Source organism: Pseudomonas sp. NPDC077649, assembly GCF_044542855.1.
GTDB lineage: Bacteria > Pseudomonadota > Gammaproteobacteria > Pseudomonadales > Pseudomonadaceae > Aquipseudomonas.
The window spans coordinates 469,186-678,783 of record NZ_JBITVF010000002.1 but is presented as its reverse complement, the minus strand read 5'-3'; the positions used below and the strand labels follow the sequence as shown (position 1 = coordinate 678,783).

The 209,598-nt window shown below is 65.3% G+C and carries 209 protein-coding genes, 2 tRNA genes and 6 pseudogenes (1 of these 217 only partly in view); 128 read left to right on the top strand and 89 right to left on the bottom strand.

Annotated features, from left to right (window positions below; translation table 11 throughout):
- Positions 1–360 (top strand): transposase (locus ACIGFL_RS10285; RefSeq protein WP_397497100.1); only part of this gene is annotated, 360 nt, incomplete at its 5' end.
- A 388-nt stretch (positions 361–748) separates the two neighbouring features.
- Here ACIGFL_RS10285 and ACIGFL_RS10280 read toward each other — a convergent pair.
- The gene (locus ACIGFL_RS10280; RefSeq protein ID WP_397497099.1) at positions 749–1,360 is read right to left on the bottom strand and encodes a DUF6338 family protein; all 612 of its coding nucleotides are present in this window, start codon (positions 1,358–1,360) and stop codon (positions 749–751) included.
- Between the two features lie 148 nt (positions 1,361–1,508).
- Between ACIGFL_RS10280 and ACIGFL_RS10275 the strand changes: the two are divergent.
- From ACIGFL_RS10275 to ACIGFL_RS10250, 6 genes and pseudogenes are all read left to right on the top strand, one after another.
- Positions 1,509–2,474, top strand: a pseudogene (locus ACIGFL_RS10275) (integron integrase).
- Between the two features lie 319 nt (positions 2,475–2,793).
- Positions 2,794–3,717: an ABC transporter ATP-binding protein gene (locus ACIGFL_RS10270; RefSeq protein ID WP_397497098.1), complete on the top strand. Its 924-nt coding sequence runs from the start codon at positions 2,794–2,796 to the stop codon at positions 3,715–3,717.
- Positions 3,714–4,445, top strand: a complete 732-nt coding sequence (locus tag ACIGFL_RS10265) for an ABC transporter permease subunit (RefSeq protein ID WP_397488679.1) — start codon at positions 3,714–3,716, stop codon at positions 4,443–4,445. The genes ACIGFL_RS10270 and ACIGFL_RS10265 overlap by 4 nt, the downstream gene beginning before the upstream one ends.
- 9 nt (positions 4,446–4,454) lie before the next feature.
- The gene (locus ACIGFL_RS10260) at positions 4,455–6,287 is read left to right on the top strand and encodes a GldG family protein (RefSeq protein ID WP_397497097.1); all 1,833 of its coding nucleotides are present in this window, start codon (positions 4,455–4,457) and stop codon (positions 6,285–6,287) included.
- A gap of 483 nt (positions 6,288–6,770) precedes the next feature.
- Positions 6,771–7,763: a DUF4340 domain-containing protein gene (locus tag ACIGFL_RS10255; protein WP_397497096.1), complete on the top strand. Its 993-nt coding sequence runs from the start codon at positions 6,771–6,773 to the stop codon at positions 7,761–7,763.
- Positions 7,764–7,995: 232 nt separating this feature from the next.
- Positions 7,996–8,205, top strand: coding sequence for a cold-shock protein (locus ACIGFL_RS10250; protein WP_031303182.1), 210 nt, complete (start codon positions 7,996–7,998; stop codon positions 8,203–8,205).
- A gap of 193 nt (positions 8,206–8,398) precedes the next feature.
- On the opposite strand, the gene ACIGFL_RS10245 is transcribed toward ACIGFL_RS10250, so the two are convergent.
- The 4 genes from ACIGFL_RS10245 to ACIGFL_RS10230 form a co-directional block, all read right to left on the bottom strand.
- Complete coding sequence (locus ACIGFL_RS10245; RefSeq protein ID WP_122109829.1) at positions 8,399–8,770, bottom strand: hypothetical protein; 372 nt, start codon at positions 8,768–8,770, stop codon at positions 8,399–8,401.
- Positions 8,771–8,775: 5 nt separating this feature from the next.
- Positions 8,776–9,600 carry a putative RNA methyltransferase gene (locus tag ACIGFL_RS10240; RefSeq protein WP_397497095.1) on the bottom strand — a complete coding sequence of 275 codons (825 nt, stop codon included), beginning with the start codon at positions 9,598–9,600 and terminating at the stop codon, positions 8,776–8,778.
- Between the two features lie 146 nt (positions 9,601–9,746).
- Entirely contained in the window at positions 9,747–10,889 is a 1,143-nt protein-coding gene (dapE, locus tag ACIGFL_RS10235) for a succinyl-diaminopimelate desuccinylase (protein WP_397497094.1), read from the bottom strand.
- A gap of 67 nt (positions 10,890–10,956) precedes the next feature.
- Positions 10,957–12,108: an iron-containing alcohol dehydrogenase gene (locus ACIGFL_RS10230; protein ID WP_397497093.1), complete on the bottom strand. Its 1,152-nt coding sequence runs from the start codon at positions 12,106–12,108 to the stop codon at positions 10,957–10,959.
- Between the two features lie 124 nt (positions 12,109–12,232).
- Here ACIGFL_RS10230 and tcdA point away from each other — a divergent pair, with 124 nt between their 5' ends.
- The 3 genes from tcdA to ACIGFL_RS10215 all read left to right on the top strand — a co-directional run bounded on the left by tcdA (position 12,233) and on the right by ACIGFL_RS10215 (position 14,493).
- Positions 12,233–13,042, top strand: coding sequence for a tRNA cyclic N6-threonylcarbamoyladenosine(37) synthase TcdA (gene tcdA / locus ACIGFL_RS10225; protein WP_397497092.1), 810 nt, complete (start codon positions 12,233–12,235; stop codon positions 13,040–13,042).
- A gap of 101 nt (positions 13,043–13,143) precedes the next feature.
- Positions 13,144–13,974 carry a substrate-binding periplasmic protein gene (locus ACIGFL_RS10220; protein WP_397497091.1) on the top strand — a complete coding sequence of 277 codons (831 nt, stop codon included), beginning with the start codon at positions 13,144–13,146 and terminating at the stop codon, positions 13,972–13,974.
- Positions 13,975–14,022: 48 nt separating this feature from the next.
- Complete coding sequence (locus ACIGFL_RS10215; protein ID WP_397497090.1) at positions 14,023–14,493, top strand: DUF1456 family protein; 471 nt, start codon at positions 14,023–14,025, stop codon at positions 14,491–14,493.
- 217 nt (positions 14,494–14,710) lie between these two features.
- Here ACIGFL_RS10215 and ACIGFL_RS10210 read toward each other — a convergent pair whose 3' ends face one another.
- The 7 genes from ACIGFL_RS10210 to map form a co-directional block, all read right to left on the bottom strand.
- The gene (locus tag ACIGFL_RS10210; RefSeq protein WP_397497089.1) at positions 14,711–15,118 is read right to left on the bottom strand and encodes a SufE family protein; all 408 of its coding nucleotides are present in this window, start codon (positions 15,116–15,118) and stop codon (positions 14,711–14,713) included.
- Positions 15,119–15,224: 106 nt separating this feature from the next.
- Positions 15,225–16,430, bottom strand: a complete 1,206-nt coding sequence (locus ACIGFL_RS10205) for an aminotransferase class V-fold PLP-dependent enzyme (protein WP_397497088.1) — start codon at positions 16,428–16,430, stop codon at positions 15,225–15,227.
- Between the two features lie 168 nt (positions 16,431–16,598).
- Positions 16,599–17,633, bottom strand: a complete 1,035-nt coding sequence (dapD, locus tag ACIGFL_RS10200; protein ID WP_397497087.1) for a 2,3,4,5-tetrahydropyridine-2,6-dicarboxylate N-succinyltransferase — start codon at positions 17,631–17,633, stop codon at positions 16,599–16,601.
- A gap of 37 nt (positions 17,634–17,670) precedes the next feature.
- Entirely contained in the window at positions 17,671–18,018 is a 348-nt protein-coding gene (locus tag ACIGFL_RS10195; RefSeq protein WP_397497086.1) for an ArsC family reductase, read from the bottom strand.
- Positions 18,015–19,217: a succinyldiaminopimelate transaminase gene (dapC, locus tag ACIGFL_RS10190; RefSeq protein ID WP_397497085.1), complete on the bottom strand. Its 1,203-nt coding sequence runs from the start codon at positions 19,215–19,217 to the stop codon at positions 18,015–18,017. The genes ACIGFL_RS10195 and dapC overlap by 4 nt, the downstream gene beginning before the upstream one ends.
- A 16-nt stretch (positions 19,218–19,233) precedes the next feature.
- Positions 19,234–21,927, bottom strand: coding sequence for a [protein-PII] uridylyltransferase (locus ACIGFL_RS10185; RefSeq protein ID WP_397497084.1), 2,694 nt, complete (start codon positions 21,925–21,927; stop codon positions 19,234–19,236).
- Between the two features lie 37 nt (positions 21,928–21,964).
- Positions 21,965–22,747: a type I methionyl aminopeptidase gene (gene map / locus ACIGFL_RS10180; RefSeq protein ID WP_021444630.1), complete on the bottom strand. Its 783-nt coding sequence runs from the start codon at positions 22,745–22,747 to the stop codon at positions 21,965–21,967.
- 281 nt (positions 22,748–23,028) lie between these two features.
- On the opposite strand from map, the gene rpsB reads away from it, so the two are divergent.
- The 24 genes from rpsB to ispD all read left to right on the top strand — a co-directional run bounded on the left by rpsB (position 23,029) and on the right by ispD (position 50,377).
- The gene (gene rpsB, locus ACIGFL_RS10175) at positions 23,029–23,772 is read left to right on the top strand and encodes a 30S ribosomal protein S2 (RefSeq protein ID WP_021444631.1); all 744 of its coding nucleotides are present in this window, start codon (positions 23,029–23,031) and stop codon (positions 23,770–23,772) included.
- A 129-nt stretch (positions 23,773–23,901) separates the two neighbouring features.
- Positions 23,902–24,765: a translation elongation factor Ts gene (gene tsf, locus ACIGFL_RS10170; RefSeq protein WP_031303281.1), complete on the top strand. Its 864-nt coding sequence runs from the start codon at positions 23,902–23,904 to the stop codon at positions 24,763–24,765.
- A gap of 186 nt (positions 24,766–24,951) precedes the next feature.
- Positions 24,952–25,695 (top strand): UMP kinase, encoded by a 744-nt coding sequence (gene pyrH / locus ACIGFL_RS10165; RefSeq protein ID WP_021444633.1) that lies wholly within the window; start codon positions 24,952–24,954, stop codon positions 25,693–25,695.
- The gene (gene frr, locus ACIGFL_RS10160) at positions 25,692–26,249 is read left to right on the top strand and encodes a ribosome recycling factor (protein WP_021444634.1); all 558 of its coding nucleotides are present in this window, start codon (positions 25,692–25,694) and stop codon (positions 26,247–26,249) included. Before pyrH ends, frr begins: the two co-directional genes overlap by 4 nt.
- Before the next feature lie 16 nt (positions 26,250–26,265).
- Positions 26,266–27,012, top strand: a complete 747-nt coding sequence (gene uppS, locus ACIGFL_RS10155) for a polyprenyl diphosphate synthase (protein ID WP_021444635.1) — start codon at positions 26,266–26,268, stop codon at positions 27,010–27,012.
- Entirely contained in the window at positions 27,012–27,827 is an 816-nt protein-coding gene (locus ACIGFL_RS10150; protein ID WP_021444636.1) for a phosphatidate cytidylyltransferase, read from the top strand. Before uppS ends, ACIGFL_RS10150 begins: the two co-directional genes overlap by 1 nt.
- A complete protein-coding gene (gene ispC / locus ACIGFL_RS10145; RefSeq protein WP_397497083.1) occupies positions 27,824–29,008 on the top strand; it encodes a 1-deoxy-D-xylulose-5-phosphate reductoisomerase in 1,185 nt (394 codons plus the stop codon). The genes ACIGFL_RS10150 and ispC overlap by 4 nt, the downstream gene beginning before the upstream one ends.
- A 17-nt stretch (positions 29,009–29,025) precedes the next feature.
- Complete coding sequence (gene rseP / locus ACIGFL_RS10140) at positions 29,026–30,378, top strand: sigma E protease regulator RseP (RefSeq protein ID WP_397497082.1); 1,353 nt, start codon at positions 29,026–29,028, stop codon at positions 30,376–30,378.
- 89 nt (positions 30,379–30,467) lie between these two features.
- Complete coding sequence (bamA, locus tag ACIGFL_RS10135) at positions 30,468–32,840, top strand: outer membrane protein assembly factor BamA (RefSeq protein ID WP_397497081.1); 2,373 nt, start codon at positions 30,468–30,470, stop codon at positions 32,838–32,840.
- Positions 32,841–32,883: 43 nt separating this feature from the next.
- Entirely contained in the window at positions 32,884–33,387 is a 504-nt protein-coding gene (locus tag ACIGFL_RS10130; protein ID WP_021444640.1) for an OmpH family outer membrane protein, read from the top strand.
- Positions 33,388–33,389: 2 nt separating this feature from the next.
- Complete coding sequence (lpxD, locus tag ACIGFL_RS10125; protein ID WP_021444641.1) at positions 33,390–34,448, top strand: UDP-3-O-(3-hydroxymyristoyl)glucosamine N-acyltransferase; 1,059 nt, start codon at positions 33,390–33,392, stop codon at positions 34,446–34,448.
- A gap of 46 nt (positions 34,449–34,494) precedes the next feature.
- Entirely contained in the window at positions 34,495–34,935 is a 441-nt protein-coding gene (gene fabZ / locus ACIGFL_RS10120) for a 3-hydroxyacyl-ACP dehydratase FabZ (protein WP_021444642.1), read from the top strand.
- Entirely contained in the window at positions 34,932–35,708 is a 777-nt protein-coding gene (lpxA, locus tag ACIGFL_RS10115) for an acyl-ACP--UDP-N-acetylglucosamine O-acyltransferase (protein WP_397497080.1), read from the top strand. The genes fabZ and lpxA overlap by 4 nt, the downstream gene beginning before the upstream one ends.
- A complete protein-coding gene (gene lpxB / locus ACIGFL_RS10110; protein WP_397497079.1) occupies positions 35,708–36,838 on the top strand; it encodes a lipid-A-disaccharide synthase in 1,131 nt (376 codons plus the stop codon). The genes lpxA and lpxB overlap by 1 nt, the downstream gene beginning before the upstream one ends.
- Entirely contained in the window at positions 36,838–37,434 is a 597-nt protein-coding gene (rnhB, locus tag ACIGFL_RS10105) for a ribonuclease HII (RefSeq protein WP_397497078.1), read from the top strand. Before lpxB ends, rnhB begins: the two co-directional genes overlap by 1 nt.
- 190 nt (positions 37,435–37,624) lie before the next feature.
- Positions 37,625–39,082 carry an alanine/glycine:cation symporter family protein gene (locus ACIGFL_RS10100; protein ID WP_397497077.1) on the top strand — a complete coding sequence of 486 codons (1,458 nt, stop codon included), beginning with the start codon at positions 37,625–37,627 and terminating at the stop codon, positions 39,080–39,082.
- Between the two features lie 70 nt (positions 39,083–39,152).
- Positions 39,153–42,683, top strand: a complete 3,531-nt coding sequence (gene dnaE / locus ACIGFL_RS10095; protein WP_397497076.1) for a DNA polymerase III subunit alpha — start codon at positions 39,153–39,155, stop codon at positions 42,681–42,683.
- Between the two features lie 136 nt (positions 42,684–42,819).
- Positions 42,820–43,770 (top strand): acetyl-CoA carboxylase carboxyltransferase subunit alpha, encoded by a 951-nt coding sequence (locus ACIGFL_RS10090; protein ID WP_021442937.1) that lies wholly within the window; start codon positions 42,820–42,822, stop codon positions 43,768–43,770.
- A gap of 58 nt (positions 43,771–43,828) precedes the next feature.
- Positions 43,829–45,151, top strand: coding sequence for a tRNA lysidine(34) synthetase TilS (tilS, locus tag ACIGFL_RS10085; RefSeq protein ID WP_397497075.1), 1,323 nt, complete (start codon positions 43,829–43,831; stop codon positions 45,149–45,151).
- A gap of 151 nt (positions 45,152–45,302) precedes the next feature.
- Positions 45,303–46,934 carry a CTP synthase gene (locus ACIGFL_RS10080; RefSeq protein ID WP_397497074.1) on the top strand — a complete coding sequence of 544 codons (1,632 nt, stop codon included), beginning with the start codon at positions 45,303–45,305 and terminating at the stop codon, positions 46,932–46,934.
- Positions 46,935–46,937: 3 nt separating this feature from the next.
- Complete coding sequence (kdsA, locus tag ACIGFL_RS10075) at positions 46,938–47,783, top strand: 3-deoxy-8-phosphooctulonate synthase (protein ID WP_021444009.1); 846 nt, start codon at positions 46,938–46,940, stop codon at positions 47,781–47,783.
- Between the two features lie 150 nt (positions 47,784–47,933).
- Complete coding sequence (eno, locus tag ACIGFL_RS10070; RefSeq protein WP_397497073.1) at positions 47,934–49,223, top strand: phosphopyruvate hydratase; 1,290 nt, start codon at positions 47,934–47,936, stop codon at positions 49,221–49,223.
- 177 nt (positions 49,224–49,400) lie between these two features.
- Complete coding sequence (ftsB, locus tag ACIGFL_RS10065) at positions 49,401–49,679, top strand: cell division protein FtsB (RefSeq protein ID WP_021444007.1); 279 nt, start codon at positions 49,401–49,403, stop codon at positions 49,677–49,679.
- Positions 49,676–50,377 carry a 2-C-methyl-D-erythritol 4-phosphate cytidylyltransferase gene (gene ispD / locus ACIGFL_RS10060; protein WP_397497072.1) on the top strand — a complete coding sequence of 234 codons (702 nt, stop codon included), beginning with the start codon at positions 49,676–49,678 and terminating at the stop codon, positions 50,375–50,377. The genes ftsB and ispD overlap by 4 nt, the downstream gene beginning before the upstream one ends.
- A 9-nt stretch (positions 50,378–50,386) precedes the next feature.
- Here ispD and ACIGFL_RS10055 read toward each other — a convergent pair whose 3' ends face one another.
- Both ACIGFL_RS10055 and ACIGFL_RS10050 read right to left on the bottom strand, forming a co-directional pair.
- Positions 50,387–50,701, bottom strand: a complete 315-nt coding sequence (locus ACIGFL_RS10055) for an HPF/RaiA family ribosome-associated protein (RefSeq protein ID WP_021443075.1) — start codon at positions 50,699–50,701, stop codon at positions 50,387–50,389.
- A 114-nt stretch (positions 50,702–50,815) separates the two neighbouring features.
- Positions 50,816–51,763, bottom strand: coding sequence for a LysR substrate-binding domain-containing protein (locus ACIGFL_RS10050; protein WP_021443076.1), 948 nt, complete (start codon positions 51,761–51,763; stop codon positions 50,816–50,818).
- A 206-nt stretch (positions 51,764–51,969) separates the two neighbouring features.
- Between ACIGFL_RS10050 and ACIGFL_RS10045 the strand changes: the two genes are divergently transcribed.
- The 9 genes from ACIGFL_RS10045 (at position 51,970) to rpoS (ending at position 60,015) form a co-directional block, all read left to right on the top strand.
- Positions 51,970–53,082 (top strand): S-(hydroxymethyl)glutathione dehydrogenase/class III alcohol dehydrogenase, encoded by a 1,113-nt coding sequence (locus ACIGFL_RS10045; protein WP_021443077.1) that lies wholly within the window; start codon positions 51,970–51,972, stop codon positions 53,080–53,082.
- An 82-nt stretch (positions 53,083–53,164) separates the two neighbouring features.
- Positions 53,165–54,007 (top strand): S-formylglutathione hydrolase, encoded by an 843-nt coding sequence (gene fghA, locus ACIGFL_RS10040; RefSeq protein WP_021443078.1) that lies wholly within the window; start codon positions 53,165–53,167, stop codon positions 54,005–54,007.
- Positions 54,008–54,081: 74 nt separating this feature from the next.
- Positions 54,082–54,555 carry a 2-C-methyl-D-erythritol 2,4-cyclodiphosphate synthase gene (ispF, locus tag ACIGFL_RS10035; RefSeq protein ID WP_021443079.1) on the top strand — a complete coding sequence of 158 codons (474 nt, stop codon included), beginning with the start codon at positions 54,082–54,084 and terminating at the stop codon, positions 54,553–54,555.
- On the top strand, positions 54,552–55,610 hold the full coding sequence (truD, locus tag ACIGFL_RS10030) for a tRNA pseudouridine(13) synthase TruD (RefSeq protein ID WP_021443080.1): 1,059 nt from the start codon (positions 54,552–54,554) through the stop codon (positions 55,608–55,610). Before ispF ends, truD begins: the two co-directional genes overlap by 4 nt.
- Entirely contained in the window at positions 55,598–56,347 is a 750-nt protein-coding gene (gene surE / locus ACIGFL_RS10025) for a 5'/3'-nucleotidase SurE (protein WP_397497071.1), read from the top strand. Before truD ends, surE begins: the two co-directional genes overlap by 13 nt.
- A gap of 38 nt (positions 56,348–56,385) precedes the next feature.
- Complete coding sequence (locus tag ACIGFL_RS10020) at positions 56,386–57,021, top strand: protein-L-isoaspartate(D-aspartate) O-methyltransferase (protein ID WP_177342884.1); 636 nt, start codon at positions 56,386–56,388, stop codon at positions 57,019–57,021.
- Positions 57,022–57,046: 25 nt separating this feature from the next.
- On the top strand, positions 57,047–57,985 hold the full coding sequence (locus ACIGFL_RS10015) for a DUF368 domain-containing protein (protein ID WP_021443083.1): 939 nt from the start codon (positions 57,047–57,049) through the stop codon (positions 57,983–57,985).
- A 47-nt stretch (positions 57,986–58,032) separates the two neighbouring features.
- Positions 58,033–58,905: a peptidoglycan DD-metalloendopeptidase family protein gene (locus tag ACIGFL_RS10010; protein ID WP_397497070.1), complete on the top strand. Its 873-nt coding sequence runs from the start codon at positions 58,033–58,035 to the stop codon at positions 58,903–58,905.
- Between the two features lie 102 nt (positions 58,906–59,007).
- Positions 59,008–60,015, top strand: a complete 1,008-nt coding sequence (gene rpoS / locus ACIGFL_RS10005) for an RNA polymerase sigma factor RpoS (protein ID WP_397488635.1) — start codon at positions 59,008–59,010, stop codon at positions 60,013–60,015.
- Positions 60,016–60,449: 434 nt separating this feature from the next.
- Here the strand turns inward: rpoS and fdxA are convergent, their stop codons facing one another.
- Positions 60,450–60,773 carry a ferredoxin FdxA gene (gene fdxA / locus ACIGFL_RS10000; RefSeq protein WP_021441853.1) on the bottom strand — a complete coding sequence of 108 codons (324 nt, stop codon included), beginning with the start codon at positions 60,771–60,773 and terminating at the stop codon, positions 60,450–60,452.
- A gap of 141 nt (positions 60,774–60,914) precedes the next feature.
- The gene (mutS, locus tag ACIGFL_RS09995) at positions 60,915–63,482 is read right to left on the bottom strand and encodes a DNA mismatch repair protein MutS (RefSeq protein ID WP_397497069.1); all 2,568 of its coding nucleotides are present in this window, start codon (positions 63,480–63,482) and stop codon (positions 60,915–60,917) included.
- 78 nt (positions 63,483–63,560) lie between these two features.
- Here mutS and ACIGFL_RS09990 point away from each other — a divergent pair, with 78 nt between their 5' ends.
- The 3 genes from ACIGFL_RS09990 to recX all read left to right on the top strand — a co-directional run bounded on the left by ACIGFL_RS09990 (position 63,561) and on the right by recX (position 65,662).
- A complete protein-coding gene (locus ACIGFL_RS09990; protein ID WP_397497068.1) occupies positions 63,561–64,061 on the top strand; it encodes a CinA family protein in 501 nt (166 codons plus the stop codon).
- A gap of 84 nt (positions 64,062–64,145) precedes the next feature.
- On the top strand, positions 64,146–65,189 hold the full coding sequence (gene recA, locus ACIGFL_RS09985; protein ID WP_122108627.1) for a recombinase RecA: 1,044 nt from the start codon (positions 64,146–64,148) through the stop codon (positions 65,187–65,189).
- Between the two features lie 11 nt (positions 65,190–65,200).
- Positions 65,201–65,662, top strand: a complete 462-nt coding sequence (recX, locus tag ACIGFL_RS09980; protein ID WP_397497067.1) for a recombination regulator RecX — start codon at positions 65,201–65,203, stop codon at positions 65,660–65,662.
- 83 nt (positions 65,663–65,745) lie between these two features.
- On the opposite strand, the gene ACIGFL_RS09975 is transcribed toward recX, so the two are convergent.
- Positions 65,746–66,621 (bottom strand): DUF6685 family protein, encoded by an 876-nt coding sequence (locus ACIGFL_RS09975; protein WP_397497066.1) that lies wholly within the window; start codon positions 66,619–66,621, stop codon positions 65,746–65,748.
- Between the two features lie 120 nt (positions 66,622–66,741).
- On the opposite strand from ACIGFL_RS09975, the gene ACIGFL_RS09970 reads away from it, so the two are divergent.
- A complete protein-coding gene (locus tag ACIGFL_RS09970) occupies positions 66,742–66,963 on the top strand; it encodes a DUF2835 domain-containing protein (protein ID WP_031302573.1) in 222 nt (73 codons plus the stop codon).
- 86 nt (positions 66,964–67,049) lie between these two features.
- On the top strand, positions 67,050–68,072 hold the full coding sequence (locus ACIGFL_RS09965) for a quinone-dependent dihydroorotate dehydrogenase (protein WP_397497065.1): 1,023 nt from the start codon (positions 67,050–67,052) through the stop codon (positions 68,070–68,072).
- Between the two features lie 80 nt (positions 68,073–68,152).
- Here the strand turns inward: ACIGFL_RS09965 and rmf are convergent, their stop codons facing one another.
- On the bottom strand, positions 68,153–68,368 hold the full coding sequence (gene rmf / locus ACIGFL_RS09960; protein ID WP_003244273.1) for a ribosome modulation factor: 216 nt from the start codon (positions 68,366–68,368) through the stop codon (positions 68,153–68,155).
- Between the two features lie 418 nt (positions 68,369–68,786).
- Here rmf and rlmKL point away from each other — a divergent pair, with 418 nt between their 5' ends.
- On the top strand, positions 68,787–70,964 hold the full coding sequence (gene rlmKL, locus ACIGFL_RS09955; protein ID WP_397497064.1) for a bifunctional 23S rRNA (guanine(2069)-N(7))-methyltransferase RlmK/23S rRNA (guanine(2445)-N(2))-methyltransferase RlmL: 2,178 nt from the start codon (positions 68,787–68,789) through the stop codon (positions 70,962–70,964).
- 111 nt (positions 70,965–71,075) lie between these two features.
- Here rlmKL and dacB read toward each other — a convergent pair whose 3' ends face one another.
- Positions 71,076–72,512 carry a D-alanyl-D-alanine carboxypeptidase/D-alanyl-D-alanine-endopeptidase gene (gene dacB / locus ACIGFL_RS09950; protein WP_122107331.1) on the bottom strand — a complete coding sequence of 479 codons (1,437 nt, stop codon included), beginning with the start codon at positions 72,510–72,512 and terminating at the stop codon, positions 71,076–71,078.
- Positions 72,513–72,726: 214 nt separating this feature from the next.
- Here dacB and ACIGFL_RS09945 point away from each other — a divergent pair, with 214 nt between their 5' ends.
- The gene (locus ACIGFL_RS09945; protein WP_021446200.1) at positions 72,727–73,068 is read left to right on the top strand and encodes a YggL family protein; all 342 of its coding nucleotides are present in this window, start codon (positions 72,727–72,729) and stop codon (positions 73,066–73,068) included.
- Between the two features lie 73 nt (positions 73,069–73,141).
- On the opposite strand, the gene ACIGFL_RS09940 is transcribed toward ACIGFL_RS09945, so the two are convergent.
- From ACIGFL_RS09940 to ACIGFL_RS09930, 3 genes are all read right to left on the bottom strand, one after another.
- Positions 73,142–76,093: an HD domain-containing phosphohydrolase gene (locus ACIGFL_RS09940; protein ID WP_397497063.1), complete on the bottom strand. Its 2,952-nt coding sequence runs from the start codon at positions 76,091–76,093 to the stop codon at positions 73,142–73,144.
- 207 nt (positions 76,094–76,300) lie between these two features.
- Positions 76,301–77,362, bottom strand: coding sequence for an FUSC family protein (locus tag ACIGFL_RS09935; protein ID WP_397497062.1), 1,062 nt, complete (start codon positions 77,360–77,362; stop codon positions 76,301–76,303).
- A 7-nt stretch (positions 77,363–77,369) separates the two neighbouring features.
- On the bottom strand, positions 77,370–78,701 hold the full coding sequence (locus ACIGFL_RS09930; protein ID WP_397497061.1) for a deoxyguanosinetriphosphate triphosphohydrolase: 1,332 nt from the start codon (positions 78,699–78,701) through the stop codon (positions 77,370–77,372).
- Positions 78,702–79,332: 631 nt separating this feature from the next.
- On the opposite strand from ACIGFL_RS09930, the gene ACIGFL_RS09925 reads away from it, so the two are divergent.
- Together ACIGFL_RS09925 and ACIGFL_RS09920 are read left to right on the top strand one after the other, a co-directional pair.
- Entirely contained in the window at positions 79,333–81,150 is a 1,818-nt protein-coding gene (locus ACIGFL_RS09925) for a multicopper oxidase family protein (RefSeq protein ID WP_397497060.1), read from the top strand.
- Positions 81,151–81,171: 21 nt separating this feature from the next.
- Complete coding sequence (locus ACIGFL_RS09920) at positions 81,172–81,834, top strand: SCO family protein (RefSeq protein ID WP_397497059.1); 663 nt, start codon at positions 81,172–81,174, stop codon at positions 81,832–81,834.
- On the opposite strand, the gene ACIGFL_RS09915 is transcribed toward ACIGFL_RS09920, so the two are convergent.
- The 5 genes from ACIGFL_RS09915 to ACIGFL_RS09895 all read right to left on the bottom strand — a co-directional run bounded on the left by ACIGFL_RS09915 (position 81,820) and on the right by ACIGFL_RS09895 (position 85,015).
- Entirely contained in the window at positions 81,820–82,719 is a 900-nt protein-coding gene (locus ACIGFL_RS09915; RefSeq protein ID WP_397497058.1) for a c-type cytochrome domain-containing protein, read from the bottom strand. The genes ACIGFL_RS09920 and ACIGFL_RS09915 overlap by 15 nt on opposite strands.
- A 48-nt stretch (positions 82,720–82,767) precedes the next feature.
- Positions 82,768–83,931, bottom strand: coding sequence for an EAL domain-containing protein (locus ACIGFL_RS09910; RefSeq protein ID WP_397497110.1), 1,164 nt, complete (start codon positions 83,929–83,931; stop codon positions 82,768–82,770).
- A gap of 98 nt (positions 83,932–84,029) precedes the next feature.
- Entirely contained in the window at positions 84,030–84,335 is a 306-nt protein-coding gene (locus ACIGFL_RS09905; protein WP_397497057.1) for a hypothetical protein, read from the bottom strand.
- On the bottom strand, positions 84,332–84,688 hold the full coding sequence (locus tag ACIGFL_RS09900) for a phage holin family protein (protein WP_122107326.1): 357 nt from the start codon (positions 84,686–84,688) through the stop codon (positions 84,332–84,334). Before ACIGFL_RS09900 ends, ACIGFL_RS09905 begins: the two co-directional genes overlap by 4 nt.
- A 9-nt stretch (positions 84,689–84,697) precedes the next feature.
- Entirely contained in the window at positions 84,698–85,015 is a 318-nt protein-coding gene (locus ACIGFL_RS09895; protein ID WP_397497056.1) for a YqjD family protein, read from the bottom strand.
- A 370-nt stretch (positions 85,016–85,385) separates the two neighbouring features.
- Between ACIGFL_RS09895 and ACIGFL_RS09890 the strand changes: the two genes are divergently transcribed.
- The gene (locus tag ACIGFL_RS09890) at positions 85,386–86,594 is read left to right on the top strand and encodes an ammonium transporter (protein ID WP_122107325.1); all 1,209 of its coding nucleotides are present in this window, start codon (positions 85,386–85,388) and stop codon (positions 86,592–86,594) included.
- Positions 86,595–86,639: 45 nt separating this feature from the next.
- Here ACIGFL_RS09890 and tsaA read toward each other — a convergent pair whose 3' ends face one another.
- From tsaA to ACIGFL_RS09860, 6 genes are all read right to left on the bottom strand, one after another.
- Positions 86,640–87,338: a tRNA (N6-threonylcarbamoyladenosine(37)-N6)-methyltransferase TrmO gene (gene tsaA, locus ACIGFL_RS09885; protein WP_397497109.1), complete on the bottom strand. Its 699-nt coding sequence runs from the start codon at positions 87,336–87,338 to the stop codon at positions 86,640–86,642.
- Between the two features lie 44 nt (positions 87,339–87,382).
- Positions 87,383–88,117, bottom strand: coding sequence for a DUF2182 domain-containing protein (locus tag ACIGFL_RS09880; protein ID WP_397497055.1), 735 nt, complete (start codon positions 88,115–88,117; stop codon positions 87,383–87,385).
- A gap of 41 nt (positions 88,118–88,158) precedes the next feature.
- Positions 88,159–88,794 (bottom strand): DUF1326 domain-containing protein, encoded by a 636-nt coding sequence (locus ACIGFL_RS09875; RefSeq protein WP_397497054.1) that lies wholly within the window; start codon positions 88,792–88,794, stop codon positions 88,159–88,161.
- Positions 88,795–88,892: 98 nt separating this feature from the next.
- Positions 88,893–89,078 (bottom strand): hypothetical protein, encoded by a 186-nt coding sequence (locus tag ACIGFL_RS09870; protein ID WP_021442518.1) that lies wholly within the window; start codon positions 89,076–89,078, stop codon positions 88,893–88,895.
- Positions 89,079–89,122: 44 nt separating this feature from the next.
- Positions 89,123–89,833: an rRNA pseudouridine synthase gene (locus tag ACIGFL_RS09865; protein ID WP_397497053.1), complete on the bottom strand. Its 711-nt coding sequence runs from the start codon at positions 89,831–89,833 to the stop codon at positions 89,123–89,125.
- Between the two features lie 62 nt (positions 89,834–89,895).
- Complete coding sequence (locus ACIGFL_RS09860; RefSeq protein ID WP_397497052.1) at positions 89,896–90,390, bottom strand: hypothetical protein; 495 nt, start codon at positions 90,388–90,390, stop codon at positions 89,896–89,898.
- 147 nt (positions 90,391–90,537) lie between these two features.
- Between ACIGFL_RS09860 and wecB the strand changes: the two genes are divergently transcribed.
- The 4 genes from wecB to ACIGFL_RS09840 are packed head-to-tail and all read left to right on the top strand — an operon-like array spanning position 90,538 to position 97,852.
- Positions 90,538–91,680, top strand: a complete 1,143-nt coding sequence (wecB, locus tag ACIGFL_RS09855; RefSeq protein WP_397497051.1) for a non-hydrolyzing UDP-N-acetylglucosamine 2-epimerase — start codon at positions 90,538–90,540, stop codon at positions 91,678–91,680.
- Between the two features lie 6 nt (positions 91,681–91,686).
- A complete protein-coding gene (nrfB, locus tag ACIGFL_RS09850; RefSeq protein ID WP_397497050.1) occupies positions 91,687–93,819 on the top strand; it encodes a cyclic di-3',5'-guanylate-activated glycosyltransferase NrfB in 2,133 nt (710 codons plus the stop codon).
- Between the two features lie 38 nt (positions 93,820–93,857).
- The gene (locus tag ACIGFL_RS09845; protein WP_397497049.1) at positions 93,858–97,007 is read left to right on the top strand and encodes a phage receptor; all 3,150 of its coding nucleotides are present in this window, start codon (positions 93,858–93,860) and stop codon (positions 97,005–97,007) included.
- Positions 97,007–97,852 (top strand): DUF4434 family protein, encoded by an 846-nt coding sequence (locus ACIGFL_RS09840; protein ID WP_397497048.1) that lies wholly within the window; start codon positions 97,007–97,009, stop codon positions 97,850–97,852. The genes ACIGFL_RS09845 and ACIGFL_RS09840 overlap by 1 nt, the downstream gene beginning before the upstream one ends.
- Positions 97,853–97,858: 6 nt before the next feature.
- Here ACIGFL_RS09840 and ACIGFL_RS09835 read toward each other — a convergent pair whose 3' ends face one another.
- The 8 genes from ACIGFL_RS09835 to ACIGFL_RS09800 form a co-directional block, all read right to left on the bottom strand.
- Positions 97,859–98,278: a thiol-disulfide oxidoreductase DCC family protein gene (locus ACIGFL_RS09835; RefSeq protein ID WP_305955977.1), complete on the bottom strand. Its 420-nt coding sequence runs from the start codon at positions 98,276–98,278 to the stop codon at positions 97,859–97,861.
- Positions 98,279–98,316: 38 nt separating this feature from the next.
- A complete protein-coding gene (rimO, locus tag ACIGFL_RS09830; protein WP_021446054.1) occupies positions 98,317–99,639 on the bottom strand; it encodes a 30S ribosomal protein S12 methylthiotransferase RimO in 1,323 nt (440 codons plus the stop codon).
- A gap of 96 nt (positions 99,640–99,735) precedes the next feature.
- Positions 99,736–100,284 carry a cytochrome b gene (locus ACIGFL_RS09825; protein ID WP_122107316.1) on the bottom strand — a complete coding sequence of 183 codons (549 nt, stop codon included), beginning with the start codon at positions 100,282–100,284 and terminating at the stop codon, positions 99,736–99,738.
- A gap of 136 nt (positions 100,285–100,420) precedes the next feature.
- A tRNA-Met gene (locus ACIGFL_RS09820) sits at positions 100,421–100,497 on the bottom strand.
- Positions 100,498–100,612: 115 nt separating this feature from the next.
- Positions 100,613–100,689 (bottom strand) — tRNA-Met (locus tag ACIGFL_RS09815).
- 552 nt (positions 100,690–101,241) lie between these two features.
- A complete protein-coding gene (locus tag ACIGFL_RS09810; protein ID WP_397497047.1) occupies positions 101,242–103,287 on the bottom strand; it encodes a pyridoxamine 5'-phosphate oxidase family protein in 2,046 nt (681 codons plus the stop codon).
- A 53-nt stretch (positions 103,288–103,340) separates the two neighbouring features.
- Positions 103,341–103,967, bottom strand: a complete 627-nt coding sequence (locus tag ACIGFL_RS09805; protein WP_397497046.1) for a glutathione S-transferase family protein — start codon at positions 103,965–103,967, stop codon at positions 103,341–103,343.
- Positions 103,968–103,998: 31 nt separating this feature from the next.
- The gene (locus ACIGFL_RS09800) at positions 103,999–104,886 is read right to left on the bottom strand and encodes an alpha/beta fold hydrolase (RefSeq protein WP_122107313.1); all 888 of its coding nucleotides are present in this window, start codon (positions 104,884–104,886) and stop codon (positions 103,999–104,001) included.
- 174 nt (positions 104,887–105,060) lie between these two features.
- On the opposite strand from ACIGFL_RS09800, the gene ACIGFL_RS09795 reads away from it, so the two are divergent.
- Positions 105,061–105,639 (top strand): CGNR zinc finger domain-containing protein, encoded by a 579-nt coding sequence (locus ACIGFL_RS09795; RefSeq protein WP_397497045.1) that lies wholly within the window; start codon positions 105,061–105,063, stop codon positions 105,637–105,639.
- A gap of 222 nt (positions 105,640–105,861) precedes the next feature.
- Here ACIGFL_RS09795 and ACIGFL_RS09790 read toward each other — a convergent pair whose 3' ends face one another.
- The 4 genes from ACIGFL_RS09790 to ACIGFL_RS09775 form a co-directional block, all read right to left on the bottom strand.
- Positions 105,862–108,996: an efflux RND transporter permease subunit gene (locus ACIGFL_RS09790; RefSeq protein ID WP_397497044.1), complete on the bottom strand. Its 3,135-nt coding sequence runs from the start codon at positions 108,994–108,996 to the stop codon at positions 105,862–105,864.
- A gap of 1 nt (position 108,997) precedes the next feature.
- Entirely contained in the window at positions 108,998–110,086 is a 1,089-nt protein-coding gene (locus tag ACIGFL_RS09785; protein ID WP_397497043.1) for an efflux RND transporter periplasmic adaptor subunit, read from the bottom strand.
- Between the two features lie 181 nt (positions 110,087–110,267).
- Entirely contained in the window at positions 110,268–110,477 is a 210-nt protein-coding gene (locus ACIGFL_RS09780; protein ID WP_003243425.1) for a 4-oxalocrotonate tautomerase family protein, read from the bottom strand.
- A 76-nt stretch (positions 110,478–110,553) separates the two neighbouring features.
- Positions 110,554–111,288, bottom strand: coding sequence for an SDR family NAD(P)-dependent oxidoreductase (locus tag ACIGFL_RS09775; protein WP_397497042.1), 735 nt, complete (start codon positions 111,286–111,288; stop codon positions 110,554–110,556).
- A gap of 144 nt (positions 111,289–111,432) precedes the next feature.
- On the opposite strand from ACIGFL_RS09775, the gene ACIGFL_RS09770 reads away from it, so the two are divergent.
- Complete coding sequence (locus ACIGFL_RS09770; protein ID WP_031304016.1) at positions 111,433–112,347, top strand: LysR family transcriptional regulator; 915 nt, start codon at positions 111,433–111,435, stop codon at positions 112,345–112,347.
- Positions 112,348–112,517: 170 nt separating this feature from the next.
- Complete coding sequence (locus ACIGFL_RS09765; protein WP_397497041.1) at positions 112,518–112,946, top strand: cupin domain-containing protein; 429 nt, start codon at positions 112,518–112,520, stop codon at positions 112,944–112,946.
- A gap of 84 nt (positions 112,947–113,030) precedes the next feature.
- Here the strand turns inward: ACIGFL_RS09765 and ACIGFL_RS09760 are convergent, their stop codons facing one another.
- Together ACIGFL_RS09760 and ACIGFL_RS09755 are read right to left on the bottom strand one after the other, a co-directional pair.
- Entirely contained in the window at positions 113,031–113,573 is a 543-nt protein-coding gene (locus ACIGFL_RS09760; RefSeq protein ID WP_232460336.1) for a thioredoxin family protein, read from the bottom strand.
- Positions 113,574–113,676: 103 nt separating this feature from the next.
- On the bottom strand, positions 113,677–114,096 hold the full coding sequence (locus tag ACIGFL_RS09755; protein ID WP_021446042.1) for an Ohr family peroxiredoxin: 420 nt from the start codon (positions 114,094–114,096) through the stop codon (positions 113,677–113,679).
- 492 nt (positions 114,097–114,588) lie between these two features.
- Here ACIGFL_RS09755 and ACIGFL_RS09750 point away from each other — a divergent pair, with 492 nt between their 5' ends.
- The 4 genes from ACIGFL_RS09750 to ACIGFL_RS09735 all read left to right on the top strand — a co-directional run bounded on the left by ACIGFL_RS09750 (position 114,589) and on the right by ACIGFL_RS09735 (position 117,764).
- Positions 114,589–115,068, top strand: coding sequence for a hypothetical protein (locus tag ACIGFL_RS09750; protein WP_397497040.1), 480 nt, complete (start codon positions 114,589–114,591; stop codon positions 115,066–115,068).
- 62 nt (positions 115,069–115,130) lie between these two features.
- Positions 115,131–115,976, top strand: coding sequence for a DUF692 domain-containing protein (locus ACIGFL_RS09745; RefSeq protein ID WP_397497039.1), 846 nt, complete (start codon positions 115,131–115,133; stop codon positions 115,974–115,976).
- On the top strand, positions 115,969–116,712 hold the full coding sequence (locus ACIGFL_RS09740; RefSeq protein WP_031304012.1) for a DUF2063 domain-containing protein: 744 nt from the start codon (positions 115,969–115,971) through the stop codon (positions 116,710–116,712). Before ACIGFL_RS09745 ends, ACIGFL_RS09740 begins: the two co-directional genes overlap by 8 nt.
- 224 nt (positions 116,713–116,936) lie before the next feature.
- Positions 116,937–117,764: an AraC family transcriptional regulator gene (locus tag ACIGFL_RS09735; RefSeq protein WP_021446038.1), complete on the top strand. Its 828-nt coding sequence runs from the start codon at positions 116,937–116,939 to the stop codon at positions 117,762–117,764.
- Positions 117,765–117,883: 119 nt separating this feature from the next.
- On the opposite strand, the gene ACIGFL_RS09730 is transcribed toward ACIGFL_RS09735, so the two are convergent.
- A complete protein-coding gene (locus tag ACIGFL_RS09730) occupies positions 117,884–118,381 on the bottom strand; it encodes an Rrf2 family transcriptional regulator (protein ID WP_122107303.1) in 498 nt (165 codons plus the stop codon).
- Positions 118,382–118,709: 328 nt separating this feature from the next.
- On the opposite strand from ACIGFL_RS09730, the gene ACIGFL_RS09725 reads away from it, so the two are divergent.
- From ACIGFL_RS09725 to ACIGFL_RS09715, 3 genes are all read left to right on the top strand, one after another.
- Positions 118,710–119,912 carry an NAD(P)/FAD-dependent oxidoreductase gene (locus ACIGFL_RS09725; protein WP_397497038.1) on the top strand — a complete coding sequence of 401 codons (1,203 nt, stop codon included), beginning with the start codon at positions 118,710–118,712 and terminating at the stop codon, positions 119,910–119,912.
- Between the two features lie 374 nt (positions 119,913–120,286).
- Positions 120,287–120,487: a hypothetical protein gene (locus ACIGFL_RS09720; protein WP_122107301.1), complete on the top strand. Its 201-nt coding sequence runs from the start codon at positions 120,287–120,289 to the stop codon at positions 120,485–120,487.
- Between the two features lie 55 nt (positions 120,488–120,542).
- Positions 120,543–120,932 (top strand): hypothetical protein, encoded by a 390-nt coding sequence (locus ACIGFL_RS09715; protein WP_397497037.1) that lies wholly within the window; start codon positions 120,543–120,545, stop codon positions 120,930–120,932.
- A gap of 311 nt (positions 120,933–121,243) precedes the next feature.
- Here ACIGFL_RS09715 and ACIGFL_RS09710 read toward each other — a convergent pair whose 3' ends face one another.
- A complete protein-coding gene (locus ACIGFL_RS09710; RefSeq protein WP_031304011.1) occupies positions 121,244–121,705 on the bottom strand; it encodes a DUF6130 family protein in 462 nt (153 codons plus the stop codon).
- A gap of 313 nt (positions 121,706–122,018) precedes the next feature.
- Between ACIGFL_RS09710 and ACIGFL_RS09705 the strand changes: the two are divergent.
- Positions 122,019–122,390, top strand: a pseudogene (locus ACIGFL_RS09705) (transposase); the annotation flags it as partial.
- 236 nt (positions 122,391–122,626) lie between these two features.
- Here ACIGFL_RS09705 and ACIGFL_RS09700 read toward each other — a convergent pair.
- From ACIGFL_RS09700 to ACIGFL_RS09690, 3 genes are all read right to left on the bottom strand, one after another.
- Positions 122,627–122,755 (bottom strand): co-regulatory protein PtrA N-terminal domain-containing protein, encoded by a 129-nt coding sequence (locus ACIGFL_RS09700; RefSeq protein WP_397497036.1) that lies wholly within the window; start codon positions 122,753–122,755, stop codon positions 122,627–122,629.
- 132 nt (positions 122,756–122,887) lie between these two features.
- Complete coding sequence (locus ACIGFL_RS09695) at positions 122,888–123,307, bottom strand: cupin domain-containing protein (protein WP_397497035.1); 420 nt, start codon at positions 123,305–123,307, stop codon at positions 122,888–122,890.
- A 5-nt stretch (positions 123,308–123,312) separates the two neighbouring features.
- Positions 123,313–123,753 (bottom strand): carboxymuconolactone decarboxylase family protein, encoded by a 441-nt coding sequence (locus tag ACIGFL_RS09690; protein ID WP_397497034.1) that lies wholly within the window; start codon positions 123,751–123,753, stop codon positions 123,313–123,315.
- Between the two features lie 110 nt (positions 123,754–123,863).
- Between ACIGFL_RS09690 and ACIGFL_RS09685 the strand changes: the two genes are divergently transcribed.
- Positions 123,864–124,781: a LysR family transcriptional regulator gene (locus ACIGFL_RS09685; RefSeq protein WP_122107298.1), complete on the top strand. Its 918-nt coding sequence runs from the start codon at positions 123,864–123,866 to the stop codon at positions 124,779–124,781.
- A 193-nt stretch (positions 124,782–124,974) separates the two neighbouring features.
- Here ACIGFL_RS09685 and ACIGFL_RS09680 read toward each other — a convergent pair whose 3' ends face one another.
- The 4 genes from ACIGFL_RS09680 to ACIGFL_RS09665 form a co-directional block, all read right to left on the bottom strand.
- Entirely contained in the window at positions 124,975–125,475 is a 501-nt protein-coding gene (locus ACIGFL_RS09680; protein WP_397497033.1) for a YkgB family protein, read from the bottom strand.
- A 408-nt stretch (positions 125,476–125,883) separates the two neighbouring features.
- The gene (locus tag ACIGFL_RS09675; protein WP_397497032.1) at positions 125,884–126,408 is read right to left on the bottom strand and encodes a DoxX family protein; all 525 of its coding nucleotides are present in this window, start codon (positions 126,406–126,408) and stop codon (positions 125,884–125,886) included.
- Between the two features lie 122 nt (positions 126,409–126,530).
- Positions 126,531–127,829, bottom strand: a complete 1,299-nt coding sequence (locus ACIGFL_RS09670) for an ATP-binding protein (protein WP_397497031.1) — start codon at positions 127,827–127,829, stop codon at positions 126,531–126,533.
- On the bottom strand, positions 127,826–128,566 hold the full coding sequence (locus ACIGFL_RS09665; RefSeq protein ID WP_003243444.1) for a response regulator: 741 nt from the start codon (positions 128,564–128,566) through the stop codon (positions 127,826–127,828). Before ACIGFL_RS09665 ends, ACIGFL_RS09670 begins: the two co-directional genes overlap by 4 nt.
- Before the next feature lie 274 nt (positions 128,567–128,840).
- Between ACIGFL_RS09665 and ACIGFL_RS09660 the strand changes: the two genes are divergently transcribed.
- From ACIGFL_RS09660 to dinB, 4 genes are all read left to right on the top strand, one after another.
- Positions 128,841–129,107: a DUF2790 domain-containing protein gene (locus tag ACIGFL_RS09660; RefSeq protein ID WP_397497030.1), complete on the top strand. Its 267-nt coding sequence runs from the start codon at positions 128,841–128,843 to the stop codon at positions 129,105–129,107.
- A gap of 61 nt (positions 129,108–129,168) precedes the next feature.
- Entirely contained in the window at positions 129,169–130,395 is a 1,227-nt protein-coding gene (locus ACIGFL_RS09655) for a cytochrome c biogenesis protein DipZ (RefSeq protein WP_397497029.1), read from the top strand.
- 63 nt (positions 130,396–130,458) lie between these two features.
- A complete protein-coding gene (locus ACIGFL_RS09650) occupies positions 130,459–131,580 on the top strand; it encodes an AGE family epimerase/isomerase (RefSeq protein WP_397497028.1) in 1,122 nt (373 codons plus the stop codon).
- Between the two features lie 227 nt (positions 131,581–131,807).
- Positions 131,808–132,866 (top strand): DNA polymerase IV, encoded by a 1,059-nt coding sequence (dinB, locus tag ACIGFL_RS09645; RefSeq protein WP_021446023.1) that lies wholly within the window; start codon positions 131,808–131,810, stop codon positions 132,864–132,866.
- Between the two features lie 61 nt (positions 132,867–132,927).
- Here the strand turns inward: dinB and ACIGFL_RS09640 are convergent, their stop codons facing one another.
- Genes ACIGFL_RS09640 through ACIGFL_RS09625 form a run of 4 tightly spaced genes read right to left on the bottom strand, consistent with a single transcriptional unit; the run spans position 132,928 to position 137,545 of the window.
- Positions 132,928–133,326, bottom strand: coding sequence for an META domain-containing protein (locus ACIGFL_RS09640; RefSeq protein ID WP_397497027.1), 399 nt, complete (start codon positions 133,324–133,326; stop codon positions 132,928–132,930).
- A gap of 4 nt (positions 133,327–133,330) precedes the next feature.
- The gene (locus ACIGFL_RS09635) at positions 133,331–133,762 is read right to left on the bottom strand and encodes a hypothetical protein (protein WP_122107291.1); all 432 of its coding nucleotides are present in this window, start codon (positions 133,760–133,762) and stop codon (positions 133,331–133,333) included.
- 27 nt (positions 133,763–133,789) lie between these two features.
- On the bottom strand, positions 133,790–134,785 hold the full coding sequence (locus ACIGFL_RS09630) for a 2-hydroxyacid dehydrogenase (RefSeq protein WP_122107290.1): 996 nt from the start codon (positions 134,783–134,785) through the stop codon (positions 133,790–133,792).
- Positions 134,786–134,794: 9 nt separating this feature from the next.
- The gene (locus ACIGFL_RS09625; RefSeq protein WP_397497026.1) at positions 134,795–137,545 is read right to left on the bottom strand and encodes a response regulator; all 2,751 of its coding nucleotides are present in this window, start codon (positions 137,543–137,545) and stop codon (positions 134,795–134,797) included.
- 118 nt (positions 137,546–137,663) lie between these two features.
- On the opposite strand from ACIGFL_RS09625, the gene ACIGFL_RS09620 reads away from it, so the two are divergent.
- The 7 genes from ACIGFL_RS09620 to ACIGFL_RS09590 all read left to right on the top strand — a co-directional run bounded on the left by ACIGFL_RS09620 (position 137,664) and on the right by ACIGFL_RS09590 (position 146,094).
- On the top strand, positions 137,664–138,374 hold the full coding sequence (locus ACIGFL_RS09620; protein ID WP_397497025.1) for a response regulator transcription factor: 711 nt from the start codon (positions 137,664–137,666) through the stop codon (positions 138,372–138,374).
- The gene (locus tag ACIGFL_RS09615) at positions 138,371–139,705 is read left to right on the top strand and encodes a histidine kinase sensor domain-containing protein (RefSeq protein WP_397497024.1); all 1,335 of its coding nucleotides are present in this window, start codon (positions 138,371–138,373) and stop codon (positions 139,703–139,705) included. The genes ACIGFL_RS09620 and ACIGFL_RS09615 overlap by 4 nt, the downstream gene beginning before the upstream one ends.
- A 112-nt stretch (positions 139,706–139,817) precedes the next feature.
- Positions 139,818–140,729 (top strand): cysteine synthase CysM, encoded by a 912-nt coding sequence (gene cysM / locus ACIGFL_RS09610; protein WP_122107286.1) that lies wholly within the window; start codon positions 139,818–139,820, stop codon positions 140,727–140,729.
- A gap of 3 nt (positions 140,730–140,732) precedes the next feature.
- Positions 140,733–142,085 (top strand): 23S rRNA (uracil(1939)-C(5))-methyltransferase RlmD, encoded by a 1,353-nt coding sequence (rlmD, locus tag ACIGFL_RS09605; RefSeq protein WP_397497023.1) that lies wholly within the window; start codon positions 140,733–140,735, stop codon positions 142,083–142,085.
- 119 nt (positions 142,086–142,204) lie between these two features.
- Positions 142,205–144,448, top strand: a complete 2,244-nt coding sequence (gene relA, locus ACIGFL_RS09600; RefSeq protein ID WP_021442157.1) for a GTP diphosphokinase — start codon at positions 142,205–142,207, stop codon at positions 144,446–144,448.
- A 93-nt stretch (positions 144,449–144,541) separates the two neighbouring features.
- Positions 144,542–145,372, top strand: a complete 831-nt coding sequence (gene mazG, locus ACIGFL_RS09595; protein WP_397497022.1) for a nucleoside triphosphate pyrophosphohydrolase — start codon at positions 144,542–144,544, stop codon at positions 145,370–145,372.
- Positions 145,373–145,554: 182 nt separating this feature from the next.
- Positions 145,555–146,094 carry a DUF2058 domain-containing protein gene (locus ACIGFL_RS09590; protein ID WP_021442159.1) on the top strand — a complete coding sequence of 180 codons (540 nt, stop codon included), beginning with the start codon at positions 145,555–145,557 and terminating at the stop codon, positions 146,092–146,094.
- A 90-nt stretch (positions 146,095–146,184) separates the two neighbouring features.
- On the opposite strand, the gene ACIGFL_RS09585 is transcribed toward ACIGFL_RS09590, so the two are convergent.
- The 3 genes from ACIGFL_RS09585 to ACIGFL_RS09575 all read right to left on the bottom strand — a co-directional run bounded on the left by ACIGFL_RS09585 (position 146,185) and on the right by ACIGFL_RS09575 (position 148,984).
- Positions 146,185–146,460 (bottom strand): Rho-binding antiterminator, encoded by a 276-nt coding sequence (locus tag ACIGFL_RS09585; RefSeq protein WP_397497021.1) that lies wholly within the window; start codon positions 146,458–146,460, stop codon positions 146,185–146,187.
- 105 nt (positions 146,461–146,565) lie between these two features.
- Positions 146,566–147,837: an OprD family porin gene (locus ACIGFL_RS09580; RefSeq protein WP_397497020.1), complete on the bottom strand. Its 1,272-nt coding sequence runs from the start codon at positions 147,835–147,837 to the stop codon at positions 146,566–146,568.
- Between the two features lie 142 nt (positions 147,838–147,979).
- Complete coding sequence (locus ACIGFL_RS09575; RefSeq protein ID WP_397497019.1) at positions 147,980–148,984, bottom strand: MBL fold metallo-hydrolase; 1,005 nt, start codon at positions 148,982–148,984, stop codon at positions 147,980–147,982.
- A 132-nt stretch (positions 148,985–149,116) separates the two neighbouring features.
- On the opposite strand from ACIGFL_RS09575, the gene ACIGFL_RS09570 reads away from it, so the two are divergent.
- From ACIGFL_RS09570 to ACIGFL_RS09560, 3 genes are all read left to right on the top strand, one after another.
- Positions 149,117–149,674: a TetR/AcrR family transcriptional regulator gene (locus ACIGFL_RS09570; protein ID WP_397497018.1), complete on the top strand. Its 558-nt coding sequence runs from the start codon at positions 149,117–149,119 to the stop codon at positions 149,672–149,674.
- 84 nt (positions 149,675–149,758) lie between these two features.
- Complete coding sequence (locus ACIGFL_RS09565) at positions 149,759–150,895, top strand: DUF5610 domain-containing protein (protein WP_397497017.1); 1,137 nt, start codon at positions 149,759–149,761, stop codon at positions 150,893–150,895.
- A gap of 48 nt (positions 150,896–150,943) precedes the next feature.
- Positions 150,944–151,180: a glutaredoxin family protein gene (locus tag ACIGFL_RS09560; protein ID WP_021445715.1), complete on the top strand. Its 237-nt coding sequence runs from the start codon at positions 150,944–150,946 to the stop codon at positions 151,178–151,180.
- A 220-nt stretch (positions 151,181–151,400) separates the two neighbouring features.
- On the opposite strand, the gene ACIGFL_RS09555 is transcribed toward ACIGFL_RS09560, so the two are convergent.
- The 23 genes and pseudogenes from ACIGFL_RS09555 to ACIGFL_RS09445 all read right to left on the bottom strand — a co-directional run bounded on the left by ACIGFL_RS09555 (position 151,401) and on the right by ACIGFL_RS09445 (position 166,146).
- Positions 151,401–151,616: a hypothetical protein gene (locus ACIGFL_RS09555; protein ID WP_397497016.1), complete on the bottom strand. Its 216-nt coding sequence runs from the start codon at positions 151,614–151,616 to the stop codon at positions 151,401–151,403.
- A 155-nt stretch (positions 151,617–151,771) separates the two neighbouring features.
- The gene (locus tag ACIGFL_RS09550; RefSeq protein ID WP_397497111.1) at positions 151,772–151,981 is read right to left on the bottom strand and encodes a hypothetical protein; all 210 of its coding nucleotides are present in this window, start codon (positions 151,979–151,981) and stop codon (positions 151,772–151,774) included.
- Between the two features lie 94 nt (positions 151,982–152,075).
- Positions 152,076–152,261 (bottom strand): annotated as a pseudogene (locus tag ACIGFL_RS09545) (DUF4406 domain-containing protein); the annotation flags it as partial.
- Between the two features lie 203 nt (positions 152,262–152,464).
- The gene (locus ACIGFL_RS09540; protein ID WP_397497015.1) at positions 152,465–152,854 is read right to left on the bottom strand and encodes a hypothetical protein; all 390 of its coding nucleotides are present in this window, start codon (positions 152,852–152,854) and stop codon (positions 152,465–152,467) included.
- On the bottom strand, positions 152,851–153,480 hold the full coding sequence (locus tag ACIGFL_RS09535; protein WP_397497014.1) for a hypothetical protein: 630 nt from the start codon (positions 153,478–153,480) through the stop codon (positions 152,851–152,853). Before ACIGFL_RS09535 ends, ACIGFL_RS09540 begins: the two co-directional genes overlap by 4 nt.
- Positions 153,477–154,427 (bottom strand): hypothetical protein, encoded by a 951-nt coding sequence (locus tag ACIGFL_RS09530; protein WP_397497013.1) that lies wholly within the window; start codon positions 154,425–154,427, stop codon positions 153,477–153,479. The genes ACIGFL_RS09535 and ACIGFL_RS09530 overlap by 4 nt, the downstream gene beginning before the upstream one ends.
- Before the next feature lie 77 nt (positions 154,428–154,504).
- Positions 154,505–154,687: a hypothetical protein gene (locus ACIGFL_RS09525; RefSeq protein WP_397497012.1), complete on the bottom strand. Its 183-nt coding sequence runs from the start codon at positions 154,685–154,687 to the stop codon at positions 154,505–154,507.
- A 91-nt stretch (positions 154,688–154,778) separates the two neighbouring features.
- The gene (locus ACIGFL_RS09520; protein WP_397497011.1) at positions 154,779–155,237 is read right to left on the bottom strand and encodes a hypothetical protein; all 459 of its coding nucleotides are present in this window, start codon (positions 155,235–155,237) and stop codon (positions 154,779–154,781) included.
- Positions 155,234–156,592, bottom strand: a complete 1,359-nt coding sequence (locus ACIGFL_RS09515; protein WP_397497010.1) for a DNA cytosine methyltransferase — start codon at positions 156,590–156,592, stop codon at positions 155,234–155,236. Before ACIGFL_RS09515 ends, ACIGFL_RS09520 begins: the two co-directional genes overlap by 4 nt.
- Positions 156,589–156,825, bottom strand: a complete 237-nt coding sequence (locus ACIGFL_RS09510; protein WP_397497009.1) for a hypothetical protein — start codon at positions 156,823–156,825, stop codon at positions 156,589–156,591. The genes ACIGFL_RS09515 and ACIGFL_RS09510 overlap by 4 nt, the downstream gene beginning before the upstream one ends.
- Complete coding sequence (locus ACIGFL_RS09505) at positions 156,822–159,335, bottom strand: DNA methyltransferase (RefSeq protein WP_397497008.1); 2,514 nt, start codon at positions 159,333–159,335, stop codon at positions 156,822–156,824. The genes ACIGFL_RS09510 and ACIGFL_RS09505 overlap by 4 nt, the downstream gene beginning before the upstream one ends.
- Positions 159,332–159,541, bottom strand: coding sequence for an Arc family DNA-binding protein (locus ACIGFL_RS09500; protein WP_397497007.1), 210 nt, complete (start codon positions 159,539–159,541; stop codon positions 159,332–159,334). The genes ACIGFL_RS09505 and ACIGFL_RS09500 overlap by 4 nt, the downstream gene beginning before the upstream one ends.
- Positions 159,534–159,734: pseudogene (locus ACIGFL_RS09495) on the bottom strand (DNA translocase FtsK); the annotation flags it as partial. The pseudogene ACIGFL_RS09495 and the gene ACIGFL_RS09500, both read right to left, overlap by 8 nt.
- Before the next feature lie 120 nt (positions 159,735–159,854).
- Positions 159,855–160,769, bottom strand: a pseudogene (rdgC, locus tag ACIGFL_RS09490) (recombination-associated protein RdgC); the annotation flags it as partial.
- A 10-nt stretch (positions 160,770–160,779) separates the two neighbouring features.
- Complete coding sequence (locus ACIGFL_RS09485) at positions 160,780–161,190, bottom strand: hypothetical protein (protein ID WP_397497006.1); 411 nt, start codon at positions 161,188–161,190, stop codon at positions 160,780–160,782.
- Positions 161,191–161,192: 2 nt separating this feature from the next.
- Positions 161,193–161,681, bottom strand: coding sequence for a hypothetical protein (locus ACIGFL_RS09480; RefSeq protein WP_397497005.1), 489 nt, complete (start codon positions 161,679–161,681; stop codon positions 161,193–161,195).
- On the bottom strand, positions 161,678–162,247 hold the full coding sequence (locus tag ACIGFL_RS09475) for a hypothetical protein (RefSeq protein ID WP_397497004.1): 570 nt from the start codon (positions 162,245–162,247) through the stop codon (positions 161,678–161,680). The genes ACIGFL_RS09480 and ACIGFL_RS09475 overlap by 4 nt, the downstream gene beginning before the upstream one ends.
- A gap of 379 nt (positions 162,248–162,626) precedes the next feature.
- Positions 162,627–164,285 carry a YqaJ viral recombinase family protein gene (locus ACIGFL_RS09470; RefSeq protein WP_397497003.1) on the bottom strand — a complete coding sequence of 553 codons (1,659 nt, stop codon included), beginning with the start codon at positions 164,283–164,285 and terminating at the stop codon, positions 162,627–162,629.
- Positions 164,282–164,917, bottom strand: coding sequence for an ERF family protein (locus ACIGFL_RS09465; RefSeq protein ID WP_397497002.1), 636 nt, complete (start codon positions 164,915–164,917; stop codon positions 164,282–164,284). The genes ACIGFL_RS09470 and ACIGFL_RS09465 overlap by 4 nt, the downstream gene beginning before the upstream one ends.
- Positions 164,918–164,929: 12 nt before the next feature.
- Entirely contained in the window at positions 164,930–165,160 is a 231-nt protein-coding gene (locus ACIGFL_RS09460; protein ID WP_397497001.1) for a helix-turn-helix transcriptional regulator, read from the bottom strand.
- Positions 165,161–165,393: 233 nt separating this feature from the next.
- Positions 165,394–165,645, bottom strand: a complete 252-nt coding sequence (locus ACIGFL_RS09455; protein ID WP_397497000.1) for a hypothetical protein — start codon at positions 165,643–165,645, stop codon at positions 165,394–165,396.
- Positions 165,638–165,790, bottom strand: coding sequence for a hypothetical protein (locus ACIGFL_RS09450; protein WP_397496999.1), 153 nt, complete (start codon positions 165,788–165,790; stop codon positions 165,638–165,640). The genes ACIGFL_RS09455 and ACIGFL_RS09450 overlap by 8 nt, the downstream gene beginning before the upstream one ends.
- On the bottom strand, positions 165,787–166,146 hold the full coding sequence (locus ACIGFL_RS09445) for a hypothetical protein (RefSeq protein ID WP_397496998.1): 360 nt from the start codon (positions 166,144–166,146) through the stop codon (positions 165,787–165,789). Before ACIGFL_RS09445 ends, ACIGFL_RS09450 begins: the two co-directional genes overlap by 4 nt.
- Before the next feature lie 379 nt (positions 166,147–166,525).
- Between ACIGFL_RS09445 and ACIGFL_RS09440 the strand changes: the two genes are divergently transcribed.
- Entirely contained in the window at positions 166,526–166,852 is a 327-nt protein-coding gene (locus ACIGFL_RS09440) for a hypothetical protein (protein ID WP_397496997.1), read from the top strand.
- Between the two features lie 65 nt (positions 166,853–166,917).
- Here ACIGFL_RS09440 and ACIGFL_RS09435 read toward each other — a convergent pair whose 3' ends face one another.
- Positions 166,918–167,586, bottom strand: a complete 669-nt coding sequence (locus ACIGFL_RS09435; protein WP_397496996.1) for a S24 family peptidase — start codon at positions 167,584–167,586, stop codon at positions 166,918–166,920.
- A 109-nt stretch (positions 167,587–167,695) separates the two neighbouring features.
- Between ACIGFL_RS09435 and ACIGFL_RS09430 the strand changes: the two genes are divergently transcribed.
- From ACIGFL_RS09430 to ACIGFL_RS09270, 33 genes and pseudogenes are all read left to right on the top strand, one after another.
- On the top strand, positions 167,696–167,896 hold the full coding sequence (locus tag ACIGFL_RS09430; RefSeq protein ID WP_397496995.1) for a Cro/CI family transcriptional regulator: 201 nt from the start codon (positions 167,696–167,698) through the stop codon (positions 167,894–167,896).
- Between the two features lie 72 nt (positions 167,897–167,968).
- A complete protein-coding gene (locus tag ACIGFL_RS09425) occupies positions 167,969–168,943 on the top strand; it encodes a DUF1376 domain-containing protein (protein ID WP_397496994.1) in 975 nt (324 codons plus the stop codon).
- Positions 168,940–169,689: a replication protein P gene (locus ACIGFL_RS09420; protein ID WP_397496993.1), complete on the top strand. Its 750-nt coding sequence runs from the start codon at positions 168,940–168,942 to the stop codon at positions 169,687–169,689. The genes ACIGFL_RS09425 and ACIGFL_RS09420 overlap by 4 nt, the downstream gene beginning before the upstream one ends.
- Positions 169,679–169,852, top strand: a complete 174-nt coding sequence (locus ACIGFL_RS09415; RefSeq protein ID WP_397496992.1) for a hypothetical protein — start codon at positions 169,679–169,681, stop codon at positions 169,850–169,852. Before ACIGFL_RS09420 ends, ACIGFL_RS09415 begins: the two co-directional genes overlap by 11 nt.
- Positions 169,849–170,199, top strand: coding sequence for a hypothetical protein (locus ACIGFL_RS09410; RefSeq protein ID WP_397496991.1), 351 nt, complete (start codon positions 169,849–169,851; stop codon positions 170,197–170,199). The genes ACIGFL_RS09415 and ACIGFL_RS09410 overlap by 4 nt, the downstream gene beginning before the upstream one ends.
- The gene (locus ACIGFL_RS09405) at positions 170,192–170,809 is read left to right on the top strand and encodes a hypothetical protein (RefSeq protein ID WP_397496990.1); all 618 of its coding nucleotides are present in this window, start codon (positions 170,192–170,194) and stop codon (positions 170,807–170,809) included. Before ACIGFL_RS09410 ends, ACIGFL_RS09405 begins: the two co-directional genes overlap by 8 nt.
- The gene (locus ACIGFL_RS09400; protein WP_397496989.1) at positions 170,802–171,116 is read left to right on the top strand and encodes a hypothetical protein; all 315 of its coding nucleotides are present in this window, start codon (positions 170,802–170,804) and stop codon (positions 171,114–171,116) included. Before ACIGFL_RS09405 ends, ACIGFL_RS09400 begins: the two co-directional genes overlap by 8 nt.
- Entirely contained in the window at positions 171,109–171,669 is a 561-nt protein-coding gene (locus tag ACIGFL_RS09395) for a hypothetical protein (RefSeq protein ID WP_397496988.1), read from the top strand. Before ACIGFL_RS09400 ends, ACIGFL_RS09395 begins: the two co-directional genes overlap by 8 nt.
- Positions 171,666–171,935 (top strand): hypothetical protein, encoded by a 270-nt coding sequence (locus ACIGFL_RS09390; RefSeq protein WP_397496987.1) that lies wholly within the window; start codon positions 171,666–171,668, stop codon positions 171,933–171,935. Before ACIGFL_RS09395 ends, ACIGFL_RS09390 begins: the two co-directional genes overlap by 4 nt.
- Complete coding sequence (locus ACIGFL_RS09385) at positions 171,932–172,567, top strand: recombination protein NinG (protein WP_397496986.1); 636 nt, start codon at positions 171,932–171,934, stop codon at positions 172,565–172,567. The genes ACIGFL_RS09390 and ACIGFL_RS09385 overlap by 4 nt, the downstream gene beginning before the upstream one ends.
- On the top strand, positions 172,564–173,478 hold the full coding sequence (locus ACIGFL_RS09380) for a hypothetical protein (protein ID WP_397496985.1): 915 nt from the start codon (positions 172,564–172,566) through the stop codon (positions 173,476–173,478). The genes ACIGFL_RS09385 and ACIGFL_RS09380 overlap by 4 nt, the downstream gene beginning before the upstream one ends.
- Positions 173,475–173,726: a hypothetical protein gene (locus ACIGFL_RS09375; RefSeq protein WP_397496984.1), complete on the top strand. Its 252-nt coding sequence runs from the start codon at positions 173,475–173,477 to the stop codon at positions 173,724–173,726. Before ACIGFL_RS09380 ends, ACIGFL_RS09375 begins: the two co-directional genes overlap by 4 nt.
- A gap of 1,012 nt (positions 173,727–174,738) precedes the next feature.
- A pseudogene (locus ACIGFL_RS09370) lies at positions 174,739–174,924 on the top strand (DfrB family trimethoprim-resistant dihydrofolate reductase); the annotation flags it as partial.
- 91 nt (positions 174,925–175,015) lie between these two features.
- Positions 175,016–175,510, top strand: coding sequence for a hypothetical protein (locus ACIGFL_RS09365; protein ID WP_397496983.1), 495 nt, complete (start codon positions 175,016–175,018; stop codon positions 175,508–175,510).
- 86 nt (positions 175,511–175,596) lie between these two features.
- On the top strand, positions 175,597–175,875 hold the full coding sequence (locus ACIGFL_RS09360) for a hypothetical protein (RefSeq protein ID WP_397496982.1): 279 nt from the start codon (positions 175,597–175,599) through the stop codon (positions 175,873–175,875).
- A 133-nt stretch (positions 175,876–176,008) separates the two neighbouring features.
- Positions 176,009–176,572 carry a hypothetical protein gene (locus ACIGFL_RS09355; RefSeq protein WP_397496981.1) on the top strand — a complete coding sequence of 188 codons (564 nt, stop codon included), beginning with the start codon at positions 176,009–176,011 and terminating at the stop codon, positions 176,570–176,572.
- The gene (locus ACIGFL_RS09350) at positions 176,569–177,849 is read left to right on the top strand and encodes a PBSX family phage terminase large subunit (protein ID WP_397496980.1); all 1,281 of its coding nucleotides are present in this window, start codon (positions 176,569–176,571) and stop codon (positions 177,847–177,849) included. The genes ACIGFL_RS09355 and ACIGFL_RS09350 overlap by 4 nt, the downstream gene beginning before the upstream one ends.
- 11 nt (positions 177,850–177,860) lie before the next feature.
- Positions 177,861–180,137, top strand: a complete 2,277-nt coding sequence (locus ACIGFL_RS09345) for a hypothetical protein (RefSeq protein ID WP_397496979.1) — start codon at positions 177,861–177,863, stop codon at positions 180,135–180,137.
- Between the two features lie 172 nt (positions 180,138–180,309).
- Positions 180,310–181,359 carry a hypothetical protein gene (locus ACIGFL_RS09340; RefSeq protein ID WP_397496978.1) on the top strand — a complete coding sequence of 350 codons (1,050 nt, stop codon included), beginning with the start codon at positions 180,310–180,312 and terminating at the stop codon, positions 181,357–181,359.
- A 33-nt stretch (positions 181,360–181,392) separates the two neighbouring features.
- Positions 181,393–182,685 (top strand): DUF4043 family protein, encoded by a 1,293-nt coding sequence (locus ACIGFL_RS09335; RefSeq protein ID WP_397496977.1) that lies wholly within the window; start codon positions 181,393–181,395, stop codon positions 182,683–182,685.
- Between the two features lie 59 nt (positions 182,686–182,744).
- Positions 182,745–183,227, top strand: coding sequence for a hypothetical protein (locus tag ACIGFL_RS09330; protein ID WP_397496976.1), 483 nt, complete (start codon positions 182,745–182,747; stop codon positions 183,225–183,227).
- Between the two features lie 60 nt (positions 183,228–183,287).
- Positions 183,288–184,154, top strand: coding sequence for a RyR domain-containing protein (locus ACIGFL_RS09325; RefSeq protein ID WP_397496975.1), 867 nt, complete (start codon positions 183,288–183,290; stop codon positions 184,152–184,154).
- 3 nt (positions 184,155–184,157) lie between these two features.
- A complete protein-coding gene (locus ACIGFL_RS09320) occupies positions 184,158–184,826 on the top strand; it encodes a hypothetical protein (RefSeq protein ID WP_397496974.1) in 669 nt (222 codons plus the stop codon).
- Between the two features lie 78 nt (positions 184,827–184,904).
- Positions 184,905–185,171 carry a holin gene (locus ACIGFL_RS09315; RefSeq protein ID WP_397496973.1) on the top strand — a complete coding sequence of 89 codons (267 nt, stop codon included), beginning with the start codon at positions 184,905–184,907 and terminating at the stop codon, positions 185,169–185,171.
- Complete coding sequence (locus tag ACIGFL_RS09310; protein WP_397497108.1) at positions 185,165–185,719, top strand: glycoside hydrolase family protein; 555 nt, start codon at positions 185,165–185,167, stop codon at positions 185,717–185,719. The genes ACIGFL_RS09315 and ACIGFL_RS09310 overlap by 7 nt, the downstream gene beginning before the upstream one ends.
- Positions 185,720–185,732: 13 nt before the next feature.
- Complete coding sequence (locus ACIGFL_RS09305) at positions 185,733–185,894, top strand: hypothetical protein (RefSeq protein WP_397496972.1); 162 nt, start codon at positions 185,733–185,735, stop codon at positions 185,892–185,894.
- Positions 185,891–186,376, top strand: coding sequence for a lysis system i-spanin subunit Rz (locus ACIGFL_RS09300; RefSeq protein ID WP_397496971.1), 486 nt, complete (start codon positions 185,891–185,893; stop codon positions 186,374–186,376). The genes ACIGFL_RS09305 and ACIGFL_RS09300 overlap by 4 nt, the downstream gene beginning before the upstream one ends.
- Positions 186,373–186,591 (top strand): hypothetical protein, encoded by a 219-nt coding sequence (locus ACIGFL_RS09295; RefSeq protein WP_397496970.1) that lies wholly within the window; start codon positions 186,373–186,375, stop codon positions 186,589–186,591. The genes ACIGFL_RS09300 and ACIGFL_RS09295 overlap by 4 nt, the downstream gene beginning before the upstream one ends.
- 334 nt (positions 186,592–186,925) lie before the next feature.
- On the top strand, positions 186,926–187,384 hold the full coding sequence (locus ACIGFL_RS09290; protein WP_397497107.1) for a Gp49 family protein: 459 nt from the start codon (positions 186,926–186,928) through the stop codon (positions 187,382–187,384).
- Between the two features lie 10 nt (positions 187,385–187,394).
- Positions 187,395–188,000, top strand: coding sequence for a hypothetical protein (locus ACIGFL_RS09285; RefSeq protein WP_397496969.1), 606 nt, complete (start codon positions 187,395–187,397; stop codon positions 187,998–188,000).
- Entirely contained in the window at positions 187,997–189,904 is a 1,908-nt protein-coding gene (locus tag ACIGFL_RS09280; protein WP_397496968.1) for a hypothetical protein, read from the top strand. Before ACIGFL_RS09285 ends, ACIGFL_RS09280 begins: the two co-directional genes overlap by 4 nt.
- Positions 189,898–190,437 (top strand): hypothetical protein, encoded by a 540-nt coding sequence (locus ACIGFL_RS09275; protein ID WP_397496967.1) that lies wholly within the window; start codon positions 189,898–189,900, stop codon positions 190,435–190,437. The genes ACIGFL_RS09280 and ACIGFL_RS09275 overlap by 7 nt, the downstream gene beginning before the upstream one ends.
- The gene (locus ACIGFL_RS09270) at positions 190,434–190,886 is read left to right on the top strand and encodes a hypothetical protein (protein WP_397496966.1); all 453 of its coding nucleotides are present in this window, start codon (positions 190,434–190,436) and stop codon (positions 190,884–190,886) included. Before ACIGFL_RS09275 ends, ACIGFL_RS09270 begins: the two co-directional genes overlap by 4 nt.
- Before the next feature lie 114 nt (positions 190,887–191,000).
- On the opposite strand, the gene ACIGFL_RS09265 is transcribed toward ACIGFL_RS09270, so the two are convergent.
- Positions 191,001–191,429 (bottom strand): hypothetical protein, encoded by a 429-nt coding sequence (locus tag ACIGFL_RS09265; RefSeq protein WP_397496965.1) that lies wholly within the window; start codon positions 191,427–191,429, stop codon positions 191,001–191,003.
- Between the two features lie 127 nt (positions 191,430–191,556).
- Between ACIGFL_RS09265 and ACIGFL_RS09260 the strand changes: the two genes are divergently transcribed.
- The 9 genes from ACIGFL_RS09260 (at position 191,557) to ACIGFL_RS09220 (ending at position 201,707) form a co-directional block, all read left to right on the top strand.
- The gene (locus tag ACIGFL_RS09260; protein ID WP_397496964.1) at positions 191,557–192,765 is read left to right on the top strand and encodes a hypothetical protein; all 1,209 of its coding nucleotides are present in this window, start codon (positions 191,557–191,559) and stop codon (positions 192,763–192,765) included.
- The gene (locus ACIGFL_RS09255; RefSeq protein ID WP_397496963.1) at positions 192,762–193,274 is read left to right on the top strand and encodes a hypothetical protein; all 513 of its coding nucleotides are present in this window, start codon (positions 192,762–192,764) and stop codon (positions 193,272–193,274) included. Before ACIGFL_RS09260 ends, ACIGFL_RS09255 begins: the two co-directional genes overlap by 4 nt.
- An 8-nt stretch (positions 193,275–193,282) precedes the next feature.
- Positions 193,283–193,672, top strand: a complete 390-nt coding sequence (locus ACIGFL_RS09250) for a hypothetical protein (RefSeq protein ID WP_397496962.1) — start codon at positions 193,283–193,285, stop codon at positions 193,670–193,672.
- A gap of 3 nt (positions 193,673–193,675) precedes the next feature.
- Complete coding sequence (locus tag ACIGFL_RS09245) at positions 193,676–194,107, top strand: hypothetical protein (protein ID WP_397496961.1); 432 nt, start codon at positions 193,676–193,678, stop codon at positions 194,105–194,107.
- Between the two features lie 6 nt (positions 194,108–194,113).
- On the top strand, positions 194,114–196,051 hold the full coding sequence (locus ACIGFL_RS09240; RefSeq protein WP_397496960.1) for a hypothetical protein: 1,938 nt from the start codon (positions 194,114–194,116) through the stop codon (positions 196,049–196,051).
- Positions 196,048–197,049 (top strand): hypothetical protein, encoded by a 1,002-nt coding sequence (locus ACIGFL_RS09235; protein WP_397496959.1) that lies wholly within the window; start codon positions 196,048–196,050, stop codon positions 197,047–197,049. Before ACIGFL_RS09240 ends, ACIGFL_RS09235 begins: the two co-directional genes overlap by 4 nt.
- Positions 197,049–197,996 carry a hypothetical protein gene (locus tag ACIGFL_RS09230; RefSeq protein ID WP_397496958.1) on the top strand — a complete coding sequence of 316 codons (948 nt, stop codon included), beginning with the start codon at positions 197,049–197,051 and terminating at the stop codon, positions 197,994–197,996. Before ACIGFL_RS09235 ends, ACIGFL_RS09230 begins: the two co-directional genes overlap by 1 nt.
- On the top strand, positions 197,996–199,807 hold the full coding sequence (locus ACIGFL_RS09225; protein WP_397496957.1) for a hypothetical protein: 1,812 nt from the start codon (positions 197,996–197,998) through the stop codon (positions 199,805–199,807). Before ACIGFL_RS09230 ends, ACIGFL_RS09225 begins: the two co-directional genes overlap by 1 nt.
- Positions 199,808–199,877: 70 nt before the next feature.
- The gene (locus tag ACIGFL_RS09220) at positions 199,878–201,707 is read left to right on the top strand and encodes a hypothetical protein (RefSeq protein WP_397496956.1); all 1,830 of its coding nucleotides are present in this window, start codon (positions 199,878–199,880) and stop codon (positions 201,705–201,707) included.
- Here the strand turns inward: ACIGFL_RS09220 and ACIGFL_RS09215 are convergent.
- Positions 201,704–202,039, bottom strand: coding sequence for a hypothetical protein (locus ACIGFL_RS09215; RefSeq protein ID WP_397496955.1), 336 nt, complete (start codon positions 202,037–202,039; stop codon positions 201,704–201,706). The genes ACIGFL_RS09220 and ACIGFL_RS09215 overlap by 4 nt on opposite strands.
- A 267-nt stretch (positions 202,040–202,306) precedes the next feature.
- Here ACIGFL_RS09215 and ACIGFL_RS09210 point away from each other — a divergent pair, with 267 nt between their 5' ends.
- A complete protein-coding gene (locus ACIGFL_RS09210) occupies positions 202,307–203,032 on the top strand; it encodes a P63C domain-containing protein (protein WP_397496954.1) in 726 nt (241 codons plus the stop codon).
- Between the two features lie 153 nt (positions 203,033–203,185).
- Positions 203,186–209,598: the 5' portion of an LPD38 domain-containing protein gene (locus ACIGFL_RS09205; RefSeq protein WP_397496953.1), read on the top strand. Its footprint extends 2,509 nt past the window's final position; the window shows 6,413 of its 8,922 coding nt (coding positions 1–6,413); the start codon lies at positions 203,186–203,188; its stop codon lies beyond the right edge, outside the window.

Sequence of the window (209,598 nt, the reverse complement as noted above, 5' to 3'; positions counted from 1 at the left end):
GGCAGGCCCGAACGCTTTGCCAGTGGCCGGCAACTCAGTGCCTGGCTGGGCATGACGCCCCGCGAGTTCAGCAGCGGCGAGCGGCGCAAGCTGGGACATATCAGCCGACAGGGCAATGTCTACGTGCGCACCTTGCTGATCCATGGCTCGCGCGCGGCGCTGCTGGCGGCCCAGCGTTGCCAGGCACGCACGCCGGAGAAACTGACGCCGCTGCAGCGCTGGGCCGTCGAGACCGCGGCCCGTATTGGTCACAACAAGGCGACGGTGGCCTTGGCGAACAAGCTGGTGCGGATCTGCTGGGCGGTGTGGTGCCATGAGCGGCGTTTCAGCGGCGACTGGCGAAGCGTAAGACCCGCCTGACGGCGGGGGTAATCAGTAAGGAGTGATGGTTTTCTGGTGGTTGTGGTGAGCAGCAGCACTGTCGAAACAGGCGAGTCCTGCAGCGGAACAAGGCCGATAACAATCATGATCTGCGTGATCGATTGAACGCTTGGCCCCCGCTGCGCGAACTACAGAATGGCCAGGGCGATGCCCGACTCAAGGCCGGATATACGAATGCAACCGCGCTGACGACAGGTGCAAAAGCAAAGCTTTACTCACTGCTTGTGGGGAGAGTCCATATACCAGTTGTTAGCTGCGCCGAGGTGGCGGCGGAGGAGGTGGTGGTTTTACGTTTGTGGGTTGAGTGGGGTTAACGGTTATACCACCGTTAATTCCATTATTAACTGGCGTTCTTGGTGGTGGAGGATTAGGCGCTTTCTTTGACATTTTTAAGCTCCATGAACTCAACAAGTATTACATTGCCGGCGGGTATTAGAATGTTCTTAACATTTGACATGGGTATTTCATTGTTGTCATCGTCAAGCCATGATGAGTCTTCCAGAAGGAAGTGTCCAGAACCTGCCTGTGACGGCCATTCGGTTGGCCATCCGTAAATTCGATTGCCGTCATTTAGATGCAATACTACATAAGTGATATTTTTATTGAAGGCACCGAACCACTCAGAAGGGTAGGATGTTTCTCTTGTGATTTTAAAGAATCTCATTAGACGATGAAATTTGTCATTGTTCGTGAAGTAGGCAAAAGCAATGCCGAGTACTATTGCTGAAATGACTGATGTTGTTAATTCGGAATTTTGCGACCATACCCCTAGCGATGCATGTTTTCCTATGAATAATGCAAGTGCTTTGAATGTATACGCTAATGGTTGTATTAATAGCGTAAATATTAGGGCTTGTACTACGCGCTCAAATTGCGATGGAAGTGAAAACGAAGTAAGTCCGTAATACACCCAGGCTGAGAGGAAGCCTGGGAGCAGGTATCGCAATAAATTAATGAGTTCTTGCCCGATACTATCCATGGTTTCTCAGCTAACTATTAATTAGGCGACATGGCTGTCGCGTTTGCCCACGACACCTGTCGCATAACCTTCCTTGTCGTCCTGTAAGTCCTTGTCTGGCCTGAAGATGCTCGCGGCAAACGCGACAGCACTCAGGGAGAAACGCGACATGGATGACGGCAAGCCCAAGCTGCTGGATCAACTGCGCCAGCAGATTTGAGTCAGAAACTATTCCATCCGTACCGAAACTGTCTATGCCGAGTGGGCAAAGCGCTATATCCGCTTCCATCGCTATCGGCATCCGGCGGAGATGGGCGCGGCGGAGATCGAGGCTTTTCTGACTCATCTGGCGGTCAAGCGCGATGTGTCCGCTTCGACGCAGAACCAGGCCTTGGCCGCTCTGCTGTTTCTCTACAAGGAGGTGCTCAAGCTGGATTTGCCCTGGTTACAAGACATAGTGCGGGCGAAGAAGCCCCAGCATCTGCCGGTGGTCTTGACTCGCGCCGAGGTGGAGGCCTTGCTGGCGCAGCTGCAGGGCGTGAGCTGGATTGTCGCCAACCTGCTCTATGGCTCGGGCTTGCGTCTACTCGAGGCGCTGCGGCTGCGGGTCAAGGATGTGGATTTCGCCCGGCGGGAGATTCTGGTGCGCGATGGCAAGGGCCAGAAGGACCGGGTGACCATGCTGCCCATGCGTATCGTCGAGCCGCTGCAGTTGCATCTCGACAAAGTGCGCGGCTTGCATTGCAGCGATCTCGCCGAGGGTTTTGGCGAGGCCAACTTGCCCTTCGCCCTGGCGCGCAAGTATCCCAATGCGGCCAAGGAATGGGGCTGGCAGTTCGTCTTTCCGTCCATTAACCGTTCGCGGGACCCGCGCGGTCAGGGGACCTTCCGTCATCACCTGCACGAGAAGACCATCCAGCGTGCGGTGCGCGAGGCTGCGCGGCGTGCCGGCTCGATCAAGCATGCCACGCCGCATTCGCTGCGCCATTCATTCGCCACTCACCTGCTGGAGGCGGGCCAGGACATCCGCACGGTGCAGGAGCTGCTCGGTCACGCCGACGTGAAGACCACCATGATCTACACCCATGTGCTCAATCGCGGCGGCCTGGCGGTGCTGAGCCCGCTGGATCGCTGAGGAGGTTCTGAAAAGCCATTTACCTCCACACCTGCAAAGGCGCTGGTCCCGGTGCGGCGCAGCCTCTGGGTTATTCCACTTCGGGCCAGCGCAAGCGCTGTTCAGCGATAAAGCTGCTGTCCCGCCTGCGCGGGAATGACGACTATTTCAGGTATTGCTGGGCGCGCCGCCGGGCGGCGGTAACCTCCGGTAAATTTCCGCGGGCGCCACTCGGTTGCAATCAGCGCATCCGACTTCTTATAGTTCCGCCGGCATTTTTGCAGGCCTGGCTCGTGCCCACGAGCGGCGCGCCAGGCTTTGACCGCACTGGTGAGAGGCCATGATCGAAATAAGAAACCTGACCAAGCGTTTTGCGCAGCACACGGCAGTCGACGACCTGTCGTTCAGCGTCCAGCCGGGGGAGGTGCTGGGCTTTCTCGGCCCCAACGGCGCCGGCAAGTCCACCACCATGAAGATGCTCACCGGCTTTCTCGCGCCGACCTCCGGCACGGCGAGCATCCTCGGTTGCGATATCCAGACCCAGACCCTGCAGGCCCAGCGGCAGATCGGCTATCTGCCGGAAGGCGCGCCCTGCTACGGCGACATGACGGTGCGCGGCTTTCTCGACTTTATCGCCGAGGTGCGCGGCTTTCGTGGCGCCGAGAAGCGCCAGCGGGTCGAACGCGCCGTGGTGCAGGTGGAGCTGGACAAGGTGCTGGAGCAGAGCATCGAGACGCTGTCCAAGGGTTTCAAGCGCCGCGTCGGCCTGGCCCAGGCGATCCTCCACGATCCGCGCGTGCTGATCCTCGACGAGCCCACCGACGGTCTCGATCCCAACCAGAAGCATCAGGTGCGCCAGCTGATCCAGGGCCTGGCGCGCGACAAGATCGTGATCATTTCCACCCACATCCTCGAAGAGGTCACGGCGCTGTGCACCCGCGCGGTGGTGATCGCCCAGGGCCGCTTGCTGGCCGATGGCACGCCGCTGGAGCTGGAAAGCCGCTCGCGCTACCACCAGGCGGTGACCCTGGTGGCCGCCGAGCCGCTGGATCTGGATGCCCTGGCCGCGCTGCCGGGGGTGGCCGGAATCGAGGAGAACCACCTGGAGCACAGCTTCAGCGTGCTGGCCAAGCCGGGCGAGGTGATCTTCCCGCAGGTCAACGCGCTGATCGGCCAGCGTGGCTGGAACATCAAGGAACTCAACGTGGAACGCGGTCGGCTCGACGAAGTGTTCCGCAGCCTGACCCGGGGAGAGCAGCCATGACCCAGTTGCCGGTGATCTTCAAGCGCGAGCTGGCGAGCTACTTCGCCACGCCGCTGGCTTATGTGTTCATCGTGATCTTCCTGGTGCTGTCCGGGGTGTTCACCTTCTACCTGGGCGGTTTCTTCGAGGGCGGCCAGGCGAATCTGTCTGCCTTCTTCAACTTCCACCCCTGGCTCTACCTGTTCCTGGTGCCGGCCATCGCCATGCGCCTGTGGGCGGAGGAGCGCAAGTCCGGCTCCATCGAGCTGCTGATGACCCTGCCGATCACCCGCTTCGAGGCGGTCACCGGCAAGTTCCTCGCCGCCTGGGTGTTTGCCGGCATCGCGCTGCTGCTGACCTTCCCGATGATCGTCACGGTCAATTACCTGGGCGAGCCGGACAACGGCGCCATCGTCACCGGCTATATCGGCAGCTGGCTGCTGGCCGGCGCCTATCTCGCCATCGGCTCGTGCATGTCGGCGCTGAGCAAGAACCAGGTGATCGCCTTTATCCTCGCGGTCAGCGCCTGCTTCCTGTTTATCGTCAGCGGCTTTCCGATGGTGCTCGACGCCTTCGCCTGGGCGCCGCAGTGGCTGGTGGACGCCATCGCCTCGCTGAGCTTCCTGGTGCGCTTCGACGCCATCAGCAAGGGCGTGATCGATCTGCGCGACCTGCTGTATTTCCTCTCGCTGATCGCCGCCTGGCTGACCGCCACCGCCGTGGTCATCGACCTGAAGAAAGCCGACTGAGGAGCGCCCATGAAAAAGCTGATCTATTCCGGCGCCGGGCTGCTGCTGATCGCGGCGGCCTTTCTCGCCTTCAACCTGCTGGCCGGCCTGGGCCTGGGCGGCGCCCGCCTGGACCTGACCGAGCAGAAGCTCTACACCATTTCCGATGGCACCAAGCAGATCCTTGGCGAGCTGGACGAGCCGATCAACCTGTACTTCTTCTACTCGGACAAGGTGGCCAAGGACCTGCCGGCGCTGCGCACTTACGCCCAGCGCGTGGAGGAGATGCTCAAGGCCTACCAGCGCCAGGCCGGCGGCAAGATCCGCCTGCACCTCATCGACCCCGAGCCCTTCTCCGAGGACGAGGACAAGGCCGCCGAGTTCGGCCTGCAGGGCATCCCCCTGCAGCAGGGCGGCGACTCCATCTACTTCGGCCTGGCCGGCACCAACGCGCTGGACGACACCCAGGTGATCCCGTTCTTCGCCCTGGATCAGGAGGAGCACCTGGAGTACGAGCTGAGCCGCCTGGTGCAGAGCCTGGCCAAGCCGCAGTTGCCGGTGGTCGGGGTGCTCTCCGGGCTGCCCATGACCGGTGGCTTCGACATGATGGCGCGGCAGCCGACGCCGCCATGGATGGTGCTGGAGCAGGTGCGCCAGTTGTTTTCGATCGAGCAGCTCAAGGCCGACGTCGACCTGATTCCCGACAGCGTCTCGGTGCTGTGGCTGGTGCACCCGAAGAACCTGCCCGAGCAGACCCTGTACGCCATCGACCAGTTCGTCCTGCGCGGCGGCAAGCTGATGGTGTTCGTCGACCCCTATGCCGAGGCCGACACTGGCGACATGCCGGGCGAGATGGCGGTGGACAAGGGCTCTAACCTCGAGCCGCTGTTCCAGGCCTGGGGCCTGCGTCTGGTGCCGGACAAGGTGCTCGGCGACGGCTCCTACGCCATGTCGGTGAGCATGGGCCAGGGTCAGCGTGCGGTGCGTCATGCCGCCTGGCTGAGCCTGCCGCGCCAGGCGCTGGACCAGGAGGACATCGCCACCGCCGGGCTGGAGAGCATCACCGTCGCCACCGCCGGCATCCTCGAACCGGTGGAAGGCGCCAAGACTCGCTTCACCCCGCTGCTGCAGAGCTCCGAGTACGCCATGCCCTTCGACGCCCAGCGTTTCGCCATGCTCAGCAATCCGGAGGAGCTGATCCGCGAGCTGGAGCCCACCGGCGAGCGCTACGCCATCGCCGCACGCATCGACGGCCCGGCGCAGAGCGCCTTCCCCGACGGCATCGAAGGGCGCAAGGACGGCCTCAAGCAGGCCGATACCATCAACGTGATCGCGGTGGCCGATACCGACATCTTGAGCGACCGCCTGTGGGTGCAGGTGCAGGACTTCTTCGGCCAGCGCATTCCGCAGCCCTGGGCCGACAACGGCAGCTTCGCGATCAACGCGCTGGACAACCTGGCCGGCTCCGAGGCGTTGATCAGCGTGCGTTCGCGCGGCCGCTTCAGCCGTCCCTTCGTGGTGGTGGAAGAGTTGCAGCGCGCCGCCGAGCAGCGCTTCCGCGAGAAGGAACAGGCGCTGCAGGCGCGCCTGGCCGAGACCGAGCAGCAACTGGCGGCGCTGCAGCGCAACGACGACCCCAGCCAGGCGCTGGAGCTGACCCCGGAGCAGCAGGGCGCGGTGCAGCGCTTCATCCAGGAGAAGCTGGCGATCCGCAAGGAGCTGCGCGACGTGCGCTACCAGCTCAACGCCGATATCGAGGCGCTGGGCCGCACGCTCAAGGTGATCAATATCGCCCTGGTGCCGGCACTGCTGACCCTCGGCGTGCTGGCGCTGTGGCTGTGGCGGCGCCGCCGCCGGGCCTGAGCAGTGTGGGAGGCGCTTCAGCGGCGACTCGTTCGCGGCTAAAGCGCGTAGGGTGGATCGGGGCGCGTAGCTGTCGCTTTTTACATCCACCACAACGGTGGATCGGTGAAGCCTGATCCACCCTACGAACCAGAGCCCGTGGGGTGCGCCACTCGCACCAAAGCTTTTGAGGCGGTGCGCATGGCGCCGCCACGGTTCGTCGCTTTCAACCTTGGGGCATCTGTCGCTCCGATGGGGAGCCGAAGGATGAGCCTCCCGAGCGCGTAGGGTGGATGTCGCTTTTTACATCCACCACAACGGTGGATCGGTGAAGCGTGATCCACCCTACGAACCGGGGCCGTAGGATGCGCCGCGCGCACCAAGGCTTTTGAGGCGGTGCGCATGGCGCACCCCACGGTTCGTCGCTTTCAACCTTGGGGGCATCTATCGCTCCGATGGGGAGCCGAAGGATGAGACTACCGAGTTTTCAACAGTGAGGAGATCATGGGACGCAAAGGTCTGATCGCATTGATCGTCATCGTGCTGCTGTGCCTGCTGGGGTACCTGGCGCTGCAGCAGCGCCAGCAGCAGGGCACTGCACAACTCGAACGCATGCCCTGGCTGGCCGCCGAGCAGGGCTACCTGGGTAGCCTGCAGGCGCTGGAAATCCAGCCGCCCGGCCAGCCGACGGTGCGTATCGAGCGCCGCGGCGAGGCCTGGGTGGTGCCGGCCAAGGCCGATTACCCGGCCGCGCGCGAGCCCCTGGCCGAGCTGCTGCGGGCGCTGCGCGAGGCGCGCAGCGTCGAGGCCAAGACCGCCAACGCGCAGTGGCACGCACGCCTGGGCCTGGCGGAAAGCGGCGAGGAGGGCGAGCAGGCGCTGCGTCTGCAGCTGCAGTTCGACGGCCATCCCGAGTTGAGCCTGCGTCTGGGCAACCCGTCGCAGCAGGGCAGCGGGCAACTGGTGCGCCGCGCCGGCGAGGACCAGGTGTGGCTGATCGACCAGCAGCTCGACCTGCCCAGCCGCGAGCTGGACTGGCTGGATCGCCGCGTTGCGGACATTCCCTTCGCCAGCGTCAAACGCCTGGAGCTGCGCTACGCCAGCGGCGAGACGCTGACCCTGAGCAAGCCCGACGCCGAGCAGTACAACTTCACTGTGGAGCAGTTGGGCAAGGGCCAGCAGCTCAGTTTCGAGGGCGCGGCCAACGGCATGGTCACGCTGTTCTCCAACCTGCGTTTCGCCGATGCCGCGCCACTGGCGCAGATCGCTTTCAAGCAGGCGCCGATGCTCAGGCTGAGCCTGACCGGCTTCGACGGCCAGAGCCTCGAAGGCGCGCTGTACCAGCAGGGCGAGCAGCACTGGCTGGTGCTCGGCGAGCGCCAGGGATTCGAGGACGGCGAGGTGGCCGCGCGCAGCGATTGGGCCTATCGCCTGGACGCCGAGCAGGTTCAGAGGCTGGCGAAGAAGTTGCGCGATTTGCTGGCGAAAAACGGATAAAAACCGGCTGTAACCCCGATGTTGTCTGGTTTGCGCTCGGTTCTAAAAAAGTGCTTTTCAGTCACATTTCATGCTTTATACTCGGCCCAGCGGTTGCAGCAAGAACGCCCTTCGCTTGACCTGCTCCATGCTCCAATTGCCGGGGTTGGCGAACGATGAACAGAACGTTTTTACCGAGCCGTCACAGCGCCTATTCGGGACAATAAAAATTTGCGAGTTGGAGAAGTGGGTAATGGCAGATCGTGAGACCGGAACCGTCAAATGGTTCAATGATTCCAAGGGCTACGGGTTCATTCAGCGCGAAAGCGGCCCGGACGTATTCGTTCACTACCGCGCCATCCGTGGCGAAGGCCACCGCACCCTGATCGAGGGGCAGAAGGTCGAGTTCGGCGTGACCCAGGGCCAGAAAGGCCTGCAGGCGGAAGACGTTTCCGCGGTCTGAGTTCCAGACTCCAACGAAAAGGCCCGTCGATGACGGGCCTTTTCGTTTATGGCGCAAGGGTGGATGTCGTTTTTACATCCACCACGCGGTGGATCGATAAGGCGTGATCCACCCTACGGATCGTGCCGGGCGCAACGGGTGGTTGGATGAATGGCCACGGTCCGCGCTACGCACCCTACGGATGCGGCCGCTGTCATTCCGTACGCCAGACGATCTCGGTTTCGCCGTCGGCATCCACCTTGATCCAGCGGTCGGCTTCCTCGTCGCTTTCATCTTCCACCCAGGTCCCCGGCGCGCAGCGGATCTGCACGCCGAGCGCGGCATGGGCGGCGCGGGCGCAGGCCAGGTCGTCGGCCCAGGGCGTGGCGTCGCTTTCCAGGTACAGGCTGTGCCACTTGCCCACGGCCTTCGGCAGCCAGGTCACCGGCACGTCACCGGCCTTGCATTTGAAGGTCTGGCCCTTCTGCTGCCAGTCGCTGCAAGGGCCCAGGGCCTCACCCAGCCACTGCGCCACGGCGTCGCGTTCGGCGTCTTTCAGGTAGATCTCGATATCGGGTTGGCGCATGGCATTCAGTCCTGAGAGCGTGGGCTCTGGATTTTGACGATCCAATCGTAGCGGATGGCAACGGTAACTTCGAAGGGCGCGGCAATCACCGCCTCGCGCCGTTCGGCACTGGCGCGCCAGCCGTGCGGGGTCATGGCCAGCAGGTCGGCGCGGGCCTGGGCATCGCTCAGGTGCAGCGGGAACTCGAGGGTTTCGCTATGGGCCAGGTGCATACCCGGCGGGATCAGCGCCAGGTGCTTCTCGTCGTCGTAGTCGCGCACCTCGTCGTAGAGCTTCTGCCGCAGCTCCATCAGGTGCACGCGGGTCGGGCCCATGCGCAGCAGGCCGCCGCCGGAGGCTAGCAGGCGATTGGCCTCGGCCCAGTCGAGCGGGCTGAACACGCTGGCCAGCAGCTCGCAGCTGGCATCCGCCAGTGGCACGCGGGCCATGCTCGCCACCAGCCAGTTCAGCTGCGGGGCGCGCTTGCAGGCACGCTTGATCGCCTCGCGGGAGATATCCAGGGCATAACCGTCGGCATGGGGCAGGGCGCGGGCGATCTGCTCGGTGTAGTAGCCCTCGCCGCAGCCGATATCCAGCCAGCGCGCCGGCTTGTACTCGGCCGCCAGTGCCGCCAGGCGCGCGGCCAGCGGCGCGTAGTGACCGCCGTCGAGAAAGCGTCGGCGCGCCTCGACCATGGCGGCGTTGTCGCCGGGGTCGCGGCTGTTCTTGTGCTGCACCGGCAGCAGGTTGTAGTAGCCCTGGCGGGCGCGGTCGAAGCTGTGCCGGTTGCTGCAGACCAGGCCGCTGTCACTGGGCTGCAGCGGCGTCTGGCAGAGGGGGCAGATCAGCATGCGTAAAATCCGGGAATAGGCCGTCGCGAGCGCGCCGAGAGCAAGGCGGACGGAACGCAGCGACGAGACATATCGAATAGATAGGCGAGGAGCGAGTACCGCCCAACGCAGCTATCGGTGTGCGCAGCAGGCATATTCATGGATTTTCATGCCAGCAGTTTCACCAGGGTTCGGTAGTAAACTTCGGTGAGCAGGTCGAGGTCGCTGGCCAGCACCCGCTCGTTGATCTGGTGGATGGTGGCGTTGACCGGGCCCAGCTCGACCACCTGGGTGCCCAGGGTGGCGATGAAGCGCCCGTCGGAGGTGCCGCCGCTGGTGGACGGCGTGGTGTCGCGACCGGTGACGTTCTTGATGCTGGCGGCCACGGCGTCGAGCAACTCGCCCGGCTGGGTGAGGAAGGGCAGGCCGGACAGCGCCCACTCCAGGTGGTAGTCCAGGCCGTGCTTGTCGAGGATAGCGGTGACGCGCTGCTGCAGGCCTTCGACGGTGGATTCGGTGGAGAAGCGGAAGTTGAACACCGCTTTCAGTTCGCCGGGGATGACGTTGGTGGCGCCGGTGCCGGCATTGAGGTTGGACACCTGGAAGCTGGTCGGCGGGAAATAGTCGTTGCCATGGTCCCAGTGCTCGGCGGCCAGTTCGGCCAGGGCCGGGGCAGCCAGATGAATCGGGTTCTTCGCCAGGTGCGGGTAGGCCACGTGGCCCTGCTTGCCGTACACGGTGAGGGTGCAGCCGAGCGAGCCGCGGCGGCCGTTCTTGACCACGTCGCCGAGCAGGCTGGTGCTCGACGGTTCGCCGACGATGCACCAGTCCAGACGCTCGCCGCGTTCGCGCAGACGCTCGACCACCGCCTTGGTGCCGTGCTGGGCCGGGCCTTCCTCGTCGCTGGTGATCAGAAAGGCGATGGCGCCCTTATGGTTCGGGTGGTCGGCGGTGAAGCGCTCGACGGCGACGATCATGCTCGCCAGGCTGCCCTTCATGTCCGCCGCGCCGCGGCCGCAGAGCATGCCGTCTTCATCGACGCGTACGTCGAACGGCTGGTACTGCCAGGCGTCCAGCGGGCCGGTGGGCACCACGTCGGTATGCCCGGCGAAGCACAGAACCGGGCCGTCGCCGCCGCGCTTGGCCCAGAAATTCTCCACCTCTTCGATGCGCATGTGCTCGACCTCGAAGCCGCAGGCGGCCAGGCGACGCATCATCAGCTCCTGGCAACCTTCGTCGACCGGGGTCACGGACGGGCGGCGGATCAGGTCGAAGGCGAGTTCCAGGGTCGGGGTGAGGGTGGCGGTCATTGCGGCTCCGGTACGGCGGCTAGCGTGAAGGCTGGCCATCTTAAAGCAAAAGTCGTTACCGATCAGGTCATAAGGCGCGCAGCAGGATGCGTTCGCACACGGTCGGGTCGAGCTCGTCGCCTTCACCGAGGGCGCCCGGACTGCGGCGTTGCAACTGCGCCAGCACCTCCGGGACCGCCTCGGCGTCCAGGCCGTGATCGCTCAGCCGGGTGGCCAGGCCGAGGTCGCAAAAGAACCCCGCGGTGGCGGCGATGGCGGCGTCAATGCGCTGCTCCGCGTTGCCGGCGGGCAGCTGCCAGACCCGTTCGGCGTATTGCTGCAGCCTGGCGCCGTGCGCCTCGCGGCATTCGGCGAGCAGCGCGGGCAGCACCACGGCCAGGCTCTGCGCCGGGGCCAGGTGGTACAGCGCGCTCAGCTCCCGGGCGATCCGCCGCGCGCCGCCCGCCGGTACCACGCCGCAGCCGGCGGGGCCGTCGAGCGCCTGCAGCGCGCACCACAGCAGGTTGGCGCGCACGGCCTGGTCCTCGGGATCGGTGATCAACTTGCGACCTTCTTCGATCAGGGTCAGCAGCTGGGCCTCGGCGTAGCGCGCCTGCAGCGGCGCATCGGCCGCGACGCCGAGGTAGCGCTCGCAGGTGCGGGCGAACGCCTCGATCACCGCGTGCGCCAGTTGCTGACGCGGCGCGTCGAGGTGGAGGCCGGGGTCGACGATGGCGAAGCGCGGGTGCAGCAGCGGGCTGGCGAAGGGCAGCTTCTGCTGGCGTTCGGCATGGCTGACCAGGCCCTCGGCGTGGCTCAGGGCGCTGCCGATCGGCAGGGTCAGCAGGCAGCCCAGCGGCAGCGCCGCGCGGATCGGCGCGCCGCACAGCAGTTGCAGCGGATCGCCGGGGTGGCACAGGGCGGCGGCGAGGAACTTGCCGGCATCGATCGGCGCGTCGCCGCCGATGGCCAGGACGAAGTCGCAGGCGTCGTGCCGGGCCTGGGCCACGGCGCGCAGCAGGGTGTCGTACTGCGGGTTGGGCTCGATCCCGGCGAAGCGGCTCAGCGGGCGTCCGTGCAGGCTGCGCTCCACCTCGGCCCAGACGCCGTTGCGCAGGATGTCGGCGCCGGCGTGTAGGGCCAGCACGCGGCTGCCGGGCGGGATTTCCTCGGCCAGGCGGGCGATCTGGCCGCGGCCGAAGTGCAGCCGGGTCGGGTTGTAGACGCTGAAGTTGCGCATGGGCGAAGCCTCGCTGCTGCGCTCACTATAGCGCCGGCTGCGCCGCCCGCCGGGCGAACCGCCCGGCGGGCTTGGGCGCAGGCATGGCCGTGCCTATAATGCGCGCCTTGCTGCAGGGGGTGAGATGAACACAGACGAACAACGTTTCGGCGGCATAGCCCGGCTCTACGGCCGCGAGGGCTATGCGCGGCTGGCCGCGGCGCATGTGGCGGTGGTCGGCATCGGCGGCGTCGGCTCCTGGGCGGCCGAGGCGCTGGCGCGCTCGGGCGTCGGCGAGATCTCGCTGTTCGACCTGGACGACGTCTGCATCACCAACACCAATCGCCAGGTGCACGCCGTCGAGGGCGCGGTGGGCAAGGCCAAGGTCGAGGAGATGGCCGCGCGCATTCGCGCCATCAACCCGGCCTGCGTGGTGCACGCGGTGGCCGATTTCGTCACCCGCGAGACCATGGCCGAGTACATCACCGAGCAGCTCGACGGGGTGATCGACTGTATCGACAGCGTGCCGGCCAAGGCCGCGCTGATCGCCTGGTGCAAGCGGCGCAAGATCCAGATCGTCACCACCGGCGGCGCCGGCGGCCAGGTCGACCCGACGCAGATCCAGCTCGCCGACCTCAACAAGACCTTCAACGACCCGCTGGCGGCCAAGGTGCGCAGCACCCTGCGTCGCGACTACGGCTTCTCGCGCACGCCGGGGCGTACCTACAGCGTGCCCTGCGTGTTCTCCACCGAACAGCTGCGCTATCCCAAGCCGGACGGCACGGTGTGCCAGGCCAAGGGCTTCGTCGGCGAAGGGGTCAAGCTGGACTGCGCCGGCGGCTTCGGCGCGGTGATGATGGTCACCGCCAGCTTCGGCATGGCCGCCGCCGCCAAGCTGGTGGACAAGCTGGTGGCCGGCGCCCGGCGCCCGGCCGAACGTGGCCGCAGCGACTGACGGCGGCCTGTGCGGCGGCCTGCTTGGCTAAGCTGAGACAAAAAAGGAGTGACAGAACTCGGGCAGGGACGCTTCGCTGTGTTTGCGCGTTGAGGTGATCCGTGTCGTACCTGTTTTCCCGTCTGCGTGGTGGACCCTTCGCCGCCAGCCTCTGCATGGCGCTGCTGCTGGGCGGCGTGCTGCCGGTGGCGGCCGAGCCGAAGCTGCGCATCGGCACCGGCGACTGGGCGCCCTACGTCGACCAGCGCCGCGCCGATGGCGGCGCCATGGCGCGACTGATCAGCGCGGTGTTCGCCGAGGCCGGCTACGCGGTCGAATACGTCTTCTACCCCTGGGATCGCAACGTGCTGATGCTGCAGCAGGGTCAGCTGGACGCCATCATGCCCTACAGCTGCAGCCCCAGTCGCCTCAACTACGGGGTGTGCAGCGACCCGGTGGTGCGCGGCGAGGTGGTGCTGTTCCATCGCCGCGAGCTGGCGTTCGACTGGCGTCGCATCGAGGACCTCAAGCGCTACCGCATCGGCACCACCCTCGGTTATTCCTACGGCTCGCGCTTCGACCAGGCGCAGCAGGACGGCCTGCTGCAGGTGCAGCAGAGCGGCAAGGAGGACACCAGCTTCCGCCTGCTGGAACTCGGTCGCATCGACCTGCATCCGCAGGACCGCGCGGTCGGCTACGCCATGCTGCGTCGCCTGTTCCCCGGCGCCGAGGGGCGCGCCATCACCCATCACCCGCGCCACCTGAACACCGAACCGCTGCGCCTGCTGTTTCGCAAGGACGATGCCGAGGGCGAGCGGCTGCTGCGCCTGTTCAACGCCGGCCTGCGCCATTTCGCCGAGCGCGGCGACCTGGCGCGCTTGCAGCAGGCGCTGAATTCCGGCGACGCCGATGCCTGGCTGCCGACCAGCCGGGCGCAGGCGCTGCGCGACTGACGGCGGATGCGCCTATAATCGCCGCCCGCTTCCGTTGAGACCGCCGCAATGACCAATAACGACGTACTGCGCAGCCTGCGCTACCTGCTGGCCATCGGCGACGCCAAGCTGGTGGAGATCTGCCAACTGGCGGACTACCCGGTGACCCTGGAGCAGATCTCCGCCTGCCTGCTCAAGGACGACGAGGCCGGTTACCAGCCCTGCAACGACGCTTTGCTGGCCCATGTGCTGGAAGGCCTGGTGTTCTACAAGCGCGGCAAGGACGAGAGCCGTGCACCGCTGCCGGTGGCGACGCGCTTGAGCAACAACATCGTGCTGAAGAAGCTGCGCGTGGCCTTCGAGCTCAAGGACGAGGACATGCAGGCCATCCTCCAGGCCGCCGACCTGCCGATGACCAAGGCCGAACTCGGCGCCCTGTTCCGCAAGCCCGGGCACAAGCACTACCGCGAGTGCGGCGACCAGGTGCTGCGCAATTTCCTGCGTGGCTTGACGCTGCGCGAGCGCGGCAAGGGCGACTAGCGTCGGGGTAGTGGGGTCTTCCCTGGCAACGCGATTTTCGTAGGGTGGGTTAGCCGCCTGTTACGCCTGTCGATCGACTCTCATTGCCTGGTGCGGCGTAACCCACCATCGGTGCAACGCCATCCATCGCCTGGTGGGTTACGCGGCGCGCGACGATGGCGGGGGCTGAACGTGCGGCGGTTGGCGCCGCTAACCCACCCTACGGTGATCTGGCGTTTCAGGATCTTGCCAGTTCGCGCATGCGTTGCAGTACCGCATTGAGCCCGTTGCTGCGCGAGGGCGAGAGCTGGCGGGCCAGGCCGAGCTGGTCGAACCAGGCGGCCAGGTCGAGCGCCGCCAGTTCCTCGTCCTTCAGGCCGTCGACCCGGGCCAGCAGCACGGCCAGCAGGCCGCGCAGCAGGCGGGCGTCGCTGCCGGCGCGAAAGTGCCAGGCGCCCTCGTGTGTTTCCGCCACCAGCCAGACCAGGCTTTCGCAGCCGTGCACGCGATTGGCCTCGCAGCGTTCGGCCTCGCTCAGCGGCGCCAGGCGCTCGCCCCACTGCATCAGCAGGCGCGCGCGCTGCTCCCAGCCGGGGCAGGCGGCGAAGGCCTCCAGGGCGTGCTGGGCTGCAGTCGGCAAGTTCATAGATGCAAGGATCCCGTAGGAGCGGCTTTAGCCGCGTATTTCGCTAGCGCCGCGGTTTTGCGCCTGACATCGGCCGCGGTTCGACCGCTGCAACCCAGGGGCTGGGTCATCGCAGCAGCTCCAGGGCCTGGTCCAGGGCATCGAAGAAACGATCCAGATCGGCGCCGTCATTGTACAGGCCGAGCGAGACGCGGATCGCGCCGGACAGCCCCAGGCCTTTCATCAGCGGCATGGCGCAGTGGTGCCCGGCGCGCACGGCGATGCCCTGTTCGGTCAGCAGGTGGGCCAGGTCGGCGTTGTGCACGCCGTCGACGCAGAAGCTGGCCAGGGCCAGTTGCGGTGCGCCGAGCAGGCGCACGCCGTCGCGCAGTCCGAGGCCGGCTAGCAGCTTGGCGTGCAGCGCTGCCTCGTGGCCGGCCACCGCGGCCTGGTCGAGGCCGGCCAGCCAGTCCAGCGCCGCGCCCAGGGCGATCACGCCCGACACCGGCGGGGTGCCGGCCTCGAAGCCCAACGGCGCCGGGCGGAAACGCGCGTCCTGGTAGTCGGCGTCCAGCACCATCTCACCGCCGAACTGCCAGTGGCGCAGCTGCGCCAGCGCCTCGCCGCGGCCGTAGAGCAGGCCGACGCCGTCCGGGCCGTAGAGCTTGTGCGCCGAGCAGACATAGAAGTCGCAGCCCAGCGCCTGCATGTCGTGGCGGCCGTGCACCGCACCCTGGGCGCCGTCGACCACGCTGAGGGCGCCCAGGCTGCGCGCCAGGGCCAGCAGTTCGCGCAGCGGCTGCCAGCGCCCGAGCACGTTGGACAGCTGCGCCACTGCCAACAGCCGGGTACGCGGGCCGATCAGCTCGGCGGAGCGGGCCTGGTCGATGCTGCCCGTGACATCCAGCGGCAGTACCACCAGCTTGAGCCCGCGACGCAGCGCCAGCTGCTGCCAGGGCAGCAGGTTGGCGTGGTGCTCCAGGGCGCTGACGACCAGCTCGTCGCCGGGCTGCAGCAGATGCTCCAGGCCGTAGGCCAGCAGGTTGAGCGCCTCGGTGCTGCCGCGGGTAAAGACAATCTCATCGCGGCTGGCCGCGTTCAGCCAGGCCGCCGCCTTGTCCCGTGTGCCTTCGAAGGCGCGGGTGGCGCGCTCTCCCGGCAGGTGCTGGGCGCGGTGCACGTTGGCGGCGCCGCTGGCCAGGTAGCCGAGCAGGCTGTCCAGCACCGCCTGCGGCTTCTGCGCGGTGGCGGCGCTGTCCAGGTAGGTCTGGCCCTCGGCTTCGAGGGCGAGAATGCCGGGGAAAGCGGCGCGCCAGGGGGAGATCAGTGACATGGATGCTTCCAGAGATCTTCTGGCAGTTAAAAGTTGGGTTTAACGTGTCGCGAGCGACGGCCAGACAAGGCGCAATAAGGCGAGGACGCAGAGTTTACTGGTGTAAATGAGCGTCCGAGCCTTATTGCAACGCAGTATGGGCTAGCGCAGCAGCGTTAAACCAACTTTTCAGTTGTGGGCGTGCAGGGCTTCGTTCAGTTCGATGGCCGACTTGTGGGTCTTGCACTCCACCGCGCCGGTCTGCGAGTTGCGGCGGAACAGCAGGTCCGGCTGGCCGGCCAGTTCGCGTGCCTTGACCACCTTCACCAGTTGGTTCTGGTCGTCGAGCAGCGCCACCTTGGTGCCGGCGGTGATGTACAGGCCCGACTCCACGGTGTTGCGGTCGCCCAGCGGGATGCCGATGCCGGCGTTGGCGCCGATCAGGCAGCCTTCGCCGACCGAGATGACGATATTGCCGCCGCCGGACAGGGTGCCCATGGTCGAGCAGCCGCCGCCCAGGTCCGAGCCCTTGCCGACGAACACGCCGGCCGAGACGCGGCCTTCGATCATGCCCGGACCGGCGGTGCCGGCGTTGAAGTTGACGAAGCCCTCGTGCATCACCGTGGTGCCTTCGCCGATGTAGGCGCCCAGGCGCACGCGCGCGCTGTCGGCGATACGCACGCCGGCCGGCACCACGTAGTCGGTCATCTTGGGGAACTTGTCCACCGAGAACACCTCCAGCAGCTCGCCCTTAAGACGCGCTTCCAGCTGGCGCTCGGCCAGTTCGCCGAGGTCGACCGCGCCCTGGCTGGTCCAGGCCACGTTGGGCAGCAGCGGGAAGATGCCGGCCAGGTTCAGGCCGTGCGGCTTGACCAGGCGGTGCGACAGCAGGTGCAGCTTGAGGTAGGCCTCGGGGGTGCTGGTCGGCGCGGCGTCTTCGGCGAGGAAGGTCGCCACCAGCGGGTTGTGGCTCTCGGCCAGGCGGGTGAGCAGGGCGGCCTGGGCGGCATCGACGCCCTTGAGCGCATCGGCCAATTCGCCGGCCTGGGCGCTGCTGAAGGCGATGGCCTGATTGCCGCCCTGGTAGCCGAGAATGGCCGCGGCCTTGTCGCTCAGCTCCACGGCCGGATTGAGCAGGGGCAGGGCGTAGAAGACTTCCAGCCAGTTGCCCTGGCGGTTCTGGGTGCCGACGCCGAAGGCGATGCTGAAGAGGTTGGTGCTCATAGGATGGTTTCCTTGCAACGAAATCGAGGGTGAAGAATCAGGCCAATGCGGCTTGGTAGTTATCCGGTTTGAAGCCGACCAGGGTGCGCTCGCCGAGATCGAGCACCGGGCGCTTGATCATCGAGGGCTGGGCCAGCATCAGCGCGATGGCCTTGGCCTGGTCGAGGTCGGCCTTCTGCTCGTCGGTGAGCTTGCGGAAGGTGGTGCCGGCGCGGTTGAGGATGGTCTCCCAGCCGTGCTCGGCGCACCACTGCTGCAGGCGCTCGCGGTCGATGCCGGCGCTCTTGTAGTCGTGGAAGTCGTAGGCGATGCCGCGCTCGTCGAGCCAGGTGCGGGCCTTCTTCATGGTGTCACAGGCTTTGATGCCATAGAGGGTCTTGCTCATGGAGTGCGTCCTTCGATAAAGCGGCGGATGCGCTGGGCGGCTTCGATGCATTCGGCCAGCGGCGCGACCAGAGCCATGCGCACGCGCCCGGCACCGGGGTTGATGCCGTCCACCTCGCGCGACAGGTAGGAGCCCGGCACCACGGTGACATGTTCGGCGGCGAACAGCGCGCGGGTGAACTCGGCGTCGTCGCCCGGGGTGCGCGCCCAGAGGTAGAAGCCGCCGTCGGGGCGCTGCACCTCCATCACCGGCTCAAGGATATCCAGCACGGCGTCGAACTTCTCGCGGTACAGGTCGCGGTTGGCGCGCACGTGGTCCTCGTCGTTCCAGGCGGCCACGCTGGCCAGCTGGGTCTGCACCGGCATGGCGCAGCCGTGGTAGGTGCGGTACAGCAAAAAGGCCTTGAGGATCTCGGCGTCGCCGGCGACGAAGCCCGAGCGCAGACCCGGCAGGTTGGAGCGCTTGGACAGGCTGTGGAACACCACGCAGCGCGCAAAATCGCTGCGGCCCAGCTCGGCGCAGGCGCTGAGCAGGCCGGCCGGCGGGTTGGCCTCGTCGAAGTACAGCTCGCTGTAGCACTCGTCGGCGGCGATGACGAAGTCGTGCTCGTCGGCCAGGGCGATCAGCTTCTTCAGCGTTTCCACCGGGATCAGCGCGCCGGTGGGGTTGCCCGGCGAGCACAGGAAGAGGATCTGGCAGCGCTGCCAGACCTCGGCCGGCACTGCATCGAAGTCGGGGTTGAAGCCATGGGCTTCCAGGCACGGCAGGTAGTGCGGCGCGGCGCCGGCGAGAAACGCCGCACCTTCGTAGATCTGGTAGAAGGGATTGGGGCTGACCACCAGGCCCTTGGCATTGCGGTCGACCACGGCCTGGGTGAAGGCGAACAGCGCCTCGCGGGTGCCGTTGACCGGCAGCACGTGGCGCGCCGCATCCAGCCAGCCGGCCGGTACGCCGAAGCGCCGCTCGCACCAGCTGGCGATGCTCTGGCGCAGCTCGGCCAGGCCCAGGGTGGTGGGGTAGACCGCCAGCTTGTCGAGACTCGCGGTCAGCGCCTGGGCGACGAAGTCCGGCGACTTGTGCTTGGGCTCGCCGATGGACAGGGCGATGGCGCGCTTGTCCGCGGCCGGCTGCACGCCGCCGAGCAGGGCGCGCAGTTTCTCGAAGGGGTAGGGCTGGAGCTGGTCGAGGGCTGGGTTCATCGGGGCTTCCGGAAAATCAGATGGAAAATTGCGTGGGCTGGACGCTGGGCTCGGACAGGCGGCGGACGATGGTTTCCTGCAGGCGTGCGCAGAGCTCGGGATCGGACAGCGGCTGGTTATTGGCGTCGGTGACGAAGAACACGTCCTCGACCCGCTCGCCGAGGGTGGCGATCTTGGCGTTCTGCAGCGACAGGTCGAACTCGAGGAAGATCCGTCCGATGCGCGCCAGCAGGCCGGGGCGATCCGGCGCGGTCAGCTCGAGCACGGTCACCGGGCGTTGCGCGTCGTTGTGGATGGTCACCTGCGGGGCGAAGGCGAAGTGCTTGAGCTGGCGCGGCACGCGGCGCTGGATGATGGTCGGGTAGTCATCCGGGTTCTTCAGCGCCTCGATCAGGCCCTGGCGTATCTGCTGGATGCGCGCGGGATTGTCGCCGATCGAGCCGCCATCGGCGTCCAGCACCACGTAGGTGTCGAGGGTGAACTGGCTGGTCGAGGTGATGATCCGCGCATCGTGGATGTTCAGGTTGAGCTGGCTCATCGCCGCCACGGTCACGGCGAAGAAGTCGTGCTGGTCCGGCGCGTAGATGAAGATCTGCGTGCCGCCCTCGAACTCGCGCTGGGTGGTTTCCTTGATCAGCACCAGCGGGCCGGCGTCGGCCGGGTGCTGGAGGATGGCCTCGGTGTGCCAGGCCACGTCGCTGGCGGTGTGGCGCAGGAAATAGTCGTCGCCGAGCTGGCTCCACAGCTGCTCGGCGTCGTCCGGGTCGGTACCGCCGCGCACCAGGGTGTCCAGCGCCGCGCTCTGCGTCTGGCGAATCTGTTCCTCGCGGTCCACCGGGTTCTCCAGGCCGCGGCGCAGGGCGCGCTTGGTCTCGGTGTAGAGCTGGCGCAGCAGGCTGGCGCGCCAGGAGTTCCAAAGGCTGGGGTTGGTGGCGTTGATGTCGGCCACGGTCAGCACGTAGAGGTAGTCCAGGTGGGTCTGGTCGCCGACGAACTGGGCGAAGTCGTGGATCACCTGCGGGTCGGAGAGGTCCTTGCGCTGCGCGGTGGTGGACATCACCAGGTGGTGCTGCACCAGCCAGACGATCAGCGCGCTGTCCCAGGCCGGCAGGTTGTGGCGGCGGGCGAAGACCTCGGCATCCACCGCGCCGAGTTCCGAGTGGTCGCCGCCGCGGCCCTTGCCGATGTCGTGGTAGAGGCCGGCGAGGTAGATCAGCTCGGGCTTGGGCAACTTGTCGATCAGCTTGCTGGCCAGCGGGAATTTCTCCGTCAGCTCCGGCCAGCGGAACTTGCGCAGGTGCTTGATCAGGTTGAGGGTGTGCGCATCGACCGTATAGATGTGGAACAGGTCGTGCTGCATCTGCCCGACTATGTGGCCGAACTCCGGCAGGTAGCGGCCGAGGATGCCGTAGCGGTTCATCCGCCGCAGGTTGCGGTGGATGCCTTCGCGGCACTTGAACAGTTCGATGAACAGGCTGGTGTTGCGGATGTCCTTGCGGAACTCGTCGTCGATCAGGTGGCGGCTGTCGCGCAGCAGGCGGATGCTGTCGGCGCGCACGCCCTTGATCTCCGGGTGCTGGGCCATCAGCACGAAGACTTCGAGGATGGCGAAGGGGGTGCGCTTGAAGACGTTCGGGTGGGTCACCTCGATATAGCCGTCGCGCACCTGGAAGCGGCTGTTCAGTGGGGTGGCCGGGCCGCTCTCGCCGGCGCGCAGGATGACTTCCTCGAAGTGCTGGTTGATCAGGTCCGACAGCTCGGAGATGCCCATCACCACGCGGTAGTACTTCTGCATGAAGTGCTCGATGCTGCGCTTGCCGTCGCCGTCCTGGTAGCCGAACAGCGCGGCGATACGCCCCTGGTAATCGAACAGCAGGCGGTCTTCGGCGCGCCCGGCGAGCATGTGCAGGGCGTAGCGCACCTTCCACAGGAACTCCTGGCTGGAGGAGAGCAGGGCGTACTCGCTCTCCAGCAGAAAGCCCTGGCCGACCATGGCGTGCAGATTCAGCGTGTCGAACTGGCGGCGCGCCACCCAGAGCACGGTCTGGATGTCGCGCAGGCCGCCCGGCGAGCCCTTGACGTTGGGTTCGAGGTTGTACTCGGTGTCGTTGTACTTGGCGTGGCGCGTCTTGCGTTCCTCGCGCTTGGCCAGGAAGAAGTGCTTGCTCGGCCACATCCGCTCGCTGCTGGTCACCGCCTGCATGCGCTGGCGCAGGTGCTCGGGGCCGGCGATGGTGCGGCTTTCCATCAGGTTGGTGATTACCGTCAGGTCGGCGCGCGCCTCCTCGGCGCACTCGTCGACCGAACGCACGCTCTGGCCGACTTCCAGGCCGATGTCCCAGAGCAGGGTGAGAAAGCCCTCGATCGGCTCGCGGAAGATCTCGTGATCGCTGCTGTCGAGCAGGATCAGCAGGTCGATGTCGGAATAGGGGTGCAGTTCGCCGCGGCCGTAGCCGCCGACGGCGAGCAGGGCGATGTCGGCGTCCTCGCTCCAGGCGAAGCGCTTCCAGGCTTCCTGCAGGATCTGGTCGACGAACCAGGCGCGATCCTCGACCAGGCGGCGGATGTCGCGGCCGCCCTGGAAGCGGGCGTCGAGCACCTCGCGGGCATGGCGGATGGCCTTCTTGAACGCGGCGATGGGGCTGGACTTGAGCGCCAGCTCGGCCTGGAACTGACCGCGGTCAAACAGTTCGGGGTCCATCTGCGGCATGCAATTGCCTTCCTCTAAAGGTGCGTAGGGTGCGCTGTCAGGCCGAGGTGCGCGGCAGGGTGTCGTCGCTGCGCAGGGTGAGGATCTCGTAGCCGCCGGCGGTGACCAGCACGGTGTGTTCCCACTGCGCCGACAGCTTGCGGTCCTTGGTGATGGCGGTCCAGCCGTCGCCGAGCAGGCGGGTTTCCGGGCGGCCCTGGTTGATCATCGGCTCGATGGTGAACGTCATGCCTTCCTTGAGCTCCATGCCGGTGCCGGCGCGGCCGTAGTGCAGCACCTGCGGTTCCTCGTGGAACACCGCGCCGATGCCGTGGCCGCAGTACTCGCGCACCACGGAAAAACCGTTCTTCTCCGCGTGCTTCTGGATCACCTCGCCGATATCGCCCAGGCGGGTGCCCGGCTTGACCAGTTCGATGCCTTTATACATGCATTCCTGGGTGACCTTGGCCAGACGCTCGGCCCACTCGGCAACCTTGCCGACCATGAACATCTTGCTGGTGTCGCCGTGGTAGCCGTTCTTGATCACGGTGACGTCGATGTTCAGCACGTCGCCATCTTTCAGCGGCTTGTCGTTGGGGATGCCGTGGCACACCACGTGGTTGATCGAAGTGCAGATCGACTTGGGGAAGCCCTTGTAGTTGAGCGGGGCGGGGATGGCCTGCTGCACATTGACTATGTAGTCGTGGCAGATGCGATCCAGCTCGTCGGTGGTGACCCCGGGCTTGACGTACTCGCCGATCATCTCCAGCACCTCGGCGGCCAGGCGGCCGGCCACGCGCATTTTCTCGATTTCGTCGGGGGATTTGATGGTGACGGTCATATGAAGCTCTCGGGCGCGAACGGAAAAGGGGAGTATCTTAGCAGCTAGGAGGCGCAAGCCCCAAAGGCCGCTGCAAGTGGGCGGCGGAGGGGCGCCTGGCGTCATTTGCTGCCTGAGGCTGGTAGCTTGCGGCTGCTTTCTGTGGTATAAAACGCGCCGCTTTACGGGCGGCATGCCCGAAAGCCTAAACCCACACACGTATCGACACGGTTTCCTGGGTGCCCGCAAGGGTTGGAAGCTGGGATACGTGGAGGCCTAACCCGACTTATCAAGGAACTATCATGTCCCAAGTCAATATGCGCGATATGCTGAAGGCCGGTGTGCACTTCGGCCACCAGACCCGTTACTGGAACCCGAAAATGGGCAAGTACATTTTCGGTGCGCGTAACAAGATTCACATCATCAACCTCGAAAAAACCCTGCCGATGTTCAACGACGCCCTGTCGTTCGTTGAGAAGCTGGCCGCTGGCAAGAACAAGATCCTGTTCGTCGGCACCAAGCGTTCCGCTGGCAAGATCGTTCGCGAAGAAGCCGCTCGTTGCGGTTCGCCCTTCGTCGATCACCGCTGGTTGGGCGGCATGCTGACCAACTACAAGACCATCCGTGCTTCGATCAAGCGCCTGCGCGAGCTGGAAACCCAGTCCCAGGACGGCACCTTCGCCAAGCTGACCAAGAAAGAAGCCCTGATGCGCACCCGCGATCTGGAGAAACTGGATCGCAGCCTGGGCGGTATCAAGGACATGGGCGGCCTGCCGGACGCGCTGTTCGTGATCGACGTCGACCACGAGCGCATCGCCATCACCGAAGCCAACAAGCTGGGCATCCCGGTCATCGGCATCGTCGATACCAACAGCAGCCCGGAAGGCGTTGACTACATCATCCCGGGTAACGACGACGCCATCCGCGCCATCCAGCTGTACATGGGTGCCATGGCCGACGCCGTGATCCGTGGTCGCAGCAACGCTGGCGGCGGCACCGACGAGTTCGTCGAAGAAGCCCCGGCTGCCGAAGCCGCCGAAGGCTAAGCGGTAACGCCAAGCAGTTAGCGTTATGCGCTGTGCAAGAAGGGGGCTAGGCCCCCTTTTTGCCACTCACAGATTTGATCGCCCACTCATCGGGCGAATGGTTGAAGACCTACCGAGAGGATTTTCAAGATGGCAGAAGTTACTGCAGCCCTGGTTAAAGAACTGCGCGAGCGTACCGGCCAAGGCATGATGGAATGCAAAAAGGCCCTGGTTGCCGCCGGTGGCGACATCGAGAAGGCGATTGACGACATGCGCGCTTCCGGTGCCATCAAGGCTGCCAAGAAGGCCGGCAATATCGCCGCCGAAGGCTCCATCGCCGTGCGCGTCGAAGGCGGCCGTGGCCTGATCATCGAAGTCAACTCGCAGACCGACTTCCTGGCTCTGCAGGACGACTTCAAGGCTTTCGTCAAGGAAAGCATCGACGAAGCCTTCGAGAAGAACCTGACCGAAGCCGCTCCGCTGATCGCTTCCCGCGAGTCCGCTCGTGAGGCCCTGGTGGCCAAGTGCGGCGAGAACGTCAACATCCGTCGTCTGACCGCCGTTTCCGGTGAAACCGTCGGTGCCTACCTGCACGGCCACCGCATCGGTGTTCTGGTCGTCCTGAAGGGCGGCAACGACGAGCTGGCCAAGCACGTTGCCATGCACGTTGCTGCGTCCAACCCGGCCGTGGTCACCCCGGACCAGGTGTCCGACGAGCTGGTGGCCAAGGAAAAGGAAATCTTCCTGCAGCTGAACGCCGAGAAGATCGCCGGCAAGCCGGAAAACATCGTCGAGAACATGGTCAAAGGCCGTATCGCCAAGTTCCTCGCCGAGGCCAGCCTGGTCGAGCAAGCCTTCATCATGGATCCGGAAGTCAAGGTCGGTGACCTGGTGAAGAAGGCCGGTGCCGAAGTCGTTTCCTTCGTGCGTTACGAAGTGGGCGAAGGCATCGAGAAGGCCGAGACCGACTTCGCTGCCGAAGTCGCTGCCCAGGTTGCTGCCAGCAAGCAGTAATCGGCGGTTCGACCAGTTGCCCCAGAGAGGCTGCCCGCTTGCGCGTGCAGCCTCTTTGCCGAATGGGGGGTGACAAATGCAACAGCGGCCGTTTCAACCAACGGTCGTCGGCGCTGTCGAAGTGCCGGATAATTGCGATGCTCAGGCATCGCCACAGCATTCATATCGCCGCAGGAGAGACTTGCAATGGCTCAGCAGACGAGTGGTCGCCAACCTCGCTACAAACGCATTCTGCTCAAACTCAGCGGCGAGGCCCTGATGGGCTCGGAAGATTTCGGCATCGACCCCAAGGTGCTCGACCGCATGGCCCTGGAAGTGGGGCAGCTGGTGGGGATCGGCGTGCAGGTCGGCCTGGTGATCGGCGGCGGCAACCTGTTCCGCGGCGCCGCCCTGTCGGCCGCCGGCATGGATCGGGTCACCGGCGACCACATGGGCATGCTGGCCACGGTGATGAACGCCCTGGCCATGCGCGACGCCCTGGAGCGCTCGAACATCCCCGCCATCGTCATGTCGGCGATCTCCATGGTCGGCGTCACCGATCATTACGATCGGCGCAAGGCCATGCGCCACCTGAAGACCGGCGAGGTGGTGATCTTCGCCGCCGGCACCGGCAACCCCTTCTTCACCACCGATTCCGCCGCCTGCCTGCGCGCCATCGAGATCGATGCCGACGTGGTACTGAAGGCGACCAAGGTCGATGGCGTGTACACTGCCGACCCGTTCAAGGACCCGCATGCCGAGAAGTTCGAGCGCCTGACCTATGACGAGGTGCTCGATCGCAAGCTGGGCGTGATGGACCTGACCGCCATCTGTCTGTGCCGCGACCACAAGATGCCGCTGCGGGTCTTCAACATGAACAAGCCGGGCGCCCTGCTCAACGTAGTGGTCGGCGGCGCCGAAGGAACCCTGATCGAGGAGGATGCACAATGATCAACGACATCAAGAAAGACGCCCAGGAACGCATGGGTAAGTCCCTGGAGGCGCTGGATCGCAATCTGGCCTCCATCCGTACCGGCCGTGCTCACCCGAGCATCCTGGACAGCATCAAGGTACCGGCCTGGGGCAGCGACATGCCGCTGAACCAGGTGGCCGCGATCACCGTCGAGGACGCCCGTACCCTGAAGATCGTCGCGCACGACAAGAGCCTCGGCGCCGCCATCGAGAAGGCCATCCTGACTTCCGACCTGGGCCTGAACCCGAGCAGCGCCGGCACCACCATCCGCGTGCCGATGCCCGCGCTGACCGAGGAGACCCGCAAGGGTTACACCAAGCAGGCCCGCGGCGTCGCCGAGGACGCCAAGGTCGCCGTGCGCAACGTGCGCCGCGACGCCCTGGCCGAGCTGAAGAAGCTGGCCAAGGCCAAGGAAATCAGCGAAGACGAAGAGCGTCGTGCCGCCGACGAGTTGCAGAAGCTCACCGACAAGTTCGTCGGCGACGTGGACAAGGCCCTGGAGGCCAAGGAAGCGGACTTGATGGCAGTCTGACGGTCAGGACACCCACATGGACAAGAGCAAGCTGGGCGCGGTGCCGCGGCACGTCGCCATCATCATGGATGGCAACAACCGTTGGGCCAAGAAGCGCCTGTTGCCGGGGGTGGCCGGGCACAAGGCCGGGGTCGACGCGGTGCGCGCGGTGATCGAGGTGTGTGCCGAGGCCGGGGTCGAGGTGCTGACCCTGTTCGCCTTCTCCAGCGAGAACTGGCAGCGCCCGGCCGAGGAGGTCGGCGCGCTGATGGAGCTGTTCCTCGGTGCGCTGCGCCGCGAGGCGAAGAAGCTGCTGGACAACGACATCGGCCTGCGCATCATCGGTGATCGTTCGCGCTTTCATCCCGAGCTGCAGGCCGCCATGCGCGAGGCCGAGGCGCTGACCGCCGGCAACCGCCGCTTCACCCTGCAGATCGCCGCCAACTACGGCGGCCAGTGGGACATCGCCCAGGCTGCCCAGCGCCTGGCGCGCGAGGTACAGGCCGGTCACCTACAGCCGGAGGACATCACCCCCGGGCTGCTCCAGACCTGCCTGGCCACCGGCGACCTGCCGCTGCCGGACCTGTGTATCCGCACCGGCGGCGAGCACCGCATCAGCAACTTCCTGCTCTGGCAGTTGGCTTACAGCGAACTGTACTTCTCCGACCTGTACTGGCCGGATTTCAAGCACGAGGCCATGCGCAAGGCGCTGGCCGATTTCGCTACCCGCCAGCGTCGCTTCGGCAAGACCAGCGAGCAGGTGGAAGCCGAGGCGCGTTCTTAATGTTGAAACAGCGAATCATCACCGCGTTGGTGCTGCTGCCCATCGCCCTGGGCGGGTTTTTCCTGCTCGACGGGGCGGCATTCGCGCTGTTTATCGGTGCGGTGGTCGTGCTCGGCGGCTGGGAGTGGGCGCGTCTGGCCGGGTTCGCCACGCAGCCTTTGCGCATCGCCTATGCCGCACTGGTCGCGGCGCTGCTTTACGGCCTGTACCTGACGCCGGCGCTGGCGCCCTGGCTGCTGGCCGCGGCCCTGCTCTGGTGGGTGCTGGCCACCCTGCTGGTGCTGGGCTACCCCGCCAGTAGCCGTTACTGGGGCGGTTTGCCCGGCAAGCTGCTGATCGGCTTGCTGATTCTGCTACCCGCCTGGCAGGGCCTGGTGCTGCTCAAGCAGTGGCCGCAGGCCAATGGCCTGATCATCGCGGTGATGGTGCTGGTGTGGGGCGCGGATATCGGCGCCTATTTCGCCGGCAAGACCTTCGGCAAGCGCAAGCTGGCGCCCAGCGTCAGCCCCGGCAAGAGCTGGGAAGGGCTGTACGGCGGCCTCGCCGCCAGCCTGCTGATCACCCTGGCGGTAGGCCTGCAACAGGGCTGGAGCGCTGGCGGCCTGCTGCTGGCGCTGGCCGGTGCGGCGCTGGTGGTGCTGCTCTCGGTGGTCGGCGACCTGACCGAGAGCATGTTCAAGCGTCAGTCCGGGATCAAGGACAGCAGCAACCTGTTGCCGGGTCACGGCGGCGTGCTGGATCGCATCGACAGTCTGACCGCAGCCATTCCGCTGTTCGCCGCGCTGCTCTGGCTGGCGGGTTGGGGTTCGCTGTGAGTGCGCCGCAGCGGATCACCGTGCTGGGCGCGACCGGCTCCATCGGTCTCAGCACCCTGGACGTGATCGCCCGCCATCCCGAGCGTTACCAAGTCTTCGCCCTGAGCGGCTTTTCCCGTCTGGCCGAGCTGCAGGCCCTGTGCCTGCAGCATCGTCCGGATTATGCGGTGGTGCCCGATACTAGCGCCGCGCACGAGCTGCAGAGCGGCCTGCGCGGCGCCGGCCTGACGACCGAGGTGCTGGTAGGCGAGGAGGGCTTGTGTGCGGTGGCCGCCGCTGCCGAGGTCGATTGCGTGATGGCCGCCATCGTCGGCGCCGCCGGGCTCAAGCCGACCCTGGCCGCGGTGCGCGCGGGCAAGAAGGTGCTGCTGGCCAACAAGGAGGCGCTGGTGATGTCCGGCGCCCTGTTTATGCAGGCGGTGCGCGAGAGTGGCGCCACCCTGCTGCCGATCGACAGCGAACACAACGCCATCTTCCAGTGCCTGCCCGGCGACTATGCGCGCGGCCTGCAGCCGGTCGGCGTGCGGCGCATCCTGCTCACCGCCTCCGGCGGGCCGTTTCGCGAAACGCCGCTGGCCGAGCTGGAGCGGGTCACCCCGGAACAGGCCTGCGCCCATCCCAACTGGTCGATGGGGCGCAAGATCTCGGTCGACTCGGCGAGCATGATGAACAAGGGCCTGGAGCTGATCGAGGCCTGCTGGCTGTTCGATGCGCGGCCCGAGCAGGTTGAGGTGGTGATCCACCGGCAGAGCGTGATCCATTCGCTGGTCGATTACGTCGACGGCTCGGTGCTGGCCCAGCTGGGCAACCCCGACATGCGCACGCCGATCGCCCATGCCTTGGCCTGGCCCGAGCGGATCGACTCGGGAGTGGCGCCGCTGGATCTGTTCGCCGTCGGTCGCCTGGATTTCGAGCGCCCCGATGCGCAGCGTTTCCCCTGCCTGCGCCTGGCCCGCGAGGCGGCGCAGGCCGGCGGCAGCGCGCCTGCCATGCTCAATGCGCTCAACGAAGTGGCGGTCGAGGCGTTCCTGCAGCGACGCATTCGCTTCAGCGATATCGCGCGTATGATTGAAGCGGTGTTGAACGCGCAGTCAGTGCAGGCGGTCGAAGCGCTCGATGCGGTGTTCGAGGTCGATCGGCGCGCGCGCGCGCTGGCGGCCGAGTGGCTCGCCCGTCGTTGACGGGCCGGAGAGAATAGATGAGCGGGCTGTATATGTTGGTCGGCACCCTGATCGCCCTGGGTGTGCTGGTGACTTTTCACGAGTACGGGCACTTCTGGGTGGCGCGGCGTTGCGGGGTCAAGGTGCTGCGCTTCTCCGTGGGCTTCGGTACACCGCTGCTGCGCTGGCACGACCGCCAAGGCACCGAGTTCGTCATCGCCGCCATCCCCCTGGGCGGCTACGTCAAGATGCTCGACGAGCGCGAGGGCGACGTGCCGCCGGCGCTGCTCGAGCAATCCTTCAATCGCAAGAGCGTGCGCCAGCGCATCGCCATAGTCGCGGCCGGCCCGTTGGCCAACTTCCTCCTGGCGCTGCTGTTCTTCTGGTTCGTCGCCATGCTCGGCAGCCAGCAGGTGCGTCCGGTGATCGGCGCGGTGCAGGAGGGCAGCCTGGCGGCGGCGGCCGGTCTGCAGGTCGGCCAGGAAATCGTCGCGGTCGACGGCGAGCCCACCAGCGGCTGGGCGGCGGTCAATCTGCAGCTGGTGCGCCGTCTGGGCGAAAGCGGCAGTCTCGACCTGCGCGTGCTCGAGCCCGGTTCCACCGCCGAGTCGCCCAAGCAGCTGCAGCTGGACAACTGGCTGCGCGGTGTCGACGAGCCGGACCCGATCGGCTCGCTGGGCATTCGCCCCTGGCGCCCGGCGCTGGAGCCGGTGCTCGCCGAGCTCGATCCCAAGGGGCCGGCGCAGGCGGCCGGGTTGCAGCCTGGCGACCGTCTGCTGGCGCTCGACGAGCAGCCCTTGGCCGATTGGCAGCAACTGGTCGACCGCGTGCGCGCCTTGCCGGGCGAGGCGGTCAGGCTGCGCATCGAGCGTGCCGGGCAGCCCCTGGATGTCGAGCTGACCCTGGCCGCGCGCGGCGAGGGCGAGGCGCGCAGCGGTTATCTGGGCGCCGGCGTGGCGGGCGTCGAATGGCCGCCGGAGATGCTCCGCGAAGTGCGTTACGGGCCGCTCGAAGGAGTGGTCGAAGGGCTGCGGCAGACCTGGGCGATGAGCCTGTTGACCCTCGATTCGCTGAAGAAAATGCTGTTCGGGGAGCTCTCGGTAAAAAACTTGAGCGGGCCGATAACCATTGCTAAAGTGGCGGGCGCTTCGGCTGAGTCAGGGCTCGGGGATTTCCTGAAATTCCTTGCATATCTGAGCATTAGCCTGGGGGTTCTCAATCTGCTGCCCATCCCCGTGCTGGACGGTGGGCATCTGCTGTTTTACCTGGTCGAGTGGGTGCGTGGTCGTCCCTTGTCCGAGCGGGTTCAGGGGTGGGGGATGCAGATCGGCATCAGTCTGGTCATCGGCGTGATGCTGCTGGCCTTGGTCAACGACCTGAGCCGTCTGTAAGCATCGTTGAAATACGCTCTCGGTACTTGCAAAAAAGTGTCGCCTTGGGCGACAGATTTTTATCGTCAGTTGGAATAAGAAAGGACTTCATGAAACGTCTGCTGCTACCTGCGGTGCTGTCCGCATTGATGATCGCCGAAGTTCACGCCGAGTCCTTCACCATCTCCGATATACGCGTCAATGGCCTGCAGCGGGTTTCCGCCGGCAGCGTGTTCGGCGCACTGCCGCTGAACGTCGGCGAACAGGTCGATGACCGCCAGCTGGTCGACGCCACCCGCTCCCTGTTCAAGACCGGTTTCTTCCAGGACATCCAACTCGGTCGCGATGGCGACGTGCTGGTCATCACCGTGGTCGAGCGCCCCTCCATCTCCGGCATCGAGATCGAGGGCAACAAGGCCATCACCACCGAAGACCTGCTCAAGGGCCTGAACCAGTCGGGTCTGGCCGAGGGCGAAATCTTCCAGCGCGCCACCCTCGAAGGCGTGCGCAACGAGCTGCAGCGCCAGTACGTGGCCCAGGGCCGCTACTCGGCCGAGATCGAAGCCGAAGTGATTCCCCAGCCGCGCAACCGCGTGGCGCTGAAGATCACCATCAACGAAGGCACGGTCGCCACCATCCAGCACATCAACGTGGTCGGCAACACCGTGTTCTCCGACGAGGACCTGGTCGACCTGTTCGAACTGAAGACCACCAACTGGCTGTCGTTCTTCAAGAACGACGACAAGTACGCCCGCGAGAAGCTGTCCGGCGACCTCGAACGCCTGCGCTCCTACTACCTGGACCGCGGCTACATCAACATGGACATCAGCTCTACCCAGGTGTCCATCACCCCGGACAAGAAGCACGTCTACATCACCGTCAACGTCGACGAGGGTGAGAAGTACAGCGTGCGCGAAGTGAAGCTGTCCGGCGACCTCAAGGTGCCGGAAGAGGACGTGCGCGCGCTGCTGCTGGTCAAAGAAGAGCAGGTCTTCTCGCGCAAGGTGATGACCACCACCAGCGAGCTGATCACCCGCCGCCTGGGCAACGAGGGCTACACCTTCGCCAACGTCAACGGCGTGCCGGAAGCGCACGACGAGGACAACACCGTCTCGATCACCTTCTTCGTCGACCCGGGCAAGCGCGCCTACGTCAACCGCATCAACTTCCGCGGCAACACCAAGTCCGAGGACGAAGTGCTGCGCCGTGAAATGCGCCAGATGGAGGGCGGCTGGGCCTCGACCTACCTGATCGACCAGTCCAAGACCCGTCTCGAGCGCCTGGGTTTCTTCAAGGAAGTCAACGTCGAGACCCCGCAGGTGCCGGGCACCGACGACCAGATCGACGTCAACTACAGCGTCGAGGAGCAGCCGTCCGGTTCCATCACCGCCAGCGTCGGCTTCGCCCAGAACGCCGGTCTGATCCTCGGCGGCTCGATCAGCCAGAACAACTTCCTCGGTACCGGCAACAAGGTCAGCGTCGGCCTGACCCGCAGCGAATACCAGACCCGCTACAGCTTCGGCTTCGTCGACCCCTACTGGACGGTGGACGGCGTCAGCCTGGGCTACAACGCCTTCTACCGCACCACCGACTACGACGAACTCGACGTCGACGTCTCCAGCTACTCGGTCGACAGCCTCGGCGCCGGCCTCAGCATCGGCTATCCGATCAGCGAGACCTCGCGCCTGACCTACGGCCTGACCGTGCAGCAGGACAGCATCGACACCGGCCTCTACACCGTCGACGAGATCTTCGACTTCATCGAGCAGGAAGGCGATCGTTATCTGAACTTCAAGGGTTCCATCGGCTGGTCCGAATCGACCCTGAACCGCGGCGTGCTGGCCAACCGTGGCCATTCGCAGAGCCTGGTGCTGGAAACCACCCTGCCGGGCAGCGACCTGTCGTTCTACAAGCTCGACTACCGCGGCCAGATCTTTACCCCGCTGTCCGACAACTACACCATGCGCTTCCATACCCAGCTGGGCTATGGCGACAGCTACGGCTCCACCGCCGAGCTGCCATTCTACGAGCACTACTACGCCGGCGGCTTCAACTCGGTGCGCGGCTTCGAGGACAGCAGCCTGGGCCCACGCAGCACGCCGAGTCGCGGCGAGGCCGTTACGGGCAACACAGGCACGCTTGCCGATCCGGACGACGATCCGCTGCCGTTCGGCGGCAACGTGCTGGTTCAGGGCGGCGTCGAACTGCTGTTCCCCATGCCTTTCGTCAAGGACCAGCGCTCGCTGCGCACCGCACTGTTCTGGGACGTGGGCAACGTCTTCGACACCAACTGCACGTCCAGCCAGAAGCGCTTGAGCGACACCTGCGATATCGACTTCGGCAATATGGCCAGCTCCGTGGGCGTCGGCCTGACCTGGATCACCGCGCTGGGCCCCCTGAGCTTCAGCCTGGCCATGCCGGTGATGAAGCCCGATGATGCCGATACCCAGGTGTTCCAGTTCTCCCTGGGCCAGACCTTCTAAACCTATTCACCGAAAGCCAACAGTTTTGTTGCAGGAGTGCATTGTGCGTAAGTTGACTCAACTGGTTCTGTTCACCGCCGCCCTGATCGCCACTCCGGCGTTCGCCGAGATGAAGGTGGCCGTGCTGAACTATCAGATGGCCCTGCTCGAGTCCGACGCGGCCAAGCGCTACGCGGTCGATGCCGAGAAGAAGTTCGGTCCGCAGCTGAACAAGCTCAAGACCCTGGAAAGCGACGCCAAGCGCATCCAGGACCGCATGGTCAAGGAAGGCGAGAAGATGCAGCAGGCCGAGCGCGAGCGTCTCGAGCTCGAATTCAAGCAGAAGGCCCGCGACTTCCAGTTCCAGTCCAAGGAGCTGAACGAAGCCAAGGCCATCGCCGACCGCGAGATGCTGGCCAAGCTCAAGCCGAACCTGGACAAGGCGGTGGAAGAGGTGATCAAGAAGGGTAACTTCGACCTGGTGCTCGAGCGTGGCGCGGTGATCGATGTCAAACCCCAGTTCGACATCACCCGCCAGGTCATCGAGCGCATGAACCAGCTGCGCTGATCATGACGGCAGTAGTCTTTACTCTCGGCCAGCTGGCCGAGCGCCTGGGCGCCACCCTGCGCGGCGCCGAAGGCAAGCTCATCGCGGGCCTGGCCACCTTGCAGGAGGCCGGGCCCGAGCAGTTGAGCTTCCTGGCCAATGCCCAGTACCGCAAGTACCTGGCGCAGACCCGCGCCGGCGCGCTGCTGCTCACCGCCGCCGATGCCGAGGGCTACGCCGGCGATGCGCTGATCGTCGCCAACCCCTATCTGGCCTATGCCCAGCTCTCGCACCTGTTCGACCGCAAGCCGCAGGCCGTGGCCGGCGTACATGCGACTGCCGTGGTGGCGGCGGATGCTCAGGTCGATCCGACTGCCAGCGTCGGCGCCTATGCGGTGATCGAGGCCGGCGCGCAGATTGGCGCCGGTGTCAGCATCGGCGCGCACTGCGTCGTTGGCGCCCGTTCGGTGATCGGCGAGGGCGGCTGGCTGGCGCCGCGGGTGACCCTGTACCACGACGTGCGCATCGGCAAGCGCGTGGTGATCCAGTCCGGCGCGGTGATCGGTGGCGAGGGCTTCGGTTTCGCCAACGAGAAGGGCGTGTGGCAGAAGATCGCGCAGATCGGCGGGGTGAGCATCGGCGACGACGTCGAGATCGGCGCCAACACCACGGTCGACCGCGGCGCGCTGTCCGACACCCTGATCGGCAACGGGGTCAAGCTGGATAACCAGATCATGATCGCGCACAACGTGCAGATCGGCGACAACACCGCCATGGCCGGCTGCGTGGGGATTTCCGGCAGCACCAAGATCGGCCGCAACTGCATGATCGCCGGCGGCGTCGGCATGGTTGGCCATATCGAGGTGTGCGACAACGTGTTCGTCACCGGCATGACCATGGTCACCCGTTCCATTACCGAGCCGGGCGCCTATTCTTCAGGCACCGCGATGCAGCCGGCAGCGGAATGGAAGAAGAGCGCGGCGCGCATTCGTCAGCTGGACGACATGGCCAAGCGCCTGCGCGAGCTGGAAAAACAGCTGGCTGCCGTGACCCCGAGCGCGAACGCCTCATCTGATGCCTGAGCCGGCCAGGCCGCGCTCCTCTTTTTTCTTACAGGCTTATCCGGACATGATGGACATCAACGAAATTCGTGAATACTTGCCGCACCGCTATCCCTTCCTTCTGGTGGATCGTGTGGTGGACCTGGACGTCGAGGGCAAGTGCATTCGCGCCTATAAGAATGTCAGCATCAACGAGCCGTTCTTCAACGGTCACTTCCCCGAACACCCGATCATGCCGGGCGTGCTGATCATAGAGGCGATGGCCCAGGCCGCCGGTATCCTCGGCTTCAAGATGATGGGCGTGAAGCCGGCCGATGGCACCCTCTACTATTTCGTCGGCTCGGACAAACTGCGTTTCCGCTCGCCGGTGCTGCCGGGCGACCAGCTGGTGCTGGAAGCCAAGTACCTGAGCGATCGCCGCAGCATCTGGAAGTTCGAGTGCCGCGCCAGCGTCGATGGCAAGGAAGTCTGCTCGGCCGAAATCATCTGTGCGGAACGCAAACTATGAGTTTGATTGACCCTCGCGCCATTATCGATCCGTCGGCGAAGCTGGCGGATGGCGTTCAGGTCGGCCCCTGGTCGATCATTGGACCCGATGTGGAAATCGGCGAGGGTTCGGTGATCGGCCCCCATGTGATCCTCAAGGGGCCGACCGTGATCGGCAAGCACAATCGCATCTACCAGTTTTCCTCGGTAGGCGAGGACACCCCCGATCTGAAGTACAAGGGCGAGCCGACCCGCCTGGTGATCGGCGACCACAACGTCATTCGTGAGGGCGTCACCATTCACCGCGGCACCGTGCAGGATCGCGGCGAGACCACCCTGGGCGATCACAACCTGATCATGGCTTACGCCCATATTGGCCACGACAGCGTGATCGGCAACCACTGCATCCTGGTCAACAACACCGCGCTGGCCGGGCATGTCTGGGTCGACGACTGGGCGATCCTCTCCGGTTACACCCTGGTGCATCAGTTCTGCCGCATTGGCGCGCACAGCTTCTCCGGCATGGGCACCGCCATCGGCAAGGATGTGCCGGCCTACGTCACCGTGTTCGGCAACCCGGCCGAGGCGCGCAGCATGAACTTCGAGGGCATGCGCCGCCGCGGCTTCTCCAGTGATGCCATCGCCGCTCTGCGCAAGGCCTACAAACTGGTCTATCGCCAGGGTATGACCGTCGAGCAGGCACTGGTCGAGTTGGCCGAGCTGTCTGCGCAGTTCGCGGAAGTCGCGGTATTTCGCGACTCCATCCAGGCGTCCACCCGCGGCATCACCCGCTGATGAGCAGGCCGTTGCGTATTGCGCTGGTCGCCGGCGAGGCGTCTGGTGACATCCTCGGCGCCGGGCTGATGCAGGCGCTCAAGGCCAGGCACCCGGATGCCGAGTTCATCGGCGTCGGCGGCGCGCGCATGGAGGCCGAGGGGCTGCAATCCTCCTTCCCCATGGAACGCCTGGCGGTGATGGGTCTGGTCGAGGTGCTCGGCCGCCTGTTCGAGCTGCTCGGCCGCCGTCGTCAGCTGGCGCGCGAGCTGATCGCCGCCAAGCCGGATGTGTTCATCGGCATCGATGCGCCGGATTTCAACCTGGGCCTGGAGCTCAAGCTGCGCCGCGCCGGGATCAAGACCGTGCACTACGTCAGCCCCTCGGTCTGGGCCTGGCGGCAGAAACGCGTGCTGAAAATTCGCGACGCCTGCGACCTGATGCTGACGCTGTTCCCCTTCGAAGCGCAGTTCTACGACGCCCATCAGGTGCCGGTGCGCTTCGTCGGTCACCCGCTGGCCGACGCCATCCCGCCGCAGGCCGACCGTGCCGCGGCGCGCGAAGCGCTGGACCTGCCGCAGGATGAGCCAGTGGTTGCGTTGATGCCGGGCAGCCGCGGCGGGGAGGTCGCGCGCCTCGGCGAGCTGTTCCTCGATGCGGCGATTCGCCTGCGCGCGCTGCGTCCCGGCATCCGCTTCCTGCTGCCCTGCGCCACGCCGGAACGCCGTACGCAACTGGAGCAGATGCTGGCCAGCCGCGACCTGCCGCTGACCCTGCTCGACGGCCGCTCGCACGAGGCCCTGGCCGCCTGCGACGCGGTGTTGATCGCCTCCGGCACCGCGACCCTGGAAGCGCTGCTGTACAAGCGGCCGATGGTGGTGGCCTATCGCGTGGCGCCGCTGACCTACCGCATTCTCAAGCGCCTGGTGAAGAGTCCGTACATTTCCTTGCCCAACCTGCTGGCCGAGCGCCTGCTGGTGCCGGAGCTGATCCAGGACGCGGCCAGCGCCGATGCCCTGGCGCAATCGCTGGCGCCGCTGATCGACGGCGGCGAGGTGCAGACCGAGGGTTTCGACGTGATCCACCGCGCCCTGCGCCGCGACGCCTCGGCGCAGGCGGCCGAGGCCGTGCTCAAGCTGGTCGGTCGCTGATGCAGCTGGGATTGGACTTCGCTCTGGTCGAGGACCTGGTGGCCGGGGTCGACGAGGTCGGCCGCGGTCCGCTGTGCGGCGCGGTGGTCACCGCCGCGGTGATCCTCGATCCGGCGCGGCCGATCCAAGGCCTCAACGACTCCAAGAAGCTGTCCGAGGCGCGCCGCGACAAGTTGTTCGACGAGATTCGCGAGAAGGCCCTGGCCTGGTGCATTGCCCGCGCCGAGGTGGAGGAGATCGACCGCCTGAATATCCTCCACGCCACCATGCTGGCCATGCAGCGCGCGGTCGCCGGGCTCGGCGTGACGCCGAAGCTGGCGCTGATCGACGGCAACCGCTGCCCCAAGCTGGCGGTGCCCAGCGCGCCGGTGGTCGGCGGCGACGCCAAGGTGCCGGCCATCGCCGCCGCGTCCATTCTGGCCAAGGTCAGCCGCGACCGCGAGATGGCCGAACTGGATCTGCTCTATCCCGGCTACGGCATCGCCGGGCACAAGGGCTATCCGACGCCCACCCACCTCGAAGCGCTGCGCCGCCTCGGACCGACGCCGATCCATCGGCGCTCCTTCGCCCCGGTACGCGAGTTGCTGGAGCGCTGAGGTCGCGCCTTGTCGCCTGACCGACTGCATTGGTCGCCTCAGCGCAAGCCATGAAAACCGCGATCCCCCAAAGTGCCGCCCCTTTGCGCAGGCTAGACTCTGCGCAGTATCCCGGCGGGCCTCGACCCGCTATCCGCCCCGGCGATCCCGGGCCAACGTAGAAGCCGCCGGCGGCGGCAGGGGAGTGATGATGCACGACATGGCCAATCAGGTCGTCGACCTACTCAACGGCCTCATCTGGGGCAAGGTGCTGATCTGGCTGCTGGTGGGCTGCGGCCTGTATTTCACCGCGCGCCTGGGGCTGATTCAGTTCCGCCATTTCGGCCATATCTTCAGCGTGCTGCGCGGCAGCCGGCAGAGCGACGCCGCCGGGATTTCCTCGTTCCAGGCGCTGTGCACCTCGCTGGCGGCGCGGGTCGGTACCGGCAACGTGGCGGGGGTGGCAGTGGCCATCACCCTGGGCGGGCCGGGGGCGATCTTCTGGATGTGGATGATCGCCCTGGTCGGCATGGCCACCGCGTTCGTCGAGGCGACCCTGGCCCAGCTGTTCAAGACCCGCGACGTCAGGGGCCAGTTCCGCGGCGGCCCGGCCTACTACATGGAGCGCGGCCTGGGCGCACGCTGGATGGGCGTGCTGTTCTCGATCTTTCTGATCATCGCCTTCGGTTTCGTCTTCAATTCGGTGCAGGCCAATACCATCAGCGGCGCGCTGATCGGCGCCTTCGGCCTGGACTGGGGCACGCTGAGCATCGCCGGCAGCCCGGTGCAGGTCGCCGCGCTGGCCATCGGCGCGCTGCTGGTGCTGCTCACCGGCCTGATCATCTTCGGCGGCCTGCGCTCGATCGCGCGGTTCTCCGAACTGGCGGTGCCGTTCATGGCGGCGGCCTACCTGCTGCTGGCGCTGGTGCTGATCCTGCTCAACCTGGATCAGCTGCCGGGCATCTTGGTCCTGATCGTCAAGAGCGCCTTCGGTCTGCACGAGGCCGCCGCCGGCGGCATCGGCGCGGCGATCATGAACGGCGTCAAGCGCGGCCTGTTCTCCAACGAGGCGGGCATGGGCTCGGCGCCCAACGTCGCCGCAGCCGCCACCCCCTATCCGCCGCATCCGGCGTCGCAGGGTTACGTGCAGATGGCCGGGGTGTTCATCGACACCATCCTGATCTGCACCGCCTCGGCGGCGATCATCCTGCTGGCCGGACCGCAGGCGGGCGAGGGCATCGGCCTGGTGCAGAACGCGCTGACCAGCCAGGTCGGCGGCTGGGGCCAGTATTTCCTGGCGCTGATCATCCTGTTCTTCGCCTTCACCTCCATCGTCGCCAACTACAGCTATGCCGAGAGTTGCCTGGTGTTCCTCGAGCACAACCACGCCAGCGGCCTGCTGCTGTTCCGCCTGCTGGTACTGGCCATGGTGATGTTCGGCGCGCTGGCCTCGCTGCCGTTCGTCTGGAACCTCGCCGACGTCTCCATGGGCCTGATGGCGATCACCAACCTGGTCGCCATCCTCCTGCTCTCCGGCCTGGCCATCCGTCTGGCGCGCGACTACAACGAGCAGCGCAAGCGCGGCCAGCTACCGACCTTCGACGCCAGCCGCCATCCGGATATCCAGGCCAGGCTGGAGCCGGGCATCTGGGACAAACGCAGCGCATAGACGCTGCCCTAAAAGCCAAGGCCCGGTACAATCCGGGCCTTGTTGTTTTCGTCTTCAGCACAGGACCGCCATGAGCCCCAATTTCGTCCACCTGCGTCTGCACACCGAATACTCCCTGGTCGACGGCCTGGTGCGGGTCAAACCGCTGATCAAGGCGGTGGCCGGGGCCGGCATGCCGGCGGTGGCGGTCACCGACATGAGCAACATGTGCGCACTGGTGAAGTTCTACAAGACCGCCATGGGCGCCGGCATCAAGCCGATCTGCGGCGCCGACATCTGGTTGGCCAGCGCCGACGAGGACGGCCCGCTGTCGCGCCTGACCCTGCTGGCGATGAACGCCAAGGGCTATCGCAACCTCACCGAGCTGGTCTCGCGCGGCTGGGCCGAAGGGCAGAGCAACGACCTGGTGATCATCCAGCGCGACTGGGTCAAGGAGGCCGCCGAGGGCCTGATCGCCCTGTCCGGTGCGCGCGAGGGCGAGGTCGGCCAGGCCCTGCTGGCCGGCGACGAGGCCGCTGCCGAAGCGCGCCTGCGCGAGTGGATGGCGGTGTTCCCCGAGCGCTTCTACCTGGAGGTGCAGCGCACCAGCCGGGTCGGCGACGAGGAGTACCTGCACGCCGCGGTGGCCCTGGCCGACCGCGTCGAGGCGCCGCTGGTGGCGACCAACGACGTGCGCTTCATCAAGCAGGACGACTTCGAGGCCCACGAGACCCGCGTGTGCATCGGCGAGGGCCGTTCCCTGGACGACCCGCGCCGGCCGCGCAACTATTCCGACCAGCAGTACCTGAAAACCCCGGCGGAGATGTGCGAGCTGTTCTCCGACCTGCCCGAGGCGCTGGAGAACAGCGTGGAGATCGCCAAGCGCTGCAACATCGAGGTGCAGCTGGGCAAGTACTTCCTCCCCGACTTCCCCACGCCCAATGGCATGGGCATCGACGACTACCTGCGGCATGCCTCCTTCGAGGGCCTGGAAGAGCGCCTGGAGGTGCTGCTGCCCAAGGACACGCCGGATTACCAGGCGAAGAAGCAGGTCTATATCGACCGCCTCAATTTCGAGCTGGATATCATCATCCAGATGGGCTTCCCCGGTTACTTCCTGATCGTGATGGACTTCATCCAGTGGGCCAAGAGCAACGGCGTGCCGGTTGGCCCGGGCCGGGGGTCGGGTGCTGGTTCGCTGGTGGCCTACGTGCTGAAGATCACCGACCTCGATCCCTTGGCCTACGACCTGCTGTTCGAGCGCTTCCTCAACCCCGAGCGGGTATCCATGCCCGACTTCGACGTCGACTTCTGCATGGACGGCCGCGACCGGGTGATCGACTACGTGGCCGACAAGTACGGGCGCAACGCGGTGAGCCAGATCATCACCTTCGGCTCGATGGCGGCCAAGGCGGTGGTGCGCGACGTCGCGCGCGCCCAGGGCAAGTCCTACGGCCTGGCCGATCGCCTGTCGAAGATGATTCCCTTCGAAGTGGGCATGACCCTGGAGAAGGCCTACGAGATGGAAGAGCCGCTGCGCGACTTCCTCAAGAACGACGAGGACGCCCGGGAAATCTGGGACATGTCGCTCAAGCTCGAAGGCGTGGTGCGCGGCACCGGCAAACACGCCGGCGGCGTGGTGATCGCACCGACCAAGCTCACCGACTTCTCGCCGATCGCCTGCGACGAGGAGGGCGGCGGCCTGGTGACCCAGTTCGACAAGGACGACGTCGAGCAGGCCGGCCTGGTCAAGTTCGACTTCCTCGGCCTGCGTACCCTGACCATCATCAAGTGGGCGATGGAAACCATCCACCGCATCCAGAAGCGCGACGGCGCCGCGGACGAGGAGCTGGTCAATATCGACTTCATCCCGCTGGATGACAAGAAGACCTACGACATGCTGCAGAAGGCGGAGACCACCGCGGTCTTCCAGCTCGAATCGCGCGGCATGAAGGAGCTGATCAAGAAGCTCAAGCCCGACTGCCTGGAAGACATGATCGCCCTGGTGGCGCTGTTCCGCCCCGGCCCGCTGCAGTCCGGCATGGTGGACGACTTCATCAACCGCAAGCACGGCCGCGCCGAGCTGTCCTATCCGCACCCGGATTACCAGTACGCCGGTCTGGAGCCGGTGCTCAAGCCCACCTACGGCGTCATCCTGTACCAGGAACAGGTGATGCAGATCGCCCAGGTGATGGCCGGTTACACCCTCGGCGGTGCAGACATGCTGCGCCGCGCCATGGGCAAGAAGAAGCCCGAGGAGATGGCCAAGCAGCGCGGCGGCTTCATCGAGGGCTGCGCCAACAACGGCATCGATGCTGACCTGGCCGGCAACATCTTCGACCTGGTGGAAAAATTCGCCGGTTACGGCTTCAACAAGTCGCACTCGGCCGCCTACGGCCTGGTGTCCTACCAGACTGCCTGGCTCAAGGCGCATTACCCGGCGCCGTTCATGGCCGCGGTGCTGTCGGCGGATATGCACAACACCGACAAGGTGGTGATCCTGGTGGAAGAGTGCCGCAACATGAAGTTGCGCATCGATCCGCCGGACGTGAACGTCTCCGAGTTCAAGTTCACCGTCAACGACGACGGCCGTATCGTCTACGGCCTGGGAGCGGTCAAGGGCGTGGGCGAGGGGCCGGTGGAGGCCATCGTCGAATGCCGCGCCGAGGGCGGGCCATTCAAGGACCTGTTCGACTTCTGCAACCGCGTCGACCTCAAGCGCATCAACAAGCGCACCCTCGAAGCGCTGATCCGCAGCGGCGCGCTGGATCGCCTGGGGCCCTACTACCAGGACGAGCTCAAGGCCTACCAGGCCAGCGTCGACAAGAACCGCGCCGTGCTGCTGGCATCCATGGAAGAGGCCGTGCAGTCCGCCGAGCAGACCGCGCGCAGCGCCGAGAGCGGTCATATGGACCTGTTTGGCGGCCTGTTCGCCGAACCCGAGGCGGACGTCTACGCCAACCATCGCAAGGCCCGTGAGCTGCCGATCAAGGAGCGCCTGAAAGGCGAGAAGGACACGTTGGGCATCTACCTGTCCGGCCACCCCATCGACGAATACGAAGGCGAGATCCGCCGCTTCGCCCGCCAGCGCATCGTCGAGCTCAAGCCGGCGCGCGATACCCAGACCATCGCCGGGATGATCGTCAACCTGCGGGTGATGAAGAACAAGAAGGGCGACAAGATGGGCTTTATCACCCTCGACGATCGCTCCGGGCGGATCGAGGCCTCGCTGTTCGCCGATGCCTTCGCCAGCAACCAGGCGCTGCTGCAGAACGATGCGCTGGTGGTGGTCGAGGGCGAGGTGAGCAACGACGACTTCTCCGGCGGCCTGCGCCTGCGCGCCAAGCGCGTGATGAGCCTGGAGGAGGCGCGCACCGGCCTGGCCGACAGCCTGCGCCTGAAGGTCGCCGGCGAGGCGCTGAAAGGCGATCGCCTGCGCTGGCTGGCCGAGCTGTGCGGCAAGCACAAGGGCGCCTGCCCAGTGACCCTGGACTACAGCGGCGAGGAGGCACGCGCCTTGCTTCAGTTTGGCGACGCCTGGCGCATCGATCCGGCCGACACATTGATTCAGGCATTGCGTGACCAGTTCGGGCGCGACAACGTCTTTTTGCACTACCGCTGACGCGAGAGGGGAAATCTCCCTTTGTGTTGGCATTGGCACCTGCGGGTGTCGACCCGCTGCGCCCTATCCCTTAAGGTAGGGCGCCTAATGGATACAGCTCCCCGGCCACTTGGCCGTCGACGCAAGACGGATGACTATGAACCCGAATTTTCTCGATTTCGAACAGCCGATCGCCGACCTGCAAGCCAAGATCGAAGAGCTACGCCTGGTCGGTAACGACAACGCGCTGAACATCGGCGACGAGATTGCCCGCCTGCAGGACAAGAGCAGCGCGCTGACCGAAAGCATCTTCGGCAACCTCTCCAGCTGGCAGATCGCTCAGCTGGCGCGCCATCCGCGCCGCCCCTACACCCTGGACTACATCCAGCACATCTTCACCGAGTTCGACGAGCTGCACGGCGACCGTCACTTCTCCGACGACGCCGCCATCGTTGGCGGCGTGGCCCGCCTCGGCGAGCAGCCGGTGATGGTCATCGGTCACCAGAAGGGCCGCGAAGTGCGCGAGAAGGTACGCCGCAACTTCGGCATGCCGCGTCCGGAGGGCTACCGCAAGGCCTGCCGCCTGATGGAAATGGCCGAGCGCTTCAAGATGCCGATCCTCACCTTTATCGACACCCCCGGCGCCTACCCGGGCATCGATGCCGAGGAGCGCGGCCAGAGCGAGGCCATCGCCTGGAACCTGCGGGTGATGGCGCGGCTGAAGACCCCGATCATCGCCACCGTGATCGGCGAGGGCGGCTCCGGCGGCGCGCTGGCCATCGGCGTCTGCGACCAGCTGAACATGCTGCAGTACTCCACCTACTCGGTGATCTCGCCGGAAGGCTGCGCCTCGATTCTCTGGCGTACCGCCGAGAAGGCGCCGGATGCCGCCGAGGCCATGGGCATCACTGCCGAGCGCCTGAAGGATCTGGGCATCGTCGATCAGGTGATCGCCGAGCCGCTGGGCGGCGCTCATCGTGATCCGGCAGCGGCCTCCGAGTCGATCCGTCAGGAGTTGACCAAGCAGTTGGCCAGCCTGCAGAAGTACGACACCGACGCCCTGCTCAAGCGTCGTTACGATCGCCTGATGAGCTACGGCATCGCCTGAGCTCGTTCAGCGCGCATCTCAACGGGCCTTCGGGCCCGTTGTTGTTTAAGCTTGGCCGATGACTGCTCTCGATATCCGTCTGCGCGCCGCGTTGCAGCCCTGGCGAACGGCACCGGCCTGGCGTATCGCCTTCTCCGGCGGCCTCGACTCCAGCGTGCTGCTGCACCTGCTGGCCGGTCTCGCCCGGCGCGAGGCGCTGCCGCCGCTGGCCGCCATCCATGTCCACCACGGCCTGCAGCCGGCGGCCGAGGCCTGGCCCGAGCATTGCGCGCGCAGCTGCGCGCAGCTGGATATTCCCCTGGAAATCGTTGCGGTGCGGGTCGAGCCGGGCGCCAGCCTGGAGCAGGCGGCGCGCCAGGCGCGCTACGCCGCCTTCGCCTCGCGTCTGGGCGAGGGCGAGGTGCTGCTCGGTGCCCAGCACCGCGACGATCAGGCCGAGACCGTGCTGTTTCGCCTGTTGCGCGGCGCCGGCGTGCGCGGTCTGGCGGCCATGCCTGTAGCTCGACCGCTGGGCCGCGGCACTCTGGTTCGGCCGCTGCTGGACGTTCCGCGTACCGAGTTGCTGGCCTATGCCGAGGCCCATGGGCTGAGCTGGGTGGAAGACCCGAGCAATGCCGATGAGCGCTTCAGTCGCAATTTCCTGCGCCGCCGCGTGCTGCCGTTGCTCGCCGAGCGTTGGCCGCAGGCGGCCGCCAGCCTGGCGCGCAGCGCCGCCCACCTGGGTGAGGCGCAGCAGCTGCTGGGCGAGTTGGCCGAGCTGGATCTGCTCGCCGCGCGGGGCCGGGCGCCGTTTTCCTGGCTGGCGCTGCCGTCGCTGGACTTGCAGGCGGTGGCCGGGCTGAACGAGGCGCGTCAGCGCAATCTGCTGCGTCATTGGCTGGCGCCACTGACCCGGCTGCCGGACAGCGATCACTGGGCCGGCTGGTATGACCTGCGTGACGCCGGCGTGGATGCGACGCCGATCTGGAAACTGGCCGATGGCGAGTTGCATAGGGCAGATGGGCGGCTGTGGTGGCTCAGCGGCGACTGGTTGCAGCCACTCACGGTTGTCGATCTGCCTTGCGGTGCGGCGCGAGGGGCCATCGAACTGCCCGGCAACGGCGCTGTGCGAGTTGTCGGCGAGCTGCCGGCGGGGCGTTGGCACCTGCGCTATCGCCGCGGCGGCGAGTCGCTGCAGCTGCCGGGGCGCGGCCGGCGCGACCTCAAGCGCCTGCTCAACGAGCTGCGCGTGCCGGCGTTCGTGCGTCCGCGGCTGCCCTTGCTGTTCGATGGCGACGAGTTGGTGGCGGTGGCCAATCTGGCGCCGGCGCCGCGTCCGGGGCGGGGCGATCTGCGCTTGCACTGGTCGCCGCCGATCGGTGATCAAGGTTTGAGCTGGTAAGGCCTTTCCGGTAGACTACGCTCCCGTCTTACTACAGCTTTTGCCGACTCCCTCAGGGAGCTTGGCGGGCTTGCCATTGTTGCTACTGATGGCGCTCCTTCGCTTTCCCCGGCGGCACTGACCGCTTAAACGCAGACTTCTAGGGTTTTTCATGACGCGCTACATCTTCGTCACGGGTGGTGTTGTTTCTTCATTGGGGAAAGGCATCGCCTCGGCTTCACTGGCGGCCATCCTGGAGGCGCGGGGCCTGAAGGTCACCATGCTCAAGCTGGACCCTTATATCAACGTCGATCCGGGCACCATGAGCCCGTTCCAGCACGGTGAGGTGTTCGTCACCCACGACGGCGCCGAGACCGACCTCGACCTGGGTCACTACGAGCGGTTCATCCGCACGACGATGACCAAGAGCAACAACTTCACCACCGGCCGCGTGTACGAAGACGTACTGCGCAAGGAGCGCCGTGGTGACTACCTGGGTGCCACCATCCAGGTCATTCCGCACATCACCGACGAGATCAAGCGTCGCATCATCAAGGGCGCCGGCGATGCCGACGTGGCCCTGGTGGAAATCGGTGGCACCGTTGGCGACATCGAGTCGCAGCCGTTCCTCGAAGCCATTCGCCAGCTGCGCGTGGAAGTGGGCGCCAAGCGCGCCATGCTGATGCACCTGACCTTGGTGCCCTACATCGCCACCGCCGGCGAGACCAAGACCAAGCCGACCCAGCACTCGGTCAAGGAGCTGCGCTCCATCGGCCTGCAGCCGGACGTGCTGGTGTGCCGCTCCGACCATCCGATCGATGTGTCCTCGCGGCGCAAGATCGCCCTGTTCACCAACGTCGAAGAGCGTGCGGTGATCAGCCTGGAAGACGTCGACACCATCTACAAGATTCCGGGCGTGCTGCATGCCCAGGGTCTGGACGACTTCGTCGTCGAGCGTTTCGGCCTGGAGTGCGGCGGCGCCGACCTGTCCGAGTGGGATCGCGTGGTCGATGCCAAGCTCAACCCGGAAAAGGAAGTCACCATCGCCATGGTCGGCAAGTACATGGAGTTGCTCGATGCCTACAAATCGCTGATCGAGGCGATGAGCCATGCCGGCATCCAGAACCGTACCAAGGTCAACCTGCGCTATATCGACTCCGAAGACATCGAGAACCAGGGCACCGCGCTGCTCGAGGGCGTCGATGCCATCCTGGTACCGGGCGGCTTCGGCCTGCGCGGCGTGGAAGGCAAGATCAAGACCGTGCAGTACGCTCGCGAGAACAAGATTCCCTACCTGGGCATCTGCCTCGGCATGCAGGTGGCAGTGATCGAGTACGCCCGTAACGTGGTGGGCTGGAGCGATGCCAACTCCACCGAGTTCGACCTGGCCAGCCAGCATCCGGTGGTCGGCCTGATCACCGAGTGGCAGGACGCCGCCGGCGGCGTGGAAACCCGCAGCGAAAGCTCCGACCTGGGCGGCACCATGCGCCTCGGCGCGCAGGACTGCCAGCTGCAGGCCGGGTCCAAGGTGCACGACTGCTACGGCAAGGACGTGATAGTCGAGCGTCACCGTCACCGTTACGAGGTGAACAACAACCTGCTGCCGCAGCTGACCGAGGCTGGCCTGAAGGTCACCGGTCGTTCCGGCGACGGCGCGCTGGTCGAAGTGGTCGAGGCGCCGGATCATCCCTGGTTCGTCGCCTGCCAGTTCCACCCGGAATTCACCTCCACGCCGCGTGACGGTCATCCGCTGTTCAGCGGCTTCGTCAACGCCGCGCTGGCGCAGCAAGCGAAGAAGGCCTAAGGCATGGCGCAGAAGATCATCAAGGTCGGCAATATCGAGATCGCCAACGACAAGCCCTTCGTGCTGTTCGGCGGCATCAACGTGCTCGAGTCGCGCGACCTGGCCATGCAGGCCTGCGAGGAATACGTGCGGGTGACCGAGAAACTCGGCATCCCCTACGTGTTCAAGGCCAGCTTCGACAAGGCCAACCGTTCCTCCATCACCTCCTTCCGCGGCCCGGGCCTGGAAGAGGGCATGAAGATCTTCGAGGAAGTGAAGAAGACCTTCGGCGTGCCGGTGATCACCGACGTCCACGAGCCGCATCAGGCGGCCGCGGTGGCCGCGGTGTGCGACATCATCCAGCTGCCGGCCTTCCTCTCGCGGCAGACCGACCTGGTGGTGGCCATGGCCAAGACCGGCGCGGTGATCAACATCAAGAAGGCGCAGTTCCTCGCCCCGCAGGAGATGAAGCACATCCTGCGCAAGTGCGAGGAGGCCGGCAACGATCAGCTGATCCTCTGCGAGCGCGGCTCCAGCTTCGGTTACAACAACCTGGTGGTGGACATGCTCGGCTTCGGCATCATGAAGCAGTTCGAGTACCCGGTGTTCTTCGACGTGACCCACGCCCTGCAGATGCCGGGCGGCCGCGCCGATTCGGCCGGCGGCCGCCGCGCCCAGGTCACCGACCTGGCCAAGGCCGGCATGAGCCAGGGGCTGGCCGGTCTGTTCCTCGAGGCCCATCCCGATCCGGAAAACGCCAAGTGCGACGGCCCCTGCGCCTTGCGCTTGAACAAGCTGGAGCCTTTCCTCACCCAGCTCAAGCAGCTCGACGACCTGATCAAGAGTTTTCCGCCGATCGAGACTGCCTGAACCGCACGCAATCCGGTAAAGTGCCGCCCCAGAAAAGATCCCCCTGACCCGTGAGTCAGACTGTGTCGCCGACCCGCCCCACGGGGCGACGGCGGCCCCGCGCAGCCCGCTGCTGCAGTCTTATCGTCAAACCTTGGAGTGCAAACAACAATGGCAAAGATCGTCGACATCAAGGGTCGTGAGGTTCTCGACTCCCGCGGCAACCCCACCGTGGAAGCCGATGTAATTCTGGAAGGCGGCATCAAAGGTAGCGCCTGCGCGCCGTCCGGTGCCTCCACCGGCTCGCGCGAAGCGCTGGAGCTGCGTGACGGCGACAAGAGCCGTTACCTGGGCAAGGGCGTGCTCAAGGCCGTCGCCAACATCAACGGCCCGATCCGCGACCTGCTGCTGGGCAAGGACGCGACCGATCAACAGGCCCTGGACCGCGCGATGATCGAGCTCGACGGTACCGAGAACAAGGCCAAGCTGGGCGCCAACGCCATCCTCGCCGTGTCCCTGGCTGCCGCCAAGGCCGCGGCCCAGGCCAAGGGCGTGCCGCTGTACGCGCACATCGCCGACCTGAACGGCACCCCGGGCGTCTACTCCATGCCGGTGCCGATGATGAACATCATCAACGGCGGCGAGCACGCCGATAACAACGTCGACATCCAGGAGTTCATGGTCCAGCCGGTCGGCGCCAAGAATTTCGCCGAGGCCCTGCGCATGGGCGCCGAGATCTTCCACCACCTCAAGGCCGTGCTGAAGGCCCGTGGTCTGAACACCGCCGTGGGCGACGAGGGTGGTTTCGCGCCGAACCTGGCCTCCAACGAAGACGCCCTGGCCGCCATCGCCGAAGCCGTGGCCAATGCCGGCTACAAGCTGGGCGAGGACGTCACCCTGGCCCTGGACTGCGCCTCCAGCGAGTTCTACAAGGACGGACAGTACGACCTGGCCGGCGAAGGCAAGGTATTCAGCGGTGAAGGTTTCGCCGATTACCTGGCCGGCCTGACCCAGCGCTACCCGATCATCTCCATCGAAGACGGCATGGACGAGTCCGACTGGGCCAGCTGGAAAGTGCTGACCGACAAGATCGGCGCCAAGGTGCAGCTGGTCGGCGACGATCTGTTCGTCACCAACACCAAGATCCTCAAGCGCGGCATCGATGAGAAGATCGGCAACTCGATCCTGATCAAGTTCAACCAGATCGGCTCGCTGACCGAGACCCTGGAAGCCATCCAGATGGCCAAGGCCGCCGGCTTCACCGCGGTGATCTCGCACCGCAGCGGCGAAACCGAAGACAGCACCATCGCCGATCTGGCCGTGGGTACTGCCGCCGGTCAGATCAAGACCGGTTCGCTGTGCCGCTCCGACCGCGTGTCCAAGTACAACCAGCTGCTGCGCATCGAAGAGCAGCTGGGCGGCAAGGCTCCCTATAAGGGCCGTGCCGAGTTCCGCGGCTAAGCACTGCGTGGTAGAAAAGGGCGACGCGAGTCGCCCTTTTTCGTGGACGCTTCGTCGAACCCTTGGAACCAATGCACGGATGCAGGTACCGAAATCCCATGTCACTCATCAGTCGGCTTCTTTTCAAGCATGAACGCAGCCCCTACCATGCCGATGACTCAATCTGCGAGCCGCTCCATGCGTAGTCCGTATTGGCTGTTCATCGTGCTGGTCCTGTTGCTGGCCGGCCTGCAGTATCGCCTGTGGATCGGCGAGGGCAGCCTGGCCCAGGTCAGCCGCCTGCAGCAGCAGATCGCCGAGCAGCAGGGCGAGAACGAACGCCTGCTGGAGCGCAACCGCATCCTCGAGGCCGAGGTGATGGAGCTCAAGCGCGGTATGGAGACCGTGGAAGAGCGCGCGCGGCAGGAACTGGGCATGCTCAAAGAGGGCGAGACCCTCTACCTGCTGACCGAATGACCACGAATTTCTGGCTGGTGATCCCGGCCGCCGGCGTCGGCGCGCGGATGGCCGCCGACCGCCCCAAGCAGTACCTGCAGGTGGCAGGGCGCTGCATTCTCGAACATAGCCTGCACTGCTTCCTCGACCACCCCGGCCTGCTCGGCGCCGTGGTCTGTCTGGCCGCGGACGATCCCTACTGGGCGCAGCTGGCCGTGGCCGGCGACCCACGGGTGCGCCGCGCCGCGGGCGGGCGCGAGCGCGCCGACTCGGTGCTGGCCGGTCTCGATCTGCTGCTGGCCGGCGGCGCCGGGGCGGACGACTGGGTGCTGGTGCACGATGCGGCGCGGCCCAATCTGGCCCGCGCCGACCTCGACCGCCTGCTGAGCACCCTGGCCGAGGATCCGCTCGGCGGCCTGCTGGCGGTGCCGGCGCGCGACACCCTCAAGCGTGTCGGCGCCGATGGCCGGGTGCTGGAAACCCTGGACCGCAGCCTGATCTGGCAGGCCTATACGCCGCAGATGTTCCGCCTGGCGGCGCTGCGTGGCGCCCTGGCCGATGCGCTGGCGGCGGGCGCTTCGATCACCGACGAGGCCTCGGCGTTGGAATGGGCTGGGCAGGCGCCGCGCCTGGTGGAGGGGCGGGCGGACAACCTGAAGATCACCCGCCCCGAGGATCTGCAGTGGTTGCGGCAAGCCTGGGCCGAGCGCAACCAGTAGCGCCGCGTCTCAGCTCAGGCGTTGTTTCTCGATATTGCGCTCCAGCACCGTGCCGAGTTTGTCGATGACGCCCTCCAGTGCCTGCTCGAGGCTGTCGGCGTTATGGCTCACCGATACCGGGTCGCGGCCCTTGAGCCGCGCTTCGGCCTGGCAGCGCTTGTCCAGCCCGCCGCCCTTGTGGCTGTTCTCGTCGTTGAAGTGCAGCTCGACCCGGGTCAGGTGATCCTCGAAGCGCTTGAGCTTGAGTTCCACCCGGCCGCGTACCTTGTCCGCCAGGGCGGCGGAACCGTGGATATGGTTGTCGCTGTTGACCATGACTTGCATAGCGCTGTCCTCCGGTTGCAGTGAAACGCGAGTAGGCTGCGGAAAAACTTCCTCGGCTTTGGCTTTCTGCAGTCCTGCAGTCGTCGCCTAGGTTTTTCAGCTGCCGCCTGGGCGTCAGTTACTCTGGCCGCGCCCGTCGCGTGGGGTTCCCCCTTGCGCTGTGACATTCTGTTGCTCCCGATACTCGGCGCGTTCGCTCAGCCCCTGTTTGAGGTGATCGACCAGCTGGCGCACCTTGGGCGACAGGTGGCGCTGCTGCGGGTACAGCGCCCAGACCGCGGTGTTCGGTGGCTGGTGCTGTTCCAGCAGGGACACCAGTGCGCCTCTGGCCAGGTGTTCGAGCACGTAATAGTCCGGCAGCTGGCACAGGCCGAAGCCGCGCAGTGCGGCATCGAGTACCGCCTGGCCGCTGTTGCAGCGCCAGTTGCCCTGCACGCGCACCTGGCTTTCCCGCCCGCCGTCGACGAAGCTCCAGTACTCGCTGCTGCCCACCAGGCAGTTGTGCCGCGCCAGTTCCGACAGCGAGTGCGGCCGGCCGTAGTGCTGCAAGTAGGCGGGCGCTGCGCACAGGTACATCCGCCGCGGCGCCAGGCGCGCGGCCACCAGCCGCGAATCCTGCAGGCGGCCGAGGCGGATGGCCAGGTCCAGGCCCTCGTGGAGCAGGTCGAGCTGGCTGTTGGACAGTTCGATCTCCACCCGCAGCTGCGGATGACGGGCCATGAACTGATTGACCAGCGGCACGATGAAGCGCTCGCCGTAGGCCACCGCGCAGGTCATGCGCAGCAGTCCCTTGGGCTCGGCGGTCAGGTCGCTGACCACGCGCAGGGCTTCCTCGCGCGCGTCCTGCAGGCGCTGGCAGTGCTGCAGGAAGGTCTGCCCGGCTTCGGTCAGCGCCACGCGCCGGGTGCTGCGGTAGAACAGCCGGCTCTGCAGGCGCTCCTCCAGGCGTGCGACCTGGCGGCTGACCTGCGAGGTGGACAGGCCCAGGCGCTCGGCGGCGGCGCTGAACTGGCCGCACTCGGCCACGGCGACGAATTCGTCCAGCCCTTCCCAGCGATTCATGCTTTCTCCTTCTCGTGTAGCCCGGATGCAATCCGGGAATGCCTGGCGCGGCAGTTCCCGGATTGCATCCTGGCTCTGCCGCTAACTGCAGAAGAAGACCTTGATTATCCCTGTATGGCAATAATGTTTTGCCTGATCGCCAATTATTTCCGGATGGCGCTGGACTAGACTGCTGGCCACCGCTCAACACGCTCAGGAGAGCCCAGATGATCAAGTCCCGCGCCGCCGTCGCCTTCGCCCCGAATCAGCCGCTGCAGATCGTCGAGGTGGACGTGGCGCCGCCCAAGGCCGGCGAGGTGCTGGTGCGCATCGTCGCCACCGGCGTCTGCCACACCGATGCCTACACCCTGTCCGGCCAGGACAGCGAAGGCGTGTTCCCCTGCATCCTCGGTCACGAAGGCGGCGGTATCGTCGAGGCGGTGGGCGAGGGCGTCACCTCGCTGGCGGTCGGTGATCACGTGATTCCGCTGTATACCGCCGAATGCGGCGAGTGCAAATTCTGCAAATCCAACAAGACCAACCTGTGCAGCTCGGTGCGCGCCACCCAGGGCAAGGGCCTGATGCCCGACGGCACCAGCCGCTTCTCCTACAATGGTGAGCCGATCTACCACTACATGGGCTGCTCGACCTTCTCCGAGTACACCGTGCTGCCGGAAGTCTCCCTGGCCAAGATCCCCAAGGAGGCGCCGCTGGAGAAGGTCTGCCTGCTCGGTTGTGGCGTGACCACCGGTATCGGCGCCGTGCTCAACACCGCCAAGGTCACCGAGGGTTCTACCGTGGCCATCTTCGGCCTGGGCGGCATCGGCCTGGCGGCCATCATCGGCGCCAAGATGGCCAAGGCTTCGCGCATCATCGGCATCGACATCAATCCGGCCAAGGAAGCCGTGGCGCGCGAGCTGGGCATGACCGACTTCGTCAACCCGAAGGATCACAGCAAGCCGATCCAGGAGGTAATCGTCGAGATGACCGACGGTGGCGTCGACTACAGCTTCGAGTGCATCGGCAACGTGCAGCTGATGCGCGCTGCGCTGGAGTGCTGCCACAAGGGCTGGGGCGAGTCGACCATCATCGGCGTGGCGCCGGCCGGTGCCGAGATCAGCACCCGGCCGTTCCAGCTGGTCACCGGGCGGGTCTGGCGCGGCAGCGCCTTCGGCGGGGTCAAGGGCCGTACCGAGCTGCCCGGCTACGTGGAAAAGGCGCAGAAGGGCGAGATCCCGCTGGACACCTTTATCACCCACAACCTGCCGCTGGATCAGATCAACGAAGCGTTCGAGCTGATGCACGAAGGCAAGAGCATTCGTACTGTCATTCATTTCTGACTGCAGGGCGACCTGTGCCTGTAGGGTGCGCCATTTGCACCAGGATCAAGCGGTGCGCACGGCGCACCCGAGGGAGATGTCCATGACCTTGGAAATCGTTTCCAGCAACAAGAGCTTCGGCGGCTGGCACAAGCGCTACCGGCACCGTTCCGAGGTGCTCGGTTGCGACATGCAGTTCGCCGTCTACCTGCCGCCGCAGGCCGAGCAGGGGGCTCGCCTGCCGGTGCTGTACTGGCTCAGCGGGCTGACCTGCACCGACGAGAACTTCATGCAGAAAGCTGGCGCGCACAGGCTGGCGGCCGAGCTGGGCCTGATCCTGGTCGCGCCGGACACCAGCCCGCGCGGCGAGGGCGTGCCGGACGATGCGGACGGCGCCTACGACTTCGGTCTCGGCGCCGGCTTCTACCTCAACGCCACCGTCGAACCCTGGGCGCGGCACTACCGCATGTACGACTACGTGGTGCAGGAGCTACCGGCGCTGGTCGAGGCCAACTTCCCGGTGACGGGCAAGCGCGGCGTCGCCGGCCATTCCATGGGCGGCCACGGCGCCTTGATCTGCGCGCTGAAGAACCCCGGGCGCTATCGCTCGGTGTCGGCCTTCGCACCGATCAGCAATCCGATGAACTGTCCCTGGGGCGAGAAGGCGTTTTCCCTCTATCTGGGCGAGGACCGCTCGCGCTGGCGCGAATGGGACGCCAGCGTGCTGATCGCCGAGGCCGGCGAGAAGCTGCCGATCCTGGTCGATCAGGGCGACCGCGACGATTTCCTCGAAACCCAGCTCAAGCCGCAGGCGCTGCAGGCGGCGGCCAAGGCGGCCGGCCATCCGCTGACCCTGCGCCTGCAGCCGGGTTACGACCACAGCTACTACTTCATCGCCAGCTTTATCGACGATCATCTGCGCCATCACGCCGAAGCCTTGGCCTAGGGTGCGCACGGCGCCCCCTATGGCGGCCGGTGCATGTAGAATCACGCCCTGACTTTTTCAGGGCGTTGTTCTTTATGCGTATCGGCCATGGCTACGACGTACACCGCTTCGGCGAGGGCGATTTCATCACCCTGGGCGGCGTGCGCATTCCCCACAAGTTCGGGCTGATCGCCCATTCCGACGGCGACGTGCTGCTGCATGCGCTCGCCGATGCGCTGCTCGGTGCGCTGGCCCTGGGCGATATCGGCAAGCACTTTCCCGACACCGACCCGAGCTTCAAGGGCGCCGACAGCCGCGCGCTGTTGCGCCATGTGATGGGGCTGGTACGGGCCAAGGGCTATGCGGTGGGCAACGTCGACGCCACCATCGTCGCCCAGGCGCCGAAGATGGCGCCGCATATCCAGAGCATGCGCGAGCGCATCGCCGAGGATCTCGGCGTGGAGCTGGACCAGGTCAACGTCAAGGCCACCACCACCGAGAAGCTCGGCTTCACCGGTCGCGAGGAAGGCATCGCGGTGCATGCCGTGGCGCTGCTGGTCAAGGCATGAACGAGGCGCAGCTGCTGGGCCCGCGCGCCCATGGCCAGGCCTGCGGGCGCGCCGTGCTCAAGGCCAGTGCCGAGGACTTTCAGGTCGACGAGGTGCTGGACATCCCGCTCACCGGCCAGGGCGAGCACCTCTGGCTGTGGGTGGAAAAACGCGGCCTGAACACCGAGGACGCCGCCCGGCGCATCGCCCGCGCCGCCGGCCTGCCGCTCAAGGCGGTCAGCTACGCCGGACTCAAGGATCGCCAGGCGCTGACCCGGCAGTGGTTCAGCCTGCACCTGCCGGGCAAGGCCGATCCCGACCTGGCCACCGCGCAGGGTGATGACCTGGCCGTCCTGCGCAGCCTGCGGCACAACCGCAAGCTGCAGCGCGGCGCCCATGCCGCCAACGGTTTCACCCTGCGTCTGACTGCCCTGGAGGCCGACCGCGAGGCACTGCAGCAGCGCCTGCAGCGCATCGCCGCGCAGGGTGTGCCCAACTACTTCGGCCTGCAACGCTTCGGCTTCGCCGGCGGCAATGTCGAGGAGGCCCGGCAGTATGCGGCCCGCCAGGAACTGCCGGTGCAGCGCAACCTGCGTTCGCGCCTGCTGTCGGCGGCGCGCAGCTACCTGTTCAACCGCGTGCTGGCCGAGCGGGTCGCCGCCGGCAGTTGGAACCAGGCGCAGGTCGGCGACCTGCTGGCCTTTACCGGCAGCCGCAGTTTCTTCATGGCCGGCGAGGCGGAGACAGCCGACCCGCGTCTGGCGCTTCTCGACCTGCACCCGACCGGCCCGCTGTGGGGCGAGGGCGCGCTGCCCACGGCGGAGGCGGTGCAGCTCGTCGAACAGGGCGTCGGCGCGGGCGAGCCGGCGCTGCTCGAGTGGCTGGCAAAGGCGGGCATGGCGCACGAACGGCGCATTCTGCGCCTCCCCATAGGCGGCCTGACGTGGCATTATCCGGAGCCCGATATTCTGCAACTTGCATTCGTCCTGCCGGCCGGGTGTTTCGCCACTGTCGTGGTGCGCGAACTCGTCGATCTGGTGCCAGCAGGGCAGACGGATACTCCATGCGAATTCTGATTTCCAATGACGACGGGGTGAACGCACCCGGGATCGCCGCGTTGCACCAGGCGCTGGCCGACTATGCCGAGTGCGTGGTGATCGCGCCCGCCGAGGACAAGAGTGGCGCCAGCAGCGCGCTGACCCTCGACCGTCCGCTGCACCCGACGCCGCTGAGCAACGGTTATATCAGCCTCAACGGCACGCCCACCGACTGCGTGCACCTGGGCCTCAACGGTTTGTTCGAGCAGGTGCCGGAAATGGTCGTCTCGGGCATCAACCTGGGCGCCAACCTGGGCGACGACGTGCTCTATTCCGGCACCGTCGCCGCCGCGCTGGAGGGGCGCTTCCTGGCCAAGCCGGCGTTCGCCTTCTCGCTGCTGTCGCGTCAGGCCGATAACCTGCCGACGGCCGCCTATTTCGCCCGCAAGCTGGTGGAGGCCCATGAGCGCCTCGACCTGCCGCCGCGCACCGTGCTCAACGTCAACGTGCCCAACCTGCCGCTGGAGCATATCCGCGGCGTGCAGCTGACCCGCCTGGGCCACCGCGCCCGCGCCGCGGCGCCGGTCAAGGTGGTCAACCCGCGCGGCAAGGAAGGCTACTGGATCTCGGTGGCCGGCGATGCCGAGGACGGCGGCCCGGGCACCGATTTCCATGCGGTGATGCAGGGCTATGTGTCGATTACCCCGCTGCAGCTCGACCGCACCTTCGCCGAGGCCTTCGACAGCATGCACGGCTGGCTGGAGGGCATCTGCTGATGCGCGGACAGGACGATATGCACCGCCGCGGGATCGGCATGACTTCCCAGCGCACCCGCGAGCGCCTGATTCAGCGCCTCTACGACGAGGGCCTGAGCAATCCGCGGGTGCTCGAGGTGATTCGCCGCACGCCGCGCCACCTGTTCGTCGACGAGGCGCTGGCGCACCGCGCCTACGAGGACACCGCGCTGCCCATCGGGCACAACCAGACCATCTCCCAGCCCTATATGGTCGGGCGCATGACCGAGTTGCTGCTGGCCGCCGGGCCGCTGGACAAGGTGCTGGAGATCGGTACCGGTTCCGGTTACCAGACCGCCGTGCTGGCGCAGCTGGTGGAGCGGGTGTTCTCGGTCGAACGCATCCAGGTGTTGCAGGATCGCGCCAAGGAGCGCCTGGCCGAACTCAGCCTGCGCAACGTGGTCTTTCGCTGGGGTGATGGCTGGGAGGGCTGGAATGCCCTGGGCCCGTACAACGGCATCATCGTCACCGCCGCCGCTGCGGAAGTGCCGCAGGCGCTGCTCGATCAGCTGGCGCCCGGCGGGCGTCTGGTGATTCCGGTTGGCGCCGGCGACGTGCAGCAGCTGCTGCTGATCGTGCGCGAAGAGAACGGCTTCTCCCGCCACGTGCTGGACGCGGTGCGCTTCGTGCCGCTACTCAACGGGCCGCTGGCCTGACCGCTGCACCATCCTGGAAGGATCCATGAAGAAACATTTTCTGCTCTACGCCAAGGGCATGGCCATGGGCGCTGCCGACGTGGTGCCAGGCGTCTCCGGCGGCACCATCGCCTTTATCAGCGGCATCTACGACGAACTGCTGCGCTCCATCGCCAGCGTCCCCGAGGCCGCCTTGCTGCTGTTGCGCGGACGGATCAAGGACGCCTGGCGCATGGCCAACGCGACCTTTCTGCTGGTGCTGCTTGGCGGCATCCTGACCAGCGTGCTGAGCTTCGCGCGGTTGATCACCTACCTGCTGGAGCATCAGCCGATCCCGGTCTGGTCGTTCTTCTTCGGCCTGATCCTGGTCTCGGCCTATATGGTCGGTCGTGACATTCATCGCTGGAACTGGAGCCGGGCGCTGAGCTTCCTGCTCGGCCTGGCCTTCGCCTACTGGATCACCGTGGCCGCGCCGGTGCAGTGGGGCAGTGACCCGCTGAGCCTGTTCTGCGCTGGCGCCATCGCCATCTGCGCGATGATCCTGCCGGGTATCTCCGGCAGCTTCATCCTGCTGCTGCTGGGCCTGTATCCGGTGGTGCTGGGGGCGGTGAAGGACCTGGAAATCGGCGTGCTGGCGGTGTTCGCCGGCGGCTGCCTGGTCGGCATCCTCAGCTTCGCCCGCTTGCTCAGCTGGTTGCTGGCGCGCTGGCGCGACCTCAGCCTGGCCTTTCTCACCGGGTTGATGCTCGGTTCGCTGAACAAGGTCTGGCCGTGGAAGGAAACCCTGAGCTGGCGCGTCGACAGCAAGGGCGAGCAGATACCGCTGCTGCAGAACAACCTGCTGCCGGGGCATTTCGCCGAACTCAGCGGCCAGGACCCGCAGCTGTTGCTGGCCCTGGTGCTGGCGCTGGCCGGCATCGTCCTGGTGCTGGGGCTGGAGTGGTTGGCCGGGCGTCAGCCAAGAGATACTGGTTGCGCCAAATAAATCCGGCACAATAGCCGCCGTATTCGGGATCGTTCAGGGAGCAAATGGTGAGTCGCACCGCCGTTCACGCGCTAATTCGCAGAGCCGCCGGCCTTCGCCTGCCTTTCGCTTTGCTCGCCGCCAGTGCCCTGGCCGGTTGCGCCAGTCCGCCGCCGGGCGGCGTGCAGGTGGTCGAGCGCGGGCAGCATCAGGGCAACGCCCCGCTGGTGCAGCGCCAGCCGGTACGCAGCGGCCACTACGTGGTGCAGCGTGGCGACACGCTCTATTCCATCGCCTTTCGCTTCGGCTGGGACTGGAAGGCGCTGGCTGCCCATAATGGCCTGCGCGATCCCTATCTGATTCGCGTCGGCCAGGTCATCCGTTTCGACAATCGCATCACGCCGGCCCAGCCGGTGGCCGCGACGGTGCCGCGGGCGACCGCGCCGGTGGTCAGCCAGCCGGCGCCGAGCCGCCCGCCGCTGGCCACGGCGCCGGTTTCGCAGGCGAGCAAGCCGGTACCGGTCAAGACCGCTCCGGCTACCACGCCGGTTACCCCGGTGACCCGTTCCGCCAGCGGTTGGGCCTGGCCTGCGCAGGGTACGGTGATCGGGCGTTTCTCCTCAAACGGCAGTTTGAATAAAGGCATTGATATCGCCGGGGAATTAGGACAGCCTGTTTTAGCTGCGTCTGATGGTTCAGTGGTGTACGCCGGGAGTGGTTTGCGGGGCTACGGCGAGTTGATCATCATCAAGCACAGCGATACCTACGTAAGTGCTTACGGTCATAACCGCAGGTTGTTGGTACGGGAGGGGCAGCAGGTCAAGGCCGGGCAAAACATTGCCGAGATGGGGTCCACAGGGGCCGACCGGGTGAAGCTGCATTTCGAGATTCGCCGCCAAGGTAAACCTGTAGATCCGCTGCAATATCTGCCACGTCGTTGATCCGCCAGCCGGCTCGTCCCATCACGTAGGAGGGACGGGCTCGGGTGTGGCCAGGATGGTTCCGCCAGAGTCTGTTGTCGAACTCAGCTAGGGACAACAACAATGGCTCTCATCAAAAAAGAAGCGCCGGAGTTTGACGTCGACGATGAACTGCTCCTGATGGAGCCGGGCATCGTTCTGGGCGAGGTTCAGAGCGACGAGGCGGAAACGCCGGCCGCACGTGCCAAGACCAAGCACGCCACCCCCTCCAAGCAGCACAAGTACATCGATTACACCCGGGCGCTCGACGCCACTCAGCTTTACCTCAACGAAATCGGCTTCTCCCCTCTGCTTACTCCCGAAGAGGAAGTGCACTTCGCGCGCCTGGCGCAGAAGGGCGATCCGGCCGGGCGCAAGCGCATGATCGAGAGCAACCTGCGCCTGGTGGTGAAGATTGCTCGGCGTTACGTCAACCGCGGCCTGTCGCTGCTCGATCTGATCGAGGAGGGCAATCTGGGGTTGATCCGCGCGGTGGAAAAATTCGATCCGGAGCGGGGGTTCCGTTTCTCGACCTATGCGACCTGGTGGATCCGCCAGACCATCGAACGGGCCATCATGAACCAGACGCGCACCATCCGTTTGCCGATTCATGTGGTCAAGGAGCTCAACGTCTACCTGCGTGCGGCTCGCGAACTGACCCAGAAGCTCGACCACGAGCCCTCTGCGGAAGAAATTGCCAACCTGCTGGAAAAACCGGTGGGCGAGGTCAAGCGCATGCTCGGCCTCAACGAGCGGGTGTCCTCGGTGGACGTCTCACTCGGTCCGGACTCGGACAAGACCCTCCTCGATACCCTGACCGACGACCGGCCGACCGACCCCTGCGAGCTGTTGCAGGACGACGACCTGTCGCAGAGCATCGATCAGTGGCTGTCGGATCTCACCGACAAACAGCGTGAAGTGGTGGTGCGCCGTTTCGGCCTGCGTGGCCACGAGAGCTGCACGCTGGAGGAAGTAGGCCAGGAGATCGGCCTGACCCGCGAGCGGGTGCGGCAGATCCAGGTCGAGGCGCTCAAGCGTCTGCGCGAAATCCTCGAGAAGAACGGCCTGTCCAGCGACGCCCTGTTCCAGTAAGACGGCGCGCTCATCAAGAACCCGGCTGCGGCCGGGTTTTTTCTGCCTGGCCATGTAAGCCATCGCTTACAGGTGCTGTCAGCCTTTGTGCGGAAAGGTCGCGAGCTTCTCGCCGTTATGCCGTTCTATTTTTATTAAGTTATTGTTTTTGAATGATTTATTCTTGCGGGCAAAAGGCTGTGGCGCGCTCCGTCGTGCCCTGGGCCGGGGTTGTGAGCGCTGCTGCAGCGACTAATATCACTCTCGTGCTCAGGGACAAGCACGGGTCATCAGGACGATGATCGGGAACATCGCAAGAAGCGATTCATCAGGACGATGGGTTGGGAAACAAAGGGACTAGGGACAAAAGAGTGGGCGGCGCAAGCCGCCCCTTTTTTTACTCTGAAAAACAGAAGACCCGCACTTGGCGGGTCTTGGTGTTTTCAGCCTGGCGCTCAGCGCTCCAGGTGCTGCAGCTTGTCCTTCACGCCATCCCATTCCTCGGCGTCCGCCAGGGCGTCCTTCTTCTCGGTGATGTTCGGCCAGACTTCGGCCAGGTCAGCGTTCAGCTCGATAAATTCCTGCATGTCCTCCGGCACCTCGTCCTCGGAGAAGATCGCCTGGGCCGGGCACTCGGGCTCGCACAGGGCGCAGTCGATGCACTCGTCCGGGTGGATCACCAGGAAGTTCGGGCCTTCGTAAAAGCAATCCACCGGGCAGACTTCCACGCAGTCGGTGTATTTGCACTTGATACAGTTGTCGGTAACGACGAAGGTCATGTCTGATTCTCTCCTCGGGCGGCGGCCTGGGCTCTTTCTGCGAAGGGCTGCCAGGTGCTCTGTTCAGTGGCCGCGGCTCAGGCTGTAAACCGGGCAAGTCGTAAAATTGCGCGCGATTCTAGCAGCTTGCGCGCGGCTGCGTTAGATGCGCGTCTTCCATGTATATAACAGCTCCAGCGCCTTGCGCGGGCTCAGATCATCCGGATTGATCTTGTGCAATTCCTCCAGCAGCGGGTGCGGCACGCTGGCGAACAGGTCGCTCTGCATCGGCACCTGCGCTTTGCCGGGCTCCTGGCGCGGCAGATCGTGCGGCAGGCTGGTGGTCTCCAGTCGTGCCAGGTGCTCGCGCGCGCGGGCGATCACCGTGCCGGGCACGCCGGCCAGTTGCGCCACCGCCAGGCCGTAGCTCTGGCTGGCTGGCCCGGGCTGGACGTGGTGGAGGAAGACGATGCGTTCGTTGTGCTCGGTGGCCGAGAGGTGCACGTTGGCCACCACCGGCTCGCTTTCCGGCAGCACGGTCAGCTCGAAGTAGTGGGTGGCGAACAGGGTGAAGGCGCGCAGCCGCGCCAGGTGCTCGGCCGCCGACCAGGCCAGCGACAGGCCGTCGAAGGTGCTGGTGCCGCGGCCGACTTCGTCCATCAGCACCAGGCTGCGCTCGCTGGCGTTGTGCAGGATGTTGGCGGTCTCGCTCATTTCCACCATGAAGGTGGAGCGGCCGCCGGCCAGGTCGTCCGAGGAACCGATACGGGTGAAGATGCGGTCGACCAGTGACAGCTCGCAGGCCGCCGCTGGGACGAAGCTGCCGATATGGGCCAGCAGCACGATCAGCGCGGTCTGGCGCATGTAGGTGGACTTACCGCCCATGTTCGGCCCGGTGATGATCAGCATGCGACGGCTGTCGTCGAGGTTCAGGTCGTTGGCCACGAAGGGCGTAGTCAGCACCTGTTCGACCACCGGGTGACGCCCCTGGTCGATGCGCATGCAGGGTTCCTCGACGAAACGCGGACGATTGAGGTCGAGATTCAGCGCCCGTTCGGCCAGGTTGCTCAGTACGTCCAGTTCGGCCAACGCCGCGGCGCTGCCGAGCAGCGGCGCCAGGTGGCCGATCAGGTGCTCGAGCAGTTCGTCGTAGAGCATCTTTTCGCGGGCCAGGGCGCGGCTCTTGGCCGACAGCGCCTTGTCCTCGAACTCCTTGAGCTCCGGGGTGATGAAACGCTCGGCGCCCTTGAGCGTCTGCCGGCGAATATAGTCGGCCGGTGCCGATTCGGCCTGCTTGGTCGGCAGCTCGATGAAGTAGCCGTGCACGCGGTTGTAGCCGACCTTGAGGTTGGCCAGGCCCGTGCGGGCTTTCTCGCGCGCTTCCAGGTCCATGAGGAACTGGCCGGCGTTCTCGCTCATCGCCTGCAGCTCGTCCAGCTCGGCGTCAAAGCCGGTCTTCAGCACGCCGCCGTCGCGGATTACCGCCGGCGGGTTGTCGATGATGGCGCGGGCCAGCAGGTCGGCCAGTTCCGGGTAGGTGGCGATGCTCGAGGCCAGCTGCTGCAGGTGCGGGGTGTCCAGGTCGGTCATCGCCTGCTGCAGTTCGGGTAGCGCGGCCAGGGCGTCGCGCAGGCGCGCCAGATCGCGTGGACGGGCGTTGCGCAGGCCGATACGGGCGAGGATGCGCTCCAGGTCGCCGATCTCCTTGAGCTGCGGTTGCAGCGTTTCGAAGCGGTAACCGTCGAGCAGGCAGGCAATGGCGTCCTGGCGTGCCTCCAGTACCGCGCGATCACGCAGCGGGCGGTTCAGCCAGCGGCCCAGCAGGCGGCTGGCCATGGCGGTCTGGCAGCGGTCCATGACCGACTGCAGGGTGTTGTCGCGGCCGCCGGCGAGGTTGATGTCCAGCTCCAGGTTGCGCCGGCTGGCGCCGTCGAGGATCACCGTGTCGTCCAGGCGCTCGTGACGCAGGCTGCGCAGGTGGGGCAGGGCGGTGCGCTGGGTTTCCTTGGCGTAGGCCAGCAGGCAGCCGGCGGCGCCGATGGCCAGGGTCAGGTGCTCGCAGCCGAAGCCTTTCAGGTCCTGGGTGCCGAACTGCTGGCACAGGCTCTTGAATGCCGTGTCGCGCTCGAAGTCCCAGGGCGCGCGGCGGCGCGAGCCCTTGCGCTTTTCCGCCGGCAGGCCCTGCGGCCAATCGTCGGGGATCAGCAGCTCGGCGGGGTTCAAACGTTCCAGCTCGGCCAGCAGGTTTTCCCAGCCCTTGATCTCCTGCACGCTGAAGCGGCCGCTGGTGATATCCAGCACGGCCAGGCCGAACAGGCGCTCGTCGCCGAGCACGGCGGCCAGCAGGTTGTCGCGGTGCTCGTCGAGCAGGGCCTCGTCGCTGATGGTGCCGGGGGTGATGATGCGCACCACCTGGCGTTCCACCGGGCCCTTGCTGGTGGCCGGGTCGCCGATCTGCTCGCAGATCACCACCGACTCGCCGAGCTTGACCAGCTTGGCCAGGTAGCCTTCCAGCGAATGGAAGGGGATGCCGCACATGGGGATCGACTGGCCGGCGGACTGGCCGCGGGCGGTGAGGGTGATATCCAGCAGCTTCGCGGCTTTCTTCGCGTCTTCGTAGAAGATCTCGTAGAAATCCCCCATGCGGTAGAACATCAGCTGGTCCGGGTGCTGGTTCTTCAGTTTCCAGTACTGCTGCATCATTGGGGTGTGCTGGGAGAGGTCCGTCATGGTCTCGACTGTCCGGCTTAAATCGCAAAAGCGCCTAGTGTAGGGTATCGACCTGGCCCGTTTCACCCCGGAGAGCATATGGATTCCATCAGTCACCTGGCCGCGCAGCTCGGCCGGCAGTTGCAAGCCGCCGGTGCCCAGGTCAGCACCGCCGAGTCCTGCACCGGCGGCGGCATCGCCGAGGCAATCACCCGTATCCCCGGCAGTTCGGCCTGGTTCGAGGCCGGCTACGTCACCTATTCCAACGCACAGAAGAGCAAGCAGCTGGGCGTGCCGGCCGAGTTGTTCGCCACTGTCGGCGCAGTCAGCTGCGAGGTGGTCGAGGCCATGGTGCGCGGCGCCCAGGCCCGCAGTGGGGCGCGCTACGCGGTGGCGGTCAGCGGCGTGGCGGGGCCCGACGGCGGTTCGGCAGAGAAACCGGTGGGCACCGTATGGCTGGCCTGGGGCGACGGCGAGCGCCTGTACAGCCTGCGCAAACACTTCCCCGGTGATCGCGGCGAGGTGCGCCGACAAACGGTCGAGGCCGCACTGGCGGGGCTTTCGCGCCTGCTGGCCGAGGAAAATCCGGTAATGGGGTAGGCGGGCGACTTGCCCTGTGGAATAATACTGTCTACTTATACAGTTGTCGGTGGCCGCTGAGGCCTTGAGCACGTGAGGATACAAATGGACGAGAACAAGAAGCGCGCCTTGGCGGCTGCCCTGGGTCAGATCGAGAAGCAGTTCGGCAAGGGTGCGGTAATGCGCATGGGCGATCACGAGCGCCAGGCCATTCCGGCCATCTCCACCGGCTCGCTGGGCCTGGACATCGCCCTGGGCATCGGCGGCCTGCCGAAGGGCCGGATCGTCGAGATCTACGGGCCGGAATCCTCCGGTAAGACCACCCTGACCCTGTCGGTGATCGCCGAAGCGCAGAAGATGGGGGCCACCTGCGCCTTCGTCGACGCCGAGCACGCCCTAGACCCCGACTATGCCGGCAAGCTCGGCGTGAATGTCGACGACCTGCTGGTGTCGCAGCCGGATACCGGCGAGCAGGCGCTGGAAATCACCGACATGCTGGTGCGTTCCAATGCCGTCGACGTGATCATCGTCGACTCCGTGGCTGCCCTGGTGCCCAAGGCGGAAATCGAAGGCGAGATGGGCGACATGCACGTCGGCCTGCAGGCCCGCCTGATGAGCCAGGCGCTGCGCAAGATCACCGGCAACATCAAGAACGCCAATTGCCTGGTGATCTTCATCAACCAGATCCGCATGAAGATCGGCGTGATGTTCGGCAGCCCGGAAACCACCACCGGCGGTAACGCGCTGAAGTTCTACGCCTCGGTGCGCCTGGACATCCGCCGCACCGGCGCGGTGAAGGAAGGCGAGGAAGTGGTGGGCAGCGAAACCCGCGTGAAGATCGTCAAGAACAAGGTGGCACCGCCCTTCCGCCAGGCCGAGTTCCAGATCCTCTACGGCAAGGGCATCTACCGCAACGGCGAGATCATCGACCTGGGCGTGCAGCAGGGCCTGGTGGAGAAATCCGGCGCCTGGTACAGCTACCAGGGCAACAAGATCGGTCAGGGCAAGGCCAACGCGGCCAAATACCTGGAAGACAACCCGGAAGTGGCGCGCGCCATCGAGGGCCAGGTTCGCGAGAAGCTGCTGGTCGGCGGTGCACCGGTGAAAGCCTCGGTCGATGACCTGGCCGACGCCGAAGTCGACTTCTAAGCCTACGCAGCATGTCCGTGGTGCTGGATAACCCGCTCGCCGTCAGGCGGGCGGCCATGGATCTGCTGGCGCGGCGCGAACATGGACGGGTAGAGCTGACGCGCAAGCTGCGCAAACGCGGCGCCCCCGAGGCGCTGATCGAGGCTGCGTTGCAGCGTTTGGCCGAAGAGGGCCTGCTCTCGGAGGCGCGTTACCTGGAAAGCTTCGTCGCCTACCGCGCCCGCGCCGGCTATGGCCCGCAGCGCATTCGCGAAGAGCTGGGCCAGCGCGGTCTGGCGCGCGGCGACATCGACCAGGCGCTGCGCGACAGCGGCATCGACTGGTTCGAACAGCTGCGCGAGACCTGGCAGCGCAAGTATGGCGGCCAGCTGCCGGGCGATGTTCGCGAGCGCGCCCAGCAGGGGCGCTTTCTCGCCTATCGCGGTTATTCCTTGGAGATGATCGGCCGTCTGCTGCGTGGCGGTGACGAGTAATCGCAGGGTGCGCCGTGCGCACCAGCTCGGATGGTATGGCCGGTGCGCGCAGCGCACCCTACGCGAATGGGCCCGTCACCGGGTTACAGAGCCAGCTGGCGCAGATAGCCCAGTACGTCGGGCGCGCCGGCCAGGCGCAGGCCTTCGCCGAGGGCGGTGGCCTGGGGATGTTCCTTGGGCAACAGGAGGAATTCCGGCGCGCCGGCGGTCTTCAGCAACGACAGGCGCGCATAGGGCAGGCCGTTGTCCAGCAGCAGGCCCATGAAGTGCGGGTCGCTCCAGGCTTCGCCCGGCATGGCCAGCACGTGGTAGCGCAGCTGCAGGTTTTCCAGCCCGCTGGCGCTCAGCCGGTAACGGGTCAGGTTGGCCGGCAGCAGCACCTCCAGGCCGCGCCTGCGGGCATAGACGATGGCTCCGGCGAAGGCTTCGCCCTGCTGCTCGCCCGCCCAGAAGGTGCGGGTGCCGTGCCAGCCGGCCTGCCGCAGCTCGACGGCCTCGCCGGCGAGAAAACGCGGCAAGGCCTGGCTGATGGTCTTGACGAAATCCTTGTAGCTGATGATGCGTACCTGCTTGCAGTGCTCGCTCGCCGCATAGTCCTCGAAACTGGCGTAGCCGTGCTGGCTGCTCGCGTTGCAGGCGAAGCCGTCGACCAGGCGCAGGTCGAAGGCTTGCAGGTGTTGGCGTTCGGTCGTCACCACCTGGGTCAGGGCGGCATGGGCCTGGGCCTTGTCTTCCTGCACCGGGCCTGAGAGCGCACCGCGTGGCAGGTCGACCAGGCGCTGCAGGGGCGGGCCCTCGTGCCAGCAGATGCTTGTCCCGGGTGGCGGCAGCACCCGGAACGGCAGGCGCAGCGCGCTGGCCCGGGCGAATATCTGCCGCGAGCCGCGACCGATCAGTCCCAGGCGTTGGGCCAGAGCGGTCAGGCGGGTGCTGAGGGTCGAGGGCTCGGACAGGCTCATGGCCGGCAGGTCGCTCCAGGGGCGTCTACAGCAGTGTGGCAGACGCCGGCAGCTCCTGCTTGCACGGCGCCGAGGTGGGTCTGTGGCAAAATAGCCGCATTCATTTGCGAGGGTGCCTCCATGCCCAGCTTGGTGCTGGATATTGCGTTATCGGCCGAACGGTTGCAGGCCGTCTACCGTGGCCATGCCAACCGGATTATGGCGCAAAGCCGCGACGGCCGCCGCGTCAGTTTGCCGGCCCACCATTTGCGGCCCTATCTGACCCACGAGGGGATCTATGGTTCCTTCGTCCTGGAGTTCAGTACCGCCGGCGAGCTGCTGAGCTTACGCCCTTTGCCCTGATCCGGCGTGCCTGCCTCGCGCCGGTGGGCCGCGCGCGGCTATAATCGCCGGCCTGCCCACCCTCATCTATCGAGCTAAGCCTGCCCATGTACTCCCTGGCCCGCGAGCTGCTGTTCAAACTGTCCCCGGAAACCTCCCACGAGCTGTCCATCGACCTGATCGGCGCCGGCGGCCGTCTGGGCCTCAACCGCCTGCTGAGCAAGGCGCCGGCCAGTCTGCCAACCACGGTGATGGGCCTGCAGTTTGCCAACCCCGTGGGCCTGGCCGCCGGGCTGGACAAGAACGGCGACGCCATCGACGGCTTCGCCCAGCTGGGCTTCGGCTTCGTCGAGATCGGCACCGTCACCCCGCGGCCGCAGCCGGGCAACCCCAAGCCGCGGCTGTTCCGCCTGCCGGAGGCCGAGGCGGTGATCAACCGTATGGGCTTCAACAACCTGGGCGTCGACCACCTGCTGCAACGAGTGCAGGCGGCTAAGTTCACGGGCGTGCTGGGGATCAATATCGGCAAGAACTTCGATACCCCGGTCGAGCGTGCGGTGGACGACTACCTGGCCTGCCTGGACAAGGTCTATGCCCACGCCAGCTACGTCACGGTCAACGTCAGCTCGCCGAACACCCCCGGCCTGCGCAGCCTGCAGTTCGGCGACTCGCTCAAGGAACTGCTCGAAGCGCTGCGCCAGCGCCAGGAGAACCTGGCCCAGCAGCACGGCAAGCGCGTGCCGCTGGCGATCAAGATCGCCCCGGACATGAGCGACGAGGAAACCGCACTGGTGGCCGCGGCGCTGCTGGAGGCGGGAATGGATGCGGTGATCGCCACCAACACCACCCTCGGCCGCGAAGGCGTCGAAGGCCTGGCCCATGGCGACGAGGCCGGCGGGCTGTCGGGTGCGCCGGTGCGCGACAAGAGCACGCATATCGTCAAGGTGCTGGCTGGCGAGCTGGGCGGGCGTTTGCCGATCATCGCGGTCGGCGGCATCACCGAGGGCAGGCATGCGGCGGAGAAGATCGCCGCCGGTGCGAGCCTGGTGCAGATCTATTCGGGATTCATCTACAAGGGGCCGGCGCTGATTCGCGAGGCGGTGGATGCCATTGCGGTATTGCGCAAATAAAGAGGGCTCCCGAAGGAGCCCCTGGGCTTGCGCCCGCCGCCCGGAGGGGGTCGGCATGGTGAAGTCGGAAGTGATCCTGATCAGCCGACAGCGTGAAGTTCGTTGAGTCGATGAATACCGGCGGTGCCGGTCAGCCCATCCCAGTTGTCGCCGCGGCCCTCGCGCCAGCCATTGAGCCAGGCTTGACGTACCGAAGGCAGGGTGAAGGGGCAGAGTTCGCGGGATTTACCATTGATGCCGTACTGATAGCCGCGCAAAAAAGCTCGTTCTAACGGATCACGCTTAAGTCTTCTCATAGGGTGTTGCCCTCACTGTTGACTGTTATGTCCCGTTGGCCTTGTGGCAAGGCCGGGCAGAGAGTCTTCTGCCTGCGAAAGTTCGCTGCCGGCGTGGCGAACTTCCTATGCCCTCGCCGTTGCAGCGAAAGCCTTAAGTAGTGTTCTAACGAATGCGCTGGGGCCTGTGAATGATCGATTTGTCATAAGGGCGTAACCTAAACGAGGGTGAGGCCATAAGGGCGCTGGGCATATGTCCAGCGTCTTCCGGCCAGGCGCCGTGGGGCCTGGCTGCAGGCGGCAGTGGCGTCATTGTGCTAGTGCAAATGAGACTGCTTGCTTATTCCGACGAAGGGTCGCGATGTGACGTTTTGTCACTTATTTTGAGTCGAGGCGCGCAGGTCGCGCCTCCCTGATTGCCATAGGCACTGGAAAGTCCATGTCGGATCGTTACGAAATCGTTCTCACCTGCCCCAAGGGGCTCGAAGGCCTGCTGCTGGAAGAGGCCAAGGCACTGGGCCTGGAGGAGGCGCGCGAGCAGACCGCCGCCGTGCGCGGCCAGGCCGAGCTGGAGACCGCCTACCGCCTGTGCCTGTGGTCGCGCCTGGCCAACCGCGTGCTGCTGGTGCTGGCGCGCTTCTCCATGAGCAACGCCGACGACCTCTACGAGGGCGTCAAGGCGGTGGACTGGCGCGATCACCTGGAGCCGGCCGGCAGCCTGGCGGTGGAGTTCAGCGGCCATGGCTCGGGCATCGACAACAGCCACTTCGGCGCGCTCAAGGTCAAGGACGCCATCGTCGACCGCCTGCGCACCAGCAGCGGCGAGCGCCCCAGCATCGACAAGCTCAACCCCGACCTGCGCGTGCATCTGCGTCTGGAGCGCGGCGAGGCGATCCTGTCCCTGGACCTGTCCGGGCACAGCCTGCACCAGCGCGGCTACCGCCTGCAGCAGGGCGCTGCGCCGCTCAAGGAAAACCTCGCCGCCGCGGTGCTGATTCGCGCCGGCTGGCCGCGCATCGCCGCCGAGGGCGGGGCCCTGGCCGACCCCATGTGCGGCGTCGGCACCTTCCTGATCGAGGCGGCGCTGATGGCCGCCGACATCGCCCCCAACCTGCGCCGCGAGCGTTGGGGCTTTTCCAGCTGGCTCGGCCACGTGCCGGCGCTGTGGAAGAAACTGCATGCCGAGGCCGAGCAGCGCGCCGCCGCCGGCTTGGCCAAGCCGCCGCTGTGGATTCGTGGCTACGAGGCCGACCCACGGTTGATCCAGCCCGGGCGCAACAACGTCGAGCGCGCCGGCCTGTCCGACTGGGTGAAGATCTATCAGGGCGAGCTGGGCAGCTTCGAGCCGCGCCCGGACCAGAACCAGAAGGGCCTGGTGATCAGCAACCCACCCTATGGCGAGCGCCTGGGCGACGAGGCCAGCCTGCTGTACCTCTACCAGAACCTCGGCGAGCGCCTGCGCCAGGCCTGCCTGGGCTGGGAGGCGGCGGTGTTCACTGGCGCGCCGGAGCTGGGCAAGCGCATGGGCCTGCGCAGCCACAAGCAGTACGCTTTCTGGAACGGCGCATTGCCCTGCAAGCTGCTGCTGATCAAGGTGCAGACCGAGCAGTTCGTCACCGGCGAGCGACGCGGACGCGAGGAGGTGGAGCCTGCGGCCGAGGCAGCGCCGCAGGCACGCCTGTCCGAAGGCGGGCAGATGTTCGCCAATCGCCTGCAGAAGAACCTCAAGCAACTGGGCAAGTGGGCACGCCGCGAGGGCGTGGAGTGCTACCGCCTGTACGATGCCGACATGCCCGAGTACGCCCTGGCGGTGGACCTGTACCGCGACTGGGTGCACGTGCAGGAATATGCCGCGCCGCGCTCGATCGATCCGGACAAGGCCCAGGCGCGTCTGCTCGACGCCCTGGCGGCGATTCCCCAGGCTCTCGGCGTGGCGCAGAACCGGGTGGCGATCAAGCGCCGCGAGCGGCAGAGCGGCAGCAAGCAGTATCAGCGCCAGGCTGCCCAGGGCCAGTTCATGGAGGTCAGCGAGGGCGGGGTCAAGCTGCTGGTCAACCTCACCGATTACCTGGACACCGGGCTGTTCCTCGATCACCGTCCGCTGCGCCTGCGCATTCAGCGCGAGGCGGCCGGCAAGCGCTTTCTCAACCTGTTCTGCTACACCGCCACGGCCACCGTGCATGCGGCCAAGGGCGGCGCGCGCAGCACCACCAGCGTCGACCTGTCGAAGACCTACCTGGACTGGGCGCGGCGCAACCTGGCGCTCAATGGTTTCTCCGACAAGCATCGCCTGGAGCAGGGCGACGTGATGGCCTGGCTGGCCGAGGATCGCAACGAGTACGAGCTGATCTTCATCGATCCGCCGACCTTCTCCAACTCCAAGCGCATGGAGGGGGTGTTCGACGTGCAGCGCGACCACGTCGAGCTGCTCGACCTGGCCATGGCGCGCCTGGCCCGCGGCGGGGTGCTGTATTTCTCCAACAACTTCCGCAAGTTCCAGCTCGACGAGGGCCTGGCGGCGCGCTACCAGGTCGAGGAAATCAGCGCGCAGACCCTCGACCCCGACTTCGCCCGCAACCCGAAGATCCACCGCGCCTGGCGTTTCAGCGCGCGCTAGCCTGAGGTTGTCGGGCCTGCGTAGGGTGGATGACGCTCTTCTCATCCACCATAAGTGCATCGCCGGTGGATGGGTAAAGCGTCATCCACCCTACGCTCCTCCCACAGATATTCAGCGCTTCGGCTGTTTGTAGGTCTCCAGCAGCACCTGGTCGAGGATCGAGGTGGCGCCCCAGGGTTTGGGGTCGTTGAGGATCGCCACCACCGCCCAGTCCTGACCGTTGCTGTCGCGGCTGTAACCGGCGATGGCGCGCACGTTGTTCAGGGTGCCGGTCTTGATATGCGCCTCGCCCACCAGCGGGGTGCGGCGCAGGCGCTTGCGCATGGTGCCGTCCAGCGCCACCAGCGGCATCGAGCTGCGGAACTCGGCGGCGTAGGGGCTGCGCCAGGCGGCCTGGAGGATGGCCGCCATCTCCCGCGCGCTGATGCGTTCGGCGCGCGACAGGCCGGAGCCGTTCTCCATCACCAGGTGCGGCGCGGTGATGCCCTTGCGTGCCAGCCAGCTGCGGATCACCCGTTGCGCGGCCATGGCATCGTCCTGGTCGGCGGCGGTGCGAAACTGCGCGCCGAGGCTGAGGAACAGCTGCCGGGCCATGGTGTTGTTGCTGTACTTGTTGATGTCGCGGACGATCTCCACCACGTCCGGCGAGTAGGCGCGCACCAGCAGGCGAGCCTTGTCCGGCACTTCGGCGAGGCGATCCTTGCCGAGGATCTTGCCGCCCAGCTCCTGCCAGATGCCGCGAACTGCGCCGGCGGCGTAGCTGGGGTGGTCGAGCAGCGACAGGTAGGTCTGCGCGCTGCAGCCGTCGGCCAACTGGCCGCTGACGATCAGGGTGGTGCCGTCGTACTGCTTCACGGCGTTGTAGCGCACGTCGGGCCAGGCCGGGCAGGGGCCGGCCTTGAGCAGCTTGACCTGGTTGTCGATGCGCACCGTGGCGATCGGCGGATCCATGGCGACCTGGACCTTGCCGCCTTCGGCGCGGGTGATGAAACGCTGCGCCTTGAGGTTGACCAGCAGCGAGTCGGGCGCCACCAGGAAGGGCTTGTTGGCGTCGCCGCCGTCATCGTTGAAGGCCGGCAGTTGCGGCGCGACGAAGAAGCTGCGGTCGAGCACCAGATCGCCCTGCACCTGACGTACGCCGTTGAGGCGCAGATCGCGCAGCAGCAGCCAGAGCTTCTCCATGTTCAGCTTGGGATCGCCGCCGCCCTTGAGGTAGAGGTTGCCGTGCAGCACGCCGTCCTTGACCGGGCCGTCGGCGTAGAACTCGGTCGTCCACTGGTGGTTGGGGCCGAGCAGCTCCAGCGCGGCGTAGGTGGTCACCAGCTTCATGGTGGAGGCCGGGTTGACCGAGACATCGGCATTGAACTGCAGGCCGCCGCCCTGGCCGGCCAACGGCAGAGTCACCACCGCCAGCGAGTGGTTGGAGATCTTGTTGGCCTTCAGTGCCTGCTCGACCTTGGCCGGCAGGGCGCCGCCGGCGGCGTGGCAGGTGAGGGCGAGAGGCAGGAACAGGGCGCTCAGCGCCAGTTGGCGAAACCGCTGGATCATGATGAAAAACCTTGCGCACTGAGGCGGCAACTGCGACGGGGCGGATCGGCTCGTTGGTCAAGCCGCGAGCGAGGGCGCTCGAATAACTGAAGTCAACGACAGCCAGCCGCCGGGAAAAGTTGCCGCACATTATGCCGCAAGGTGGCAGGGCAGCGAGCGACAAGTCGGGCGATCTGCTAGAGTGCCGCGCGTTATTACTTTTGAGGATTGTTTCATGGCGACCAACCGTTCCCGCCGTCTGCGCAAGAAGCTCTGTGTCGATGAATTCCAGGAGCTGGGCTTCGAGCTGACCCTGAACTTCAAGGCCGACCTGAACGACCAGACCGTCGATGCCTTCATCGACCAGTTCCTCGCTCAGGCCATCGCCGGCAACGGCCTGGATTACGTCGGCGGCGAAGACTACGGTCTGGTCTGCCTGGCCAAGCGCGGCTCGGTCGACGAGGCGCAGCGCACCGCCGTCGAGGCCTGGCTGAAGGGCCGCGACGAGCTGCAGGGCTTCGAGATCAGCCCGCTGCTGGATGTCTGGTACCCGGAAAACCCGATCAACCAGGCGTGATCCGCGTTCGGCGCCGGGTTCTCCGGCGCCGCCTTTCCCGGATCAGCCGTTCGGCCGATCCGGGCCACGGCCGTCAGGCCAGCCCCGCCTTCTCCAGCAACGCCTGCTCGTCCACCGCATCGATCTGCTCGGCCAGCATGAACCGCTCGGCATAGTGCCGGTAGATGCCGGCGCGGATGAACAGGGCGAACAGCGGCGGGTCGATGTGCGCGCCCTTGCACATGCCGACCATGATGTTCAGCGCCTCCGACAGCGTCTTGCCCTTCTTGTAGGGGCGGTCCACCGCGGTCAGCGCCTCGAAGATATCGGCAATTGCCATCATCCGTGCCGGCAGGCTCATCTCGTCGCGCGTCAGGCGCTTGGGGTAGCCCGTGCCGTCCATCTTCTCGTGGTGGCCGCCGGCGATCTCGGCGACGTTCTGCAGGTGCTTGGGGAACGGCAGCCGGCCGAGCATGAGGATGGTCTGCACGATGTGGTGGTTGATGATGTAGCGCTCCTCGGCGGTCAGGGTGCCGCGGGCGATGCTCAGGTTGTGCAGCTCGCCGCGATTGAACTTGTGCGTCGGCACCTCCAGCTTGAAGCCCCAGGGGTTGTCCGGCGCGATCAGCTCCTGCGCCGGGCGTTCGATCAGGTGTTCGGCCTTGTCCGCCAGCAGCGCTTCTGCCACCGGCAGGCTGGGTGCCGGGCTGCGCTGCTGGCGCTTGGCCTCTTCCCAGGACACGCCCAGGCGGTCGTCGAGGGTGCGTAGCCAGGTGCGCTCGGCGATCTGCTTGAGGCGTGCCTGGTCGGCCTCGGCCATGGCCTCGCCGCCGAGGTTGGTGCGCGCGACGAAGGCGAACTCCTCGTCCAGCACGTTCAGCAACTGGTCGCGCAGCGCCGCCAGCGCGGCGTCTTCGCCACCCTCGGCGCGGCCTCGCCAGTAGGCGATCCAGGCGTCGCGCTTGAGCACCTCGAAGCGCATGCGCACCTCGTGGATGCGGTCGTACAGGGTCTCCAGCTTGGTCGCCTTGTCCACCACGTATTCCGGGGTGGTGACCTTGCCGCAGTCGTGCAGCCAGGCGGCGATATGCAGCGCCTCCCATTCCTCGTCGCTGGGCCGGTAGTCGCGAAAGGCCGGCTCGTCGCTGTCGGCGGCGGCGCGGGCGAGCATCAGGGTGATTTCCGGCACGCGCTGGCAGTGGCCGCCGGTGTAGGGACTCTTGGCGTCGATGGCGCCGGCGATCAGCTGGATGAAGGCGTCGAGCAGCTGCTTTTGCCGGGCCAGCAGGCGCTGGCTCTCGATGCACAGCGCGGCGCTGCCGGACACCGCGTCGACGAAGGCCAGTCGTTCCGGGCGCAACATGCTGTCGTTGCCGTCGCCGTGGTCGCGCTGCAGCAGCACCAGCACGCCGACGGTGTCGCCCTGGCGGTTGTGCAGGCCGGCGGCAATCAGGTGCAGGCGCGGGCTGTCCAGCGCCGAGAGCAGGCCGCGGAAACTGCCGGCCTGGTCGAAGCCCAGGGACATGGCGACGCTGGCGCCGCCGCTGGCCGGCCCGCGCAGCCAGTCGGGCAGCGCCGCGTCGTCCAGGGCGAAACCCTGCAGGCCCAGCTCGTCCAGGCCATGGGCTTGGCCGTCGAGCACCAGGCCCTGGGGTTCGAGGCGGCCGCTGTCGGCGTCGAGCAGGTAGATCACCCCGCCCTGCGCCTCGCTGATCGCCACCGTGGCGTCCATCACCCGGCGCAGCAGGGCGTCGAAGCGGGTTTCCGCGGAAAGGCTGGCGGCGATGTCGAGGAAGCGGCCAAGGGTGTCCTTCATTCGCGTCATCGACACCGCCAGCTGATCGACTTCGAGGATCGGCGAGCGGCCGCTGGCCGGGTGGTCGAAGTCGAAGCGGCGAATCGCCTCGGCCTCCTGCACCAGCGCGCGCAGCGGCTTGACCACCAGACGCGAGGCCAGCCAGCCCAGCGGCAGGCACAGCAGCAGGGTGGTGAGGGTGATCAGCGCGCCCTGCCAGCGGATGCGGTAGGCGTCGGCGAGCAGCTCGCGCTCGGGCACCAGCAGCGCCAGGTGCAGGCCCTGCGGGCCGCCTTCCTGGATATGCCGGTGGGCCATGGCCCAGCGCTGCTGGGCCAGCACCACGGTGCCCTGGTCGCGCTCGTTGAGTTCGCCGTCGAGCAGCTCGCCCAGCACCGGGTTGATCTCGCGCACCTTGACCAGGCGCCTGCTGTCGCCCTCGACGCGGATCAGCCGGCTGCTGTCGGGGTAGGCCACAGCGTTGCCCTCGGCGTCGGCCAGTACCAGGTCGCTGTTGGGGGTGACGCGGTGTTCGGCGAGGGTGGCGGACAGGTCGGCCAGGGTCAGGTCGGCGCCGAGCACCGCGGTCAGGCCGCTGCGCCGGGCCAGGGTGGTGCCGACCTCCTCGGTGGAGAAGAACACATAGGGCGCGGTGGTGATCTGCCCACCGTCGCCGCGGGCGCGCTTGTACCAGTCGCGGCTGCGCGGGTCGTAGCTTTCCTTGAGGCGCTGGCGGCGGCTGAGCTGGTTCAACGAGCCGTCGTAGAACAGGTAGTAGGCCTCGGTGCCTGTGGCGCTGCGGTCGATCGACCAGATCTGGTAGGCGGCGCCCGGCGGGGCGTCGAAGCGCTGCTTGAGGGCGTCGCTGCGCAGCGGGCGGACCATGAAGAAGTCGCCGTCGTCGTAGCCCAGGTACAGCGAGCCGAGCTTGGGGTTGTCGCGCAGGGCCTGGACGAAGGGGCGCAGCAGGGCCAGGCGGGTGTCCAGGTCGTCGCCCTGGGTGGCCGGGTCGAGGGTCAGCAGGCTGAGCAGGTGGCGGATCGGCCGGTAGGTGCTGTCCAGGTCCTGCTGCACGTCGTGCTGGATGCGCTCGAACAGCTTGGCGCTGCTGGAGACGATCATCTGACTGGTCTGCTGGTAGTTGAACAACCCCAGCACCACGCCGGTGAGCAGCAACAGGAGGGTGAACAGGGCGCTGATATGGACGTGTAACGGGAAGCGACGCTCGCGCGGAACGGCGGTCTTGGGCATCGCACTTCACTCCTTGGGTGGCGCTGCGGGCAGAGCAAGCATAGTGAAGAGTGGTCGGGCCTGCTTGGTCGCCGGCAGCCAGCGGGCCGGTGTGTCGCCGCGCAGCGATGTCCAGGGCGCGGCGGCCGGCCTAGGGGGCGCCATGCGTACCGGCGATCTGCTGGTGCGCGCGGCCCAGGCGGCCCCGCGACACCCTAGGAGGTGGCGTTACGGCGATTCCTGCCCCTGCTGCAGCCGGCGCGGCTTGCTCAGCTGCAGGCGCAAGCCGTGCACCAGCAGGGCCACGGTCAGGGCCAGGGCGACGCCGATCAGGGCGTTGAGCAGGCGCACCTCGGCCAGGTGCCAGTCCTGCGCCAGGCTCTCGGCCAGCAGCACGAAGCACAGGCTGGTCTGCAGCACGAACAGGCCGTAGTGGTTGGCCTGCAGGGCGCGGCTGAGGATCACCAGCGGCAGCAGGGTCATCACCATCAGCGCCGGGTCCTGCAGGCTGTGGCCGAAGGCGATCAGCAGGCCGGCGGCGGCCAGACTGGCCAGGCTGGCCTGCAGGGCGCGCACCAGGCTGCCCTGGAACTCCAGTTGCAGGGTGGTGATCACCGTCAGGGTCAGCCAGTAACCGCGCGACAGCCCGGCCAGGTTGACGATCAGCCCGGAGGCGGCGAACGCCAGCATGCAGGCCAGCGCATGCAGGCGCCACTGCTGGCGCGGCAGGCGCTGGGCGTGGCGCTTGAGCACCTTGAGGATACTGATGAAGCGCGGCATGTACGGCCACATGCGCAGCCCGTGCAGGCCGCGCAGGCCGAAGGCCAGCAGCATCACCCAGAGCCCGCCGAGGATGAACAGCATGGCCACCGCGTAGGGGTTGTGCAGGTTGCCGAGGCCGAACTGGCCCTGGCCCAGGCACAGGCAGATGGCCAGGCCGATGCCCAGCTTGCCGGCCTCGCTGCCGAAACGCTGCAGCCAGGCCAGCAGCAGGCCGAAGGCGGCGAAGATGGCGAGGCTGACCAGCGGGTGGCTGGCGGCCCAGAAACCGAGGCCCGCGCTGCAGGCACCGAGGCCGGTGAGCAGCAGCATGCGCAGCATGCCGAAGCGGTGCAGCGGGTTGGCCTGGGCGGCCTGGAAGGCGCCGGCCGAGGCCCAGAGAAAGCCGCTGTGGGCGGTGAACAGGCCGAGCAGCAGGGGCAGCGCGCAGCCGAACCCGGCGACCAGCGCCGGGCCCCAGGCCGGCGGCCCGGCATGCCAGGTGAAACTGCTGCGGATCAGGTTCTTCATAGGTTCGCTATACCGGGCTGGAGCGCCCGGTCATCTCTCTCGCCATTTCCGTAGCGTAGCTGTCGGTCATGCCGGCGATAAAGTCGATCACCCGCATAAAGGAGCGGTACAGCGGCCAGCTCGGGTCGGGGGCGTTGTGTCCGAGCAGGTCGAGGATGCGCCGGTGCTTGAACGACGGCGCGCGTCCGCCGTGCTGCTCCAGGGCGGCGCCGCAGAAAGCGTTGAGGAGGATTTCCAGGGTGGTGTAGGCGCCTATCTCGTGCAGGGTCTTGCGCTTGTCATGGAAGATCTTTTCCCGCGCCAAGGATTTGGCGCTCTGCACGCAACGCTTGGCCGCGCCGTGCATGTGTTCCACCAGGTCGCCCTGCAGGCGGCCGGCGAGCAGGTCGCGCTGCTGCTCGACGAAGGCGCCGGCGGCGGCGTTGGTCAGGTGCTCGATGGCCTTGCCGCGCAGGATCGCCAGCTTGCGCCGGCGCGAATCCAGCGGTCCCAACTGGCGGTAGGTTTCCGGAATATCGTCGCCGACCAAGTCGAGCAACAGTGCTTCAACTTCGCTGTACTCAAGCAGTTCCATCTCCAGGCCGTCTTCCAGGTCGATCAGGCCGTAGCAGATGTCGTCCGCCGCCTCCATCAGGTACACCAGCGGGTGGCGGGCCCAGCGCTGCGCCTCCAGCTGCGGCAGTTCCAGCTTGGCGGCGATCTGCTCGAGCAGCGCCAGCTCGCTCTGGTAGCAGCCGAACTTGTGCTTCTTGTAGCCCTGGGCCTCGGCATGGCGCGCGGTCCAGGGGTACTTGAGGTAGCTGCCGAGGGTGGCGTAGGTCAGCCGGGTGCCGCCGTCGAACTGGTGGTACTCCAGCTGGGTGAGCACGCGAAAACCCTGGGCGTTGCCCTCGAAACTGAGGAAGTCGGCGCGCTCGGCCTCACTCATGGCGTCTAGCCAGCCACGCCCGGCGGCCTGCTGGAACCAGTGACGGATGGCGTCCTCGCCGGAGTGGCCGAACGGTGGATTGCCGATGTCGTGGGCCAGGCAGGCCGACTGCACGACCATGCCCAGGTCGCTCGGCGCGCACCAGTCGGGCAGTTCGTCGCGCAGCATCTCGCCGACGCGCATGGCCAGCGAGCGACCGACGCAGCTGACTTCCAGCGAGTGGGTCAGGCGCGTGTGGATATGGTCGTTGCTGCTCACCGGGTGCACCTGGGTCTTGCGCCCCAGGCGGCGGAAGGCGCCGGAGAAGATGATGCGGTCGTGATCCTTGTGGAAGGGGCTGCGGCCCAGTTCCGCAGAGCTGGGAGCGGGTTTGCCGAGACGTTCGCGGGTGAGCAGGGTGTGCCAATCCAAGGCCGATCCTCTCCGGAGATGAACAGAGCCCTAGCTTCGGCGTTCGCGCCGCGCGGCGCAAGCCGGACGCGGGCGAGTCGAGATCGCCTCGCGGTTGCGTGCGGCGGATGGCCTTTGGCCAGTTGCATAAGGCGCTGCAGGCCAGGCGCGGCGCGGGCTGCAGGCTTGTGTTTCAGGAAATTTACTTTCTTTACATATGTTTATTGTTTCTATGCACTTGGGTTCTGAGGAGTGACGATTCTTTGACTCGCTGTTGATATTGGACTTAAGTTAGGCCTGTAGTTGTTGGTTATTTGACGGTGGCTGGCGAAGGAGAGGGCGCTGGCCGTCGTGATTGCGAGGTTTACCGCTAGGGAGAACGCCATGGACAGCTGTTCGACGTGCCGTACCATGCAGCCCGCCGGGCTCAGGCGCTTCTGGCGCCTGCTGCATGCCCCGCCCCTTATCTGCTGATTTCCCGCGCAGCGACCCTGCCGGAGCCGAGTCGACTCGCTCCGGCGCACCTGCCCATTGGGTGGTGTGGTCGCAGGTAGTTGTTCTGGCCCGGATGCCAAGTCGAGTCGACCCAATTTTCAGGCGGCGCGCCCTCATTGCGCCTGCGAGCAGTGGTCGCACGCCGGGGAGATACAGCATGAAACCGGTATTGCCGAGTCAAGGGCCGGGCGAGGCGCAAGACGTCGCCACGCCCGCCGATCAGTCCATGGCGCCGCCAGGCCAGTTATCGCGGCGCGGCTTTCTCCAGGGCAGCGCGGCGCTGGCCGCGGCGCCGCTGATCCTGGCGCCCAGTCGCAGCGAGGCGCTGTTGCCGGGTGAGTTTCCACCGAGCCCGGCAACCGTCCCCTGGCAGGAGTTTCTGCCCGACGCGCCGCCGCTGCTGTACGGCAGCACGCTCAATCCGCCGCCCAGCGAGCTGGCCAACATCGCCGCCGGTGAGGCCGGGCGCCCGGCGCACCAGCGCTGGGCCCAGTTCGGCCCGCAGGCCGAACACTACGAGCTGCACGTCGCGCAGCGCGAAAACTGGGTGTTCAACCCGGCCTACCCGCCGCAGCCGGTCTGGACCTACCAGGCCAAGCAACCCGACCTCAGCGTGCTCAGTCCGGTGGTGCATGCGCATTACGGCCATCCTGTGCTGTGTCGCATCTTTAACGACCTGCCAGGCAACCACACCGGCTTCGGCACGCCGGAGATCAGCACTCACCTGCACAACGCCCACGTCGGCTCGGAAAGCGACGGCTTTCCCGGCGACTACTACAGCGCCACCAAGGCCGGGCCTAGCCTGACCGCGCCGGGCGGCTTCAAGGACCACCTTTACTCCAACATCTACGCCGGCTACGACGAGCTGCAGAACGGCATCGGCGACTACCGCGAGGCGCTGGGCACGCTGTTCTACCACGACCATACGCTGGACTTCACCGCGCCCAATATCGTCCGCGGGTTGGTCGGCTTCTTCCTGCTGTTCGACCATATCGACTCGGGCAACGAGAAGGACCCCAACCCCGCCGCCCTGCGCCTGCCCAGCCACCCCTACGACTACCCGCTGGCTTTCGGCGACCGGCGTTTCGACCCCAACGGCATGCTCTACTACGACCAGGTCAGCCCCGAGGGCGTGCTCGGCGACAAGGTGGTGGTCAACGGCAAGATCGAGCCGGTGCTGCGGGTGGCGCGGCGCAAGTACCGCTTCCGCCTGCTCAATGGCGGGCCGAGCCGCTTCTACCAGTTCTACCTGACCCGTTCGAACAACGTGATCCAGCCCTTCACCTATATCGCCAACGACGGCAACCTGTTGGACAAGCCACTGCTCAATAGGCTGTTCGTGCGTCTCGGCGTGGCCGAGCGTGGGGATATCGTGGTGGACTTCTCGCGCTACCCGGTAGGCACCGAGCTGTACCTGGTCAACCGCCTGACCCACCGCCCGGAGGACACCCGCCGACCCTATCAGGTCAAGGCGCCCGGCGATCGGGTGCTGAAGTTCGTGGTCGATCGCGAGCCGCCGGAGCAGGACCTGAGTCGGGTGCCCAGCACCCTGCGGCCGTTGCCGCCGCTACCGAGCACCGCCCAGCTGGCGGCGCTGCCGGTGCGCAAGTTCGTCTTCGAGCGCAGGCAGAACATGTGGGCGATCAATGGCCAGTTCGTCGATGTCACGACGCCGCGCGCGGTCATGCCCCTGGGCAGCATGGAAATCTGGGAGCTGACCAGCATCGACGATGGCTGGGATCACCCCATCCATATCCACCTGGAGGAGGGGCGCATTCTCAGCAAGTCGATCGATGGGCGCAACGTGACGGTGCCGATCCACGAGCGCGGGCGCAAGGATGTTTATGTCATCGAGGGCTTTGCCACCACCCGTGTGCTGATGCGCTTTCGCGACTACAAGGGCAAGTACGTGATGCATTGCCATAACCTGATCCACGAAGACCACGCCATGATGCTGCGTTGGGATGTCGTCTGAGCCAGCCGGAGGTTTTTTGCCATGAACACGCGAAGAAAGGTACTGGCAGGGCTGGGCGTCGCCGCGTTCGGCTGGGCTGCCTGGCGCTCGGGCAGCAGCCTGCAGCAGCCGGCCGCGCCGCTGGCCGGGGTGGGCGGTACACGCTTTCCCAACGTGCCGCTGCTGACCCACGAGGGGCGTCAGGTGCGCTTCTACGACGACCTGGTGCACGGCAAGGTGGTGGCGATCAACATGATGTACACCCAGTGCACCAACAGTTGCCCGGCCACCACCGCCAACCTGCGCCTGGTGCAGAAGATGCTCGGCGAGCGGGTCGGGCGCGACGTGCACCTGTACTCGCTGACGCTGCAGCCGGAGCAGGACAGCCCCGAGCGCCTGCGCGAGTACGTCGAGCGCCACCATATCGGCCCGGGCTGGCAGTTCCTCACCGGCACCCGCGCCGATATCGAGCAGCTGCGCCGCGCCCTGGGTTTCTACGATGTCGACCCGGTGGTGGATCTCAACGACCTGACCCACACCGGCATGCTGCGCATCGGCAACGACGCGCTGGATCGCTGGACCATGGCGCCGTCGCTGACCGATGCCGCGCAGATCCTGTCGACCATCAATCATGTCGACAGCAAGATGGTGCACACCGCCTACCGCCCGAGCGAGGCGCCGGCCGAGCAGCTAGCGCAGGCGTAGGCGTTCCACCCGCACGCGGCCGCCGGCGTCGAGGCGGCCGCGCACCTGCACGTACGCGCCGGGGCGTGGCGCATCGTCCAGGCGTGAGCGTGCGTCGATCAGCAGTGGCAGGCCGTCCAGCTTGCCGGCCTCATCCAGGCGCCCGTGCAGGCGCAGCTTGGCGCCCGCCGGCAGCGGCGCCGGGCGCCCGGCGGCGTCGCGCGCGCCTTGCTCGATCCAGGCCACGATCAGGTCGACTTCCGCGTCCGTGAGATAGGGTGGGCCGTCATAGGGCATGCGCGGCCGCGCCTGGCCGCGAATGCGTCGCACCAGCTCGCTGGCCGCGGGGTTGCCGGGCACCACCCGGGCACGCTCGCCGCTGGCCAGGGTCGCCGCGTAGCTCGACAGCAGATAACCCTCGGGGGCGGCGCCCATCAGGCCGCTGGGCGAGTGGCAGTTGGCGCAGCGACGCAGCAGGATGGCCTCGACGTGGCGGTAGTCGACGGCCTCGCCGGGTTGTGGGCTCGGGATGGCAGGCTCGGCTGCGCGCGCGTCGCCCGGCGGTAGCCCGGCGTTGATCCAGCGTTCGACCAGGGCGATCTCGGCGGCAGCGAGAAAGGGTGGGCCGGTCAGCGGCATGCGCGGCTGGCTGCTGCCAGTCAGGCGGCGCAGCAGCTCGCTACCGGCGGCATCGCCGGGGTGAACCACCGGGCCGCGCTGGCTGCCGCGCAGCAGTTGCTCCAGGCTGTCCAGGCGCAGACCCAAGGGCGCCTGGGCGCCGCTGTGGCAGGCCAGGCAGCGGCTGGCCAGCAGCGGGGCGATGTCGGCGTGGTAGGTCGGCGCGTCGGCCAGCGCGGCGGCGCTGAGCAGCAGCGGGGCGAGCAGACGCAGAGGGAGCCCGGGCATGAGTGCAGCCTCGATGGTCGAGGGGTTAACTCAAGCCTAGCTGTGCATTCAAAGACCGGCGGCGTCGATGTCCACCAGCAGCAAACGGCGGCCGTGGTCGATGAATTGCCCGGCGGTCAGGCAGTACTGGTTGCTGGTGGCGTCGCGGTAGGTGCTGGACAGGGTCAGGCGGCGCTCCTCCCAGCCTTCGGCGAGCAGCTGGTAGAAGTAGGGGCGCCACGACCAGTTGTGGCCCAGGTAGCGGTCGTCGCTGTGCCAGGCCTGCTGGCGCCATTCCAGGTTGGGGGTCAGCTGGGTGCCGTGGCGGTCGCACTGGTAGATGCGCAGCAGCCAGGGGTAGTGCTCCGGCGCGCGGAGGCGCGCGGCCGGCGCACCGCTTTCGGCCCACAGGCGCAGCTCGTGCATCAGCTCCGCCAGCTGCTGGCGCAGGGTCATCAGCCGCGCGCGCTCGGCCAGCTTGTGCTGCACGTAGCTGTCGCGCAAGCGGGCGAAGCGGCCGGCGAAGGCGTCGCTGGCGAACAGCTCGCGGGCCGGTTTGGCGAACAGGAAACCCTGCACGTAGCGGGCGCCGCATTCCAGGGCGAAGTTGAGCTCTGCTTCGGTTTCCACGCCCTCGGCGATGATCCAGCAGCCGGTCTTTTCCGCCATCTGCGCCAGGGCCTTGACCACCTCGCCGCTGGGGCCGCCGCGGGCGGCGGCCTGGAACAGGCGCATGTCCAGCTTGAGGATGTCCGGCTGCAGCGCCAGCACCCGGTCGAGCTGCGAGTAGCCGGCGCCGAAGTCGTCGATGGCGATGCGCGCACCGGCCTCGCGGTAGCGCGCCACCACATCCGGCAAGCGCTGGCTGGCGCCGCCCAGTTCGGTGATCTCGAAGACGATGCGCGAAGGCTCGATGCCGCTGCGCTGCAGCTGCAGCAGGCTGGGCAGCGGCTGTGCCGGACGCAGGCGACTGATCCAGCGCGGCGAGATATTGAGGCTGAGAAACCAGTCCGCAGGCGCCTGGTGAAAGCGCGCCAGGGCCTCCTCGCGCACCTGGCGGTCGAGGCGGCGCAGCGCCGTCGGCGGGGTCTTCGGATCGGCGAACAGCGGGCCGGCGGAATGCGCCTGGCCGCTGGCGTCACGCAGCCGGGCGAGCGCCTCGACCCCGGCGATGCGGCCGGTGGCGGTGTCGATAAAGGGCTGGAAGACGGCGAAGGGCTGTCCGTCGATCACCTGGGTGTCCTTAGCTGCGAGCATTGGGCCGCCACCGAGGCGGGCGGATCGCTCGATCTAGCAAGATCGCGGCCAGCCCAGGTCTAGACCAGCGGCATTCAGGCCTCGGCGGTGGGGCGGCGGCGCCGCAGCAGCGGGGCGACGATCAGCGCCAGGCGCAGCCAGCGCCGCCAGCCACGCTTGCCGCCGAGCAGGCCGGCCAGGGCCAGGGCGCCGCCGGCGAGCCAAAATGGTGCAGTGCCCTGACGCAGGCGCAGGCCATAGTCGCGCGCCTGGCGCAGCGGCTGGCTGAGCTGCAGCGCTTCGTGGCGCAGCTCCTGGCGGTGCATCTCCAGGCGCATGCGCAGCACCGCCTTGCGCAGCTGCCGGCGCGAGGCGCCTTTGGGGAGGGGGGGCAGGCTCATGGCAGCAGTTGCTCGCGGTCGCGTTGCAGTTCTTCCAGGCTGGCGGCGAAGGGCGGCTCGGCGCGCTGCAGGCTGAGGGCCAGCCAGGCGCCGCTGGCCAGCAGGCCGGCGGCATAGAACAGGCACAGGCCGACGGCCACCGCCAGGCGGTGGCTGTCCCAGTAGAGGATCAGCAGCAGCGCCGACAGGCCGATCAGTAGCAGCAGGGCGAAGCCCAGGCACAGGCCGCCCAGCAGCAGGGCGCGCAGGGCCTGGTTGCGCTGGTCCTCCAGTTCGTGGCCGAGCAGCGCCAGATGGCCCTGCAGCAGGCCGAGCAGGGCCGCGCCGAGGCGGCGGGGGGAAGGGCCGCTCATGGCGCGCGCTCAGCGGCGGCTGAGCAGCAGGCCGAACAGCAGGCCCACCGCAGTCGCCAGACCGAGTGCGCGCCAGGGGTGCTTGTGCACGTAGTCCTCGGTGGCGTCCACGGCGATCTTGCCCTGCTCGCGCAGGCCGGCTTCGGCGCGGTGCAGGGTCTCGCGGGCGCGGCCGAGGCTGTTGCGGATATCGTCGCGCAGCGCCTCGGCCTGTTCGCCGGCGAGGCTGGCGGAGTGCTGCAGGAGTTTTTCGGTGTCGCTGACCAGGGCCTGGAAATCTTCCAGCAGGGCATCCTGGCTGCTCGGGGTGGCGTTTTTACGGGGCATGGAGCGCGTCCTCTGCGTTGGGCATGTAAGGCTTACGAGTGCGTCGAGGCTCGAGGGTTCCGCAAGGGTAGTCGGTAAATGGCCAAGGGCCAGGCTGGTATAGCGCTTGCATTGTGCTGGTGCGCGAAGTCTCGGAACTGCCCCGTGTTGGGGCTTTTCCGGTCTGGGTCAGGAAGGCCGATCGCAAGCCTAAGTTATTAATTAATAAGAAATTAGTACCAAGGAACCAGAATCGAGCGGCGCCATTTCGGGGCCGTGGCCTGGCGCTTTATGTGGGCATGGCGGTACGGGTGGCTGCATTGTGGTGCGCGCCGGCTTGTCGATGCCTTGCTTTGGTGCTTTTTCCCCAACGCCGGAGTTTTCTTCGCAGATGGAAAACATCAACAGCGCCGTGGAAACCCTGATCCACGGCTCCAATACCCTGTTCATCCTGCTCGGCGCGATCATGGTGCTGGCCATGCACGCCGGTTTCGCCTTCCTCGAAGTGGGCACGGTGCGGCAGAAGAACCAGGTCAACGCGCTGTCGAAGATCCTCTCGGACTTCGCCATCTCGGCCCTGGCCTATTTCTTCATCGGTTACTGGATCGCCTACGGGGTGACCTTCCTCGAGCCGGCGGCGGTGCTGACCGAGAACCATGGCTACGGCCTGGTGAAGTTCTTCTTCCTGCTGACCTTCGCCGCGGCCATCCCGGCGATCATCTCCGGCGGCATCGCCGAACGCGCCAAGTTCGGCCCGCAGCTGTGCGCCACGGCGCTGATCGTGGCCTTCGTCTACCCCTTCTTCGAGGGCCTGATCTGGAACGGCAACTACGGCCTGCAGGCCTGGCTCCAGGCGCGCTTCGGCGCCGGCTTCCACGACTTCGCCGGCTCGGTGGTGGTGCACGCCATGGGCGGTTGGCTGGCGTTCGGCGCGGTGCTGCTGCTGGGGCGGCGCAACGGCCGCTATCGCGACGGCAAGCTGGTGGCCATGGCGCCGTCGAACATTCCCTTCCTCGCCCTCGGCTCGTGGATCCTGATCATCGGCTGGTTCGGCTTCAACGTGATGAGCGCGCAGACCCTCGACGGCGTCAGCGGCCTGGTGGCGGTCAACTCGCTGATGGCCATGGTCGGCGGCACGGTCGCCGCGCTGCTGGTCGGGCGCAACGACCCGGGCTTCCTGCATAACGGCCCGCTGGCCGGCCTGGTGGCGATCTGCGCCGGCTCCGACCTGATGCACCCGGTCGGCGCCCTGGTCACCGGCGCCATCGCCGGCGCGCTGTTCGTCTGGGCCTTCACCGCGACCCAGGTGAAATGGAAGATCGACGACGTGCTCGGCGTCTGGCCGCTGCACGGCCTGTGCGGCGTGTGGGGCGGCATCGCCTGCGGCATCTTCGGCCTGGAGGCCTTCGGCGGCCTGGGCGGCGTCAGCCTGGCCAGCCAGCTGATCGGCACCGCGCTCGGCGTGCTGGTGGCGCTGCTTGGCGGCTTCCTGGTCTATGGCGTGCTCAAGGCGCTGCTGGGCATTCGCCTGAGCCAGGAAGAGGAATACAACGGCGCCGACCTGTCGGTGCACAAGATCGGTTCGATCAACCTCGATTGAGCCTCGCGCCGCCGGCAGCCCCTGCCGGCGGCGCGCCTTTTGGCGCTACTGCGCCACTCGCTGCAGATCCAGCACGCGGATGCGCCCCGGCTCGGGGTAGTGCCAGTGCACGTCCAGGTCCCACAGGCGCGCGCCGTAGCGGCGCTCGGGCTCGGGTTGCTGGTAGGCCGGGCGCGGGTCCTGCGCCAGGCATTGTTCGATCAGTTCCACCAGCGGTTCGCCCAGGCGCAGGGCGTGGGCCTGCGCCTGCTGCAGCGCCTCGGCCTGCCAGGCCACCGGGATCAGCTGCGGCGCACCCTCGGCCATGGCGTTGCGCGCCTCGGGCAGGCAGTCGGCGTAGGGCACGTAGGGCTTGATATCCAGCACCGGGGTGCCGTCGAGCAGGTCGATGCCGGACAGGTGCAGGCGGCCCGGCTCGACCCGCTCCAGGCGTACCACCGACTGGCCGATGCCGTTGGGCCGGTGGGTGGCGCGGGTGCTGAACACGCCGACCGCCTGGTTGCCGCCCAGGCGCGGCGGGCGCACCTTCAGCCGCGGCTGCTGCTCCAGCGCCTGGTGGAAGAGAAACAGCAGCCAGACGTGGCTGACCTGCTCCAGCCCCTGCACCGCGTCGCCCTGGTCGAACGGCGGCAGCAGCTCCAGCACGCCGCGCGCGGCCGGCGCCAGCTGCGGCTGGCGGGGGATGGCGAATTTTTCCTTGAAGCAGGAACGGACGAAACCGATCGGGGAAACGCTGTAGGTCATGGCGGCGGCATACGGGTCGGGGGCGGCCATGTTAACCCAGCGGCTCAGCCGAACAGCAGCCACAGGCTCCAGGCGATCAGCAGCAGCCCGCCCAGGCGCGCCAGCCACAGGCCCTGCGGCAGGCACTTCTCCAGCAGCACCCAGGCGCCGAGCGCCGCCACCCACAGCAGGTTCATCACCCCCACCACCAGCAGCAGGCCCATCAGCGCCCAGCAACAGCCCAGGCAGTAGCCGCCATGGGCCAGGCCCATGCGCAGGCCGCCGAGCGCCCCGTCGCGCCAGTTGCCGAGGAAGAACTGCAGCGGCCCGCGGCAGCGCATCAGACAGGCCGCCTTGAGCGGCAGCCACTGGTAGAGGCCGGCGCCGAGCAGCAGTAGCGCAGTGAGCTGAGTACTGGCGCTGCGCATCGTGTTGTGCACCAGGCTGAGCTGTTCCAGCCACCACTGCAGCGCGGTGGCGGCAATGGCGAAGACGCTCCACACCAGCAGATAGGCCAGGGCGAACAGCGCCACGGCCAGGTGCCGCCGCGGGGCGGCCAGGCGCCCGCGCAGCAGCGCCTGGTAGAGCAGCAGCGTGGGCAAGGCGCCGGGCAGCATCATGGCGACCATCATCACCGCCCACATGGCGAGCATCAGCAGGGCATCGCCCGGACTCCAGGGCATCGGCATGCCGCTCATCGCCGCATCCGCCATGCCGCCCGGCGCGCTCATGGTCAGGGCCATGCGCTGCAGCGCCAGCCAGGCGAGCGCGATCAGCGTCAGCAGGCACAACAGCCACAACGCCTGTTCCGCCGTCAGCGGGCGGCGAGGTACAACCGCGTTCAGGGCTGCACACCCTGGCCGGTGAAGTGCACTCGGGCCAGGTGGCTGTGGCCGCCGCTGGACTCCAGGTGCAGTGCGGCGTGGGTGCTGTGGCTGCCGCTGGCCATCTCCGCTTCGAGGAACTCGAAGCCCTCCGGCAAGACCAGGCGTGCCCGCTGCGGCCTGCCGTCGACCGGGCTGCGGATCGGTTCGCCACTGGCCTGCAGCACGCCGGGGATGTGCAGCGTGGCGAGGCGCGCGTCGACATCGATGCTGAGTTCGATGGGCACGAACAGCGGGTCGAACACCTGGCTCAGGGTGGTGCTGAAGACCTGGAACACATTGGCCCCGGGCTCGCTTTCCTGGCCGGAGAGGATGGTCAGCAGCGCCTGACGCTGCGCAGCGTCGGCGCGCTCGTCGATAAACAGCTGGACGCTGCCGTTACCCTTGTGGATGGGGCCTGGCCAGGCGAAGGTAGCGGCCCAGCACAGGCCGTCCAGGGGCGTGGCCTGGAAGTGGCCATGGGCGATGCGCATCGCCACCACCGCCTCGCAGTTGCCGTGGGTGGGCGGGGCGCTGAACTGGCAGGGACAGCCCCAGTTGCAATTGCAGGAAATGAATTCGACGCCTTGCAGGCGCCAGTCGAGGGTGGCCATGAGCGGTCTCCTTCACCTCGAAGGTGAGTCAGATCCCCCATGGCTAATGCTAGTCGAGCATGGCCCGGCGCCGGCAGGCGCTGACCAAAGGCGCTTCGCTAGTCGATCACCCGGCAACCGGCGTCGCGAAAGGGCCCGGCGAAGCGCACCCAGCCTTCGCCGGGGCTGACCTGGGCGCAGGTCAGGTGGCCGTCGGCCTTGCTCTGCCAGAGAAAGAACGGTGCCGGCGCGGCCAGGCAGGCGGCGCTCAGGGCGAGCAGGGCGGTCAGTAGCAGCGTACGCATGGCGATGGTCTCCGCAAGACGAGAGGCAAACCCTAGCATGGTTGTCAGAAGCGTTCCTTCTCGCCCAGGTAGCGCCACTGACCGAGCGGCAGCTTGGCCATGGGCACGCCGCCGATGCGGATGCGCTTCATCGCCAGCACCGTCAGCCCCAGCGCCGCACACATCTGCCGCAGCTGCTGCGGCTGCGGATTCTTCAGGGCGAAACGCAGGCGCTGCTCGCTCTGCCAGCTGGCCTTGCACGGCGGGAACTGCACGCCCTTGTGCAGCAGGCCCTTCTTCAGGCGCTCCAGGCCGTTCGGCGCCAGCTCGCCGCTGACCTCCAGCAGGTATTCCTGTTCCAGCTTGTGGCCGTCCTCGCGCAGCTTGCGTTGCGTGCGCCAGTCCTGGCTGAGCACCACCAGGCCGCTGGCGCCGACCTGCAGCGGCAGGCTCTGCTCCTGGCGGAGGAAATGCCCATGCAGCACGCGCTGCGTGTGCGGGTCGTCGCTCCAGTGGTTGACGGCGGCCAGCGACTGCTGGATTCGCGCGTTGTCGGCGTCGGCCGCACAGTGCAGCAGCAGGGTCACCGGCTCCACCGGATCGAGGCTGGCCTCGGGGTGCAGTTCGACGCGCTGGCCCTCGACCTTGAACTGCGGCGCCTCGACCACCTGGCCGTCGACGCTGACCCAGCCGCCGGTGATGTACAGGTCGGCCTCGCGCCGCGAACAGCCGAACAGTTCGATGACGCGTTTGGACAGGCGGACGGGTTCGCTCATGCGGGGTGGCTCGGCTGGCAAAAGGGCGGCCATTGTAGCGCCCCGCCTGTAGGCATGCGGGGTTATTCGGCAGATGAGTTCGGGTAGTCGTGCGGGCTTTGGTATTCGCGCTTGCGCCCGGTGAACCCCTCGAACAGCGCACGATGGCGCGCCAGGCCGCACTCGTCCTGCCGTATGGGGTACTCGCCGACCCACTGGATCAGGTTGTAGAGCATGGCCTGCTGCTCGGTGGCACTGGCGAACTTCTCCGCTTCCCAGGGGCGCCGTCGGCAGTGGGCGATACAGGTATCGACGCCGGGATTGAGGAAGATCAGCTCGTCGCAGTGGGGCAGCGCGGTCTCGATCAGGTCGCCATAGCAGCCTTCGATCACCCAGTGTCGATGTGCCTGGATAAAGCCCATCAGCAATGCCCGGCTTTCGCCAAGCGGTTTGCGCTGAGGCCCCTCGTTCCAGGCGATCTCGTCCAGCCCCAGGTGGGCGACGGCGCGGCCGCCGATCAGCTGCCGGGCCAATGTGCTCTTGCCGGCACCGGCATTGCCCAGCAGCACGATACGCATAGGTGCGTCTCCATTGATTTGGCTCAAGGCAACTCTAAATCGGCCTGGACAGGGCGCGATAGAGCGACTTGTATTGCCGGTGCGAGTTCTTCTCATCAGGCAGACGGCCGATTCCCCCTCATGGAGAGCCAGGCCAAGGAGCGGTGCATGTCCCTCAAGGTTCAGATGGTCTTCGGCACCCGGCCCGAGGCGATCAAGATGGCGCCGCTGGCGCGGGTACTCAAACATTGGCCGGGGGTCGAGCTGTTCGTCTGCTCCACCGGCCAGCACCGCGAGATGCTGCGCCAGGTGCTCGCCGCCTTCGAGCTGGGGGTGGACGAGGACCTCGACCTGATGACCCAGGGCCAGACCCTCAACGGCCTGGCGCAGCAACTGCTGCTGCGCCTCGATGCCAGCTACGCCCGGGTGCAGCCGGATATCGTCCTGGTCCACGGCGACACCACCACCAGCTTCGTCGCCGCGCTGGCCGCCTTCCACCGGCAGATCGCCATCGGCCACGTCGAGGCCGGCCTGCGTACCGGCAACCTGCGCGCGCCCTGGCCGGAAGAGGCCAACCGCACCCTCACCGGAGTGCTCGCCGACCTGCATTTCGCGCCCACCGACAAGGCCCGCGACAATCTCCTGCGCGAGGGCCGCGCGCCGGCCGATATCGAGGTCACCGGCAATACGGTGATCGACGCCCTGCTGTGGATGCGCGATCACTTGCGCAGCAGCGGCTGGCAGCCGGCGGCCGATTCGCCGTTGGCGGCGCTGGCGGCGGAGCAGCGCCTGGTGCTGATCACCGGGCACCGGCGGGAGAACTTCGGCCAGGGTTTCGAGCAGATCTGCCAGGCCCTGGCCGAGCTGGCCGGGCGCTACCCCGAGGTGCAGTTCGTCTACCCGGTACATCTCAACCCGCAGGTGCAGGGGCCGGTGCGCGGGCTGCTCGGCGGCCTGGCCAACGTCCATCTGGTGGCGCCGCAGGGCTACCCGCACTTCGTCTGGCTGATGGACCGCGCCTACCTGATCCTCACCGACTCCGGCGGCGTGCAGGAGGAGGCGCCGGCGCTGGGCAAGCCGCTGCTGGTGCTGCGCGAGGTCACCGAACGGCCCTCGGTGCTGGAGGGCGGCACGGTGCGGCTGGTGGGCACCGACCCGGCGCGCATCGTCGCGCAGACCGCGCGCCTGCTCGACGATGCCGAGGCCTACCGGGCGATGAACCGGGTGTTCAGCCCCTATGGCGACGGCCACGCCAGCGAGAAGATCGCCCAGCGCCTGCTGCGCTGGGCCGCAACAGCCAAAACCGAGTGACGCGCGATGAGTCTGGATCTGGTCGACCTGCTGGCCTATGTGCTGTATGCCCTGAAATACCTGGCCATCCTGCTCGCCGCGCTGATGTTCCTGCTCGGCCTGGATGACCTGTTCATCGACCTGGTGTACTGGGGGCGTGCGCTGATCCGCCGCTTTCGCGTCTACGCCGAGCACGAGCGCGCCGACGAGAGGCTGCTCTATGGCACGCCGGAAAAGCCCCTGGCGATCATGGTGCCGGCCTGGCAGGAGGTCGGCGTGGTCGGTGAGATGGCGCGCCTGGCGGCCTCCACCCTGGACTACGAGAACTACCAGATCTTCGTCGGCACCTACCCCAACGACCCCGACACCCAGGCCGACGTCGACGCCGTGTGCCTGCATTACCCCAACGTACACAAGGTGGTCTGCGCCCGCCCCGGGCCGACCAGCAAGGCCGACTGCCTGAACAACGTGATCGATGCCATCCTGCGCTTCGAGGCCGAGGCGCGGGTGGAGTTCGCCGGCTTCATCCTGCACGACGCCGAGGACGTGATCTCGCCGCTGGAGCTGCGCCTGTTCAACTACCTGCTGCCGAACAAGGACCTGATCCAGGTGCCGGTCTACCCCTATGCCCCGGAGTGGAGCGGCTTCACCGCCGGGCATTACGTCGACGAGTTCGCCGAGAACCACGGCAAGGACGTGGTGGTGCGCGAGGCGCTCACCGGCCAGGTGCCCAGCGCCGGCGTCGGCACCTGCTTCAGCCGCCGCGCCATCGCCGCGCTGCTGGAAGACGGCGACGGCATCGCCTTCGACGTGCAGAGCCTGACCGAGGACTACGACATCGGCTTCCGCCTCAAGGCCAAGGGCATGAAGTGCATCTTCGCCCGTTTCCCGGTCAGCGATCCGAAACTGGCCCTGGCGCAGGAGTCCGGGCTGGGCATGAGCCAGCGCTTCGCCCAGGTGATCTGCGTGCGCGAGCACTTTCCGCGGACCTGGGCGCACGCCATCCGGCAAAAATCGCGCTGGATCACCGGCATCGTCTTCCAGGGTACCCGCAACCTGGGCTGGAGCCCGCGGGCGGCGCTCAACTACTTCCTCTGGCGCGACCGCCGCGGGCTGTTCGCCTACCTGCTGAGCTTTCTGGTCAACCTGCTGTTCTTGGTGCTGCTCGCCATGTGGCTGATCGGCCTGTTCAACCCCGAGGCCTGGCATTTTCCCTCGATCCTCTCCGGCAGCCCGCTGCTCAGCACGCTGCTCTGGCTCAATGGCCTGCTGCTGCTCAACCGCCTGTTCCAGCGCGGCTACTTCGTCACCCGCTTCTACGGCATCGGCCAGGGCCTGCTGTCGGTGCCGCGGATGATGTGGAGCAACTTCGTCAACTTTTTCGCCAACGTCCGCGCGCTCAAGCAGGTGCTGGAGATGGGCGACTCGCGCCGGGTGGCCTGGGACAAGACCACCCACGAATTCCCCTCGCTCGGGCAGAGCCCGCAGACGCCGCTGGGCCGGCGCCTGGTCGAACAGGGCCTGATCGGCGAGGCGCAGCTGACCGCGGCGCTGACCAACCCGGTGCGGCGTCGTCTCGGCCGCCAGCTGTTGCTCGACGGCCTGCTCGACAGCCGCCAGCTGGTGCAGGCCCTGGCCGCGCAGCTGGACGAGCCCTGGGCGCCGCTCAACCCCTTCCGCCTCGACCAGCGCCTGATCCGTGCCTTTCCCCGGCGCCTGGCGCTGCGCTATGCGGTGCTGCCGGTGGCGGAGGAGGGCGAGACCCTGGTGCTGGCCAGCGAACGCCTGCTCAGCCAGGTCTCGGTCGGCGCCATCAGTCGCCAGCTCGGTCGTCCGGTGCGCTGGCAGCTGGCGCCGCAGGGGCGGGTGACCCTGGGCCTGCGCCACTGGTATGGCGGCCGCCACAGCAGCGAGGAGAGCCGCGCCATGCTTGCCGCACTGCAGCGCCATGCCGACGACGAGGCCCTGCTGGAGCAGGTGTGCAAGCACCAGGTGCTGTTCGGCGACCTGCTGCAGGTGCGCGGTCTGCTGCCGCCGTCGCTGTTCAACCAGGCGCTGATCGACTTCGACCCGGAGCGGCACTCCCTCGGCCAGCACCTGCTGCAGCGCGGGGTGATCGGCGAGGAGGTGCTGCGGCAGGCGCTGCGTGAACAGGCCTAGGAACAGCGCGAGTCCTATCGGCTGGTGGAGGCGCTGGTATGAAGCGCCTGCTCGGTGTGTCCCTGCTCGCCGGTCTGGTCGCCACTGCGGCGATGGCCGCCGAGCCCTTGACCGGCTTCCAGCAGTTTCGCAGCTACCCCTTCCTCGACCGCGCCTACCGCGAGGCCGGCCGCGACAACTGGGCGGAGGTGGAGCGGCTGATGCGCCATCTGCTCGAGCGCGTGCCGCGCAACGACGAGGCGCGCAGCCTGCTAGTCGAGGCGCTGGCCAAGCAGCGCCGCTACCGCGAGGCCGAGGCGCTGGCCACGCAGCTGAGCGACGGTCACGATGCCCTGCTGGAGCTGCGCCTGACCTGGATCGAGCAGGACCCGCCGGGCACCTCGCTGGTCGAAGCCTGGCTGGCGCAGAGCGAGGGCGACGACCATGTGCGCCTGTGGCAGGCCTACAGCCTCAGCCTGGCCAGGTTCGGCGGCGCCAAGCGTGCACTGGACTGGCTCAACGAGATTCCGCCCAAGGGCGACGACCAGGTGCTGCGCATGGCCCGCGCCAACTGGGCCGAGCGCCTGCGCGACTGGTCCGCCACCGAGCAGCAGCTGGCCGCGCTGGAGGCCGAGGGCCGGCTGAGCGAGGACGACTGGCGGCGACTGGCCAATGCCCGCGTGCAACTGCTCGACGAGGCTGGCCTGCAGCGCCTGCTGGCGCGGCCGCCGTCGCCGGCGGCGGAGCGGCAGCTACGCCTGGCCATGCTCGATCGCGCCGTTGCCCTGGGGCAGCTGGAGATGGCCAAACGCTGGCTGGCCAGCCTGCCGCCGGCCGACCGCGACAGCGCCGAGCAGCGCGGCCGTCTGTGGGAGCTGGCGCGCCAGGGTGGCGATACGCCGCTGGTGCGCGAACTGGGCGAGCAGCTCGGGCGGCCCTGCCTGGAGACCGCCGAATGGCTGTCGCGTCATGACCCGGGCGCGGCCCTCGAGCAATTGCACGACTGCCGCGCCGAGGACGATCCGCAGACCTGGTTGGTGCTGGCCCAGCGCCTGCAGGCCGAGGATCTGCTGCAGCGCCAGCGCCTGGCCGAGCCCTGGGACTCGGCGCGTCGCGACAGCCTGCTGGCGCTGTGGCGCGAACAGGGCCGCGGCGACCTGGCCCTGGCCTGGCTGGCGCGTCAGCCGCAGACCCCGGCGGTGCAGCGCCAGCGTGCCGAACTGCTGCAGGCCGCCGGCCAGCGCGAGCAGGCCGAGCGCCTGTGGTTCGACTACTACCGCAGCAGCGGCGACCTGCAGGCGCTGGATCAGGCCAGCTACCTGGCAGTGCAGGCGGGGCGCCACGATGTGGCGCGGCAGTGGTTGGAGCAGGCCTTCGACAGCCACGGCGGGCGTCTGCCGGCGCCGCTGTTGCAGCGCCTGGCCGGGCTCTATGCCGAGGCCGATGCGCCTCTGGATATGGCGCGCGCCCGGGCGCTGCTGGCGCATCTGGACGGCGACAGCCGTGCCGCGCTGCTCGGCCGCCTGGCCGAAAGCGGCCACTGCGCCTGGGTGCGGGGCGAGATCGCCGATACCACGCGCAACCCTGCCGAGCTGCGCGTGCTCGGCCGCTGCGCCATGCCGGCGCGTCCCGGCGAGGCGGTGGTTTATTACCAGGCGGCGCTGGCTCAGGGCGATCAGGCCAGTCGCCTGCCGCTGGCCTATGCCCTGGAGGCCGCCGGCGATGCGCCGGCGGCCTGGCGCATCTGGCGCGAGCTGGCGCCGACGCAACTGGACAACATCGCCCGGCTGACCGCCGCGCGCAGCGCCCTGGGCGCCGGCGAGGCGCAGGCCGCCGAGCGCTACTGGCAGGCGGCGCAGTCGACCAGTGCCGACGACTGGGCCCTGGGGGCAGCCATCGCCCAGGCCGGCGGTGACCTGCCGCTGGCCCTGCAGCGCCAGCGCCTGGCACTGGACCAGCGGCCGCAGGCCGGTCACTACTATGGCGCCGCGGCCACCGCCCAGCTGGCCGGCGACACGCAGCAGAGCACGGCCTGGCTGGCCGAGGCGGCGCGGCTGGAGCCGGCCAACCCGCGTTACAACGCCGACTACGCCATGCGTCTGGCCGCCGCCGAGAGCGCCGAGGAGCGGCGCCGCGCCATTGCCCCGCTGCAGCGTGCGACGCGCGACTATCCCGAGGACTACCGCCTCGGCGAGACCCTGGCCTGGCGTTACGCCGAGGCCGAGGACAGTGTGGCGGCGCGCCTCGAGCTGCGCCGGGTGATCGACCTGGAACAGCACCCGGTGGCCGGCGACGACCAGTACGGCAGCCTGGAGGCGCGGCGCTACCGTCAGCGCCGCGCCCATGAGAGCCTGTCGCGGCGCGACAGCTTCACCCTGGCCAGCGTCTGGTCGCCGGCCGGGGTGGCCACCAACGACATCCTGCGCGACGACGGCAGCCGCGCCGGAGAGAGCCGGCGGGCGGCGTCCAGCAACGTGCAGATGGCCGTCTGGGACCACGCCCTGGGCGCCGAGCCGAGCCGCGCCGGACGCAGCCTGTCGGTCTACGGCCGGGCGCTGCTGGGCGGCGACGGGCGCCACCGCTACGGCCGTTCCCTGGGCACCGGTCTGGGCCTGCGCTATCGGCCGCTCGGCACGCACAACCTCAATCTGTACAGCGAGCTCTATGCGCAGAGCGAACTGGACGACGCCGACTTCGACGGTTTCAGTCTCGGCCAGTGGCTCAATCCGGCCGCGGTGTCCGAGGCGCTCAACGATCACGTGCGCAAGGGCCAGGTCAGCACCGACCTGCTGCTGCGCGCCACCGCCTCCTTCTTCGATCAGGGCGACTGGCGCAACGACTGGCGGGTCGACGAAACGCAGTGGAACGAGCGCTCCCTCTATCTCGACGCCGCCTGGTGGACCCGCGCCGGCGATCATGCCTGGCTGTCGCGCTACCAGCAGGGGCGCACCTACAAGCTGGCCGCGGCCGGCGCGCAGACCCTGATGCCCTACGGTTTCGTCGAGTTCAGCGTGCAGGACCCGCGCAGCCACTGGCGCCAGGACTGGCGCAGCGGCCTCGGCCTGCGCTGGCAGCTGTGGTACGGCGACAGCCGGTACAACGCCTATCCGGCCAACCTCAAGGTCAATGCCGAGTACCAGTGGGGGCTGGGCGGCAACCTGTACGAACGGGCCAGCGGCGTGCTGCTGCGAGTGGAGGTGGATTTCTGATGCGTAGCCTTGTTCTGGCCTTCTGTCTGCTGCTCGTCGCCCAGCTGCACGCCGAGGAGCGCCTGTTCTTTCAGCCGCTGAATGCCGACAGCCGCCTGCAGGAGCAGGCCTGGCGGGATATCTGGCGCGCCAGTGCCGACGCCGGGGTGAAGACCCTGCTGGTGCAGTGGACGGCCTATGGCGAGGCGGATTTCGGCGGCGCCGACGGCTGGCTGGCCAACAGCCTGCGCGCCGCGCAGGAACAGGGCCTGCAGCTGGTGCTGGGGCTGTACATGGACCCGGCCTATTACCAGCGCCAGCGCGAGCTGGACGGCCCGGGCCTGCAGGTCTACTGGCAGTACCAGCTGGGCCTGTCGCTGGCGCACCAGCGGCTGCTGCGCGAGCAGTGGCAGTTGCCGGTGGCCGGCTGGTACCTGCCGCTGGAGTTGGACGACGTGCAGTTCCTGGCCGGCGAGCGGCGCCGGGTGCTGCGCCGCCAACTGCAGGATTTCGCCGCCCAGCTCGACGCGCCGCTGCACCTGAGCGCGTTCAGCGCCGCGCGCCTGAGTCCGAACGCCTATGCGGCCTGGCTCGGCGACTTGCAGGCGCTGGGCATCTCGGTCTGGTGGCAGGACGGCGAGGGCACCGCCAGCCTGGCGACGCCGGTGCGCCGCGCCTATGGCCAGGCACTGCCCTGCAGCATCGGCATCGTCCGCGAAGCCTTTCGCCAGACCAGCGCAGACGGCCAGCCGTTTCGCGCCGAGCCGGCCGAACCGCAGCGGCATTACTCCGGCTGTCATTCCGATGCCGTGTTCTCGCTGCGTTATCGCCCCTGGGGCGCGCCGCTCAGGGGTAGTGCGAACTAGCCTGTATCAGCCGGGCGGCCAGCGCCCCTGACGGCGCAGGCGGCGCAGCACCCAGCGCCGGTAGGTCCACGACAGCAGCGGGCGCAGGCCGGGCAGGGCCAGCAGCCAGGCCAGCGGGCGCAGGCGCGCAGTGCGTTGCAGCAGCAGGATGTAGGCGTCCAGCTCGCGGTGGATGCGGCCCTGTTCGTCCGCCACGTGCAGTTCGCTCAGTGCCGCTTGCGGGTCGATGCCGGCGGCGCGCAACTCCTCGTCGCGGCCACTGATATCCAGCCACTGCACGCTGTCGGCGGGCTGGTCGCTGAGGCGTTCGTAGCGGCGGCGGTCGGCGACGCAGCGCGGACAGGCACCGTCGTAATAGACCTTGATCGGCATGGTGGCGAAGCGGTGAGGAACCTGCCGTTGAGTATAGGCCTGCAGAAATGACAAGCCCCGCTCGGGGCGGGGCTTGGCGGTGCGGCGTAGGCTTAGATCAGTTCGCCCCACATGTCGTATTCATCGGCATCGACGATGCGCACGCGCACCTTGTCGCCCGGCTTGACCGCGGTGGAGTCGATAAACACGCTGCCGTCGATCTCCGGGGCGTCGGCCCAGGAACGGGCCACGGCGCCTTCGCCGTCGACTTCGTCGACCAGCACGTCCATCTCCAGGCCGATCTTGGCCTGCAGGCGCGCGCTGCTGATCGCCTGCTGGTGGGCCATGAAACGCTCCCAACGCTGCTGCTTGATCTCGTCCGGCACAGGTTCGAGATCCATGTCGTTGGCCGGGGCGCCGTCGACCGGGCTGTACTGGAAGCAGCCGACGCGATCGAGCTGGGCTTCGCTGAGCCAGTCCAGCAGGTACTGGAAGTCTTCCTCGGTCTCGCCGGGGAAGCCGACGATAAAGGTGGAGCGGATGGTCAGCTCGGGGCAGATCTCGCGCCATTTCTTGATCCGCGCCAGAGTCTTGTCCTCGAAGGCCGGGCGCTTCATGGCCTTGAGCACTTTCGGGCTGGCGTGCTGGAAGGGGATGTCCAGGTAGGGCAGCAGCTTGCCGGCGGCCATCAGCGGGATCACGTCGTCGACGTTGGGGTAGGGGTAGACGTAGTGCAGGCGCACCCACACGCCCATCGCCGACAGCGCCTCGCACAGTTCGAGCATGCGCGTCTTCACCGGCTGGCCGTTCCAGAAGTCCAGCTTGTACTTGAGGTCGACGCCGTAGGCGCTGGTGTCCTGGCTGATCACCAGCAGTTCCTTGACGCCGGCCTTGACCAGGCGCTCGGCCTCGCTCAATACGTCGCCGACCGGGCGGCTGACCAGCTTGCCGCGCATCGAGGGGATGATGCAGAAGCTGCAGCTGTGGTTGCAGCCCTCGGAAATCTTCAGGTAGGCGTAGTGGCGCGGGGTGAGCTTGATGCCCTGCGGCGGCACCAGGTCGATCAGCGGATTGTGCTCGGTCTTCGGCGGGATCACCTCGTGCACGGCGTTGACCACCTGCTCGTACTGCTGCGGGCCGGTGACCGCCAGCACGCTGGGGTGCACGTCGCGGATGCTGTCTTCGGCCACGCCCATGCAGCCGGTGACGATCACCTTGCCGTTCTCGGCGATGGCCTCGCCGATGGCGTCCAGCGATTCGGCCTTGGCGCTGTCGATAAAGCCGCAGGTGTTGACCACCACCACGTCGGCATCCTGGTAGGTCGGCACGATCTCGTAACCTTCCATGCGCAGCTGGGTCAGGATGCGTTCGCTATCGACCGTGGCCTTGGGGCATCCCAGGGAAACGAAGCCGACTTTCGGTGTGGCGGTGGACATGCGGGCTAACCTCGATGGGCGCCCCGGGGGCGCCGCTGATCAAAAAGTGCGCAATTCTAGCGGCGGATCGGGCGCTTGACCAGAGGCGCCTGGTCTTCAGTTGCGTTTGGGCAGCATGCGGACCAGGGTGTTGTCGCCGCCTATATAGTGGTGCAGCAGGCCGGCCGCGGCGTGCAGGCCGATCAGCCAGTAGCCGGCGGTGCCGGCCAGCTCGTGCAGTTCCTTGAATTGTCCGACCAGCTCCTTGTTCGGGCCGATCAATGCCGGCAGCTCCAGGCCGAAGAAGGGGATGGGCTTGCCGGCGGCACTAAGGATCAGCCAGCCGACCAGCGGCGTGCCGATCATCAGGGCGTACAGGGCGACATGCATCAGTTTCGCGGGTACGGCTTGCCAGGCGCTTAGCGCCGGCTCGATCTTCGGCGCCGGGGCGATCACGCGAGCCAGCAGGCGCAGCCAGACCAGGGCCAATACGCTCAGGCCGAGCATGAAATGCCATTGCTTGAGCAGCTCGCGGGCGTCGCTGCCCTTGGGGAAATTGCCTTTGAGTTCGATGCAGGCGTAGACGGCGGCGATCAGGATCAGCATCAGCCAGTGCAGGCCGATGGACAGGCTGCCATAGCGGGACGGGGTGTTCTTCCAGTTCATCAGGGCGTTCCTCTGTCGATAACCTGCGTCTTCTGCAGGTACGGCAAGGGTATGCCCGTCTTGCTTAAGGGAAGCTGAGGAAGATCAACGGCGGAAACGAAAAAGGCCACTCGTTTGAGTGGCCTTTTTCTGAAGGTGGTTGCGGGAGCAGGATTTGAACCTACGACCTTCGGGTTATGAGCCCGACGAGCTACCAGACTGCTCCATCCCGCGCCGATGATTCTACGCCTGATTTAAATGCTGTCAATCGGTTTGTTTGTTTTAATCGACTGAGTCAATTGAAGGCGCAAACAAAAAGGCCACTCGCTTGAGTGGCCTTTTCGATGTTTGGTTGCGGGAGCAGGATTTGAACCTACGACCTTCGGGTTATGAGCCCGACGAGCTACCAGACTGCTCCATCCCGCGTCTGTGGGTCGGCATTTTACCGTCGGCTGCGCCGCTGTCAACCATGTATTTGAAGAAAACTGTTTTCAACTCAGGTGCTTAGCGTTAAACAGCTGTTAGATTTCAGGGCTCCAGGCCAGGCCGGGCAAGGCTTCCAAGGGTGTCGTGCGCCAGATGATCCACGTCGCCTGTGCATCCCATGTCCGAGTGTTTTTGGCGTCCCACTGGTGGTCGACTGGGTGTTTTGTGTCCGTTAGCGTTCGCCGGCGTGCGGGTCCAGCAGTGGAAAAAGCGGGTATTCACGCGGGGTTCGTAAACCGCCAGGAGATACCCGGCATGCCTTTGACTGGTGTCCAGATGCGCCAAGCCAGGCCCGGTCGTCCCAAGTCCCCCCAAAATTCAGTGACGGGCGGGGCTCTTTTCATTCGGGTCTAAGTCGTTTCTCAGCCTGCACCTAACCGCAGCAAGCGAGCTGTTCGGGCCGAATGTTGAGATTCGCCGGACCAGTTACAGCACGGAAGATTTCAAGCCCGGCGATGGAGGTGATTTCATCAGCTATTTCCGTGTTCCTCATCAGATATCCAGAACCAGCGGCTGCCCACCGCTTTCGTCTAAAGCGGGTACAGCGCAACAGATGAGCGCCATGCCTTCGTCCGGCATCTGAGCCGGGAGATGGGGGTAGTGCACCTGGCCGCTGAGCACTTTCGTTCGGCACATGCCGCAGGACCCACCACGGCAGCTGAAGTCGGGAGACAGACCACGGCTTTCCGCCAGTTCCAGCAGGCTGCCGCTGCCTGGTTTCCAGCGGGCTTCCCTGGCCGAGGCGGAGAAATACACCGGCGCCGGTGCTGTTGCCGCCGGCGGCTGAGCGGGTGTTGCTGGTTGATTGTCCTCTTTGCGTTGCAGTGTCGAGGGGCCAAAGGTCTCGGCGTGGATGCGTTGATCGGCGATGTTCAGTGCGCGCAGGCCGTCGTAAATCGCTTGGACAAAGCCCCCGGGGCCACATAAGTAGAAGTCGTAGTCGTCCACCGGCAGGTGAATCTTGATCGTCGCGACGTCGAGACGTCCGAGCTGTTCATGATCCCGGCCCAGCACTGTATTTTCTTCCGGGCAGCTGAGGGCGCGGTGCACCTGCAACAGATCAGGGCAGCGTTTGCGCAGATCTGCGATGTCCTGCTGAAAAGGCAATTGCTTCAAGGTTCGCGCGGACTGGAACAGGTGAATGCGGCGCTTGTTTCCCGACAGCTGGTTCTGCGCCACCAATTCCCGCAGCATCGAAAGCAATGGCGTCATGCCGACGCCTGCGCCGATCAGTACCACGGGGCGTGGCGTGTCTCCGTCAAGGGTGAAGCGCCCCATGGGTGCGCGTACCTGTAGTCGGTCACCGACTCGAACCTGGTCGTGCAGGTAGCGCGAGACCAGCCCCTGAAGCTTGACGCTGATGCGCAGAAAGCTGTCAGAGGGTGCGCTGGACAGGCTATAGGTGCGAACCAGCACCTGCCCCCCGGCGGCCGTGGGAATGCGTAGCGGTAGATGCTGTCCCGCCATGAAACTGACCGTCTCGCCGTTTGGGGGCTGGAGGTAGAAGGAACGGATGTCCTGGCTTTCCTGCTCCAGGCGGATCACTTGCCAGTCCTGCCACTGATTGCGCTGCTGCCCATCGGCTTCGGCCCAGGTACCGGTCATCAGGCTGGTCGGCGCGTATTCCTGGAAATTCCAGCGAATCGATAGAGCGCGCGGTCGAAGCACGGCCTGCTGTACGTCGAGGGTCCAGAGGCGTTCGGCACCCTTGAAAGCGCCGATCATCGGGCTGTTGGCAATCAGTTCCGTCGTTCCAAACAGTTGCAGCACATCGCCATTGAGAAAATCGACAAAAAGCAATCCGGCGACCGGGTTCAGGTGCAGGTTGCCCAGGGTGTTGAAGTGCAAGTTGCCGGCGTAGTCCGGGATGGTCAGGCGGTTCCCGGCGACTTTAATGAATCCAGGCCGCCCACCGCGATGGGAGACATCCACAGAGCGTTGGCCGTCTTCGTGCGCGACGTAGCTGGCGACGAAGAACGTATCGGCATTGCGGATCATCGCTGCCAGGCTGGCGTCCAGCGCCGCGAAGTCCCGGCGTGCGTCCTGCTCGTCGCGGCCTGTCTCCTCGCGGGTGTAGGTGCGTTGCTGGATGTACTGCGGGCAATTGCCGAAGGAGTGCTCGACGGCGACTTCCAGACGACCCGCTTCGACTTGTCGGAGGACGCCGTTCATGCGGTTGCGCCGCCGTGTGTGCAACTCGATGCCCAGCAGGCCGATCGCGCTGCCGGTCGCAAAGCCGCTGGCCGCCGGGTCCTGCTGGTCGAGTTCGGTGGCTAGCACCAGGCAGCGGGGATCGGGCGAGGTGACGAAGCCTTCCGGCCCTTCGAGTAGCGTCGCCCAGGGTCGGCCCTGGGCATCCACTGCGCCGACGATCATGAAGGGCAATTGGTGATAGAAGTCACGGTGCTGGTCTGGCATGTAGTCACGGATCACCCGCTGACCGTAGGACTCCATGTCCCCGGAAACGCCGGCGCGTTCTTGCATCGCCTTTTCGCCGGCATGCCAGGGAGAACGGCGGGGATTGGTTGAAGTATCCATCACGAAGACCTCGCTGGAGAGGCTGCCGGGCGTACCGGCAGCGGGCGGCGGGTTCAGCCGGCCTGCAGGCCGGCCACGGAGCGCTGCATGGGCACGAAGCCGGGCAGGGCCTCGATGCGGGTCAGCCAGGCGCGGAGGTTGGGGTATGGCGCCAACGACACATTGCCCTCCGGCGCGAGCGCGATGGAGGTGTAGTTGGCGATGTCAGCAATGCTGGGACAATCACCGGCGAGGAAGGGCGTTCTGGCCAGTTCGCCATCCATGATCTGGAACAAGGCATGGGCGCGGGCGATGACGTCGTCGGCATTGAAGCGGGCGCCGAACACCCTGATCAGCCGCGCGGCCCCAGGCCCGAAGGCGACCTGGCCGGCCGCCACCGACAGCCAACGCTGTACACGGGCCTCGCCTAGGGGATCTGCCGGCAGCCAGCGACCGTTGCCATATTTTTTCGCCAAGTAGACGAGGATGGCGTTCGAGTCGCTGACGATGGTGCCGCCGTCGTCGATCACCGGCACCTGACCGAAGCTATTGAGGGCGAGGAATTCGGGGTGCTTGTGGGCCCGCTTGGCCAGGTCGACGAAGATCAGCTCGGTGGGCAACTTCAGCAACGCGAGCAGCAGCTCTGCGCGGTGGGCATGCACCGACAGCGGATAACGGTAGAGTTTGATGGCGCGGGTCATGGCGCGAGCTCCGGTCGAGTTGGGCAAGACATCAGGCCTGAATGCTCCCCAGCACGTCCCGGATGCGCCGGGCGATATGATCCACATGGGTTTCCAGGGCGAAGTGCCCGGTATCGAGCAACTCCACGATCGCATCGGGATTGTCGCGTTTGAAAGCTTCAGCGCCCGGCGGGATGAAGAAGGGATCGTGCGCGCCCCAGATCACCAGGGTAGGCAGTCGCGTATCGCGCAGGAACGCTTGGAAGGCCGGGTACAGCTTCAGGTTATTGGCGTAATCGAGGAACAGGTCGAGCTGGATGTCCTTGTTGCCTGGACGTTCCAACAGCAACGCATCGAGGTAGTACGACTCGGGCGCCACCCGCTCCACGTCCTTCACGCCATGCAGGTACTGCCAGCGGGTGCCGGCCAGGTTCAGCACGGCATCGTTCACCACCTGGCGGCGCTCGGGATTGCCCGGTTCGGCCCAATAGTCGCGGATCGGCTGCCAGGCATCGCCCAAACCTTCCAGGTAGGCATTGCCATTTTGCGAGATCAACCCGGTGACTCGATCCGGATGGGCCAGGGCCAGGCGCAGGGCAGTGGGTGCGCCGTAGTCGAACACGTAGAGGGCGTAGCGTTGCAGGCCCAGCTTCTCGACGAAGGCGTCGAGGGTGAGCGCCAGGGCATCGAAGCTGTAGCGGTATTCACGCTCAGCGGGCACCTCGGTGAAACCGAACCCCGGCAGGTCCGGCGCAACGATATGGAACATGTCGGCCAGCAGCGGGATCAGTTCGCGGAACTGGTGGGAAGAGCTGGGAAAGCCGTGCACCAGCAGCAGGGTGGGGGCGGCGGGGTCACCCGCCTCACGGTAGAAGACGCGGACACCGTCGGCGTCGACGAACTGGTGGCGAACCGGGATATGCACGATAGGTGAGGTCATGGCGATCACTCTGTAACTTGTAAAATGATTATTTATGGTTACCCATGGCGCCGATTATGAACCTTGCCTGTAACCTGTCAACTGGATAAAAAAGGTTACAAGCCAGAATTTTGTAACTGTTCAGTTATGGTTTATAGGGTTACCATTTGGCCGGTTACCTTACAGAGCGCCATCATGACCACCACCTCTGCTTCGCCTCCCGTCGAACCCTTCGTACTGGCCGACCACCCCGTGCTGGACATGCTCAATACCTTGGCCGCTCTGGACGGGGCTCCTCTGGAGTTCTGGCGCAGCGACGAGGATGTCCGAGCTTGGCTGGTCCGCACCGGCTGGGACCTACCCAGCACGCGCTTTCCCAAGGGCGAGTTGCTGAAGGTGGCGTTGACCCTGCGCGAAGCGGTGCGGGGGCTGGTGGAGCGACGCAAGGCGGGCGGCCAGGGTTCGCCGGAGGTACTCAATCGCTTCCTGGCCACGCCCAGCCACCTGCGGCTGGACTGTTCGACGAGTGGAGAACTGCGACTGGAGAAAGTGCGGGCAGCAACCACCGCCGAGCAGTACCTGGCGCCTCTGGCCGAGGCGGCTGCCAAGTTGCTGGTGGAAGGAGACTTCAATCTGGTGCGTCAATGCGAACATCCAGATTGCGTGCTCTGGTTCTACGACCGCACCAAGTCCCATCGCCGCCGCTGGTGCAGCATGGCGCTATGCGGTAACCGGCATAAGGTGGCGGAGTTCCGTAAACGCAAGCAGCAGTGATGCGGGTTTTATGAGAAGCACTGAGTCTGGATTGCAGGGACGACTACAACGCCGAGCACCCGACGAAGCTCAGGTCCTGGCCGGCTCCGCTGAACGGGCGTCCTTGGCCAGTCGTTCAGGTGCTCCAGCACCATGTGCACGGCACGTTCACGGACTTCGGGGGAGTGGGTTGTAGTCGTTCTCATGACCTCATCTTCTCGGCGGCAGATCGCCGCGATTCGTTCATGCCTCGCTGCCTTCGCGCTGCCGCAGTGCACGGGCTTGCGTCTGACCGGGGGGCGTCCAGCTCGGGTGCGCCTCGCGGGTCGGCTGCGGCTTCGTGCGCAGGATCAGCGCGGCGAGGGCAGGGAGGAACAGCAGCGTCAGCAACGTCCCGACCAGGACTCCGCCTATCAGCACATAGGCCATCGCTGACCAGAACACCGAGAAGGTCAGCGGGATGAAGGCGAGGGCGGCGGCCAGCGCCGTGAGCAACACTGGGCGGGCGCGACGCACCGTGGCTTCGATGATCGCTTCGCGTAGCGGCCTGCCGTCAGCCTGCTCGTGGCGAATCTGGTCGGTGAAGATCAGGGTGTTGCGCATCAGGATGCCGCCGATGCCGATCAACGCCAGAATGGCGTTGAAGCCGAACGGCTGGCCGAACAGCAACAGGGTCGGCACCGCACCTATCAGGCCCAGCGGCGCGGTGGCGAAGACCATGAACATCAGGGCGAAAGAACGCACCTGGAACATGATCACCACCAGGGTCAGCAGAATCATGAGCGGGAACCACTCGGCAAGGGCCCGATTGGCCTTGGCGCTTTCCTCGACCGGGCCGCCGATGGTCACCCGGTAGCCTTCCGGCAGGCCGGCGATCAGCGCCTGCAAGTCGGCATATACCGCCTTCTGCACATCTGGCGGCTGGGTGCCGGGCAGGATATCGGCGCGCACCTCGAAGGTCGGCTCGCGGTCACGGCGTTTGAGGATGGGCTCCTCCATCACGGCCTGGAAATGACCTACCTGCTCCAGGGGCACCGATACCCCCGCCGCGTTGGTAATGGTCAGGCCGGCGATGCCGTCGAGGTTCTCCCGCTGAGTATTCAGGGCCCGCACCATCACCGATACGCTGCGAGTGCCTTCACGTACCTCGGTCACCGGGTTGCCGACCAGCAGGGCGTTGAGCTGGCTCTTCACCTCATCGAGGCTGAAGCCCAACAGGCGCAGACGATCCTGGTCGAGCACCAGGCGGTAGGCACTGCTGCGTTCACCCCAGTCGACGAAGGTGTCGCGCGTCATGGGGTTGGTGCTCACCACTGCGCGCACTTCTTCGCTGACCTGCCGGAGTCGTTCGAGATCGGGGCCGGAGACGCGAAACACCACCGGGAACGGCACCGGTGGGCCGAACACTAGTTGCGTGACGCGCACCCGCGCGGAGGGGAATTCGCCGGCTTCGACGCGGGCCTGCATGCGTGCCTTGAGGGCGTCGCGGGCATGCGAGTCGGCGGTTTGCACGATGAGCTTGGCGAAGGCCGGGTCCGGCAGTTCCGGATTCAGCGACAGGAAGAAGCGGGGGGCGCCGCCGCCCACATAGGCATCCACCATCTGCGTCTGGGGTTCTTCGAGCAGGGCTTGCTCCACCTGAGCGACCACCGTTTCGGTGGCCTTGAAGGCGCTACCCGGCGGCATGTAGACCTCCACCAGCAACTCCGAGCGGTCGGAGTTGGGGAAGAACTGCTTCTTCACCGCGCCAAGACCCAGGATGCTGAGGGCGAAGGCGCCCACCACCAGAACGCTGACGAGCACGCGGCGGTTGACGCACCAACTGACAACACGTCGCAGACGCTGGTAGCCCGGCGTGGCGTAAAGCGCCTCGTGGCCACCGGCCACCGGGCGGATCTTCGGCAGCAGTTTCACGCCCAGGTAGGGGGTGAAAAACACCGCCACCAGCCAGGAAGCGAGCAGGGCGAAGCCGACGATCCAGAAGATGTTGCCGGCATATTCACCGGCGCCCGAGCGGGCGAACCCCACCGGCAGGAATCCGATGACCGTCACCAGGGTGCCGGTCAGCATGGGCGCGGCAGTGGAGGTCCAGGCGAAGGTGGCAGCCTGCATGCGTCCCAGGCCTTCTTCGAGCTTTACCACCATCATTTCGATGGCGATGATGGCGTCGTCCACCAGAAGCCCCAGAGAGAGGATCAGCGCGCCGAGGGTGATGCGGTCGAACTCTCTGCCAGTCGCCAGCATCACCACGAAGACGATGGACAGAGTCAGAGGCACGGCGGCGGCTACCACCAGACCGACGCGCAGGCCCAGCGCCAGCAGGCTGATGACCATGACCACGGCAAGGGCGACAAAGAACTTGAGCATGAATTCGTTCACCGCCAGGCGGATCTTCTCGGCCTGGTCGGCGACCTTGTCGAAGCGTATGCCGAGCGGCAGGTCGGCCTGGATGCGTGACTCTTCGGCCTGCAAGGACTCGTCCAGCTCCAGGCCGTTGAAATGCGGCTCCATCACCACGCCGAGCATCAGCGCTGGCTTGCCCTGGTGACGGATGCGGTAGCTCGCCGGCTCCTCGTAGCCGCGGCGTACGTTGGCAACGTCGGCGATGCGCAGGAGTCGGCCGCCCGCGTTGATCGGTACGTTCTCGATCAGCTCGAGGCTGTCGAAGGCGCCATCGAGACGGATGTGGGCGCGCGGGCCGCTGGTCTCGACGAAGCCGGCCGGCGCCACGGCATTCTGTTTGGCCAGGCTGTCGAAGATCTGCTCGGGCCGCAGACCCAGGGTGGCCAGACGCTCGTAGGAGAACTCGACGAAGATGCGCTGCGCCTGCTCGCCGAGGATGTTGACCTTCTTCACCCCGGGCAGACGCAGCAGTTGCTGGCGCAGATCCTCGGCCATGCGCACCTGCTGGCGATGCGGCAAGGGCTCGGCCTCCAGTGCGTAGAGGGCGAAGTAGACGTCGGAGTATTCATCGTTGAAGTAGGGCCCTAGGACGCCCCGGGGCAGGCGCTGGGCCTCGTCCGTGAGTTTCTTGCGGGTCTGGTAGAACAGCTGCTGGATGTCCTTGGGACGGGTGGAGTCGAGGAACTGCAGGCGCATCGAGACGAAGCCGGGCTGGGCGATGGTCTCCACCCGGTCATACAGATCCAGTTCCTGCAGGCGCTTCTCCAGGCGATCGGCTACCTGCTCCTGCATTTCTCTGGCGGTGGCGCCCGGCCAGGCTGCCGTGATGGTCATGGTCTTTACGGTGAAGGAGGGGTCCTCGGCGCGGCCGAGCTTGCCGAAGGCGATGACGCCGGCCAGCAGCGTCGCGATGATCAGGAACAGGGTCACCGCCGGCTGGCGTACGGCGTAGCTGGACAGGTTGAAGCCGCTCATCTCAGTGCTCCCGGGCAAGCGAAGGCGTGGCGAGTTCGCGTACGCTGTCGCCGGCATTGAGGAGCTGCGCGCCGAGCGCGACGATGCGCTCGCCAGGCGCCAGGTCTCCCTCCAGCAGCGCATGTTCCTGCCCCAGGCGTAGGACCTTGACCGTTCTCAGCGTAACCCGGCTGTCTGCGCCTATGACCCAGACACCGGTTGCCTGGCCCTTGTCGAGTAGCGCGCCGAGCGGCACCCGTACTTGTCGCGCCTGTGCCGCGCTGCCCAGGTGCAGCGTTACGGTGGAGCCCAGGGCCAGATCGGCATTATCCCCGGCCAGGGTGTAACGGGCGCGAAAGGTACGGGTGACGGGGTCGGCACTGGCGGACAGTTCGCGTAGCGTCGCAGGCAGCGGAGTTTCCTGGCCGTAGGGAATGGCCTGCGCCGGCTGACTGGCCAGCATGCGCTGGGTTTCCGGAAGGTCGATCACCGCTTCGCGTGCGCCCGCATGGGCCAGCCTGACGACCACCTGACCCTCGCCGACCACCTGGCCGCGATCCGCCAGCACCTCGGTAACCACGCCATCGGCGTCGGCGACCAGGGTCGAGTAGTGCTGGCGGTTCTCCACTTGGGCGGCCTCCGAACTGGCGGCGGCATGAGCCGCCTCGGCCACGCGCAGCCGGGTGGCCGCCTGTTCGAATCTCTGCCGCGAAATGGCACCGGTATGACTCAGGCGGCGATAGCGGGCTTCGTCGTCGCGCGCCTGGCGCAATTCGGCCTGGGCGGCGGCAACCCGATTGCGGGCGGCGCGCAGAGCGAGCTGGAAGTCGACGTTGTCCAGTACCAGCAGGACGTCGCCGCGTGCCACGTGGGAGCCGGGATCCACCCGACGCTCGACGACCTTGCCGCCGACCCTGAAGCCCAGGTCACTGGTGGTGCGGGCGGCGACGACCCCGGTGTAGAGCGAGGTGCCGCTGGTGGCTGCCTGCGCGGTTGTGGTCAGCACGTTACGTGGCTGTAGAGCCGGCGCCGAGGTATCGGCCTGACTGTGACAACCGGCCACCAGCGCCAGTGACAATATGAGGGGGAGTGACAGGGGCTCGGTACGCATCGTTCGCAGTCCTGAAGGGGGCTGCGGTAATTTATATTATGATAGTAATATAAAATCAAATGCCGTCCATCATTTAATGGCTGGTGCAGCCTCTCAGCATTCCCGCGAGAGGCTCATACGGCACGGCCGGCTCAGGGGTACGAGAGGTGTGGGCCGGTCGAGCCGACCGACCCACAGGGGGCTAGCTCTGCGGCGTCTTGCTGCGGTACTCGGTGGTGGTCATGCCGGCATAACCCCAGTTATCGGTGTCGACCTCCTCGATCACGATATGGGTAAGATCGGGACGCTTGTTGAGGACGCGTTCCAGGGTCTCAGTGATTTCCTTTATGACCTGGGCTTTCTGCTCGCGGGTGACGCCATCGCGAGTGATTCGAACGTTGACGAACGGCATGGTATTGCTCCTGCGTTGGGGTGGGACGGGGCGGTCTTCACCGCGGTGCGCTATCGATTCTGGCCGCGCTGGCCGACTACCACTTGCCGACGCTCATGCCGCCATCGACGGGCAGCACCACGCCGGTGGTGAAGTCCGCGTTGGCCAGATACAGCACGGCATCGGCGATTTCACTGACCTGACCGATGCGGCCGGCCGGCTGCAGGCCGTTGAGGAAGTCGCGGGTCGCCGGATCGTGCATCGGGGTTTCGATGATCCCCGGGGCGACCGCGTTGACTTTGATGTTGTAGGGCGACAGTTCCAGGGCCAGTGCGCGGGTGGCCTGGTTCAACCCGCCCTTGATCAGCACCGGCAATGCCGCGGGAACCGCCAGGTTGGGTTGCAGCGCGACCGCCGCGGTGATGTTGATGATATGGCCCTGCTTGCGCTCGATCATATGGGCGGCGGCTACTTGCGAAGCGTAGATCACCCCCTTGAGATTGGTTTCCAGCAGGCTCTCGATATCCTCCGGGCTGTACTCGACGAAAGGCTTCGGCAGGAAGAAGCCGGCATTGTTGACCAGCACATCGACCTTGCCGAACACCTCGATGCCCACCTGGAAGATACGCTTGGCGGTTTCCGGGTGGGCAATGTCGCCCGCCACGCCAATGAAGCTGTCGGGGTTGCCGAGTTCGGCGCGCGCCTCGGCCAGGCGCGCCTCGGAGCGTGCATTGCCGACGACGTTGAATCCGCTGGCGAGAAAGGCCTTGACCAGGCCAAAGCCGATACCGCTGGAAGCTCCGGTGATGACGACGGTTTTGTTGCTGCTCATGATGTTTCTCCTGAAGAGAGTGAAGGGCTCTTGCTCGGCGCCGAGCGGAATCTGCGATACGCCGTTGGGAGGGACTATATTTGTGCCTCCAATGCCGATAAATGGGGTTTGGGAAACTTCAGTTGATACATGGTGTAATTAATCATGCGCAGACAGTTCGACGATGTATTGCTGGGCAGCATCGAGCTTTTTTGCCTCGCGGCCGAGGAGGGTGGTTTCACCGCGGCCGCGCTCGTTGCGGGGGTAACCCCGGCAGCGGTCAGCCGCTCGGTCGGCCGTCTCGAGGAGCGCCTGGGGACGAAATTGTTCGTGCGCACCACGCGCAGCATCCGCCTGACCGAAGGTGGGCGCAGTTATTACGAACAGTGCCGGCAGGCCCTGACGCAGTTGGTGGATGCGGAGCGGGAGGTGATGGGCAAGCAGCAGGAGCCTTCGGGTACCTTGCGCATCAGTCTGCCCACCACTTACGGACACCACCGGATTCTGCCGCTGCTGCCCGAGTTCCGGCGGCGCTACCCGAAGGTCCGGGTCGAGGCCCATCTGAGCAACCGCAATATCGATTTCGTCGGCGAAGGCTACGACATGGCCGTGCGTGTGCGGGCCCAGCCCGACTCGACCTTGATCGCCCGCCCGCTGGAAGATGCCCGTCTGCTGGTGGTGGCTGCCCCCGAATACTTGCAGCGGATCGGTACCCCGCTGGTGCTGGACGATCTGCAGCAGCACGAATGCATCCAGTTCGAACTGCCCAGCAGTGGACGACGGATCACCTGGCTATTCAGCGAAGGGGGCAAGGAGCGAGAAATGCTGACCGATGGCGGCTACCTCTGTTCCGACGACGTGCTCGGCGGCGTGACCCTGGCCAAGCATGGCGCGGGTCTGTTCCAGACCTATCGCTTCATTGTCGAGCGCGAACTGGCGGAGGGCTCGCTGGTGGAGGTGCTTCAGCCGTTTGCCGGGCGCTCGCGGCCTTTCACCCTGTTGTACCCGCAGCACAAGCACATGCCGCTGCGTCTGCGGGCTTTCGTGAACTTCATCATGGAGAAGCAGCAGGCCTGGTAGGCCGTTGTCGTTAGTGCGCGGGTAGAGGGTCGACTAGCCGACTGTACCCTGATGTATCCCAGGCCCTTGCGCACACGCAGGCATGCAAATCTGCATCCTTTCGACATACCGAGGCTACGGCGGTTGGTCAGAGTGGCGCCTCCCTCTGACTGCTCTGAAAGGAGACGACCATGCGTTATCCCCATCTACTCGCCGCCGCTGTGGCGCTTACCGCATTTGCCGGGCTTGCCCAGGCCGACCAGCACCAGACCGAAAGCGCTGCGAGCGCCAACTGGAGACAAGGTATCCAGCGCACGGATCTGACTCGCGATGATCTCGGCGACTCGGTTCACGAGGTGATTCAGGCACGGGTCGATTTCGACCCGGGTGTGGCATCGCCGAATCATTCCCATCCGGGGGTGGAGGTCGCTTACGTGATCGAAGGCACCTTCGAGTATCGGCTCAAGGGGCGGGCACCGGTGATTCTCAAGGCCGGCGAGTCCCTCTACATCCCGGCCGGCACGCCGCATATCGCCACCAATATCGGTGAGGACAAGGCCTCTGAGCTGGCGACTTACATCGTCAAGAAAGGCACACCGCTGCTCGTTCTGGAGCAGTGATTCCTGCCCGGCGAACGGGCATGACATGAGACCGCCACAGGGCGACGGGATGGCATATCCCGTCGCCCTGTGCCTATTTCCCTTTCAGTGGGTGGCCTGAAGCAGTTGCCGAATCTTGGTTTCGGTTTCGGCATAGGCACCTTCGCCGAAGTGCTGGTAGACAATGCGACCGCCCTGGTCGATCAGGTAGAGGGCCGGCCAGTAGCGGTTGCCGAAGGCGTTCCAGGTCCTGTAGCCATTGTCCTGGGCGACCGGATAGGTGATGCCGAGTCGATCTACCGCCTCATCGAGATTGGCCGTTACCTTTTCATGTGCGTACTCGGGCGTGTGCACACCAATCACGACCAGCCCTTGATCGCGATAGCGTTCGTGCCATTGCTGCACATGGGGCAGGGTGCGCAGGCAGTTGATGCAGTCATAGGTCCAGAACTCGACGAGGACGACCCGCCCGCGCAATTGCTCCAAGGTCTGGGGCTCGCTGTTGATCCAGTGCGTGATCCCCCTGAGTTCAGGAACCGTGGGGGCGGGTGAGGCACTGCGTGGATTGAGCGGGTCGTCCTGGGCGCCTGCGCTGCAGGCGGCAGTCATCAGGCAGGCCGCAAGTAGGCTGAAAAGAGGCTTGATCACGTTGGGGATCCTGTCGTGGAGAGGGCGCGCAAGGCGGCTGGTTGCAGGGGGAGAATGCCGACGCTACCGTCCGCCGGCGGGCGGACAGCAGCGCATGCCGGGATCAGATCAGGTTGATTTCGACGTCTATGTTGCCGCGAGTGGCCTTGGAGTACGGACAGGTGCTGTGCGCGGTGTCGACCAGCGCTCGAGCGACTTCCGGATCCAGCCCGGGCAGGCTGACATTCAGCCGCGCCCGCAGGAAATAGGCGGTGCCTCCGGTGCCCAGGTCCACTTCCGCATCCACCGCCAGGCCGTCGGGGAGAGCAACCTTGAGCGCGGCAGCCGCCTTGCCGATGGCGCCGATGAAGCAGGCCGACCAGCCGGCTGCCAGCAGTTGCTCGGGATTGGTGCCGGGGGCGGACGAGCCGGGGGCGGACAGCTTGATGTCCAGCCTTCCATCCGAGCTGCGCGACTCGCCGTTGCGGCCTCCGCGGGTGTGGGTCTTGCCGGTGTAAAGCACCTTCTCGATAGTGTTGATCATGGGGTGTACCTCGTTGATGGGGCTGCGCCATATCTCTTCATTGAGTATCTCGGGCGATGGCGTGAGCCCGAGGCGGCTCAGACTTCCATTCCCTTGTAGTGCGCATGTGTCCAGCCGCGGCCGCTGTGCAAGCCTGTGTAAGATTTCGCGCTGCAATACAGAGCGTTACAAAGCGTGGCCGTGCCCCCCTAGAGGGTCCCGGCCAGTTCTGCCTGTGATGGGCAATGCGGCGTGTCCCGGCGCAGCGGCCCTCGGCAAACCGCTCATTGAGGTATCTCTCTGTATCAGCGACTTGGGTATTGGGCGCAGGCATACAAAGGCGCCGGTCTGCCGATACTTCATGGATACATCGCCGGTGCCAAATGGCCAGGCCTGCAAGAGGCCTGCGCATCCCCGTCGAGTATCGATCGGCGCGCCATCTGCCTCATGCCGGATTCAGCCCTTGTGGCATTACCCGCGCGGTCGACCGCGCTCAGCGTCCGGAGAAATCTTATGTCTCGTACCCATGTCACCAACAAGACCCGTCTCGGCCTCATCGCTGTTGCCCTGGCGGGCGGCATGAGCCTGGCCCAGGCCTCCTTTGCCGTGGAGGCATTGCCTCAGGGTTACCAACTGGCTTCCGCCGAGAAGGCTGGCGAAGGCAAGTGCGGGGAGGGCAAATGTGGTGAAGGCAAATGCGGCACCAGCGAGGCCGGCGCCAAGGTCAGCCAGGCCGAAGGCAAGTGCGGTGAGGGCAAGTGCGGCGACGAGTCCTTCGCCCGCACCGATAGCGACGACGACCACCTGGTGTCGCTCGCAGAGTTCCTGACCGTAGCCCCGACCCGTCAGGTCGAGTTCGACGAGATGGACACCAACGGCGACGGCTACCTGTCCGAGGCCGAGGTCTACAAGTATCGCAGCAATCAGTACACCTCCAACGGTAAGCCAGTACCCACGGAATTGTTCACCCGCATGAGCCAGGCCAAGGACTGATCCGAAGCCCTCCCGGTGCCCAGGCGCGGGGAGGGCGTCACCCTATCTGGAGAGCCATCGTGATGCCCTTATCAGCCTTGAATGGCGCCGGCCTTGGTCTGCGCCGCGCCTTGCTACCCGGGTTTCGTCTCATGGCGGACAGCGCCGTGGACTTTCTCGAATGTGCACCCGACAACTGGATTGGTGTGGGGGGCGCTTATGGCGAGCAATTGGCGCGGCTTGCCGAGCGTTTTCCGATTACCTGCCACGGCCTGTCGTTGTCCTTGGGTGGGCCGGCCCCTCTCGACCGGGAGTTGCTGCAACGCACCCGTCTGTTTCTCGATCATCATCGCGTTGCGCTGTACAGCGAACACCTGAGCTACTGCTCCGATGACGGCCAGCTCTACGATCTGCTGCCGCTGCCTTTCACCGACGAGTCGGTGCGGCATGTCGCCTCGCGTATTCGCCAGGTTCAGGACATGCTTGGACGCCGCATCGCGGTGGAGAACATCTCCTACTACGCCGCGCCCTATCAGGCGCTGAGCGAGATCGACTTCCTCAAGGCGGTGCTGGATGAGGCGGATTGCGACCTGCTGCTGGACGTCAACAACCTCTTCGTCAATTCGATCAATCATGGTTACGACGCAGCTGGTTACCTGGCCGCGATTCCGCCGCAGCGAGTGGTCTACTTGCATGTGGCCGGCCACTATGACGAGGCCGAGGATCTCAAGATCGATACCCACGGCGCCGCGGTGAAGGACGGCGTCTGGAATCTGCTGGCGCAGGCTTATGGGCGTTTCGGTGCCTTGCCGACGCTGCTGGAGCGCGACTTCAACTTCCCGCCGCTGAGCGAGTTGCTGGGGGAGGTGGAGCGGATTCGCACGTTTCAGCATGAAAGCCGAGAGCTTCAGGAGGTGCGCCGTGCCTGAGACTCTGCACGAGCAACTGATGACGCTGGCGCGCCATGTCCGTGATCCGCGGCAGCCGGCGCCTCCCGGTATCGAGGCACGCCGTCTGGCCATCTATCGCCAGCTGTTCATCGGTAACCTCGACTCCCTGCTCGGTGGTGGCTTCCCGGTGATTCGCGCCACGCTTGCACCTGCGCAGTGGCAAGCCTTGGTCCACGCCTTCTACGCCGACTACCGCTGTCAGACACCACTGTTCACCGAGCTGGCGAAGGAATTCGTCGGTTACCTGGAGGAGGGGGCTGGCGATGCTCTGGGCCTGCCGTCCTGGCTGGCGGAGCTGGCCCACTACGAATGGACGGAAAGCGCGCTGCTGCTGAGCGCCAGCTGCGAGCCGGCCCATGATCCCGAGGGCGATCTGCTCGAGGGCGTGCCGCTGCTGTCGACCTTGGCCTGGCCCTTGGCCTACCGCTGGCCGGTTTGCGATATCGGTCCGAATCACCTTCCGACATCTGCATCGAGCGAGCCCACGCTGATCCTGGTACAGCGTCGAACGGACCAGCGAGTGCATTTCTCCCGCCTTGCGCCGCTGGCGTATGCCTTGCTCACCTTGCTGCAGGCGCGAGAGTGCAGTGGCCGCGAGCATCTAGCCGCACTGGCCGAAGCCGTGGGCGTCTCCATCGATGAGATCCTCCCTCAGGGGCAGGCTCTGCTCGAATGCCTGCGTGTGCAGGGCGTGGTGCTGGGCATCCGAGCCTAGCGCCATGCGTGCTCGCTGACGGACCAGGGGCGGCCTGACGCGCTCGTTTGGAGGCGCGGACAATTGCTGTCGTCCCTGACATTGGCGATTGGCTGACCTGAAAATTTCGCCGGCCGGGGTAGTTGTTGAGGGCGCGCTTGACCAAGGCCTGGGCAGGATCATGCTTGGACCCAAACTGCTGGTGATAGGATACTGATCGTCCGCATGCTTCCATGGGGCCCGATATGGATCGTTTGTCCACCCTGTTGTCGCAGTTCGGCGTCCGCGCAAGGCTATTTCATAATGGCAGACTGTGCGGTGTGGCGACGTACGATGGCATCGAGCCGCATGGCCACTTTCATCTCTTGCAGGCTGGCAGCGTCACTTTAAAGCGCCCCGATGGAGGGGATCTGCTGCTCAGCCGGCCCAGCCTGATTTTTCTGCCGCGCCCCAGTCGGCATAAGTTGATCGCCGACGAACCCACGGGCGCCCAGCTCGTGTGCGCTTCAATGGAATTCGATGGCGGTGCCAGCAACCCGTTATCTGCGTCGTTACCCGATCTTTTGGTGTTGCCTCTCGACGAGCTGCCGCTGCTGGCCGACACATTGAGGTGGTTGTTCGCGGAGGCGGCTGCCGGACACTGTGGCAGGGAGGCCGTGCTTGATCGCCTATTCGAGCTGCTGATCATCTTGCTGCTGCGGCATCTCCTCGATCAGCGTGCGCTGAACAGCGGAATGATGGCGGGATTGTCCGACTCGCGCCTGGCGCGCTCTCTGGTACAGATGCACAACGCACCTCAGCGCTCCTGGTCGGTTGCTGAGCTGGCGAGCGAGTCGAACATGTCGCGCGCCGCCTATGCTGCTCATTTCCACTCCGTCGTAGGGCAGACGCCAGCAGATTATCTGCTGAGTTGGCGCATCAGCGTCGCGCAGAAGCATCTGCGCGAAGGGCGACCGATATCAATTGTCGCCGACGAGGTCGGTTATGAAAGCCCATCAGCTCTGGCTCGGGCGTTTCGCCGCAAGACTGGGCAAAGCCCCCGAGACTGGATGAAATCCCTGGGGCGCACTTGAAAGTTGGGGGAAAACGGGGCTGAACCAGAGCCAGGGCTTGTAAGTGCAAGGCTAGGCCCTGTTCTGGAGGCCGACTCCCACAAAGTAACGGCTGACCGGCGTTCTCAGGGCCGGGCAGGTCAGTTCATCCACTTCAGCACCTGTTCGCCATACTCTGGCGGCGTTTTGCGCGCAACCCGGCGAACGATATCCAAGATGGTCTGCTGAGCGAGCGCTTCCTCCATCCGCTGCTGGGCCTGAAGCATGACCGCATGGATGCTGCAAGGACCAGCGCTCTCCCAATCTGGTTCCGGGCAGCCAGTCTGGAACACCGCGCAACGTTGGCGCACGTTGCGGCACTCGAAGATTTCCTTGTCGCCGTCGATTGCCCGAACGATGTCCAGCACTGTGATCTCGTCGGCAGGGCGAGCCAAGCGGAAGCCGCCACGCACTCCTTCGGTCGCAACCACCAGATTAGCCTTGGCCAGACGAGTGAACACTTTGGCCAGCAACTCCGGCGGAACGCCTTGCAGCTCTGCCAGCGTTCGCACGCTGGCCTCGCGCCCATCGCCTTTCTCGTCAGTCAAAAAAAGCAGGCAGTGAATCCCGTATTCCACGCCTGCACTGTACAAAGCCATGCGATAACTCCGCCTTATGTGATCGTATTTCTAATGAGGATTTCTAAGGGAAATCCAAGGGCGTCAGCGTCACGCATGCTCGCCAGCGGGCTTCCTTCTATTCAGATTATGCCTTAAGCCCAGACAAACCAAGCGCGTGAAGGCGGATGCCTGATAACGGCGACGAACGGTGCACTGTTCAGGAGAGAAAAGCTTGCTCGATCTAACTACGACTCATATAGTCGTAGTTGTCGGCCCGCCCTGGAAACGATGAACGCCTTTCCGGCATTGCTGCAGCCGGGTGCGCTGATCCTGATTGATCACCCTATTTCGATTTCTGGAGATTCACATGAAGCAACGCATACTCATCATCGGTGCCGGTTTTGGTGGCATGTGGAGTGCGCTCAGCGCCACTCGTCTGCTGGACAAACACAACCGTAATGACGTCGAAGTCCTGGTCCTTGCGCCGCAGGCCGAACTCCATGTCCGTCCACGCTTCTACGAGCCGGATGTGCATCGCATGGTTGCCCCCCTCAACAAACTGTTCGACGCTGTGGGCGTGACTTTCGTTAAGGGCATGGCCGAGCATATCGACGTAGAGCGCCAGGTGGTCAGCTACCGCGACGGCCAGGGCAAGGCTGCGGAGCTGGCATATGACCGGATAGTCCTCGCCTCCGGTAGCAAGGTGGTGCGCCCGACGCTAGCCGGTATTGAGCATGCCTTCGACGTGGATCAGTTGGACGAGGCGGTGCGCCTTGAGCGGCATATATCGTCCCTGGGCGCACGGCCCGATTCGCCCAGCCGCAATACCGTTGTAGTTGCAGGTGGCGGCTTCACCGGTATCGAGACCGCTGCCGAAATGCCCGCCCGGCTTCGCGCCGCCTTGGGCGAGAACGCCAATATCCGGGTCATCGTTGTCGATCGCGGGCGCGAGATCGGCGCAGCGTTGGGTGAGGGACCGCGTTCCGCCATTGTCTCCGCAAGTGAGGCGCTGGGCTTGGAGTGGCGTCTGAACAGCCTTGTCGCTGCTGTAGATGAGCGCGGTGTGATTCTGGCCGACGGCGAGCGCATCGACGCAGATACCGTGATCTGGACCGTCGGAGTGCGTGCGAGTTCTCTGACCGAACAGATCCCTGGCGAGCGCGACGACTACGGCCGCCTGTACGTGGACGACAACCTCCAGGTTCCGGGTCAGAAGGACGTGTTCGCAACTGGCGACGTGGCCAATGCGGCTACGGACGGAAACGGCAACCGCTCCCTCATGTCATGCCAGCATGCAATTGCTCTCGGCCGTTCGGCTGGCAACAACGCTGCGGCCAGCCTCCTGGGCGTACAGCCAACTACATATCGCCAAGCCAAGTACGTGACCTGCCTGGATTTGGGAGCCTGGGGCGCTGTATTCACCGAGGGCTGGGACCGACAGGTGCAAATGGTGCGAGATGAAGCCAAGTCGCTCAAGCAGCAGATCAATAGCGTCTGGATTTATCCGCCGGCTGCTGATCGGAGCGCTGCACTTGCCGCCGCCGATCCACTGATTCCGGTCGTTGCCTAATCCCGCAGTTACCGCAACGTCCAGGGCCGTGCAGTGAAATTTCACGGTCCTGGGCAAAAGAGCGCTGAGGCAATCAATATGAACCTGCTCCTTCAGATCACTACACGTCCTCAAGCCCAACCACACATCGAGTGCTACCTGCGCGAATGGTTGCCCGGAGTAAAGTGGACTCTGATACGTCAGACCGAAGACGGCCGCTCGTGGTTGCTCACGCTTTTGGCGAATTCGTGCAGTGACCCTATTGAAAAAACGGTGCGTGCACTAACGCTCAGTAACTGGGTGATTGCGATGGCCTTCTTCTCTTCGCACGAGCAGCCCTTGCCAATGTGCAAAGGCTAGCTTTTGTTAAGGCTGACGTTGAAAGGTGGTGAAAGATGAAATCGACGAAAAGGATCGCCATTGTCATTGTTCTTCTTAGCCTGGCCATATCTGGCCTGGAGAGCGAGAACAGAAGTTGGTCTACGCAAGGCAATGACGTTGATGGCTTGCATTCGACCTGCACTGATCAGTCGGGCCATGACGTTAAGCTGTCAATTTACGGCGGCGATCAGTGTCTGGCTTTCATGCTGATCTGAAGCGAGATTTTACTTTCACTGTGACGATAAGCGTTTATGGTCGGAGTGCATAATTATGACCGTCAAGAATGTTGTGCGATACGAGTATTCAGTTGTGCGCAAGGGACTGAGTGCTGCGTTTCTGCCGACCCTGTTTTTGGTTGGCTGCGCACAAAGTCCCGACATCAGATTAGGCCATGATAGTTATTCGGGGACAACTCTAAAACATGATGTCGAATTTTTCGACTGCATAAAGGCGGATGTTCATAAGGGCGAAGAGACATTTGTCGTCAAGGATAATGATACGTCGATGCTCTTTGTCGGAAAGCCCGACCCCGTCCAAGCTTCAGGTCTTGTTGAGTTATCCGGTTCGCCAGGCGATAGAAGTTACTCGGTATACCAGAGGCATGCCTGGTATGACCATGGGCGCTTGATCAAGGCGGCCGTTCTGTGCGCCAAGGTCTAAGGCATTAGCCAGGCAACTCAAAATGGGGCGGCCGGGAAGCTTGAACACATCTCTACCGGCAGGGGGCGCCCCGATATCCTATCGCGATTCCCGCGTTACCGACGAGTGCCCCGAGGCCGGCAGATCAGAGCAACGACCTGAATGCGGTGCGCGCTTCGAAGCTGAGCAGATCCAGCTCTTCTCAGACGAAGAAGTGACCGCCTTTTTCTACGCGCTTGAAGTAGGCAAGATCGAGGTAGTCCAAAGTTCTTAACTACCTGTCCCTCAGTTCCCGGACAGACCAGTACCTCACGCGGAGGACTTTGCCCTGGTTAGTTCATGGCAGGCTCCATAGGCCGCTGCTGCGGAACCGTGAAAATAACTTCCGTACTGGTGAGGATCTTGTGAGTCGGGTCGGCCACATCGAGCAGCATCCTGTGGGTGCCGGGCTTCAGCCCGACAACAATGATCGGGTCGCCGCTGGTATGCGCCCAGGTACCTGGGGAGCCGTCCAAGGTCACGTGCAGGTGTCCTAGGCGCGGCGACACATCGGCTGCCTCCTTGCCGAACACCGGCATGATGCGAATGTTTTCCGCCCGGTACTGGACTATGACTACCCCGCGAGCCAGAGGCTCGGCAAGCGGAGGGTAAGCAATCAGCTTTGGCGCAGCTTCTGATTGCAGCGGAAGTATGGCGGGAGGTTGACTTACGTCATTGGCACTTTGTGAGTTGGCTGTAACACAAAAAAGAGCGCTTACCGCGAACGCGGAAAGACCTCGAAGAGAGAGTGGCATGGTGTACTCCTCGCCCGCAGGATTATTAAGAGATGAAGCTGCCTGGGCATCTCACCAGTGCAGAGCCGGCCACGTCGAAGTCTCCGATGCCTAAAGCAATTATATCGGGCTTCGACCACAGTGCTTTCCAAGGGGCTTATACCTAAAATGACCTATGGTGGAGTGTAGTGGTCTACTGATCGCGGACACCGATTTGGGCGAAAATCTTCACCGCGAGTTCGCTGTCCAGCGTTCCAGTCAGGTGTGGCGACATCACTTATGCCTGGGCGCAAGGTCGTTGGCATTAACTGGTCGTGGTATCGATGCCCCTTAGGTCGACAAGCTCCTGCATGGTGAGGAGAACGTGGTCTGTGGCGATGCCCGCTCCACTAGGGTGGAGAAACGTCCCGAGCATGCAGGGCGCGAGCTCATCCGGCTGATCGTGGCACGGCGCAGCACCTACAAACAGTTAAGTCAGCGCAGTGGCCCATACAATGTCAGGCGCGAAATCGAGTAGGTCGAGGCACAGGTGCGGGCCGGCGTCGAACACCCGTTCCGGCTGATCAAGCGGCAGTTTGGCCGCGTGAAGGTGCGCTTCCGGGGACTGACCAAGAACACCGCACAACCGGTCACACTGTTCGCCCTGTCGATCCCATGTACGGCCCGTCGGCAATTGCTTGCCGATGCAGGTGCGGTACGTCTGTAAAACGCAAAAACCGGTCAAAGCCGGGTTTCTGCTGCAATATATTGCCGAGGGCCGGGCAAAAAGCGATTTAGTCGCCGATAGGCTGCCCGCGGCTGACTTGTGCGGAGTTTCCCTAGCAACCCGCAGAATTACTGAGGGACTTTCACCCAAGGCGGATTCTTGGGTGCAGCGACTTATGTATGCGGGGAGCCGTCCTTGGCATCACATCCAGCTTGGATGTAGCCGACTACCAAATATCATTTACTGGTAGTCCCACCATGCCGAGTCTCGATTCTTTCAATAAGTCGGTCACTTCCACCTTCGGCGAGAACAGCACCGGAAGCTCCTACAAGAGCACAGATAATAAGGGCTTTGAGTATTTTCATCAGGATCTCCAAAAGCAAACTTAAGTTATAAGCTGGTAGTGGTTTTTAATGTCAGGAGTACGGTTGCCAATCAACTGCTCCGCACTTGTTGAATGCGCCCGGCGCTGGGCGCAATTGAGCACATGCTGAGCGTTACTTCTTCAGTGTGACGGGCTGGACGAGTTCCTTTTTACCGTCGGACAGCAGCCACGCCACCAGCGATGCGGGCTCGGAGTTACTTGCATTGCGGGACACCCGATGCAGTTGTCCTGGGCTTTCATACCAGGCTTCACCGGCCTTGAATCGTTGAGGGGGGTATCCGTCAACGGCCGATTCAATCTCTCCGCTCAGCACCACGACGAACACGTGTCCAGGGTGCCGGTGAGCTGTAGAAGTAGCGCCTGGTGCGTAATCGACACGAACCGCCGTCGCATGCTTAAAAACGTGGGGAGGAACAACGGCTTGCGCAATCGGAGTGACGGTTTCTCCTTCACTACCGGTACCGTGGGCCATAACACCGGAACTCAGTAGCCCTGCGGCCGTGAAAAAAATTGCTTTGACATACATGTTCATCGAGTTCACTCCGGCTGCATTCCAAAACCAACGCCAAAACGGTTCCAGGCATTAATGCCGGCGATCACGAACGTCAGCTCTGCCAGCTCTTGAGCGCTGAAGTGGGCTGCTACTTCTTGGTAGATTTCATCCGGCGCGTGCTGGCTTGCTACCAGCGTTAGTGTCTCGGTCCACAGCAGAGCAGCACGCTCTTGCTCGGTGAAGAAGGGCGTTTCCTTCCATACACTCACGGCCATCAAGCGACGAAGGCTTTCGCCTGCTTTCACGGCGTCAGTGGTATGCATGTCTATGCAATAGGCGCAGCCGTTGATCTGAGAGGCGCGGATTCGAACAAGTTCACGCAAAGGTCCGGGCAGCACCGATTCCGAAGCGGCTTTCTCGAGGCCAAGCATCGCCTTCATCGCTTGAGGCGCTGCTTGGTAGTAGTTGAGGCGTTTTGAGCTCATATTTTTCTCCACACGACCGACGGAATTCGGCCTTGGAGAAACTTTATTGATCGTAAGGTCTCGGATAAACTGGCTTGATTCGTTTTCACTAGACGGAAATACGGACAATCATGGCCTTTGATCGATTAGAGGCAATGCGTGCGTTCTGCCGCATCGTTGAAGTGGGGAGTTTTACTTCGGCGGCAGCAGTGCTGAACGTGGCGAAAACGACAATTTCCGGGCAGATTCAAGCACTTGAATCACAGCTAGGAGTGAAACTGCTGCATCGGACCACTAGACGAGTTTCTCCGACCACGGATGGCACCGCCTACTATGAGCGTGCACGTTTGCTACTGGATGATCTCGACGAACTGGAGGCTTCTGTTGCGCAGAGCCGTAGCGTTGTTCGTGGCCGGGTGAAGGTTGAAATGCCCTCGCCAGTCGGTATTTGTCTGGTTATCCCATCGCTTCCGGAGTTCACCGCGCGACATCCGCAGATTCAATTGGATATCGGCTGCAGCGAGCGCGTAGTTGACCTCGTGCACGAAGGCATCGATTGCGCTTTTCGAGGCGGTACGGTCGCCGATCAGGATCTGGTGAGCCGTCCGGTGGGGCTGATGAGGTTTTGCCTCTGCGCCTCACCCGCCTATTTGCTCGATTCCATGCCGATATTGAAGCCAGACGATTTGCTTGTGCATCGTTACCTCGGGTTCACCTTTCCCGCCTCAGGCAGGCAGCTCACCCCTGTACTTCATCGTGGCGATGAGCACTTTGTGATCGAACAGCTACCGGTGATGCGTTTCAACAATGGCAGTGCTTATATCACTGCTGGGCTAGCCGGGCTCGGCATTGTCTCGGTTCCGCGCGCCGAGGCAAACCCACATCTTCAATCGGGAGGTTTGGTTGAGGTGTTGCCAGGGTGGGAGCTGGATAGCATGCCGATCAACCTCGTGTATCCGTACACGCGGCATTTATCTGCAAAGGTTCGGGCCTTCACAGAATGGGCGGCGGCTTTGATGAATGGCCATCCACTCTGGACAATGAACTAGCTGCTCAGCGTTCAGAATAAGCGGTGGCGGAACCAATCCCCGGCACGCTGTAGAGTATTAGATAGCCGCCACGAGGTACTCGCGGCGGCTAGGCAGCAGGCGGATTATAGGAGTGCGTGGGGCGCTGTAGGGGCAGACGTGCGCCTGATGCGCCCGACAACTTCAGTCCGTACCTAGAGCAATAGCCGGCCGCTCAAGAGGCCTCCAATTCGCTTAGAGAATGTCCGGCCACGAATACCGAGGCGGCAAGCAGGCCAAGGTCCTTAAGGAGAAACTGGCCCGGGGCGACGGTGATGGCCGGAAAACCGAGGCCGGCCTCAATCACCCCCGGTGTCGAGAACATAAGGCTCAAGGTCGTAAGAAACAGCCCGGCAGACAGTGCGCCACCAATCAGCGAGAGCTTTGGTGAGAGCAGGCGCCCCGCAATAAGAACGGCGATCGAGATCTCGAGGACGCCGAGCAGGCGAGAAAAAGTGTCGACGCTGAAAATCGCATAGGTCCATCCCAGGATGGGGCTGTTGCCCACCAGCGGAACCAGCCCCTCGGCCTCATAGTGCGTGAACTTCATGCCGCCGAACCAGAGGTAGATGACCGCAAGGGCGAAATAGGTGCTGTAGACCCCAATCGCCATGGTTTTGTTACCAATCGATAGTTGTTCGGATGAACTGCTTTGATACTGAGTGTTGATTTTCATCGTGTAGGTTTCCTGTAACTGGGTGAACGTTCGTTATTAACAGGCTCGATCAAGCGGCCATAAAAGGACCATCCAGGTGGTGATTCGTGATGGCATTAAGGTTGAGGCTGTTTAGGCAGCCGATAGATGATCGACTAATAAACCCGACGTACCGCACATTGGGTGCGTTGGCAGTGTTGCTTGATACGTCGTGCTCTTGGGGGCCAAGCGTCTAGAGTTCGATGCAGATCGTCTAAACACCCCTGAGCGTCTTGAGAGGGGGGCGGTGTTCTCGTTCCCTAAAGAGAGCTGCTGCAGTTGCGTTACCGCCAGGCGTTTCGCAACGGCAGTTTCAGGTGCAAGGGGCGTTGCCAGGTACCAACGCAAAATGCCCGCACACTTCAGGTGGCGGGCATTCTCGCTTGTGGGTCAGCGTCTGTTGCGTAGCAGTTCATCCAGGCTGAAGCGGCCTGCGCCCTTGAGGAAAAGCGGTAAGAGGGCGACCAGATAGATCAGCGGCAGCTTGTAGTTGCCGAACCCCTTGTCGCTGATGGAGTAGCCCATAAGCAGTTCGGACAGGCTGGACCACTGCGCCGGCCAGTGCACCGCTGCGATGGCGACCAGGGTCAGCATCATCAGTACCACCGACGCGAGGCGGGTCCCCAAGCCAAGCAGAAGGAGCAGGGGCGCGATCAGTTCGATCCACATCGACAGCTGCCAGTTCAGCTCGGCTGGAAATGCGCTGAAGGGAAAGGGAAAGGCCGATTGGATATGGCCGAACCAGTTCTGACCGTTCCACTTCTCCAGGCCGGCCTCGAAGAACTCCCAGGCCAGAAATAGACGCAGTGGCAGGTCGGCGCTCCAGGCGCCGTAACGGTCGATCCTGGCGAAAACCCTCTCGAGCGGGGAGAAGAGAGAGCTACCGGGGGTTGCAGAGGAGGGTATACGACTCATGGTGAGGGCCTTGGCATGGGGGCGGCCGGCGAAATGCCGTCGCCAGGCGGCCTATGCTCACCGGGCGGCTTGTCCCGGATATGTCCGTCAGGAGGCGTGCTGTATCGCTCTGTATCCCCGGCTCAGGGCGTTACATTCAGCTCCAGCTGTGCGCAAAGCCCTCCGCTTTCGCGGTTGCTCAGGCTCAGGCGGGCGCCCAGGGACTCGCTCAACTGCAGCGCTATGGCCAGTCCAAGGCCGGTGCCGCCGGTGCTGCGGTTACGCGAACTTTCCACCCGGTAGAAGGGTTTGAAGACCTCTTGCAGCTCCGCCTCGTCGATGCCCGGGCCATCGTCCAGCACTTGCAGGCACACATGGCCCTCGCTGTCGGCTCGCACCTGCAGCTGGGCGCTGCCGGCGAACTTGAGGGCATTGTCGAGCAGGTTGCTCAATACCCGCCGCAAGGCGTAGGGCCGGGTTTCCAGGAGCGCACCGCTGTACCCGTCGAGGCTGACGGCCTGGCCGCTATCCTGATAGTCGAGTACCAGGCTGTCGAGAAAGGCGTCCAGATCCACCCGGCACGGCGCTTCGCGGCTCCCCTCCATGCTGCGGGCATAGGCCACGCCCTCGCGAACCAGGTGCTGCATCTCGTTGAGATCGCTCCACATGGACTCCCGTTCCGCCGAGTCCGGCATCTGTTCGACCCGCAGCTTCATGCGTGTGATCGGGGTCTGCAGGTCATGGGAAATGGCCGCCAGCAGCTGCATGCGCTCCTTCAGGTAGGCGGCGATGCGGCCTTGCAGGGTGTTGACCGCGCGTGCCGCATGGGCGACTTCCCGTGGGCCGCTCTCGTCCAGCGGTGCGGGCGGGGCGTCCGGGTCGAGCTGCTCGACGGTGTCGGCCAGCCGCGTCAGCGGGCGAATCGCCATGCGTACGGCGACCCAGGTGCACAGCAGCAGTAAGGCCAGTTGCAGGACGAGCACCAACGGCAGCCACTGTGCGACCGGGATGGGAGCCGGCGTCACATCGAGAGTCAGCGGGCTGCCGTCGCTCAATTGCAGATGGACCTGAAAGTGCGGCCGCGGTCCGTCGATGGTTTCGAAACGCAGGGCGTAACGCCGGCCAATCGCCTGTTCGATCGAGGCAGCGGCCATGTGGGGTTCGGCCATGTCCATGGGGCGCCCTGGCAGCCCCTCATCGAGGCGATAGCGATAGTTGCGCCGTTCCAGCAAGGGCAGCCACTCGGCGCGTTCTGCCGCCGGCAGACGATCGATCAGGGCGACGGCAGTGCTCACATCCAGCTCCAGGTTGCCCAGCATCACGTCGCGGCCGGTCTGATAGCGCTCGTAGAACTGGGAGGTGAAGGACAAGCCGTAGGCCAGCACCAGACCGCAGAGAAAGAGCAGCGTCAGCCGCGCCGCCAGGCTGCGTGGGCCGATCACGCGGGGGACTCGAGCAGTTGCACCGGCAAGGAGAAGACGTAGCCCTCGCTGCGCACGGTCTTGATGTACATCGGCTCGCGCGCGTCGTCCCGCAGACGCTGGCGCAGGCGGCTGACCAGCAGGTCGATGGAACGGTCGAAGATGTCGGCCTCGCGCCCCTGGGTCAGATTCAGCAACTGTTCGCGGCTCAGTACCCGCTGCGGATGGTCGAGGAACACTCGCAGCAGGCGGTATTCGGCACCGCTGAGAGCGATCAGGGTGTCCGAGGCGTCCAGCAGGTGCCGCGCACTGGTATCCAGGCGCCACTGGCCGAAGCCGATCAATCGGCTGCTTTCGCTGATCTGCAGGTTCGGCGGCAACATGCGCGCGCGGCGCAGCACGGCATTGATCCGGGCCAACAGCTCGCGAGCGGAAAAGGGCTTGGTCAGGTAGTCGTCGGCTCCCATCTCCAGTCCGACGATGCGGTCCGTTTCCTCGTTGCGCGCGGTCAGCATCAACACCGGCGTGGTTTTGTGCCGGCCCACGCGCAACTCCCGGCACAGCCGCAGACCGTCGTCACCGGGCATCATGATGTCGAGCACGATGAGGTCGACCGTATTGCCCTCGAGAAAGGCTCGCATCTGCCTGCCATCGGCGGCCAGGCTGACACGCAGGCCGTTCTTCTTCAGGTAGTTGCCGACCAGCTCGCGGATCTCGCGGTCATCGTCAACTATCAGGATGTGATCGACATGCTCCATGGGCGCTCCTCTTCGTCGTTGCGCGCTTGAGTTTATCGCCGCCGACGGCAGTTGCCCGCCGCCCTTTGTATTGCAGTGTATCCGACCTCCCTTCCGCTACTTGAGCATGCACCGCCGGCCTCGAGTATCCACGTGTATCAGAACGCGCCAGCGATACCTGATGCGGCACAAGAGGCTGATCGCCGACATATCGACGATACCGCCCAGCACTCTAATGAGCACCAGGTGGATGCACCGACGTGTCCACCATCAGTCTCAAGTGAGGATGCCTTTTATGAAACTCAGTGCTCGCGGCGCCACCTATCTCCTGGCAGCGGCTTTCTCCTTTGGCAGCCTGGCAGTGCAGGCCGCCGAGTCCATTCCGGTGGAGCGCTACCGCTACGGCGCGCAGTTGGATGTGCAGAAGGTCCTGGCGTTACATGAAGAGCCGTCTGCTGATTGCCAGGTGGTAAGCGCGCGCATGGACTACCTGGACTCGATGGACCAGAAACGCAGCCTCGAGTATCGGAAACTCTCCAGCAGCTGTTCTGAGGGCAACTGACCTCGGGCGACCGGCTTGCTCAGCCATTGCCGATGATCTTCTTTGTGTCCACGAGGTGCCTATGTTGCTCGTAGCCTTTCTTGGTGGGGTGCTGACCCTGCTCAGCCCCTGCATTCTTCCTGTGCTGCCATTGCTCCTGTCTCGCGCCGGAGGGCCGATCTGGGCACCCATGCTGACCCTGCTCGGCATGGCCACCGGGTTCGCCGTGCTGGCCAGCCTGGCAGTCGTTTCCAGCGACTGGGTGATCGGGGCCAGTCAATGGGGGCGCTATTTCGCCCTGGGTCTACTGGCCGCCTCCGCGCTGGCGCTGCTATCGACGCGCGTCGGCAACTGGCTGTCTCGGCCCTGGTTATGGCTGGGCAACCGGCTGCACGGCGATGCCCGGCGCCTGTCACCGGGGTTATCCGCTTGGCTGCTTGGCTGCGCCGCCGGCTTGCTCTGGGCCCCCTGTGCAGGCCCCATCCTGGGCCTGATTCTTTCGGGCGCCATGCTCGAAGGTCCGAGTGCCTCGACCAGCCTATTGCTGCTCAGCTTCGGGCTCGGCAATGCCGTGGCGTTGGCGGGAGTGATCTGCCTCGGGCGAGGCCTGTTCCAGCGTGCTCGGCTATCGTTGCGCTGGATCGAATGGTTGCGGCGCGGTGCCGGGATTGTTGCCCTGCTGGCGGTCATCGGTATCGCTAGCGGCGCCAGCGGCCAATTGGCCAGCCTCGGCTCCTCCACTTGGGCATTCAAGCTCGAGAGTCAGGTGCTGGAGGAGGTGCCGGCATTGCTCGACCAACTGTCCAGCAACGCTCCCGCAGGCGTTCCCGTACTGTCCGACCTGGGTCCGGCACCGACCCTGGCCGGCGCCACGCAGTGGCTCAACGGCCCCGCCCTGGACCTGTCTGACCTGCGCGGCAAGGTGGTGCTCGTGGATTTCTGGACCTACGACTGCATCAACTGTCGCAACAGCTTGCCTTACGTCAATCAATGGGCGCAGCGCTACGCCGACCAGGGCTTTGTAGTGATAGGGGTGCACACGCCCGAATATGCCTATGAGCGGATAATCGACAACGTGCGCCAAGCCACCAAACGTCTGGGTATTCAGCATCCTGTGGCGATCGATAACCAGTACCGAGTGTGGAATGCGTTCAACAATCACTACTGGCCGGCGCACTACTTCATCGACGCCAGTGGTCGTATTCGCTACCTGCATATAGGAGAGGGCGGGTATGAAATGCAGGAAGAGGTTATCCAGCAACTGCTGCAGGAGTGGGATGAGCTGCCGCCAGAGCAGAATCCAGCCTAGCCTGTCTGCCCACGCCGGATCGGATTGCTCGTCTCTCGCGCCACCTACCAAAGCAGGTACTCCATGCGTTCGACACCACCGCTCGCTCTTGCCACCGGCATCGCCGCGCTTGATCGCCATTACCGGGACACTATCGTGCCGTTGTGGCGATCGACCGGCTGGAACATGGCCCTGAACCTGCCCTATGAGGCGCTGAGTGGTGCTACGGGGCTGCCTCTGCAAGTCGAACGCTACCGAGCCATGGCGTGTGCGCGGCAATTGCTGGTGTTTTCCCAGGCAGGCCTGCCTGGCAGTGCTGCTGCGGCCCATGCCGATCGATTGTTTCTCTCGTTGCAAGACTATTTCGGCGATGGCAAGGGAAGCTGGATCCATAGCGTTGACGCGGCTGGGCAGCCCTCTGACAGCACACGCGATCTCTATACCTACGCGTTCGTGACCTATGCCTGTGCCGAATACTACAAACGAGGTGGCGGTGAAGCCGCCTTGGGGCTCATGAAGCAAACGATCGAGCTGATCGAGAAGCGCTTTGCGGACGGAAACGGCCTGTACGTCTCGGCCTTAGGTGAGGACTACGCCGATATCGGTGCCGGGACTTTGCAGAATCCGATCATGCATTTGACCGAGGCGTATCTGGCGGCCTACGACATTGCAGGCGATGACTGGTACAAACGACGCCTGCGAGAAATAGGCAGGGCGGTGCAGGCGCGATTCGTCGATCCGGTCAACGGCTGCGTGGCGGAACTGCCAATGGGGGAGGCGGGAAACCGCATTGAACCGGGCCATCAGTTCGAGTGGTTTTCCCTGGTCATAGGGGCACCTGCGGTTTTTGCCGACTTGGAGCTACATGCCGAATTGCACCGTGCCTTCGATTTCGCATATCGGCACGGCGTGATGCAAGCCAACCTTGGCGTGGCGGCCGCGATAGCGGCGGACGGTACCCTACTGGACGACAGGCAGCGTATATGGGCGCAGACGGAGTTCGCCCGCGCGCTTGCGGTGGAGGGGAGCATCCGCTCCCTGGAGATATTGACGCAGTGGGCAAGGCACTATCGCGAACGTTTCCTGCATTCAGGCGGGTGGCATGAAGTCCTGGGAGCCACCGACGAACTGCTGCGGCAAGACATGCCTTCAACCACGCCCTATCACCTGCAAAGCGCCTATGTGGCGCTACGCGCACTGGTGTAGGACGCTGTTTGCCGGCGATGCCGTGCTTGGCCTGTTGCTTCACTCCCAGAGATCGCTATTCTGGCCAGCCCAGGCTGACAAGTAGCTTTGTTTTGCCACCCGTTCTTCGGTTGATCAATGGCTCTGGCGTCGTCCGACCCATAGAATCCAGCCGAGAAAACAGAGGGTATTAAAGCGGCTATCGGATGGCGTTCTCCTTTGGTTTGTACAAGTAAAATCAATAGCTTATGAATCAAAGGAAAATCATCCACATCGACTGCGACTGCTTCTATGCCGCCATCGAGATGCGCGACGACCCGAGCCTGGCCAATCGGCCGCTGGCGGTGGGCGGCTCGGCCGAACGGCGCGGGGTGATCGCCACCTGCAACTACGAGGCGCGCGCCTACGGCGTGCGTTCGGCGATGTCGTCGCGGCATGCGCTGAAGCTGTGCCCGGACCTGTTGATCGTCAAGCCGCGCTTCGAGGCGTACCGCGCCGCGTCGCGGGAGATTCACGGCATCTTTCGCCAGTTCACCGACCTGATCGAGCCGTTGTCGCTGGACGAGGCCTACCTCGATGTCAGCGACTCGGCGCATTTCGCCGGCAGCGCCACCCGTATCGCCCAGGAAATCCGCCGGCGCGTGGCGCAGGAGCTGCACATCACGGTGTCGGCCGGAGTGGCACCGAACAAGTTCCTGGCCAAGATCGCCAGCGACTGGCGCAAGCCCAACGGGCTGTTCGTCATCACGCCCGACCAGGTCGAGGATTTCGTCGCGGCGCTGCCGGTAAGCAAGCTGCACGGCGTCGGCAAGGTCACCGCGGACAAGCTGGCGCGCCTGGGGATTCGCACCTGCCTGGATCTGCGCGACTGGAACAAGCTGGCGCTGGTGCGCGAGTTCGGCAGTTTCGGCGAGCGCCTGTGGCGCCTGGCCCACGGCATCGACGAACGTGCGGTGCAGGTGGACAGCCGCCGTCAGTCGCTCAGTGTCGAGCACACCTATGACCAGGATCTGCCCGACCTGGACAGCTGCCTGGCAAAGCTGCCGGCGCTGCTGGAGGAGATGAACGGGCGCCTGCAGCGGCTGGATGCCAGCTACCGACCGGACAAACCCTTCGTCAAGGTCAAGTTCCACGACTTCACCCAGACCACCCTGGAGCAGGCCGGCGCCAGTCGCGATCTGGACAGCTATCGACAGCTGCTGAGCAATGCCTTCGCCCGCGGCGGCAAGCCGGTGCGTCTGCTCGGGGTAGGGGTGCGCTTGCACGATCTGCGCGGGCGGCAGGAGCAGCTGGAGCTGTTCGCGTAGCTCGGATGCAATCCGGGAGTTCCTTGGGGCAACCGCCCCGGATCGCATCCGGGCTATGCCGTCATTCCGCCCAGAGACGAATCGGCTTGCCGGTCGCCGGCCACAGCTGCAGTTGGCCGATGGCGTTGAAATCCCAACGCTGCACCTGGCCGATGGCGTCGAGGAAGCGTTGTTCCTGTTCCATCAGCGCGGGGGCGCACAGCTTGCGGGTGCTGCCGGGGCGCTCGAAGGCGAGTGCATTGCCCTGCAGCTGATAGCCGGCGAACCAGTGGTTGCAGCCGGCATGGCCGTGGGCGCGGCCGTCGGCGGCGAAGGTGATGGTCAGGTGGCTGCGGTCGATCAGCGGGCGTTCGCCGATCCACTCCACCTGGTAGCTGCGCTCGGTCTCCAGTTGCGGCGCGTCGCTGGCGCAGCCGCCCAGGGCGGCTGCGAGCAGGGCGAGGGGCAGGGCGCGGGGCATGGTTTCAGTCCTCCTGACAGGTGGGGCACAGGTGCTGGCCATCAAGCTTGCGCCAGCCCAGTTCGGCAATACGGGCCTCGGCGGCCGGCGCCTGGGCGGCCTTGCCAAGGGCGGCGTCGACGGCGAATTCGAAGTCCAGTTGCTTGCCACAGCCGTCGCAGTTCACCTGCCAGTTGTGGATGGCCAGCTCCTTGAACTGCGGGCCCTTGCACACCGCCAGCCACTGGCCGGGCGGGTTGATCAGGTGACGGACCTTTTCCACCTCCAAGCGCATATGCAGGTCGCGGCTGCCCTTGAGGGTGACCAGCAGGCTGTCGCCGGCCTGGATCGAGCCGCCGTTGCCGGTGACCTGATAGCGGCCCGGCGCCAGGGCACGGCACTCGGTGAGGGTGTGCTGGGGGGTGAGCAGGGAATAACGGAAATCGTGTTCGGCCATGGGTCCTCCGGATCAGCCGGCATGCTATCACGCGCCGGCCCTGACCTCATTGCACGGGCGGCCGGCGGCCCAGGCGGCGATATTGTCCAGGGTGGTGCGGGCGATGGCGGCCAGCGCCTCCTGGGTGAGAAAGGCCTGGTGGGCGGTGACGATGACGTTGGGGAAGGTCAGCAGGCGCGCCAGCACGTCGTCCTGCAGCGGCAGGTCGGAGCGGTCCTCGAAGAACAGTTCGGACTCTTCCTCGTAGACGTCCAGGCCCAGGTAGCCGAGCTGACCGCTCTTCAGCGCGCCGATCAGCGCCGGGGTGTCGACCAGCGCGCCGCGGCCGGTGTTGATCAGCATGGCGCCGCGCTTCATCTGCGCCAGGCGCGCGGCATCGATCAGGTGATGGCTGCTGGCGGTCAGCGGGCAGTGCAGACTGAGGATGTCGCTCTGGCTTATCACCTCGTCGAGCGGCGCCTGGCGCGCGCCGATGGCATCGAGTCCGGTCACCGGCAAGGGGTCGTGGATCAGCACCCGGCAGCCGAAGCCGGCCATGATGCGGGCGAAGCTCAGGCCGATCTTGCCGGCGCCGATCACTCCGACGGTCTTGCCGTGCAGGTCGAAACCGGTCAGCCCGTGCAGGGAAAAATCGCCCTCGCGGGTGCGATTGAAGGCGCGGTGGATGCGCCGATTCAGCGCCAGGATCAACGCCACCGCATGCTCGGCCACCGCATGCGGCGAGTAGGCCGGCACCCGCACCACGCACAACCCCAGGCGTTCGGCGGCCTTGAGATCGACATGGTTGTAGCCGGCCGAGCGCAGGGCGATCAGCCGCGTGCCGGCGGCGGCCAGGCGCTGCAGCACCGGCGCCGACAGCTCGTCGTTGATAAAGGCGCAGACCACCTCGCAGCCGCTTGCCAGTGCCGCGCTGGCTGCGGTCAGGCGCGCCTCGTGGAACTGCAGCTGCCAGCCATCCGGGCGCGCGGCGGCGAGGAAGCTGTCGCGGTCGTAGGTCTTGCTGCTGAACAGACAGATGCGCATGCGGGCTCCTCAGGCGCTTTGCGCGGCGATCTCGGTCAGCCGGGCGATCGCCGCATCCAGTTCGTCGAGGGCGCGCTGGGCGCCCGGGTCGTCCTGCTTGAGCAGGGTTTCGCTGCGCTGGCAGGCGGCGCGCAGCTGCGGCACGCCGCAGTAGCGGGTGGCGCCGTGCAGGCGGTGGACCCGCTCGATCAGCGCGCTGCGCTCGCCGGCTTCGCGGGCCTGGCGGATGGCCTGGCGGTCGCCGGGCAGCCCGGCCAGCAGCATGTTCAGCATGTCGGCGGCGAGGTCGGCCTTGCCGGCAGCCAGGCGCAGGCCTTCCTCGGCGTCGAGCACCTGCGGCTGCGCCGAGGTGACGGGGGCCTCGAGGGGTTTCGCCGCGGGCTGGTTGCGCAGGCTCAGGCCGGTCCACTTGAGCACCACCTGGGCCAGCTGACGTTCGCTGATCGGCTTGGTTAGGTAGTCGTCCAGGCCGCTTTGCAGCAGGATGCGCTTCTCGTTGGCCAGGGCGTGGGCGGTCAGCGCGACGATGGGGGTGGCGCTGCGGCCCTGTTCGCTTTCCCACTGACGGATCGCCTCGGTGGCCTGGCGGCCGTCCATGCCGGGCATCTGCACGTCCATGAACACCAGGTCGAAACTGCCGCGCTGCACCGCCTCGATGGCGGCATAGCCGCTGTCCACCGCGCTGACCTGGGCACCCAGATCGTCGAGCAGGGTCTGCACCAGCAGCAGGTTGGCCGGGTTGTCGTCGACGCAGAGGATCTGCGGGCGACGGCTGCTGGCCGGGCTCGCGGGCTCGCTGACCGGGCGTTGCGGGCAGGCCAGCTCGATCAGCGCCTTGTGCAGCTTGCGCGTGCACGGCGGCTTGGCCTGCAGCTGGGTGTAGGCATCGGGCAGCGATTCGTGGAACAGCCCCAGCTCGGTGGTGGGGCACAGCACCAGGGCCTTGCAGCCGAGGCGGTCGAGGTCCCAGATGCGCTGGCCGAGGGCATCGGCCGGCAGTTGGGCGGCGGTGATGCCGAGCACCGCCAGGCTCAGCGGGCGTTCGCGCTGCTGCTGGCTGGCCACGGCGTCGAGCAGCTGGCCCAGGTCGGCGAAGCTTTCCACCTCCAGGCCGCAGTCTTCCAGTTGATGGGCCAGGGCCTGGCGCGCCAGTTCGTGGCTTTCCAGCACCGCCACGCGGCGGCCCTGCAGCGGCGCGCGCGGCAGGTCGTCGGCGTCGTCGCGGGCCTTGGGCAGGGTCAGACTGACCCAGAATTCCGAGCCTTCGCCTGGCGTGCTGTCGACGCCGATCTCGCCGCCCATCTGCTCGATCAGGCGCTTGGAAATCACCAGGCCCAGGCCGGTACCGCCGGCCTGGCGGCTGAGCGAGTTGTCGGCCTGGCTGAAGGCCTGGAACAGCGCGCGCAGGTCCTCGTCGGACAGGCCGATGCCGGTGTCCATCACGCTGATGCGCAGCTGGGCGCGGTCGGCGCTCTCGTCCTCGACCATGGCGCGCATGACGATGGTGCCTTCGCGGGTGAACTTGATGGCGTTGCTCACCAGGTTGGTCAGCACCTGTTTCAGCCGCAGCGGGTCGCCGCGCAGGGCCAGCGGGGTGTCGCGGTAGATCAGGCTGACCAGCTCCAGCTGCTTCTCGTGGGCGGCGGGGGCGAGGATGGTCAGGGTGTCCTGCAGCAGGTCGCGCAGGTTGAAGGGGATGGATTCGAGCACCAGCTTGCCGGCCTCGATCTTGGAGAAGTCGAGCACCTCGTTGATGATGCCGAGCAGGCTGTCGGCGGACTTCTCGATGGTCGCCAGGTAGTCCTGCTGGCGCGGGCTGAGCTCGCTCTTCTGCAGCAGGTTGGTGAAGCCGAGGATGCCGTTGAGCGGGGTGCGGATCTCGTGGCTCATGTTGGCGAGGAACTCGGACTTGATGCGGCTGGCCTCCAGGGCCTCCTTGCGCGCGAAGTCCAGCTCGATGTTCTGGATCTCGATGGTCTCCAGGTTCTGCCGCACGTCCTCGGTGGCTTGCTCGATGCTGTGCTGCAGTTCTTCCTGGGCGTTCTGCAGGGCCTCGGCCATGCGGTTGATGCCGGCGGCCAGCTCGTCCAGCTCAACGCTGCCCAGCGGCGGCAAGCGGGTTTCCAGGTGGCCGTCCTTGAGCTGGGCGACCCCGGCCTTGATCGCGCGCAGCGGGCCGTTGATGCTGCGGCTCATGCGCAGGGCGAGCAGGGCGGTGACGCCGAGGCCGCCGACGATCAGCAGCAGGCTGGCGAACAGGCTGCGGTAGCCGCTGAGCAGGGTGCCCTGGTGCGACAGCTCCAGCTCGACCCAGCCGAGCAGTTCGGCGCTGCGCTCGTCGCCGGAGTCGTCGCTGAGGGCCAGGTGCTGGTCGTACACCGGCAGCAGAAAACGCGTGGCGTCCTGGCCGCTGAGGCGGCTGAGCCCGGGCTGGTCGTTCGGCACCGGGTTGAGCATGCTCGGCCCGGCATGCGCCAGCTGCGCGCGTTCGGCGGCGAGGAAGCTCACCGCGCGCACGTCCGGGTGCTCCAGCGACTGCCGGGCGATGCGTTCGAGCAGCGGCTTGTTCTGCTGCTGCAGGGCCGGCGCGGCCAGCGGCGCGAGGTGCTCGACCAGCATCTCGCCGCGCTGCAGCAGCTGCGCCTGCAGCCCGGACAGCTGCACCCAGGTGAAGTAGCCGCCGAGCACCAGCGCCAGCAGGCTGGTGGGCAGCAGGGTGAGCAGCAGCACGCGGCCCTTGATGCCTAGATCCTTGAACACGCCTGGTCTCCTTTATGACGTCTGGGCAGTGTAGCGATTCGCTGCCGAGGAATCTGTAGATGAGTGGTCCGGGTTTAGTAGGTAGAATTGTTCGCATTCGTCTTTTCGGTCGTTCCTCATGCAGTCCACTGCCCATCCCGCCGCCCGCATCCTCGCCGTCGAAGACGACCCGCTGCTCGCCAGCCACCTGCAGGCCCACCTGCAGGGCTGCGGCTACCGCGTCACCCTCAGTCGCGACGGCAGCGAGGGGTTGCGTCTGGCCGAGAGCGAGGATTTCGACCTGATCCTGATGGACATCCTGCTGCCCGGTACCAACGGCCTGGACGCCCTGCAGCAGCTGCGCCGGCGGCGCGGCGTGCCGGTGCTGCTGATCTCGGCGCTGGGCGACGAGCCCCATCGCATCGCCGGCTTCAGCCAGGGCGCCGACGACTTCCTGCCCAAGCCGTTCAGCCTCGGCGAACTCAGCGTGCGCATCGAGGCGATCCTGCGCCGGGTCGCCTACGAGCGGCGCGAGCCGTCGCCGCGCGAATCGGCCGACGCCCTGTGGTTCGACGAGGACCGCTGCGACGTGGCCCTGGCCGGCCACTGGGCGGGGCTGACCCCCAGCGAGTACCGGGTGCTGGAGCTGCTCTGGCGGCACCGCGACGAGGCGCTGAGCAAGCCCTTCCTCTATCAGCAGGCGCTGCGCCGCGGCTACGCCCAGCACGATCGCAGCCTGGACATGCACGTCAGCCATATCCGCCGCAAGCTGCAGACCATCGGCTACCAGGGCGGGCGGGTGGAAACGGTGTGGGGCCGGGGCTACGTGCTGGCGCGGGCGGGCGCATGAGGCTGCCGGGACGGCACTCGCTGCTGTGGAAGCTGACCGGCGCGCTGGCGCTGTTCTGCCTGCTGCTGGTCAGCCTGCATGTCGATCTGGAGCGCCTGTTCATCCAGGCCACCTCGCGTCTGCCGGCCTCGACCAAGGCGCTGCTGCGCGCCTATGGCCAGGAGGCCGAGGCCGCCTGGCGCGAGGCGGGGGCGAGTGGGGTCGATGCCTTCCTGGCGCGCCTGCACGAGCGCGAGCAGGTCTGGGCGGTGGTGGTCGACGGGCAGCAGCGCTCCCTGTCGTCGCAGGCGCTGGATGGGGACGAGCGCGCGCGGCTGGACTTCGTGCGCCGCCTCGACTGGCTGGTGGGGCGACCCGGCGGTACGCCGACCTTCTATGTGCCGTTCAGCGACGGCGAATCGCGCCTGGTGATGGAGCTGCCCCAGCGCCTGAACCCGCGCCAGCACCTCGAACTGTGGAACCTGCTGCTGCAGCGGATAGTGCCGGCAGTGCTCGCGGTGCTGCTCGGCGTGCTGCTCTATCGCCTGCTGATCGCCCCGCTGGCGATCCTGCGGCGCCAGGCCAACGCCCTGCACGCCGACGATCTCAGCGCGCGGGCCGGCGGCGTGGCGCGGCGCCGCGATGAGCTGGGCGAGCTGGCCCGCGCCTTCGACCATATGGCCGAGCGCCTGCAGGCCACGGTGTCGCTGCAGCGCCAACTGCTGCGCGACCTCTCCCACGAGTTGCGCACCCCGCTCAGCCGCCTGCGGGTGGCCGGCGAGAGCGGCCAGGATGCCGAGCAGCTGAGCCAGCGCGTGCTGCAGGAGGTCGACGGCATGCAGCGCCTGGTGGCCGATACCCTGGAGCTGGCCTGGCTCGACACCGAGCGCCCGCGGCTGAGCGCCGAGCAGGTCGAGCTGGCCGCGCTGTGGGATGTGCTGGCGGAGAACGTGCGGTTCGAGAGCGGCTGGTCCGGCGCACGGCTGCGCTACGAGGTGGCGGGCGACTGCCGCCTGCACTGCAACCTCAATGCCCTGGCCCAGGCCCTGGAGAACGTGCTGCGCAACGCCGTGCGCCATTCGCCGGCCGGCGGCACGGTGCGTCTCGGCGGGCGCCGCGAGGGCGTCGGCTGGCACCTGTGGCTGAGCGACGAGGGCCCCGGCGTGGCCGAGGCGCAGCTGGAGGCGATCTTCCTGCCCTTCACCCGCCTCGAGGGTTCGCGCCCCGGCGACGGCGGTTTCGGCCTCGGCCTGAGCATCGCCCGCAGCGCCATCGCCGGGCAGGGCGGACGCATCTGGGTGGAGAACGGCGCGCCCGGGTTACGCGTGCATTTTCAGCTGCCGGCCGCCTGAGTCCGGGCGCCTCGCGCGCCTCTGCAGCTCTTGCGCGACAGCATGGCGTGATGCCGTCGCGGGTTAGGCGTATCATGATGGCCCTTCGCGGCAGTCCGGATTCGAGCGACCCATGACCCTGCACTTTCCCACCATCGCCGATTGCGTCGGCAACACCCCGCTGGTGCGCCTGCAGCGCCTGCCGGGCGACACCTCCAACACCCTGCTGGTCAAGCTGGAAGGCAACAACCCGGCCGGTTCGGTCAAGGATCGTCCGGCGCTGTCGATGATCACCCGCGCCGAGCTGCGCGGCGACATCCAGCCCGGCGACACCCTGATCGAGGCCACCAGCGGCAACACCGGCATCGCCCTGGCCATGGCGGCGGCGATCAAGGGGTACAAGATGATGCTGATCATGCCCGACAACATGAGCGCCGAGCGCAAGGCGGCGATGACCGCCTACGGCGCCGAGCTGGTGCTGGTGAGCAAGGAAGACGGCATGGAAGGCGCCCGCGATCTGGCCGAGAGCCTGCAGCGCGGCGGTCGCGGCAAGGTGCTCGACCAGTTCGGCAACGGCGACAACCCCGAGGCCCACTACGTCGGCACCGGCCCGGAAATCTGGCAGCAGACCGACGGGCGCATCACCCACTTCATCAGCTCGATGGGCACCACCGGCACCATCATGGGCGTGTCGCGCTACCTCAAGGAGCAGAACCCGGCGGTGCAGATCGTCGGCCTGCAGCCGCAGGAAGGCTCGGCCATCCCCGGCATCCGCCGCTGGCCGCAGGAATACCTGCCGAAGATCTACCAGGCCGAGCGCGTCGACCGCGTCATCGACATGGCCCAGGTCGAGGCGGAAACCGTGATGCGTCGCCTGGCGCGGGAAGAGGGGATCTTCTGCGGCGTGTCCTCCGGCGGTGCGGTGGCGGCCATGCTGCGCCTGTCGCGCGAGGTGGAGAACGCGGTGATGGTGGCGATCATCTGCGACCGCGGCGACCGCTACCTGTCCACCGGCGTCTACGACGAACCCGCGGCAGAGCATTAATTCATGGCCAAACGCAGCTCCGGTCTGCGCTTTCAACCCAGTGGCGGCAGCCGCGCTCCCCAGGTGCCGGTGGGCAAGAAGCAGCAACTGAGCATCGAGCGTCAGGCCGGCGACGGTCGCGGCATCGCCTTCGACGGCGGGCGCACCTGGTTCGTCAGCGGCGCCCTGGCCGGCGAGCGCGTCGAGGCCAGGGTGCTGGCCGCGCGCAGCCAGACCGTCGAGGCGCGCGCCGAACGCATCCTCGCGCCTAGCGCCGCGCGGCGTCAGCCGCCCTGTGCGCATGCCGGGCGTTGCGGCGGCTGCAGCCTGCAGCACATGCCCCATGCCGATCAGCTCGCCCTGAAACAGCGCACCCTGGCCGAGCAGCTCGCCCGCCTCGGCGGCGTGCAGCCGGACGAATGGGCGGCGCCGCTGGTGGGGCCGGAATTCGCCTACCGCCGCCGCGCGCGCATCGCCGTGCGCTGGGACGCCAAGGTGCGCCAGCTGCAGGTGGGTTTTCGCGCCGAGGCCAGCCAGGAGATAGTCGCGATCGACGACTGCGTGGTGCTGGTACAGCCCTTGCAGCCGATTCTGCGCGGTCTGCCGGCGCTGCTGCGGCAGCTGGGCAAGCCGCAGGCGTTGGGCCATGTCGAGCTGTTCAGCGGCAGCGCCGAGGCGCTGTTGCTGCGCCATACCGCACCGCTCGATCAAGCCGACCTGTCGCTGCTGCGTGCCTTCTGCGCCGAGCACGGCGCGCAGCTGTGGCTGCACGGCGAGGGCGAGCCGCAGGCCGATCAGGCTGGCGCCGAGCTGGGCTTTGCCCTGCAGCGCTGGCAGCTGCAACTGGCCTATCGGCCGGGGGATTTCGTCCAGGTCAACGGTCCGGTCAACGAGGCCATGGTCGCCCAGGCGCTAGACTGGTTGGCAGTGCGGCCCGGTGAACGGGTGCTGGATCTGTTCTGCGGCCTGGGCAATTTCGCCCTGCCGCTGGCGCGCCAGGCCGCCGAGGTGGTGGCGGTGGAGGGCGTTGAGACTATGGTCGCGCGCGCCGCGGCCAACGCCGCCGGCAACGGCCTGGACAACGCGCACTTTTTCCGTGCCGACCTGTCCAAGCCGCTGGCCGACGAGGCCTGGGCCGGCGGCGGTTTCGCCGCGGTGCTGCTCGATCCGCCGCGTGACGGCGCGCTGCAGGCGGTGCGCGGGATGACGGCGCTGGGCGCGCGACGCCTGGTCTATGTCTCCTGCAACCCGACCACCCTGGCGCGTGACGCCGCCGAGCTGGCGCAGCAGGGCTACCGCCTGCGCCGTGCCGGGATTCTCGACATGTTTCCGCAGACCGCGCATGTCGAGGCCATGGCCCTGTTTGAGAAACCCTAGGCTGCGGCCCGGGGCACGAGGGATGCGCAGGACGCGCGTGCTTTCAGTTAATCCGACCGGTTCGCAGAAACCGGCGACTGCTCGGCGCACCTTGGGCGCGCCGTAGGGAAGGTAAGACGATGGTTCAGGTGAGAGCGCACCAGCCGATCAACGACGACGGCAGCATCAACCTCGAGGCCTGGCTCGACCATGCCGCGAGCGTCGATCCGGCGCTGGATCGCGAGGCCCTCAAGGAGGCCTGCGAATTCGCCCGCGATGTCGAGCAACAGGCCAATCCCACGCAGAACCTGTGGGTCGAGGGCACCTCCAGTTTCCGCGTCGGCCTGGAGATCGCCGAGATTCTCGCCGACCTCAAGCTCGACCAGGATTCGCTGGTGGCCGCGGTGCTCTACCGCGGCGTGCGCGAGGGCAAGGTGACCCTGGCCGCGGTGCACCAGCGCTTCGGCCCGGTGGTGGCCAAGCTGATCGAGGGCGTGCTGCGCATGGCGGCGATCAGCGCCTCGCTCAACCCGCGCGATTCCCTGGTGCTCGGCTCGCAGGCGCAGGTGGAGAACCTGCGCAAGATGCTGGTGGCCATGGTCGACGACGTGCGCGTGGCGCTGATCAAGCTGGCCGAGCGCACCTGCGCCATCCGTGCGGTCAAGGAAGCCGACGAGGAGAAGCGCCAGCGCGTGGCGCGCGAGGTGTTCGACATCTACGCGCCGCTGGCCCACCGCCTCGGCATCGGCCATATCAAGTGGGAGCTGGAGGACCTGTCGTTCCGCTACCTGGAACCGGTGCAGTACAAGCAGATCGCCAAGCTGCTGCACGAACGGCGGCTGGATCGCGAGCAGTACATCAACGACGTGATGAACCAGCTGCGCGCCGAACTGGAGGCCACCGGGATCAAGGCCGACATCAGCGGGCGGGCCAAACACATCTATTCGATCTGGCGCAAGATGCAGCGCAAGGGCCTGCAGTTCAGCCAGATCTACGACGTGCGCGCGGTGCGCGTGCTGGTGCCGGAGGTGCGCGACTGCTACACCGCCCTCGGTATCGTGCACACCCTGTGGCGGCACATTCCCAAGGAGTTCGACGACTACATCGCCAACCCCAAGGAGAACGGCTACCGCTCGCTGCACACCGCGGTGCTCGGCCCGGAGGGCAAGGTGCTGGAGGTGCAGATCCGCACCCACGCCATGCACGAGGAGGCCGAGCTGGGCGTGTGTGCGCACTGGCGCTACAAGGGCACCGACGTCAAGTCCGGCTCCAACCACTACGAGGAGAAGATCTCCTGGCTGCGCCAGGTCATCGAGTGGCACGAGGAACTGGGCGATATCGGCGGCCTGGCCGAGCAGCTGCGCGTCGACATCGAGCCGGACCGGGTTTACGTGTTCACCCCCGACGGCCACGCCATCGACCTGCCCAAGGGCGCCACGCCGCTGGATTTCGCCTACCGGGTGCACACCGAGATCGGTCACAACTGCCGCGGCGCCAAGATCAACGGGCGTATCGTGCCGCTCAACTACAGCCTGCAGACCGGCGAGCAGGTGGAGATCATCACCAGCAAGCAGGGCACGCCGAGCCGCGACTGGCTCAACCCCAACCTGGGCTATATCACCACCAGCCGTTCGCGGGCGAAGATCGTCCACTGGTTCAAGCTGCAGGACCGCGACCAGAACGTCGCCGCCGGCAAGACCATGCTCGAGCGCGAGCTGGGCCGCCTGGCCCTGCCGCACGTGGATTACGACAAGCTGGCAGAGAAGGCCAACCTGAAGACCGCCGAGGATCTGTTCGCCTCGCTCGGCGCCGGCGACGTGCGCCTGGCCCATGCGGTCAACCTGGCCCAGCAGCTGGTGGAGCCGGAGCGCGCCAGCGAGCAGCTCGAGCTGATCCCGCGCAAGGCCCAGGGCTTCAAGCCGGGCAAGCGCGGCGACATCCAGATCCAGGGCGTCGGCAACCTGCTGACGCAGATGGCCGGCTGCTGCCAGCCGCTGCCGGGCGATCCGATCGTCGGCTACATCACCCTCGGTCGTGGCGTCACCATCCACCGCCAGGATTGCGCCACGGCGCTGCAGCAGGCCGCCCGCGAGCCGGAGCGGATCATCCAGGTGAGCTGGGGCGAGGCGCCGGTGCAGACCTATCCGGTGGAGATCGTGATCAAGGCCTACGACCGCTCCGGCCTGCTGCGCGACGTGACCCAGGTGCTGCTCAACGAGAAGCTCAACGTGCTGGCGGTCAACACCCGCTCGAACAAGGAGGACAACACCGCCTCCATGTCGATCACCGTGGAGATCCCCGGCCTGGACGCCCTCGGCCGCCTGCTGGCGCGCATCAGCCAGTTGCCCAATATCATCGAGGCGCGCCGCCACCGCGCCAATTGAGCCTCAAGCGGCAAGCTTCTAGCAGCAAGTGAAAAGCGGCACTCGGCGCTTTCTTGCGGCTTGAAGCCTGTGGCTTGCAGTCCAGGAGCTTGCATGTACCGACTCGACGACCTGCTGCATTTGATGGCCCGCCTGCGCGACCCGCAGCACGGCTGCCCCTGGGACCTCAAGCAGAGCTACGCGAGCATAGTGCCGCATACCCTCGAGGAGGCCTACGAGGTGGCCGACGCCATCGAGCGCGGCGACTTCGAGCACCTGCCGGGCGAACTCGGCGACCTGCTGTTCCAGGTGGTCTACTACAGCCAGCTGGCCCGCGAGGAGGGGCGCTTCGACTTCGCCCGGGTGGTCGACGGCATCACCCGCAAACTGATTCGCCGCCACCCCCATGTGTTCGTCGACGGCGACCTGTACGGCGCGCCGGATGCGGCGAAGCTGGAAGAGGCGGCGGTCAAGCAGCGCTGGGAGGAGCTCAAGGCCGAGGAGCGCGCCGAGAAGGCCGCCGCGCCCGAGCAGCTGTCCTTGCTCGACGACGTGCCCGCCGCGCTGCCGGCGCTGAGCCGCGCGGCCAAGCTGCAGAAGCGCGCCGCCCAGGTCGGCTTCGACTGGCCGGACGCGCTGCCGGTGGTGGACAAGGTGCGCGAGGAACTGGACGAAGTGCTCGAGGCCATGAGCGAGAACGATGCCGAGGCGGTGGCCGAGGAGATCGGCGATCTGCTGTTCGTCGTCACCAACCTGGCCCGGCATCTCAAGGTCGACCCGGAAGGCGCGCTGCGCGCGGCCAACGGCAAGTTCGAGCGGCGCTTTCGCTTTATCGAGCAGAGCGTGCGCGAGGCCGGCCGCAGCCTGGGCGGCTGCTCGCTGGAGGAACTGGACGCCCTGTGGGGCGAGGCGAAGAAGCTCGAGAAGCAGACGCCGGGGTGCTGAGCCGAGGTGGCCCGGATGAAATCCGGGGGATTGCTCGGCACGCCGTTCCCGGATTGCATCCGGGCTACGCGGTGCTTTCGGGCTGGAGCCGCGGCCGCTTAGCCCTTATGCTGGGCACCTTCGACCGGCGGCGCCGAGGGCTCGGCGCCGCTGCAACTGAATCATGTTCGGGATCTCTAGTCATGGGTCTTTCCCTGCGCGACCAGCTGCTCAAAGCCGGCCTGGTCAACGAAAAACAGGCCAAGCAGGTTGGCAAGCAGCAGCAGAAGCAGAAGCGCCTGGCGCACAAGGGCCAGGCCGAACTGGACGACAGCGCTCGCCAGGCCGCGCTGCAGGCCCAGGCCGAGAAGGCCGCGCGCGACCAGGAACTCAATCGCCAGCAGCAGGAAAAGGCCGAGCAGAAGGCCCGCGCCGCGCAGATCAAGCAGCTAATCGAGCGTTCACGCCTGCCCAAGCTGGACGGCGACGACTACTACAACTTCGTCGACGACAAGAAGGTCAAGCGCCTGGCGGTCAACACCCTGATGCGCAACAAACTGTCCAACGGCTGGCTGGCCATCGTCCGCCACGGCGGCGGCTACGAGGTGATCCCGCGCGAAGCGGCGCTGAAGATCCAGGAGCGCGATCCCTCGCGCATCGTCCTGCTCAACACCCATGTCGAAGCGCCGGACGCCGACGACCCCTACGCCGCCTACCAGATTCCCGACGACCTGATGTGGTAACCACCTAGGCTACTTCGTGCGCACCGACAATGCCGTGAGGCAGGTGCGCATGGCCTGGGCGGCCCCGCGACACCCTACGGCTTGCTCCGCTTAGCAGCGCGCCCCGCCCAACAGCACCCGACCGAAGCTCGCCCCGTCGTCCTGCGGGGTGATCGCCAGCAGGCGATCCAGGCGCAGGCGCCGCTCGCCATCGGCGCAGCGCAGGAGCAGAAATTCCTCCTTGCTCGCCGTGGTCTCGGTGGTCAGCGCCTGGCCTTGCAGGCGCGTGCCGTCGAGCAGTTCGATCTCCAGGCGGTAGCGGTGCAGGCAGGCGATTTCCAGGTAGTCGTACAGGTCGCAGGCCAGGGGTTGGTAGTCGCTGTCCATCGAATCGTCCTCCGCGTCGATCTGAGCCTAGCCGAACGCCCAGACCAACAAAAGCGCCGCGACTCCGTAAGCGGAGTGGCGGCGCTTGGGGGCTCGCAGGCGGCCTTACATCAGCGGGATGGTGTAGCTGACGATCAGGCGGTTTTCGTCGAGCTCGCCCAGGGCATCGGAACGCAGGGTGGCGTTGCGCCACTTGAAGCCCAGGTTCTTGAAGGTGCCTTCCTGGACGACATAGGTGATGTCCATGTTGCGCTCCCACTCTTTGCCGTCCGAGACGCCGGGGCCGCGGTCGATATTGTCGCCGTTGAGGTAACGGGTCATGAAGCTCAGACCCGGCAGGCCGAAGGCAGAAAAATTGTAGTCGTAGCGCACTTGCCAGGATTTTTCGTCCTTATTGGCGAAGTCGCCGATCTGCACATAGTTGACCAGGAAAGGATCGGTGCCGTTGATGTAGGCGTAGCCGGTGTCGCCGCTCATGCTCTGGTAGCCCAGGCCGAACGCATGGCTACCCAGGGCGTAGGTGAACATGGCGCCAAAGGACTTGTTGTCGATATTGCTGTGGCCGTCGTCGGTGGTGCGTGCATAGCGCACGTCCGATTTCAGCGATTGCTTGTCGGCGATCGGCAGGACATGGACCAGGTTGAAGATGTGCTGCTTGTACAGGTCTTCCAGCTCGCCGTAGTGGTAGCTGGCGGTCAGGTCCTTGGTCAGTTGATAGGACAGACCAGCGAAGTTGAAGTCATCACCGACGTTGCCCTTGCCGTTGAACGTGAAGCCGCGAATGCCGCCACCTGCGTTGACGCTGAGGTCTTCGAAGTTGGTGGAGTCGCGCTGGTTCTGTTCCTTCAACTGGCCGGCGTGCAGGGTCAGGCCGTCGATTTCGTTGGAGGTCAGATGGCCGCCAAGAAAGGTCTGCGGCAGCAGGCGCGCGTCGTTGGAAGAGACGCTGGGTAGCTTCGGCATCATGCCGCCGACCTTGGCGACGGTCTTGGATATCTTGACCTTGGCTGCGCCGGTGGCCTCGGAATACTCGCCCGGGCCCTCGTCGCCGAAGGCATTGGGCAGCAGGTTGGTGCCGGCGCGCTCGTCCGAGGAGTCGAGCTTCACGCCCAGACCGGCATAGGCGTCGAGGCCGAAGCCCACAGTGCCCTCGGTAAAGCCGGATTCGGCCTTGAAGATAAAGCCCTGGGCCCATTCTTCGCGTTTGGACTGCTGCGCCGAGGTGGTATGGCGCAGGTCGCGGTTCATATAGAAGTTGCGCAGCTCCAGGGTGGCCTTGCTGTCGCCGATGAAGTCGGCCTGAGCCATGCCTGGCAGGGTGAGGCTGGCGCCCAGCGTGGCGAGGGCCACGGCGCGGGCGAGGGGAGTCTTACTCATTATTGTTGTCTCCTCGTTCTTATAGTTGGGTCGGCCACGATGTGACCGGCCAGTTACGGCGTTGTGAAATAAAGCATTTCAGTGGCGAGTCGACTGTAAGACTTTAGTCTGGACGGACGAGCGGTAGCTGGCGCCTGGCCGTCTATTGCAGCCACTGCGGGTAGACCGGCAGCGCCTGCTGGGCGAGCGCATCGTGCGCTGGCAGCACCTTTAGCTCGGGCTGTTGCTGCATCAGCCGGTGCACCTGCTGCAGGACGTCGGTGGTGGCGACGCGGTCGTGATCGACCAGTCGGCGGCTGATCCAGAACTTCTCCCGCGGTCCGGTGAAGCCCTCCAGGCGCCAGCTGGCGTCGCCGGTGAAGAACAGGCGGCGACCGTCCTCGAGGGTGACGAACAGGCCGACCGAGCCGGGGGTGTGGCCACGCAGCGGCACCAGCACCAGGGCGCCGTCGCCTAACAGATCGAGGCTCTCGGCGAAGCCGAGAAAGGGCTGCGGCGCGAAGTCGTACGGCACCCAGCGCACGCCGTGCTCGAACTGGCTGGGCAGGATCGCCGGCGGCGCGGCGATGCGGCTGAACTCGATTTCCGCGTAGGGCGCCCAGACCGGCACTTCGGGGAAGTCGGCCAGGCCCGAGGCATGATCCCAGTGGGCGTGGGACAGCAGGATGCGATCGACGCGGATGCCGTCGCGCTGCAGTTGGTCGCGCACCGGCCGCACCGCGCCGTACTGCATCAGCTGCCGGCTGTGCCAGGGCATCTCGGCGAACTGGCGGTCCACCTGGCGGCCGAGGCCGGTGTCGAACAGCAGGGTGGCGGCATGGTGCTCGATCAGCACCGCCACGTGGTTGGCGGTGGCGCTCTGCGTCCACTTGCCGCCGGCCACGGTGAAGGCGTCCAGGGTCGTGGTCGCGGAGGTCTTGACCAGGCTCAGGCGCAGCTCGGCCTGGGCGCCGAACGCGAGGCCGGCCAGCAGCAGGGCGAAGGCGTAGCGACAGCGGCGCACAGGTTCGCTGTCCCTGGGGGCGGGAAGGGACTGATCATGCCGCCGTTCAGGGGTAGCGCGGCGCAGCAGCGCGCGGCCGATCAGGCTGGCGAACGAGCGCGCCTGGTAGCCGTTGGCGGACAGGTTGAGTTCGAACCGCGTCATGGCGAATGCTCCAGGGCTGGGGTGAATGGATGTTAGACAGACAGGTCTGTATATTTCAAGCGACGATTTTCTCCCCGCCGCGGTCGACCTTTGCCGCACCTTGCGCATAATGGCCGCCTCTGGAGGTTGCACATGGCTTCGAACAAACGCGAACAGCTGCTCGCCACCGCGCTGCAGTTGTTCTACCGCGAGGGTTACCACGGCACCGGCATCGACCGCATCCTGGCCGAATCCGGGGTGGCGAAGATGACCCTGTACAAGCACTTCAAGTCAAAGGACGAGCTGATTCTCGCGGCCCTGCAGCTGCAGCACGAGCAGCTCGGTGCGCGCATGCAGGCGGCCCTGGCCGGTCTGGCGCCGCGCGAGGCGATCCTGGCGACGTTCGACGGGCTGCAGCAACTGCTTGGCGAGGCGGATTTCTGCGGCTGCCTGTTCCTCCATGCCACGGCGGAGTTTCACGACCGCGCGCACCCCATCCACCGCCAGGCGGCGGCGCACAAGCGCGCCTTGCTCGAGCACTTCCGTCGTGCGCTGCAGGCTCTGGGGGCGACGGATGCCGACGCGCTCGCCGCGCAGCTGCAGTTTCTCTTCGAGGGTGCGTTGAGCATGGCTCATGTCTACGGCCCGGGCGATCAGGCGCGCCAGGCGCGGGCGGCGGCCGTGCGCCTTCTGCAGGCGGCGGGGCATTGACTGGCAGACCGTTGGTCGTGTGCGACTAAAGCTTGCGCGGCGGCGGCCGTTAACCCGGCAGATGTCCTGCCACGGTACCTTGCCATGAACAGCCTGGCCTCGCTCAACCCCTCCGCCTCGCGTGCCGCCCAAGCCGCTCAATCGCCGTCGCCGCGCAGCAATGCGGCCGATGCGCAGTCCGTTCTGGCCAACCGCTTGGCCGACAAGCTCGGTTTGCAGCCCGGCGCGCTGAGTGGCAAACAGGACGATTTCACTCCCGAGAAGGTCGCCGGGCGCATCCTCGGCTTTATCGAACAGCGCCTGCAGAGCGAGGCTGCGGCGGGTGCCGATCCGGCCAAGCTGGAGAAACTCCTCGGCCAGGCACGCGAAGGCGTGGAGAAGGGCTTCGCCGAAGCGCGCAAGATTCTCGACGGCATGGGCGTGCTGGCCGGCAAGGTGGCCGGCGATATCGACGATACCTATCAGCGTATCCAGGACGGCCTCGGCGATCTCGACCGGCGCTTCGGCGCTGCCGCACCGGCGTCGGGCTCGCTCGCCCTGGTCGGCTACAGCGAGCGCTTCAGCGCCCTGGCGGAAACCTTCGACCTTTCGGTTACCACCCGCGACGGCGACCGCCTGCGCATCTCCGTGGCGCAGGCTTCGGCCAGCTGGTCGCAGAGCAGCTTCGCCGCCGCCAGCAACGGCAGCGGCACGGCCGTGACGGCCAGCAGCCAGTCCGGCAGCCTGCAGATCGGCGGCTGGCAGGTGAGCGTCGAAGGCGAGCTGGATGCCGACGAGGTCAAGGCGCTGGAGAAGCTCTTCAGTCAGGTGCAGGAGCTGTCCAACCAGTTCTACGCCGGCGACCTGGCCGGCGCCTTCGACCGCGCCATGGCCCTGGAAATGGACGGCGAGCAACTGGCCTCGATGTCCCTGCGCCTGACCCAGACCAGCGTGCGCCAGGCCACCGATGCCTATGGCGCCGTGGCCGGGCAGGGCGCCAGCGCGGTCAATGGCGACCTGCAGAACTATGCCCAGGGCCTGCTCGAGGCGCTGCGCAGCGCCGAAGGCCTGGCGCAGGACGCCGGCGGCCTGCTCAAGGACCTGCTCAAGGGCGGCTTCTCGCTCGACGAGCGCTTCGACTTGCCGCGCCTGGAGAAGGCCGACAGCCTCAACCGCAGCCTGCTCGACGGCCTGCAGGCGCTGCTCACCGGTCAGCTCGGCGAGGGCGCGGCCGCGAGCTGATTCGCGTCGGTGCTAAACTGCGCACCTTGCCGACAGTGAGGTGCGCACATGACGCCGGAATGCCAACTCTTCGGAACCCTGGGCTGCCACCTGTGCGAGGTGGCCGAGGCGCTGCTCATGCCGTTCGTCGAGAACGGCCTGCTGGTGGAGCTGATCGATATCGCCGAGCACGAGGGCATGGTCGAACAATACGGCCTGCGTATCCCGGTGCTGCGTCGTTGCGACACCGGCGCCGAACTGAACTGGCCGTTCGACGGCGAGCAGGTGGTGGCCTTTCTTCGCTGAGGCGTTGGCCGGCGGCAGGCGGGATGGTAATCGCAGGCATAAAAAAACCCGCCGGTTAAGGCGGGTTTTTGATTTGGTCAGAGACAGGATTCTAACGTCTTTTCCAACCTACTGTTTTTACTTGGTTTTTCTACGGTTGGATTTTGGCGGCATACCTTTAGGCATACCATTTGAGTATTCTCCCGCTTCCTTTCCGACCGGCGGCAAGGAAAGGAAACGGTTAGGCATGACGCTGGCGTTGCTCTTCCGCGATGCGCTGCTCGAACACCAGCGCCTCCCTGGCGTTCAACGTCGTGGAGAGTATCTGACTGCAGATCAGCTTCATGTCGCCACCGGCTAGCAGCTCGATAACGAGCCGATCAATCTGATCAAGTGCGCCTGTTCCTAGTGTGGCGGTGTCGATGATGCTGATCAAAAGTCCTTCGCGCGATTCCATAACTGCTTCCCTATGGCTGATAACACAATTGGTATAACGCGCTGAGCACCGTTTTTATCTGCGAGCAGAAAAAATGCTCAGTTCCCAAGTTGGGATACCAGCCTATCGCCATCATGGAATATGCAACCCCTATCTAGAATGGGCATTGCAGGCGGTCATGTCTGCGGACTATTGTCGGAATCAACCGCCTGCCGGTACTGCGCCGAGAACTCCAGCATTTCCCGGCTCAGATCCATGGCGCGGACGCTGCTGGACTGGCCGACATAGCGCCGGGCTTCGTCCAGCAACTGGACTGCTCGGGCCAGCGTGATGCCCTTGTCCTGGGCCTTGATCAGGTTGATGGCGTGGGATTGGCTCATGCTCATGGTGCACTCTCCTGGCGATGATGCGGGCGGCTGGGATGATGGTCATGCCGAGGCGTACCGCCTCCTGCCGTTCGCGCAGCGCTCCGCGCGACTCCGACCAGCCAGGTAGCAAGGCGATGGTGTCGCAGGTACGCATCTGCGGGATGCAGACGGCCATGTAGGCGTCCCAGCTATCCTGGGGCGGGTTCTCGGCGGGGTTCTCGACGTGGTAGCCGAGGGCGCGCAGGCGGGCGGCTTCGGCGTTGAAGGCGGGATAGTTGAAGTCCGGCAGCCCGGTCATCGGACCAGAGAGATATGCGCGTTGGATCTGTCCAGGCGCTAATGTGGGTGTCTTCGAGGGCATCACATTGGCGGCCCGCTCCTTCTGGCGAATTTTCTGGCGCTTCTTCGAGCACTTCTGGTGGCCACCAGCACTGCGAGGGCGCAGGCAGATGTCGCAGGTGGCGTTCCAGTCGTAGAAGGTGGGGCGGTCGGTGTCGGAGATCATGGCTTTCTCCAGGCGAAGGCCACTGGCTCAGGCGGGAGCCACAGGTGGCGCATGTTGGCCACGTTGATGACGTCCTTGTCGGCCGGGTAGACCTCCAGAGCGTCCCGATCGCCGCGCCCGGCCTGACGCTTGAGCCCCATCAGGTCGTCCCAGGTGATTCCGTCCATCCAGCGCTCACCGTGCAGAGAAGTCCTGCTGATGCTCATGCGCTCGATGCCGTTGGGCTCTTCGTAGATCTGCACCAGGAAGTCGCGAAAGCGCCAGACCTCCTTGGGCTGGCGCTGATGCTCTGGCCATTGACTGCGAGGAACTGGCTGCGGGATTCGCGGCTGTTTGGCGTTTTCCTTTTCCAGCAGGCGGCGCTGCTGTCGACTTGGGCTGGTCATGCTGCCACCTCTGCGCCGGCCTTCAGCTTGTCGTATTGGTCGATGCCCCATACCAGCGCGCGACAACACCACAGATAGCGGTGGGTGAAGCGCCGGAAGTTGCGCTCGAAGAAGTCGGTGAACTGATAGGTGTGCCCGCCAACTTCTGCGCTGAACTCGTAGGCCCGCTTGTAATTGCCATGCTCATCGTTTGCGTCCGACCACTGCAGAACATCGTCGTCTACGGCCTCGCGCAGGTCCGATGCAGCTTCTTCGTCGAGCCCCTCGAGCCAGTCGCTCAGGTATTCGTTTACGACTGCAAGGAAACGGTCGTGGTCATACTCGAATACGCAGCCAGGGTGGCGTCCGCCGTCGGCGGCCTGAACCTTCTCCGACCAGTATCCTGGGTTGATCGGCAGCGCATCGGAGCAGTCGCGCCGAAAGAACCCCAGCATGTCCTCGACGCGCTGGAACACGTAGGTGCCCATGTCGCCGGTGTAGCAGAGGTGTCCTGGCCAGGTGATCAGGTCGAAGTACATGCAGCTGGTGTCCGGCTGCTTGAAGCGGAGGTGGCGATAGAGCCCGTCGTCGCGCAGGATTTTCAGGCCATGGTTGGCTACGTCACTCAGAAACTCAGCGTCGGTCATGGCTGCTGCTCCTGCTGCTTGCCTTGTTCGGCACTATCCAGGCGCTCGATCTCGGCGAGGATCAGGGCGCCTGCCTTGATGAGGTTGCGGCGAGGGGCGCCTGGCTTCCACCAGGCTGGTTCGGTTCGCACCGGGCCTTCACCGCGGCCAGCGACCTCGTTGTGCCAGGGCCAGCAGTCAGGAGCTTCATCGCCGCCGTCGCCCTGGCTGTACGGGTGCAGATGATCGGCGGCATGCAGCGCATATGCGGCGCCGGCTGCAGCCAGTTCACCGCCGTCGTGCTCGGCGTCGTGATCAGGCGTCCAGCCCTCGGCGGTGATCTGCCGCTGGCGCTCGGCAAGGACGTCGCGGGCGGCCGGGGTGTGAATGTCCTTTGCTGGGATAGCCGCATCGCACGACTGGCACATGCCGCTGCCTGCAATGAACCCGGCGTCGTAGCTGTCAGCGAGGTGTTCGGCCTGGCAGCACTGGCAACGCACAGCGGTCAGCTCAGCCTTCACGGGTGGTGCGGCGTCGAGCATGGCAAAGTAGGCCGCGCGGGTAATTTGGCTCCATGGAAGAAGATCGCCGTTCGGATAGAAACAGGGCTTATCGAGTGCTGCCTGCATCATTTCCGGAGTAGGGGTGATCGGTACCAGTGCATAGCCATCCGGCACATACACCTGCGGTTTGGCGGCAGTAGAAATCTGCTGAACTGCAGGTGCTGGCTTATCACGCCTGGCCGGGCAGTCCGGGTTGTCGCAGGGGCCTGGAGAGTAGTCGCCGCACGCGCTGCGGTCGCAGTCTGGTTCGGCGCCTGCCAGGACCACCAAATCGCGAATAGCGTTGTACTGCTGTTCGGTGAGATAGAGCGGGGTGCGGCCGTCCTCGAACACGGCGAGTTGCTCGAAGCGGTGCTCGGTGAAGTGGGACAGGCTCTGCAGTGGCGATATGGGTTGATCGTTCATTGGTCACCTCACAGCTGTGGGATAATCGTTGTCTGGCCTGGCCGGCGGCATCGGGCAGGGAAGTCCGGCCGGGCCGCTTAGCGGTTCTGGCGCAGGTCGGCGAGCTTGCGGGTCAGATCCATGGATGCGCGGCGCAGGGCGCCTGCCTCTACCGGCACACGCTTGCCGTCCGACTTCTTCCGCGCCGAGCGCAGCGCCCGGGCGGCGCGCAGGCAGCGGGCCAGTTCCAGAATCGTTTGGTCGAGGGTGTGAGCTTTCATGGTCAGTCCTCTTTCGGAGTGGTAGGGCTGCAGCGCAAGCAGGTGCACACACCGACCCGAAGGCCGGAGGTGCGGCAGTAGATAGGGGCGTTCATGCGCTCACCTGCGACGGGCTCCAGGCGCCAACACGTTCGTAGATGCTGTGCGCATGCTTCTCGTCGATCACCACGCTGTCTGGGATGGCTATCCAGGCGTGGCCGATGACGTGTTTCGGGTTGCACGACGCGATCACGTCCTTGACCGGCTGCTCGAACAGGTCGCGTAGGTTGGTGATGACGTGAATGCCTGCCAGTTCGTACTCGACCGACTTCGCCCAGCGCTCGTTGCCGTTCTGGCAGATCGCCGAGACGTACACCGTCCAGTGGTGGGCGATGTCGCAAAGGGCATTGGCCACCTGGCGGGTGACGATCTGGCGCAGGTTCACGTAGTTCAGCATCACCTGAACCTCGGGCACGCTGGCGTCGACAATGCAGGCCTTGTTCTGGCGCAGAAGGGCGCCTGCGGCCCGCTCCATTCGGGCGCGCATGTTGTTGGGCTTGCGGCGGCTCATTGGGCACGCTCCAACTCGCGCTGAATGCGCCGGCCGATCCACCGGACAACCGGAACCGCCTTGCTGTTGCCGATGGCCTTGTAGCGTGGGCCGTCCGGGCATTCCTCGGCAGGCTTCCCGCGCCAGGGGATCATGGTGTAGTCGTCAGGGAAGCCCTGCAGGCGCTCTCCCTCGCGCGGGGTGAGACGTCGGACGCCAGCCGAGATCTGTACCGCAACCTGTCCGCCTGCATTTGCATGGCTATCTCCGTGCCCCATTGCGCGCAACGTCGGTGCCAGCTCGCCAGCATCAGCACCATAGTCCTTGCAGCTGAATGCCAGCACGGCATTCTCCTGGCCGTTGTTGCGGCCAAGGGTATGAGCCATACCGACTTCGACGCATGGATCCTGCGTGCCGTGAACGACGAAGGTCTCGCTTTCGAAGTCCATCCTGCCGCTGGCACTGGCGCATGCGTTGCGCGCGGTGGACACATCGATTGGGCCGCCCTGGTTGTTGCCGCCGAAGGCCAGAATGTGACCTGCCTCTGCACCCTTGTCCGTGGCCAGGCCGCTGCCGCCATGACCGTTCGGGCCGCAGCCGGCCGTCAGGGCGCCGACGATCTCACCGGAAGCGATCAGGTGGCTGGCTCTGGCGTGGTCGACGTCGCTACCGCCGTCAGTGCTGCGAAGAGTGCCGGCGGCAGGGTCTTGCCCCTTGCCTCTGCCCGGCGGAGTATCCCGGCGCAGGCCTTCGGACTCAAAAAGTACCGTTGCGGGATCGAACCCTGCTCGAGCACTTGCGACAACGAACACACGGCGGCGTCGTTGGGCCAGGCCGAAATATTGGGCGTCAAGAACCCGCCAAGCGATTGTTCTTTTGGGTCCATACACACAACCAGCGTCCTGCCACCTTTTCCCTGCTGGCTGCAGCTCGCAGTCTTCCCCAGCAAGCGCGCCAAGAAAGCATCCGAAGGCGTTGCCTTTGTCGGAAAGGACTCCAGGGACGTTTTCCCAGACGACAATGGCGGCGGGCTCGCCTCTTCGAGCGCGAATAAGGTCTGTTGCATCTGCAAGCTCCACATATTTGATGGTGAGTTGGCCGCGCGGGTCGTCGAGGCCGGCGCGCATGCCGGCGACAGAGAAGGCCTGGCAGGGCGTGCCGCCCACCAGCACCTCCGGCGCGGGGATAGTGCCGGCCAGAACCTGGCGGGCCAGCCTAGTCATGTCGCCCAGGTTGGAAACCTCGGGCCAGCGGTACTCCAGTACCGCCGAGGGGAACGGCTCGATCTCTGCGAACCATTCAGCCCGCCAGCCCAGCGGGTGCCAGGCGACGGTAGCGGCTTCGATGCCGCTGCAGACGGAGCCGTAGGTGATCATTGCCCACGCCCCTTTTTCATCCAGTGATGATGAAACCCGCGCAGCCAGGACGCTGCGTAGAGAATGCACAGCGCGAAGATGCCCCACTGCTCAGCGCTGTAGGCCGACCAGAACCAGAACGGCTGAGAGGCCATGCCGAAAAGGCAGGCGTATCGCCGCTGGTGCTCGCTCGCTGCCTGGGACAGCCACACCGCGATGACGCCAAAGATGGCGATACCGATCTGCGCTATCACTCCGCACCTTCCTGCTGCTCGGCATCGAGCAGGGCGAAGAGGTCGGGCATGGCCATGTCCTTCTCGGCGGCCTTCAGGTACTGCACGCCGTCGAAGAAGTAGCCGGTGTTGAGCTCGCTGGCGCTACCGCGGCGCCCGAGCTTCACGGCGCGATAGGGCACAGTCATCAGCCCGCCAAACGGGTCATGCACTACGTCGCCAGGGTTGGAGTAGCGATTGATCAGGCGGTCGACAATGTCGAACTGCAGGGGGCAAACGTGGTTCTGCAGGCCGCGCTGGGTCTGCTGACCATTCAAAGTGATCATGCGGTTCACGTCGTGCCAGACCTCGGCATGGTGGCTGCCAGGAGCCAGAGACATGAAGGTCGATGGGAGGGCGCCGCGCAGCTCCAGCTCCTGGCCAATGCGCACGTGAAACTCGTAGTCGTAGATGTTGGCCAGGCTGTATTCGGTGAAGGCCTTCGCCAACTTGTCAGGGCCAAGGGTGGCTAGTTCGTCAGCGGTGATCTGGCGGTTCCCGCTGGAGCGCCAGAAGGCATGGGCGTCTACCTGCCACTGAGCACGGGTATAGTCGGCTTTATCCTTGCGCACCGGCTCGTCGGCGTAGCCTTTCGAACGGTCGGTCTGTGGCTTGTGGAAGAGCAGGATGTACTCGGGGGAGCCGACACCCATCTTCGTGCCATCTTTGCACTGCTCAGACCAGCCAAGGCGATAGGTCTGGTTGTTCTCGCGCACCACGTCAGTGACTACGGTGATCATGCCCATGTAGTCGAAGCCGTGTTTCATGCCATGAAACAGCGCCTCGGCATGGAAGGGGCTGACAGTTGGGATGCCGGCGCCAGTGACATTGCCGAACAGGATCCGGTCTTTCACGTGGCAGCAGTAGATGCGACCAGGCTTGAGAACGCGCAGCAGCTGAGGCGTCAGGAAATCCATCTGCTCCCAGAAGTGAGTGTTGTCCTCGGTGTGCCCAAAGTCCTCATAGCACGGCGTGTATTCGTAGTGGTTGGAAAAGGGAATGCTGGTGACGATCAGGTCAACCGAGTTTTCGGCCATGGACTGGGCCTCAAGCACGCAGTCATTGTTCGCCACGCGGAACTGATCGCCGTTTACCTCGATGCGCTCAACGCCGATGGTGCGGGCGAGCACGTCCTGCATGGAAAGGCTGTTGAGCCCATGCTCTTTGATGATTGCTGTCATGTTGGAGACCATCTCGGTGTGCTGGCGCCACTTGTCCATCAGCGTGCGCAGTACTTCGCGCTCAGCCTCGGAATGGATGATGTGAATCTCCACCGCGTGCTGCTGTAGGAAGCGCTGGATCCTGTGGATCGCCTGGATAAAATCATTAAATTTGAAGCCGATGCCGACGAAGATCGCTTTGTGGCAATGGCGTTGGAAGTTGCAGCCGCTTCCGGCGATTACAGGCTTGGCGCTCAGGTACTGGAACTTGCCTTCGCTGAAGTCGACGATGGCTTGTTCGCGAGTATCCAGATCCTGGGCGCCGTATACGCTGACCGCTTGTGGTAGTGCCTGCTGGATGGCATGGCGTTCGTCTTCAAGGTCATGCCAGAGGATGTAGTGGCTTTCCGGGTCGGCCTGCAGGATCTCAACCATCTTTCCGACGCGACCAGCCAGGCTGTCGCGCTTCTCGGCGCTGGCCTGCTGCACACCCAGCGATACGTTCTTGAACAGCAGGGCCTGGCCGTCGCGTTCGGTACCTGCGGCTGCATGGTTGGCCGGCACTTCGTGGAAGGTTACCTGCAGCGGCGGCAACTCATAGCCGTCATCGCTAAATCCGAGGTCACTCGGGCGCTGAAGGAAGATCGCCCAACTGTTCAGCCACAGCCAGAACTCACGTTCCTTGTGCGGGTAGAGGGTCAGGTTATTGGCTTTGGTGCTGTCGCGCTGGAAGAAGCGCGTGAGTGCCTGGCCGGTGTCCATAATGCCCAGGAAGCCGGCGTAGTGGATCAGCTCCTTGTAGCGGTTAGGGCTGGGCGTTGCGGTGGCAACAAAGCGGTACCGGACGGTAGAGAACAGATCCAGAAACGTCTGGTAGGTCTTCGAGCCGAAGCTGCGCAGCACGCTGGCTTCATCCAGACTCACTGCTGTAAACAGGTTCGGATCAAGCTTGCCGTCGCGGATGCTCTCGTAGTTGGTCAGGTAAAAATTCTGGCCTGGCTCCATCTCTTCAGGGGAGCGGATGAAGCTGAAGGTTACGCCGAGCATTGCGCCATCGCGGCGGAACTCCTGGCGAACGCCAAGGGGAATGCAGATCAGTACCTGGCCACCAGCATGCTGCTGAATCAGGCGCAAGATCTCGATCTGGATGACGGACTTGCCGAGGCCGAAAGCCGCAAACACCGCCCGGCATCCACCGCGCACCGCCCAGCGCACGATTGCGCGCTGGTGGGGCTTGAGGATCGGATTGATATCGCCATCGTCAACCTCGAAGCCAGCGAAGTCGGCAAGGCGGATTTTTCCGCGCAGGAACTTCTCGTAGCAGACGGTCATGCCGAGGCTCCCTGGCTCTCTACCTGGCGCTCCAAGGCATCCAGCAGCAGCTCCTGGCGCTTGGCGCGAGCCAGCTTTTCCTCGATCGCCTGGACCACGAAGGTGTTCATGCTGGTGTGGTCGAGCTGTGCGGCAGCGTCGACGCGGGCGCGGACGCCATCAGGCATGCGGACCACGAACTTGTCGGCGGTGCGAGAGTTACCCATGGCGGATTACCTCGCGCGAGCCGTTGCTGTTCATCGCGGTGACCACGCCGGCCATTTCCATGGATTCGATCAGGCGGGCGGCGCGGTTGTAGCCGATCTTCAGCTTGCGCTGCACAGCGGAAATACTGGCGCGCTGGCTTTCGCGAACGAATGCCACTGCATCGCTGTACAGGGGATCGTCTTCACTGCCGTCGATATGATCGTTCGCCTGGCTCTGGGCGATCGCTTCTTCGATATCCACCTGGCGCGCCAGATTGTTCGAAGTGGCGCGCGCCTCAAGGCGAGATTCGAAGCCTGGGCCTTGGTCTTCGCCAAGGCCTTGCGGGGCTTCTTCGCCGCCCAGGGCGGTGAGCAGTTCGGGCACGAACTCGCGGAAGGTGCGCATCATCAGGAAGAAGCTGGCGGACTGCTGGGACAGGGCATCCTCGCCGCCGTCCTGCTCGGCCTGGTCGGTCAGCAGGTCTTCGAAGCGCAGGCGCTTGATCTGCAGCTTGTCGTCGAGGTCGAAGGAGAGCTTGTTCTGCCAGGCCAGCGACAGCTGGGTGACCTGCTTGCCGGTGGAGAGGTGCAGCTGGATCTCCTCGCTGGTCAGGTCCTGGTGCTTGGCGGCGATGCTGCCGCCGTCGGCGTGGGTGTCGCGCAGCAGGGTCTGGTCGAGCACGAAGAAGCCTTCGGCCGCGCCTTGCTTGAGCCAGTCGGTGAGGGTGGCGGTCGGCGCGATCTTCACGCACACCGGGCGCACCGGTAGGGAGCCGAGGCATTCGCGCAGGGTGGAAAGCAGATCCTCGGCGCGCTTCGGCGAGCTGGCGTCGACGTAGATCAGGCCGGCGGCCGGGTCGATGCCGGCGAAGGTCGAGACCTTGCGGGTGAAGGCGCGCGGGAGGAAGGCCTGGACGATCTCGTCCTTGAGCTGGTCGCGCTCCTTCTTGTAGACCTTGCGCAGCTGGCTGGCTTCGATCTCGTCGACCTTCTCCTTGAGGGCGTCGCGGACCACATGCCCGGGCAGCATGCGTTCCTCCTTCTGCGCGCGGATCAGCAGCATGCCCTCGACGGCGTGCACCAGGGGCGCGTCGGCGCCCTTGCCGAGCGGCGCGGCAAAGCCGTAGGTGGTCAGTTCCTGGCTTTCGCACGGTCGGGCGGGCTTGCTTGCCAGCGCGACTTCCAGCGCTTCGGCGGCCAGGTCGATGGCTTGGGTGATGCGGTAGATCAGCAGGTTGCGGAACCACATGGCTGAGTCCTCAGGCGACTTTCGGGGATTTGGTGTACTGGGGGATGCCGTGCTTCTCGGCCAGACGCTCGAGGCGAGTGGTGCCGATCTGAAGGCGCTTGGCGGCGGTGGACTTGGCGATGCCCAGGCCGGCCAGAGCGCGGGCGCGCCGGATCAGCGCGGGGCTGTCCTCGACTACCGAGCCGGCGGGGCGGCCACACTTGCGCAAGGCCTTGGCGGCCTGCTCATGACGGCGGGACTCGGTGATGATCGTCATGTCGGCAGCGCTCCACTGGCGGTTGACCAGTGGGCGCTGCTCGATCGGCGATTCCAGTACCTGCTCGGCCCCGGCCTGGTACTCGGCCAGCATGGCGGCGATCCGTTGGCGATCGGCTTCCTTGGATGACGGGGTCGGCAGGTTGAGTGTTGTCAGGTGGTGCATGATCACGCTCCCTGATTAGAGGTTTTGTTGCCGTCGAAGAGGGCGAAGATGTTGCGGCCGCGCTTGTCGAGCATCCCGGCCAAGGCGGCGACCTTGAGTTGGGTGTCGGTGTGGCGGCGCATTTCGTCCGTGCTGAGCAGTGTTGTGCGCGTCTTGTCCATAACCTTCTGGCAGGCCGCCACTTCGCGCCGGGTTGCCTGAAGGGCTCGCGCTGCTGCCAGGCGAGCCTGGTCGCGCGGCGGCACGATGCGGTAACCCTGGCCGCGGACGGACACGATGTAGATGCAGTGGTCTTCGAGCAGCGCTTGCTTGAAATCCTCGATACGGCTCATGGCGACGAACTGTGCGTCGCGCGCCTGCTCAACCGTTTTCGGGGTCGGTAGTTCGAGCGCCCAGGCCAGCCAGTCATGGCTGATCAGGTCGCCATCGTTGAAGTTGTCAGCGATGAACTTTTCGACGGCGCCGGCCAGGCTCCAGGTGGTAGAGGTCATGCCAGCACCTCCACCGAGAAGCGGCCGAACTTCGGGCGGTAGTCGCCGATGCCGCAATATTGGCCAGCATCCTCAAGGCACTTGACGACCTGCTCGCGGTTGATCGTCTCGGAGTCGAAAGCGATCTCGCAGGTCAGTGACCATTTGCGGAAAAGCGGGCGGTAGCGGGTGAGGCGTGCGGTCTGTACCTTCACGCTGCGAGCGTCGTAGAAACGCTGTTCCCACAGACCGGAAACGGTGCGCGGTCCGGTGTATTCCAGCATGCAGCGCTCGTCCATGACCTCGACGGAGCGCTTGAGTTGGGTGCCCATCTTGGAGAGCTTGCCGCCGGCGACCATCGCTGATTCGATGTTCACGCCGGGGACATACGGGCCGAGCTCTTCATCGAAGTACATGCCGCCGCGCCATTCGGACTGGGCGATCGCTTCGTGGTCTTCGTCGGTTTTCTTCCGTTTGCTGGTCAGCGCTTTGTGCGCCTTGGTCAGCGGATTGAGAGGGTCGGCGAAAATGTCGCTGTGCATGAGCAGAGGACGGGTACCGATGATTTTTACCTTGATCGTTTGCATCTGACTTCTCCAATGAATGTGTGCGCTATGCGCCCTTGCCTCGCCAAGCATCGCCTCGCCCTGTCTCGCCGTGCCCGGCCCTGCCGCTAGGGGTTGGTAGCTATCGCCACCGGAAAGCCGACTCAAAGAATCGGCAGACCGCTGGTTACAGCCCTTGTCTTGCGGAGCCTCGCCAGGCCGTGCCTTGCCTTGCAGTGCCAAGCCTCGCCAGTGATGCCTCTCGGCACCGGAGAGGCGACTCAGTGAATCGCCAGACCGCTATCGAGTAGCCCTTGCCGTGCCAAACCTGGCCTTGCCTAGCCGCACCTCGCGGCGCCAGGGTGTAGGAGCCCCAACCCACGCTGGATTGAGCCGGCGCGGTTGGCGTTGCAGGTGGTGGTTAGGCGGCGGCTTTCTGGGTCGCTACGCTGTTGATGTGCTGCACCAGGGCTGCACAGATGCGCGGCCAATCGCTGGCGCGGTACAGCACGGCGTTGCGCTCCCGGTTGGCGGGCTCGAAGCCCAGGCTGCGCAGGAAGTCGGCCGTGACGGTGAAGCCGAGGGTGCTGTTGATATCGCCGAGCTTGAGGCGCTGGCCGTCGTCTGCCGGAGCTTGCTGCTTGACCGGCTGCACGGCTGCAGGCTCCGCGGCGGCGGTTGCCTGTGCGACGGCGGGCGCTGCAGGCTGGGCGGCTGCCTGCTGCTCGGCCAGCTTCTCGTCCTCGATCTTCTTCAGCTCTTCCTGGCGGATGAGCTCGCGCTCCTGGTCCTGGCGAAGCTGCTCGGCCTGCTTGTGCTCGGTGATGCGGTTGGCGATTACCGCTTGCAGGTCTTCGCTGGCCTTGAGCAACAGTTGCTGGGCGTCGTGGAACAGGAACTCGAAGCCGGCGGCCTGCTCGCGCAGGGTGGCCAGGTTCTGGTTGATGCTGGTGGCGACGGTGCTGGCCTCGACCTTGGCGCGGGCTAGTTCGGTATCCGCGGCGTCGCGCAGGCTGGCGATGGTCTTCTTGCCCTTGATGGCGCTGGCCACGTCGATGACGACTACGGGCATGCGGATCTTGCCGCCGAAGCCGGCTTCGAGGTCGGCCGTGTGCTTGCGGAAGGCCTCGTTGGCGTCCTGCACGATCTTGTCGCGGATCTCCTGCTTGCGGTTCTTGACCAGCTTTTCGAGGCGCAGGCGAACCTGGCGGGCTTCCTCGTTGACCTCGTCGAGGGTGCGGATCACCGCGTCGATATCCTGGGCCTGGCCCAGGATGTGATCCTTGGTAGCCGCCAGGCGAGTCTCGACGTCGGCGCACCATTTCACGGTCTTCTCGGCATCGGCGAAGTCCTGATCGTCCTGCAGGTCGGTATTGATGTTGCCGATCGCTTCCATGGCGAGCTTGCGGAACTGGTCGAGGTTCGAATGCTTGACCATGCCGGTGACTTCGACGTGGATGGCCGGCAGCATTTCCGGGGCGCGGCCGATCTTCTCCACCGGCTTGGCGGCCGGCGCTTCCTGGGCTTCGAGGTCAGCGGCGAACTGCTCCCAGCCAGCTACCAGCGCTTCGGCGCGGCCAGGCTGCGCGGAGTACTCCATGGAGACGAAGTGCTCTTCGGTGCCATCGGAGCAGACGAAGATCACCTTGTCGGCGCCGGTGACCAGCAGTTGCTGCTCCAGCTGCCAGTAGTAGTGCGGGTCGAGCTCGCGGGCGAGCACCTGGGCGGCCAGGTCTTCGTTCCACAGCTTGTGCTCGAACAGCACCTGCTCGGCCATGTCCATGCCGTCCAGACTGGCCAGCAGGTTGCCGCGGGTGCAGGTGACCGGATACAGATCCTCACCGATCTTTTCGGCCAGGATGGCCCGAGCAGATTCCTCGGCGGCGTGGCCGCGATCGAACAGCGCCTGCTTGGCCGGGGTGACCTCGGGGGCGAGGCCGGTTTTCTTCTGGCGCAGCAGCTCGGAGCGGGTCATGTACTTCGAGGCGCCCATCATGGCCGGCGCCTCGCTGGCGGTGAAATGGCTGGAGCGCAGCACGTGCCACTCGAGCGAGCCCTGGGTTACGTCATGGATTTTCATGCTTGTGCTTCCTCTTCTTCGAGCGCACGGATCTGCGCGATCTGGTCTTCGGTGAGGGAGTTGCCGCTGCTGACGGTGGCGATCACGCGGTCGGCGGACTTCTGGCCGGAAGCGATCAGGGCCTGCCATTTCGGCAGCATTTCCTGCAGCTTCTCGTCGGGATAAGGGGGCTTGCCGGTGGTGGTAGGCTTCGGTTCCGGCTGGCGCTCTGCGCTCTGCTTGGGCAGCGAGACGCCGTCGCTATCGCTGTCGTCGAGGTCGTCGTCGGCGGAGACGCAGAGGATTGCCTGGTAGGCATACCGGCGCATGAAAGTGATGGTCGCGCCGTAGATCTTGATCTTGTCGTAGCCGCTACCAAGCTCGACTTCCGAGGTCTCGGTGGCGCCGCTGGTGTGCACCAGCTTGGTGATCAGGACGTGGCCGCGCTCGGTCTTCTGCAGAATCTGCAGGACGGCCAGGCCGTTGGCAGCCAGGGCAGGGCGGGTCTTCTTGATCAGCTCGTCTAGGTCGGCGTATTTGAAGGTCCGGTTGCCATCTTGTCCGTCGCGGTTCTTCTCGATGGGCAGGAATTCACCCTGCGCCTTTGCCAGCGCAGCGTAGAGCTTGGCCTGCAATTCGATGTTCTGTTCCATGGTTGCCGGTTCCTACTGTTCTTCGCCGTCGTTGGCGGGGTTCTTGCGTTGATCGATCCAGGCCTGCACTTCGTTGGCCGAGAAGCAGATTGGCGAGCTGCGGCCGGTGCCCATCAGCTTCCGCTTGGCCGGGAAGTCGCCGGCCTCAATCAGGCGGTACACCGAGGTGCGGGAGAGGCCGGTTCTCTTCAGCACTTCCGGCAGGCGGATCAGGCTGTCGGGGATGGCTGTTGCTGTTGTCATGCGGGCGGTACTCCGTACTTGATCAGGGCTGCTACCAGGGCTGCGCCCCAGATAGCGAGCCAGATTGCGAACTGACGCAGAACTTCGCGGGTGAAGCGCTTCATGCCGGCACCTCGCAGGTGATGAACCACATGCCGCGACGGCGGACGGTTCGCTTGATCTGGCGGATATCAGTCACGCCTGCTGCAGTGGCTCGGGCGAATGCCTCGGCAAAGCAGCGGCCTGTGAAAGGGCTAGGCATGTGGCACCGCCAGGCCCAGCAGGGCAGCGTTCTGGTTGTTGCGCAGTTGCTTGCGGCGCGCCCTTACGGTGTCGTTGAGCCGGTCAGTCAGGCTTTGCAGTTCCTGATCGGTCAGAAGTCCGAGGGCGTAGGCCATCTGAATCATTCCCTCGCAGCGCTCGGCATCAGGAGCCAGAGAAATGCTGTTCAGGGTGATCTGGCGTTCGATGACCTCGCGGGCCTTGGCTTGGCTCCAGTCAGACATAAGCCACCTCCGCATCCTGCTCGCGGCACTCGGCCAGCCAGGCTTCGTCGTCCTCTTGCTCGGCCAGCTCTTCATCGGTGAGCGGGTCGAGGTAGTCGGGATCGCGCGGGTCGAGGTGCCGGCGCCAGGAGTTGGCGGCGATCATTGCGGCAGCTCCAGGGCGGCGAACTTGGCAGCCACGATGCGGCGCTCGACTTCCTCGGCGACGAACAGCGGGCGGCACTTCTCGACGTGCTCGGTGACCCAGCCATCGGCCAGCTTCTGCGCAGCCTTCTCACCAGTAATGCGGGAGAGGCACAGGGCGTAGCGGGTGTCTTCGTCGAAGCGATCGGCGCAGAACTGGGCGAAGGCATCGCACAGCGCCGGCTCACCCTGCTGCAGGTCGTTCAACACGACGCGCTGCATCACAGCGATGGCGCGGTTGCGCGCCTTCTCGCGCTCCGGCAGGCCCGGATACGGCAGCGGCTGGGCGCTTTTGATCAGGTCGGGATGCAGCATCATGGGTTTGCCTCCGGTAATGGCCTTTCGGCGCTACGTGGAAGCAAATTTAAGCAAGCTGAAATTACTAGTCAAGCATGCTGAACATTATTTTTCAGAATGCTGAATTTTTTGGTAGGGTGTGAGTGACTCTGCGCGAGGCGCTGAAACGAAAAAGCCCGGCGCTGGGCCGGGCTTGCTGTCACTGGTAGGTCACTTACGCCGATATCTGGCGATGGCACGTATCTCGGTGCCTTCGTGGTGCCTGGTGGCGACCTTACGGTACCTGAAATACAGGATAGACCCAGCTGTTAGGAGTATCAGGGCGATTCGCATGGCTGGGACTACCGAGGCCATCCATGTATCGGCACGGTTAAAAACTAGTGGGACCAGGATGCCAACGATGAACAGAAAAGTAAGCTCGAGTGAAACCAGAATGATCGAGGCTAGGATCAGTCGATCCCTGCGTATTGCCTTCTGGGCGGCCCTGGTAATCGCCTTTGTGATACCGATGGCTGAGAACGCTTTCATCACCAGCAACACCGGGAGGCTGGTTATGCGATTGACCGACATCAGTGCCTTGCTGGCTATTTTCTTGAGCCTTGCCAAGGCATTCCTCCTTGAGAGGCGGCTAAACGCATGCCGCCTGTTGCAGTTGGAGCAGTTGAAATCAGAGGCAGAAGGGCAGCAAAAGGAAAAGACCAAAAATCGTCAATGCCCAGAGCAATAGTGCCCTGGTCGCACGCCTTTCACCCCGGCCGAGCGCATCGAAGAATCTGAGCCATCGCAAGTGGCTCAGCCCATGGCGCCGCCGCGCCATATCACGCGACCAAGGATCGGCATATCGTGGAGCACGGATTCAGTTACTGGCTCGTCCGGGTAGGCTGACTTGTCGGGGTTGTCGCTGCGGATAACCCAGGCGCCAGACAGGAGCTGGTTGATTCGCTTGATACTGATACCCCCGTCTGGCCTTCTGATTGCGTAGGCCTGGCGATCACGCGGAGTAGTGTCCGACCAGTCGAATAGCACCACGTCGCCATCAAAGATGTATGGCTCCATGCTGGCGCCTTCGGCGTAGATGACAAACAGGTTTTCAGGCTTGGCGCCCATGCGCTTGAGCCAGTCGCGCTTAAACGCCAGGCCGCCCTTAACCTCTACGTGGTCGTTGAGATAGCCATCACCGCAATCGCCCTTGGCGGAGTACTGGGGAATCAAAGCATAAGCATCCTCTGCTGGTGAGCGCGTTTCTTCGTCGCGCTCGTCTCCCTGACCAATCGCTAGCCACATTGCGTTGAAGCCGGTGGCTTTTGCCAGTGCGAACAGGTTCTCCGGCTTGAGGCCTTTGCTCTCGCCGCTGATCCACTGGGTTACAGATGAAGGCGCGACGCCGCACAGGGCGGCGATCTCTCCCTTCTTCTTTCCGCTGAGGCTTACAGCCTTGGCGATTCGGTCATGTCTTTCCATGCCCTCACATTAAGGCAGCTTAATTTAAGCATGCAGTATGCTGAATTATCGCCTTGACTGCAAAAATTAAGCATGCTGAACTTGCGTTGTTCCTTTTCAGGAGAACGCAATGAAGACCAAGTCTGCGGCCGATTTCTTCGGCTCCAAAAAGAAGCTGGCTGAAGCCCTTGGCATCAGTCCGAGCGCCGTGACGATGTGGGGTGACGAGGTGCCTGAGCTGCGCCAGTACCAAATCGAGAGGCTCACACGAGGCAAATTGAAGAGCGACACACGCACTGCCTCTGCTGGCCAGGTCGGATCAATCCACTGAGGCCTGTCATGAGCATGAATACCCAGCACCCGGAGAGGGTTAGGACGGATCTATCTGCCTGCGAGGGTGGTTATGTCGGCGTTTGAGCGCATCGATAAGCCATTGCCGCTGGTGCCCGCCGAGGTTGATCTGCGCGGGTTGCCGTTCATGCCGCTGGATGTGAACCGGCTGCGTGACAGCGACCTGGCGATCGAGGCGAGTGGCGACGAGTTCCGCGCGGCGGTGCTGCTGTGGTGCGCGAGTTGGAACCAAGTACCGGCCGGTTCGTTGCCGAACAACGACCAGGCCCTGGCGGCGTATGCCGGGTTTGGTCGCGACGTGAAGGGCTGGAAGAAGGTGGCCGCCGGCGCGCTGCGCGGGTTCGTCGAGTGCGCCGATGGGCGCCTGTATCACCCGGTGGTCGCCGAGAAAGCCATCGACGCCTGGGCTCAGCGAGTCGAGCACCGGACGGCGAAGGCCAACGAGACGGAGCGCAAGCGCAAGGAGCGGGAGGACCGTTCGCGGATGTTCGATGCGCTGCGCGAGGCTGGGCAGGTGCTGGCCTGGGACACACCGACCAAGGCATTGCGGGAGGCGTTCGCAGCGCTGGAGCAAGGCGAACAAGGCGTGACAGGTCACACACCCGTCACGGTGACAGGTCACGCACCTGACACGGCTAAGAGAGGGACAGGGAAGGGAGAGGGACAGGGAGAGGGAATAGAACCCCCTGTAGCCCCCCTTGGCCCGTCACAGGAACAGCCGGCGAAGAAGTCGGCGGTGAAGGGCGAGCGCGCCAAGCCGAAGCGGCCATTGCCGCTGCCGTTCCTGATCACGACGGCGATGCTGGAGTGGGCGAGGGAGAAGGCGCCCGACGTGAATCTGGATTGGGAGCTGGAGCAGTTCCTCGATTACTGGAAGGGCAACGGCAAGCCGATGGCCGACTGGACGGCGACCTGGCAGCGCTGGATGCGTACCTCGCAGGCTCGGCTGGTGGAGCGAGGCCGTGGCGGCGCGCCGAAGAGCGACCCGAACGATACAAGCTGGATCAACGAGGACGACGGGCTATGAAAACCGCGACCGAAGTGCTGAAGACGCTGCCGAACCTGCCGGCAGAGCCGGTGCAGGACAACCGCGCGCGGACGCCGAACGCGGAGACGGCGGCGATCGTCAACACCCTGTTCGAAGAGCTGAAATCGATCTTCCCCGCATGGCGCCAGGCCTGGCCGAACGACAAGGCCGAGAGCCGTGCCAAGCGGAGTTGGGTGAAGGGCTTCATGAAGTCCGGCATCTACACCATCGAGCAGCTGCGCTACGGCATCGAGGCCTGCCGCCAGCTGGAAACCGACTTCGCGCCCAGCGTCGGCAAGTTCGTGAAACTGTGCACGCCGAGCGCCGAAGACCTGGGCTTCCCCGCTGATGACTCGGCCTGGCGCGAGGTGGTGCGCCACTGCGCCAACCCTGGCCGGCACACGTGGAGCCATGAAGCCGTGCGCCTGGCCGGCGATGCGGTCGGCTGGTTCAACCTGCGCTGCAGCAGCATCCCCGAGGAGACCCTGCGCAAGCGCTTCGACCATGCGTACTACCAGCTGCGCCGCCGCGCCGCCCTGAACCTGCCCCTGGAGCCGCCGCGCCAGGGTATCGAGGACCAGAGCGAAGGCCGCGAGCTGACCCCGGAACAGGCCGAGCGCCGCGGCGAGCGGTTCGTGCAGCGCCTGATGCGCGCCCAGGGCCTGGACACGCTCACCGGCGAGCAGGCCCGCCAGCAGTTGCTGGCCAAGCTCCGCATCCAGCGAGGAGACACCCATGAAGCTTGAACGCCGCCTGCAGCAGCCGCTGCGGGAAGCCGTCGATTTCCTGCTTACGCGCGGCTACGACATGGCCCGCGAAGGCGACCTGATGATTCTGAGCCGTGGCCGGCGCCGCTTGATGGTGGCCGACGGGCGTGTGGCCGTGATCGGCCGTGGAGGTGTGCGGTGAATCTGCTCGCCCAGCAAGCCCTTGCCCGTGCGCTGGCCAGGGGCGCCAGGCCGGTACCGGCTGCCGAGGTGCTGCCGGCTGCGCCGGTACCTGCACCTGCACCTGAACCTGCTCCAGTTCCTGCGCCCGTCGCTGGCGGCGGCCACTTCGACCGCGTCGGCTACCTCGAAGGCCGGCGGCACGCGCTGGAGATAGTCCGCGCCTCCAAGGTGCTGCTCGAGCTGAAGGGTGGCCCGAAGCAACTGGCCGACCGCCTGCGCCAGTGCATGCAGGGCAAGCCCGCCGACTTCGCCCGCGGGGTGGCCGAGATCATCGACCTGGTGGAGCGGGAGGTGCCCAGTGAATAACGTCAAGCAACAGCGTCTGCGCGATCTGGCGCTGATCATGCTCCGTGACGCGCACGGCGAGGACTTCACTGCAGAACAGGCCGCACTGCTGCCGGGACAGCGTGAGGAGTTCGCGCGCCTGGTAGAGCCTGCCGAGATCCTTTCGCTGTTCGCCGATTTGGATATTGCCAAGGCGGCAGTGGCCGACCATGCAGAGCGCGCCAGGCAGTTGCAGCAAGGTCACTACATTCCGGGCCAGATGCACTGTGCCAAGTGCAAGTTTCAGCTGACTAAGCGCGTTATCTGCATGGGCAGCGGCACCATCGGCGCCGGCGACAACAAGACTGAGCCATGCCCGAACGGTTGCGGCCCGCTGTGGCCGGTGACTTGGAAGCAGGCCGATCAGGAGAACCAAGAGATCATCGGTCGCCTGTGCGATGAACAGCGCGAGTTGCGCGCCCAGGTCGAGCAATTGCTGCAGGACAAGGCCCGCCTCGACAGCGGCTGCATCGTCACCAATGACCGTGACGAGTTCGGCCGCGATTATCAGACCGAGCGCCGTGGCGTGAATTTGCGCGCGAGTATCGACGATGCCATGGCCAGACGTGCGAGGGACATTGCAGATGCATGAAGTACTCGCCTTCCTCGCTGCCCTTCGCGACGTGCACCCGGATATGGCCCGGTACGGCCTGAACGGCGGATGCTTTCGGGTCTACCTGCTGCTCAAGCAGGCATTCCCCGGTGCCGAGCCCTGGTACGACAGCGACCACGTGCTGACCAAGATCGGCGACCACTTCTACGACATCCGCGGCCAGGTCGAGCCGATCAGTGCTGTCGGCGCCGAGTATCTGCGCATGGACCCGCTGTGCTTCAACCGCGCCTATGGCTGGGACCAGCCGGCCCTGAACACAGACCTGCAGGGGGTGCGCCATGGGTAAGCCAGCCACAACAGCCAAGCCAGAGACACCCGAGGCCGCGAAGAAGCGCAAGCAGCGCGCCGGCCGCCCGATCTACATGGTTTGGCGCCGGGTGATCGACGAGGCCACCGGCGAGCTGCGCCTGGGCTTGTGTGCCGACAGCAGCATCGACCAGTTCCTGTGCCGTGAGCGCGAGTACCGTGCCGGCGACGTGGTGCGCTGCGAGATCAAGAAGGCTCGCAACATCAAATTCCATCGGTTGGTGCACGCCCTCGGCCGCATGGTCGCCGAGCAGGTCGACGCATTCCAGGGCCTCGACGCCCACACCACCATCAAGAAGCTGCAGCTCGACGCTGGCGTGTGCTGCACCTATGAGGCCTTCGACATTCCCGACCTGGGCCGGGTGATGCGCCTGATCCCTGAGTCGATCGCCTTCGACTACATGACCGAAGAGCGCTTCAAGGAGTTCTGGCGCGGCATCTGCCAGCACCTGATTGCCACCTACTGGCCAGGCCTCACCGAGGAAGCGATCGAGAACATGACCGGCCTGATGCCTGGGGAGCGTGAGCAGTGAAGAGGTTCAATCCCGGTGATATGGCGCTGGTGGTCGGCGGCAATCTAATGCTCGGTCAGCAAGTGGAAGTGTTGTTCTGGGCCAATCCTGGCGACTTATGGCACAGCACGGAGACGCGCGATTACGTGCTGGGCCCGTGGCTGCTGGAAGGGGCCTGGATTGTCACTGACGGCGAGACGAAAGGTGTCAAGGGCGACAAACACCTCATGCCTCTGCGCGGCACCTTCACCCCTGAGCGCGAGAAGTCCAGCGAGGTGCCGGCATGAAGCGCACCGAACTGAAGCGCAAGACGCCGCTCAAGGCCAAGGCCAGCGGCATTGCCGAGCGCAAGCCACGGCAGCGCAAGTGCGCCAACTCGGCCTGCGACGTGAAGTTCACGCCCAAGATCGGCCAGAAGGTCTGCTGCTGGCAGTGCGGCCTGGCGATCGCTGATCAGCCAGCCAACCAGAAGAAGGCGCGTATGGCTATTGATCAGCGGGAGCGGCGCGAGATCAAGGTGCGGAAGCAGAAGGTAAAGCGCCGCTCGGAATACATGCAGGAAGCCCAGGACGCCTTCAATGCCTGGATACGCCAGCGCGATGCTGGTCAGCCCTGCATATCGTGCGGAACCACGGCCGATGTTCAGTACTGCGCCGGGCATTATCGCACCGTCGGCGCTTGCCCTGAGCTGCGCTTCGAGCCTCTGAACGTGCACCGCCAGTGCAACAAGAACTGCAATCTGGAGAAGTCCGGAAACATCGTCGAGTACCGCATTCGGCTGGTCAAGAAGATCGGCGCCGAGGCAGTAGCTTGGCTGGAAGGCCCCCACGAACCCAAGAAGTACACCATCGAAGACCTGCAGCAGATCAAGACCGAATACCGGCAGAAGCTGCGCGAACTACAGAGGGCAGAGAGATGAGCGAACAGAAGATGGATGCGGAGCGGGCGGCGTTTGAGACGTGGTTCGGAGACTACAGCCTGCCGGTTCGGATGAACGGCGGCATGATGAATGACGCGCAGATGTTCGATGCGTGGAAGGCTAGAGCAGATCAATCGGCTATAGCTCCAGAAAGCTGGTGGCATTTGATCCACGACACCCTAAAAAATTACTGCATGCACACGCTAAGCGATGGAGAAGGCGGCGGATATCCGCTGATCGATGCGATGACGGCGGACGGCCAGTCAGTGAGCGGTGGCATCGAGGAGTGCACGTACCTGGCCGACGCAATATGGAACGCGCTGGCTTCCTCAGTCCCTGCTGCCCCAACCGTCAAGGCTGAGCTGACCGCTGTTCGTTGCCAGTGCTGTCAGACGGAATATGCCGCCGACAGCTACGACGCCGGCTTCATCGCTGGTAGCGGCATGTGCCAGGTGTGCGACGTGGCTATGCCGGCAAAAGACCTGCCAGTTGCTGGTATGGAAGAACCAACCGTCGTTGCGTGGATGTGGCGCGATCTCAATGGAGACGTGCAATTCAACTACATGCACCCAGAAGGGCAGGAGCTTATGACCGTCGCCCAGCACAACCGCATCGTCGCCGCCCTCTCCGCGCAGCAGGCTGTAGCGGTGAGCGTGCCGGCGGCATCGGAATATCCGAAAGTTGGCTGGACTAAGCGCCACAAACACACCTGCGCTAACGTCCAGCCAGGCGCCACTGCTGCGGATAAATGCGACTGCGGCGCGGTAGAGCACGACAACCGCCGTGCGGTCATTGAGCGCGCCATTCATTTTCTGCGGTCCCATTCGCCGAGCATGGACTGCGCCGAATGGGAGACAGCCGACGAACTCCGCGCCCTCCTCTCCAGCAGCGAGCGGGGTGGCGAGGCATGAGCGATTTCGAGCGAGAGGTAAGCGAAACATCGCGCGCCTGGATGAGAGCCCTTGGCAATTTCACGCCGACCGTCAATCCGCTGTACCGCGAGGTCAAGGGATCAATGCTCGGCGAGTACGGCGAAGCCGAAAAAACGTACTTTGACAGCAAAGAGCTGCGTGAATTGGCAAAAGCATGCGCAGAGGTGGCCGACTGGCTGGACCGTCGCGCGGCAGAGACCAACACCGCCCAGCAGAAGGAGGGTTAGGCGATGCCAAAAGTAATCGGACAAGACCAAAGTGTAGCCAGGCGCGCAACGTGCAAGAAGTGCGGTGCGATAAATGAATACCTGCCTCATGAGGTGCGCGTTTTAAGCCAGGGGCGCGACATCACGCAGGCAATGTGCACGACCAAAGGGTTCAATTGCGGCCAGTGTGGCGCCCAGGTGATTACCTATGCCGACTGACGCGCAGCAGGAGAGCGAGATGACTGAGCAAGTATGGCGTTGCCAACACACCGAAACTCATAACATCGTCTGGCTCCCGTATAAGCCAGTAGGGCCGTATGACTGCGTGCCATTCATCTGCAAGTCCGACTACGACGCCCTGCACCAGCAGGTCGAGGCCATGAATCGCAGTCGAACCTGGGCCGAGACAGAGCTGCCGAAATGGCAAGCGCTGGCCGCTGAGACTCGGATAGAGCGAGATGACGCGCGGATGCAGATCGAGGGGCTGCGGGCTGATAATGAGCGGCTGCAATCGGTGTGCGCGCATAACAAGTATTGCGCGGAAGTTGATAGCGAGCGTGCCGACCAGGCTAGCGCCGAGCTTGAGGCGGCGCGAGGTTTGCTGGAGCGTGCGGCCGAGTGCATGCGTAACTCAGCGCTTGTGATTGACGGCTCAACCTATCGCATCAATGGTGCGGCTGCGACCATCCATTCACTGCGGACTTTGGCAGCAGAACTCACCACCACCCCGGCGCCGGAAGTGCGGCAGCAAGAGCAAGATGACGGAGAGGCCCGGCATGACGCAGTGAAGGCGATCCACGACATCATGGCGGCTGTTCCATGCTCCTCGCTCTACTCGCTGGCAGAGGCAGTGCTTGACGCCGGATACGTGAAAGCGGCCGAGCAGGGGGAGCGGCAGGAGGCTCAGGTAATGGGGCGCGTTCACCACAATCCCGATCATGCAGAGCCTGTGCGTGCCGTGCTCAACAGCATAGGGCGCCAGTTGCCGGACAACGCACCGCTCTACACCACCCCAAAACCCGCCCCGGACGTTTCGGCTAAGTTCAGCCTCGGCGACCGCGTGCGCAAGACCAAAGGCAGCGAGTGGCAGGGCCGAATTGTCGGCACCTACAGCACCGCCCTGACGCCGGAGGGGTACGCCGTCGAATCCGATGCTCATCCAGGCAGCGTCCAGATTTACCCGGCCTCAGCGCTCGAGCAAAAGGACGGCGAGACGTGAACGACCCAGTATTCCAGGCCTGGCTGGCCGAGCAGTGGCAAATCCTGCGTGAGCGGGGGTTGATTCGATGACAAGCATGGGGAGAGCGAGCATGACGAAGCGATCATCGACGCAGATCGTCCTCGAGGCGCTGCAGGATCTGCATGCGCAGGAGCAGATCGTGACGCGCGAGGCCTTGGCTGAGGTGACGGGGCTGAAGGTGGCGGTAGTGGATGACCGTCTCAAGGCCCTGGTGGCCGACGGCGATGTTGCGCGGGTGCAGCGTGGCATTTACGTGCCGGTCGATCAGCACCCACCGGCCAGGCACATCAGCAAGACCATCCTGCCCGACGGCACGGTGAAGATCGATATCGGCGACCAGGTGCTGACCCTGACGCCACGGGAGGATCGAATGCTGGCCAACCTGTTCGCCGGCGTGACGCTGCAGTCTGCCCAGATCGAGCTGGGGCACCATGCCGCGCTGCTCTCCGGCACACTCAGCACGCGCCTGAACAGGCTGGAGCGCATCCTGGCGCGTGTCGGCGATGAAGTAGCGGCAGGCAGTGACGTGGTGGCATCGCCAGGGCAGAGTGCGCTGAAGCTGTGACCGACCCCCTGTAGGGTTTGAGACGGCACGGACGCCGGCAGAACACTCGGACTGCCAACCACCTCAACCTGTCGAGGCGTCCGAAGATGAAGAAAGTCCTGCTGTTCGTATTCGCCATCCTGTATCTGACCTGCGGCCTGGCGCTGGCCGCGCCGCTGCCGGTCGACTACCTGGCCATCCAGGCCTATGCCGACCAGCACATTGCCGCCGAGGCAAAGCGCAACTTGGCCGAGGTGATGCAGCCTCGCAGCCTGGAGCGCTACCGCAGCCCTATCCTGCGCAGCGATATGCGCATTGCCAGTGCCGGCATGGTGTTCAATCGAACCAATGACCAGGTGCTGCACTGGGCGCGATCGAGTGCCTGAGCAACTACTGCTGAGAGAGCCCGCCGAGTGCGGGCTTTTTCGTCCAGGGCAGTCAAGACCAGTCTCAACAAGTATCAAGCAATCCCCCCTGTAGGGTTCGACACCCTGTCTCCCGCCCGGAAACACTCCGGGCATGACCACGAAAGAGAAGGGCGCCAAGCCCGCACCCAAGAAGCCAGCCAAGAAGCCGGTAGCCAAGAAGAAGGCGGCCGGCTCGACTGCGCGTACCAGAAAGCCGGGTAGGCCAAGTTCCTACACTGAGGCAATCGGTATCGCGCTGTGTGCAGCCATCGCAGAGGGTATGAGCCTGCGAAGTGCATGCGCACTGCCTGGAATGCCTGACGTATCAACGGTGATTCGCTGGCTCGCTGATGAAGAGCGTGCCGAGTTTTGCGCACAGTACGCGCGTGCGCGCGAGGACCGGGCGGATTTGCTGGCCGAAGAGATCCTGCAGATCGCGGATGACGGGCGTAACGACACCCAGGTCGACGAAGACGGCAATGTGTTCATCGACCATGATGTGATCGCGAGATCGAGGCTGCGTGTCGATGCCCGGAAGTGGCTGGCCAGCAAGATGGCGCCCAAGAAGTACGGCGACAAGATTACGGCCGAGCACACTGGCGCCAACGGTGGCGCGATTCAGGTAGCCAGCACCGTGACTTTCGTTCGGCCGCCGGCGAGGGCTGAGGACGAATGAACGCTTTCGTGCAGCCCTTGCAGCTCAACCTGACGCTGCCGTACAAGCTCGCGCCGCTGTACGAGGCGATGCGCTACAAGGTCATGCACGGTGGCCGCGGCGGTGGTAAGTCGCATGGCGTCGCCCAGGTGCTGCTGGATATGGGCGCGCGGAAGCCGCTGCGCATCCTCTGTGCCAGGGAAGTGCAGAAGTCGATGCGCGACTCCGTGCACCGCCTGCTGAAGGACTACATTGTCAAACTCGGGCTCGAATCGTTCTACGACGTGCTTGATACCGAGATTCGCGGGAAGAACGGCACGCTCTTCCTGTTCACCGGCCTGCAGTCGCACACCGTCGATTCGATCAAGTCCTTCGAGGGCGTCGATATCGTCTGGGTCGAAGAGGCCCACGGCGTCAGCAAGAAGTCCTGGGACGTGCTGGTGCCGACGATTCGGAAAGAGGGCAGCGAGATATGGCTGACCCTGAACCCGGACATGAACACCGACGAGACCTACACGCGCTTCATCGAGAATGCCGACGAAGACATGTGGGTTTGCGAGATCAACTGGCGCGATAACCCTTGGTTCCCGTCCGTCCTCAACGACGAGCGGCTGCGCGCCAAGCGTGCCATGAGCCAGGAAGACTACGAGCACATCTGGGAAGGCAAGCCGCGCACCGTGGCTGATGGCGCGATCTACAAGCACGAAATCATCGACCTGATCAGCAGTGGCCGAGTGCAGCGCGTGCCGTATGACCCAACTCTGCCTGTGCATACGGTCTGGGATCTCGGGTGGAACGACGCGATGACGATCGGTTTCGTGCAGCGCGGACCGATGGACGTGCGAATCATCGACTACATCGAGGACAGTCACCGGACCCTCGACTGGTACGTGGCACAGATCGAGAAGCGCCCCTATCGCTGGGGCCATGACTACCTGCCGCATGATGGCCGCACCCGCAACTACCAGACCGGCAAGAGCACCGAAGAGCAGCTGCAGGCGATGGGCAGAAAGCCGATTGTCCTGGCGCAGACCAGCGTCGAGGAAGGCATCAAGGCGGTGCGCATGATGTTCCCGCGCTGCTACTTCGACAAGGACAAGACGGCCAGGCTGATCGAGTGCCTGAAACGGTACCGCCGCGCCCTGCATGCCCAGACCAGGGAGCCGCTGGGGCCGCTGCACGACGAGTTCAGTCATGGCTCCGACATGTTCCGCTACATCGGCCAGGCCGTTGAGGTGATGCCCAACGACATGGAACCCACCTACGAAGAAGCCCCAGCGCCTGACTGGCGCACTTGAGGAACCACCAGATGGACGCTACCGCACTCAAGCAGCCCGAGCATAACGGCGATCAGCCGAAGGACGAACTGGCGCTGAGCCTCGACGAGTACACCGAGATCATGCGCGAGATCGAGGAGCAGCCGAACTGGCGCACCACGGCCGACAAGGAAATGGACTATGCCGACGGCAACCAGCTCGACAGCGAGCTGCTGGAGCGGCAGCGCAAGCTGGGCATTCCGCCGGCGGTGGAGGATCTGATCGGCCCGGCGCTGCTGTCGATCCAGGGCTATGAGAGCGCGACTCGCACCGACTGGCGCGTGACGCCCGACGGTGATGTGGGCGGCCAGGACGTGGCCGATGCGCTGAACTACAAGCTGAATCAGGCCGAACGCCACAGCAAGGCGGACAGAGCGTGCAGCGATGCATTCCGTCCGCAGATCGCCGTCGGCCTGGGCTGGGTTGAGGTGAGCCGCGAGAGCGACCCCTTCAAGTTCCCGTACCGCTGCGGCGTGGTGCATCGCAACGAGATTCACTGGGACTTCACCGCCAAGGAGGACGATCTGAGCGATGCGCGCTGGCTGCGTCGGCAGCGTTGGTTGCTGCCGGAGCGTATCGCCCGCGTGTTCCCCGACCACAAGGATCTGATCATGGCCATCGGGCGGCACGGCTCGACCTGGTGGCTGGACGATCCGGTCGGCGCCAATGACGGCGGTTCGTCCACGGGGCTGCACAACGCCTGGGGCGAGGCGCGCGCCTGGACCGTGCAAGAGGAGCGCTGGTACAACCCGACCTCGAAGGAGACCTGCCTGGCCGAGGTCTGGTACCGGCGCTGGGTCGACGTGGGCGTGATCACCGCGCCAGACGGCCGAGTGGTCGAGTACGACGAGAACAACCTGGCCCACCAGGTGGCGCTGGCCAGTGGCTTCTCGCAGTACAGCCGCGTGGTAGTGGCCAGAGTGCGCCGCAGCTACTGGCTCGGCCCGCACTGCCTGCACGATGGCCCCACCCCTTACAGCCACCGCCACTTCCCCTACGTGCCGTTCTGGGGCTTTCGTGAGGACAGCACCAGGGTGCCGTATGGCTACGTGCGCGGCATGATCTATCCGCAGGACAGCCTGAACAGTGGCGCCAGCAAACTGCGCTGGGGCATGGCGTCGGTGCGAACCGAGCGCACCAAGGGCGCTGTGGACATGACCGATGCGCAGTTCCGCCAGCAGGTGGCGCGAGTCGATGCAGATATTGTGCTGAACGCCGACCACTTCCGTAACAACCCTGGCGCTCGCTTCCAGGTCCACCGCGACTTCCAGCTGAACGCCCAGCAGTTCCAGATGATGCAGGACAACCGTTCGGCTATTCAGCGCGTATCGGCCGTGACCACCGGCTTCATGGGCAAGGAAGGCACGGCCACCAGCGGCCGGCAGGAGCAAATGCAGATCGAGCAGAGCAACCAGAGCCTGGGCCGGATGATGGACAACTTCCGCGCCGGCCGGACGATGATCGGAGAGATCCTGCTGTCGATGATCGTCAAGGACCTGGGCAGCAAGCAGCACGAGATCATCATCGAGGGCGACGCGGTGCGCGCCGATCGCTCGGTGGTGATCAACAAGCCGGAGCAGGACGAGGCCGGCTACACCTACCTGTCCAACGACCTGCAGCGCACCCGGCTCAAGGTCGCCCTGGAAGATGTGCCGAGCACCAACAGCTACCGCGGCCAGCAGCTCGCCGCGCTGTCCGAGGCGGTCAAGAGCCTGCCGCCGCAGTACCAGGCCGCCGTGCTGCCGTTCTTGGTCAGCCTCATGGATGTGCCGTTCAAGCGCGATGTGGTGGAGGCGATCCGCGCCGCCAGCGAGCAGGAATCGCCGGAGCAGATCGAGCAGCGCATCAAGAAAGAGGTGCAGGAAGCCCTGGCACGCTCTGGTGCCGAGGCGAAGATGCGCGAGATCGACATCAAGGAACGCAGGACGGACGCAGAGATCGAGCAGATTCGCGCGCAGGCAGTGCAGATCGGTGTGCAGGCGGCCTACTCGGCAATGCAGGCCGGCGCCCAGGTCGCGCAGATGCCGATGATCGCGCCGGTGGCCGACGAAATCATGAAGGGCGCCGGGTACCAGGCGAAGCCGGGCGACGATCCGGACTTCCCGCAGGCCGGCCAGACTGCCGCGATGAACATCAAGTCGCCGTATGTGCAGCCAGGCGGCCCGGAGGTGCGCGAGAACACTAGTCCGGCCTTACCGCCGGTACCGGCCGAGCCGGGTGCGGGGATGACTGGCATCGAGACTCCGACGGCATCCGACAACCTCGGCTGACCCCATCGTCAACCACGACCCTGCAGGGATGACCCCCTGTAGGGTTTTTTGTTTTTCGCTCCCTTCTGGACACTCGCTGACAAGTCGGGCCCGTGCTCGACGATGCGCGAGGCGGTGACGCCTCGTAACTGCTGAACCCTTTGCGGCCACGGCGATATGTGGCGGGACAGGCATGAATCCAGGCGACTTTATCCAGCAACACGCACCGGACGGTGAAATGTCCGCAGAGCAGGCCGCTCAGCTCCTCGAGCTGATGGACCAGGGCGATACCGACGCAAGCGCGTTGGAAGTTGGCGGCGAGCCCGACGCTGCCCCTGCAGCTGCAGCAGAACCGAACCCCGTGCGGGCCACCGATGACGTGGCGAACACCGATGACACCGCGGCAGGTGTTGAACCGGAAGATCCGGCCAAGGCCGTGATCATGGCGAAGGACAACGTCCACACCATTCCGTATCAGCGCCTGTTGGATGCGCGAGAAGGAAAGCAAGCAGCGGAAGCTCGCGAGCAGGAAGCTCTGCAGAAGCTGCAGGAGACCCAGAAGGAACTGGAAACGCTCAGGACCCAAGCACAGAACCGGGCGGACGCAGGGATTGCGCCCACCGCCGCCGACCAGAACCTGGCAGCCGCTGAGGCCGCTATGGAGGCTGGCGTCGATCCCGGCATCTTCGGGGACTTCTCCGAGGAGGCGTTGGCCAAGGGTGTGCAGGCCTTGATCGCCAAGAGCGCGCCGGCGCTTCTGGCGGACTTGGTCAAGCAGCAACTGGCCCCCCTGCAGCAGAAGCAGCAGCTGACCGAGCAGGAAGCTCACGCGCAGGCGGTCTACGCCAAGCACCCCGACCTCGATTCGATTATCGAGAGCGCGGAGCTTGAAGCGTGGATCGAGTCGCAGCCCAGCTTCGCGCGCACTGCGTATCGCGAAGTGATCAGCACCGGCACTGCGACCGAAGTCATCGAGTTCATCGACACGTACAAGGCAGCCACTGGGAAAAGTCAGGCAGCCGCTGCTGCGCCCTCTGCGGAGAGCGTGCAGCAGGCAGCCAAGCAAGCCATCGCGGCAGCTAAGCCGCCGGTACCCACCAGCCTCTCGGACATTCCGGGCGGTCGTGCAGGGCCGGCGACGGGCAGCGAAGCGCTGGCGAACTTAGGCGCCGCTGATATGGCCGAGGCCTTGATGGACAAGACCCCGGATCAGATCGAGGCATTTCTGAACCGGAGCGTTTGACGCTCCGGGTCCCGTTGAACAAGGAGATTCACCGTGTCCGACAAGACTCATATGGCGTATGGCGATTCCAAGGCGATGGTCGAGCAGGCCGTCGGCTTGTTTGCCCAGAGCACCCAGCGCAACACCACCCTGAACCGTCTCACCGGCAAGATGCCCAAGGGCACCGCCGGCGCCGAGGCCACCCTGCGCAAGCAGACCACCCAGCACATGCCCATCGTCAAGTGCCAGGACCTGGGCAAAGGCAAGGGCGATGAGGTGACCTTTCACCTGCTGAACCCGACTGGCGGCTACCCGATCATGGGTAGCGCTTACGCCGAAGGTCGTGGCGTGGGCATGAAACTGTCCGAGGACAAGCTGCGCGTGAACCAGGCGCGCTTCCCGATCGACCTCGGCGACACCATGACCACCATCCGCAGCCCGGCCGACTTCCGTCGTCTGGGGCGCCCGGTCGCTCAGCAGCAGATGGACGCCTATGTCGACCAGAGCCTGCTGGTGCACATGGCTGGCGCGCGTGGCTTCCACGACAACATCGAGTGGAAGATCCCGACCGAAACCAACCCGCTGTTCGCTGAAATCATGGTGAACCGCGTGAAGGCGCCGACCAAGAACCGCCACTACATCGCCGACGGCGGCAACGGCATCAAGCCGTTCACCGTGAACGCTGGCGAAGTGGATCTGGCAACCACCGACCTGATGAAGATGGACACCGTGGACGGCGTGCGCACCTGGATTGACCAGATCGCTCTGCCGCCGCCGCCGGTGATCTTCGAAGGTGACGCTGCCGCCAACGACTCGCCGCTGCGCGTGATGCTGGTGTCCTCGGCGCAGTACAACCTGTTCGCCGCCGACCCCAACTTCCGCCAGCTGCAAGCCAGTGCGATGGCGCGCGCCCAGCAAGCCAAGGGCCACCCGCTGTTCCTGGGCGAGGTGGGTCTGTGGAACGGCGTGCTGATCGTGAAGATGCCGAAGCCGATCCGTTTCTACGCCGGCGACACCATCCGCTACTGCGCCGCGAAGGACAGCGAGACCGAGAGCACCTGCATCGTGCCGGCTGGCTTCGGCACCACCCACGCAATCGACCGCGCCATCCTGCTGGGTGGCCAGGCCGTAGCCGAGGCGATGGCCGCCAGCGAGAAGTCCAAGATCCCGTTCTTCTGGAGCGAGAAGGAATTGGACCACGGCGACAAGGTGGAGCTGCTGCTGGGCTGCATCCGCGGCGTGTCGAAGATCCGCTTCGCGGTCGAGACTGGCAATGGCACCGAGTTCACCGACTACGGCGCCACCGCGATCGATACCGCGGTGCCGATCATCGGCGAGCGCCTGTGATGGGTGGGGCTGGGTAACACCGGCCCGCCTTTCGAAACCAATATCGAGGAGAGCCCATCATGGCCAAAGTGACTCTGAAGCAGTTCGGCAACCGCCAATTCGGCGGCGCTGCCGGCGCCTACGGCAACACCACCACCCTGAAGTTCGCCCTACAAACCGGCGCCAACGGTGCAGCGCTCAATGCCGATTCGACGGCAGCAATTGCTGCGGGCGACGTGGTCGACCTGGGCCCGCTGCCGGAAGGTATGCGCCTGGACGATATGTCGATGCTGATCAGTACCGGCATGACCGCCACCATCACCGGCTCGCTGGGCTTCGCCTACGCGGACGGTGTGGACAGCACCGAGGTTCCCCAGGACGCCGCGTACTTCGGTACCGGCCTGAACCTGGCCACTGCTGCGCGCCTGCGTGCAGCGGCTGCCAAGGCCCTGGTGACCCTGCCCAAGCCGGCGCGCCTGATCCTGACCACGGCGGTGGCGGCCAACGCCAAGGCCAGCAAGATCGAGGTGCTGGTGAGCGGCGAACTCCAGGGCGCCCGCTGATAGCGACTTCGGGAGGGCCTTCGGGCCCTTCCTCCTTTCTCCGTCATGCAGGACACGAACATGAAGGTACTTGTCATCGCGCGGGTTGCGCACGCTATCAACGCCGCCTACTGCCTGTCGCTGGGCGACGCTTCGGTGCCCACCTGGGAAGAGGCCGGCGAGCAGCACCAGAAGAGTCTGGTCGCGGGTGTGGAAATGCACCTGGCCAATCCTGATTCCACCCCGGAGCAGGCCCACGAAAGCTGGCTGGCGCAGAAGCTGGCTGACGGCTGGGTATACGGCGAGGTGAAGGACACCGAGAAGAAGGTGCACCCGTGCTGCCTGCCATACGACCAACTGCCGGCCGATCAGAAGTCGAAGGACTACCTGTTCCGCGCCGTGGTGCATGCGCTCAAGGATCTGCCGGATGCCGACGAGGCCGCTGCTGCTGCCGTGGCTGCAGCGCTGGCCAAGGTTCCAGCAGGTCAGTCGGCGCCAACTGCACCAGCCGGCCCTGGCAAGATCGTGGTGGTCTACATCGGTCGCAAGGAAACCTACACCGATCACCTGTATGGCACTGGCCTGAGCTTCGTTAAGGGCCAGGAACGCGCCATGCCGGCCGATATCGCCCGCAAGTTCCTGCGCCACGGAGACATGTTCAGCGAGGGGCAGGCGATCGCTGCTGCAGCCGAGCCGGCCGCGGACAAGGACGACGACGACACCAGCAAGGTGCTGGATGAAGCCAAGAAGTGCCAGGACGAGGAGCGCAAGCAGGAAGAGCGCCTGCTCGACCTGAAGCAGCAGATCAACGTCATGACCAAGAAGTCGCTGACCGATTACGCCATGACCAACTACCGGCAGAAGCTCGATCAGCAGAAGTCTGTCTCTGAGCTGCGTCAGCTGGTCACCGGCATGATCGATCAGTACGGCCCCGTCGGCCCGGTGTAAGCCATGACCCTCGACGAGCTGATCAAGGACTTCAGGGTTGCCGCGCAGGACAAGATCGACCCCTACCTGTTCGCGCAACCCGACGTTACCCGGTGGCTGATCGAGGCCGAGCAGGAGGCCTGCATCCGCGGGCGCTTGCTGCACGAATCGGCCAACGAGTCGGTCTGCTCAGTCGATGTGGTACCCGGCGAGGCTGTCTACCCGCTGCACCCGGCGCTGTACGAGCTTGATCACCTCGGGCTGCTGGAAACTGGCGCCACGGAGCGGTGTCGGGTGAAGCTGGTTTCGCGGGAGTGGCTGGATGACAACCAGTCGGGCTGGCGAGACGAGACGGGCCGGCCACGGTTCGCCATCCAGTCCGACACCGCTCTTCGCCTGGTGCCAGCGCCGAGTGCGCCCGCGACGCTCAAGCTGGAAGGCTACCGACTGCCGTTGCGCGGTCTCACGGAAGACAAGGCTTCGAAACCGGAGATTCACCCGGCCCATCACTGGCACCTGGTGCACTGGGCGCTGCATCGTGCGTTCAGCGTTCCCGATGCTGAATCAATCGACCGTGAGCGGGCCGCTCAATCTCTGGCCGATTTTGTCGAGTACTTCGGCGAGCGCCCCGACAGCGACCTGCGCCGCATTACCCGCCACGACGTCGAGCACCACAATAAAGCCTGGCCCTGACCCCCTGTAGGGTTCGCCTCCTGAAAACCCTGTCCCTAGCATCCGACCAAAGCGGATCAGCCAGCACGGGAGCAGGGCATGGCACAGCAGGTTCATGAGGGGATGGTCGAGGTGGTCGGCGCTGCTGCCGCCAACAAGGTGACCCAGGCGGGCGCGGTAGCCGGCGTTCTGGGCTGGCTGGCGCAGATCAACTGGATAGGCCTCTCTGGCGTGTTGATCGCCGTTCTGGGCCTTGCCGTGAATTTCTACTTCCAGCACCGGCGCGACAAGCGCGAGCAGGCCGAGAGCGTTGCAAGGATAGAAGCGCTGCGCGAGCAGTGCGGCCTCGAGGGGCGCAGATCGTGAGCGTGCGCACCAGGGTGCTGGTCACCGCACTGACGCTCAGCCTGGCCGGCTTCGGCGCCTGGATCAAGAGCGAGGGCGACGGCCCGGTCGAGGTGCGTAACGGTGTCGAGGTGCACCTGCCGTACATCCCGACCAAGGGCGACGTGCCCACCATCGGCCATGGCTCGACCCGCTACGAGGACGGCACCCCGGTCACCCTCGCAGATCCTCCTATCACCCGCGAGCGCGCCCAGCAGCTGGCAAGGGCGCTGCACAGCGAGGAAGAGCGCCGATTCCAGGCCTCGCTGCCCGGGGTGAAGCTGTTCCAAGAGGAATACGACCTCTACCTCGACTTCGTCGGCCAGTTCGGTATCGGCAACTGGCGATCGTCGTCGCCGCGCCGGCACCTGCTGGCCGGCGAGTACGTGAAAGCCTGCCATGCGCTGCTGCCGTGGCGCCGACAGAACGGCCGGGATTGCTCGCTGCCGCAGAACTGGGGGCCGAAAGGCTGCAAGGGCGTCTGGACCCGACAACTCGAACGCCACGCCAAGTGCATGGCGGTTCAGTAGTGGAGGACTCGATATGCAATGGCTCGTACCGCTGTTTGTGTTCCTGCTGGCGTTTGTGTTCTGGCGCCTGTCCTGGCGAACCGATGATCGTGTGGCGGCCTGGAGCCAGTTCAGCATTGCCGTGCTTCTGGTGCTGCTCGGCATCGCCGTTGTGATCGGGATGGCGCTCCAGTGATCAAGGTCTTGCTCGCCGCATGCGCCGGCCTGGCGATCACCTTGGCGATGGTCTGGCTGCGCCTCGACACCGTGTCGATCGAGCGTGATGGCGCTGTGAAAGTGGCTAAGCAGCTTGCTGCATCGGCCGAATCCCTCCGCGGCACCCTGCGACTGCAGCGCGAGCTGGCCAACGACCAGGCCGCAATCGAGGCCACCTATCTGGAGGAGAAACAACGTGCTGAAGACCGCGCTGAATATCTGCGCCGCTGCCTTGCTGATGGTTCTTGCGGGCTGCGTGTCGCAGCCACTTGCCCCTCAGTGCGAGTGGGGCCAGCCGGGGCCGCTGCCGGCGAGCCTGATGCAGGAGCCCCAGAACTTACAGCAGCTGCTCGACGAGCTTATCCAACCCTCGTTGCCGGCCTCAAAGACCAGCGAGCCCAGATAGTCGGCCTGCAGGACGAGCTGAGGCTGCTGCACAGCCAGTGCAAGTTGGCCCCATGAGCGAGGAGGGCGAGGCGACCAACGTCGTCCGCCTTGATGATTTCAGGCCGCACCTGGTGCTGGCCGCCGCCGACCGGTCGGTGCACGTCGTGCCGGTGGCGCTTGTTGAGGCGGTGATCGAGGGCAGGAAGCCCTTCACTGCCATGGATGAACGGGCCGTCCGGGCAATGCTGCTGGACTACCTGACCATGCTGCAGGAGCAGCACGAACCGTAACAGCAACCGAAACCGGAGCAACCCAATGACCACCATAACCCCCACCGTCGGCCGCGTGCTGCACTTCATCCCCACCGCCGACTACATGGCCAGCCGCAAGATGGCTTTCGGTGATCCCTCGCAGCCGCTGGCGGCGGTGATCGCCTACGTCCACAGCGACACCATGGTGAACCTCACCGTATGGGACCAGAACGGCGAGCAGTTCGGCGTGTGCAGCGTGCCGCTGGTGCAAGTGGAGGGGCTGACCATCCCTTGTGGCAGCTTCTACGCGCAGTGGATGCCGTACCAGAAGGGGCAGGCGGCGAAGACGGAAGCCGCTGAGTGTGCTCTGTCCATGGCAACGAAGGCCTTCGATCAAGTCACCAAAGTCGCTCAAGGCGGCTGCGATGCCATCGAACAGGAAATCCAGGCCAAGGGCCTTACCGCGCCGCGCATCACGCCGGCTGACATCGAGGCGAACATCTACAGCGAGCACTACTTTACCGCTGCGGACGGTGTTGCCGGGGCAAACGAGGCGAGTCGAATCCTCCCCGCTGGCTCGCTCAGCCTGCTGACCTTCTGCGTGCTGGTGCTGCGCAACGGCTTCACCGTGACCGGTGAGAGCGCCTGTGCCAGTCCGGAGAACTTCGACGCCGAGATCGGCCGCAAGATCGCGCGCCAGAACGCGGTGCAGAAGATCTGGCCGTTGATGGGCTACGAACTGCGCAGCCGCCTGCATCAGCGCGCTACCACCTGCACCTGCGGCCCGAACGAAGGCTGTAGCCGTTGCGGTATTGGCATGAGCGGCAAGTAAGGAGAACGGCATGTCGGCGCCTGAAATCCCCATCACCATCACCCGCGGCAAGACCTTCGAGTTCGGCTTCCTATACGCCGAGGACGAGTTGCTGTACCTGCCGATCACCGGCATGCCGAGCAAGGCGCCGGTGCGCCTGACGGTGGTGGGGCACGGCGTGCCGGACGGCTGGCCGGTGCAGGTCACCTGTGTGAAGGCGCCGGCCGAGCTCAACACGCCAGACGATGAAAGCCAGGTCGCCAAGCTGGTGGACGTGGACACCGTCGAGCTGAACGCCCTGAACGCCCACTGCTGGAAGGCGTTCAGCGGCTCGGGCCTGCTGGTGCTGAACAAGCCCATGGATCTGACCGGCTGGCACTGCCGGGCCCAGGTGCGCGACCGGGTGGGCGGTACCGTGCTGTTCACCTGGCACAGCGACCCGGCCGAGAGCCCCGACGGTGAGATCGAGGTGGACCTGGCGCGCAGTACCTTCGTGCTCAAGATGGACGCAGCCACTGCAGCAGCCCTGCAGTGGAAGCGCGGCAAGTACGACGTGGAGGCGATCGCCCCGGGCGGCGAGGTCTACGCCCTGACCGCGATCAGCGATATCACCGTAGCGGACGAGGTGACGGCATGAGCAGGGTGATCGCGATTCGCCAGGGGCAGCCGCGTGCCGTGATCCTGGCTGGCCTGCGCGGCCAGGCCGGCGCACAGGGCGAGCCGGGTGAACAAGGAACTCCGTTTCAGGTGGACGCCACTGGCCTGCTGGCCAACCGTGGCGCCTTCGATGCCGAACCGGAAGGCTTCGCCTACCTGGCCACCGATACCGGCGATCTGTACTTTCGCCAGGGCGCGGCCGGCAACTGGTCTGATCCGGTGCCGTTCCAGGGGCCAGCTGGTGACAGCGCCTACCAAGTGGCTGTCGCCAATGGCTTCGTCGGCACTGAAGCGGAGTGGCTGGCGAGCCTGGATGGCGCCGACGGGCTGAGCATCACCGGCGCCGCCATTAATGGCAGCGGCCACCTGCTGCTGACCCTGAGCAACAGCACGGTGCTCGATGCCGGATATGTGGTGGGCCCGCCCGGCACCAACGGGACCAACGGTGCAGACGGCCGCGGCATCGCCAGCATGGCCATCAATGGCAGCAACCACCTGATCATCACCTACACCGACGCCACCACCGAGGATGCTGGTCTGATTCCTGGGGCTGGTGGTTCTGCGGTTTGGGGCGGGATCGGCGGAACCTTGGCGGACCAGACTGATCTGCAGGCGGCACTGAATGCCAAGGCCCAAGTAGGCAGCGCCGCGCCGCAGCCGTTGGGCACGGCTACGCCTGGCGTCAGCACCTCGGCCAGCCGGCAGGACCATGTGCACGCCATGCCAGCCGCCGCCGATGTAGGCGCGGACCCTGCAGGCGCCGCCGCCGCTGCCCAGGCCGCCGCGGTGCAGCGCAGCAACCACACCGGTACGCAGCTGGCGGCAACCATCAGCGATCTCGCCGCGGCTGTTCGGGACGTTGCCCTAACCGGCCTCAGCCTGGCCGACTCTGCCGTGGTCGCCGCAACCGACACCGTGCGGCAGGCTATCGGTAAGCTGGCTGCGCGCCTTGCGCTGGCGTTCGACCGGGCGAACCACACTGGTAGCCAGGCGATCAGCACCGTTACCGGGTTGCAGACGGCGCTGGACGGAAAAGAAGCTGTGTTGACCGCCGGCACGAACATCACGATCGATCGCACCAACCCGGCTGCGCCGGTGATCAGCGCGGCCGGCGGCGGCGGTGGTTCGGGCGATATCGTCTCGGCGCTGGTGAATTCGGAGGTATCTGTCACTGGCGCGGTAACTTTGGACGCCACAGCCTTCGGCAAGATGCACGCCTGCTCAGGTACCACTGTGAACTACACCGTCACACTGCCCGCAGCGAGTGGTAATGCGGGGAAGGTGATCGGCTTCCGCATGGCTTCAGGCCTCACCAAGCTGGTAACCCTGGACGGAAACGCCTCAGAGACCATTGACGGCGCTACCGTGCGGCAGATGTGGGCCAATGAGGTGGCCATCTTGCTCTGCAGCGGCACGAGTTGGACCAAGATCGCCGGTAAGACAATCCCAATGGCATGTGGCATGTATCCAACCGCCGCCGTCAACGTCGCGCTGTTCCCAACGTTCACTGCGGTGCCCATGGATGCGACGATATTCGACACCTCTGGGATGATGGCCGACGCCGTCAACGACAGAATCAACATACTCCGCCCAGCTGTCTACCGATTGTCTGCCAACTGCTACTACCAGGGCGCCAGCGGGCAGAGCGTAGAGCTTCAGTGCATCGTCAATAAGAACGGTGTCATCAGCGCCGTAGGCTCGTATACAGAGTGGCGAACGGTCGCCTCTGGCGAGCCTGTACGGGTCATCTTCTTCGACGACGCGAATTTGGTCGCCGGCGACTACGTGCATCTGTCGGCGCGCCTGAAGACAACCATCAGGGCGCTCTACACCAACGATGCGACCTTTACATTCCTGAAGATCAGCGAGGTTCCGTCATGGTAGGCGTTGTGTCGTTTCAGGCTGAATACGATATCGAAACTATCCTGAGCTTGGTCGGCGCACCAACAGACTGTGAGCCAGTCTTCGACGGAGCCAACCTGCGCATCGAGGAAGTGACCCAGGAAGCGCTCGACCAGGCTATGCTGGCCTACGACCACGCGAGCGTTTTGCTTGCTCGAGAGAAAATCAACGCGGCCAAAACCAATAACCTTGCCTATGAGGCTGCGATCTCCGCGCTGACAGCCGGCTATCCAGCGAGCGAGGTTGCCACGTTCGAGCGGCAGCGCGAAGAGGCACTTGGCTGGGACGCCGACGCTGCGTACCCAACCCCCTGGATTGACGTGGCAGCGACTGCCCGCGGCCTGGATCGTGTCGAATACCTAACCAGAACCCTGGCCAAGGCTCAGGTTTTTGCGTCTGCAAGCGCTTTCCTGACCGGTCGTCGCCAGGGTATAGATGACGCGATCAAGATGGCCGTAACGGTTGAGGCGGTTGCCGCAGTCGACATCGACTACACGTTTCCGGAGGCGCCATGACCGTACAGCTGGCCTTGTTTAAGGGGCGCGGCCAGATCGGCAACGCCGCTATCCGCTGGTGGACCGGGTCCATCTACAGTCACTGTGAACTGGTGGCTGATGGGTGGTGTTATTCCAGTTCGGTGATGGACGGTGGAGTTCGGCGAAAGCAGGTGGGACCGGGGTATCAGAAAATAAGCCTCGGCTCAAACTGGGACCTTGTCGATTTGCCATGGGCTAATGCGACGGACGTGGTTCGCTACTTTGAACAGACCGACCACCACCGATACGGATGGGGCTCGCTAGTCGCAAGCCAGTTCCTAAACCTGAACCGGGGCACTCCCAGGGCGCAGTTCTGCTCGGAGTGGTGCGCGGCCGCCGTGGGGCTACCCAGCCCTTCCAGCTACAGCCCTGCGACGCTCGATAGCATCTGCCGATTCGCTGGCGGCCTGTTAAACGAATCCGCCTAGACCATGCCCGCCGCGCGCGGGCATTCTCGTTTCTGGAGCCTCCATGACTCTCACGCTCTCCCAGATCAGGGCGGGTGCGATCGCGGGCTTTTTCATGTGGTTGTGCGCAGGTAGCTAGCTCTCGATGACCCGGAAGATTGCTTCGCAAACGATGCGGTATGAAGCCGTATCGTCATGTTGTCGGAAGAGGGGAGATCCATCGAGTGCCAAGAAGTTGTCGCGCCGGTCGACAATAAACTCGGTTGCTATGAACGGGTCGCCGACTAGCGGGGAGGTGATGACCACTGACACCTTGCCAAAGATCTTGTCGTTCAGAACGGTACTGCGCAGGCAGACTTTGTAGGGCTTTCCGTAGGCCACGCCGGTGCCGAATTTCTCCTGCTCTTCGACTATCGAGAATGATTTCAGACCAAGGTGCTTGGATACCTCTTCCCAGCGCTTCAGCAAGTTGCTGAAGCTCTCTTTGGTGAGATGCCATGCGTCGAGTTGCGAGGTGATTGCTGAGCTAGCGGCCGTGGCGTCAGGGAACTTGAGTTCGTTCATGGTTTGAGTCCTTTCGGCTAGGGATGGGGTGGAGGATTCACTATAGCCGGCATCCGACCCCCTGTAGGGTTCGCGCCTGCCGAATCCGGTATGGACACTCTCTGGCATATCAACGCCAGGGGGCGCTATGGAGTTCAACAGGCGAGAGGGCTGGCCGGCCGGGGCGAACAATATCGCACCGCGCGATCGCCTGCCCGAAGGCGCCGTGCGCGACTCGGTGAATCTCGACCCGAATGTTGGCGGCACCTTCACGCTGCGCGCCAGGGCGCGGCAGATCTATCAAGGTTTGGACGTGCGCGGCATGCTGGAACTGGGCGACCGGCTGCTGGTCGCCGACGGTACCAGCTTGGTGGAGATCGACACTCGCACCGATACCAGCAGAGTACTGCGCAGCATCGCCGGCGATGGTGCGTTTGCCGGCGACGAGCTGAATGGCGAACTGTTCTTCTGCACGGCCAATGAATGCCTGCGCTATGACGGCCAGGTGGTGCGGCGCTGGGGCGTGCTTGACCCTGGTGCTCAGCCGCCGGTAGCAGTGGTGGGTGGCGGCAGCCTGCGCGCTGGCGCCTACAAGTTCGCCATGACCTACATCGACGAGCGTGGTGTCGAGGGCGGTACCGGGGCGCCGGCGGTGATCACGGTGGTGGATGCCCAAGGCCTGGACTTCACGCTGCCCATTCCCCCAGCCGGGCATCAGGTGTGCCTGTACGTCGGTGCGGCCGAGAGCCAGAGCCTCTATCGCCAGCACCGCGGCGCGGGCGGTCCGCTGCTGCTGACCAGCTTGCGCGACGACACCGCCCTGCTGCAGACAGCGCACTACACCGCGCCACAGCCCGGCCAGTTGGTGTGCGCGCACAACAGTGTGCTTCTGATCGCCCGCGGTTCGGTGCTGGAAATGACCATGCCGATGCGCCCGCACCTGGCCAGCCGCATGCGCCACTTCTACCAGTTCCCCGCCACCATCGACGTGCTCGAAAGCAGCCCGGCCGGGATCTGCGTGTGTGCCGACAAGGCCTACCTGATCAGTGATCCGGAGACGAGTGAGCCGTTCCAGCGGGTGTTGCTGGATATGCCGGCCGTGCCCGGCAGCGGCTTCCGCCTGCCCGATTTGCGGGTGGGCTGGATGACGGCGCACGGCCAGGCCTTCGTCGGCCCCGATGGGGCGCTGAGCCTGCCGACGCGGCAGACCTTCGTACCAGAGCTGGCCAGCCAGGGCGCCAGCGGCGTGCTGGAGCACAACGGCAATCAACTGGTGGTGACCACCATGCGTGGCGTCCAGGCCGAGAACAGCCTGGCGTTCGACGACTTCTACGACATCGAGGTAGTGCAGCCATGAATAGCCTGCTGGGAAAAGGCTTTGCCTATGAGATCGAGGTGATCAAGCGCGGCATCGTGGTCGATCGCTTCGAGGTGTTAAACAAGCTGCCGACGGTGTCCATCGATCACATCGTCGGCATGATCCTCGGTAACGGCGCCATGCCGATCTCCGAGTGGTACATGGGGCTGTTCGAAGCCGACTACGTGCCGACGGACGCCACCACTGCGGCCGACCTGCCGCTGAACGCGCAGGAATGCACCGCCTACAGCCAGACCACCCGGCCGTTGTGGCAGGGCGAGTGGGACCCGGTCACCGGCTTTATCACCAACACCGACAACCGCGCCGAGTTCACCTTCACCCAGGACAAGACGGTGCGTGGTGGTTTCCTGATCTCCGACCCGACCAAGGGCGGCAACACCGGGCTGGTGCGCAGCATCACCCGGTTTTCCTCTCCGCAGAGCGTGGCCGCCGGGGTGACCTGGCGTGTGGGCTCGCGGATCCGGATTCTCGACGTGCCCATCATCTGAGGTGATCCATGGCCAGCAACCCGTTTTTCACTGAGGAAATCCTCAAGTACATGTTCACCGCCAGCGCCATGGCCACGCGCCCGAGCGCCTGGTATGTGGCACTGCACACGGGCGACCCGGGCACCGGCGCCGACAACGAGTTGGCCGATGCCAACTACGTGCGCCAGGTCGGTGCGTTCGAGGTGGTGCCAGACGGCAGCACGCATATCTCGCGCAATACCGCAGACCTCGTATTTCCAGCCCTGGCGGCTGGCGCAACCGTGGCATGGGTAACGGTGAAGACCGCCAGCACGGCCGGCACGCATATCAAGAGCGTGCAATTGCCCGTACCCAAGACCTACACCGCCGGCCAGGTGCCGCGGATTCCGGCGCAAGAACTGATCTTCGAGGGGGTATAAGCCATGGGCATGAAAATCAGCACTGGATTCCAGAACGGTGCGCTCGCGGTCGGCTCGGTAAAGAGTCTGCTGACCGGGCTGGTGATCAAGATCTACTCCGGTACCGAGCCCGCCACCGCGAATGACTCGCTGGGCGCCGCGGTGAAGTTGGTCGACTGTGTGCCGGCAGGCATCGCCTGGGAGGCGAACGCGGTGGGTGGTGTGCTGCAGAAGGATGCCAATCAGGTCTGGGATGGCACCGTTGCAGTGGCTGGCAACGCGACCTTCGTGCGCATCGAGACGGCGGCCGATACCGGCGGCTTCAGTACCACTGCCGTGCGCCTGCAGGGCGACGTGGGGATCATCGGCCGCTTCCTCAACCTGAGCAACACAGAACTGCTGGTTGGGGTGCCCGTGCGCATCGACTACGGCGCCCTCGCATTCCCGTCGGAGTAAGAGCCCATGGCCAACCGGCTGGTCAAGCTGGCTGATGCGAAGTACACGCCGGGTGTGCAATACCAGCCGGCTGTGCCGGCCTATTGCGTGCTGATTCCGGTCGTGACTCCAGGCTACTGGGGATATCCGGGCACTGCACAATGGGTGATCGACTCGCACACTGGGCAGGGGCAACTGATCTACAGCTACACGCCGAAGTGGATCCCGTCGCAGACCACGTATCAGAAGGTTTGCTACCCGGCCAGACAAGAGGTGCCGGGTGTGGCGCCGAGCACCACCTATACGCCGATCCATGGCTGGAATGGGGGCGCCAACAGCATCGCCCCTCTGGTGGGCAATGGGGTGTTCTCCTTTCAGGTGCGTGACGGCGCGATCGGCGTGGTGGCCGGCCTGAGCCGCAGCAATGACAGCAGCCTGCCCAGCGAGCAGGAACACGCCTGGTACATCCACGGCGAGCAGGCCGACGTGATGGAGAGCGGGGTGGTGGTTGCCAACTGTCCGCTGCCGCACGCCGGCAGCCGGCGCTACCAGATCGTGCGGATCGGCGGGACGGTGAACTACTCGGTGGACGGCTGGAGCTACACCAGCGCCAAGAAATCTACCGGAACCCGGGTGCTGGATGCGTCGCTGTACGCCAGCGGCGACTACGTCGAAAACCCCAAGCTGGGCACGGTGGAGAACATCGGCGCCCGAGGCCTGGCAGGTGCCCTGGGCGATACCGGCCGGAAGATCAGCGGGCGGGAGCTCTCGGGGGCGACCGGTCTGGTCTACATGAACGAGGACGGCGCCGAGATCGACTTGGTGCGCCTGCGTGCACCAGCCGGCGCGGTGGGGTCGGTACTGCTGGAGATCGAGGAAGTTATCGCCGGGCGAGCCCTGTCTGGCGCCGTCGGTCGGGTGCGCATGGCCTATGAGGGGGGCGACCCGGACGTAGAGGGGCGCGTGGTTGGATCGTTCCAGGGGGTGCTGCCGCCACTCGACGGGATTCTCTCCGAGCAGCCCTATGGGCAGTTGAGCGGCAGCTTGCCGATGATCACCGGCTACTTCGAGGGCGGCTTCCCGCAGGTGGAGCTGGCTTCGCTCTACGCCGTGCTGCCAGCCCTGAGCGGGGTGATGGTTGGCATGGTTGGCGTGATCGGCAGGATGGAGGGCACGCTGCCGCCGTTGGTGGGCAAGCTGGCCGACGCCCCCTATGCCGAGATGAGCGGCACGCTGCCGGCACTGACGGGCACGCTGCTGCCGGCCAGCCCGATACCCGACACCTACGACTGGGACGACGGGCTGATGATCCTTGAGGGGATGCTGCCGGAGGCGGTGGTGTTCGTCGTGCTCACCGACCAGTTGGGCCTGGGCGATGACTTCGACCTGATGATCGTCGCCGAGCAGGATCTGTTCGACTACCTGGGTATCGGTGACGACATCAGCCTCGAGCAGTTCGTCGAGCTGATGCTCTCTTCTGGCCTGGCATTGTCGGCCGATACGGCGATCGCTCGCCGGGAGGCACTGCAATACGTGACCAACGCCGTGACTGGCGCTCCAGGGCGATACAGCGGCTTCGACTTCCAGGGCTTTGCCAGGACCAGCCGGCATACCTACGGCTTCAAGGCGGACGGGGTGTACCGCATCGGTGACGGCGACGAGCCGCTGGATTGGTCGCTGGACTTCGGCCAGACCGACTTTGGCACCGCCCAGGCGAAGATCCTCTCGGCGCTGTACATCGGCCTGGCCAGCGATGGCGAGGTGTATGCGCGCCTGCAGGGCGACGATGGGTCGGACCAGCTGTACCGCCTGGTCGATCGCGGCGACGTGATGCACACCCTGACGGCAAGAGGCGTTTCGGCCAGGCGCTGGAACCTGCGCCTGGAAGCGACCGAGGCCACGGCTGCGGATCTGGATATGGTGGAGTTCGTAGTGTCGGCGGTGAGTCGGAGGTGGAGGCGATGAGTCAGTTGCCAGATGGGACGTTCGCCTATCGCTGGTTTAACAGCGGATTAGGACGAAACCAGATCACGCTGCGCTCAACGGGCGGTGATGTGGTCTATGACACCACTATGACCATCGTTGGCTTTACCCGCGACCACACGAAACTGATCGTATCTGGCGGTGCCAGCATGCGCATTTATGAGGTCGCTAGCGGGCTTTTTGATGAGGTGAGTTTTGGCGCAACAACAAGCGTGTATGCGATTCATCCATCCAGGCCAGAGGTACTGGTAGGCAGGGTTACCCAGGCATTTCTCGAGTGGTACGACTTCGAGGAGGACAGCTATACCGCAACTGGAATAACGGTATCGGGTACTGGCATCGCTGAGTTTAATCCAGCGGGTGACACCCTGTTCCTGACGAAAAACAGTTCGCCGTACCTGCTGCTGTTCGACGCCGATACCCTGGAGTCGCTGCCCAACCCCTACACCGATGTGACCAACTACATAAATGCGGAACCTAGGCTTTCAGTGGCGTTTAATCGCGTACTGCCGCAGGTTGCAATGTCCCTCACGGGTGATCGCTGGATGGGTGTTTTCAACACCAATGACGGGCAGTACATCTGGGACATCTATAACCCTGACTCAGCCTGGGCGTACTGGCTTTCGTTCAACCCGGCCGGTGATCTGCTGAGCGTTTCGTCTGACGCCTTCTCGCTGTCAACTCACACGCGAATATGCGACGCGTTCACTCCGGTCAATGGCCCAGCTGTGGTAGTGCGCAACATCGGTACGCCTTCAGCCGCTGGTTTTGTGCACGGTGTGTTCACTGGCGACGGCGACAGCATGGTGGTGTGTAACCACCCAACACTGGCGAGCAGCATCATCAACGCTCGCACTGGCGACGTGCTCGAAGCGCTAGACGGCAATGCCAATTCGATGGTGGGCCTCCCACCCTACAGTGCCCCAGTCATTGGGGATCTGTTCTGGACCCGCCGCACTCGCACTCAGGAGATAATCTGATGGCCAGCTACGAAAGCACAACCGCCTTCCTTCAGAGCCAGGCCACGACTGCACTGAATGAAGCGCGCAACAACGCGAGCCGCATCTACTCGTTGCCGCCGAACGTAAGCACGCGCAGTCCCCGTTTTGGGGTGACACTGACCAAGCCCAACATCGGTGCGCCGCCGGTGTTCAGCAACATGTTCCAGGGCCTGGACAATACCGACGGCGAAATGGCCAGGCTCAACAGGCAGATCGACGATCTGACCGCGAAGTACTTCCCGGCGATCAGTGGGTGCCTGCAAACCATCCCTGAAGACTGGTTGTGTGGCGTGATCAGCGGCGTGAAGCCGTTCGGCCTGGACAAGACCATCTTCGAACTGGTCTGGCACAACGCCCGCGACCGGGCCTATCGCACCCAGGCGAGCGAGTCGCGCACGCTGGAAGCCACGTTCTCCGCGCGTGGCTTCAGTCTGCCGCCTGGGCCCCTGGTCGACGCCCTGGCGCAGTCCAGCGAGCGGGCCGGTGATGCCATCCTGCAAGTGAACCGCGAGCAGGCGATCAAGGATGCCGAGATCAAGCTGGATCTGCTGAAGTTCGCCGAGGAGCAGTCGCTGGCCTACAAGACCGCAATCTATGCGCGCATCGCCCAGTTCTTCAGCGAGTACGCGAAGCTGCCGCAGCTGGTGGTGGAGCGCGAGAGCGCCAGGTCGCAGGCGATGGTGGGGCTGTACAACGCGCTATCGGCCTACTACGGCATCGAGATTGCCTTCGAGCAGCTGCAGTTGCGCGCGGCTGAGGCCAAGGCCGGCGTCGACGTGGATGTAGACCGCAATGCGATGGCGCGCCAGGGCAACTACTCCTCGACCGCCAGTGCGTTGGGTTCTGCTGTTAGCGGGCTGGCCAGCATTGCTGCCCAGGCGAACCTGGCCGGCGGTACTCTCTCGGCCGAGGTCGCGAACATCTGATGGGGCTGGTGTTCAAGCCACTGACAGCAGGCGGCGTTGCCATGCGTGGCCACGCTTCGCGCCTGGCCGCGCGCGTTGAATCGTCGAAACAGGGTGCTGCCAACCAGGTGGTCGAAGGGTATCTGCTGCGCGCGGTGAGGGCGCAGCATAACGTGATCGTCTACGTTATCGATCTGGAAGCGGTATGGGCGTTCCTGCACCATATGCCGCTCGCCGGATACGGCAGCCACCTCAAGCTCGCCTCACGGGCCTACACGCGCGACGTGCTGCGTGATGGTGCCCAACTGAGCGGTGTCATTGCAAAGAGCGTGACGACGACCTTGCTGCCTTACGCTCCGGGCCAGGGCTACTACCACTCAATCGACACGGGCGCGCTCTTCGTCCGATCCAACTTTCCCTCGGTGCCGTACAGCCATCCCGAGCGGGCAGGCGCCTGTGTGCTGGCCGCCACGACCGGCAACATCGAGGGGCGCTTTGCCACCGACCGCTACCAGCTATGGGGCGATGCGTTCTCAGGCCAGTACCAGCCCAAGTTCTACCCGCCAGGCGGTGACACAAGCGAGTTTGTCGCCACAAATCTGCGCATGCAGGCCTGGCTGCTACCCGAGGCAGGCCTGCAGTTCCTGATCGGCGATGGAAACGCCAGACTCTATACCCGGCAGATGTCTCGGTATCAGTACAGGATTCCGGTGTTCGGCGCCCAGTGCTCGAGGGATGGCTTCGGCTCCTGGGAGCAAGATCAGGCGCGCTGGGGTGAGGTGATCGTGGGCGGCGCCTATGTGTCGCAGCCGACAGGGCTTGATGGTGGCGGTATCGACCCAGCCACTGATCCTGCGCGACTTGGGGTGGCTGGCGTGTTTCTGGCGAAGCTCCTGCGCCCCGCGGTTCCCCCTGGTAACTCCTACCCGCTGACTGCCACCGCGGTGTTCGCCATGCAGATGGCGTCCAACCCAGAAACAGAGCTGCGACCGGTGGTGCAGGACTTCAGTGGCGTAACGCGCTATGAGAGCCACGGGGTCACTGGCGCCGCGCTGGCCTTTGTACTCGATCACGACGCCGGCGCGGAGCCAGATGGGCTTGGCAGTCGAGGGGCTGCGTATCTGTTTTTTACCTGCTATTGCAATAAGTCAGGGGTGATCTGGACGGGGGTGCAATTGCGCCGGATGTTGAGTTCCGGAACGCAAAGTTTGGTTACGCTGTACAAAGGTTCAGCCTCGCGCGGCCATACCCTTGGCCCTGATCTGGAAATGTTCGGCGTCCCCGGAGTGGTTGGCGCCACCTACGAGATTGCCGACGACGTACAGGCGCAGCTGACCACCGACCTAGTGCATTACGGTGTGGACGGCGTGCTGCGCACGACCGGGCTACGAGCTGCCGGCTGGCATCCATTTACCCAAGATACCTTGAACCCGACGGATAAGACGGCGGGCACGCTGTTAGGCCAGAGCAGCCACTACGCAGCGGTGATTGGTGAGGGTAAGGTCGCGGTGCTGGCGCGCGACTATGTGGTGCCATCCGGCGCCGAGCAGATCACCTGGAGCGTGGTGGTTATCGACCAACTCAGCGGCGAGTTCATCGAGGCGCGCGGAGTGATGGGTACCAGCTTCTCCACCGCATACACGGCTCATATCAGCGTGGTGCTCCCTGAAGCGGATAATCGACCGGCGGTGCTGCTTGGTGCGCTCGACACCAAGCACTACCTCAGCACCGACGGAGGCTTCACCTGGCAGCAGATGTTCGAGGGGTTCACCGGCAAGCCCCTGTATCTCGGCAATCAGCTGCATCCGGTCCGGTTTGGTGAGGAGCTGTAAGCCCCCTGTAGGGTTTGGCAGGCCAGGCCGTGGCGCAGAACAATCGGGCATCTGAAACGGGAGAGTGGCAATGTACGGCATCCCCAAGCGCAAGCACGCGGCCAATGGCGGCCTGATCATCGGCCCTGGTACCGGCACCTCTGATTCCATCGAGAAGGATGTGCCGGCGGGCACCTACATCCTGCCGGCCGACACCACCGAGCAGATGGGCTTCGGCCTGCCCGGTTACAACGGTAATCCGAAGATGCCGAAGAAGGAGCAGCCGAGACTGGGGGTGCCTGGCTACAACAAGCAGGTGCCCGTGGCGGTGAGCAATGGCGAAATGGAGCTGCCACCAGAGCAGGTGCACGCCGTCGGCGCCGCGGTGCTCGACCAAGTCAAGGACGCTACCCACAAGCCGGCGGGCTTCGGCCTCAGCAAGGCAGCCCTTGCGGTAGCAAAGGCTGGCGGTGATGCGGGGCCGCGCCAGTTCTTCGCGGACGGTGGCTTGGTGGACGATGAAAAGCGGCCGGGTGGCTTTGGCTTCCCGGGCCGCACGACCACTCTGGCCAAACCGGAAGCGCCGCGCCTGGGTGTGCCTGGGTATCGCGCACCGGAGGCGCAGAGCGGCGCAGGGCAGCAGGCTACCGGCTTCGGCGTGCCTCGCCCTGGCCAGCGGCCGGCAGCAGAACAGCCTGGGCTTGGCTGGAAGCGCGCCGCGGATGTTCCCGCCGGTATCGGCCAGGCCGCGCTCGGTGCGGCGCGCGTGCCGGTGGCGGCGGGGCAGGATGCGCTGCGTAATGTCGCTGCCTATGCGACTGGCGCCGATCCCGATCAACTGCCAGGCGGCGCCACCAGGTACCGCGACGAGGCGGTCGGCCAGTTCCAGTCCGGGCTGGAGCGGGTCGGTCAGGGCATTTCCGGGCTGCAGCAGGCCGGCCAGCGCGCTCTGGGCATCCAGCCGCAGCAGGAAGCCGAGGCGCCCGCTGCCGAGGCGCCGAGGCTCGGCGTTCCGCGTCCAGGCGCCGCCCAGCCAGAACAGCCGCGCCTCGGTCTGCCAGGACCGGCGCGCGAGGCCTGGGTCAGGGCGAATGGCGGTATCGCCGCTCGCGTAGGCGCTGATGGCGTGCCAGAGTTCAGCAACGACCCCGTTGCAGTTGCCAGTGCAGGCGATATGCCCGCCGGTGGCGTTGCTGGTGTGGGCGATGGCCGCGGCGGCACCTTCTCTGTCGGCCAGGCCGGCGACTCGCAAATGGCGCTGGAACGATTCGAGCGCGCCAACCAGGAACGCGAGCGCATGGCCGAGATCAGCCAGCGCGGCGAGCTGGGCAACAACGGCGGCAGGCTGACCATCGTGCAGGACAGTTCGCGCACTCCGACCCTGCAGGAGCGCCAACTCGCTCGACTCGACAGCCGCCTGGCTGAAACCGAAACGCTGCGGCAGCAAACCCAGCAGGGCGCCGAAGACTCGGCCGTGCGCCGCGCCGCCGATACCCAGCGCATGGGCACCGAACAGCTCAACCAGCAACGCCTGCAGCAGCAGATCGCCGAGGGCGACCTGGGCATGCAGGACCGCCAGCGCCTGGAGCAACTGCGTTCGCAGATCGCCGACCCGAACCTCAGCGAGGAAGAGCGCAACGTCGCGCGGCAGGCCTACAACGTCCTGGCCACCCAGGCGAAGGATCGCTATATCACGCAGGATGTGATCTTGGATCGAGACGAAACGGGCAGGCCTATCGTCGGCAAGCAGGTGCTGGACGTTACTACTGGCCAGCCGGTTTCATCCGGCACTGGTGGTGCGGCCTTACCACCGGCCGGAGCAGTTCAGGCGCTTCGCAGTAACCCGGAGCGAGCAGCAGAGTTTGACCGGAAATATGGTCCAGGCAGCGCGGCGAGGATACTGGCGGGTCAGGCCGGCTAGCTGTCGTCGAACTGGTCGAAGAAATTCGGCTCGTCGAAAAGCCTGTTGCAGGAGGCCCTGATCATATAAGCGGCATCGCGGCTACGGGTGTCGCCTGACTTGCTCAAGGCGCAATCTGCGCCCGAATCGAAGGAGAACACGCCGCGTCCAGAGCCTTTCTGGACTGACTCAAGGCCGCCAGGATACTTTGCACGGCAGACCTGCACGGCAGCGGATGCTGCGTGATCATTCTCCAGGCCAGGCAGCTTATCCAGCAGGCACGTCGCATAGTTCCCGGCCTGGGCCAGGCCGGAAGCGGCGAGCAGCGCGGCGGTGATGATCAGCTTCTTCATGCTGGCGTTATAGCCCTATGCCTGCCGGCGCGCAATTGGCTCGACCCCCTGTAGGGTTCGTCTCCCGAAAAATCCTTTTCGACACTGGCGCTGCCAGGTGCTTGCCGTGGCCTTCCAGTGACATAGCGTCGGGAAGGCCTCGGGAAACCGGGCCGGCCTCCCTTGGGTGCGCCGAAGCAGGCTAGGCCCGATCAGCTGAAAAGGGGATGGTTCGCACCGCCCACGCCCTCTGCCTGCTTTCCCTTCTCGGGCGGGAAGGTGTGCGTCATGAGCGATTCCAGTATTCAGCTTGTCCATTCTGCCGGTGAGGCCCGTGTTGACAGCAGGCTGCTCGCTGACCAGTTAAAAACGGATCACGCCAGCACGATAAAGTTGATCCGCAAGTATCTGCCTGACTTTCATGAGCTTGGCCCTATTGGATTTGAAATCCAGAAGGGTAAGCCATTGCCACAGGGTGGATTTGCCAAGGCAACCGAGTTTGCATTGCTCAACGAGGATCAATCCTACTTGCTGCTGGCATACAGCCGGAACACAAAAAAGGTAAGAGCGCTGAAGGTCAACTTGGTGAAGGCGTTCCGCGACGCCAGGCACAGGGCCGGCCTCGACTCCATGATGAATCTGGTGCTTCTGCCTGCGCCGGCGCCTTGGGAGAAGCGCTTCAGTGATGCCTACTACCAGGCGCTGGCGCACATCACTGGGACGGTGTTCGCCGGCCATTCCTGCGGGACGCCGGCAATCTTCGGACAGATCACCGATCGCTGGGTGTATGCAGCCATCCTGCCGAAGGAAGTGCACCGCGAACTGAAGGCGCGCCGTGGCGATAGCGAGAAGATGCACCAGTGGCTGACTGATGGCGGGCGAGAGCGCCTGGATCAGCAAATCGCCATGGTAACGGTGATCGCCAAGTCGTCATCGGATCGAAAGGACTTCGAGGCCAGGTGCATGCAGACCTTTGGGATGCCTGGCCAACTGAGGATCATCTATCCAGTGTGATCGTTAAATACCCAGAATTCGGGGTGTTTGGCTTGTCAGAGCTTTGTCAGTGACATAGCGCGTCCCCTGGCCCTAACCCCCTGTAGGGTTAGGCCACAGCCGCGCCACCTCTGAAACTCCCGCTACGGCGGGATTTTCTTTTTGGAGGGTGGGATGGCCAACTTTTTCGACCAGTTCGACGCTGCTGGTGATGGTGGCGAGGCTGGCAATTTCTTCGACAGGTTCGACGAGTCCCCGCCTTCCAAGCAGCCAGCCAAACAGAACACCTCCCTCCTCGGCGACTTGGGCACCGACCTCAAGCGCGGCGTGCAGCAACTGCCCGGCGTGGTGACTGGCCTGGCCGATGTGGGTGTGGCTGGCCTGACCGGCCGCCGTTTCGTCGATGAAGCCGCGGACAAGGTGGGCGAAGCGACTGGCTTCCAGCCCAGTCAGTGGCAGGAAGAAGCGCGCGAGGAGTACAGCCCGGCGCGCCAGGCCGGTACCGCCGAGATTGACCAGGCCTGGGAAGAGGGCGATGCCCTGGATGTTGCCGGCGCGTATGCGCGCAACCCGGGGAACGTAGCCGGCCTGGTGGCCGAGTCAATTCCACAGATGCTGGCTGGCGGCGCCATCGGCCGTGGCGCCCTGGTTGGCGGGCGTGCCGCTGGGCTGATCGCCGCGCCGGCCACAGCTGGTCAGGCGGCGCGCCAGGCTATTGCCGCGGGCGCAGGCGGCGAGGGGGCGGTGATCGCCGGCGGAACCATGGACCAGATCGATCGCGAGGTTGACCCGCAGCGAGCGGCTGCCGCTGCAGCAGGCGCTGGCGTTATCGGGGCCGCGCTGAGTGGCTTCGGCGCCAGGCTGGCGCAGCGTGCCGGCCTGATCGATGTGGATAGCGTGCTCGCTGGCGGCGTTGGCCAGGCTGCCGGGCAGGCGCCGGGGCTGGCGCGCCGGGTGGCTGGCGGCGCCTTCACCGAAGGCGTGCTCGAGGAACTGCCGCAGTCGATCCAAGAGCAGATGCTGCAGAACTGGGCCGAGCGCAAGCCGCTGATGGAAGGCGTGCCGCGCGCGGCCGTGGAAGGCACGCTGGCTGGCTCCGCTATCGGCGGTGCGGTGAACGTGGCGCGGCGCCCATCCGAGCAGATGGGGATTGACCCTGCTGCCGGCCCGCTGTCTTCCGCAGCGGCTACCGCAGTGGACGGCGCAGCAACTCCCGTGCGTGACGCCACCCGCGCCGGCCTGCTGAGTGGAGCGCCGGAGCCCCAACCGGGCGGCGGTTACCAGCCCATCGACCAGCAACTGGCGATCGCGCAGGAGCTCTTTCCGACCGACCTCGACGCCGAAGGCAATCTGCACTTCTACCGCTACGACCGCGACCTGCAGGTGATGGTCGAGGTGCCGGAGGCTGAGGCGCTGGCGGCCGCGAGGGCGCAGCTTGCCCAGGCCGAGCAGGAGGGTTTCGACCCGCAGGACACGCGCGGATTGGATGAACTGGTTCCGCAGGTCGAGGAGCTGCCGGAGCAGCCGCCACTGCCGACAGTGGAGGTGGACTCTGGCCCGCAGGCTGTTGAGCGGGTCGAGCAGCCGCTGCCGCTGGCCACGGTCGATTCCGACACCGGGCCGATGGTGGTCGAGGAAGTGCAGGCCACGCCCGTCGCCGGTGATCCCAACTTCGAGATCCGCGTGCAGAAGAACGGTCGCCCCTTCCGCGGCGAGCGTGACGTGCGCCTGCTCAAGCTGTTCAACGACCTGCAGCAGGCCGGCGAGCGGCCGGTGGTCGTGCCGCATGAGGGCGGCTGGGCTGTGGCCGTGCCGCGCGAACCGGTAGCGCCGCCGGCGCCGCTCGGGTTGCCGGCGCCGAGCACCATGGTGGTGGACAGCCAGGGCAACGCCGAGCGCGGCGCGACCGCGCCATTCGTCGAGCCGCGCGCCCAGGTTCGCCCCATCGGCGGGCCCGGTATGGAGCGGCAGGCGCCGGCGAGCCGGGTCGATCAGCAGGCTCAGGAGGCGGCCACCTCGCTGAGCAACGACCTGCCGGAGCCCAGCCAGGCGCAGATCGAGGCAGGCAACTACCGCAAGGGCCATGTGCGTGTGGCGGGGCTCGATATCTCGATCGAGAACCCGCGCGGCTCCGTGCGGCGCGGCCGGCGGCCAGATGGCAGCGAGTGGTCGCACGAAATGAGCGACCACTACGGCTATATCCGCCGCACCGAGGGCGCCGACGGCGAGCAGGTCGATGTGTATGTCGGCCCACAAGAAGATAGCCAGCGGGTGTTCATCGTCGACCAGGTGAACCAGCAGGACGGCAATTTCGACGAGCACAAAGTAATGCTCGGCTATCCGGACATGGAGGCCGCGATCGCTGCGTACCGCTCCAACTTCGACGCCGGCTGGAAAGTGGGCCCGGTCACTGAGCTGTCACGTGACAGGTTCCGTGACTGGTTGCGTGACGGCGACCTGACCAGTCCGCTGCAGGAGGTGCAAGATGCTGATAGTCGGGCAGGGTCTGCTGATGACGGAGCCGCAGGCAATCCGCCTGCTGCAGCAGATGCGGCTGATAACGTGGCGCGAGAGCCAGTTGTGGCTGAACGGCCTGCCGCTGCCCGGGGAACGGCAAAGCCTGGCCGACCTAGTGTTCCTGCTGCAACTCAAGGGGCCGACGGACAGCGTGCACTGAGCGAGCCGCCGGCGGATCAGGAGCAGGATCAAGCCGCACTGCCAGAGATCCTGGCGATGCCGCGCAAGCGCTACATCGACCGCCAGGCCAAGGCCGCCGGCATCAAGAAGGGGTCGCCGGGCTATGACCAGGCCATCCAGCGCCTGCAGGATCAGTACGAGGCGGATGTCGATCGCGCCTCGGCCGGGATCACCTTCGAGCAGTACAACGAGCTGAACAGCGACAGCCCGGAGGGCGTGAACCGCCAGGCCTGGCAAGCGCTGCGGCAGGAGTACGGGGTCGATCAGAGCGATGCTACGCAGCCGGCCGCCGAGCAGGCCACCCAGGAGGGTGAGCGGTCCAAGGAGAAGATCGACGACTTCGGCGAACGCCTTGAGGGCGCCCGCAAGTTCATGAGCTATACCCAGCGCCTGGAGGAGGCCAGCCAACTGGATGTGGCGGCTGTGCCGCTGTCCAAGTCGTGGCCTGAGCCGGATTATCAGGCAATGCTGGACGAAGGCGCGGATCCATGGGGCGTTGCCTTCATGCGTGCCGCCCGCGAAGAGATCCTGACCAAGCCCAGCAAGAGCTACAAGCTGTCGCGCTGGAGCGAACAGGTGAAGGCCTTGCGCGATATGGCGCAACAGGTCGCCGGCGATCCTGACTATGCCAAGCGGGTGAAAGCCAGGGCAGGAGAGTTTAGTACCCTGGATCGCGGGTTCTTGGGGCGCGTCGAGCTCTACGAGCGCTTCGGTCACGCGGTGCCGTTGAAGGGGATCACGTTCCGCTCGAACTGGTACAGCCTCTACCACGGCGAGAAGAACGTCGAGAAGTGGGTGGTGGCAGGGAAGCCGGCCAAGTCGATGCTCAGCAACTGGCCGCGGGAGATTGCCGTGGGCAACACCCGGGACGAAGCGCTCGCCGGATTTTCGCGCTGGCACGCTGCTCAGGCCGCCAAGCCGGAGGCTGATTCGGCAGGGCCTGCCGTGCGCTTCGACCTGTTCACGGATCGATACACCCGCGAAGTCTTCATCGGCAAGAAGAACGGCAAGCGTGTGGTGAAGATGAAGACCTTCCCCAGCCTGCGCGAGGCGTCCGACTACCGGCGTGATCACCAGGCTGATCTCGAAGCGCAGTACCAGCGCATGAAAGAGGCGCCGCCGACCAGGGCAGAAGACAACGCGCCCCGCCTGGGCGTCGACCACCGCAACGGCCAGGATGTGACGCCTGAACTGTTTGCCGAGACGTTCGGTTTCCGTGGCGTGCAGTTCGGCAACTGGGTCGAGGACAAGCGCCGGCAGCAAGACCTCAACGATGCGTTCGATGGGCTGATGGATCTGGCGGGCATCCTGAACATCCCGGCGCGATCGCTCTCCCTCAATGGTGAGCTTGGCCTGGCGTTTGGGGCGCGCGGCCGGGGCGGCATCGACGCTGGCGCTGCGCACTACGAGCCCGACACCGTGGTGATCAACCTGACCAAGGCGCGGGGTGCTGGCTCCCTGGCGCATGAGTGGTGGCATTCGCTGGACAACTACCTGAGCCGCGCCAGGAATCAGGATGGATACCTGACCGAGACCCCATACGAGCGCGGCCCAGGCGTGCGTGCCGAACTGGTGGCGGCGTTTAAGGAACTGATGCGCGCCATCGGCACCACCGGCATCAAGGCCCGCTCCGAAGAGCGCGACAAGATGCGCACGTCCGACTACTGGTCCACCGGCCGCGAAATGACGGCGCGGGCATTCGAGAGCTACGTGATCGCCAAGCTGGATGATCACGGCCTGCGCAATGACTACCTGGCCAACGTGATCAGCGGCGAGGCGGTGGAGCGAGAGGCCAGCTATCCATACCCGACGGCAGCAGAGATCCCGGCGGTGCGTGCGGCCTACGATGGCATCTTCAGCGTCATCGAGTCGCGCGAGGACAGCGACGGGAATGTTGCACTGTACTCCAGGCAGAGCTATCGCATCGGCCAGCCTGGTGGTGGTAGCCGGGCGGCGCAGATCCGGTTGCAGCTCGCGCGCCTGACCGGCGGCTGGCAGAACGCCCCCGAGGTCAAAGTGGTGCAGTCGGTGAAGGACTTGCCGGACCGCCAGCGCCGCACCGTGGAGCGCGATGGGGCCTTCGATATCGAGGGCATCCTGAGCGACGGCACGGTGTACCTGGTGGCCGACAACCTGCGCGATGTGAAGCATGCGGCATTCGTGCTCCAGCACGAAGTACTCGGCCATGCCGGCCTGCAGGGCGCCTACGGCGCGCGCCTCAAGCCGCTGCTGATGAGCATCTACAACGGCAATCCCGACCTGAAAGCCCAGGCCGATCAGCTTGTGCGGCGGCATGGCTACGAGCCGGCCGTGGCCATGGAGGAAGTGCTGGCCGATATGGCGGCCGATGGCTCGATCCAGCAGCAGGGGTTCTGGTCCCGCTTGGTAGCGGCCATGCGCGCCGCCTTGCGCTCGATCGGCATGAATCTGCAGTGGAGCGAGGGCGATATCCAACTGCTGCTGGGCAACGCGCGGCGCTATATCCAGTCTGGCCGCCGGTCTGGCAGCGGGCGCACGGTCTATTCGCGCAACGGCGACAGCGGCCGCCTGGTGGAATTGCTCGATGACAAGGGCCGGCTGTTGGCGCCGAACGGCAAACCGTCGAACCTCAACCAGAAACAGTGGCACCAGGTGCGAAGTGACAACTTCAAGCGCTGGTTCGGCGACTGGCAGGCGGTGGACGCCCAGAAGCGCCTGGACGCCAAGGCGCCGCTGAAACTGCGGATGCTTGCGTCGTGGAAGGAACTCAGCGAGCGCGAGCGCCTGGCCAAGGTGGAGGAGTCGTTGAAGGGCATGGCCAGGCTCAGCGAGGCGCTACCGCACGATGAGCTGGGCGACGTGACCATGGCCATGTCTGGCGCGAAGAAGGCGGCCTCGACTGCTGCCGACCCGGCCAAGCAGGCGGTGCTGAGCAAGTTGCAGCAGTCGTTTGAGAACTCGATCTACGCGAGCAGCACGCTGTCGACCCAGAGCGGCCAGACCGCCGCGTATCACAAGCTGCTGGCGCCGATCGATATCGATGGGGTTCCGCTGGTGGCGGTGTTCACCGTAAGGGAGGACGTTAACGGTCGGATGTTCTACAACACGGTGACCGTCAACAGAAAAGAAGACGCCTTGGCAGTTTCTCCGGGCGATGTGAGCAAAGCTCAGGGGTCGCTCCCGGCCAATACCAAGGCGTTGGACACCTTTGTACGTCGACCGCTCGACCGCGTCAATCCCGAGGACGTATCCGCGGTGACGGACGGCAATGGCGAGCCGATGGTGCTGCACCATGGCACCGCCGAGCAGTTCAACGTGTTCGACCAGGGGCGCGCGGGCGTGAGCACCGGGCACACCACGGCGCCGCTGGGTATCTTCCTGACCAGTGATCCCGAGCTGGCCCAGGCCTACGCCGAGAAAGCGACCGACGGCATGCCTGGTCTGGCCAACGTGATGCCGCTGTTTGCCTCGATCAAGAACCCCTACCGCATGAGCATCGCCGAGTCGCAGGCGCTGGATACCACGGACAAGGCGATCGCTTTCCGCCAGAAGCTGGAGCGCGAGGGCTATGACGGCATCCAGCTGCAGGGCTCGCCGACCTGGGTGGCCTTCTACAACAGCCAGGTGAAGTCGGCGACCAACAACACCGGGGCATTCGACGATATCGACCCGGATATCCGCTACTCCCGTGCCAGCCAGCGCGAAATCGAGGCCATGCGCAAGCTGGGCTTGGCCGGCAGCGAGGCGCAGAACCTGCTGGATCAGGTGCGTAATCTGACCCTGGGCGGCCTGCAGGCGAAGCTCAAGGAATGGTCCGTGCGCTCGGAAGAAGGCATCTTCGACGGCCTGGCCGGCATTCGCCGCGCCGAGGAAGCCGTCGGCGTCACGGACGTGAACCAGCAGGGCTATGT

Bases quoted from the DNA above. Each gene is read 5' to 3' on its own strand.
- tcdA (WP_397497092.1), top strand. From the start codon at position 12,233: ATGAACACAGACGAACAACGTTTCGGCGGCATAGCCCGGCTCTACGGC.
- ACIGFL_RS09965 (WP_397497065.1), top strand. From the start codon at position 67,050: ATGTACTCCCTGGCCCGCGAGCTGCTGTTCAAACTGTCCCCGGAAACC.
- ACIGFL_RS09615 (WP_397497024.1), top strand. From the start codon at position 138,371: ATGAGGCTGCCGGGACGGCACTCGCTGCTGTGGAAGCTGACCGGCGCG.
- ACIGFL_RS09225 (WP_397496957.1), top strand. From the start codon at position 197,996: ATGGGGCTGGTGTTCAAGCCACTGACAGCAGGCGGCGTTGCCATGCGT.
- dnaE (WP_397497076.1), top strand. From the start codon at position 39,153: ATGAGCCCCAATTTCGTCCACCTGCGTCTGCACACCGAATACTCCCTG.
- ACIGFL_RS09580 (WP_397497020.1), bottom strand. From the start codon at position 147,837: ATGAGTAAGACTCCCCTCGCCCGCGCCGTGGCCCTCGCCACGCTGGGC.
- ACIGFL_RS09270 (WP_397496966.1), top strand. From the start codon at position 190,434: ATGACCGTACAGCTGGCCTTGTTTAAGGGGCGCGGCCAGATCGGCAAC.
- mazG (WP_397497022.1), top strand. From the start codon at position 144,542: ATGTACCGACTCGACGACCTGCTGCATTTGATGGCCCGCCTGCGCGAC.
- ACIGFL_RS10045 (WP_021443077.1), top strand. From the start codon at position 51,970: ATGATCAAGTCCCGCGCCGCCGTCGCCTTCGCCCCGAATCAGCCGCTG.
- ACIGFL_RS09265 (WP_397496965.1), bottom strand. From the start codon at position 191,429: ATGAACGAACTCAAGTTCCCTGACGCCACGGCCGCTAGCTCAGCAATC.
- ACIGFL_RS09635 (WP_122107291.1), bottom strand. From the start codon at position 133,762: ATGGCCGAACACGATTTCCGTTATTCCCTGCTCACCCCCCAGCACACC.
- ACIGFL_RS09620 (WP_397497025.1), top strand. From the start codon at position 137,664: ATGCAGTCCACTGCCCATCCCGCCGCCCGCATCCTCGCCGTCGAAGAC.
- ACIGFL_RS09255 (WP_397496963.1), top strand. From the start codon at position 192,762: ATGAATAGCCTGCTGGGAAAAGGCTTTGCCTATGAGATCGAGGTGATC.
- ACIGFL_RS09940 (WP_397497063.1), bottom strand. From the start codon at position 76,093: ATGCCCAAGACCGCCGTTCCGCGCGAGCGTCGCTTCCCGTTACACGTC.
- ACIGFL_RS09525 (WP_397497012.1), bottom strand. From the start codon at position 154,687: ATGAAAGCTCACACCCTCGACCAAACGATTCTGGAACTGGCCCGCTGC.
- ACIGFL_RS10245 (WP_122109829.1), bottom strand. From the start codon at position 8,770: ATGCGCCAACCCGATATCGAGATCTACCTGAAAGACGCCGAACGCGAC.
- ACIGFL_RS09305 (WP_397496972.1), top strand. From the start codon at position 185,733: ATGCAATGGCTCGTACCGCTGTTTGTGTTCCTGCTGGCGTTTGTGTTC.
- ACIGFL_RS09285 (WP_397496969.1), top strand. From the start codon at position 187,395: ATGTCGGCGCCTGAAATCCCCATCACCATCACCCGCGGCAAGACCTTC.
- ACIGFL_RS09330 (WP_397496976.1), top strand. From the start codon at position 182,745: ATGGCCAAAGTGACTCTGAAGCAGTTCGGCAACCGCCAATTCGGCGGC.
- ACIGFL_RS09630 (WP_122107290.1), bottom strand. From the start codon at position 134,785: ATGCGCATCTGTCTGTTCAGCAGCAAGACCTACGACCGCGACAGCTTC.
- ACIGFL_RS09690 (WP_397497034.1), bottom strand. From the start codon at position 123,753: ATGAGCTCAAAACGCCTCAACTACTACCAAGCAGCGCCTCAAGCGATG.
- tsaA (WP_397497109.1), bottom strand. From the start codon at position 87,338: ATGACCTACAGCGTTTCCCCGATCGGTTTCGTCCGTTCCTGCTTCAAG.
- ACIGFL_RS10280 (WP_397497099.1), bottom strand. From the start codon at position 1,360: ATGGATAGTATCGGGCAAGAACTCATTAATTTATTGCGATACCTGCTC.
- rseP (WP_397497082.1), top strand. From the start codon at position 29,026: ATGAGCGGGCTGTATATGTTGGTCGGCACCCTGATCGCCCTGGGTGTG.
- ACIGFL_RS10210 (WP_397497089.1), bottom strand. From the start codon at position 15,118: ATGAACTTGCCGACTGCAGCCCAGCACGCCCTGGAGGCCTTCGCCGCC.
- ACIGFL_RS09215 (WP_397496955.1), bottom strand. From the start codon at position 202,039: ATGAAGAAGCTGATCATCACCGCCGCGCTGCTCGCCGCTTCCGGCCTG.
- ACIGFL_RS09385 (WP_397496986.1), top strand. From the start codon at position 171,932: ATGAAGCGCACCGAACTGAAGCGCAAGACGCCGCTCAAGGCCAAGGCC.
- ACIGFL_RS09260 (WP_397496964.1), top strand. From the start codon at position 191,557: ATGGAGTTCAACAGGCGAGAGGGCTGGCCGGCCGGGGCGAACAATATC.
- wecB (WP_397497051.1), top strand. From the start codon at position 90,538: ATGTCCCTCAAGGTTCAGATGGTCTTCGGCACCCGGCCCGAGGCGATC.
- ACIGFL_RS09895 (WP_397497056.1), bottom strand. From the start codon at position 85,015: ATGCCCCGTAAAAACGCCACCCCGAGCAGCCAGGATGCCCTGCTGGAA.
- ACIGFL_RS09905 (WP_397497057.1), bottom strand. From the start codon at position 84,335: ATGAGCCTGCCCCCCCTCCCCAAAGGCGCCTCGCGCCGGCAGCTGCGC.
- tilS (WP_397497075.1), top strand. From the start codon at position 43,829: ATGACTGCTCTCGATATCCGTCTGCGCGCCGCGTTGCAGCCCTGGCGA.
- ACIGFL_RS10260 (WP_397497097.1), top strand. From the start codon at position 4,455: ATGAAAAAGCTGATCTATTCCGGCGCCGGGCTGCTGCTGATCGCGGCG.
- ACIGFL_RS09560 (WP_021445715.1), top strand. From the start codon at position 150,944: ATGACGCCGGAATGCCAACTCTTCGGAACCCTGGGCTGCCACCTGTGC.
- ACIGFL_RS09715 (WP_397497037.1), top strand. From the start codon at position 120,543: ATGACCGTCAAGAATGTTGTGCGATACGAGTATTCAGTTGTGCGCAAG.
- ACIGFL_RS10055 (WP_021443075.1), bottom strand. From the start codon at position 50,701: ATGCAAGTCATGGTCAACAGCGACAACCATATCCACGGTTCCGCCGCC.
- ACIGFL_RS09590 (WP_021442159.1), top strand. From the start codon at position 145,555: ATGGGTCTTTCCCTGCGCGACCAGCTGCTCAAAGCCGGCCTGGTCAAC.
- ACIGFL_RS09790 (WP_397497044.1), bottom strand. From the start codon at position 108,996: ATGAGCGGCTTCAACCTGTCCAGCTACGCCGTACGCCAGCCGGCGGTG.
- ACIGFL_RS10090 (WP_021442937.1), top strand. From the start codon at position 42,820: ATGAACCCGAATTTTCTCGATTTCGAACAGCCGATCGCCGACCTGCAA.
- ACIGFL_RS10020 (WP_177342884.1), top strand. From the start codon at position 56,386: ATGACTTCCCAGCGCACCCGCGAGCGCCTGATTCAGCGCCTCTACGAC.
- ACIGFL_RS09845 (WP_397497049.1), top strand. From the start codon at position 93,858: ATGAAGCGCCTGCTCGGTGTGTCCCTGCTCGCCGGTCTGGTCGCCACT.
- ACIGFL_RS09660 (WP_397497030.1), top strand. From the start codon at position 128,841: ATGAAACTCAGTGCTCGCGGCGCCACCTATCTCCTGGCAGCGGCTTTC.
- ACIGFL_RS09865 (WP_397497053.1), bottom strand. From the start codon at position 89,833: ATGAGCGAACCCGTCCGCCTGTCCAAACGCGTCATCGAACTGTTCGGC.
- lpxD (WP_021444641.1), top strand. From the start codon at position 33,390: ATGACGGCAGTAGTCTTTACTCTCGGCCAGCTGGCCGAGCGCCTGGGC.
- ACIGFL_RS09695 (WP_397497035.1), bottom strand. From the start codon at position 123,307: ATGAACATGTATGTCAAAGCAATTTTTTTCACGGCCGCAGGGCTACTG.
- ACIGFL_RS09320 (WP_397496974.1), top strand. From the start codon at position 184,158: ATGACCCTCGACGAGCTGATCAAGGACTTCAGGGTTGCCGCGCAGGAC.
- ACIGFL_RS09360 (WP_397496982.1), top strand. From the start codon at position 175,597: ATGAAGAAAGTCCTGCTGTTCGTATTCGCCATCCTGTATCTGACCTGC.
- ACIGFL_RS09555 (WP_397497016.1), bottom strand. From the start codon at position 151,616: ATGGAATCGCGCGAAGGACTTTTGATCAGCATCATCGACACCGCCACA.
- ACIGFL_RS09550 (WP_397497111.1), bottom strand. From the start codon at position 151,981: ATGAGCATGAGCCAATCCCACGCCATCAACCTGATCAAGGCCCAGGAC.
- ACIGFL_RS09640 (WP_397497027.1), bottom strand. From the start codon at position 133,326: ATGCCCCGCGCCCTGCCCCTCGCCCTGCTCGCAGCCGCCCTGGGCGGC.
- pyrH (WP_021444633.1), top strand. From the start codon at position 24,952: ATGGCTCAGCAGACGAGTGGTCGCCAACCTCGCTACAAACGCATTCTG.
- ACIGFL_RS10050 (WP_021443076.1), bottom strand. From the start codon at position 51,763: ATGAATCGCTGGGAAGGGCTGGACGAATTCGTCGCCGTGGCCGAGTGC.
- ACIGFL_RS09440 (WP_397496997.1), top strand. From the start codon at position 166,526: ATGAACAGAAAAGTAAGCTCGAGTGAAACCAGAATGATCGAGGCTAGG.
- ACIGFL_RS09925 (WP_397497060.1), top strand. From the start codon at position 79,333: ATGAAACCGGTATTGCCGAGTCAAGGGCCGGGCGAGGCGCAAGACGTC.
- rmf (WP_003244273.1), bottom strand. From the start codon at position 68,368: ATGAGAAGACTTAAGCGTGATCCGTTAGAACGAGCTTTTTTGCGCGGC.
- ACIGFL_RS09275 (WP_397496967.1), top strand. From the start codon at position 189,898: ATGGTAGGCGTTGTGTCGTTTCAGGCTGAATACGATATCGAAACTATC.
- ACIGFL_RS09540 (WP_397497015.1), bottom strand. From the start codon at position 152,854: ATGACCAGCCCAAGTCGACAGCAGCGCCGCCTGCTGGAAAAGGAAAAC.
- ACIGFL_RS09480 (WP_397497005.1), bottom strand. From the start codon at position 161,681: ATGACCTCTACCACCTGGAGCCTGGCCGGCGCCGTCGAAAAGTTCATC.
- dapD (WP_397497087.1), bottom strand. From the start codon at position 17,633: ATGAGCACCAACCTCTTCAGCATCGCCTTCGGCGTCGGCACCCAGAAC.
- ACIGFL_RS09875 (WP_397497054.1), bottom strand. From the start codon at position 88,794: ATGGCCACCCTCGACTGGCGCCTGCAAGGCGTCGAATTCATTTCCTGC.
- cysM (WP_122107286.1), top strand. From the start codon at position 139,818: ATGACCCTGCACTTTCCCACCATCGCCGATTGCGTCGGCAACACCCCG.
- ACIGFL_RS09755 (WP_021446042.1), bottom strand. From the start codon at position 114,096: ATGATCAACACTATCGAGAAGGTGCTTTACACCGGCAAGACCCACACC.
- ACIGFL_RS09535 (WP_397497014.1), bottom strand. From the start codon at position 153,480: ATGACCGACGCTGAGTTTCTGAGTGACGTAGCCAACCATGGCCTGAAA.
- ACIGFL_RS09750 (WP_397497040.1), top strand. From the start codon at position 114,589: ATGTCTCGTACCCATGTCACCAACAAGACCCGTCTCGGCCTCATCGCT.
- recA (WP_122108627.1), top strand. From the start codon at position 64,146: ATGGACGAGAACAAGAAGCGCGCCTTGGCGGCTGCCCTGGGTCAGATC.
- ACIGFL_RS09450 (WP_397496999.1), bottom strand. From the start codon at position 165,790: ATGATCGCCGCCAACTCCTGGCGCCGGCACCTCGACCCGCGCGATCCC.
- ACIGFL_RS09380 (WP_397496985.1), top strand. From the start codon at position 172,564: ATGAGCGAACAGAAGATGGATGCGGAGCGGGCGGCGTTTGAGACGTGG.
- ACIGFL_RS09470 (WP_397497003.1), bottom strand. From the start codon at position 164,285: ATGAAAATCCATGACGTAACCCAGGGCTCGCTCGAGTGGCACGTGCTG.
- ACIGFL_RS10150 (WP_021444636.1), top strand. From the start codon at position 27,012: ATGTTGAAACAGCGAATCATCACCGCGTTGGTGCTGCTGCCCATCGCC.
- ACIGFL_RS09520 (WP_397497011.1), bottom strand. From the start codon at position 155,237: ATGAGCCGCCGCAAGCCCAACAACATGCGCGCCCGAATGGAGCGGGCC.
- ACIGFL_RS10195 (WP_397497086.1), bottom strand. From the start codon at position 18,018: ATGAGCAAGACCCTCTATGGCATCAAAGCCTGTGACACCATGAAGAAG.
- tsf (WP_031303281.1), top strand. From the start codon at position 23,902: ATGGCAGAAGTTACTGCAGCCCTGGTTAAAGAACTGCGCGAGCGTACC.
- ACIGFL_RS09435 (WP_397496996.1), bottom strand. From the start codon at position 167,586: ATGGAAAGACATGACCGAATCGCCAAGGCTGTAAGCCTCAGCGGAAAG.
- ACIGFL_RS09990 (WP_397497068.1), top strand. From the start codon at position 63,561: ATGGATTCCATCAGTCACCTGGCCGCGCAGCTCGGCCGGCAGTTGCAA.
- ACIGFL_RS09795 (WP_397497045.1), top strand. From the start codon at position 105,061: ATGACCACCACCTCTGCTTCGCCTCCCGTCGAACCCTTCGTACTGGCC.
- rnhB (WP_397497078.1), top strand. From the start codon at position 36,838: ATGCAGCTGGGATTGGACTTCGCTCTGGTCGAGGACCTGGTGGCCGGG.
- ACIGFL_RS09680 (WP_397497033.1), bottom strand. From the start codon at position 125,475: ATGAAAATCAACACTCAGTATCAAAGCAGTTCATCCGAACAACTATCG.
- ACIGFL_RS09710 (WP_031304011.1), bottom strand. From the start codon at position 121,705: ATGCCACTCTCTCTTCGAGGTCTTTCCGCGTTCGCGGTAAGCGCTCTT.
- kdsA (WP_021444009.1), top strand. From the start codon at position 46,938: ATGGCGCAGAAGATCATCAAGGTCGGCAATATCGAGATCGCCAACGAC.
- rlmKL (WP_397497064.1), top strand. From the start codon at position 68,787: ATGTCGGATCGTTACGAAATCGTTCTCACCTGCCCCAAGGGGCTCGAA.
- ACIGFL_RS09500 (WP_397497007.1), bottom strand. From the start codon at position 159,541: ATGGGTAACTCTCGCACCGCCGACAAGTTCGTGGTCCGCATGCCTGAT.
- ACIGFL_RS09565 (WP_397497017.1), top strand. From the start codon at position 149,759: ATGAACAGCCTGGCCTCGCTCAACCCCTCCGCCTCGCGTGCCGCCCAA.
- ACIGFL_RS09280 (WP_397496968.1), top strand. From the start codon at position 187,997: ATGAGCAGGGTGATCGCGATTCGCCAGGGGCAGCCGCGTGCCGTGATC.
- ACIGFL_RS09465 (WP_397497002.1), bottom strand. From the start codon at position 164,917: ATGGAACAGAACATCGAATTGCAGGCCAAGCTCTACGCTGCGCTGGCA.
- ACIGFL_RS10185 (WP_397497084.1), bottom strand. From the start codon at position 21,927: ATGCCGCAGATGGACCCCGAACTGTTTGACCGCGGTCAGTTCCAGGCC.
- ACIGFL_RS09785 (WP_397497043.1), bottom strand. From the start codon at position 110,086: ATGCGTACCGAGCCCCTGTCACTCCCCCTCATATTGTCACTGGCGCTG.
- ispD (WP_397497072.1), top strand. From the start codon at position 49,676: ATGACCACGAATTTCTGGCTGGTGATCCCGGCCGCCGGCGTCGGCGCG.
- ACIGFL_RS09230 (WP_397496958.1), top strand. From the start codon at position 197,049: ATGGCCAGCTACGAAAGCACAACCGCCTTCCTTCAGAGCCAGGCCACG.
- mutS (WP_397497069.1), bottom strand. From the start codon at position 63,482: ATGACGGACCTCTCCCAGCACACCCCAATGATGCAGCAGTACTGGAAA.
- truD (WP_021443080.1), top strand. From the start codon at position 54,552: ATGAACGAGGCGCAGCTGCTGGGCCCGCGCGCCCATGGCCAGGCCTGC.
- ACIGFL_RS09780 (WP_003243425.1), bottom strand. From the start codon at position 110,477: ATGCCGTTCGTCAACGTTCGAATCACTCGCGATGGCGTCACCCGCGAG.
- ACIGFL_RS09530 (WP_397497013.1), bottom strand. From the start codon at position 154,427: ATGAACGATCAACCCATATCGCCACTGCAGAGCCTGTCCCACTTCACC.
- ACIGFL_RS09735 (WP_021446038.1), top strand. From the start codon at position 116,937: ATGGATCGTTTGTCCACCCTGTTGTCGCAGTTCGGCGTCCGCGCAAGG.
- ACIGFL_RS09325 (WP_397496975.1), top strand. From the start codon at position 183,288: ATGAAGGTACTTGTCATCGCGCGGGTTGCGCACGCTATCAACGCCGCC.
- ACIGFL_RS09400 (WP_397496989.1), top strand. From the start codon at position 170,802: ATGCATGAAGTACTCGCCTTCCTCGCTGCCCTTCGCGACGTGCACCCG.
- dacB (WP_122107331.1), bottom strand. From the start codon at position 72,512: ATGATCCAGCGGTTTCGCCAACTGGCGCTGAGCGCCCTGTTCCTGCCT.
- ACIGFL_RS09915 (WP_397497058.1), bottom strand. From the start codon at position 82,719: ATGCCCGGGCTCCCTCTGCGTCTGCTCGCCCCGCTGCTGCTCAGCGCC.
- ACIGFL_RS09720 (WP_122107301.1), top strand. From the start codon at position 120,287: ATGAAATCGACGAAAAGGATCGCCATTGTCATTGTTCTTCTTAGCCTG.
- ACIGFL_RS09920 (WP_397497059.1), top strand. From the start codon at position 81,172: ATGAACACGCGAAGAAAGGTACTGGCAGGGCTGGGCGTCGCCGCGTTC.
- rimO (WP_021446054.1), bottom strand. From the start codon at position 99,639: ATGTCCACCGCCACACCGAAAGTCGGCTTCGTTTCCCTGGGATGCCCC.
- nrfB (WP_397497050.1), top strand. From the start codon at position 91,687: ATGAGTCTGGATCTGGTCGACCTGCTGGCCTATGTGCTGTATGCCCTG.
- ACIGFL_RS09395 (WP_397496988.1), top strand. From the start codon at position 171,109: ATGGGTAAGCCAGCCACAACAGCCAAGCCAGAGACACCCGAGGCCGCG.
- ACIGFL_RS09220 (WP_397496956.1), top strand. From the start codon at position 199,878: ATGTACGGCATCCCCAAGCGCAAGCACGCGGCCAATGGCGGCCTGATC.
- ACIGFL_RS09765 (WP_397497041.1), top strand. From the start codon at position 112,518: ATGCGTTATCCCCATCTACTCGCCGCCGCTGTGGCGCTTACCGCATTT.
- ACIGFL_RS10100 (WP_397497077.1), top strand. From the start codon at position 37,625: ATGCACGACATGGCCAATCAGGTCGTCGACCTACTCAACGGCCTCATC.
- ACIGFL_RS09210 (WP_397496954.1), top strand. From the start codon at position 202,307: ATGAGCGATTCCAGTATTCAGCTTGTCCATTCTGCCGGTGAGGCCCGT.
- ACIGFL_RS09345 (WP_397496979.1), top strand. From the start codon at position 177,861: ATGGACGCTACCGCACTCAAGCAGCCCGAGCATAACGGCGATCAGCCG.
- ACIGFL_RS09460 (WP_397497001.1), bottom strand. From the start codon at position 165,160: ATGACAACAGCAACAGCCATCCCCGACAGCCTGATCCGCCTGCCGGAA.
- ACIGFL_RS09575 (WP_397497019.1), bottom strand. From the start codon at position 148,984: ATGACGCGGTTCGAACTCAACCTGTCCGCCAACGGCTACCAGGCGCGC.
- ACIGFL_RS09825 (WP_122107316.1), bottom strand. From the start codon at position 100,284: ATGAACTGGAAGAACACCCCGTCCCGCTATGGCAGCCTGTCCATCGGC.
- rpoS (WP_397488635.1), top strand. From the start codon at position 59,008: ATGGCTCTCATCAAAAAAGAAGCGCCGGAGTTTGACGTCGACGATGAA.
- map (WP_021444630.1), bottom strand. From the start codon at position 22,747: ATGACCGTCACCATCAAATCCCCCGACGAAATCGAGAAAATGCGCGTG.
- ACIGFL_RS09860 (WP_397497052.1), bottom strand. From the start codon at position 90,390: ATGCGTATCGTGCTGCTGGGCAATGCCGGTGCCGGCAAGAGCACATTG.
- ftsB (WP_021444007.1), top strand. From the start codon at position 49,401: ATGCGTAGTCCGTATTGGCTGTTCATCGTGCTGGTCCTGTTGCTGGCC.
- ACIGFL_RS09570 (WP_397497018.1), top strand. From the start codon at position 149,117: ATGGCTTCGAACAAACGCGAACAGCTGCTCGCCACCGCGCTGCAGTTG.
- lpxB (WP_397497079.1), top strand. From the start codon at position 35,708: ATGAGCAGGCCGTTGCGTATTGCGCTGGTCGCCGGCGAGGCGTCTGGT.
- ACIGFL_RS09505 (WP_397497008.1), bottom strand. From the start codon at position 159,335: ATGACCGTCTGCTACGAGAAGTTCCTGCGCGGAAAAATCCGCCTTGCC.
- ACIGFL_RS09245 (WP_397496961.1), top strand. From the start codon at position 193,676: ATGGGCATGAAAATCAGCACTGGATTCCAGAACGGTGCGCTCGCGGTC.
- lpxA (WP_397497080.1), top strand. From the start codon at position 34,932: ATGAGTTTGATTGACCCTCGCGCCATTATCGATCCGTCGGCGAAGCTG.
- ACIGFL_RS09415 (WP_397496992.1), top strand. From the start codon at position 169,679: ATGAAGCTTGAACGCCGCCTGCAGCAGCCGCTGCGGGAAGCCGTCGAT.
- ACIGFL_RS09805 (WP_397497046.1), bottom strand. From the start codon at position 103,967: ATGACCCGCGCCATCAAACTCTACCGTTATCCGCTGTCGGTGCATGCC.
- ACIGFL_RS10230 (WP_397497093.1), bottom strand. From the start codon at position 12,108: ATGCGCAACTTCAGCGTCTACAACCCGACCCGGCTGCACTTCGGCCGC.
- ACIGFL_RS09475 (WP_397497004.1), bottom strand. From the start codon at position 162,247: ATGCAAACGATCAAGGTAAAAATCATCGGTACCCGTCCTCTGCTCATG.
- uppS (WP_021444635.1), top strand. From the start codon at position 26,266: ATGGACAAGAGCAAGCTGGGCGCGGTGCCGCGGCACGTCGCCATCATC.
- ACIGFL_RS09900 (WP_122107326.1), bottom strand. From the start codon at position 84,688: ATGAGCGGCCCTTCCCCCCGCCGCCTCGGCGCGGCCCTGCTCGGCCTG.
- ACIGFL_RS09250 (WP_397496962.1), top strand. From the start codon at position 193,283: ATGGCCAGCAACCCGTTTTTCACTGAGGAAATCCTCAAGTACATGTTC.
- ACIGFL_RS10265 (WP_397488679.1), top strand. From the start codon at position 3,714: ATGACCCAGTTGCCGGTGATCTTCAAGCGCGAGCTGGCGAGCTACTTC.
- ACIGFL_RS09290 (WP_397497107.1), top strand. From the start codon at position 186,926: ATGGCAACGAAGGCCTTCGATCAAGTCACCAAAGTCGCTCAAGGCGGC.
- surE (WP_397497071.1), top strand. From the start codon at position 55,598: ATGCGAATTCTGATTTCCAATGACGACGGGGTGAACGCACCCGGGATC.
- ACIGFL_RS09295 (WP_397496970.1), top strand. From the start codon at position 186,373: ATGAGCGAGGAGGGCGAGGCGACCAACGTCGTCCGCCTTGATGATTTC.
- dinB (WP_021446023.1), top strand. From the start codon at position 131,808: ATGAATCAAAGGAAAATCATCCACATCGACTGCGACTGCTTCTATGCC.
- ACIGFL_RS09355 (WP_397496981.1), top strand. From the start codon at position 176,009: ATGACCACGAAAGAGAAGGGCGCCAAGCCCGCACCCAAGAAGCCAGCC.
- rlmD (WP_397497023.1), top strand. From the start codon at position 140,733: ATGGCCAAACGCAGCTCCGGTCTGCGCTTTCAACCCAGTGGCGGCAGC.
- ACIGFL_RS09455 (WP_397497000.1), bottom strand. From the start codon at position 165,645: ATGTCTGACTGGAGCCAAGCCAAGGCCCGCGAGGTCATCGAACGCCAG.
- ACIGFL_RS09240 (WP_397496960.1), top strand. From the start codon at position 194,114: ATGGCCAACCGGCTGGTCAAGCTGGCTGATGCGAAGTACACGCCGGGT.
- ACIGFL_RS10015 (WP_021443083.1), top strand. From the start codon at position 57,047: ATGAAGAAACATTTTCTGCTCTACGCCAAGGGCATGGCCATGGGCGCT.
- ACIGFL_RS09935 (WP_397497062.1), bottom strand. From the start codon at position 77,362: ATGAAGAACCTGATCCGCAGCAGTTTCACCTGGCATGCCGGGCCGCCG.
- ACIGFL_RS09315 (WP_397496973.1), top strand. From the start codon at position 184,905: ATGGCACAGCAGGTTCATGAGGGGATGGTCGAGGTGGTCGGCGCTGCT.
- ACIGFL_RS09975 (WP_397497066.1), bottom strand. From the start codon at position 66,621: ATGAGCCTGTCCGAGCCCTCGACCCTCAGCACCCGCCTGACCGCTCTG.
- dapC (WP_397497085.1), bottom strand. From the start codon at position 19,217: ATGAACCCAGCCCTCGACCAGCTCCAGCCCTACCCCTTCGAGAAACTG.
- ACIGFL_RS10080 (WP_397497074.1), top strand. From the start codon at position 45,303: ATGACGCGCTACATCTTCGTCACGGGTGGTGTTGTTTCTTCATTGGGG.
- eno (WP_397497073.1), top strand. From the start codon at position 47,934: ATGGCAAAGATCGTCGACATCAAGGGTCGTGAGGTTCTCGACTCCCGC.
- ACIGFL_RS09675 (WP_397497032.1), bottom strand. From the start codon at position 126,408: ATGAGTCGTATACCCTCCTCTGCAACCCCCGGTAGCTCTCTCTTCTCC.
- ACIGFL_RS09235 (WP_397496959.1), top strand. From the start codon at position 196,048: ATGAGTCAGTTGCCAGATGGGACGTTCGCCTATCGCTGGTTTAACAGC.
- ACIGFL_RS10270 (WP_397497098.1), top strand. From the start codon at position 2,794: ATGATCGAAATAAGAAACCTGACCAAGCGTTTTGCGCAGCACACGGCA.
- ACIGFL_RS09890 (WP_122107325.1), top strand. From the start codon at position 85,386: ATGGAAAACATCAACAGCGCCGTGGAAACCCTGATCCACGGCTCCAAT.
- ACIGFL_RS09425 (WP_397496994.1), top strand. From the start codon at position 167,969: ATGTCGGCGTTTGAGCGCATCGATAAGCCATTGCCGCTGGTGCCCGCC.
- ACIGFL_RS09730 (WP_122107303.1), bottom strand. From the start codon at position 118,381: ATGGCTTTGTACAGTGCAGGCGTGGAATACGGGATTCACTGCCTGCTT.
- fdxA (WP_021441853.1), bottom strand. From the start codon at position 60,773: ATGACCTTCGTCGTTACCGACAACTGTATCAAGTGCAAATACACCGAC.
- ACIGFL_RS09655 (WP_397497029.1), top strand. From the start codon at position 129,169: ATGTTGCTCGTAGCCTTTCTTGGTGGGGTGCTGACCCTGCTCAGCCCC.
- ACIGFL_RS09350 (WP_397496980.1), top strand. From the start codon at position 176,569: ATGAACGCTTTCGTGCAGCCCTTGCAGCTCAACCTGACGCTGCCGTAC.
- recX (WP_397497067.1), top strand. From the start codon at position 65,201: ATGTCCGTGGTGCTGGATAACCCGCTCGCCGTCAGGCGGGCGGCCATG.
- ACIGFL_RS10205 (WP_397497088.1), bottom strand. From the start codon at position 16,430: ATGTCACTGATCTCCCCCTGGCGCGCCGCTTTCCCCGGCATTCTCGCC.
- ACIGFL_RS09745 (WP_397497039.1), top strand. From the start codon at position 115,131: ATGCCCTTATCAGCCTTGAATGGCGCCGGCCTTGGTCTGCGCCGCGCC.
- ACIGFL_RS09375 (WP_397496984.1), top strand. From the start codon at position 173,475: ATGAGCGATTTCGAGCGAGAGGTAAGCGAAACATCGCGCGCCTGGATG.
- bamA (WP_397497081.1), top strand. From the start codon at position 30,468: ATGAAACGTCTGCTGCTACCTGCGGTGCTGTCCGCATTGATGATCGCC.
- ACIGFL_RS09650 (WP_397497028.1), top strand. From the start codon at position 130,459: ATGCGTTCGACACCACCGCTCGCTCTTGCCACCGGCATCGCCGCGCTT.
- ACIGFL_RS10255 (WP_397497096.1), top strand. From the start codon at position 6,771: ATGGGACGCAAAGGTCTGATCGCATTGATCGTCATCGTGCTGCTGTGC.
- ACIGFL_RS09810 (WP_397497047.1), bottom strand. From the start codon at position 103,287: ATGGATACTTCAACCAATCCCCGCCGTTCTCCCTGGCATGCCGGCGAA.
- ACIGFL_RS09365 (WP_397496983.1), top strand. From the start codon at position 175,016: ATGACGAAGCGATCATCGACGCAGATCGTCCTCGAGGCGCTGCAGGAT.
- ACIGFL_RS09585 (WP_397497021.1), bottom strand. From the start codon at position 146,460: ATGGACAGCGACTACCAACCCCTGGCCTGCGACCTGTACGACTACCTG.
- frr (WP_021444634.1), top strand. From the start codon at position 25,692: ATGATCAACGACATCAAGAAAGACGCCCAGGAACGCATGGGTAAGTCC.
- ACIGFL_RS10215 (WP_397497090.1), top strand. From the start codon at position 14,023: ATGACCAATAACGACGTACTGCGCAGCCTGCGCTACCTGCTGGCCATC.
- ACIGFL_RS09445 (WP_397496998.1), bottom strand. From the start codon at position 166,146: ATGATGCTGCATCCCGACCTGATCAAAAGCGCCCAGCCGCTGCCGTAT.
- dapE (WP_397497094.1), bottom strand. From the start codon at position 10,889: ATGACCGCCACCCTCACCCCGACCCTGGAACTCGCCTTCGACCTGATC.
- ACIGFL_RS09770 (WP_031304016.1), top strand. From the start codon at position 111,433: ATGCGCAGACAGTTCGACGATGTATTGCTGGGCAGCATCGAGCTTTTT.
- ACIGFL_RS09775 (WP_397497042.1), bottom strand. From the start codon at position 111,288: ATGAGCAGCAACAAAACCGTCGTCATCACCGGAGCTTCCAGCGGTATC.
- ACIGFL_RS09945 (WP_021446200.1), top strand. From the start codon at position 72,727: ATGGCGACCAACCGTTCCCGCCGTCTGCGCAAGAAGCTCTGTGTCGAT.
- ACIGFL_RS09870 (WP_021442518.1), bottom strand. From the start codon at position 89,078: ATGCGTACGCTGCTACTGACCGCCCTGCTCGCCCTGAGCGCCGCCTGC.
- relA (WP_021442157.1), top strand. From the start codon at position 142,205: ATGGTTCAGGTGAGAGCGCACCAGCCGATCAACGACGACGGCAGCATC.
- ACIGFL_RS09420 (WP_397496993.1), top strand. From the start codon at position 168,940: ATGAAAACCGCGACCGAAGTGCTGAAGACGCTGCCGAACCTGCCGGCA.
- ACIGFL_RS09970 (WP_031302573.1), top strand. From the start codon at position 66,742: ATGCCCAGCTTGGTGCTGGATATTGCGTTATCGGCCGAACGGTTGCAG.
- ACIGFL_RS09485 (WP_397497006.1), bottom strand. From the start codon at position 161,190: ATGCACCACCTGACAACACTCAACCTGCCGACCCCGTCATCCAAGGAA.
- ACIGFL_RS09340 (WP_397496978.1), top strand. From the start codon at position 180,310: ATGAATCCAGGCGACTTTATCCAGCAACACGCACCGGACGGTGAAATG.
- ACIGFL_RS09685 (WP_122107298.1), top strand. From the start codon at position 123,864: ATGGCCTTTGATCGATTAGAGGCAATGCGTGCGTTCTGCCGCATCGTT.
- fghA (WP_021443078.1), top strand. From the start codon at position 53,165: ATGACCTTGGAAATCGTTTCCAGCAACAAGAGCTTCGGCGGCTGGCAC.
- ACIGFL_RS09700 (WP_397497036.1), bottom strand. From the start codon at position 122,755: ATGAAAATACTCAAAGCCCTTATTATCTGTGCTCTTGTAGGAGCTTCC.
- ACIGFL_RS10250 (WP_031303182.1), top strand. From the start codon at position 7,996: ATGGCAGATCGTGAGACCGGAACCGTCAAATGGTTCAATGATTCCAAG.
- fabZ (WP_021444642.1), top strand. From the start codon at position 34,495: ATGATGGACATCAACGAAATTCGTGAATACTTGCCGCACCGCTATCCC.
- ACIGFL_RS10240 (WP_397497095.1), bottom strand. From the start codon at position 9,600: ATGCTGATCTGCCCCCTCTGCCAGACGCCGCTGCAGCCCAGTGACAGC.
- ACIGFL_RS09725 (WP_397497038.1), top strand. From the start codon at position 118,710: ATGAAGCAACGCATACTCATCATCGGTGCCGGTTTTGGTGGCATGTGG.
- ACIGFL_RS09515 (WP_397497010.1), bottom strand. From the start codon at position 156,592: ATGATCACCTACGGCTCCGTCTGCAGCGGCATCGAAGCCGCTACCGTC.
- ACIGFL_RS09840 (WP_397497048.1), top strand. From the start codon at position 97,007: ATGCGTAGCCTTGTTCTGGCCTTCTGTCTGCTGCTCGTCGCCCAGCTG.
- ACIGFL_RS09800 (WP_122107313.1), bottom strand. From the start codon at position 104,886: ATGACCTCACCTATCGTGCATATCCCGGTTCGCCACCAGTTCGTCGAC.
- ACIGFL_RS09665 (WP_003243444.1), bottom strand. From the start codon at position 128,566: ATGGAGCATGTCGATCACATCCTGATAGTTGACGATGACCGCGAGATC.
- ispF (WP_021443079.1), top strand. From the start codon at position 54,082: ATGCGTATCGGCCATGGCTACGACGTACACCGCTTCGGCGAGGGCGAT.
- rpsB (WP_021444631.1), top strand. From the start codon at position 23,029: ATGTCCCAAGTCAATATGCGCGATATGCTGAAGGCCGGTGTGCACTTC.
- ACIGFL_RS09430 (WP_397496995.1), top strand. From the start codon at position 167,696: ATGAAGACCAAGTCTGCGGCCGATTTCTTCGGCTCCAAAAAGAAGCTG.